Origin of the sequence: Actinoplanes sp. NPDC048967, from assembly GCF_040649415.1 — a bacterium.
Lineage (GTDB): Bacteria > Actinomycetota > Actinomycetes > Mycobacteriales > Micromonosporaceae > Actinoplanes.
Genome location: NZ_JBEZFL010000013.1, coordinates 1 through 216,978 on the forward strand (window position 1 = coordinate 1; position 216,978 = coordinate 216,978).

Below are 216,978 nucleotides of genomic sequence, written 5' to 3' on the forward strand. Positions count from 1 at the left end.
TAGTTTGTTTATTTTGGTGGGGGGGTTGGGGGGGGGGGGCGGGGGGGGGGCCCCCCCCCCCCCTGTCTATAGGTATTGACCCGGCGCGCCCCCCCCCCCCGCCCCCAAGCCTGTTGTGGTTCGGCATTTGCCATGCCTGCGGGTTGAGTGACCAGCTAAGTGCGCAGTTGTGCGGATACTGCGTCCGTCCGGGCGGCCGGACGGTGGGCGGCCGGACGGTGGGCGGCCGGACGGTGGGCGGCCGGGCGGTGGGCGGCCGGGCGGTGGGCGGCCGGGCGGTTGACCTCTCCGAAGCAATCGGCACGGCTCTGGTCTGCACGACCACGCTCAGCGCGACCCGGGCAGCCCCATCCGGGTCAGCGCGGCACGGGTCAGCGCGGTTCCAGTCAGCGCGGCCGCCATCAGCATGCCCGTCAGCGCATCCTCGTCAGCGCAACGCGGATTGGATTGGCTCGGGACAGCATGGCTCGGGCCAGCGCGACCCGAGTCGGCGTAACGCAAGCCGGTGCGGTTCGAGTCAGCCCGGCCCAAGTCAGCGCGACGCCGCCAACGCCGCCTCCGTCAACCCGACCTCGGTCGGCGCGGTCCGAGTCAGCGCAACGCGATTCGGTGCGGCCCAAGTCAGCCCGACCCGAGTCACCGCGACCGTCAGCCCGGCCCCGTCCGTGCGGCTCCTTTCAGCCCGACCTCAGGCAGCGCGACTCATGAGCCCGGCCCATCACCCGACCCCGGTCACGGACGCTCAAAGCCAGCGGGACCCGTCACCCCAACCCCGTCACCGCGGCCCCGTCCGCCCGACCCCTTCGGCCCGACTCCAGTCAGCCCGACCCCCATCAGCCCGACCCCCATCAGCCCGACGCCCATCAGCCCGACGCCCATCAGCCCGACGCCGGCAGCACGACCCGTCAGCGCGACCCAAGTCAGCGCGACCCCATCAACGCGGCCCAATCAGCGCGACTGTCAGTGCGGCGCGGGTGGCTCGAGGGCGCCGGTGGCTGGGCGGTTGTTCGGGATTGTCGTAGGCGGTTTGGGAGGCTGAGACATCCGGGAGGTGTTCGATCGCCCATTTCCGGAGGGCTCGGAGGGGTTCCAGCAGGCGGCCTAGCTCCGAAAGCGGCCTGCCTGGTTGGTTACCAAAAGGTGCCTACTTCCCGATGGAGATCTGCTCTCCTACGGTGACCGTCGGGCCCGAACACGGGTCAAGGAGCTTGAGAAGGAAGGCACTTCATGTCCCGCATCGTCGTCATCGGTGGCACCGGCTACGCCGGGTCGGCCATCGTCGCTGAGGCCGCCGCCCGCGGTCATGAGGTCACCGCGTTCAGTCGTTCACTTCCCACCAACGCAGTCGCAGGCGTGAACTACGTCCAGGGCGATGCCACGGAGGAAGCGGCCCTGTCATCGGTCATCTCCGGCGCCGACGTCGTGGTGGCCGCACTCGCGCCTCGTGGTCCGCTCGCCGACTCGTTCCGCGACGTGTACCGCACGGTTGCCCGCCTCGCCGACACCGCGGGGGCCCGCCTCTTCGTTGTCGGCGGCTTCTCGTCCCTGCGTCCGGCACCCGGCGCCCCCCGTTTCAAAGAGGACCTCAGCCACTCCCCGGCCGAATTCCACGCCGAGATCCTTGCCGGCGCCGCCCTGATCACCGACGACCTCCCGGCCACCCCGGAAACCCTGAACTGGGTCTTCGTGAGCCCCGCGGCCAGCTTCGGCTCATACGCCCCGGGTGAGCGCCTGGGCCGGTACCGCCTGGGCAATGACATCGCCGTCCAGCCCGAAGACGGCGGCTCCATCTCCGGCGCCGACTACGCCATCGGCCTCGTGGACCTCATCGAAAAGCAGTCCCACAACCGAGCCCACGTGAACCTGGCCTACTGACAGCGCTAGCGAGCCCCATCACTCGCCCACCAAAAGAAATACGGCCTCGCGGAGGAAATCCCGCGAGGCCGTATTTTCCAAGGACGGATCAGGAAACTCCAGGCGCCCCGTGGCAGCGCTTGTACTTCTTGCCCGACCCGCAGTAGCAAGGAGCATTCCGAGAAGGCCCGTTGCTGGCCTCGGCCTGCCCGGAGCTCCGCGGCCGGTTGGCCGACCCGTGAGCCGGGCCAGCCGGAACGATGGGAGAACCCAGACCCAGAGCGGGAGCCTGCTGCTCCTGCTGGATCTGCGGCGCACCAGCACCGGCCTCGCCGTCGATCGTCGGCGCCGTGTACTGCAGGGCCTGCGGACGACGGTTGCCGCCCAGGCCCTTGGCCCGGACCTCGACCCGCGAGTCGCCCTCGCCGTCGGATGAGGTGCCCGGCAGGGCCACGGCCTGGCTCGGGTCGACCGTGACGGTGGGGGCCTCCTCGACCTGGACCTCGAGGTTGAAGAGGAAGCCGACAGCCTCCTCCTTGATGCCCTCCATCATCTGGTTGAACATGTCGAAGCCCTCGCGCTGGTACTCGACCACCGGGTCGCGCTGGGCGTACGCCCGCAGGCTGATGCCTTCCTGCAGGTAGTCCATCTCGTACAGGTGCTCGCGCCACTTGCGGTCGATCACCGCGAGCAGGACCTGGCGCTCGAGCTCGCGGACCGCGTCCTCGCCGAGCTCTTCCTCGCGGGCCGCGTACGCCGCCTGGGCGTCCTTCTTCAGCTCCTCGATCAGGTATTCCTGGTCGAGGGTGCTGCGCTCGCCACCGCTGTTCTCCACCAGGTCGTCGATGGTGACGCTGACCGGGTAGAGGCGCTTGAGGCTGACCCAGAGCTGGTCGAGGTCCCAGTCCTCGGCGTAGCCGTCTGAGGTCGCCGCGCGGACGTAGTCCTCGATCACGTCGTTGATCATGTGCTGGGCCTGGTCGTGCATGTCCTCGCCGTCGAGCACGCGCTTGCGCTCGGCGTAGATGACCATGCGCTGCTTGTTCAGCACCTCGTCGTACTTGAGGACGTTCTTGCGGATCTCCGCGTTCTGGCCCTCGATCTGGGTCTGGGCGCTGCGGATCTGCCGGGTGACCATCTTCGACTCGATGGGCACGTCCTCGGGGATGTTGAAGCGGTCCATGACCGCCTCGACCGCACCGGCGCGGAACCGCTTCATCAGGTCGTCCTGCAGCGACAGGTAGAACCGGGACTCGCCCGGGTCGCCCTGGCGGCCGGAGCGGCCGCGGAGCTGGTTGTCGATGCGGCGGGAGTCGTGCCGTTCGGTGCCCAGGACGTACAGGCCGCCGGCCGCGGTGACCTCGGCGGCCTCTTCCTCGCAGGCCTGCTTCCAGGTGGGCAGAACCTCTTCGAGGGCCTTGGCGTACTCCTCCGCGTCCTCGACCGGGTCGAGGCCGCGCTGGCGCAGCTCGCTGGCGGCGAGGAACTCGGGGTTGCCGCCGAGCAGGATGTCGGTGCCACGACCGGCCATGTTGGTGGCCACCGTGACGCCGCCCTTGCGGCCGGCCTGCGCGATGATCGTGGCTTCCTGCGCGTGGAACTTGGCGTTCAGCACGCTGTGCGGGATGCCGCGCTTGCGCAGCAGCGTCGAGAGGATCTCGGAATTCTCCACCGAGACCGTGCCGACCAGGACGGGCTGGCCGGTGGCGTGCCGCTCGGCGATGTCCTCGATGACCGCGTTGAACTTGGCCTTCTCGGTCTTGTAGATGACGTCCGGGTGGTCGATGCGGATCATCGGGCGGTGCGTCGGGATGGACACGACGCCGACCTTGTAGACCTGGTTGAACTCGCCGGCCTCGGTCTGCGCCGTACCGGTCATGCCACCGAGCTTGTTGTAGAGCCGGAAGTAGTTCTGCAGGGTGATGGTCGCCAGGGTCTGGTTCTCCTGCTTGACCTCGACGCCTTCCTTGGCCTCGATGGCCTGGTGCATGCCCTCGTTGTAGCGGCGGCCGTGCAGGATGCGACCGGTGAACTCGTCGACGATCAGGACCTCGCCGTTCTCGTCGACGATGTAGTCCTTGTCCTTGCGGTACAGCTCCTTGGCCTTGATCGCGTTGTTGAGGTAGCCGACCAGCGGGGTGTTCACCGACTCGTACAGGTTGTCGATGCCGAGGCGGTCCTCGACCCGGGCGACGCCGCGCTCGGTGACCGCGACGGTGCGCTTGGCCTCGTCGACCTCGTAGTCGCCCTCGCCGTCCTTGCCCTTCTGCAGGCGGGCCACCAGGGCGGCGAACTCGCCGTACCAGCGGGCGGAGTGCTCGCCGGGGCCGGAGATGATCAGCGGGGTGCGGGCCTCGTCGATGAGGATCGAGTCGACCTCGTCGACGATGGCGAAGTTGTGGCCGCGCTGGACCAGCTCGGCCGCCGACCACGCCATGTTGTCGCGCAGGTAGTCGAAGCCGAACTCGTTGTTGGTGCCGTACGTGATGTCGCACTCGTAGGCGGCCCGGTGCTCGGCGGCCGGCCGGTTGGGCAGGATCACGCCCACGGTCAGGCCCAGGAACACGTGCACGCGGCCGACCCACTCGGCGTCACGCTGGGCGAGGTAGTCGTTCACCGTGATGATGTGCACGCCCTCACCGCTCAGCGCGTTGAGGTAGGCCGGGAAGACGCCGGTCAGGGTCTTGCCCTCACCGGTCTTCATCTCCGGGATGTTGCCGAAGTGCAGCGCGGCGCCGCCCATGAGCTGGACGTCGTACGCACGCTGCCCCAGCACCCGCCGGGCTCCCTCGCGGGCCACCGCGAACGCCTCCACCAGCAGCGAGTCCAGCGACTCGCCGTCGGCGACCCGCTCCTTGAACTGCTCGGTGCACTCACGCAACTCGTCGTCGGTGAGGTCGGTGTAGTCGTCCTCGATCGAGTTGACCGCGTTCGCGATCGCCTTGAGCCGTCGCACCATGCGGCCTTCGCCGGCGCGCAGGAATTTTTCCAAAATCGACACGGGTCAACGCTCCCCTAGACGGTCTGCCGAACCATCGTAGGCGTCTTGTCTGGGTGACCGTGACCCGAGCCTCCGGTTAACCTCGCAAAGACGGCGAAACAGGGCGACAAGTTCGCTGACAGCGCATCCGGACCGGCCGCTGCAACCTTTTGCCGGGCCAGGGCGTGTCGGGGCACGATGTCGGCGTGGAAACGGTCGCGATCCGTACCGGTGACTTGCTCCTGCGCCCGTGGCACGCCCGGGACGCGGAGGCGGTCTGCCGGGCGTGTCAGGATCCGGAACTGCACCGCCGGCTCACCGGCCTGCCGTGGCCGTACCGGATCTCGGACGCCGCCGCCTTCGTCGGCGAGCGCGCCCCCCGCCTGCTCGCCGAAGGCACGGCCCTGCACCTCGGCGTGTTCACCGGCGACGAGTTGGCCGGCTGCGTGGCGCTCAACGCGATCGACCGCGGCGCCGGCACGGCCGCACTCGGCTACTGGACGGCGCCCTGGGCGCGCGGCCGCCGGGTCGCCGAGCGGGCCGCCCGGGCTCTGCTGCAGTGGGCCTTCGGCGCGGCGCTCGGCCTGACCCGGATCGACTGGCGGGCCACGGTCGGCAACCACCCCTCCCGCGTGACGGCGCTACGGCTCGGCTTCACGATGATCGGCGAGCAGCCCGGCGCCGGGCCCGGGAGCCCGGACAAATGGCTGGGGGCCCTGCTTCCCGGCGACCTCACTGCCGCGGGCGCCGATGTCCCCGATCCGGTACGCCGCACAGCCCGCACGTTCGCCGGGGCCCATCCGACGCTGCCCGCCGGGGTGGTCACCCTGCGCCCGCCGGGCCGCCGCGACATCCCGGGCATCGTCGAGTGCCGCTCCGACCCGGAGACCGCGCGCTGGTTCGGCGTGCCGCAGCCCTACACGGCGGAGGACGCCCGTACGCACGTGGACCACAACGTGCCGCGCCGGTGGGCCAGAGGTGTCGAGGCGGTCTTCGCCATCGCCGACGCCTCGGACGCGTACGCCGGCTCGGTGGATCTGCGGATCCGGCCCGGCGACCCGGCGGTGGGCGAGGTCGGTTTCGCGGTCGGGCCGCGCTCGCGCGGGCGCGGCTACGCGGGCGCCGCGGTGCGGGAGATCTGCCGCTGGGGCTTCGCCGACCTGGGCCTGAGCCGGATCGAGTGGCGCGCCGAGGTGGGCAACGATGCATCGCGGCGGGTGGCCGAGAAGGCAGGCTTCACGGTCGAAGGTCTGTTGCGGCAGGCCCTGCGGACCGGCCGTGGACGGCGGGACTGCTGGGTGGGCTCGCTGGTGGAAGGTGACTTGCCATGATCGTTGCGACGCTGTCGGGGCCCGGCGTACGGCTGCGCGGCCTCGCGCCGCGCGACGTCGACGACCTCGTGGCCGGTTACGCCGATCCGGTGCTCCAGCGCTTCATGCCGCCGCTGCCGGTGCCGTTCACCCACGCCCAGGCGCGCGAGTACGTCCGCGACGTGGCGCCGGGCATGTTCGCCGACGGCGGCGGGCTCTGGGCGATCGCCGACCCGCTGACCGACCGGCTGCTCGGCGGGATCGGCCTGGACAAGGTGGTGCCGCACCGCGGTCAGTGCGAGGTGGGCTACTGGGTCGGCCCGTGGGCCCGCGGCCGCGGCGTCGCGGTGGCGGCGGTGCGCACGCTGACCGAGCACGCGTTCCACACCGGCATGGCCCGCATCGAGCTGCTCACCCACCGGGAGAACGCCCCCAGCCAGCGGGTCGCGCTGGCGGCCGGCTTCCGGCCGGAGGGCGTACGCCGGGGGGTGCTGCCCAACCGCGACGGCGGCCGCGACGATCTGCTGGCCTACGCCCGGCTGGCCGGCGACGAGCCGGGACCGACCGAGCGGCTGCTGCCCGACCTGCCGGGCGGCGAGCTGACCGACGGCGTCGTGACGGTACGCCCCCTGACCAGCGACGACGCCGACTTCTACGCCGAGCTGCACCACCTGCCGGAGGTCGTGGCCACCGCCGTGCCGCCGATCGCGCCCACGGCTGAGGACGTGGTCCGGCGGTGCGCGTGGGCGGCCGCGCACTGGCTCGCCGGCGAACGGGCGGACATGGTCATCACCGACGCCGCCACCGGCCGGAACGCGGGCGAGATCGGGTTGTACTACCAGGAGCCGCGCACCGGGCAGGCGATGATCGGCTACAGCATGCTGCGGGGCTGGCGGGAGCGCGGCTTCGCGACCCGGGCGACGCAGCTGGTGTCGTTGTGGGCGTTCGCCGAGACGGGTGTCGCCCGGCTGATCGCGGGTGCCCTGCCGGCCAATCTGGCCTCGCAGCGGGTGCTGGAGAAGGCGGGCTTCAAGCGGGAGGCGTACCTGCGCTCGCGGTTGCCGGGCGGCGACGGCCGGCGCAGCGACGACGTGCAGTACGCCCTGCTGGCGGAGGATCTGCTGGCGGACGTGGTGCGCCTCGACGGCTGACGCGCGGGATCACCGCACGCCAGCCGGAGGGCTTCTCCTCAGCTCAGGCCGTTGCTTCCAGGCTGAGAATGCCGTAGTCGTACCCTCGGCGCCGGTACACGACGCTGGGCCGGCCGCTCTCCTTGTCATGGAACAGATAGAAGTCGTGGCCGACGAGCTCCATCTGGAAGAGAGCGTCGTCGACGGTCATCGGATCGGCGGGGTGTTCCTTCTCCCGCACGATGCGCCAGGGTTGGTTGTCCTCGTGCTCCATGAGGTCGGTCGCGACCGGCGACTCCTCGGGCTGCGGCGTCAGGCTCGGCAGATCGGTCGGGAGCTTGGCGGTGGCTTCGGCGACGGATACCGGCGCGTGCCGTCCCCGGTGCACGCGGCGACGGTCCGCGGCGCGGCGCAGGCGCCCGTCGAGCTTGTTGAAGGAGCAGTCCAGCGCGGCATAGAAGTCCTTGGCACACGCTTCGGCGCGGATCACCGGCCCCCTGGTCACCACGGTGATCTCGACGCGCTGGCAGTTGTCCGACTGCCGGGGATTGCGTTCGTGGAAGAGCTCCACGTCGACCCTGATCAGCTTCTGGTCGTAGCGTTCGACCTTCGACAGCTTGTCTGCGACATGTTCCCGGTAGTGATCGGGAACCTCTACGTTGCGGCCCTTGACGACAATGTCCACTCGTGACCTCCCCCAACGTTACGATCTTGCGGGCGCCCTGCGACGGGGTGCCGGGGGCGCCGTACTGCGACGCGGTGTGCCGGCTTCGGTATGGCCCGGGATCACGGAGCGAACCCACGCAAATCACCGAAACGGCTTACGAGGACGCTCCTTTCCGGTGCGGCGGGCCGGGCCCCTGAAGAGCGGGCTGCCGGCTTGGCTCCGGTGGCGGGTAAGTCGTGGCCGCTTACCCTCGTCACCAAGACGCTAACCTGCCGACGCCCGCCCGTCACCCCTCGTTCGGGGAACGGACCCGGTGACTTTCGGCCCTGGCCGGGCCCCGGTGGGCGCCCGGACCCGGTACGGCGACCGGCCGCCGCGCAGCCTGGTGGCCGCCACGACCGCGGCCCCGGTGACCTGCATGTCCGCCTCCCGCAGACGACCCGCCACCGCGGCCAGCGTGGCCCCGGTCGTGACGATGTCGTCGACCACTATCAGCGTGCCTCTCATCGTCGGCCCGCGTCGCGGAATCCGGATCCGGGCCCCCTTGATTCGCAGCGAATTCTCAGCCGCCGCAGCGCGACCGGCTACGTCCAGTGACGCTGAGTCCGCCCGTGGGAGCGCCCGCAGCGGCTGGACGACGTCAGCGTCCCAGCCGGCCGCGCGCAGCCGCCGCACGGTGTGTGCGGCCAGTCGCGCCATGTGGTCGCCATGGCGTTCGCGCGCGGCGGCCGCCGTCGACGGGACGGGGATCAGGCGTACCGGGGCTTGCGGGCCCGCGCCGCCGCGCCGGGCGGCCGCGGCGACCGCCACGGCGAGCAGCGATCCCAGCGGCCGGGCGAGCCGGTGCCGGCCTTTCTCCTTGTACGCCAGCAGCACACCCCGCACCGGGCCCGCGTACGCCCCGACAGCCGTGCAGAACGGCATCCCCGGTGGTGGTGGCACCGGAACGGTCGGAAACGGCGTGAGGGCCTCCAGGGACGCCACACAGCCGGCGCACACTCCGAAGCGCAGCGGCACGCGCTCGGCTGCGCACCCGGCACAGGCGCTGGGCAGCACCAGGTCGGCCAGGTCCGCGCCCAGCCGGGACCATCGTGCCGTCGGCATGCCGCTCCGCTCAGCGCAGGAAGGAGGGCCCGGTGGGCTTGACCCCGGACGGCGGGTTCGGCACCGCCACGGCGAGGTCGGCCACCGAGATCCGGACCGGGTCGGACAGCACGTCGAAGGCGTCGCCGTTGGCCACGTACGCGATCGTGTCCGAGCTGTCCGTGCCGCTGACCGGGCTCACCGGGTACGCCGTCAGGTAGCTCACGCTCTCCGTGCCGATGTCGGCGAGCCGCTCGGAGACGAAGGAGCCGTCGCTGGTCATCTCGAAGATGGCCACCCGGGCCTTGTCGGCCCGTTCGCCGGCCACCGTGAGCCAGGTCTCGCTGCTCCAGTCGACCGCGCTGACCTGCTTCAACGGCGCCGTGAGAATCTGCTCCGCGGGCAGCATCCGGACACTGGCGCCGCCGGTGGCCAACGCCGCGACGAAGAGCCGGCCCCGGGAGACCAGCGCCACGCGGCGGCCGTCGGGCGCGACCGCCACCGCCGTGATGCCGTCACCGGCCCCGTCGACCTTGGTCAACTGGGGATCGTCCGAGGTGAAGCTGTACAGCCTGCCGCCGACCGTGACCAGGCCGATGGCGGGCGCGCTCGGCTCGGCCGAGGTGATCGCCCAGACCGGCTGGCCGGTCGTGCCCTTGGGCAGGCTGATCTTGGTGAGGGAGACCCGCTCGTCGGCGGCCCCGGCGCCCACCCGCAGCTCCTCGCGACCGGCCGAGCTGACCACCAGCGCGGCGAAGCGGCGCTTGCCGGAGCCGGCCAGCGCGGCGGCCCGGACGAAACGGTTGTCCTCCGGGCGCAACAGGGGTATCGGATCCGAGGCGTTCGGCGAGCCGGACATCCGGCGCACCTGGCCGTTGTAGACCAGGAACCGTTCGGGCGAGGCCGCCAGCGCGTAGGCCGTGTTGCTGGTGAAGTAGTCGGTGCCGGTGTACTCGATGCTGGCCTGGTTGCCGACCTTCAGCTCGAGGCTGCGCCACTGGCCGGACCGCAGCGACCACATGAGCTGGCGCCGGAGCCGGTCCAGCTTGGTCTGGTCGTCGGGCGGGCGCACCGCCTGACCGCTGAGGTTGATCTGCAGTTTCTCGTCGCTGGGAGCGGGCACGTTGCCGTCCAGGGCGGTGCCCTCGGGCAGCGTCTCCACGGCGTTGCCGAGCCAGGGTGACGGCCCGGCGATCAGCCACTTGATGATCTCGTTGGGCTGCTGTTCCGAGGGCAGGTCCCGGGGCAGATACCGCTCGTCGGGGACCAGGCCGGTGTACTCGTGGTTCCAGAAGTACAGCTTGCGCCGCTCGTAGAACCGGTCCAGGGCGTCGTCGGAGATCAGCAGCACCGGGGGTGCCTTGGTGACGAACAGCCCGGCCTGGCCGGACGTGCTCGACACGGTGAGGGTGTATTCCTGCGCGGAGCCGTCCGCGGCCGGGTCGAGAATGCCGTTGTGGTTGAGCACACCGACCGTCTGGGCCCGCAGCCGCACGTCGACGCTGCCCGGGTTGACCAGCGGGGTGTCGACGAGGTGGACGACCCGGACCTCGGCCGCCGGATCGAACGACGAGGCGGCTGACGGGGAGAGGAACTGCTTGACCCGTTCCATCGCGGTGTTCGGGTCGCCGGCCGCCGCCTCCAGGTAGTAGCGCACGAAGGTGGCGGGATCCGAGCCGGCGAGACGGTCGTGCCGGGTGGGGGCGATGTCCTCACCGGTCGAGACGCCGGTCGACGGTCCCGGCCCGACCCGCTGGACCTCGGTGCTGTCCGGGATGCCGCAGCCCCCGGCCAGCAGCGCGGCCACCAGCGGGACAGCGAGGAGCGCGCGCAGCCGCCGGGTCACCGGACCACCTCGGCGGCCTCGTCGGTGATCCCGTCGGCGGCGCCGCCGGTGGGCGCCGCCGCGATGGCGAGCGGCACCGCGTCCACCGCGCGGTCCCGCGGGATCAGCGGCAGCGGCGCGGCGACCAGGCGATCACCGGAGCGCACCGGCACGGTGAGCCGGAACTGCGCGCCGCCGCCGGGCTCGCCCCAGGCCTCCAGCCAGCCGCCGTGCAGCCGCGCGTCCTCGACCGAGATGGACAGGCCCAGCCCGGTGCCGCCGGTCTGCCGGGCCCGGGACGGGTCGGCCCGCCAGAACCTGTTGAACACCAGGCGCTCCTCCCCCGGTTTGAGACCGACGCCGTGATCGCGCACGGTGACCGCCACGGCCGCCTCGTCGGTGGCCAGAGTGACCTCCACCGGCCGGCCCTCGCCGTGCTCGACGGCGTTGCCGACCAGGTTGCGCAGCACCCGCTCGATGCGGCGCGGGTCGACCTCGGCGATGACCGGGGTGTCGGGCAGCCGCAGCTCGATGCTGACGCCGACCCGCTCGGCCAGCCCGGCGAGGCGCTCCGCGACCCGCTCGACGATCGGCACCAGGTCGGTGTGCTCGGCGTCGAGGGCGGCGAAGCCCGCGTCGAACCGGCTGATCTCCAGCAGATCGGTGAGCAGACTCTCGAACCGGTCCAGCTCGGCCTGCAGCAGCTCGGCGCTGCGGGCCACGGCCGGGTCGAACTCCTCGCGCTCGGAGAAGATCAGGTCGGCGGCCATCCGCACGGTGGTGAGCGGGGTGCGCAGCTCGTGCGACACGTCCGAGGTGAAACGCCGCTGCAACCGGGACATCTCCTCCAGCCGGACGATCTGACGCTGGAGGTTGGCCGCCATCTGGTTGAAGGAGGCGGCCAGCAGGGCCAGGTCGTCCTCGCCGTCGACCTTCATGCGCTGGTCGAGCAGGCCGGCCGAGAGCCGCTGGGCGGTGCGGGCGGCGACCCGTACCGGCGTGACCACCATGCGAGTGACCAGCCAGGCGACGATTCCCAGCAGGATGACCAGGGCCAGCCCGGTGACCAGCACCGTGGTGCGGATCTGGTTGGCTGCCCGGTCCTCGGTGGTCAACGGCACGAGGTAGTAGAGCTCGACGTGACCGAAGCTGGTGGGCACCGGGGAGCCGTACACCAGGTATTTGGTCTGCGTCCCGGCCACCTCGAGGGTGCGGATCTGCTGGGCCACCTGCTCGGACTCGGCCACCAGGCGCACCATGTCGCGGGTGATCAGCGGCTCGGTCTCGACCGTGATCGAGGAGTCCGGCTTGATCTCGGGGATGGTGTCGGCCCGCAACGAGACGATCGCGCCGCCGCTCTCCGTGGAGTCGCCGTCGGCCAGCCGGTCGACGGTGGCGCTGATGGTCGCCGGCAGCTCCTGGTCGCGCACCTGACGGTGGACGGAGAGCTGCTGGTAGGCGTACTCCACCTTGCCCTGCATCTGCGCCTGGACCTCGTCCTCGGCCCGGTCGAGCAGGATCTGGGTGCTGCGGTCGGCGATGAACCAGCCGAAGCCGCCGACCAGCAGGCTGGAGGTCACCAGGGTCAGGGTCACCACGCGCAGGTGCAGCGAGCGGCGCCAGGCGCGGCGGGCGGGTGCGGACAGCCGGAGGCCGTGGCGCACGCCGATGCGCCATTGCCGCCGCACCACCCTGAGGGTGCGGCGGATGGGCATCGGTAGCCAGGCGGGAGCATGCATCTCGGGGGCAAGGTTAGCCCCTCCGAGGGTCTAACCCGTGCCCGCCTTGTAGCCGACACCACGCACCGTGAGGATGATCTCCGGGCGTTCCGGGTCCGGCTCGATCTTGGCGCGCAGCCGCTGGACGTGCACGTTGACCAGCCGGGTGTCGGCCGCGTGCCGGTAACCCCAGACCTGCTCCAGCAGCACCTCGCGGGTGAAGACCTGACGCGGCTTGCGGGCGAGGGCGACCAGCAGGTCGAACTCGAGCGGCGTCAGCTTCACCTCCTCGCCGTCGCGGGAGACGGTGTGCGCGGGCACGTCGATGGTGATCTGGTTGCCGGGCGGTCCGATGGTGAGCATCTCGGGCGCGGCGTCCTCGCCCCGGCGCAACCGGGCGCGCATCCGCGCGACCAGCTCCTTGGGCTTGAACGGCTTGACCACGTAGTCGTCGGCGCCGGACTCGAGGCCGAGCACCACGTCGACCGTGTCGCTCTTGGCGGTCAGCATCACGATCGGGATGCCGGACTCCGTGCGGATCGCCCGGGCCACGTCGATGCCGCTCATGCCCGGCAGCATCAGGTCGAGCAGGACGATGTCGGGCCGGCTCTCCCGGAACGCCGCCAGTGCGCGCTCACCGTCGGCGACGAAGGAGGGCAGGAAACCTTCGCTGCGCAGGACGATGCCGAGCATCTCGGCCAGCGCTGGGTCGTCATCGACGACGAGTACCCGGGCTCTCATGCGATCCAATATTGCACTGTCCCCTTCAGGCCCGTGTGACCGCCCGGCGATCATGCGCCGGCGGTGCTGCTGATCATGGCCCGCCGGCGCCCGAAAATCCAGGCTATGAGAAGAGCGCGCGGCCCCAGAAGTCCGCCGGGCCGGTCACGCCCGGCGGGCAGGCGAACAGCGCCTGGGAGACCGGTTTGAGGTACTCGTTCATCTCGTCCGTCCGCGACAGGTTGCGCTGGATCGGCACGAACTGCTTGCGGGGGTCACGCTGGTACGCGATGAAGAACAGTCCCGCGTCGAGCCGGCCCAGCCCGTCCGAGCCGTCCACGAAGTTGTAGCCGCGGCGCAGCAGCCGGGCCCCGCCGTTCGACTTCGGGTGGGCCAGCCGGACGTGCGAGTTCACGGCCAGCACCGGCTCACCGTCGGCCCCGCGCGCGTCGAGATCGGGCTCCTCGAACTCGCCGGTCCGGCCCAGCGGCGCGCCGGAGCCCTTGCGCCGGCCGACGATCATCTCCTGCTCGGCCAGCGAGGAGCGGTCCCAGGTCTCGACGATCATCCGGATCTTGCGGCTCACCAGGTACGACCCGCCGGTCATCCAGTCGGGACCGTCGCCCGGCTGCACCCACAGGTGGTCGCGCAGCAGCTCGGTCTCCTCGAGCTTGAGGTTGGCGGTGCCGTCCTTGAAACCGAACAGGTTGCGCGGGGTCGCCTGCGTCGTGGACGTCGACGACGTACGCCCGAAGCCCAGCTGCGACCAGCGCACGCTGACCACGCCCATGCCGATCCGGGCCAGATTGCGGATCGCATGCACGGCCACCTGCGGGTCGTTGGCGCACGCCTGCACACACAGGTCGCCGCCGGAGATGCTGTCGTCCAGCCGGTCGCCCGGGAAGTGCGGCAGGTCGGCCAGCGCCTCGGGGCGCTTGGCGGCGATGCCGAAGCGGTCCTTGCCGGTGGCGTCGCGGAACAGCGTGGGGCCGAAGCCGACCGTGATGGTCAGGGCCGAGGGCGGCAGTCCGAGCGCCTCGCCGGTGTCGTCCGGCGGCGCCTCGGGGATGCCGCCGACCGCGCCGATCTCGCCGGCGTCGCGCCCGGCGGTCATCCGGGCCGCCGCGGCGGTCCATTCCTTGAGCATGCGGACCAGACGGTCGCGGTCCTTGGTGATGACGTCGAACGCGACGAAGTGCAGGCGGTCCTGGGCGGGGGTGACGATGCCGGCCTGGTGCTCGCCGGTGAACGCGACCGCACCCTCGACGGGGTGCGGCCCTTCGGCCGACGCGCCCTTGACCAGGGCGCCACCGACGGCGGCGGCCCCGGCCACTCCGGCCACGCCGACGCCGGCGAGCGCGATGGCCCGCCGGCGCGAAACGATGCTGTCCGACATCGAGGGGTCTCCCTACTTCTTCGAGACGACCGCGGCAACCTTGCTGATCGGCTCGGCGAGCGCGTTGATCGCGTCGGAGAGACCCTTCAGGTCGGCCTCGCTGAGGGTGTTGTGCAGCTTCCAGCCGTCGCCGGCGCGGTACTTGGCCAGCGCGGTGTCCACGTTGGCGAACTCGGTGTCGAGCGTCTTGACCAGCGCGGGGTCACGCTCGGAGAGGACCGGGCGCAGCGACGCGATGGCGGCCTTGGAACCCTCGACGTTGGCGTTGAAGTCCCACAGGTCGGTGTGCGAGTAGCGGTTCTCCTCGCCGGTGATCTTGCCGGTGGCGACCTCGTCCAGCAGGCCCTTGGCGCCGTTGGCCAGCTGCAGCGGGGAGAGCTTCTCGGCGTTGGCCTTGGCCACGATCTCCTTGACGTCGACCAGCAGCTGGTCGGCGATCGGGCCGTCCTTGGAGACATCCGGCTTGGCCGCCCACAGGTCCTTCTCGAGGCGGTGGAAGCCGGTGAACTCCATGCCCTCCTCGATGACCTCCTCACGGCCGTCGATCTTCGGGTCGAGGTCACCGAAGATCTCCGCGACCGGCTCGATGCGCTCCCAGTAGGTACGGGTCACCGGGAACAGCGCCTTGGCCTTGTCGACCTCGCCGGCCTTGACCGCGGCCACGAACTCCTCGGTCTTGGGCAGCAGCGCGGCGGTCTGGCTCTTGACGTAGCGGGAGTAGCTGGCGGTGGCGTCGGCGAGCTTGGCGTCGTCGGTCAGCGGGGCCGAGGAGCCGGCGACGGTCAGCGCGGCCCGGATGCCCTTGCCGCTCATGCCCGGCTTGCAGGCGGTCTCGTACGAGCCGGCGGGCAGCTCCACGTGCAACTCACGGGTGAGGCCGGGAGCGATGTTCTCCACCTCGCCCATGACCCGGTCGCCCGGCGCGTACACGTAGAACTCGGTGACCTTGTTGCCGCCGTTGGTGATGGTGAAGACGCTGGTGCCGGCGTCGGCCTGGTTCCGGGCGACCTCGCAGGCCGTGTCCGATGCTTTGACGGTGATCGGCCCGCCCGTGGCACCGGCAGCGGTGTCGTCGGCCTTGTCGCCGCCGCACGCAGCCAGGGCGCCGCCGAGGACGCCGACCGCGGCGAGCGCGAGGATTCGGGTGGTACGCATGGACGGGGCTCCTACTGCTGCGGCGCGGGCGCCGGGGTGGGTTCGGGGGTGACGACCGGCGCCTTCTTGCGCGCCGGCCGGAGGAAGAGCACGAGCACCGGGATGCCGTACGCGGCCCAGGCGATCGTCTCGAGCACCGACGCGGTCGGGGTGATGTTGAACATGCCGGTCAGCAGGGCGGTGTACCAGGCCGAGGGGTCGAGCACGCCGCTGATGTCGTAGGCCAGGTTGTTGAGGCCGGGCAGGGCGTTGGCCTCCTGGAAGTCGTGCACGCCGTATTTCAGGATGCCGGCGGCGACCAGGATGAGCAGGGCACCCGTCCAGGTGAAGAAGACCGAGAGGTTGATCCGCACCGCGGTCGCGTACATCAGGTAGCCGATGATCACCGCGGACGCGATGCCGACCAGCAGGGCGTAGAGCGGGCGGCTGTTGTCGGCGGCGCCCTGCACGGCGGAGTAGAAGATCAGCGAGGTCTCGAGGCCCTCGCGGACCACGGCCAGGAACGCCATCACGGCCACCGCGATCGAGCCGACCTCCAGCGCGTCATGGAGCTTGCCGCGCAGCTCACCGGCGATCGACCGGGCGGCCCGGCGCATCCAGAAGATCATCCAGGTCACGAAGACCACGGCCAGGATCGAGGTGATGGCCTCGAACAGCTCGCGGTGCTCGTACTTCTGCAGCAGGGTGGTCGAGGTGTAGCTGAGCAGCCAGCCGAAGAAGACGGACAGCGCCACGGCGAGGCCGACGCCGGACCAGACCTGGACGAGCCGGTCCTTGCGGTCGGACTTCACCAGGAACGCGATGAGGATGCTGACCACCAGGGTGGCTTCCAACCCCTCACGCAGGCCGATGAGGTAGGTGGCGAGCATGGCACTCCGTCGCTAAGGCATCCCTAAGTAAGGCTCGGCATACCTTAGTCACGGGCGAACCACATCCGTCAAGCTGAGCCACTATCAGGCCGGTCACACGTCAGGGCGGCTCTCCCGCCGGGAGAACCGCCCTGCTCGGGGATCAGCGGTCGAAGCGGCCCGCGCGGACGCCACCCAGGAAGTCGGCCCAGTCCCGGGCCCCGAACTCCAGGACCGGCCCGGCGACGTCCTTGGAGTCCCGGACGAACACCGCGGCGGCGGCCGAGGCGATCTCCACACAATGCCCGGCGGCGGCGCTACGGGTGCTCTTTCGCCAGGTCAAGCCTTGGTTCTGCAATGTCATGCCCTTCCGCGGATGAATACTCGCCTCGGGTAACGCCCATCGGCTACCGCAGGCCATCCCCCGTTCGAGCGATCAGATCCCGAGTCTCGTCCACCGTCAGCGCCCGCCGCCGGAGATCGGCGAAAGCCTCCCGGTAGACCCGCACGTGCGAGTGTTTGGTGCGCAACTGGCCGCCGACCAGGTCCTCGCTGTGCACGACCGGCGCCCGCCCGGAGTCGCCGAACTCGAAGATGACGAACGCCTCACCCAGCGCGGCGTGCGCGCCCGCGGCGAACGGGAGCACGTGCAGCTCGACGCCGGGCCGCTGGCTGGCGTCGTAGAGCCGCTGCACCTGGCGGCGCAGCACGTCACGACCGCCGACCTCGCGGTGCAGGGCCGACTCGTCGAGGACCACGCAGAGCCGTGGCGGCGGGTCGCGGGTCAGCACGCTCTGCCGGGCCATGCGCAGGGCGGTCCGCTGCTGCACCGTCTCCGGGTCGTCCAGGCCGGCGCCCACCTCGATGACCGCGTGCGCGTACTCGTCGGTCTGCAGCAGGCCGGGCACCACCTGCGCCTCCCACTCGCAGATGACGACGGCCTCGGCCTCGAACGCCACGTACTCGTCGTAGGGCTCGGCCACCGATGAGCGGTAGGGCGCCCACCAGACCCGGGCCCGTCCGCGCCGGGCCAGGTCACGCAGGTGGGACTGCTCGCCCGGCGTACCCGCGTAGAGCCGGATCAGCCGGTCGAGGTCCGCCTCGCTGATCCCGGTCCGGGCCGTCTCGATCCGGCTCAGCTTGGACTCGGACCAGCCGAGCCGGGCCGCGACCTCGGCACCCCGGCGCTCACCGCGCAGCCGGCGCAGCTCGGCACCGAGCTCCCGGCGTGCGGCCATCGATGTCGGCCTCGCCACGGGACCACCGTACCGGTGACTGACTGCAACTTGCACGACACTATATGCACTTGCAGTGGAGCCCGGACCGTGTCGTAATGGGAGGGGAAGGCAGACTTTGGTGCGGGTCGCCGGGCGGGAGGCAGCGCACCAGGCAGGGAAGCGGACCGGTGGCGGCAACCGCCGGTTCGCTTTTCCACGAACCGGCGGCCCCGGCCCTCAGTCACGCGGCCCTTTCTTCACGCAGCCGTCAGTAGCGGTAGTGGTCCGGCTTGTACGGGCCCTCGACCGCGACCCCCAGGTACGACGCCTGTTCCTTGGTCAGCTCGGTGAGCTTGACCCCGAGGGCGCCCAGGTGCAGCCGGGCGACCTTCTCGTCCAGGTGCTTGGGCAGCACGTACACGCCGACCGGGTATTCGTCGGTCTTGGTGAACAGCTCGATCTGGGCGATCGTCTGGTTCGAGAAGCTGTTGCTCATCACGAACGACGGGTGCCCGGTCGCGTTGCCCAGGTTCAGCAGGCGGCCCTCGGAGAGCACGAGCACCGAGTGCCCGTCGGCGAACTTCCACTCGTCGACCTGCGGCTTGACATTGATCCGCCGCACGTCGGCGCGCCGGGCCAGGCCGGCCATGTCGATCTCGTTGTCGAAGTGCCCGATGTTACCGACGATGGCCTGGTGCTTCATCCGGGCCATGTGCTCCGCCGTGATGACGTTGAAGCAGCCGGTCGCGGTGACGAAGATGTCGGCCGTCCCGACCACGTCGTCCATGGTGGCGACCTGGTAGCCGTCCATCGCGGCCTGCAGCGCGCAGATCGGGTCGACCTCGGTGACGATCACCCGGGCCCCTTGGCCGCGCAGCGACTCGGCGCAGCCCTTGCCGACGTCGCCGTAGCCGAAGACCACCGCCACCTTGCCACCGATCAGCACGTCGGTGGCCCGGTTGATGCCGTCGATCAGCGAGTGCCGGCAGCCGTACTTGTTGTCGAACTTGCTCTTGGTGACCGAGTCGTTGACGTTGATCGCCGGGAACAGCAGCGTGCCCTGCTGCTGCATCTCGTACAGGCGGTGCACGCCGGTGGTGGTCTCCTCGGTGACGCCCTTGATGCCGGCGGCGATCCGGGTCCAGCGCCGGTCGTCCTCGCGCAGCGACCGGGCGAGCACGGCGAGGATCACCGCGTACTCCTCCGAGTCGGCGGTGTCCGGGGCCGGGACCGACCCGAGCTTCTCGAACTCGGCGCCCTTGTGCACCAGCAGGGTCGCGTCACCACCGTCGTCGAGGATCATGTTGGGACCTTCGCCGTCGGGCCAGCGCAGCACCTGCTCGGTGCACCACCAGTACTCCTCCAGCGTCTCGCCCTTCCAGGCGTAGACGGGCACCCCGGCCGGGGCCTCGGGAGTGCCGTCCGGGCCGACGACGATCGCGGCGGCGGCGTGGTCCTGGGTGGAGAAGATGTTGCAGGAGGCCCAGCGGACCTCGGCACCCAGCGCGGTCAGCGTCTCGATGAGGACCGCGGTCTGGATCGTCATGTGCAGCGAACCGGTCACCCGTGCACCCCGCAGCGGCCGGCTCGGGCCGTACTCCTCGCGCAGCGACATCAGGCCGGGCATCTCGTGCTCGGCCAGCTCGATCTCCTTACGCCCGAAGGCGGCAAGGGAGAGGTCCGCGACCTTGTAGTCGCCCTCGGCGACGGTGCGCTGCGCACCGGCGGCGGCGGGGAGTGTGCTGGTCATCCATGCTCCTCCAGAGACGGGGGTCGAGGCAGCCGTCAACGTTACGCCGGTGACCACGGGCCGGGACCCTTTCCGGTACGCCCACAAAGCCGACAACCGCAGCACCGGCCCGACCGGCACCCGGCCCGGCCGGCGTGGCGTCGCGCCCCGTCACCCGGCCGCCGGGAGGATCGTCCGGCCGGACCCCGGCGGCCGGGTTCCGGACAGCGAACGGGGCGACGGATCCGAAGATCCGCCGCCCCGTTCATCCCCCCGGTTTGGTACCGCGCGCGTCCGTGGGACCCCCCGATCACCAATGACGCTGCGTGTTTATAGATTCACACTCCGCACACGCCATGTCAAGCAAATCGGCAAATTTCGGGTCGAATCCTTAAGTCGTGGCGTCCGCGACAGGTGACGGCGCGTCATCGAGGCGGTCCTGGAGCAGCTGCCCGGGCCAGGCCGGAGCGTTGTCCCGGGCGACCTCGAACAGACTGACCCGCTGGAATCCCTGATGCTCGTAGTAGCGGATCAGCGCCTGGTCGTCGCCGGCATAGCAGTCCACCCGCAGCAGGACTGCCTGGCGGGCCCGGCCCAGCTGCCGGGCGTGGTCCAGCAGCCGCCCGCCGACGTTGTGTCCCGCGTGGTCGCGATCAGTCACCAGGAGATTCACGTACAGCTCGGGCTCCGGAGCCGGCGGGACGTAGGCGGGCGTGTTGCCCACCGTCAGGGCACCCACCGGCTGCCCGCCGAGGTACGCCAGGAACAGGTTGCCGGCCCGGGCCGCGTCGCTGGTCGAGGCGTGGAGCTGGGGCCGGGCGGACAGCGGTTCAGTGCCCCACTGGCCGGGCCGGCCCCGCGCCACCAGCCAGCGGGCCGCTTTGTCGAGCAACCCGAGCACGATCGGCACGTCCTCGACGGTGCCCGGGCGGATGTCGATGTTCTCAGCACTACCCATGCGAGAAATCCTCGCAGAGCCGCCGACCGGTCAGGAGGCGACGGCCGCCACGAAGACCTCGCCGACGCCGGCCACCGTGGCCGGGCCCGTCTCGGCCGGGACGTAGGCCGCCGTACCCGGCGTCACCTCGACCGGCGTGCCGTCGACCGCCTCGGCCACGAACACGTCGCCGCGGACGCCCAGGACGATGCGCGGCCCCTCCCCCGGCAGCCGCAACGGCGGGCCGGCCGGCGTGAGCTCGAGCCGGTAGAGCGCGAACTCGCGCACCGGCACCGGCCACGTCTGCACGCCCGGCGCGACCTGCGTCGCCGGCAAAATCGGCTCGGCCAGGACCTCGAAGCGCAGCACGCGCAGCAGCTCGTCGACGTCCACCCGCTTCGGGGTCAGCCCACCCCGCAGGACGTTGTCGCTGGCCGCCATGATCTCGACGCCCGTGCCGCTCAGGTAGGCGTGCAGGTTGCCGGCCGGCATGTAGATCGCCTCGCCCGGCGCCAGGCGGACCTGGTTGAGCAGCAGGGCGACCAGTACACCCGGGTCGTCCGGGTAGCGGCCGGCCAGGTCGCGGGCGAGGGCGTAGCTCTGGGCGTACTCGCCGTCGGCGCCGGCCGCCGTGAGCACGTCCCCGATCAGGGCTGCGCGGTCGTCCACCGGCCAGGTCAGCAACTCCTGGACGGCGTCGCGCAGCCCGGCCGGACCAGCCCGCAGGGCCGCGATCACGGGGGCCAGGCGCGGGATGCGCAGACCCTCCAGGACCGCCGCCGACACGTCCGGGGCCCGGAAACCGCAGAGCGCGTCGAACGGCGTGAGCGCGACCAGCATCTCCGGCTTGTGGTGCGCGTCCGTGTAGTTGCGCGGCGCCTGCGGGTCGGCCTCCTGGGCTGCATACGCCTGCTTCGCGTACTCGGCGTCGGGGTGGGCCTGCAGTGACAGCGGCGCCTCGGCGGCCAGCACCTTCATCAGGTACGGCAGCCGGGCCCCGAACTCGTCGGCGACCTCGGCACCCAGCTGGCCCTTCGGGTCGTCACCGATCAGCGCGGCCAGGCTCACCGGACCGTCCGGCCCGGTCACCGTGGACGGGTCACCTGGATGGGCGCCCAGCCACAGCTCCGCCTCGGGAGCGTCGGTGGGCACCGGCCGGCCCTGGAGCTCGGCCAGCGCGCTCCGCGAGCCCCAGGCGTACGGCCGGATGACACCCCGCAGGGGGAGAACAGCAGCCACAGCCGCCCCGTTTCGTGAAGAGTTACGCCGTCGCGGGCAGGGTGCCGGCCTCGGCCGCCGAGGTCGCCCCGGCCTGCGGGTGGTAGATGTCGGGCTCCAGGTAGATGACGCGGGCGATGGGCAGCGCCTCGCGGATCCGCGACTCGGTCTCGTTGATGTGCCGGGCCACGTCCGCGGCGAGCTCCGACGGCTGCACCGCGATCTTCGCGGCCACCAGCAGCTCCTCGGGGCCCAGGTGCAGCGTCTTCATGTGGATGATCCGCTCGACGCCGGGACCGGCCATGATCGCCTGCTGGATCTTGGCGATGTCCTCCGGGTTGGCGCCCTCGCCGAGCAGCAGGCTCTTGGTCTCCAGGGCCAGGACGGCGGCGATGGTCACCAGCAGCAGGCCGATCGCCGCGGTGCCGAGCCCGTCCCAGACGCCGTTGCCGGTGATCAGGGTCAGCACCACGCCGAACAGCGCGAACACCAGGCCGATCAGCGCGCCCGCGTCCTCCAGCAGCACCACCGGCAGCTCCGGCGCCTTGGCCCGGCGCACGAAGTTGACCCAGGAGGTCTTGCCGCGGGTGTGGTTGGACTCCTTGATGGCCGTCCGGAACGAGTAGCTCTCCAGGCCGATGGCCACGACCAGGACGGTCACCGGCACCCACTGCCACTCGTGGATGCCCTCCTTCTCCTGGATCTTGTGGTACGCCTCGTACAGCGCGAACAGGCCGCCGACGCTGAACAGCACGATGGAGACGATGAACGCGTAGATGTAGCGCTCCCGGCCGTACCCGAAGGGGTGTTCCGGGGTGGCCTTGCGCTGCGCGCGCTTGCCGCCGAGCAGCAGCAGCGCCTGGTTGCCGGAGTCGGCGACCGAGTGGATGGACTCCGCCAGCATCGACGACGAGCTGGTCAGCAGCCAGGCTACGAACTTGGTGGCCGCGATGCCCAGGTTCGCCGCGAGGGCGGCGATGATCGCCTTGGTGCCACCGCCCGCGCTCACTGGAGTCCCTCCGGCATCGGGTTGCTCAGTTCCTTCATCTCGTTGATGGCCGGCACGGCCATCGGGTCCAGGCCGTGGGCCAGCGCCAGGTAGATCGAGGCGAAGTCGGGGACCGCAACCAGCGACGCGAGCCGTTCCAGGGCCGAGCCGCCCTCGGCGGTGACCACGTCGCAGCGCACGCCGCGGCGCTCCGCGAGGGTCTGCACCGCGTCGGCGCGGCGCTCCTCGACGGCCACCGGCTCGTCGGCCTCCTCCTCGGGGTTGAGACCGCCGTCGCGCAGCACCACCAGCCGCAGCCGGGTGCTGAGCTCCGCCGGCTCGTCCGGGTCGGCGAAGATGTCGCGCGACGACTCGGCCAGGCCGCCGAACGGCCCGTCGAGCAGGCCGACCCGGCCGCGGCCGGCCTCACCCAGCGCACCGGCCATCACCGGATAGCGGGCGTTGGCGGCCAGGGTGTCGGCGAAGCGGCGGGCGGCGACCGTGGCCAGCGGGGACGAGCCCCACACGATCGGGATCGAGCCGGCCAGGCCCAGCGCCAGCGACTTCGCCGGGTTGACGAAGGACTCGGCACCGGCCCGGCAGCGCTCGGCGTCGGCGTCCAGCCGGGCGGCGGTCTCGGCCAGGTCGGCCTCGTTGACCTTGACCAGGCCCAGGCTGCGGGCGGCCAGCAGCACCGGCACGGCCAGGCCCCAGAGGCTGGCCCGGGCCGGGGCGCGCCGCGGCACCGGGATGAACGGGGCCCGGGCGCGCTCGGCCATGGCCTGGAGCTCGGAGTCGGGGTTGCCGATGGCCACCAGGCGCGCGCCGCGGCGGGCGGCGGCGTCCGCGGCGGCCAGCGCCTCGGGACTGCGACCACTGGCGGAGACGGCGATGACCACGTCGGCCGCACCGACCCAGCCGGGGACCCCGGCGCTGCGGTGCCCGATGACCGGGACCGGGCAGCGCGGGCCCGCGACGGTGGCCAGGATGTCACCGGTCAGGCCGGCGGTGCCGATGCCGGCGACGACCACGGCGCGGGGCCGGCCCTCGTCGGCGAGCACGCTCAGGTTGGCCTCGGCGGCCAGCGCGGCCGACTCCCGGACCTGGGCGCCGGCGGAGGCGGTGGCCCGCAGCATGCCGCCCGGGTCGTTCTCGAGCATCGCCTTCTCGTCCTCGAGCAGCGCCTCGTCGGCCTCCCGGCGCCCGGTCAGGCCGGCCGCTCCCTCGAACGGGCCCGCCATCAGGAAGCCTTCCCGTCGGTGATCGCCTCGTCCAGGAGGAGAACCGGGATGTCGTCACGCACCGGGAAGACACGTCCGCACTCGGTGCAGGTCAGCGTCTGCGCGCCGGCGTCGTACTCCAGCGGCGCGTGGTGTGTGTCCGGGCAGGCCAGAATCTCCAGCAACTGCGGGTCGAGGGCCACCGAACGGCTCCTTAAAACGTGCGCGGGCTTTGCGGATCCAGGTGATCCTAACCGCGAACGATGGCGAGCACCTGGTCGCGCAGGGCCGCCATCCGGTCCGGCTTCGGCGCTTCCACGTTCAGCCGCAGCAGCGGCTCGGTGTTGGAGGCACGCAGGTTGAACCAGGCGCCGTCGCTGAGCCGCAGCGTCATGCCGTCGAGCTCGTCCAGCGTGGCGTCGGCGAACGCGGCGCGGACCTCGGCGATCTTGGCGGGCGCGTCGGCCACCGTGGAGTTGATCTCACCGGAGGCGGCGTAACGCTCGAACTCGGCCGCGAACTGCGACAGCGGCTGCGGCTGGCCCCCGAGCGCGGCGAGCACGTGCATCGCGGCGAGCATGCCGGTGTCGGCGAACCAGAAGTCACGGAAGTAGTAGTGGGCCGAGTGCTCGCCGCCGAAGACCGCGTTCGTACGGGCCATCTCCGCCTTGATGAAGGAGTGGCCGACCCGGCTGCGGACCGGGACACCGCCGTTCTCGGTGATGATCTCGGGCACCGCGACCGAGGTGATCACGTTGTGGATGACCGTGCTGCCCGGGAACTTGGCCAGCTCCCGCTTGGCCACCAGCGCGGTGATGGCCGACGGGGACACCGGGTCGCCGTTCTCGTCCACCACGAAGCAGCGGTCGGCGTCGCCGTCGAAGGCCAGGCCCAGGTCGGCGCCGTGCTCTCGGACGGCGGCCTGCAGGTCCACCAGGTTGGCCGGATCCAGCGGGTTGGCCTCGTGGTTCGGGAACGAGCCGTCCAGCTCGAAGTAGAGCGGCACGATCTCCAACGGCAGCGCGGACAGCTCCTGGTCGCCGAGCACGGCCGGCACGGTGTAGCCGCCCATGCCGTTGCCGGCGTCGACGACGACCTTCAGCGGCCGGATGCCGGACAGGTCGACGAGCCCGCGCAGATGGCGGGCGTAGTCGGCGAGCAGATTGCGGTGCTCGATCGCCGGCGGCACCTCGCCCACCGCGTCGAGGTCGTTGAGCAGCTCCTCGGCCCGCTGCCGGACGATGACCAGGCCGCTGTCCTGGCCCACCGGACGGGCACCGGCCCGGCACAACTTGATGCCGTTGTACTTGGCCGGGTTGTGACTGGCGGTGAACATGGCGCCGGGCAGGCCGAGCACGCCTGAGGCGTAGTAGAGCTGGTCGGTCGAGCCGAGACCGATGTGTACGACGGTGGCGCCGGCCGAGTTGGCCCCGGCGGAGAACGCGGCGGCCAGCGCGGGACCGGTCTCGCGCATGTCGTGGGCCAGCACGATCCGTTCCGCGTCGTCCCCCGACTCGCGGAGCATCTCCACGAACGCCGTGCCCAGGGCCCGGGCCACGGTCTCGTTGAGCTGGTCGGGCACGACGCCACGGACGTCGTACGCCTTGACGAGCTGGGACAGATCAGACAACGGTCACTCCTCGGCACGATGTTCGACCCGCCGACATTAGCGGAGCGAGGGTGACCGCCGGGTCGCAACAGCGTGGCGTCACCGTCTCGGGACTGTTACATCCGGCCGCCGTAATCCGTCCCGGCAGGCCCGGTCGGCGGCCCGGGTCGTCTCCGGCAGCCGGAAGCGTGGCGTGAGCCCGAGGGTGAGCGCGCAGGCGGTGTCGAGATCCATCCGGTGCCCGACCGAGACGAAGACCGGTTTCACCGCGTCCCGGGTCCGCAGCACGGCGCCCACGCTCTCGCCGTCGTCGATCAGCGAGGACCGCTCGCCGCGGCGCTCGCCGGGCCCTTCCCACCTGCCGACCAGCGAGGTCTTGCCGACGCCGAACGAGGGCAGGTCGGTGAGCACGCCCAGGTGGCAGGCCAGTCCGAAGCGCCGGGGATGGGCCAGCCCGTGGCCGTCGCAGATCAGCACATCGGGTCGCACGGTGAGCCGGTCCAGGGCCGTCAGCAGCGCGGGAACCTCCCGGAAGGCGAACAGCCCCGGCACGTACGGGAACGCGGCCCGGCCCTTCACCACGGCCGTGTCCACGACGCGGTGGTCCGCAGCGTCCAGCACGACGATCGCCGCCGCGAGCCGATCGCCGTCCTCGTGGTACGCCACGTCGAGGCCCGCGACTGTCGCCGGCCGTTGCGGGCCGGGCCCGCCCAGCAGCCGTGGCCGGAGGGCGTCCTGCACCACCAGCGCCTCGGCTTCGGTACGCGGCCAGTCGGTCATGGCCGCAGACGCTATAGCAGTGCGGAACCGGCCGGGCGGCAGTTTCCGACCGCCCGGCCGTGTCCCGTCACGACGGCAGCGCCGCCAGTTCCTCGGGTGTGAGGATGCGGCTGCGGATCAGGAAACGCACGCCCTCGGGCGCCTCCAGACTGAAGCCGCTGCCCCGGCCCGGCACCACGTCCACGGTGAGGTGGGTGTGCCGCCAGGCCTCGAACTGCGAGGTGCTCATCCAGAAGGACACCGGTTCGGCCACGCCATCGATGTGCAGCTCCTCGAGCAGCACATCGCTCGCACCGGTACGGAACTCGCCCTCCGGGTAACACATCGGGGCGCTGCCGTCGCAGCAGCCGCCGGACTGATGGAACATCAGCGGGCCGTGCTGTCCCCGCAGCGACCGGATCAGGTCGGCCGCCGCGGGTGTCACGTCTACTCGGGCTCCCATGGCCTAGAAGAATCCCATGGCCTTGGGCGAGTAGCTGACCAGCAGGTTCTTGGTCTGCTGGTAGTGGTCCAGCATCATCTTGTGGTTCTCGCGGCCGATGCCGGACTGCTTGTAGCCGCCGAACGCCGCGTGCGCCGGGTACAGGTGGTAGCAGTTGGTCCACACCCGGCCGGCCTTGATCGCCCGGCCCGCCCGGTACGCGGTGTTCATGTCCCGCGTCCACAGGCCGGCGCCGAGGCCGTAGAGGGTGTCGTTGGCGGTCTTGATCGCGTCGGCGTAGTCGGAGAACGAGGTCACCGACACCACCGGGCCGAAGATCTCCTCCTGGAAGATCCGCATCGAGTTGGCGCCCTCGAAGACGGTCGGCTGCACGTAGTAGCCGCCGGCCAGGTCCCCGCCGAGGTCGGCCCGGGCCCCGCCGGTGAGCACCTTGGCGCCCTCCTGCCGGCCGATGTCGAAGTACGACAGGATCTTCTCCAGCTGGTCGTTGGAGGCCTGCGCGCCGACCTGGGTGTCGGTGTCCAGCGGGTTGCCCTGCTTCATGTTCTCCACGCGCTTGACGCCCGCGGCGAGGAAGTCGGAGTAGTGGCCCTGCTGGATCAGCGCGCGCGACGGGCAGGTGCAGACCTCACCCTGGTTCAGGGCGAACATCGAGAAGCCCTCGAGCGCCTTGTCCATGAAGTCGTCGTCCTGCGCGCTGACGTCGTCGAAGAAGATGTTCGGGCTCTTGCCGCCGAGCTCCAGGGTCACCGGGATGATGTTCTCCGACGCGTACTGCATGATCAGCCGGCCGGTGGTGGTCTCACCGGTGAACGCCACCTTGGCCACCCGGTTCGAGGAGGCCAGCGGCTTGCCGGCCTCGACGCCGAAGCCGTTGACGATGTTCACCACGCCCGGCGGCAGCAGGTCGGCGACCAGCGACATCCAGTAGTGGATGGACGCCGGGGTCTGCTCGGCCGGCTTGAGCACGACGGCGTTGCCGGCGGCCAGCGCGGGCGCCAGCTTCCAGACCGCCATCAGGATCGGGAAGTTCCACGGGATGATCTGGGCGACCACGCCGAGCGGCTCGTGGAAGTGGTAGGCCACGGTGTCGTCGTCGATCTCGCCGAGGGTGCCCTCCTGGGCCCGCAGCGCGCCGGCGAAGTAGCGGAAGTGGTCGATGGCCAGCGGGATGTCGGCGGCCATGGTCTCGCGGACCGGCTTGCCGTTCTCCCAGGTCTCGGCGACGGCGAGCTGCTCGAGGTTCGCCTCCATCCGGTCGGCGATCTTGTTGAGGATGTTCGCCCGCTCGGAGACGGACGTGCGGCCCCAGGCGTCGGCCGCGCCGTGCGCCGCGTCGAGGGCCCGCTCGACGTCGTCGGCGGTGCCCCGGGCGATCTCACAGAAGTTCTGGCCGTTCACCGGCGAGGGGTTCTCGAAGTACTGGCCCTTGACAGGAGGTACGTACTCGCCACCGATCCAGTGGTCGTAACGGGATTCGTAGCTGACGACCGCACCGTCGGATCCGGGCGGGGAATAGATGGTCATGCGCGTGTCCCTCCGTACCAGTTCGGGTACGGGTGACGTTAGTTACGGCGACGTTGCAAGACCGTTGCGAGCCCGTATTCCGCCGTGAGCGACGCGATCCGCCGGGTGGCCAGCGAGAGGGCCGGCGAGTGGGGTGGCAGGACGGCGGCGTAGGCCTCCCACATCGACAGGTCCTCGGCACCCCAGGGGCTGGTCACCCAGGACTGGATCAGGGCGGGGTCGGCGCGGCGCAGCACCGCGTCGCGCAGGCGGGAGTCGATCAGGCGGCGCAGCCGGGCCACGCCGGGGGCGTCCGAGGACGGCAGCAGCGGTCCGGCGTAGGCGGCCAGAGCCTCGGCGACCAGGCCGCGTTCCAGCAGGCGGGTCACGGTCAGGAAGTCGGCGTCGACCTCGGCGCGCAGCCGGTAGGGCCGGGAGTCCAACAGCTCGGGACCCAGGACGCGGCGCAGCCGGGAGAGTTCCGCGCGCACGGTCACCGGGTTGAGGTCGTCGGCGTAGAGATCCACGGCGAGCTGGTCCCCGGTGCGGCCCTCGGGATGAAGCAGCAGCAGGACCAGCAGCTCCGAATGCCGGCGCCCCAGCCGGTGCGGCCGGCCACCGATCGAGAGGACGGCGTCCTCGCGGCCCAGGGCCGACACCGTCGCGCCGCGCGCGGGCTGACCGGCACCCAGGTACGCCTCGGCGGCCAGCGCGGTGGCCCGGACCAGGGCCAGGCTGTGCGGGTTGGCCAGGTGATCGCCGCCGGTCACGTCGATCGCGCCCAGCAGCCGGCCGGTCGCCGGGTCGTGGATCGGCGCGGCGGCGCAGGTCCAGCGCTGCACGCCGCGGCTGAAGTGCTCGGTGGCGAAGATCTGCAACGGGTGGTCGACGGCGAGTGCGGTGCCCGGCGCGTTGGTGCCGGCGTGCGCCTCGTCCCAGCGGGCGCCGGGGACGAAGTTCATCGACTCGGCGCCGCGCAGCACCGACGCGGTGCCCTCGACCCAGAGCAGCCGCCCGTACGCGTCGCAGACCGCCATCAGGTGGTCGCCGTCGTCGGCCAGCCCGCCGAGCAGGTCCCGGAAGATCGGCAGCACCCGGGCCAGCGGGTGCGCGGCCCGGTACGCCTCCAGATCGCCGTCGCTGAGCTCGATGGGCGCGGTGCTGTCCGGGCTGACCAGCGCACCGGCCGAGCGCCGCCAGGACGCGGCCACCACGTCACGCACCTGGGTCACCGGTTGTTCACCGGTCACGAACCGCTCGTGGGCCCGGCCCACCTGGGTGATCCGTTCCGCGGGGTCGGTGCCGAGGGCGAGCGCGAGCCACGGGTTGGACATGCGCACCTCCAGTCCCGTCCATCGTGACCCGCATCACGCCCTACGACAACCACCTGTTCAGCGGGCCCATGATCAGCCTTCGACCCGGGGAGCGGACCGGCCCAGCAGCAAGGTGTCGAGGGCGGCGGGCAGCCCGGTGCCGAGTGACCACTCGCCGGACTCGTCGATCAGGAACACCCGCCCCGCGGGGTCGATGGCCAGCAGGCCCTCGTAGCCGGCGGTGCCGAGCGGGAAGAGCGGCGCACCGACCCGCCGCGCCACCCGGCCCAGCGTGTCGGCGGTGTCGGCCACCCACCCCGGATCGATGTGGAACGGCGCCGTCCGCACCGAGCGGCCGGGCACCTGGACAGTGGAATCCGCCCCGAGATACTGCTCGAGCGCCTCGACCGCGGCCGGGGAGACCGTGTGCTCGTGCTCGACCCCGCGGACGGCCAGCACCTGCTCGATCCGCTCGGCGACGCGCGCCTTGGCCGGGGCCGGGCGGCGGTGCAACCGGCGGCGCGCGAGCCGGCGTTGCCAGGCGGAGTCACCGGCCTGGCGACCGGGCCGGTCCGACGGCCACAGCGGCCGGTAACCGAGGACCTCGGCGCAGGTGGCGCACGGTCCGCCGTTGGCATGGCCCTGACGCGGATCGGAGGGCTCCCGCACCCGCCACAGCCGTACGTGCGGGGCGACATCGCCGGGATCGCTGACGAGCTGCCCGAACGCCACCAGCTCGGGATGCCACTCGGCGCCGCGGACCCGGGCCCGGGCCGGGACGGCGCTGAGCCGGGCCTGCACGAGCGGATGCAGCTCCGGCGGCTCAGCGGTGCGGACGCTGCTCGCATGCACGGTCGCGGACGACTCCAGCGCCACCTCCGCGACCGCTCCCGGCGCCTCGACCGCCGCGCCGCCGAAGCCGGGCCGTGGTGGCACACCCCGTTCGTGGTCGAGCTGCTCGCGGTACTGATCGTCCAGGTAGGCCGGGTTGGCGAAGCTCACCACCCGGCCGGTGACCTTGTCGACGAACGTGGCGTAGCTCGCGCGGACGCCGGGCGCCTGCACGGACCAGCCGAGCTCGTCCTCGTGCAGCACCACCTGCCCGGGCTCGCAGCCGGCGCGCTCCGCCCAGCGCAGCGCGATGCGTTCGAGCACGTGCGGCGGCAGGTCATGGGCGTCCGCCGGAGTGTCACGGCGCTGCAACGTCACACCGCTGGGCAGCACCAGCTGCATAGTCATCGATCCTCCCGGGCCGAGCGCCGACCATACCGGCGGGCGGCGACATAGGCTGGCCGGGTGGACAGCACAGCGTTCTATGTCGCGGGCGAACCAGCGCACGGTGACGACGAAGTCACGGTGACGCACCCGTACGACGGACGGCCGGTCGGGCGTACCACCTGGGCCACCGCGGCCCAGGTCGAAGCCGCGGTGGCGGCAGCGGCCGAGGTCGCCGACCGGGCCGCGGCCCTGCCCGCGCACGTGCGCGCGACCGCCCTCGACCACGTCTCGCGCCGGCTCGCCGAACGCCGCGAGGAGATCGCCACGCTGATCACCGCCGAGAACGGCAAGCCGCTGAAATGGGCCCGGCTGGAGGCCGACCGGGCCGTGTCGGTCTTCCGGTGGGCGGCCGAGGAGGCCCGCCGGTTCGCCGGCGACCTGCAGCGCCTCGACACCGATGCCGGCGGGACCGGCCGGCTCGCCCTGGTCAAGCGCGTGCCGCGGGGGCCGGTGCTGGGCATCTCGCCGTTCAACTTCCCGCTCAACCTGGTCGCCCACAAGATCGCCCCGGCGATCGCGGTGGGCGCGCCGATCGTGCTCAAGCCCGCGCCGGCCACCCCGCTGACCGCGCTGCTGCTCGGCGAGCTGCTGGCCGAGACCGACCTGCCGGCCGGCATGTTCTCGGTGCTGCCGGTCCCGAACGACCGCGCCGCCGCGCTGGTCGCCGACCCGCGCCTGCCGATCGTGTCGTTCACCGGCTCGGGCCCGGTCGGCGCGCAGATCCGCCGGTCCGCGCCGGACAAGCACGTGACGCTCGAGCTGGGCGGCAACGCGGCGGTCCTGCTCTGCGGCGACTACGGCAGCGACGCCGACCTGAGCTGGGCGGCGCAGCGGGTGGCGACGTTCGGCACCTACCAGGCGGGCCAGAGCTGCATCGCGGTCCAGCGGGTCTACGTGCACGCGAGCCTCACCGGCTTCGTGCCGCGGCTGCTCGACGCGGTGCACGCGCTGCGCACCGGCGACCCGCAGGACCCGGAGGTCGAGGTCGGCCCGATGATCAGCGAGGACGCGGCGAAACGCGTCGAGGAGTGGGTCGACGAGGCGGTGGCCGCCGGCGCGACCGTGGCGGTGGGCGGCAAGCGCGACGGTGCGACGTACCCGCCGACGGTGCTGACCGGCGTCCCGGCCGATGCCAAGGTGGTCACCGAGGAGATCTTCGGGCCGGTCCTGGTGGTGGCCGAGGTGAGCGACGACGCCGCGGGCTTCGCGGCGATCAACGACTCGGCGTACGGGCTCCAGGCGGGCATCTTCACCCACAGCATCCAGACGGCGTTCGCCGCGCACCGTGACCTGAAGGTCGGTGGCGTGATCGTGGGCGACGTCCCGTCGTACCGGGCCGATCAGATGCCCTACGGCGGGGTGAAGGGCAGTGGTGTGGGCCGGGAGGGCGTGGCCAGCGCGATGGACGACTACACCGAGCCGCGCGTCATGGTGCTGACCGGCATCGACCTCTAGACGGCCACCGAGGGGTCGGTGCGCAGCCGGCTGTAGAGCAGTCCGTCGCGCCACTGGCCCGCCCGGAACACCGCTGACCGGACCGTGCCCTCGAGTTGGAAGCCGGCTTTGACCAGCGACTTCTGCTCGGCCACGTTCTCCGGCTGGGTGCCCGCCTGGATGCGCTGGGCCGGGGTGTGCAGGAAGAGGTAGTCGCAGAGCATGGCCTGGGCCCGCCAGCCGAGGCCGCGGCCGCGCCACTGCGGGAGCAGCACGATGCCGATCTCCCAGTAGCTCGCCGAGCCGCCGTACCGGCCCTCGGACCAGGTGACGAAGCCCGCTGCCTGGCCCTCGGTGGCGACGATGAGCCGGCCGTTGTCGGTGCCGAGATAGCCGTCCTGGGCGAAGCGGCGGTCCTGGGCCCGCGGATCACGGAAGCCGAACCAGTCGTTGCCGATCAGGCCGGGCTCGACGGCGAAACGCCGCAACATCGGCAGGTCCGCTTCGGTCACCGGGCGCAGGTCGAGGTCTGTCATCCACACAGGATCGTCTATCCGGGCAATGCCCGACGACTTTCGGGCAACCGGCCATCCGTGGTCGCGTGGTGCCCGTACTGGGGTGCGACATACCTATCGGAGGAGATCACTGCCATGCCCCGTACCCGAACCCGCGTCCGTGCCCTGACCATGGCCGCCGCTGCCACCGTGCTGGTGGGCGTCGGCGCGATCAGCTACAACGCGTCCGCCGCCGAGCTCACCCCGGGCGCCCGGCCGCGGCCGAGCGCTTCGCCGTCGGTGATCGACCCGCCCGCGGGCGCGGTCCGGCTCGGCAGCTACCGGGTCGTCAGGGGCACCCAGACCTACACCTGCACCGGCGGTGTCTTCACCGGAGGCTCCGTGCCCGAGGCCAAGCTGGCCGGCCCCGGTGGCCTGCTGCACCACTTCAAGGGCCCGAGCTGGCAGTCCGAGCGCGACGGTTCCCTGGTGACGGCGACGAAGACGGCGGAGCGGGCGCGCGCCGGCACGATCGCCGAGCTGCTGCTCACGATCGACACCCACAGTGGCCCGGCCAACGGCCTGCTGGCCAAAGCCACCCACATCCAGCGGCTCTACACCTCCGGCGGCGTGGCTCCGGCCGGCGCCTGCACCGACGGCACGACCAAGGCGGTCCCCTACGGCGCCCTGTACGTGTTCTGGAGCAAGTGATCCGCTGATCCGACCGATCCGGCCGGGGGCGTTGCCCCTTCGTCACCGGCCGGACGGGATCTTCTCCCCGATGAGTGCCAGCCCTGCGGGGGATCGAACTTCGCGGCGGCGTACGGGACCATATTTCCTCCGTCCTCGTTGGTGACTGGCGGACGGAGTTTGTCGGCGATGCGTACCCCCAAGGTGTTGCTGCTCGGCCTCGCGCTGAGCGTCCTGGCCGGCTGCGGCACAGCCGTGGCCGCCGAGAGCGACCCGCGCTGGGTCAGCGCCCCGGCCACCTCGGCCGCCCCGGCGCCGTCGCGGACCACCGCCGCGGCCCCGGCACCGACCAGGCCGGCCCGGCACGAGCCCGCCCCGGCGAAGCCCGCCGCCGTCCCCGTGAAGGGCCGGACCCCTGCGCGCAAGAAGCCGGCGAAACGCGTCCCGGCCCACGCCGACGGACCGGCCGGCAGCCTGATGCGCACCGGCGGCGCCGCGGTGGCGCTGACCTTCGACGACGGACCCGACCCGGTGCAGACGCCGCGGATGCTGGACCTGCTCAAGCAGAAACGGGTCAAGGCCACCTTCTGCGTCGTCGGGCAGAACGTCGCGGCGTACCCCGGGCTGGTCCGGCGGATCGCCGCCGAGGGCCACACCCTGTGCAACCACACCTGGCGGCACAGCCTGACCCTCGGTAAGAAGAAGCCCGCGGTGATCCGGGCGGACCTGCAGCGCACGAACGACGCCATCCGGCGGGCCGTGCCCGGAGCCCGGATCAGCTACCTGCGGGCGCCGGGCGGGAACTTCACGCCGGCCTTCGTGGCCGCCGCCGCCGAGCTGGGCATGACATCGATCTACTGGCAGGTCGACCCGCGCGACTGGGAGCACCCGGGCGGCGAGTCGGACGCGGCGCACCGGGCCAAGGTCGTGCACGCGGTGAAGAAGCACGTCGGCAAGGGCGCGATCGTGCTGTCCCACGATTACGGGCAGCCGGCCACTGTCTCGGCGTACCGGGAACTGATCCCGTGGTTGCAGAAGCGCTACCGGCTGGTGGCGCTGCCCAGCCAGGGACTCAGTGCGAGGGCGGGATGACCCGCAGGTGGCCGCGGCGGCCGGTCTGGTGCCCCGGCAGATTGTCGTGCTCCTCCGGGCGGGGCGGCGGCGCCGGACGAGCCGCCTCACGGACGGCATCGGCCAGTGCGACGAGGTCGTCGGTGGTGGGCGGCGGCGGGGCGAAGTCACCGTCGTGGCGCACCAGCTCCCACCCGCGCGGCGCGGTCAAGCTGCGGGCGTGCGGCTCACACAGGTCGTACGTGTGCGGCTCGGCGAACGCCGCCAGCGGGCCGACCACCGCGGTCGAGTCGCTGTAGACGTAGGTCAGAGTGGCGACCGCCTGTCGGGGACAGCCGTTCCGGGAGCAGCGCCGTGGTGACCTCACGGCGGCACGTTATCTCCCCGCGGCGGCCGGTAGCCGCGACACGCCGACCCACCATGCATCACGATTTCGACATGGCGCACCGACACGCCGTCCCAATGGGACGAATTCCCGGCAACGAAACGCGGTGGACACAGCCTGACCACGGGAGACGGCCCGTGCGGGCTAGGCTGACGGCGTGACTACCAGCCCCGACCGCCGCCGGTCCGGCGCCGATCCCGGCCGGTCGGCCCGCACCGCCGGGCCCGGCCGGCCCACCCGCCGCGATCGTCACGGGCGCGGCCTGCGCGGCCGGCTCGTGCCGGCGACCGTGCCGCTCGCCCGCACCAAGGCCGAGATCTTCGACGACCTCGTCCTGGACACGGTCGAGGGCCTCGAACGGCGTTACGCCAAGGAGCTCGCCGGCGTCGAGTTCGCCGTCGAGGACGTGCCCCCGGAGCTGAACGTCTACGACTCCGACGTGCTCGAGGACGGCGAGGTCCCCCTGGCCCGCCTGCTGCCGGGCCGGCCCGGACGCCAGGAGCTGCCGCCGCGGATCGTGCTCTACCGGCGGCCGCTGGAATTCCGGGCGATGGACCGCGAGGACCTCGCCGACCTCGTGCATGACGTGATCATCGAGCAGGTCGCCAACCTGCTGGGTGTGGATCCCGACGAACTTTCCTGAAGACGGCCCCCCGGCGTCCGCAGGAAGGTCGCGTCAGGCCACGCGCCGCTTGAGCTTGCGACGTTCGCGCTCGCTGAGCCCGCCCCAGATACCGAAACGCTCATCGTGACCGAGCGCGTACTCCAAGCATTCCGCCTTGACGTCGCACCGGCCGCAGATCCGCTTCGCCTCGCGCGTCGAACCGCCCTTCTCCGGGAAGAAAGCCTCTGGATCGGTCTGCGAGCACAGGGCCCGCTCCTGCCACTCGGGCGCGTCCCCGAGCAGGTCCACCCCTTCAACCTGCGCTTCCATCGGCGTGCCTCCTTTTCCGCGCCGGCAGCGATGCCTGCGCTGACCCCCCACGCACGCGGCGTGTTTCTTGCGGGAAATACGCGGTTCGCGACGCGCCTTTCCCACAACCCCACCGAAATTACACGCGTGTAAGACGTGCGTCGTCAAGCCGAACCTGATAAATAGGCCCGTTTCCCCGAGGCGCCATGGCGGCCTCGCGGTCCCGTTCCAGCCCTATCTGTCCGGGCCACCGGAAGGTAACGCGAGGTCGGCGCGTCGAGTCCAAATTACCCCATTTTGTGACCTGTTGACTAGGGGTGTCCGAGAGGGTGATCTAGCGGCGGCCGTAGACCGTGGTGCGCTCGGCCGCCGGCCGGCCGGCGGCCGCTGCCAGCTCTTTCAACTGCGCGACCGTACGGGCCGAGCCGTGCTCCGACCCGGCCATCCGGGAGATCGTCTCCTCCATCAGGGTGCCGCCGAGGTCGTTGCAGCCGCCGTTGAGCATCGCGATCGTGCCCTCGTCACCGAGCTTCACCCACGAGCACTGGATGTTGCCGATCCGGCCGTGCAGCAGGATCCGGGCCATCGCGTGGACCACCCTGTTCTCCCGCCAGGTCGGGCCGGGGCGGGCGATGCCGGCCAGGTAGATCGGGGCGTTGGTGTGGATGAACGGCAGGCCCACGAACTCGGTGAAACCGCCGGTCACGTCCTGGATACCGGCCAGCACCCGGAAGTGGCCCAGCCACTGGCGGGGATGGTCGACGTGGCCGTACATCATCGTCGAGCTGGACCGGATGCCCACCTGGTGCGCGGTGGTCACCACGTCGATCCAGGCCGAGGCGGGCAGCTTGCCCTTGGTCAGCACCCAGCGCACGTCGTCGTCGAGGATCTCGGCGGCGGTGCCCGGGATCGTGTCGAGCCCGGCCTCGTGCAGCTCGGTCAGCCACTCCCGCACCGACACGCCGGCCTTGGCCGCGCCGGTGACGATCTCCATCGGGGAGAACGCGTGCACGTGCATCCCGGGCACCCGGCGCTTCACGGCCCGCACCAGGTCGGCGTACGCGGTGATCGGCATCTTGGGGTCGATGCCGCCCTGCATGCAGACCTCGGTGGCACCGTCCCGCCACGCCTCCTCGGCCCGATCGGCGACCTGCTCCACGGACAGCCGGTAGGCGTCGGCGTCCTGCTCGCGTTGCGCGAACGCGCAGAACCGGCAGCCGACGTAACACACGTTGGAGAAGTTGATGTTGCGGTTGACCACGTACGTGACGTCCTCGCCGTTGACCTCTTTGCGCAGGTCGTCGGCGAGGCGGGCCAGCTCGTCCAGGGCGGAACCGTCCGCGTTGAACAGCGCCATGGCCTGGACCTCGTGCGCCGGATCCAGCAGGGCGGCCGGATCCTCGGCGGCCAGCTTGAGGCCGGCCAGCACGTCGGACTCGATGCGCGGCACGACCTTGCCGGCACCGGCGGCGACGGCCTCGGCGGAGATGTGCGCGGCCACCTCGTCCCAGTCGCCGTACACACTGTCGAAGTCGCCGCGGCGGTCACCGGTGCGGCCCTCGGTGTCGATCGTGGCGAAGAGGTCGGTGCGGCCGCTCGCGTACGCGTCGTCCGGCTCCTGCCAGGGCAACCCGGCCGGCCTGGCCTCCTCGCGGGCCAGCCCGGTCGCCGGGTCGGCCAGCGCGGCCACATGCGCGGCCAGGCGCGGGTCGAGCCAGCTCTCGCCGCGGCGGACGTACTCGGGGTAGATGGTGAGCCGCTCACGCAGCTCGAAGCCGGCCGCCCGGGACTGCTCGCGCAACGCCTCGATCTGCGGCCACGGGCGCTCGGGATTGACGTGGTCGGGCGTCACCGGGGAGACGCCACCCCAGTCGTCGATGCCCGCCCGCAGCAGCAGGGCGTATTCGCCGGCGATGAGATTGGGCGGGGCCTGGAGGCGGGCGCGGGGACCCATGATGATCCGGGCGACCGCCACCGTCGCGGCGAGCTCCCGCAACTCCGCGTCGGGCATGCCCCGCATCGCCGTGTCCGGCTTGGCGCGGAAATTCTGGATGATGACTTCCTGGATGTGGCCGTACTCGCGGGCACTGCGGCGCATCGCGAAGACGGCGTCGATCCGCTCGGCCGGCGTCTCGCCGATGCCGATCAGGATGCCGGTGGTGAACGGGACCCCGACCCGGCCGGCGTCATCGAGCACCCGCAGCCGGACGGCGGGCTCCTTGTCGGGCGAGCCGAAGTGCGGGCCGCCGGGCTCGGACCAGAGCCGGGTGGCGGTCGTCTCCAGCATCATGCCCATGCTCGGCGCGACCGGCTTGAGCCGCTGCAGGTCGGCCCAGCTCAGGACGCCCGGATTGAGATGGGGCAGCAGCCCGGTCTCCTCGAGCACGGCGATCGCGCAGGCCCGCACGTAGTCCAGGGTCGAGTCGTAGCCGCGCTCGTCGAGCCACTGCCGGGCCGCCGGCCACCGCTCCTCGGGCCGGTCGCCCAGGGTGAAGAGGGCCTCCTTGCAACCCTGCGCGGCGCCCTCCCGGGCGATCGCGAGCACCTCGTCGCGCTCCAGGAACGCCGCCGGCAGCCGGTGCGGCACCGTCGCGAAGGTGCAGTAATGGCAGCGGTCGCGGCACAGCCGGGTCAGCGGGATGAAAACCTTCTTCGAGTACGTGACCACGCCAGGGCGGCCCGCCTCCCGCAACCCGGCGTCACGCACCCCGCCGGCCACCGCGAGCAACTCGTCGAACAGCGGCCCGTCGGCGGCAAGCAGAGCCGTCGCCTCACCGGCATCGATCGCCTTACCATCGGTCGCCCGCTTGAGCGCACGACGGATGCTGGCCTCAGTCACGTCTGCCACCTGTGCAGCCTAGGCCGGATCGAGAGCAACTGCGGCCGGGGCGACCTGCCGGCGGCAGTGGTCTGGAACACGCCTGGCGGCCGATGCCTCTGCTCCCCCGGTCCGGTCTGCCTTCGCTCACGCCGGCTCGGCGGCGGCCGGGAGGGTGTCGTCCCGGTGCTGCGCGTGGACCGCGGCCCGCAGCAGGGCGGCGTCGACGGCTACCTGGCGTTGCGCTGCCCGGAGGGCCGACTCGCGGACCAGTTGGGCCTCGCGGTCGCGTTTCCGGAGGGCGCCTTGCCGCTGGGCTGCTTCCTCGGCGTCCAGTCGTCGGGCTGCTTGGGCCGCGGTCAGGCGGGCGGCGGACTCGGCGGCGGCGAGACGTCGGGCTGCCAGCGCTGCTGTCCGGCGGGCGGCGGCTTCGGCTTCGTTCCGGCGCTGGGCTGCGAGGGCCACGGCCTCGCGGGCGGCGGCTTCCGCGCGATCCAGGCGCTGCGCTGCGGGGATCACGGCCTCGCGGGCGGTGGCCTCGGCGCGATCCAGGCGCTGGCTGGCGAGAAGGGCGGCTCCGCGGGCGTTGGCTTCCGCGCGGTCACGACGTTGTTCCGCGAGGAGCGCGGCCTCGCGGGCGGCGGCTTCCAGGTGGCCGCGGCGCTGCGCCGCGAGAGACGCGGCCTCACGGGCGGTGGCCGCCGCGCGATCGCCGTCTTGCGCCGCCGCCTCCCGAGCGCGGGCCGTTCCGCTGTCGCGGCTCTGCGCTGCGAGTACCGCAGCCTCACGAGCGGCAGCCTCCGCGTCGGCGCGAGGCTGGGATGCGGGCTCGTTGTTTCGCTGGCTGGGCACGGACGGCTGGGGGTGAGTGACCTGCCCGGCCGGGCGGCGCGATCCCGCGTCGGCGGTTTCGTGCGCTTTCACGCTCAGTCTCCATGGGAACAGCGACGGCGCCCCGGGTGGGGCGCCGTCGGCGGGTCGGGTTCGGTCACTGGCGGGGCGGGGGCTCCTCGCCCACGACGCGGGTGCGGTCGGCGTCGTCCGGGTTGTGGTGCGGGAGCGCCTGCGTCGGATCCGCATAGCCACCCGGCTGCTGCTGGGACTGGCCATAGGCCGGCGGCTGGCCGTAGGCGCCCGGTGCCTGCGGGTGGCCCGGCGCCGGGGCGAACGGTCCGGGCGGCGTGCCCGGCGCAGGCTGAGCCGACGCCGGCGGGGCCGAAGCGGGCGGCGCTGACGCGGGCGGCGCCGAGGTCGGTGCTCCCCACCCCGGCCCGGCCGGCGGCTGACCCCACTGGCCTGGCTGCTGCGGGGCGGGCTGCTGCGGGCCGGGCTGGGCGTAACCGGGCTGACCCGGCGGCGGCGCGAAACCGGGCTGACCCGGCTGCTGCGGGTAACCAGGCTGCCCGTACGGCTGCTGCTGCCACTGCTGCGGCTGGCCGTACATCCCGGGCTGGGCCTTCGGCTTCGGCGTGTAGAACAGGTTCCGCCAGATCAGGAACACCGCGTACGCCGCCGCCGCGAACACTGCCAGCCAGGCTGCGCGGACCAGGAACTCTTCGAACGCCACCCGGACGCTCCAGCCGGCGATCTTCACCAGTGCGATCAGGAAGCCGAAGATGATCGCGAAGAACGCCGCCACCGCGTACTCCACCAGGGCGGCGATCGTGATCAGCCTGGCGTGCTTGTGCACCGGCTGGACCAGGGTCGCCAGCAGCACCGCGGCCAGCGGCAGGGCGATCAGCTCGATGTTGACGAAGCTGTAGAAGCTGTTCTGCACCCGGGTGAGGAAGTCCTGGCCCACCCCGGACGGAATCAGCCGGATCACCGCGACGAACAGCCAGATGGCGGGCGCCGCCACCAGGGCGTACGCGGTGAGGTCACGCAGCGGCCGGATCACCTGGGCAACCGGGCGCCCCGGGGGCTGTGCGGGCTGCGGCGGCGGTGTGCTGGTCACAGCTGAACTCCTGACACGGGAAGAGGGACACGGGGACGAGACGGACGGGGATGGAGACAAGCCGGCTCAGCCTAGACCCGATACGCACATCACACCCGCGCCCCGTGGGCCGCAGATCCGGCCGGGGTGCGCAAGGATGGTCGGATGCGGATCGTGGTCCTGACCGGGGGGATCGGCGGCGCCCGGTTCCTGGTGGGTGTGCGCGCCCACGCGCGGAAGATCGGTGCCGACGTCACGGCGGTCGTGAACGTCGGTGACGACGTGCGCATGCACGGCCTGCAGATCTGTCCCGACCTGGACAGCGTGATGTACACGCTGGGCGGCGCAGCCGACCCCGAACGCGGCTGGGGCCGCGTCGGGGAGACCTGGGTGGTCAAGGAGGAGCTGGCCAGATACGCCGCCGAGCCGACCTGGTTCGGCCTGGGCGACAAGGACACGGCCACCCATCTCGTACGCACGACGATGCTGAACGCGGGCTATCCCCTGTCGGCGGTGACCGCGGCCCTGTGCGAGCGCTGGCAGCCGGGCATCACCATGCTCCCGGCCACCGACGACCGGCTGGAGACCCACGTGGTCGTGGAGGTCGAGGGCGAGCGCAAAGCCATCCACTTCCAGGAGTGGTGGGTGCGCTACCGCGGCGACGTGCCGACGCACCGTTTCGTCTTCGTGGGGGCGGAGGCGGCGAAACCGGCGGCCGGGGTGCTGGAGGCGATCGGCAACGCGGACGTCGTACTGGTGGCGCCCAGCAACCCGGTGGTCAGCATCGCGCCCGTTCTCGCCGTACCGCTGCTCAAGGAGGCCGTGCTGGACGGCCCGGCGCCGGTCGTCGGGGTTTCGCCGATCATCGGCGGCGCGCCGGTGCGCGGGATGGCCGACCGCTGCCTGGCGACGCTCGGCGTCGAGGTCAGCGCGGCCGGGGTCGGCGGCCTGTATGCCGGCCGCACCGACAACGGCCTGCTCGACGGCTGGCTGGTCGACACGACCGACGAGGGCACCACGATCCCGGGCGTGACGACCCGGGCGGTGCCGCTGTGGATGACCGACGAGGACAGGACGGCGACGATGGTCGCCGCGGCCCTGGAGCTGGCGGGGGTCGCCTGATGGACGGTCTCGAAGTGCTGCCGGTGCGCGGCATCGGCGACGTGACGGCCGGCGACGACCTGGCCGCGCTGATCACCACCAACGCGCCCTGGCTGCGCGACGGTGACGTCCTGGTGGTGACCAGCAAGATCGTGTCGAAGGCGGAGGGCCGGCTGGTCGAGGTCCCGGCCGACGGCCCGGAGCGCGAGGAGGCCCGGGAGCGGGCCCTGATGGCCGAGACCCGCCGGGTGGTGGCCCGCCGCGGGCCGACGGCGATCGTGCAGACCCACCACGGCTTCGTGATGGCGGCGGCCGGCATCGACGCGTCCAACGTCGACAAGACCCACCTGGTGCTGCTGCCGGCGGACCCGGACGCCTCGGCCCGCGCTCTGCGCGACGCCCTGCTCGAACGCGGCCTGCGGGTCGGCGTGATCGTGTCGGACACGATGGGCCGGGCCTGGCGCAACGGCCTGACGGACGTCGCGCTGGGTGCGGCCGGCATCGAGGCGTTCCGCGACCACCGGGGCGAGATCGACCCGTACGGCAACGAGTTGCAGCTCACGCAGATGGCCGTGATCGACGAGCTGGCCGGGGCGGGCGAGCTGGTCAAGGGCAAGTGCGACCAGGTGCCGGTCGCGGTGGTGCGCGGTTACCCCGGAGCGGGGGCGGACGAGGGTGCCGGCGCGGTCGCTCTGCTGCGCGACGCGGCCAGCGACATGTTCTCCCTGGGTACGGCGGAAGCCCAGGCAGCCGGCCTGCGCGCCGCGGCGACCCTCCCGGACCGCCCGGCTGCCGAGGTCCCCCGGGCAGCTGACGAGGCGGCGATCAGCCGCGCGCTGAGCACTGTGGCGGAATCGCTCGCCGAGGGCACGGCCGTGGAGACGACGTCGGCGGGAGTGCTGCGCTGTTCTCCCCCGGACGTGACGGCGGCCGGCCTGATGCGCTTCGGCGCCGACGTCCATCGGCTGCGGGCGGCGCTGTCCGCGGAAGCCCTGTCGTCGACCGTCACCTACGACGCCACCACCGCCGTCCTCACAGTCTCCCGAGCGTGACCAGCCTGCCCCTCGCCCCGACCACCCGGCCGGCGCGCCTCGCCGGCGCGGCAGGCCGATCGCCGGCCACGCGAAAGCCGATCGCCCGCCGGACGCAGGCCGATCGCCGACCGCACGACAGCCGATCGCCGATCGCCGATCGCCGGCCGCATGAAAGCCGATCGCCGGCCGATTGCCCGACCTTGAGAAGGATGATGCCTTGACCCTGTTCGACAATGCCGTCGAGACGCTCGGCCGCTGGGACGCCACCTCCGAGGCGGCCGACCTCGCGCGCAAGCGCACCCTGGAGCTGCTGGCCGCCGGCCCGGTCGCGATGACCCGCGCGTACCGGCCGGGCCATGTCACCGCCAGCGTGCTCATCGTCGACGAGCAGCGCCGCGTGCTGCTCTGCCTGCACGGGCGCCTCGGCATGTGGATGCAGGTCGGCGGCCACTGCGAGGCCACCGACGGCACGCTGGCGGAGGCCGCGCTGCGGGAGGCGACCGAGGAGTCCGGCCTCGCCGGCCTGCGGCTGGACCCGGACCCGATCGACGTCGACATCCACCCGGTGACGTGCGCGCCGGCCACCGGCGAGCCGGCCGGGCCGACCCATCACCACGACGTGCGCTTCGTCGCCGTCTGCCCGCCCGGCGCGGTCGAACAGATCAGCGACGAGTCGGCCGATCTGGCCTGGTTCACCGCCGACAACCTGCCCACGCCCCTGGCCGACGGCGTGGTCCAGCAGCTCGCGCCGGCGTTCGGCCGGCTCACGCCGAGCAGCTAGCCGACCGCGGGCGGCCACGCCGATACGGCCGCCCGGGGCGGCACCGCGGACGGGCTAGATGTAGTGCAGTTCGCCCTTGTTGCGCAGGTCGTCGACCAGGGACTTCACTTCCTGGGCGCGGTCGCGCGGGCAGACCAGGACCGCGTCGGGAGTGTCCACGATGATCAGGTCGCGGACGCCCAGCGCGGCCACCAGCCGGCCCGAGTTCGGGACCACGACCAGGTTCTCGGTCTCGCGCAGCAGCACCGACTGCTGACCCGACACGTCCTGGCCGACGACCACGTTGCCCGCGTTGTCCGCCGCCAGCACCTCGCCGAGGGTGTGGAAGTCGCCGACGTCGTTCCAGCCGAAGTCGCCCGGGACCGTGCCGACCCGGCCGACCGCGGCCGCGCCTTCCATCACCGCGTAGTCCACCGAGATGCGGGGCAGGGTCGGCCAGGCCTCGCCCAGGACCTCCTCGCGGGACGGCGAGTCCCAGGCCTGGGCGATCCGGGCGATGCCGGCGTGCAGCTGCGGCTGCTGACGGGCCAGCTCGGCCAGGAAGACGTCGACCCGCCAGACGAACATGCCCGCGTTCCACAGGTAGTTGCCGGACTTCACGTAGCTCTCGGCCACGTCGTACGAGGGCTTCTCCTTGAACTCCTCGACCGCCAGCACCGAACCCTCGCCGACCGGGCCGCCGCACTGCACATAGCCGTAGCCGGTCTCCGGGCGTGTCGGGGTGATGCCGAGGGTCATCAGCAGTCCCTGCCGGGCCCCGGCCATCGCCTGCTCGATCACCTCGATGAAGCGGGGGCCGTCCGCGATGAGGTGGTCGGCGGCGAACGAGCCCATCAGGGCCTCCGGCTCGCGGCGGGCGATCACGGCTGCCGCGAGGGCGATGGCGGCACAGGAGTCACGGGGGGACGGCTCGACGATGATGTTCTCGACCGGGACCGCGACGAGCTGGCGGGACACCTCGGCCGCGTGCGCGACGCCGGTCACCACCAGCACCTTGTCCGGGGCGGCCAGCGGGGCCAGCCGCTCGACGGTCGCCTGGAGCAGCGAGGCGTCCGTACCGGTCAGCGGGTGCAGGAACTTGGGGTGACCGGCCCGCGAGAGCGGCCATAGACGAGTACCACTGCCACCTGCGGGAATGACGGCGTACAGGGCGCCCTGGTTCTCACTCATGCGCACGGAGTGTAACGAGCGCAGGTTACCGTTGGGCGCCAAGTGTCACGCCGCCACCCTGTTCCAGGTCGCGACGTGCACCTCGGCGCTGGTCGACCAGTTGAATTCCTTGGCCCGGTCGAAGCCCGCCTTGGCCAGGGTGAGCCGGCGGGGCTCGTCGTGCAGCAGGTCGGCGAGGTCCTCGGCGATCCGGTCCGGGTCCTCGGTCGTGTACGCCACCGCGTCGCCGCCGACCTCCGGCAGGGACAGCCGCGGCGTGGTGAGCACCGGCGTGGCGCAGGCCATCGCCTCGAGGATGGGCAGACCGAAACCCTCGCCGAAGGACGGGTAGCAGGCCACCAGCGCGCCGCCGAGGAAGCCCGGCAGGTCCGCGTACCGCAGATAGCCGGGGCGCAGCAGGCGCAGGTGCGACGGCACCTCGGCCACCGCCCGGTCGATGTCGTCGTCGTGGCCCTGGCCACCGGCGATGACCAGCGCCGGCGGGTGCGGCCAGTCGGCGACCGCGCGGGCCCAGCCGCGGATCAGGTTGGGCACGTTCTTGCGGGGCTCCTTGGCCCCGAGGAAGGCGACGTAGCCGGCGTCGGTGAGGCCGAGGCGGGCGCGGACCCGGGCCTTCTCCTCCTCGGTCGGCGCGTGGAACGCGGTGTGGTCGACGCCGTGGTACGCCACGTCGATGTGCGTGGGGTCGGCGTCGAGCAGCCGGATCAGCTCGTCACGGGTCGCCTTGCTGGGCACGATGACCCGGGCGGCCCGGCGCAGCGAGGTCTTGATGGCGCTGCGGAAGAACGTCCGCTTGGTGTTGTCGTAATGCTCCGGTTCGGTGAAGAACGTCGCGTCGTGCACAGTCACCGTGACCGGGCAACCGGCCCGCAGTGGACACGTGTAGAAGGGTGAGTGCAGCACCTTGGCCCCGACCTGCTGGGCCAGCAGCGGCAGACCGGTCTGCTCCCAGGCCAGCCGGGCCGGGCGGTGCGCGACGGCGGACGGGCCGGCGATGACCTCGGCGCCGGTGAGCATCCGGGAGTAACGCTCCGCATCCGAACGCTGGGCCACGACGGCCAGGTCCACCCGCTCCGGGCCGATGGTGGCAAGAGCACCCAGGAGGCCGTCGACGTATCTGCCGACACCACCCCGGTCGGCGGGGACGCTCGTGGCGTCGACGAGGACTCGGGGCGGACGACCGGCGGTCACGTGGCAACTCCTCGGGGGCTGTGGGCCAGACCACTGGCAAGGGTACGCCGCTCGATGGGTCTCGTGTCGACCGCGACACCGCCGGACTTCCGACGTTCGCGTGTCCGTCGCACGGCCGCGCCGAGCCGAGATCAAATGGTCACCCACCGTCAACGGACTATCGTCAGCACCGATGATTGACACGATTCCGGCGGCCCTCGCGGCGGCCGTGCGCCGCGACCCCACCACTCCCCTGCTGACCTGGTACGACGACGCGAGCGGGGACCGCACCGAGCTGTCCGGCGCGACGATGGACAACTGGGTCGCCAAGACGGCCAACCTGCTGGTGGACGGCGTCGGCCTGGGCTCGGGCGACTCGGTGGCCGTCCTGCTGCCGCCGCATTGGCAGACGGCCGCGGTGCTGCTCGGCGGGTGGGCGGCCGGGCTCGCCGCCGACCTGGGCCCGGACCCGCAGCCGGTGGAGGTGCTCTTCACCACACCCGGGCACGTGGAGATCGCGGCGGCCTGGTCCACCGGCGACCGGTACGCGACCGGCCTGCTCCCGCTGGCCGCCCCGCTGCGCCAGGTCCCGCCCGGCTTCATCGACTACACCGTCGAGGTCCGCGGCTTCGGCGACCGGTTCGTCGCGTCGGCCCCGGTCGGCGCGAACGACCGCGCGCTGGCCGGCCCGATCGAGGAGAGCCATCTCTCGGTCTGCCGCACCGCCACCGAGCGCGCCGCCGAGCTGGGCATCAAGCCCGGCGACCGGGTGCTGGTCGACGCCCGCGCCTATCCCGACCCGGCCGACTGGCTGCTGGCGCCGCTCATCGCCGGGGCCAGCATCGTGCTGTGCGGCAACCTGGACCCCGCGAAGGTCGAGGCCCGGGCGCAGTCAGAGAAGGTCACGCTCCTGCTGACGTGAGGCCGCCAGCCGCTCGAAGGCGGTCAGCGACTCCGGGTTGACCAGGGCGCCCGTGGCGGCGGCCCGGTCGGCCGGGGTGCCGGTGAGGATGCGTTTCACCGGGACCTCCAGCTTCTTCGCCGACAGCGTGCGCGGCACCGCGCGTACCTGATGGATCTCGTCGGGGACGTGCCGGGGCGACAGTGCCGCCCGCAGCTCGCCGCGGATCCGGCCGCGCAGCTCGTCGCCGAGCTCCAGGCCCTCGGTCAGCACCACGAACAGCAGCAGTTCGTCCTGGCCGTCGGCGTCGAGGTGCACGACGACCGAGTCGACGATGCCGGGCACGTTCTCCACCACTGTGTAGAACTCGGCGGTGCCCAGCCGCACCCCGCCGCGGTTCAGCGTGGCGTCGGACCGGCCGGTGATCACGCAGGTGCCGTCCTCGGCGATGGTGATCCAGTCGCCGTGGCGCCACACGCCCGGGTAGACGTCGAAGTACGCCTCGAAGTAGCGCCGCCCGTCCGGGTCGTTCCAGAAGCCCACCGGCATGCTCGGCATCGGCGCGGTCACCACCAGCTCACCGAGCTGCCCGAGCACCGGCTTGCCGTCGGCGTCGTACGCCTCCACCCGCGCACCGAGCGCCCGGCAGGAGATGACGCCCTCGATCACCGGCAGCAGCGGGGTGCCACCGACGAAGCCGGTGCACACGTCGGTGCCGCCGGACAGCGACTGGAGCTGGGGGCGGTCGCCCAGCGCCTCGTACACCCAGTGGAATCCCTCGGCCGGCAGCGGTGCACCGGTCGAACCCACTCCCCGGATCGCCGTCGGCGGCGGGACGACGCCGGCCTTGCGGCACGCCATCAGGAACGGTGCGGACGTACCGAAGTAGGTGATGCCCTGCTCGGCGGCGAGCCGCCACAGCGCGCCCAGGTCGGGGTGGCCCGGGTTGCCGTCGAACAGCACGATCGCCGCGCCCACCGCCGGGCCGGAGACGAGGAAGTTCCACATCATCCAGCCGGTGGTGGTGAACCAGAAGAACCGGTCGCCGGGGCCGAGGTCGTGGTGCAGGGCCAGCATCTTGAGGTGCTCGAGCAGGATGCCGCCGTGGCCGTGCACGATCGGCTTGGGCAGGCCGGTGGTGCCGGAGGAGTAGAGGACGTAGAGCGGGTGGTCGAACGGGACCGCGGCGAAGGTCAGCGGGTCGTCGCCGTCCAGCCCGGCCCAGTCCCCGCCGCCGTGCAGATAGCCGATGCCGATGAAGTGCTCGACGCTGGGCAGTGCGGCGCGGATCTCGGCGACCTCGGCGCGGCGGTCCACCGGCTTGTCGCCGTAGCGGTAGCCGTCGACGGCGACCAGCACCTTCGGCTCGATCTGGGTCCACCGGTCGATGACGCTGCGCGAGCCGAACTCCGGCGCGCACGAGGAGAAGACCGCGCCGAGGCTGGCGGTCGCCAGCATCAGGACGTACGTCTCCGGGATGTTCGGCGCGTAGGCCGCGACCCGGTCGCCCGGGCCGACGCCGAGCCGGCGCAGCCCGGCCGCGACCCGCCGGACCTGGTCGCGCAGCTGCTGGGCGGTGAGGGTGACGGGCTCCCGGGTCTGGGAGTACGCGAGGACGACCGGATCGTCGTCGGCCAGCCCGGGCATCCGCAGCACGTGCTCGGCGTAGTTGAGCGTGGCGCCGGGGAACCAGCGCGCGCCCGGCATGCTCGCGTCGGGCAGCGTGGCGGTCGGCCCGGTGTGCGCGATGACGTCGAAGTAGTCCCAGACCGCCCGCCAGAAGCCGGCGAGATCGGTGACCGACCACTGCCACAGCTCGGCATAGTCGGCCGCCTCGACCCCGCGCTCGGCGCGCAGCCAGGTCAGGAACCGGCCCATCCGGGATGTCTCGAGGACGTCCGCCGGCGGGGTCCACAGCACTGTGCCCGTCGTCATGCGCCCACCTTAACCATCATTCAGCCGGTGTCGTGCGGGCGTCCTGGATCGCCTTGCGGCGGGCCAGGCGGTGCTCGCGGCGGATGATCGCCTCCCGGAAGCGGCGCTCGTCCTCCGGCGACTCCGGCAGCACCGGGGGCACGGCCCGGGGATGACCCGAGACATCCACGGCCACGAAGACCAGGTACGCGGTGGCCACGGTGAGCGGCTCCCCGCCGGCGGTGTCCCAGCGCTCCCCGGTCAGCTTCACCCCGACCTCCATCGAGGTGCTCCCGGTCCAGTTCACCTGCGCGTACGCGTGGACGAGATCACCGACCCGCACCGGCTCGACGAAGATGATCTCGTCGATGGCGGCGGTGACGGCCGTACCGCCGCTGTGCCGAGCGGCCGCCGCACCGGCCACGTCGTCGACGAACTTCATCAGCACGCCACCGTGCACCGTCCCGTACAGGTTGACGTCGGTAGCGTTCATGATCCGGCTGAGGGTGACCCGCGAGTGCGAGGTCGGCCGGCCCGCGGGTTGCTCGCTCATGGCCGACACGTTACTTCCGCACCGTTGCCGCTGACCGGTACGGTCCGGACGTGCGCCATCTGAGATCCATCCTGTATGCCCTCGTCCTCGCCCCCGCGGTCTGGATCCTCTGCGGTGTCGGCTTCGACCAGGACCTGACCGGCCGGGCCCGCGACAACGGCGGCATCGAATCGCTGTCGGGCGTGCTGCTGCTCGTGCTGGCCGGGACGGCGTACGCGATCCTGCTCTTCTCCCCGATCTCCCCGCTCGGACCGCTCCTGGCCGGCCTGGCCTTCCTCGGCGTGGGCGCCTGGGCCCGGATCGCCCCGGCGTCGTATGCCGGGGTGTGGCCGGAGAATGTGGCCTCGGACGGCTTCAACCTGAGCACGCCGGGTTACGGCCTGGCGGTGCTGCTGGCGGTGCCGCTGCTGGGGACGGCGTTGAGCGCGCGGCGGTGGCGCGGGTTCGAGCCGCCGGAGATCCTGTTCGTGGGAACGATCGGGCGGGCGCGCGGGGCGGCGGCGGTGGCGGGGACGCCGATTGCTTCGGAGCGGACGGCGGTGATCCCGCAGCAGCGGGCGGGGGCGGAGTTCGTGCCGGGCTTCGGGGGGCCGTCGGCTGACGCTACGCAGGTGATCGGCAATGGGCAGACGACTGTGGCCCAGCCGACCGTGACGTTGCCGGGCGGGTCCGGGTCTCCGGCGGCCGGGCCTCCGGCGGCCGGGCCTCTGGCAGCCGGGCCTCTGGCGGCCGCCTCCCCGGCGGCGGATGGGGATGAGAAGACGACGGTTATGCGGCTCGGTCCGCAGCCTGTTCGGGAGGAGCCGACCCAGATCGTTGCGCCGGCCGGCGAAGAGCACACCGAAGCCGTGGCGCGAGCTGGTGACGAGCCGACGGAGACCGTGACGTCGGGCCGTGAGGAAGCTACTGCCGACGTCGCGGCCGGGGAGGACGCTACTGCGGACGTCACGACCGGGGAGGACGCTACTGCGGACGTCGCGGCCGGAGAGGACGCTACTGCGGACGTCACGACCGGAGAGGACGCTACTGCGGACGTCGCGGCCAGTGAGGATGCCACTGCGACCATTTCCGGGCCCGAGGCTCCGACCAGTGCCATTTCGGCGCAGGAGCCGACCACTCGCGATCTCACCGTCGGCGAGGCGGCGGAGGACAAGACGACCCTGCTGACGTTGCCGGCCGGCGACGACGGGGACGAGAAGACGCAGCTGCTGACCCTGCCCAAGGCGAACGGCCCGGCGCCGGACACGACCGACCGCGGCGAACGGACGCAGGTGATCCGGACCGGCACGGTGGAACCGCCGGGCGACCGCACCCAGCTGCTGAGCTTCCCGGCCGCCGCGGAGCCCGTCACGGTGGCGACGCCGGTTGCCTCGGCCGGCCAGCGGACCCGCGACAACACGTCGATCGTGGCGGCTGAGCGTCCCGATCCGGGCGAGGACCCGACAACGCGGCTGACGGCGGTGGCCGAGCAGCCCGGCGAGGCGACCACCCGGGCCGACGCGGACCGCCCGGTCACGACGGTGACCAGCTTGGAACGCCCGGCCGACGAGGCCGCGGACGACACCCGGCCCCTGACGCTGCCGGCCCAGCGCCCACCGGCCGAAGGCGCGTGAACCGGCCCCTTACTTACACTTCCGCCAGGAAATGTAAGTAAGGGCCGCCCGGGAACGCAGTTTCAGTCCTTGAGGAGCTGCCGCGCCATGACGATGCGCTGGACCTGGTTCGTGCCCTCGTAGATCTGGGTGATCTTGGCGTCGCGCATCATGCGTTCCACCGGGTAGTCGCGCGTGTAGCCGTACCCGCCGAGGAGCTGGACCGCGTCCGTGGTGATCTCCATCGCCGCGTCCGAGGCGAAGCATTTAGCCGCCGCGCCGAAGTAGGTCAGGTCCGCGTCGCCGCGTTCGCTCTTGCCCGCTGCCACGTACGTCAGCTGGCGCGCCGCCTCCAGCTTCATGCCCATGTCGGCCAGCATGAACTGGATGCCCTGGAAGTCGGCCACCGCCTTGCCGAACTGCTTGCGCTCCTTCACGTACCCCTTGGCGAAGTCCAGCGCCCCCTGGGCGATGCCCACCGCCTGGGCCGCGATCGTCACGCGGGTGTGGTCCAGGGTCTTCATCGCCGTCGCGAAGCCGGTGCCCTCGTCGCCGATCATCCGGTCCAGCGGGATCCGCACGTTGTCGAAGTAGACCTCGCGGGTCGGGCTGCCCTTGATGCCGAGTTTCTTCTCCGGGGCGCCGAAGCTGACGCCCTCGTCGGACTTCTCCACCACGAACGCCGAGATGCCGCGGGACCGCGCGCTCGCGTCGGTGACCGCGAAGACCGTGTAGTACTCCGAGACGCCGGCGTTGGTGATCCAGCGCTTCACGCCGTTGAGGACCCAGTAGTCGCCGTCGCGGACCGCGCGGGTCGACATGGAGGCCGCGTCGCTGCCCGCTTCCGGCTCCGACAGGCAGTACGAGAACATGGCCTCGCCCGCCGCCACCGGGGTCAGGTAGCGCTCCTTCAGCGCCGCCGAGCCGGCCAGGATCAGCGGCATCGTGCCGAGCTTGTTGACCGCCGGGATCAGTGACGAGCTGGCGCAGGCCCGGGCGACCTCCTCGATCACGATCGCGGTGGCCAGGGCGTCCGCGCCGGCGCCGCCGTATTCGACCGGGATGTGCGGGGCGTGGAAGTCCGACGATCGCAGCGCTTCGTACGAGGCCTTCGGGAACTCGCCGCTCTCGTCCGCCTCGGCCGCGTTGGGCGCCACCCGGGCGTCGCAGACCTCGCGGACGGCCGCGCGGATGGTCTCGTGGTCCTCCGGCAGCTGGTATACGTCGAAATCAGGCATGGTTGTGGCCCTCTCCTCTGCGGCTCCGGCCTATGTTACCGACGCGTAGGGTATGCGCACTATCCTTCCGGACGGCGCGCTGATCGTGGTAGCGGTGCCATGAGAAGGTGAATGCCACGTTTCGGCGCGGGTCCCCCTCCCGTGCCCCATGTGAGTGGAGTTTCCCCCCGTGACCATCCCGTACCCGACCCACCCGGCCGTGCCCGCGTTCGCCGAGGTCGAGCCGTCCTCCGGCGCAGCCCGCCCCCGGCTGGCCTTCCTCGGCACCGGGTACCTCGGCGCGACGTACGCCATCTGTTTCGCCGAGCTCGGCTACGAGGTCCTCGGTTTCGACGTCGACGAGGCCAAGATCGCCAAGCTCGCCGCCGGGCAGGTGCCGTTCCACGAGGCCGGCCTCGACGAGCTGCTGCGCACCAACCTGGCCTCGGGCCGGCTCAGCTTCACCACCTCGTACGAGGAGGTCGCCGCCTTCGCCGACGTGCACTTCATCTGCGTCGGCACCCCGCAGCGCGGTGACGGCATGGGCGCCGACCTGTCGTACGTCGAGACGTCGGTGACCAATCTGGCCCGGCACCTGACCCGCCGGGTGCTGATCGTCGGCAAGTCCACGGTCCCGGTCGGCACCGCCGAGTGGATCGAGCAGCTCGTCGCCAAGCACACCGACCCGGAGCTGGGCATCGAGGTGGCCTGGTCACCGGAGTTCCTGCAGGAGGGGTTCGCGGTCGAGGACGTGCTGCGCCCCAACCGCATCGTCGTCGGCGTCAAGTCCGACTGGGCCAACGGCATGCTGTACGCCGCCCACAAGGGCGTCTTCGACCTGGCCGCCACCGAGGACCGCGAGGTACCCCTGGTGGTCACCGACTTCGCCACCGCCGAGCTGGTCAAGGTGGCCGCGAACGCGTTCCTGGCCACCAAGATCAGCTTCATCAACGCGATGGCCGAGGTCTGCGAGGTCGCCGGCGGAGACGTCACCCAGCTCGCCCGGGCCATCGGCTACGACCCCCGCATCGGCAACCGCTTCCTGCAGGCCGGCGTCGGCTTCGGCGGCGGCTGCCTGCCCAAGGACATCCGCGCGTTCCAGGCCCGCGCCCAGGAGCTCGGGGCCGGCGAGGCCCTACGCTTCCTGCACGAGGTCGACCTGATCAACCTGCGCCGCCGCAGCAAGGTGCTCCAGCTCGCCGCCGAGCTGCTCGACCGCCGTTCCGGGCCGGCCGGCCCCGACCTGTCCGGCACCCGGATCGCCGTGCTCGGTGCCGCCTTCAAGCCCAACTCCGACGACGTACGCGACGCGCCGTCGCTGGCCGTGGCGGCCGCGCTGGCCAAGGCGGGCGCCGACGTGCGCGTCTACGACCCGCAGGGCATGGAGAACGCGCGCCTGGCCCAGCCGGCCCTCACCTACGAGAGCTCGATGGCCGACGCGGTGGCCGGGGCCGAGCTGGTCTGCGTTCTCACGGAGTGGGCCGAGTTCCGCAACGCCGACCCGCACGTGCTCGGCGAGCTGGTCGCCGGCAAGCGGGTCATCGACGGCCGGAACTGCCTGGACGCGGTGCTCTGGGCCCGCGCGGGCTGGGCGTACCGGGGCATGGGACGGCCCGCACCGGGCCTCTGAGCCGACCCGCGGCGGAAAACCCCGGCAAAAACCGAGGTTGAGCGGGACCGAAATCGGCCGACGGCCGCGAACCTGTCGGGTTCGCGGCCGTTTCCATTGATCTCGACCTGCCTGAGACTGTTCTAATGAGGTGTCGGTTGCTTCGGTGGACGGGTCGAGGAGGTGCCGGTGGCGCAGGCTAAGGAGCCGGACGGCTACGACGAGGAGCTCGCCCGCATCGAGGCCTCGATCGCGGATCTCAAGATCCGTGACATGGCCGCCGCCAAGGAACGCACGCAGATCGCCAGCAAGATCCAGGCGGCGCAGTTCCAGCGCGACATCCTCGCCCACGCCAACCAGCAGAAGAAGCGCGCCGCGAAGCCCGCTCGCAAGGTGCGCCGCCGCCCGGTGACCGACGGGCCACCGTCCTGGGCCGAGCCCGGCACTCCGTACACGGGGCCGCCCGGCGCGGCCACGGACGGCGTGACCACGCTGGTCGACGACCCGCCGCCGACCGAGACACCGGCGCCGCCCCCGCCGCCACGCCGCCGCCGGGTCGCCCCGCTGCCGCCCGAGCCGGAGCCGCCGCACGGCCACGCGCCCGAGACTTCCTCGCAGTCGGTGCAGAACATCCTGCTCGCGCTCAGCGCGCTGGTGCTCGGCATCGCCGCCATCGTCTTCGCGGGTGCGGCCACCAACGCGGTCGGCCGCGCCATCATCCTGGCCGTCTTCACCGTCATCGCGCTGGGCGTCGCCCCGGGTGTCTCGCGCCGCGGCCTCACGTCCACCGCCGAGACCCTGGCGGCGGTCGGCCTGGTGCTGCTGCCGATGACCCTGTTCGCGCTGCACGGCAGCAGTGCGCTCGGCGGCACCGCGGTGCCGGCCCCGGTCTTCCTCGGGGTGACCCTGCTCATCACCGCGGTCGCCTCCTTCGTCTACGCGGGGATGACCCGTCTGGCAGCACCGCGCTACGCGACCGTCGTGGCGGTGCAGCCGGTGCCGCCGCTGCTGGCCTATCCGGTGATCGAGAGCCCGGCCGGCTGGGCGATGGCGCTCAGCGCGGTCGCGCTGGTCGACCTGCTGCTGCTCACCACGGTGATCCGCGAGGGCCGGCTGCTGCCGCGCTGGCCGATCGGCCGCCCGGTCGCCGCCGACCGGGAGAGCCTGGCCGAGGCCGACGCGCGCGACATCGGCGCGGCTGACTTCGCCGGTCGCGACGCCGACCCGGCCGATCCGGCTTCTTACGAGGCGGGCGCCCCGGTGCGCCCGGAGTCGCTGCCGGAAGAGCCCGACCTGATCATCGACGGGCTGAGCGGCCGGCGCCGCTGGAAGTGGCTGCCGACCCGGATCTTCCCCGGTCCGCGCCCGGCCGGTGCCGCGCCCGCCGGCTCTGTCCCGCTCGCGCCGCCCGCCACCCCGCCCTCGGCGGGCTGGCTGCGCGGCCTGACCTTCGGCCTGCTCTGCGTCGCGGCGGCGGGGGCTCTGCTGTACGCGGGGGCCGCCCTGCTCAGCGCGGACGCCGTGCCCGACGCGGTCCGGTCCGGGCTGATCCTGATCCTGGCCGCCGTGACGGTGTCGGCCGCCGCCCAGCTCGTCGGTCAGCTCCTGGCCCGCAACATCGCCGGCGGCGTGCTCGCCCTCGCGGTGATCGCGGCCTGCGCCCGGATCGCCGCCGTGGCCTCCCCGGCCTGGACCCTGGCGATCGCCGCGGCCGCCGTGGCGATCACCGGCGCCGTGGTCCGGATGGTGCCCGACGAGGTCCGCCGCGGCCCGCAGTACGCCTCGGCCGCCGCTCTCACGCTCATCGGCCTGTTCGTCGCCGTGGACGCGTTGCGCGCGGCGATCGCGCCGGTGCAGGCCGCCCGCCCGGTGTGGAACGCGGACACCGCCGCCTACGCGGACCGGTTGGCCGACGCCGCGGGCCAGTCCGGCTGGCTGCTCGCGTTCAGCGCCCTGCTGCTGACCATCGCCGCCGCCCTCGCCCTGCCGACGGAATACCGGCACGAAGGGGCCGTGGCCGGCGTCGCGCTGACCGCCCTGGCCGTGCCCGCCTCCCTGAGTCTGCCCTGGTCGGAGGCCCCCTGGCCGCTGGTGCTGGCCGCCATCGGGCTCGGCGGGGCCGGTCTGCTGGCGCCGACCCGCCGGGTCGCCATCGCGCACATCGCGGCGGCCGGGGTCGTGGGCCTGTTCGGTGCGGCCGCCGCGCTGAGCGCGTCGTGGCTCACGGCCGCGGTGCTGACCGCGCTGGCCGGCGCGGGCGTGATGGTCGCGGTCGCGGCCCGGCAGATTCCGGTACGCCTGTACGCCTGGCTCGTCGGTGACTGGGCCTCCGGGGCGGCCGCCCTGGCCATCCCGGGTGCCGTGGTCACTGCCGTGCTCGCCACCCGCGACCCCGGTGGCGGTCCGCCGCCCACCGAGAGCGTCACCGTGCCCGCGCTGGCCCTGGGTTTCCTCGCCGTGGCCGGCACGCTGACCTACGCCGCCGTCTTCCAGGTCGCCCGCCGTGAGATCAGCCTGCCGCTGACCGTCGGCGCCGGCGCGGGCGCGGTCGCCATGGCCCTGGCCGCCCTGCTGTCGCCCGGGGCCACCGCCCCCGACATCTGGGTCGGCGCGCTGCTGCTGGCCGCCGCGCTCCTGCTGTTCTTCGCCAAGTCGCTGGACAACGGCCGCCGCGCCGACCGGATGATCGACGGACCGGACATCGCCGCCGCCGCGGCGACCGTGGCCATCTGCGGCGCGCTCGCCCGGGTCGCCGCGCTGGCGTTCCCGCAGGCCCCGCTCGTCGTCGCCGCCTTCGTGGTGCTCATCGTGGCGTTCGGCGTCCGCGCCCTGCCCGAGGACTGGCGTCGCGGCCCGGTTCGCGGCGTCGCGGTCGCCGGCCTGGCCGTGGTGGCGATCGCCGGCTGGCAGGCCCTGGCCAGCGGCCTGCGCATCATCGCGGCGCCCGGCCCGATCTGGAATTCCGACATCACCGCCTACTCGACCACCCCGCCCCAGGGTGCCTGGCAGGCTCCGGTCGCGCTGCTGATCGCCGCGGTGGCCGCGTCCGCCGCGCTCCCCCGCCCGGCCAAGTACGACGTGAGCTCGGTCTGTGTCGCCCTGGCCACGATCGGCGCGCCCGCCGCCTTCGGGCTGCCGTGGTGGTCGCCGCTGCTGATCGGCGGGGCGGTCACTCTGGCGTACGGGATCGCCGCCGTCGCCGCCACGGACCCGCGCGCCGCGATCGACCGGGCCGGCGTCGCCGCCGTGGTCGCGCTGCACGCGGCCGGGGCCGGCCTGGTGCGGCCGTGGTCCACCGCGATCGCCCTGGGCCTGATCGTGCTGACCGGCATCCTGGTCGCCTGGATGTCGCGGGCCGACGTGACGCCACGCGCGCACCGCGAGTGGGCCGAGACGGCCGACGGTGACCAGGTGCTCAACCTCGCCCTCGACGACACCGGCATGCCCCGGCACCGCGCCCAGATCGGCGGGGCCGGCACCGCGGCCGCGCTGCTCGCCGCGCCCGGTGTGCTCGCCGCGGTCGCCGCGGAGAACGGCAACACGGCCCAAGTGGTGCTGACCGCCGCGCTGGCCGGCTCCAGCCTCGCGCTCGCCTTGCTGGCGATGGCCGGCCGCTGGATCCCGCAGTATCTGCCCTGGGCCACGGTCGGCCTGGTCGGAGGGGCCACGATCACCGCGCTCGCCTCGGTCCCCAGCGACTACCCCACGGCCCTGTACGCAGCCGCGGCAGCGCTGCTCGGCGTCGTCGCTGAGCTGCTGCGCGGGGCGATCCCGGCGCCGGGCCTCACCGTCGCCCCGAACCGCCACTGGGGCGAGGGCGGCTACGTGCGCCCCCGCTGGACCACGATCCGGCCGAGCGGCTTGAAGGGCCGCTGGCTCGTCGACCCGGCGACCGGCGCGGTGATCGTCGCGGCGCTGCCGACGATCCTGGCGCTGTTCTCCATCGCCCCGGCGCTGCGCGCGTCCCTGATCGACCCGTTGCAGCAGCTCGGCGCCATCTGGGACGGACCGGTCGCGGCCCTGGCCAACCCGGTGTCCGGCAACGTCGACGGCACCAGCGTGCTCGCCGCCGTGCTGCTGACGATCGCGGCGGCCCTCGCCGCGCTGGGCTTCGGCGGCAAGCCGGCTGAGGCCGTACCGGTGATCCTGCCCGGCCTGGCCATCACCCTGCTGATCGCCCCGATCGCGCTGGATGTCCGCTGGCCCGCGTCGACGACGGCCGCGCTGATCGTCTTCACCATCTCCATGCTGGGACTGGCTCTGACGCCGCCGCCGCTCGCCACCCGGGCCGGGCTGCTGCGCTCGACCCGCAACATCGTCTTCGTCATCGGCCTGCTGGCCGGCGGGGCCGGCCTGGCGGGCAGCCTCGCCCAGCGCCAGATGACGTTGTTCACCCTGGGCATGGCGATCATCGTCGGCCTGATCGGCGCGATCGGCGGCCGCAGCCAGTCCGCCCGCATCCTGGGCTGGCTGTTCGCCGCGGTGATGGGCCAGATGTTCGTGCTGACGGTCGCCCTGGTGGCCGGGCTGACCCCGCCGTGGGCGGCGTTCGGTGTGCTGGCGGTGGGCGCGGTGCTGCTGGTCCTGGAAGCCCTGCTGCCCCGCCTGGGCCTCCCCGAATACCGCCGCGAGGCAACCACAGTCGAGTGGAGCGGCTACGCGTCAGCACTGCTCGCGGGCGCGCTGGCCTTCAACTCCCCGGCGCACCTGGCGGCCCTGCTGGCGGCGTGGGGTGCGGTGCTCGGCCTGACGGCGACCCGCCCGGGCCGCACCCCGAACCAGCGCCGCAACCTGTTCTGGCTGGCGGTCGGCTTCGAGATCGTCGGCATCTGGCTGTTCATCGCGATCGCGGACGTGGCCCTGCCGGAGGCATACACGCTGCCGTTCGCCGCGCTGGCGCTGCTGGTGGGCGTGCTGGAGGCCCGCCAGCGTCCGGACCTGAGCAGCTGGGCGGCGTACGGGCCGGCTCTGCTGGCGGCCTTCGTCCCGACGATCGGCATCGTGATCGCCACGGACGCCGGCGACCTGCGCGAGCTGCTGCTCCTGCTGGGCGCGGTGACGACGCTGATCGTGGGCTCCCGCCTGCAACAGCAGGCGCCGGTGGTGGTGGGCGCGGCGGCCACGGCGATCGCGGCGATCCACTTCGCCACGACGCTGGTGGGCCCGTGGTTGGTCCTGGTCCCGGTGGGCGTGATCCTGCTCTTCCTGGGCGCGACAAACGAAAACCGCCGCCGCACCCAGGAACGCCTCCGCGGCGCCCTGGTCCGCATGCGCTGACGCAGCGATAAGATGGCCGGTATGAGCGTCGAGGCATATGGCAGGCTTCCTGCCGTCGTCACGCTCGATGACCTGGCCGCTATGAACAACGCAGACCAGCACGGCCATCGGTTCGAACTCAGTCCCGAGGGAGCCTTGTCGGTCATGCCACCGCCCGACTCTGAGCATGCCGCCATCGCAAGCCGCATATTCGCCTGGCTCATCCTTGCGGGGTGGCCGGCGGAGCAGCTGCTTCAAGCTGCCGGCATAAAGCTCCCAGGGCCGGACGGGGTCGGCGGTCGATTTCCTGATGTGACCGTCTGGGCATCGCCGCAGCCGCGCAGCGTCTGGTTGTCCGTCACGGATCTGCTGCTCGTGGTGGAGATCGTGTCCCCCGGGTCCGCCGCGATGGATCAGGTAGTAAAGATCCACGAGTATGCGCAGGCAGGTATCCCGCGGTATTGGGTCATCGACCGTGATGCCGCGCAGACAGCCACGCTGCACGTGCTCGGCCCCGACAAGAACTACGAGGTGGCCGCCAAGATGCCGCTAGCCTGGCTGCTCCAGACGGCACCGGCCGACCACTCCATCGGCGGCTGAACGACCTCAGCCGAGCAGGCGGGCGCGGAGTGCTTCGTCCTTTTCCGCGACGACCTGCTCCAGGTTGGTCTGGAACGCCTGCATGCGCTTGAGCAGCACCGGATCCGACGCCGCCAGGATGCGGACCGCCAGCAGACCCGCGTTCCGGGCACCGCCGATCGACACCGTCGCCACCGGCACGCCCGCCGGCATCTGCACGATCGACAGCAGCGAGTCCATCCCGTCCAGATACTTCAGCGGCACCGGTACGCCGATGACCGGCAGCGGGGTCATCGACGCCACCATGCCCGGCAGGTGAGCCGCCCCACCCGCACCCGTAATGATGACCTTGAGGCCGCGATCAGCCGCCGACGTCGCGTAGTCGACCATCTTCCGCACCGTACGGTGCGCCGACACGACGCCGACCTCGAACGGCACCTCGAACTCGGCGAGGGCCAGCGCCGCCGCCTCCATGGTCGACCAGTCCGAGTCGCTGCCCATGATCACGCCGACGACGGGTGTCATTCCTTGCCTTCCTGGAGCCAGCGGGCGGCGCGCACGGCCCGGGCGCGTACCGCGGTCATGTCGTCGCCCAGCACGGTGACGTGGCCGATCTTGCGGCCGGGGCGGACCTGCTTGCCGTACAGGTGCACGCGGGCACCCGGGTCGGCGGCGAACAGATGGTGCAGGCGCTCGTCGATGGACATGCCACCCGGCTCGCCGCCGAGCACGTTGGCCATCACGACGGCCGGCGCGGCCAGGGAGGTCTCGCCCATCGGATAGTCGAGCACGGCCCGCAGGTGCTGCTCGAACTGCGACGTCCGCGCGCCTTCGATGGTCCAGTGACCGGAGTTGTGCGGGCGCATGGCGAGCTCGTTGACGACGATGCCGGTCTCGGTCTCGAACAGCTCGACGGCCAGCAGACCGACCACTCCGAGGGCGTTGGCCAGGTCGATGGCCAGCTGCTGGGCCTCGACGGCCAGCTCCTCCGAGAGGCCCGGCGCGGGCGCGAGCACCTCGACGCAGATGCCGTCCCGCTGCACCGTCTCGACGACCGGGTACGCCGCGACCTGCCCGAACGGCGACCGGGCGACCAGCGCGGCCAGCTCCCGGCGCAGCGGCACCCGCTCCTCGACGATCAGCTCGGTGCCCGTGGCGACCAGCTCGGCGGCGGCCGCGGCGTCGTCCAGCATCCAGACACCACGACCGTCGTAGCCACCGCGCACGGCCTTGGCCACGACCGGCCAGCCCTCACCGGAGGACCCCGGCCCGGCGGCGGAAGCGGCAAAAGCGGTGATGTCCTCGACGGAGGTGACCGGGCGCCAGCGCGGCACCGGGGCGCCCAGTGCCGACAGCCGTTCCCGCATCTGCCGCTTGTCCTGCGCGTACCGGATCGCGTCAGCGCCCGGGTAGATCTTGACGCCCTCGGCCGCGAGCGCGGCGATGTGCTCGTTGGGCACGTGCTCGTGGTCGAAGGTGACCGCGTCACATCCCTTGGCGAACTCCCGCAGCGCGGCCAGATCGGTATGCGTGCCGATCCGCACATCAGCGGCGACGAGGGCGGCACTGTCGTCGGGCGACTCGGAGAGCACGCGCAGCGACTGGCCGAGGGTGATCGCGGCCTGGTGGGTCATCCGGGCCAGCTGGCCACCGCCCACCATGCCGACTACGGGCAGACCGGTTCGGGTATCCATCTCGCCGCCAGCCTAACGATCCCCGGCCCACCCCCGCCAAGCGCCCCGAGCTCAGGCGGACAGGCGGGCCACGAGGTCCTCGACCGTGGTCACCGGGCGGTCACAGACAAACCCACGGCAGACGTACGCCGTCGGCTTGCCGTCGATCAGTGGCCGGTCGGCCAGCAGCGGCACTCCCGGACGGTCCGGCTCGCCGGCCACCACCACGGTCCCCGGCGGGGCATGCCGGTGGGCCGCCGCCACCAGCGGATCCCCCGCCGGGTCGGTGGTCGCGATCGCGATCTCGTACGGGCCGGCCAGCACCGCCTCCGCCACCGCCGCCGAATAACCGGCGAACCGCGGATGCCCGCCGATCAGCGGCCCCACCGTGGCCAGCGCCGCGTCGGCCGCCTCCCGGTACCGGGTCTCGCCGCTCAGCGCCGCGTACGCCACCAGGGCGGCACACAGCGCAGCCAGCCCCGACGGTGTCGCATTGTCGGTCGGGTCCGCCGGCCGCGTCACCAGCCGTTCCGCGTCGTCGGCCGTGTCGTAGAAGCCGCCCTGTCCGCTCGGGAAGTGCTCGAGAGCCACGTCGAGCAGCGCCCCGGCCCGGCTGAGCCACTCCCCGTCGCCGGTCAGCTGGTGGATCGCGCAGAACGCTTCGGCCACGCAGCCGTAGTCCTCCAGGACACCGGCCGGTTCGCCGACCACGCCGTCGCGGGAGACGCGGCGCAGCCGGCCGGCCACGACGTGCCGCTCCGCCAGCACCGTCGCGAGTTCGACCGCCGGCGTGCCGTCCTTGCCGGTGAGCTGCGCATACTCGGCCAGGGCGGTCACCGCCAGGCCGTTCCAGGAGGCCACGACCTTGTCGTCGCGGGCCGGCTGCGGGCGCCGGTTGCGGGCCGTGAGCAGGCGAGCGCGTACGTCGTGCCACCGCTCGACAAGCTCAGGCACCGCGGCCTCGATGTCACGGGCCAGCACCAGCACGCTGCTGCCGTGCTCGAAGGTCCCCTTCGTCGTCACCCGGAACAGGTCCGCGGCCCAGGCACCGTCCTCGTCGCCCAGCGCCTCGATCAGCTGCACCGGCGTCCATGCGTACGTCAGTCCTTCGGTCCCGTCCGTGTCCGCGTCCAGGGCCGACGCCAGCCCGCCGGCCGGGGTGCCCAGGTCGCGCAGCAGGAACGCGGCCGTCTCGTCGGCCACCCGCCGGGCGAACGGGTCACCGGTGAGCCGCCACAGCTGGGTGTAGACGCGCAGCAGCAGCGCGTTGTCGTACAGCATCTTCTCGAAGTGCGGCACGGTCCACGTGTTGTCCACCGCGTAGCGGGCGAAGCCGCCGGCGAGCTGGTCATAGAGGCCGCCCCGGGCCATCTGCTCCGCGGTGTGCCGGACGATCTCCAGGTCGCCGGCCGAGCCGGTGCGCTGGTGATGGCGGAGCAGGAACTGCAGGTTCATGTGCGGCGGGAACTTGGGCGCGCCGCCGAACCCGCCGTACGAGCGGTCGTGGTCCTTGGCCAGCAGGTCCGCCGCCGTGTCGAGCAGGTCCGCCGAGATCGGCGCGGTTTCGCCGCCGGTCAGCTGGGCGCCGCCGATCGCCTCGACCACCGCGGACCCCTGGGTGACCACCGCGTCGCGCTGGTCGCGCCAGGCGGTGGTGACCGAGTCGAGCAGGCGGGTGAAGTTGCCCTTGGGGAAGTACGTGCCGCAGAAGAACGGCTCGCCGGCCGGGGTGGCGAAGACCGTCATGGGCCAGCCGCCCTGCCCGGTCATGGCCTGGGTGGCGGTCATGTAGACGGCGTCGACGTCGGGCCGTTCCTCGCGGTCCACCTTGATCGCCACGAAACCGTCGTTGACCAGGCGGGCGACCTGCTCGTCCTCGAAGGACTCGTGGGCCATCACGTGACACCAGTGGCAGGCGGCGTAGCCCACCGAGATCAGCACCGGCACGTCCCGCCGGCGGGCCTCGGCGAACGCCTCGTCGGACCAGGGCCACCAGTCGACGGGGTTGTCCTGGTGCTGGAGCAGGTAGGGCGAGGTCGCGCCGGCAAGACGGTTGGCCATGCAGCCAACCTAGCCCGAGCGGGCCGCCGTAAACCTCAGGAGGCGCCGTCCGCGCGCAGGGGAATGACCTTGGGTGGCGCCGCCTGGGCCAGCTGGTTGAGCGCCGCGACGATCTTGTCGGCGGGCAGCGGGCGGCTGAAGTGGTAGCCCTGCGCCGAGGTGCAACCCAGCGCCAGCAGGGCGGCGCGCTGGTCGGCCGTCTCGACGCCCTCGGCGACGACCCGCGCGCCCAGCCGGGCGCCCAGCTCCACCGCGCCCCGGACCACGGCGGCGGCCGCGGGCGAGTCGGTCATGTCGGTGACGAAAGACCGGTCGACCTTCAGCTCGTCCACCGCGACCCGGGTGACGAACGACAGCGACGAGAAGCCGGTGCCGAAGTCGTCGACCGAGATCTGCACGCCCATCTCGCGCAGGGCGGCGATGACCTCGTCCACGACCTCCTGGTCGCTGACCGCCACCGACTCGGTGATCTCCAGGACCAGCCGGCCCGCGCCCAGCCGGTGCCGGCGCAGCGCGTCGGCGACCTGGGCCGGCAGGGTGGCGTCGAGCAGGCTGCGCGCCGACACGTTGACGGAGACGGGCAGCTCGAGGCCGTGGCCGGCCCAGTCCGCGGCGGCGGCCAGGGCGTGGTCGAGGACGTAGCGGGTGAACGGGGCGAGCAGCTCGCCGTGCTCGATGGTGTCGATGAAGTCGTTCGGGTTGAGCATGCCGCGCCGGGGGTGCTTCCAGCGGATCAGCGCCTCGACGCCGGTCGGCGCGCCGGTCTGCAGGTCGACCTCGGGTTGCAGGACGAGCATGAGCTGGTCATCGGCGGTGAGCGCGTCGTAGAGCTCGGCCGGCAGGGCCAGGTGGTCGGTGCTGCTGGCGTCGTGCGCGCTGTCGTACGCCGCCACCCCGACGTGCAGCTCCTTGGCCTGGTCGAGGGCGATGCCGGCCCGCCGGATCAGCTCGGCCAGGTCGGTCGAGCCGGCGCTGGACACGGCCACGCCGACCGCGATCTCGGTGACCAGCCGGACGCCGCCGATCTCCATCGGCAGGCCGAGCTGGTCGACCAGCTCGCGGGCCCGGCGCACGGCCCGGGGCAGCGGGTTCGGCGTCTCGTGCAGCGGCGTGGCCGAGTCGGTGAGGGTGGCGATGGTCGGCAGCAGCACGGCGAACTCGTCGTCGCCGAGGCGGGCCACCAGCTCCTGCTCGCGGGCCAGGTCGGTGAGGCGTTCGGCCACCGTGCACAGCATGGCGTCGCCGGCCCGGTGCCCGAGGGTGCCGTTGACCTCGCGGAAGTCGTTGAGGTCGAGCAGCAGCAGCGCGACCTGCCGGTCCCGGTCGAACGAGTGCAGCAACGCGTCGCCGTCGGAGAGCAGCGCGGATCTGTTCGCCAGGCCGGTCAACGGGTCGTGCACACCGTCGTGGGCCACCTTCTCTTCCAGCTGAGCCAGCCTCTCGTGCGCCGCCGCGTCGTGCAACGCGCCGGCCAGGGCATCCCCGTACGCGGAGACGGCGAGTTCGTCGCGGGCGACGGGCAGGGTCGGCTCGGACAACCACACGGTCAGCTCGCCGACCTCGGCGCCGCCGACCGTCATGGTGCGCGTGATCACCGGACCGGGCAGGGCGCCCGGAGTGGGGTCGTGCGAGGCGCCGTCGGCCGCGTACCGCCGGGGGCTGCCGGTGCGTTGCAGGACCTCGATCTCGACCCGGAGGGCGCCGAACACGTCCAGCGCCCCGCGCAGGCCGGCCGCCGCGACGGCCAGCTCGGAGGAACCGCCCAGGGTGCGGGTGGCGCGGGCGAACGCCTCCCAGATCCGGCGTTCCTCCTCGGCGCGCAGGTGGTAACGGTAGGTGCGTTGCAGCAGCCACAGCGACGGCGGCAGCCCGAACAGCCAGATCGGCCCGTTGACCAGCGCGAAGAGGGAGAGCAGGCCGACCAGCACGTTGCCGACGAACATCGGCAGCTTGGCGTGCAGGGCGCGGACGGCGATCTGGGCCGGCGGGGCGTCCCGGTGCAGGGAGAGGGTCAGCACCGCGAGACCCATCGTGACGACCAGATAGGCGAACGCGCCCGCGATGAGGCCGACCTGCGTGCGGGCGCTGCCCAGCGGTGCGGCGGGGCCGGTGATGGCGTACGCGATGGTGGTCGCCGCGGCGGCGCCGAGACTCAACGAGGCGGCCAGGTGCACCAGGTCGGCGACGACACGCTGATCGTTGAGCCAGGTGATGACGACCCAGGCCCCGACGGCACCGAGCAGAGTGGCGGCGGGCAGCCAGCCGGGCGGAGCCAGTGCGAAGCCGACGATGAACGCCGTCTCGCCCCAGGAGATGCTCACCGTGCCGCGGCCGACCCGGAAACGCAGCCGGGCGAGTTGCGCGGCCGCCACGAGCAGGACGGCGGCGCCGATCGCGCCGGCCGGTGAAAGCGACACGATCTCCGGCCCGCGCAGCGGAACGATCATGCCCGCGCCGGCGACGAGCAAGGCGGTGACGACGACGATCCAGGTAAGGACCCGACCGGCTTTGGGTCGCGACAGCGGACCGCTCTTGAGGGGGGTCCGATCGCGCCGGGTGCCGGTCGTGAGGACGGGCTGGGAAGTCATGCCACCCCCCTGCTGACCAGCGGCACTGGCGGATGCACGTGCATCTGCAGTGGAGGAAGCGAGGGCTGGAAGATGGTCATCGTCAGCCCCCTTTCCGCACAGGGTCGAGGGACGTCAAAGCCCCCCGGCGGAAGGCTAAGCCAATCCGGCAGAACGCAACAGGGGTTGACGGATGAGCACTGTCGATGTTCCGGCCGAGACAGAACACACCGGAGACCGGCCCGCGGACCTTGACAAAGTGGAATTCAGTCCGATGTAACTAAGCGTTCCCGTCGCGCCGCTCGCCGGCCGCCGGGCCGTCGGTCCGGTCCACGCCATTGACCTCGGCATCCATCGCCGAGGTGGGCGCGTCGGAGGGGTGCGCCGCAGCGCCGGGGCCACGCGGCGTGGCCCCGGGTCGCTGCAGGTCCGCATCGAGTCGAGCGATCTCGGCGGCCCGCTCGGTGGCCGCCGGATCCGGGAAACTGTCGGGAAGCCGACGCAAACGCTTGTTCATGTTGCGGATCAGCAGGACTGTGCTTATGACCATCAGCACGATGATGAACAGACCCATCGGACCGGCCAGGCCACCCGATCGGGTATCACCGAAGTTGTTGACCGCCACCACGAAGTCCATACCTTCACGGTACGCCTCAGCGGACCTCGACCCGCTCGCGGATGCCGGCGAAGAGGTCGGACTCCGGCAGCGGGCTGTCGACCAGCGAGCGGACCAGCTCGAAGTCCTCGGTCGGCCACACCTTCTGCTGGAGCTCCATCGGCACGTGGAACCAGAAGCCGTCCGGGTCGACCTGGGTGGCGTGGGCCCGCAGCGCGTCGTCGCGGACCTCGAAGTACTCGCCGCACTCGATCCGGGTGGTGATCTTGTCGCCGCGGTCCGGCCGCTCCTCGCTGCGCTCGAGCCACTCCTTGTACGGCGACTCGAGACCGGCCGCGAGCATGCCCTCGTGCAGGGCGAGCATCCGGGCGCGGGTCCAGCCGGAGTTGTAGTAGAGCTTCAGCGGCTGCCACGGCTCGCCGAGCTCCGGGTGCTGCTCCGGGTCGCCGGCCGCGTCGAAGGCCACCACCGAGATCTTGTGGCACATGATGTGGTCCGGATGCGGGTAGCCGCCGTTCTCGTCATAGGTGGTCATGACGTGCGGCTTGAACTCGCGGATCAGCTTGATCAGCGGGATCGCGCCCTCGGCCGGGTCGACCAGCCCGAAACAGCCCTCGGGCAGCGGCGGCAGCGGGTCACCCTCGGGCAGCCCGGAGTCGACGAAGCCGAGCCAGGCCTGGTCGACGCCGAGGATGGACCGGGCCTTCTCCATCTCGGCCCGCCGGATGTTCGCGATGTCGGCGATGACCTCCGGCCGGTCCATCTTCGGATTGAGCACGCTGCCGCGCTCGCCACCCGTACACGTCGCGACCAGCACCTCGACGCCCTCGGCGACGTAGCGGGCCATCGTGGCCGCGCCCTTGCTGGACTCGTCATCGGGGTGCGCGTGCACCGCCATGAGACGCAACTGCTCAGCCACTGATTTCTCCCTCGACCGGGCCTTGTCGTCAGGACCCCGGTGCCGGCTGCGAAGATGGACACGGCCATTCTGGCCGATGGCACCGACATATTTCGCAGGAGAGGTCCCCCTGGTGAGCGAGACGCGCGCCACAGCTCCGGTATTCCCGCCGGGCCGCTACGGGCGGCGCCGGGACGGACGCCGCCGGTTGCTGCTGCCCGCCCTGCTCGCGCTCCTGATCGGGATCGCCGCCGTGTTCCTGGTCGTCCGGCTCTACGGGCAGTACGGCGACCCCGACTACGACGCGCAGATCGTCGGCTGGTCGGACGTCACCGACAAGCAGATGACGGTCCGCTTCAAGGTCCGGGTGCCGGCCGGGGGCTCCGCCACGTGCGGCCTGCGCGCCCGCGACTACGGTGGCGCGGAAGTCGGCCGCCGCACGGTGACCGTCTCGGCCGCGGGATCGGCCACGACGATCGACGCCAGCGAGGTCGTGCCGACGACAGCCAAGGCCGCCGTCGGCGACGTCGTCCGGTGCGCGGCCGCGGGCTGACGCACCGGGTGCCGTGCGCACCGCTGGTAAGCTTGGTGATTCGCTCCGTACGCCTGTTCGTTCCACCCGTACGTTCAAGGAGAAGAGTCTGTGACCAGTTCAGAGGCGTCGAAGACCTGGCTCTCCCAGGACGCTTACGACCGGCTGCAGGCCGAGCTCGACGAGTTGATCGCAGCCCGGCCGGCCGTCGCCGCCGAGATCAACGCCCGCCGCGAGGAGGGCGACCTCCGCGAGAACGGCGGCTACCACGCCGCACGTGAGGAGCAGGGCAAGCAGGAGGGCCGGATCCTCTACTTGAAGGAGTTCCTGCGCAAGGCGGAGGTCGGCGACGCGCCCAGCGCCGACAAGGTGGCACCGGGCACGGTCGTCACGATCTACTTCGACGACGACAAGAGCGACACCGAGACGTTCCTGCTCGGCTCGCGGGAGATCGCCGCGACCACCGACTACACGGTGTACAGCCCCGAGTCGGCGCTCGGCAAGGCGATCCTCGGCGCGGGCACGGGCGACACCGTGACCTACACCGCCCCCAGCGGCGCGGACATCAAGGTCACCGTGGTCGAGTTCGCCCCCTTCGGCGGCTGACCCACAGACGCGAGATTCCGCCGGACCCGCTCGCCGGGTCCGGCGATCTCGTGTCAGGGGGTTCCGGACAGCAGGGTCAGTGGATAGCCCTGGCTGCGCAATGCGCCGATCAGGGCGGCCGAGTGGTCCGGGCCGCGGGTCTCGACCGAGAGCTGCACCTCGACCTCGCCGAAGCTCAGCCGCGGGTTCTGCCGCGAGTGGGCCACGTCCACGATGTTGGCCCGCTGCTCGGCGATCTCCGCCAGCAGCCGGGCCAGCTCACCGGGCTGGTCGCCGGTGCGTACGGCCAGGCGCAGGAAGCGGCCCGCCGAGACCAGGCCGTGCTCGATGACCCGTAGCAGCAGCATCGGGTCGATGTTGCCGCCGGACAGGATGGCCACGATCGGCGGCTTCAGGTCGACCTTGCCGGTCAGCAGGGCCGCCACCGAGGCGCCGCCGGCCGGCTCCACCACCATCTTGTGGCGTTCCAGCAATACCAGCAGGGCCGCCGACAGGTCCTCGTCGGTCACCGTCACCACGTCGTCGACCAGCTTGCTGACGTGGGCGAAGTTCAGCACGCCGGGGCGCATCACCGCGATGCCGTCGGCGATGGTCGCCGAGCGGTCCAGGGTCAGCGGCTCCCCCGCGGCCAGTGAGGGCGGGTAGGCCGCCGCACCGATCGCCTGCACGCCGATGATCCGGATGTCCGGGCGCAGCGCCTTGGCGGCCACCGCGACGCCCGAGATCAGGCCGCCGCCGCCCACCGCGGTGACGATGGTGCCGACGTCCGGGCATTGCTCGAGGATCTCCAGGCCGACCGTGCCCTGGCCGGCGATGATGTCGCGGTGGTCGAACGGGTGGATCAGGATCGCCCCGGTCGCGTCGGCGAACTCGCGGGCCGCCGCCAGCGCGTCGTCGACTGTCGTGCCGGCGTACTCGATCGAGGCGCCGTACCCCTTGGTGGCCGAGACCTTGGGCAGCGGCGCGCCCTCCGGCATGAAGACCGTGGACCGGGCGCCCAGCAGGCTGGCCGCCAGGGCGACGCCCTGGGCGTGGTTGCCCGCGCTCGCGGCGACCACGCCGCGGGCGCGCTCGGCGTCGGAGAGCCGGGAGATCCGGGTGTACGCCCCCCGCACCTTGTACGACCCCGCACGCTGCTGGTTCTCGCATTTGAGCCACGTCGGCACGCCCAGCGTGCGGGTGAGCGGCATCGAGTGCTCCAGCGGGGTGGTCTTGACGACCCCGGTGAGCAGGGCTCGGGCGGCCTCGATGTCGGCGAGCTCCAGCAGATCGGTCATGAGTCGAATCGTGCCACCCGGCTCATACGAAGGCGTGACGAGGCCACGGGTTGGCCACCTCGAGTTGGCCGGCGATGGCCAGCAGCAGCAGCTCCGAGTCGGGCGGGCCGACGAGTTGCACGGCGATCGGCAGGCCGTCCGGGCGCAGGCCGACCGGCACCACGATCGCGGGCAGCCCGGCGATGTTCCACGGCGCGGCGTACGGCGCGTACGCCATGTTGATCTGCATGTTGCGCCGCCAGCTGCCCGCGGCGTGCCCGTCGGCGGGCGGCGGCGCCGCCGCCAGAGCGGGCGTGAGCAGCACGTCGATGCCGCTCTCGGCGAAGAACTGGATGCTCTTCTCCCGCCAGGCGTCCCGCTGGCGCTGCCCGACCCAGCCGCGCCGCCACATGAGCTTGCCGAGCGCGATGTGCCGGCGGGTGCGCGGCTGCAGGGTCCGGACGTCCAGCCCGGCCGCGTCGGCCTCCCGGTACGCGCAGGCGAACCAGGTGGCCAGCCCGGCCAGGCCGACCGCGGTCGAGTACGGCGGGTCGGCCGTGACCGTGTCGTGGCCCACGCCGACGAGCAGCTTGGACGCCTTCGCCACTGCCTCGCGGTTGGGCTCGTCCGGGCGTACCCCGGCGACCGGGGAGCGCAGCGAGACGCCGACCCGCAGCTTGTCCGGCTGGACGAGCTTGGCCGGGGCGCGGCCCGCCATGACGCTGAAGCCCAGCGTGGCGTCGGCGACCGTGGTCGCCAGGACGCCGTTCTCGGTCAGCCCGAACCAGCCGTCGATGCCCAGGTCGCAGGGGATCACGTCGCGGCCGGGCTTGAGCCCGACCAGGCCGCAGCAGGCGGCCGGGATGCGCACCGAGCCGAGACCGTCGTTGCCGTGGGCGATGGGCACCAGGCCGGCGGCGACGGCCGCGGCCGAGCCGCCCGAAGAACCCCCGGGGGTACGCTCCAGCGCCCACGGGTTGCGGGTCGGCTCCTCGGCGCCGTCGGTCGTGCCCCACAGTCCCAACTCGGGCATCCGGGTCACCCCGACCACCACCGCGCCGGCTCCGCGCAGCCGCCGGACCACCTCGTGATCGTCCTCGGCCACGGCGGACCGCGCCGCCGCCGAGCCGTGCCAGGTCGGCAGGCCGGCGACGGGCGTGTTCTCCTTCACCGCGACCGGCACGCCCGCCAGCGGCAGATTGGCCAGATCCTCCTGGTCGTCGACCTTCTCGGCCTCGGCGATCGCCTCACCGGCCCGCACCACGCGGAATGCCGCGATGGCCGGATCGGAGATCGCGATCTGCTCCAGGTGATCGGCCACGACCTGAGTGGCTGTCGTGTCGCCGCGCCGCACCGCACGCGAGATCTGCTTCGCCGTGGCACCCACCCACGTGGTCGCCAGGTTCTCCATGGCCCGTCTCCGTCTGTCTAAGCCCTAGCCGAGCGCCTGCTCCAGATCCGCGAGCAGATCGTCAACGGTTTCGATGCCGACAGACAGTCGCACGAGATCGGCGGGGACTTCAAGCGGTGAGCCCGCGGCGGACAGGTGTGTCATCTGTCCCGGGTGCTCGATCAGCGACTCGACGCCGCCCAGCGACTCGGCCAGGACGAACAGCTTGGTCCGGTTGCAGATGTTGATCGCCTGCTCAGGGCCGCCGGCCGCGCGGAACGACACCATGCCGCCGAAGCGGGACATCTGCTTGGCGGCGGTCTCGTGTCCGGGATGCGACTCCAGCCCCGGGTAGAGCACCTGACCGACGGCCTCGTGGTCCTGGAGGTAGGCGACGATCCGCTCGGCGTTGTCACAGTGCCGGTCCATGCGTACGCCGAGGGTCTTGATGCCGCGCAGCGTCAGCCAGGCGTCGAACGGCCCGTTGACCGCGCCCATCGCGTTCTGGTGGAAAGCGAGCTGATCGCCGAGCTCGTCACCGGCGGTGACCAGAGCGCCACCCACGACGTCGGAGTGCCCGCCGAGATACTTGGTCGTCGAGTGGATGACCACGTCGGCCCCGAGCGCCAGCGGCTGCTGAAGGTAAGGAGAGGCGAACGTGTTGTCGACGGCGAGCATCGCGTCGTACTCGTGGGCCAGCGCGCCGAGGGCGGTGACGTCGGCGATGTTGAGCAGCGGATTGGTCGGCGTCTCGGCCCAGATCAGCCGGGTGTGCCCGGGGCGGAACGCCGCACGGACCGCGTCCAGGTCGTTGAGCGGCACGGCGGTCCAGTCCAGCCCCCAGTTCTCCGCGACCTTGGCGAAGAGCCGGTAGGTGCCGCCGTACGCGTCGTCCGGGATCACCACGTGGTCGCCGGGCCGGCAGACCGTCCGCAGCAGGGTGTCCTCGGCGGCGAGCCCGCTGGCGAAGGCGAGGCCACGCCGGCCACCCTCGATCGCGGCGAGGCACTCCTGGAGGGCGTCGCGGGTCGGGTTGCCCGAGCGGCTGTACTCGTAACCCAGCCGCGGGGCGCCGACGGCATCCTGCGCGTAGGTGCTCGTCTGATAGATAGGCGGCACCACCGCCCCGGTGCGCGGATCCGGGTCCTGCCCGGCGTGGATGGCCAGAGTGTCGAAGCCGTACGTGTTACCCGTCATGAACGGCAAGGCTAGTCTGCGCTGATGCCCGACTGCCTGTTCTGTTCGATCGTGGCGGGTACGGTTCCCGCGTTCCGGGTGGTGGACACCGAGGACGGGGTCGGTTTCCTCGACATCCGGCCGGTCTTCAAAGGCCACGTCCTGGTGGTGCCCCGCCCGCACGTCTCCCAGCTGACGGAGCTGCCGGCCTCGTTGTCACCGGGCTACTTCGCTCTCGTGCAGCGGGTGGCGGCGGCGGTGCCGTCAGCGCTGGGCGCCCAGGGCACGTTCGTAGCGATCAACAACGTGGTGTCACAGTCCGTGCCTCATTTGCACACACACGTCGTACCCCGGACAAAGGGCGACGGGCTCCGCGGCTTCTTCTGGCCGCGGACGAAGTACGCCTCCGACCAGGAGGCCCAGTCGTACGCGGACCGGGTAAGGATCGCGCTGGAGTAGGCGTTGTACCGGGCGGATGAGAGGAGTGACCGTGTTCCTGCGGTACAAGAAGCTCGACCTACCTGTTGATACGTCCGGCCGCGGTGCCGAGATGCCGGTGGCTGAGAAGCACACCGTGCTCGGAACCCCGCTGAAGGGCCCCTGGCCGGCCGGCTTCGAGACGGCCGTGTTCGGCATGGGCTGCTTCTGGGGAGCCGAGCGGATCTTCTGGCGGCTGCCCGGGGTGTACTCGACCTCGGTGGGTTATGCGGGTGGGACTACCCCGCACCCTACGTACGAGGAGACGTGCTCGGGGCGTACCGGGCATGCTGAGGTTGTGCAGGTGGTCTACGACCCGGCGAAGATCAGCTATGAGCAGTTGCTGAAGGCGTTCTGGGAGAACCACGACCCTACGCAGGGGATGCGCCAGGGGAACGATGTGGGGACTCAGTACCGGTCGGCTATCTACACGACTACGCCTTCGCAGGCGGCGGTGGCTATGGCTTCGGTGGAGGCGTTCCAGCCGGTGGTGAGTGCGGCTCGAAGGGGGCAGATCACTACTGAGATCGCGCCGCTGGGGACGTACTACTACGCCGAGGATTACCACCAGCAGTATCTGTCGGACGCGAAGAACCCGGGCGGCTACTGCAACCACGGCCCGAACGGGATGACCTGCCCGATCGGGGTGGCCAAAACCGCCTAGGCGGCATCATCGAGGTGTCCTCGTTCTTTGAGGGCACCTCGGTTCATCTGTCTGCCCGTCGGCCGCCGACTTACCCGGCGTGGAGCGGGCGACACCGCAGTCGCGCATTCCGCCGTTGATTCATTTTCCGCCCAGCCGTTGATTCCAAACCACTGCATGAACGCTGATCGGTTCACCAGGGCCACCTTCGCCATCAATTTTCAGAAGGGCGCGACGGTGTTGATCGGTGACCAGACAGATGGCATGGACCTTGTTCGCACGAAGGTCGGCCAATTGCACGGCCTGGAGCGGAGACGCCGCGTCCTGATCGGCACAATCCACATACGACGCGACGTTGTCATTGGACAGCACCATGCGCACGGCGTGACCAGCCCGCAGCGTCGTCGCATCGGCGAATACATCCACACCAGCTCGCCATGGCGGGTCGGACGGATATCCGCTCCGGTTCCAATGATTCGTACGGTCAAGGTCAAACGACGTGTTGACCAGCGATGATGGAGCGCAGGAGAGATGCGGGCGGAACCCCGGATCACTTGGTAGCTTTCCCACTCCCTGGCAATCCGGTCGAACAGCGGGCTCGGCGAAGTTGACCGTCGGTCGCGGCACGTGCATCCCTATGAGCGTTCCGAAAGCCACAGTGGTGATCACTGCAGCACCGGCGAGAGCTGCGGCTTTCCGAGCGGATGCATGGTACTTGAAAACAAGCCATAAGAACCCGACAGCCAGTACGCCAAGAGTGATACCGACGCTGATGGCGCCGCCCGTCCAGACGCTACTGGCGTCCGCACCCACCCCGAACCAGGTGAGAATGTCCACGATGATCGCCGGCATACCGCACCCCTCAGCCGTGGCCGGAAAGGAACTCTCAGCCTACGGTCAACTCTTCTCGGGCTCGGCCACCGTCGGGTTGTCGACAATTGCCTTCTGTTCATGGAGACGACGGCACCATGGCGTGCCAGGAGAATGGACGATTTAGTGCAGGCCGGACAGCGTGCCATCAAGGCCAAGCGCAACCCGATGTGATGGCCTGGGGTGCCGGGCGGTCGGCAGCGCGCCGCCCGGCCGGCTAGGTCGACGTCACGCCCTTCCGAGCGGATAGTCGTCATGCCTATCGAATTAGGGCACCTGAGAGGAGCGATCCATGGGCACGGTCCAAGCGCAAGCCATCATGTCTCTCGACGGGTACGTCGCGAAGCCGGACAACACCATCGGCCGGCTGTTCGACTGGCTGCAGAACGGCGACGTCGCGATCCCGACCCCCGCCGGCGACTTCACCGTCCACCTCACCCCCGCCAGTGCCGGGCATTGGCAGCGGTGGGTGTCCTCGCTCGGCGCGCTGGTCTGTGGCCGGACGCTGTTCGACGTGACCGACGGTTGGCAGGGCCGCCACACCCTGGACGTCCCCATCGTCGTGGTCACCCACCAGGTCCCCACCGACTGGGTCGCGGCCCACCCCGACGCCCCCTTCCACTTCGTCACCGACGGGGTCGAGGCGGCGATCGCCCGCGCCAAGGAGCTCGCCGGGGATCGTGTTGTCACCGTCACCGGGGGCATCATCGCTCGGCAGTGCCTGGAGCTGGGGCTGTTGGACGAGGTGGCCGTCGACCTGGTGCCGGTTGTGATGGGCGCGGGCAACCGGCCGTTCTTCGGCACGCTCACCTCCCAGGACGTCCTGCTCGGCAATCCGACCGTCTGTGTTCAGGGAGATCGGGTGACTCATCTCGTGTTCCCGGTGGAGCGCTGAACGAAAGACAAGGCGGCTTGTCGAATTGAGGCGGTCGCGTTCGTAGCGGAAGTGAGAGGCAACCACCCGACCACTTCAAGGAGAACCTCGTGACCGCGACCTACACCTTCGACGTCTTCTCCAGCCTCGACGGCTTCGGCGCCGCCGGCGGGGACTGGACCGGCTACTGGGGCAAGCAGGGCCCCGAGCTCCTCGACCGCCGTCTCGCGCTCTACGACACCGACCAGCGCATGGTCTTCGGGGCCGACACCTACCGGATCTTCACGAGCCTGCTGGCCGGCGACACCGAGAAGACCGTGCACGACCCCTGGGTCACCCGCATGCGGCACACTCCGGCGACCGTCGTGTCGAACACGCTGGAGGACAAGCTCGACTGGCCCGATGCGACCGTCGAGCGCGGCGAGGCCGTGGATGTTGTCGGCCGCCTCAAGGAGCAGTCCGACGTCCCGCTCCGCTCGCACGGCAGCCTTTCGCTGAACCGGGCACTGATGGCCGCCGGTCTCGTCGACCGCGTACACGTGACGCTTTTCCCGGTCGTCACCGGCCGGACCGGGATCGGCCCGATCTTCGCCGGCGCCGAGGATTTCGACCTCGAGCTGCTGGAGACCCGTACGCTCGACGGCCGCGTCCAGGAACTCATCTACCGCCCTACGCTGCACTGATGCTGTCCTCCCTACGGGTGTAAAAGATCGACAGCCTCCTACCCCTCCTCACACACTGAACAAGAAGACAATTCAGGAGGTAGACCTCGGGAGGTTCACCATGCCCAGGTTTCACAACGAGGAGGAGCGGGTCGCCTGGACGCTGGCCGAGTCGCTGGCCGACAAGGCGCGGGCGATGATGCGGCAGGCCGAGACCGCGCTCGAGACGTGGCGGATCGGCAAGGAGCTCAATCGCGTTCGCTGCGCGCGGCGCGGGATCAGTGCTTCCGATGCCGAGATCCGCTGGTCCGAGACTGCGAATGCCAAGAACGCGCTGACCGACAACAGTTTCCACGTCTCGCTCGCGACGATGTACTTCGGTGCCGCCGCGGCCTACTACTCCCGGGCCCAATACCTCCGCAGCCACGGGGAGGCCCATGTATGACAAAAGCGCCACCCCGACCGGGGCGGCGGTCGGAGCGGCGCTCTCGCAGGCCTGACGGACCCGGCGCTCGCACGGGGGACGAGCGCCGGATCCACCAGGGGCCTGAACCGAGTGTGCGGCGGATTTCTGGGAAACCGCTGTGCCGCACCGCCAAATGAGCTGGGAGTCAGCCCGGGGCCCGGAAGCCTGCGAGAACTCAGCTGTCGGCCGGCGGCGGCTTCGGGGGCTCTGCCGGAGCACTGGCCCCCGGGCCTGCCGCGGCGGCATCGTTCTGGTTCGCTCCGGGACCGGCCAGGGCGAGCCCGAGCACCGCACCCGCGCCGATCAATCCGAGGCCGGCCAGGGAAATCTTGCGTCGTTCCGGCTCGTTCACGGCACCTCCAGGTTCAAGACCGGCTTCCCATGCTGCCCTGGCCGGCTGAGAGATAGCTGAGCCGATAGCTGAGCGACCGTTCCAGCGGGCATATTTGTGAGCATGGAGACGGCCACGGAGAACGAACGCAAGTACGACGTCCCCGCCGGTTTCGAGTTGCCGCCTCTCATCGGTGCCGGCGGGGTGCGGGAGCTCGGCGCGGCCGAGGTGCACGAGCTCGATGCCACCTACTTCGACACGGACGATCTGCGGCTGGCCCGCAACAAGCGGACCCTGCGCCGGCGGACCGGGGGTGGGGACGCGGGGTGGCATCTCAAGACGCCGGCCGACGGGTCGAGCCGGACCGAGCATCGGCTGCCGCTGACCGATGGTGACGACGTGCCCGCCGAGCTGGTCGCGGAGGTGCGCACGATCGTCCGGACCCGGCCGCTGCGCCCGGTGGCGCGGCTGCGTACGCATCGGGTCGAGACGCCGCTGCGCGACGAGCAGGGCCGGACCCTCGCGCTGGTCGCCCAGGACCGGGTCGGCGCCGAGACCGGCGGCACCGAGCAGAACTGGCAGGAGCTCGAGGTCGAGCTGGTCGACGGCGGGCCGGAGGTGCTCGACGCCGTCGAGGGCCTGTTGCGCGCGGCCGGCGCCACCCCGGCTGCCGGGCCGTCGAAGCTGGCCCGGGCGCTCGGCGACCGGCTCGCCGAGCCGCGGCGCCGGCGCCGCAAGGTCAACCCCGTGCTCCGGTACGCGAGGGAGCAGCGCGAGGCCGTCGAGGAGCAGGACCAAGGGGTACGCGCCGGCGACCCGGAGGCCGTGCACAAGATGCGGGTGGCGACCCGGCGTCTGCGCAGCACCCTGAAGACGTTCAAGGCCTCGTTCGATCCGCAGCGCTCCGCCGCCCTCAGGGACGAGCTCAAGTGGCTGGCCGACTGCCTCGGTGACGTGCGGGACGGCCAGGTCCTCGAGGGCAAGCTGCTCGCCGACACGTCGGGCTTCCCGGAGGTGGCCGACGGCATCCGCGCCCACCTCGACGCCCAGGTCGAGCGGGGTCGCGCGGTGCTGACCGAGGCGCTGGACAGCGACCGCTACCTCGCCATGCTCGACGCCATGGACGCGCTCGTCGACGACCCGGAGCCGGACGACGCCGGTGCGCTGCGCCGGGCCCGCAAGGCGCTGGTCAAGGCCGACCGGTTGCTGGACGAGGCGCTGGCCGGCGGCGTCGACGCCGAGCTGCACGAGGCCCGCAAGGCCTACAAGCAGGCCCGGTACGCGGTCGAGATCTTCGCCCCCAGCGCCGGCAAGCCGGGCAAGCGCCTGGTGAAGGCCCTGACCGGGCTCCAGGACGTGCTCGGCGCGCATCAGGATTCGGTGGTCGCGCGGGAGGTGCTGCGCGAGGTGGCGCGCGCCGCGCCGGACGGCTTCGGGTACGGCGTGCTGTGGGCGCGACAGGAGCAGGTCGGCGTGCGGACCCGCGCCGGGCTGCCGCCGGTCGTCGCAGCGTCGCGGAAGAAGCGGTTGCGCAGCTGGCTCGGCTGAGCGTTAACCCGCCGTCCACCTTCCGGATACGGTCCGCCAGTTGTCAGGTCGGTCCGAATGGGTAAGAAGCCTTGTCATGCAGGCGGAGCAGGACCACGAGCAGGAGCAGGGCGACAACGGCGGTCACGAGGATCGCCAGTTCGACGACGAGCTCACCACCGACCCGTACACGGGGCCGATCACCGAGCTGGGCGGGTACCGGGTCGCCGACGACGATGACGACGACCCGGTGCTGCTCAACGCCGACGGCACCCCCGTGGACACCTGGCGCGAGGACTACCCGTACGACACCCGGATGCCGCGGGCCGAGTACGACCATGACAAGCGGCTGCTGCAGATCGAGCTGCTGAAGCTGCAGAACTGGTGCAAGCGCACCGGCGAGCGCATGGTGATCCTCTTCGAGGGCCGTGACGCCGCCGGCAAGGGCGGCACGATCAAGCGCTTCATGGAGCACCTGAACCCGCGCGGCGCCTCCGTGGTGGCGCTGGAGAAGCCGAACGAGCGCGAGAGCAACCAGTGGTACTTCCAGCGCTACATCAAGCACCTGCCCGCGGCCGGGGAGATCGTGCTCTTCGACCGGTCCTGGTACAACCGGGCCGGCGTCGAACGGGTCATGGGCTTCTGCACCCGCGCCGAATATCTGGAGTTCATGCGGCAGGCCCCGGACCTGGAACGGATGCTGGTCCGCTCGCAGATCAACCTGATCAAGTTCTGGTTCTCGGTCTCGCAGGGCGAGCAGCGCACCCGCTTCGCGATCCGGCAGGTCGACCCGGTACGCCAGTGGAAGCTCTCGAAGATGGATCTCGAGTCGCTCGACAAGTGGGGCGAGTACACCGAGGCCAAGGAGGCGATGTTCTTCTACACGGACACCGCCGACGCCCCGTGGACCGTGGTCAAGAGCAACGACAAGAAGCGCGCCCGGCTGGAGGCGATCCGGTTCGTGCTCAACCGCTTCGACTACGACAACAAGGACACCGGCATCGTCGGCACCCCGGACCCGCAGATCGTCGGGCCCGCCTCCCAGTTCGTCGAGGGCACCGAGGTGTCGCCGCAGGTATTCCCGCGACTCTAGTGACCTTAAAAGCGTTGTCGGCGGGGCCATGAGGTGGTTAACGTGGCCGTACACGTGAGAGGAGGTGGTCCGAAGTTGTATAGCAACGGGACTCGTGAGGTGGCTGTCCGCTAGCCGCTGTCCTTGACAGCTTCGTTTGAACGTCGAGACCGTGTGGCAGCGGTGCGGCGAATACCAGGCAGCCACCCGGCCCCCGGGGATCCGGCCTTGTCCGACCGGACCGTGCTACGGCGCGGAAGTCCCCGGGGGTCGCTTCATGTCCGAAGGTGATCATGCGCCAGCTGACCGTGCTCGGCACCGCGAGCCAGGTGCCCACCCGGCACCGCAACCACAACGGCTATCTGTTGCGCTGGGACGACGAGGTCATGCTGTTCGACCCCGGTGAAGGCACCCAGCGTCAGATGCTGATGGCCGGGCTTGCCGTGACCCCGCTGCGGCGCATCTGCATCACCCACTTCCACGGCGACCACGCGCTCGGCCTGCCCGGGATCATCCAGCGGGTCTCGCTCGACAAGGTCCCGCACCCGGTCCAGGTGCACTATCCGGCCGGTGGCCAGGAGTTCTTCGAGCGGCTCCGGCACGCCACCAGCTTCTACGACGTCGCTGACCTTCAGCCCGTACCGGTGGCCGACGGTTTCCGGGTCGAGACCTCGGCCGGCGCGCTCACCGCGCTGCCGTTGCGCCACTCGATCGAGACCTACGGCTACCGCCTGGCCGAGCCCGACAGCCACCGGATGGTGCCGTCGCTGCTGGCCGCACACGGCATCGCCGGGCCGGCGGTCGGCGAGCTGCAGCGCACCGGCCGTCTCGGCCGGGTGACGCTGGAGCAGGTCAGCGCGCCCCGGCCCGGGCAGCGCTTCGCCTTCGTGATGGACACCGGCCTGTGCGACAACGTCTTCCACCTCGCCGAGGGCGCCGACCTGCTGGTCATCGAGTCGACCTTCCTGGCCGAAGATGCCGCGATGGCCGCCCAGGTCGGCCACCTGACCGCGGGCCAGGCCGGGTCGGTGGCCCGGCAGTCGGGGGTACGCACGCTGGTGCTCACCCACTTCTCCCAGCGGTACGCGGACAGCACCCGGTTCCTCGACGAGGCCCGCGCGGAGTTCGACGGCGACATCGTGCTCGCCGAGGATCTGCTGCGGGTGCCGGTGCCGTCCCGGCTAGGTTCGTCCGATGAGCGTGCATCTGCGTCCCGCCGCTGACGACGACCTGCGGGCGATCGGCGCCCTGCACTTCCACTCGCGCGCCTCCGCCTATGCGGACATCCTCTCCCCCGACGCGCTGGCCCACGGCTCGCCGGAGGTGCTGGGCGAGTGGTGGGCGGAACGGTGGAAGTGGGAGCAGGACACCCACCGCCTGACCGTCGCAGTCGACGGCCCGATCCTCGCGGGCTTCACGTACGTGGGACCGAGCGAAGTGGACGGCGTCGCGGAGCTGTACGCGATCCACGCCGACCCGGCGTACGTGGGCACCGGGGTCGGCCGGGCGCTGATGGCCGACGCCCTGCCGGCGCTGGCCGCGCTGGGTGACCGGGCCGTGCTCTGGGTCCTCGCGGCGAACGAGCGGGCCCGGCGCTTCTACGAGCGCGGCGGCTGGGTCCCGGACGGCACGACCCGCACCGAGGCGATCGGCGGGGAGCCGGTCCCCCAGGTCCGCTACGGACGGGCGTTGGAGGGCGGGCGGGAGCGCGTGACCGAGTGAATGCGGGGGAACCTGTGGTCACGCACTCCCGCCAACCGCGCCCGCCCGAACCGCGTTGACGCCTGGCCGGAGGCGCCGACCGGCGGAGGCGTGCCGGTCGAGGCGGTTCATGGGCGGGTCCGGGTGCGGGACGCCGGCGTGCTGGCGGGGCACGGGGGCATCACCGCGGTTCGACGTCGTCCGGGCCGATGCAGGTCGGTTCTTGCCGGGGGACGGTCAAGCTCCCGGGTGACGTCGAGGGTCTGCGGGGGGTCGTTCAGTCGAAATAGCCTCTGTTCAGTTCGTCGATCTTCGGCGTCTCGCGCCGGACCATGTTGCCGTCCAGCCCGGTGCGGATGCCGGGCATCGCGCGCACGCTGTTGAGGTCGTGCCGCAGGGTCCAGGCTTCCCGCCACGGCCGGCGGGACGCGAGGTCGGCGCGTTCGCCGAGCCGGCGCGGCGCGCAGGGCCAGCGCCAGCCGCACCAGACGCAGTTGCCGTCGTGGCCGGCCTCGGCGTGCCGCCGCAGCATCTGCTGGGCGTCCTGCCAGAGCAGGCGGTCCACGATGTCGGCCGGTACAGCCTCGTCGACGATGACCATCCCCACCCCTCCGTCCGGCTCGTTCAGCTCCTTCGTCACTCATACAACCCCCGGCAACGGGCATCCGGTCGGACTATCTGTGCGACCTTCGCGACTATCAGTGACTGGCACTGTTCGCCGTGGGCGGACGCCGTACCGGCATCGATGGCCGCCGGGCCGGTGTTCTGGACTGCATGGATACCGAACACACGGGTGTCGAAACGGGCGCGCTCGATGCCTACAGCCGTGTCGTGACCGGCGTCGCCGCCCAGTTGCTGCCGTCCGTCGCGGCGCTGTCCGTCCGTACCCCGCGCGGGGCCGGCGCGGGCTCGGCGGTCACCTTCACCGACGACGGATTCCTGCTCACCAATGCCCACGTGGTGGCCGGCGCGACCGGCGGCACCGCCGCCTTCGCCGAGGGCACCGAGACCAAGTTCGACGTGGTCGGCGCCGACGCGCTGTCCGACCTGGCCGTCGTCCGCGTGCACAACCCGGGCGCGCCGGCGGCCCCGCTGGGCGACGCCGACCGGCTGCGGATCGGGCAGCTGGTCGTGGCGGTCGGCAATCCGATGGGCCTGGCCGGCTCGGTCACCGCCGGCGTGGTCTCCGGGCTGGGCCGCTCGCTGCCGGCCCGCGACGGCCGCCGCGTCCGCATCATCGACAACGTCATCCAGACCGACGCGGCGCTCAACCCGGGCAACTCCGGCGGCGCCCTGGCCGACTCCACCGGCACGGTGGTCGGCGTCAACACGGCGGTCGCGGGCTACGGCCTGGGCCTGGCCGTACCGATCAACAAGACCACCCGCCAGATCATCGGCGAGCTGGTGACCACGGGCCGGGTCCGCCGCGCCTGGCTGGGCGTCGCGGGCGTACCGGTGCCGCTGCCCCCGCCGATCGCGGAGCGCCTGGGCCAGAAGCTGGGCCTGCGCGTGGTCGAGGTGGTCCCGGGCAGCCCGGCCGGCACGGCGGGCATCTACCTCGGCGACATCCTGATCACGGCGGGCGGCGAAGCGGTGCAGACGGTCCAGGCCCTGCAACGGCTGATGCTGGGCCCGGCGATCGGCCGGAACCTCCCGATCACTGTCCTGCGGAAGAACGCCTTCGTGGACGTGGTCACCGTCCCCGCTGAGCTCTCCTGATTCGAAGGGTGCTGCCGCGCTCCGGCCTCAGGGGCGCGGCAGCATGCCGACCAGCGACGTGATGATCGCCAGCCGCAGGGCTGTGCGCATGTCGACGTGGTGGACCGCCAGCGCCGGCTCGGACTCGTAGACGGCGAGCAGGCTCGGCGGCGGCGAGGTGTAGGCGGACAGCGCGCCGCCCACGATCAGGAGGTTCAGGCAGAACATCTCGGCCCGGTCGCCGAGCTCGGGCAGGTGCCGCCGGACCAGGCCGCCCATCACCGCGAGGTTGCCCAGCGAGGCCCGCTTGTGCCGGCGGATCACCTCGACCGAGACGTTGTGCTCGAGCACCCCGCCCTGCGCGCCGAAGAGATCACAGAGCACGGTCTGAGCCGCGAGCGACCGGCTGAGCACGTCGGCCGCCTGCTCCGCCCGTTCCACCGCGGACCGGTCCGGGTCGATCCCGCGGGCCAGCTCCGGCTCCAGCTCGGCCAGCCAGGTCGCCGTCCGGTCGTCCATCAGGTCGAGCAGCACCGCCTCGCGGCTCTCGAAATAGCGCAGCACCGCCGTCTTGGCCAGGCCGACCCGCCGGCTCAGCTCGTTGAGGGTCACCTGGGCCACCGGCATCTCGTCGAGCATCGCCGAGGTCGTCTCCAGGATCGCCCGGCGCCGGACCGCACGCTGCTCGTCGCTGCGCGCCCGCTGGAACGTCATGCCGCCAACCCTATCTTAGGTACCGGCGGTCTCTTGACACTGTACCGGCGGTACATTACCGTTCCAGGCATAAGTAACCGGCGGTACATTGGGGAGCAGAGATGAAGTGGACCGAGCAGCAGATGCCGCGCCAGGACGGCCGGGTGGCCGTGATCACCGGGGCCAACACCGGGCTGGGCTTCGAGACCGCCCGGCGGCTCGCCGAGCGCGGGGCGTCGGTGGTGCTGGCCGTGCGGGACACGGAAAAGGGCAAGCTGGCCGCCGCCCGGATCAACGGTGACGTCTCCGTACAGGAATTGGATCTGACCTCGCTGGAATCGGTGCGCGCCGCGGCCGCCGGCCTGCGCGCCACCCACCCGCGGATCGACCTGCTGATCAACAACGCCGGCGTGATGTACACCCCGCGGCAGACCACCCGCGACGGCTTCGAGCTCCAGTTCGGCACCAACCACCTGGGCCACTTCGCGCTCACCGGCCTGGTGCTCGACCTGCTGCTGCCGGTGCCCGGCTCCCGGGTGGTCACGGTCAGCAGCACCGGCCACCGCATCCGCGCCGCCATCCACTTCGACGACCTGCAGTGGGAGCGTTCCTACGCCCGGATCGGCGCCTACGGCCAGTCCAAGCTGGCCAACCTGATGTTCACCTACGAGTTGCAGCGCCGGCTCGCCGCGCACGGCACCACCGTCGCGGTGGCCGCGCACCCCGGCATCTCCAACACCGAACTGGTCCGCAACGTCCCGGCGGCCCTGCGCCGACCGGTCACCTGGCTCGCCCCGCTGCTCAGCCAGCCCGCGACGGCGGGCGCACTGCCCACCCTGCGGGCCGCCACCGACCCGTCCGTCCTCGGCGGGCAGTACTACGGTCCCGACGGCCTGGCCGGAGCCCGGGGCTACCCGGAGCTGGTCACCTCCAGCGCCGAGTCCTACGACCCGGCCCTGCAGCAACGCCTCTGGGCCGTCTCGGAAGACCTCACCGGCGTGCGATTCCCGGTGGGCCGGACAGCCGCCGCGGCGTGACCACGCGAAGATGCCGTCCGGCCCGCACCGGGCCGGACGGCATCGGAGAACCTCAGGAAAGGTGCGCCAGCAGATCCTGGCGCGTCAGCACCCCGGCGGGCTTGCCGTCGACCAGCACCATCGCCGCGTCCGCGTGCTCGAGCAGGGTCACCGCCTCGCTCACCGGCTGGCCGCCCCCGATCATCGGCAGCGGGTCGGCCATGTGCCGCTCGATGGTGTCGTGCAGGTGCGCCTGCCCGGTGAACAGCGCGTCCAGCAGCGCCTTCTCCGCGATCGACCCGGCCACCTCGCCCGTCACCACCGGCGGCTCGGCCTTGAGGACCGGGAGCTGGCTGACGCCGTACTCGCGCATGTAGTCGATCGCGTCGCGGACGGTCTCGGTCGGGTGCACGTGGATCAGCGGGGGCATCTCGCCGCTCTTCGAGCCGAGGGCCGCCGCCACCGTGGCCTCGTCGCCGCCCGTGGTCAGGAAGCCGTAGCGGGCCATCCAGGTGTCATTGAAAATCTTGGAGAGGTAGCCACGGCCGCCGTCCGGGAGCAGGACCACGATCACGTCCTCCGGGGCCGCCCGGCGGGCCACCTCCAGGGCCGCGACCACGGCCATGCCGCAGCTGCCGCCGACCAGCAGGCCCTCCTCGCGGGCCAGGCGCCGGGTCATCTCGAACGAGTCCGAGTCGGAGACCTCGATGATCTCGTCGCAGATGCCCCGGTCGTAGGTCTCCGGCCAGAAGTCCTCCCCGACGCCCTCGACCAGGTAGGGCCGGCCGCTGCCACCGGAGTAGACCGAGCCCTCCGGGTCGGCGCCGATGATGCGCACCGGGCCCTGCTCCTTGAGGTACTTGCCGACGCCGGTGATGGTGCCACCGGTGCCGACACCCGCCACGAAGTGGGTGATCCGGCCGTCGGTCTGCTTCCACAGCTCCGGGCCGGTCTCCTCGTAGTGCGAGCGCGGGTTGGCCGGGTTGCTGTACTGGTCCGGCTTCCACGCGCCGGGGATCTCCCGGGCCAGGCGGTCCGAGACGTTGTAGTAGGAGCGCGGATCCTCCGGGGCCACGGCGGTCGGGCAGACCACCACCTCGGCCCCGTACGCCCGCAGCACGTTCTGCTTGTCCTCGCTGACCTTGTCGGGGCAGACGAAGACACACCGGTAGCCGCGGAGCTGGGCCACCAAGGCCAGCCCCACGCCCGTGTTTCCGCTGGTCGGCTCGACGATGGTGCCGCCCTCGCGGAGCAGGCCGGCCTTCTCGGCGTCCTCCACCATGCGCAGGGCGATGCGGTCCTTCACGGAGCCGCCGGGGTTGAAGTATTCGACCTTGGCAAGGACGGTCGCCGCTATGCCGTCGGTGACGCTGCGCAGCCGTACCAGGGGGGTGTCCCCGATGATGTCGACGACATTGTCGTAGTACCGCACGTCGCTGTGCCCTTCTCCGGTGCTGACCTGGATCTGGCCAGCCTACGGCTCAGCTCACCACGGAACCCGGCAGGACCGCGGCACGCTCCTTCTCCCACTGCAGGAAGCGCTCGGTCTCGCTGAGCACCGAGCCGGCCAGCCAGGTGATCATCACGGCGTCGTCGGCCAGGCCGAAGACCAGCAGGGCCGCCTCCGGCACCGCGTCGATCGGTGAGACCACGTACAGCGTCGCGGCGGTCATCAGGGCCACCCGCAGGCCACCGTCGTACTCGCCCTTGGCGGTCGCCTTGATCATCCGAGGCAGCGCGGCCAGCCGCTGGCCGATCGACGGGCCGCCACGGGCCCCTGCCATCAGCGCCTTCGCGAGCGCCGTGAACGCGGCGGTCCGGCGCAGAGTTCTGGCCATGTCGTCCCCTTTCGCTGTCCTCAGCATGACGGCAACGCGCTATATGTGCCCGCTCGGCGCGGGGTTCAGACAGTTGTCGCACAGGCGAGTTAGCCTCGAAGTCCCCACCATCGCCGGCAGCCGGGTCTCCACCCTCGGCTGACGGGCAGGTTCCCACCGAGCGAGAGCGAGGGAGAGCGTGCGACAGGTGCGCAGTTTGACAGCGGAGGAATGGCAGCGGCTCCGGCTCGCAGGCCAGATCGCGGGCGGTGTGACCGGCGCAGCGGCCGGCCTGACCGTCCTCTCGGCGGGTGTGCTGCTGCGCCAGGCCGCCGACGCCCGCCGGATCATCCCGATGGCCGAGGCACCGCCGCCTCGTGGTGACGGGGTGTACGGCCCCAAGTTTCCCGGCAAGCCGCTGAGCATGGTCATCCTCGGAGACTCCTCCGCGGCCGGGTACGGCGTGCACCGTCCCCGGGAGACCCCCGGCGCCCTGCTCGCCACCGGCGTCTCGCGGCGCCTGCGCCGGCCCGTACGCCTGCACCGCCTCGCCGTGGTCGGCTCGATGTCCTCCGGCCTGCAGTATCAGGTGGACGCCGCGCTGGAGTACGAGCCCGAGGTGGCCGTCATCCTGGTCGGCGCCAACGACGTCACGCACGCCTCGGCCCGTACCGCCGCCGTGCGTCACCTCGCCGACGCCGTGCGGCGGCTGCGCTCGGTCGGCTGCAAAGTGGTCGTCGGCACCTGCCCGGACATCGGCGCGATCCAGCCGATCAAGCCGCCGCTGCGCTGGCTCGCCCGCAAGTGGAGCCGGCAGCTCGCCGCGGCCCAGACCGTCGCCGTGGTCGAGGCCGGCGGCCGGACGGTGTCCATCGGCGACCTGCTGGGCCCGGCGTTCGAGGCCGACCCGGTCCGGATGTTCAGTTCGGACCGCTTCCACCCGTCCGCCGAGGGCTACGCCCGCGCGGCGGCGGTCATGATGCCCACGCTGATGGCGATGCTCGGCGAGGACGACCGGGCCCCGGCCACCGGCACCGACGGCGTGCGCAGCCTGCCCGAGGCGGCCCAGGAGGCGGCCCGCGCGGCCGGCACCGAGGTCGGCCCGGCCAAGGTCGACGGTCGCGAGCGCGGCCCGGCCGGCCGCTGGGCCCAGCTGCGCCGGCACCCGTGGTTCGGCGAGCCGCGGCTGTGGTTCGGGCACCGCGCGGCGGCGTCGTTCGAGGCGGGTCCCGTTCCCGGCGTGTCCGGCCGGTCGGCCGCCGGAGCCGTAGGCTGGACCCCAGCGGATCATCAAACAGCCGTCGACTGACGGAGTTGCACTGCGGCAGGGAGGCGACATGACGGGCCTGGCGGGACGGATCAGCAAAGCGACGGCGACCACGTTGTTCGCCGGGGCTGTCGGCAGCTTCGCCCTGCTCGCGGGCGAGGCCATCGCGGCCCGCACCCGGCGGTACGCGAAGCCCACCATGGGTCTGGCCCTGCGCACCTCGATGGGCCCGTCCGCGGCCCCCACGCTGCGACTGGTCCTGCTCGGCGACTCGGCAGCCATCGGGGTCGGCGTGGAGTGGCTCTCCGAGACGGTCGGCGGCCAGCTGGCCCGGCTGCTCGCCGAGGGCACCCCGGAGACCGGCCAGCGGCACGTGCTGCTGTCCAGCGTCGGCGTGGCCGGTTCCCGCTCGACCGACCTGGCGACCCAGGTGGCCCGGGCCCTGCTCGGTGACCGTCCGGACGTGGCCGTGGTGCTGATCGGGGCCCAGGACGCGACCGGCCTGCGCAGCGCCGAGGAGTCGGCCGCGCACCTCGGTGACGCCGTCCGGCGGCTGCGCGAGGCCGGCGTGCAGGTCGTCGTCGGCACCTGCCCCGATCTGGGCGCCGTCCGCTCGATCGCCCCGCCGTTGCGGCAGCTCACCGGATGGGTGGGCCGCCGGGTCGCGCGGGCCCAGGCGGCCGCGGTGACCGGGGCCGGCGGTGTGGTGGTCGACCTGGCCGAGGAGACGGGTGCGGTGTTCCGGGCCGACGCGGGGACGCTCTGCTACGACGGCTTCCACCCCTCGGCGGACGGCTACCGGGTATGGGCGCACGCGCTCTACCCGGCGGTGCTCGACGCCGCCCAGGCCGCCGGCCGCCGGTCAATCCAGGAGTAAAACCGACATTCTGGTGTGACGAAGTGATGCTTCCGCGTCAAGTTACCGGCGCGTTAACGTTGGCTGCATGCCGGAAGCTGTCATTGTCGCCACCGCCCGCTCCCCCATCGGCCGCGCCGTCAAGGGCTCGCTGAAGGACCTGCGCCCCGACGACCTCGCCGCGACCATCATCGACGCCGCGCTGAGCAAGGTGCCCCAGCTCGACCGCACCCTCATCGAGGATCTCTACCTGGGCTGCGGCCTGCCCGGTGGCGAGCAGGGCTTCAACATGGCCCGCGTGGTCGCCACCCTGCTGGGCCTGGACGGCCTGCCGGGCGCCACGGTGACCCGCTACTGCTCCTCCTCGCTGCAGACCACCCGGATGGCCTTCCACGCCATCAAGGCCGGCGAGGGTGACATCTTCCTGTCGGCCGGTGTCGAGACGGTGTCCCGCTTCGGCCGGGGCAACTCCGACGGCCTGCCGCCGGAGGCCCAGGCGCTGGTCGGCGGCGGCTGGGAGAACCCGAAGTTCGCCGAGGCCCGGGTCCGCACGACCGAGGCGGCGAAGAACGGCGGCGTGTGGCACGACCCGCGCGAGGACGGCAACCTGCCCGACATCTACCTGGGCATGGGCTACACCGCGGAAAACCTGGCCCAGGCGTACGACGTCAGCCGCCAGGACATGGACGAGTTCGGGGTCCGCAGTCAGAACCTGGCCGAGAAGGCGATCGCGAACGGCTTCTGGCAGCGGGAGATCACCCCGGTCACCACCCCCGACGGCAAGGTGGTCTCGGCCGACGACGGTCCCCGCCCCGGCGTCACCATGGAGGCCGTCTCCGGCCTCAAGCCGGTGTTCCGCCCCGACGGCCGGATCACCGCCGGCAACTGCTGCCCGCTCAACGACGGCGCGGCCGCCGTGGTGGTCATGAGCGACACGAAGGCCCGCGAGCTGGGCATCACCCCGCTGGCCCGGATCGTGTCGACCGGCGTCACGGCCCTGTCGCCGGAGATCATGGGTCTGGGCCCGGTCGAGGCGTCCCGGCAGGCGCTCAAGCGGGCCGGGATGACCATCGACGACGTCGACCTGGTGGAGATCAACGAGGCCTTCGCGGCGCAGGTCATCCCGTCGTACCGCGAGCTCGGCATCCCGCTGGAGAAGCTGAACGTCAACGGCGGCGCGATCGCGGTGGGCCACCCGTTCGGCATGACGGGCGCCCGGATCACCGGCACCCTGCTGAACTCCCTGGACTGGCACGACAAGAGCATCGGCCTGGAGACGATGTGCGTCGGCGGCGGCCAGGGCATGGCGATGGTGCTCGAACGCCTCAGCTGAGGTCGTTCCCTGATTTTCCGCCGGGTCCGGCTGCCGTAGGGGGCGGTCGGGCTCGGCGGTTCGCTTTTTGCATGAGCGGCCACCCTCACCCGGCCGGCTGCGTGCTCGCAAGCCCACCGACGGCCGAGCCCGGGATTCGCGGCCGACCGCGGGGATCAGAGCAGATCGCGGGCTTCGGTGACGTCCTTGGTCGCGACCGCGAGAAGGTCGTCGGCCGGGTCGGCGGCGAGCAGGTCGTCGGCCATGACGCGGAGCTGGTCGGGCAGGACCGTGTCGGCCAGGCGAGGGACCGGGCGGTGCCGGCGCTGCTCGGCGTCGGCGCAGGCGTCGGCCAGGCGTTGGACGAGCGTGCGGACGGCCTCGGCCCGGGTGCTCCCGCCGCCGGCCGCCGGGGCGTTCCAGCGGGCGGCCTCCCAGTGGCCGACCTGCGTGATGAGCCTTTGCACCGCGGTCTCGAAGTCTGCTGCACCCACCCGGCGACCCTATCGGCAGACAGGGCAGCGCCCGGTCCGCGGGGAGGCGGACCGGGCGCTGCCGGGTGTGACGTTGTGGTGCGGGCGGCTAGTCGTCGCCTTGCAGGAAGCTCAGCAGGCGCAGAACCTCCAGGTACAGCCAGATGAGGCTGACCAGGATGCCGAACGCCGCCGTCCACGAGTAGCGCTGCGGCAGACCCATCCGCACGCCTTCCTCGACCTCGTTGAAACTGAGGATGAAGCTCAGCGAGGCGACGACGATGCAGATGATGCTGAAGCCGATACCCAGGGCGCCGTTGCTGCGCAGCCCGGTGGTGACGTCGAACAGCGAGAGCACGAAGTTGATCAGCATGACGGCGAACAGGCCGGCCATCACGGCGATCATGCCGCGGACGAACTTCGGCGTGGCCCGGATGACCCGGGCCCGGTAGAGGAACGCCATCAGGAAGAACACGCCGAAGGTGGCGATCACCGCCTGCAGGACGATGCCCTGGAAGCCCGCGATCTCCTGGTAGAACTTGCTGACCAGGCCGACGAACGCGCCCTCGATCACCGCGTACGCCACGACCAGGGCCGGGTTGGCCATCCGGGAGAACGAGATGATCAGGCCCAGCACCAGGCCGACCACCGCGGCTCCGATCCAGGCGGCGCCGAGCAGCGAGTCCGGGATCAGGTTCCACGCCGCGACGGCGGAGACACCGGTGATGCCGAGCAGCGTCACGGTCTTGACGACGACGTCGTCGATCGTCATGGGTCGCACAGCCGGCGGCGAAGCCGGATATCCCGGTGCGCTGGGGTACGGCTGACCGTAACCCGGCTGACCGGCGGCCGGGCCGTACGGTCCGGCCGGGTTGTACCCGGCGGTCCGCTCCCGCTCGGCCGCTTGGCCGAGGCGCGAGAGCACCGGGTTGGAAGTCTTCACTGTGTCCAGCCTCCCTTGAGGTTGAGGCACGTAGGGGCGTGCTGTTCAAGGGTAAGCGCAATACCAGCTGGATGGCGCCCGGCAAAGCTGTGAGCAGGCTGAAAACCGTGCCCGGGGCGGGTCTCGAACCCGCACGCCTTTTGGGCAGCCGCTTTTAAGGCGGCCGTGTCTGCCGTTCCACCACCCGGGCCGATGCGTTGCTGCTCACCGTAGCCGGTCGGGCCCGCCCGGCAGAACGCCGGGACGGGCACAAACCACGCTCAGCGGGACCCGGCGCCCACCGGCTCGGCGCTGCGGTCGTCGCTCAGCGGGGGCGTCACGTGGGTGAACTCCTCGCGCGGGGCGTGCAGCTGGCCGAGCGAGATGACCTCCCGCTTGAGCACGAAGGCCAGCGTCCAGTCGGCCAGCACCCGTACCTTGCGGTTGAACGAGGGGATTCGGCTCATGTGGTACGTGCGGTGCATCATCCAGGCCGGGAAGCCCTTGAGCTTGACGCCGTAGATCTTGGCGACGCCCTTGTACAGGCCCAGGCTGGCGACGCTGCCCGCGTACTTGTGCTGGTAGTCCTTGGGCTGGGCGCCGATGATCACCGCGCGGATGTTGTCGGCCAGCCGGGAGGCCTGCCGGACCGCGTGCTGGGCGCTCGGCGAGCACCAGGCGCCCGGGTTGGTCAGGTCGGGGACCTGCGCGCAGTCGCCGGCCGACCAGGCGCCGTCGAGCACCTTGTCGCCGTCGACCACCTGGAGCATCGTGTTGCAGGTGAGGTGCCCGCGCGGGCCGCGGGGCAGGTCGGTGTGGTCCAGCATGGGCGACGGCTTGACGCCCGCGGTCCAGACGATGGTCTCGGCCCGGAAGGTCTCACCGTCGGAGAGCCGCACCTCGCCGTCGACGCACGAATCCATCCGGGTCTCGAGCCGGATGTCGATGCCGCGCTGCTGCAGCTGGCGGGCCGCGTACGCGCCCATCTCCGGGCCGACCTCGGGCAGGATCCGGTTCGACGCCTCGACCAGCACGAAGCGGACCTCGTCCTGCTCCAGCTCGGGGTAGTACTTCAGGCCGTCGCGGACGACGTCCTCCATCTCGGCGAGCGCCTCCACGCCGGCGTAACCGCCACCGACGAAGACGAAGTTGAGCGACGCCTTGCGCATCCCGGCATCCGGGGTGGTGGCCGCGATGTCCAGCCGGTCCAGGATGTGGTTGCGCAGGTAGATGGCCTCACCGATGGTCTTGAAGCCGATGCCGCGCTCACGCAGGCCGGGGATAGGCAGGGTGCGCGAGACGGAGCCCGGGGCCACGATGATGTGGTCGTACGCGATCTCCTTGACCGGCCCGTCGATCGGCCGCACGGTGACCGTCTTACGAGCGTGCTCGACCTTGGTGACCTCGCCCGAGACGATGTGGCAGCGCTTGAGCTCGCGGCGCAGCGGCACGACCGAGTGGCGCGGTGAGATGTTGCCGGCGGCGGCCTCCGGCAGGAACGGCTGGTACGTCATGTGCGGCTGCGGATCGATGACGATCACCTCAGCCTGCACCGAGTTGAGCTTCCTCGACAGGCGCAGAGCGGCGTACAGCCCCACGTGACCTGCCCCTACGACAACGATCCGCTGCGGTTTCACCCCTCCATCATCCGCATCGGGGTGCCGCCGTGCGCGGTTCTGTGACCAAGCACAACCCCGTTAGTCAAGTGCCGTAACGCACACGTTTCGGTTTCATTTCGCTGCGAACTTACCGTGCGAAGGCCGTCACGGACGGCGCAACAGCCGGCCCAGCAGCAGGGTCACGGCCACCGCCGCGGCCAGTCCGACCAGCGTCGCGATCACGAACGCGCCCCCGGCCAGCTCCGCGGTCAGGCCCAGCGTGATCACGGTGAGCACGGCCGAGATCAGCACGACCAGCAGGGCCCGGGCCAGCCAGCCGGCGACCACGTCCACGTTGACGATCCCGTCGTACGGCAGCACCGCCGCCAGCGCGGCCAGCGTGTGCCCGAGATAGGTCAGGGCGGCGATGCTCAGCACCCGCCACAGCGCGACCCGGGCGTCGTACCAGGTGGTGTCGAGGATCCAGCCGCCCACCACGACCAGCACCGCGAAGGTCACGCCGCGACCGCGCGGGGCGAACGCCGGATAGACGCCGACCAGGGCGAGCAGGACGACGTAGCGGCTCGCGGTCAGCGCGGCCGGCCACGCCACCATCAGCGCGAGCACGAAGACCAGGGCGATCCCGCCGCGGACCAGCAGCGGCAGCGCCGTCGCCCGGGCCACCACGGTCCGGGTGCGTTCGATCCGCCGGGTGATGCCGTCGAGCATGTCAGCGCCCCCGCGGTGCGGAGGCGAGCCTGGACACGTCCCGCAGCACCAGGTCCAGGCTGCCGGCCCCGGCCCAGGTGACCACCGGCACGCCGTGCTCGCGCAACCGGCCCAGGACGTTCTCGCGCTCCATCCGCCACAGCTTGGTGGCGATCGGCGTCCACGGGCTGCGATTGGGCGGCGTGACTCCGACGGGCAGCGTGTCGACCGCGACGGTGAAGCGGCCGGACTGGCTCAGCCCGGCCAGCATGTCGGCCGAGCGCGGGTCGACCAGCGGGGTGAGCACCATGACGAGCGCGTCCGAGGAGACGTGGTGGGCGCCGAACACGTGCTCGTGCGGGCCCTGGTCACCGGTGTCGGCCCGGACGTCGAGCAGCCACTCGAGGACGGTCAGGTACTGCCGGCGTCCGGTGGCAGCTCGCAGCCGCCGGGCCGAGGAGCCGTACTCCATGAGCGAGACACGGTCGCCGCGCTGGAGGTAGTGCTCGGCGATGGCGGCGGCCGCGCGGACCGTCGTGTCGAGCACGGACGCCCGGCCCTTGACGCCGCCGGACGCGCCGGCCTCGCCGAGGACGTCGAGCAGGAGCAGCACCTCGGCGTCCCGGTCGGACAGGGTCGAGGCCACGTGCAGGTCGCGGGTGCGCAGCGAGACGCGCCAGTCGATGCGGCGCAGGCGGTCACCGGGGGCGAACGGCCGTACCCCGGCCAGCTCGCCGCCCTCGCCGGGCCGCCGCGACCGGTGGTTGCCGACCAGGCCGGCCGCCGCCGGCATCGCCTCGGTGGCCGCGAACGGCTCGGTCTCCGGATACACCCGCACCCGCCGGGCCGGCGTCACGACCGGGCGGCAGGCCAGCAGGCCACCGCAGGCGGCGACCCGGGCCGCGGCCGGGCCCACCTCGTGCCGGCCCCAGCGGGTCGCCTCGCCGGGCAGCTCGACGGCGGTCCAGCCGTCGGTCGCGACGGTGATCGCGAACGGCCGGTCGGCGTCGCGCAGCTCCAGCCACGGAGAGGTCCGGGTCCGCACGACCACCAGGTCGTACGGGATGACGTCGGGGTTGGCCACGGTGAGCCCGGCGCCGACGCTGCCGCCCTCGACGATGTGCTCCTCGTTCGCGTCCACCGTGAGCTCAGGCGCGGAGCGCGGCATCCGGCGCAGCCCGATCGCCGCGCCGACGGCGAACGGCGCCGCCAGCAGCACCAGATCGACCCGGCCCAGCGCCACCCCGAGGACCAGCAGCAGCCCGGTCAGCAGGACGGTACGGCCCAGCGCCCGGGTGGGCACCCAGGCGGGCGCCGCCCACCCCTCGTCGGCCGCCGGCCCCTGAGGGGGTACGGCGGCCCGCAACGACGGCGGATCCAAGGCTGTCACTGGCCGGTGTACCCGCCCGCGTACGTCGGCAGGGCACCACTGGCCGGCGCCGGCACCGCCTGCAGCACCTCCTGGACCACGAACGCCGGGTCGACCCGGCGCAGCCACATCTCCGGCCGCAGCGTGATCCGGTGGGCCAGCGCGGGAACCGCCACGTCCTTGACGTCCTCGGGCACCACGTAGTCCCGGCCGGCCATGACCGCCCGGGCCCGGGCCAGCAGGAGCAGCGCCAGCGAGCCCCGCGGCGACGAGCCGACCAGCGCCGAGGCGTGCTCGCGGGTCGCCGAGGTGAGCGCCACGATGTAACGGCCGATCGAGTCCTCGACCACGACCTGCTCCAGCGCGGCCTGCATGGCCATCAGCCGGTGCGCGTCGACCACCGGCGCCAGCTGCGACTCCTCCTGGCGGCGGGACATCCGGCGGCGCAGCACCTCCCACTCCTCGTCCTCGCTGGGGTAGCCGAACGAGACGCGCAGCATGAACCGGTCGAGCTGGGCCTCGGGCAGCGGGTACGTGCCCTCGTACTCGATCGGGTTGGCCGTGGCCAGCACGTGGAAGGGCGGGTCCAGCCGGTAGGTGACGCCCTCGACGGAGACCTGCTTCTCCTGCATGGCCTCCAGCAGGGCGGCCTGGGTCTTCGGCGGCGTCCGGTTGATCTCGTCGGCGAGCAGCATGTTGGTGAAGACCGGGCCGGCCCGGAACGCGAAGTCGCCCTTGCGCTGGTCGTAGAGGAAGGATCCGGTGACGTCCGCGGGCAGCAGGTCGGGGGTGAACTGCAGGCGGCGGAAGTCCAGCCCGAGCGACTGGGCGAAGCAGCGGGCGGTCAGCGTCTTGCCGAGCCCGGGCAGGTCCTCCAGCAGCACGTGGCCGCCGGCCAGGATGCCGGCCAGCACCAGCTCCAGGGACTCGCGCTTGCCGACCACCACGCTGCCGACCGAGTCCAGGACAGCGCCGGCCAGCCTGCCGACCTCGTACGGCGGCAGGGCCTCCACGCTCGCGTCCGTCACCGAACCACCCTTCTCAGATCTTCTCTAGTGCCTCGACGTACGTGGACAGCTCACGGGGCTTCGGCGAGCGCCGGCCCGGCTCGTCCAGAAACTCCCACAGCGGCTCGCCGAGCAGCTCCCGGGCCCGCCGCGGATCCGACGCGCGGGTGAACCCGTGCTTGAGCCGCAGGCGTTCGTCGGCGAGCTCGGCGAACACGGGCAGGACGTTACGCGAGAACCTCTCGAAGTCGTGCTGCGACCACTCCAGCCGTTGCTCCCAGCGCCGTACCGCCGCCCGCAGGGTATCGGTGCCGGCCCATCGGTAGTCACCCTCGTCCTCGCCGCGGCGGGTCGCCGGCCTGGGCAGCGGCGGCGGGGCCACTTCGGACACGGCCAGCATCAGCAGCCGCAGCGCGACGAACGCGGCCACGATCAGCAGGATGGAGACATTGATGCCGCGCGACCGCAGCGCCGCCACGGTGACCACGGTGGCGACCGCGACGAGCAGGAGATTGCGGACGACCCAGCCGACCCGGGACCGCGGTTTCTCGGCCTCCTCCGGCGGGTCGGGCAGCATGACCTCGGCCGGCCGGCTGCCGAACAGGTCCTCGAGCCCGCCGTCCTGCTCGCGGCTCATGAGCTGACCCCGGCGCCGAGGTCGACCCGCAGCCGCTCCAGGGCGGAGCGGGCCTGCTGGCGCATCTGGTCGTCGACGGTGTGGGTGGCGTAGCGGGCCTGGCGGTAGACCGCGGCGAACGGGGTCAGCACGCCGGCGTCGAGGCGCTGCTCGGCCAGCAGCCGGGCGACCAGGTCGGTGGGGCTGTCCCCGGCGTGCCGGGGCGTGCCGGCCGCGGCGGCGGCCTGCTCCAGGCGCACCCAGCAGGCGATCACGGCTCGGCGGGGGTCCCGGTCGGTGTCGGACAGCTCCTGCAGGCCGGCGTCCAGGGCCGCGACCAGGTCCTCGGCGGTGCGCGCCTCCGGCCGGCGCGGCTCCCGGCGGCCCTTGCGGTTGCCGCGGCGGCTCAACGTCTGGCGCAGCAGCGCCCAGACGACCAGGCCGATCACGATGACGCCGACGATGCCGAGGATCACCAGGGCGACGGTGCCGGTCCAGTCGGGCAGGTCACCGCCGGCCTTCGACGGCTCCTGCGAGGGCTCGACGCGGGCTTCCAGCGAGGGCGGCAGCAGCGGTGCGGCCTCGATGCTGGGCGGGGCGTCGGGCTCGAACCTGTCCAGCTGGGGAGCCGAACGGGTGGCCGCCAGCGAGGCGAGAAAGAGCAGCGCGAGGACGGCGGCCAGCGGCCACCAGCGACGCAGTGCGGCGAGATCCAACACTCCCGGCCTTAGGTCGTCCGTGCACGGCGGAAAATCGGCAGAGTCCGCATCATGCCAGGCCCGCCAGGTCTTTGGCACGGCCGAGGACGTCGTCGAGCATGGCGGGGGTGAGCCGGCCGGTGAACGTGTTCTGCTGGGAGACGTGGTAACAGCCCAGCAATTCGGGCACGCCGGGCTGGCTGACCTGGGCGCCGTGGCCGAAGGCGGGACGCGGGACCGGCGGCCGAACGCCATAGACGGCGGTCATCGCGGGCCACCACGCCGCCCAGGCGAAGGCGCCGAGCGCGATGACGACGCGCAGCGTGGGCCGGATCAGATCGAGCTCGCGGTGCAGCCACGGTGCGCAGGTGTCCCGTTCGACCGGCAGCGGCTTGTTGTCCGGCGGGGCGCAGCGGACGGCGGCAAAGATCCGGGTGTGCCGTACCGCCAGGCCGTCGTCGGCCGCGACGCTGGTCGGCTGGTTGGCCAGCCCGGCCCGGTGCAGGGCGGCGAAGAGGACATCGCCGGAACGGTCACCGGTGAAGATGCGGCCGGTGCGGTTGCCACCGTGGGCGGCCGGGGCGAGACCGAGGATGGCGATGCTCGCGTCAGCGGGCCCGAACCCCGGGATCGGGCGGGCCCAGTAGGTCTGGTCGCGGAACGAGGCCCGTTTGACCCGGGCGGCCTCCTCGCGCCAGGCGACCAGGCGCGGGCAGGCGAAGCAATCGGCGACGCCGGCGTCGAGGACCGGCAGGTCGGGCGCGGCGGCCGCGTGCTGGGCGACGTCTTCAGGGGTACGGCTGGGCACGGCTCCAGCACAGCACTGCGCGGGACGGCGGGAGCAGCCGGGGTGGGGCTCCCGCCGTACCGGGGGTGGGTCAGGCCTTCGGGCGCAGGCAGAGCAGGTAGCCCTTGCCGGCGGTGCTGCCGTAGACGAAGTACTCCTCGTTCTCCTTGAAGAACTTCTCGCAGGACTTGCTGCTGGTGTTGCTCTCGCCGTCGACCCGGCCGACCACGGTGAACGCGGCGTCGGCCGAGCTGCAGTCGACGACCTTGGCGTCGGCCTCGGTCTCCTCGTCGACCTTCACGTCCTCGGAGGAGGCGACGCAGTCACCGACGGCGGCGTCCTTGGCCTTGTCGCCGAAGAAGGCTTCGCGAGCCACGGCGATGATGACGAACACCACGATGGCACCGACGATGCGCAGCGCGATCCGGCCGAACGCGCTCTTCTTCTTGGGCTCGGGCGGGAAAGCGGCCGGGCCACCGAAGCCCTGCTGCGCCGGGTCCCCGTAGGGCTGGCCGGGCCCGGGCTGGCCCGGCACGGGCTGGCCACCGGCCGGCGGAGCACCGTAAGGTTCCGGGGCCGGCGGGGCGCCGTAGGGCTGACCCTGGGCCGGCGGCGCGCCGTAGGGCTGACCCTGCGCAGGGGCGTTGCCGAAGCCCTGGTTGGCGGGCGGCGGGAAGCCGTCACCGGCGGAAGGCGGCGGCGCGACCGGGTTGCTCACGATGATTCCTCTCGGGTCCGGCCGAGGGGGTCGGCCGATCGGAGCACAAGGTAGCGACCCGGGCAGCGCCGCCGCGACCCCGTTACCAGGCCTTTACCTCGCCGAAGGTGAGACGCTCGGCGAAGTGGCCGAAGGGCTGGGCGAGGGCCTGACCGAAGGGCTGACCCCGGAGCCGTCCTCCATCGGCGGCACCGGACCCGGCCCGTTCGCCCCAGGAGCACCAGACGCCTCGCCTGCCGCCGCGCTGGCCGTGGCGGTCGGCGCCCGGAACGGATCCCGCTCGGCGCAGTACGGGTACGTGAGCGTCTGGACCTCGGTGTAGTTGCCCGACTCGTCGTAGCAGTACGCGTTGCCCAGGCGCAGCGGCGCGCCGTTCTGGTCGAAGATGCGCGCGTTCTGCACCAGCCGGCCCTGTTCGTCGTACACGAAGAGGTCCTCGATGTTGCCGTACGGGTTCGAGTTGTCATAGTTGACGTCCGCGTAGGGCGCGCCGCGACTGCTGCTGTCGGCGCTGAGGAAGCCGCCGAGCGCGACGAGCACCAGCACCACCGAGCCCGCGTAGAGCGCCAGCTGGGGCCAGTGGGACAGCCGTACCGAGCGGCGGCCGAGCCAGATCGAGCCGAGGATCCCGGCCGCGAGCAGCAGCAGGGCGACGGCCTCGCTGCCACCGATGCGCGGCAGCAGACCGATCGGCTGGCCACTGTCGTCGAGCATCCAGGCGAGCACCATGGCGGCCAGATAGCCGCGCAGCACCCACCACGCCGGGCGCAGCTGCACCAGGAAGTCGCTGGCCCGCTCGGCGCCGAACAGCGGGCCGAGCCGCACGTCGGCGACGCGCAGCCGGGCCACGGCCACGTCGCGCATCTCCTTGAACTGGTCGGTGCGCCCGGGCGGATCGGGGAAGCCACCGACGAAGCCGGCGCTCATCCGCAGATCCGCGGCGTACGCCTCGGGGCTGCCCAGGCGGTCGGTCAGCGAACCCTCGCCGTCGGCCGCCACCTCGGCGAGGTGCTCGGGCAGATCCTCGAGCAGTTCGTCACGCAGCGACTCGGGCAGGTCACCGAGGGCCGCGCGGACGGCGAACACGTACAGATTGATCTCGTCCTGAGCTGTGGTGATCACGCCGTCTCCCGCTCGCGAAGCAGATCGTCCATCGTGGATGCGAAACCGTGCCAGACCTTGCCGGAGCGCTGCAACTCGGCCCGGCCGGCGGGGTTGAGCGCGTAGTACTTGCGGTGCGGACCCTCGTCGCTGGGCACGACGTAGGTGGTGAGCAGGCCGGCGTTGAAGAGCCGGCGCAGGGTGCCGTAGACGGAGGCGTCGCCGACCTCGGCCAGCCCGGCCGTCCGGAGCCGGCGCAGGATGTCGTAGCCGTAGCCGTCCTCGTCGCGCAGGGCGGCGAGACAGGCCAGGTCCAGCACGCCCTTGAGGAGCTGGGTGGTATCCACGCGGTGCACACTACTTCGCGATGCGAAGTAGTGTCAAAGGCACGGTACCGGTGTTGAGGGATCGATCGCCGTTACCGGCCTGCCGGACCACTTTCGCACCGCCGGTCAAGGCGGCCGGGCGGCTCAGTCGCGGGGGGTGGCGGACCGCAGGGTGGAGAAGAACTTCTTGAGGGTGGGCTCGTCGGCCTTGCGCGCGGGGTGGGCGGCGGGCACCGCGTCCTCCTCGGCCGCCGGATCCACCTGCGAGAAGGCGATGCCGTCGAGGATGTCGTGCTCGCTGGCGATCACCGAGCTCTTGCCGGCGCGTTCCATGATGATGCGCAGGATCAGGGCCCCGGCGCCGATCACGTCCGCGCGCCCCGGATGCATCACCGGCAGGTCGCGCCGGTCGGCCACCGTCGAGCCGAGCAGATCCTGGGTCACCTTCGCCACGTCGTCGTACGGGATCCGCGCGTGGTGGATCCGCTCCGCGTCGTACCGGGAAAGGTGCAGAGCCAGAGCGGCCACCGTGGTGACCGAACCGGCCAGCCCGACCAGCGTCGCCGCGCCGTGGCCGGACACCGTCCGCAGGGCGGTGTCGACGGCCTTGGTGATGTCCTGCTCCGCCGCGGCGATCTCCGCCGCCGTGGGCGGGTCGCTGCGCAGGTGCCGCTCGGTCATCCGGACACAGCCGATGTCCATCGAGATCGCGTGCCGGACCTCGGCGCCGCCCACCACGAACTCGGTGGAACCGCCGCCGATGTCGACCACCAGATACGGCTGGTCGGCCGTCAGGCCGGTGACCGCCCCGGCGAACGACAGCCGGGCCTCCTCGTCGCCGCTGATCACCTCGGGATCCACGCCCAGGGTGGCCCGGACCATCGCGGTGAAGTCGGCGGCGTTCGCCGCGTCCCGCGACGCCGAGGTCGCGCACATCCGGACCCGGCCCACCCCCAGCTCGGCGATCTCGGTCGCGTACCCGAGCAGGGCCTTGCGGGTGCGCTCGATCGCCTCCGGCGCGAGCCGGCCGGTGCGGTCGACGCCCTCCCCGAGCCGGACGATCTCCATCCGCCGGGCCACGTCGGTGAGGCGGCCGCCGGCGATGTCCGCGATGAGCAGACGGATGGAGTTGGTCCCGCAGTCGATCGCCGCGACTCTCACGCTGTTCTCCTAGAGATGGAGGAGCATCCTCGTGTTACCGAGGGTATTCGGCTTCACCCGTTCCAGGTCGAGGAACTCGGCGACACCTTCGTCGTACGAGCGCAGGAGCTGCTCATAGACGCTGTGCGGGACGGGCGCGCCGTCGATCTCGGTGAAGCCGAACGAGCCGAAGAACCGGGTCTCGAAGGTCAGGCAGAACACCCGCGCCACGCCCAGCTGCCGGGCCACATCGAGCAGCTCCGCGACCAGCCGGTGGCCGATCTTGAGACCGCGGTACGCCGGATCCACCGCGACCGTGCGGATCTCGGCCAGGTCCTCCCACATCACGTGCAGCGCGCCGCAGCCCACGACCTGGTCGGTGGCCGCGTCCACGGCCACCCAGAACTCCGGCACGGACTCGTAGAGCGTGACGGTGGCCTTGCTCAGCAGCCGGCGGTCCGACGTGTACGTGTCCACGAGGTTCCGGATGGCCCGGACGTCGGACGTGCGCGCGCGGCGGATCTCGACCTGCATGCGGCCGAGTTTATTCAGCCGGCGGCGGCACGCACGGACTGCCTGTCCACCACGGCTCGACCGCCGCGCGGACCTCGTCACCGAACGGGTTCACCCCCGGCCCCGCCGCCAGGGCGTGCCCGAGGTGCACGTGCAGACACTTGACCCGGCAGGGCATGCCGCCGGCGGAGACGTTCCTGATCTCCTCGACGTGCTCGACGGCCTCGCGACGCTGCAGATAGTCCTCGTGCGCCTTCTCGTACTGCGCCGCGAGCGCCGGGTCGGCTGCGAGCCGGTCCTGCATCTCCCGCATGACACCGGCGGACTCCAGCCGGCTGCACGCCGCTGTGGCCCGCGGGCAGGTCAGGTAGAACAGCGTCGGGAACGGGGTGCCGTCATCGAGGCGCGGGGAGGTCTCCACCACGTCCGGGTTGCCGCAGGGGCACCGGTGCGCGATCGCCCGGGTGCCGCGGGGGCGGCGGCCGAGCTGCTGGGTGACTGCCTGCAGATCCGTCTCGGAGGGTGTCGTCATCTACTTCCGGGTTTCTGAGTTGGCAGCGGCCACGCTGCCCCAGAGGGTGTCGTACCAGCGGTTCCGCGTCTGCGCCGCGGTGCTCTTACCGGCGTCGCGGGCGGCGCCGGCCGGGTCGTTCAGCACCAGCAGCGGCACTTCACCGGGGCGCACGTAGAAGAGGCGGTCGCGGGCCTGGCTGCGGACGTACTCGGGGTCCTTCCACTTCTCCACCTCCTCGGTCAGTCCCTTGATCTTGGCCTGCTGCAAGGCCTGGTCCGCCTGCATCTGGGCGATCTGGGACTCCTGCGCGAGGTACACGCGGACCGGATAGGTGTAGGCCAGCGCGAGCGCCACCAGCACGACGATCAGCACGGTGGCCCGGCCGGTGAAGGCCTTGGGGCGGGTGGCGACGGTGCGCTTGGTCGCCCCGGTCGCGGCCGCGCGGCGCGCGGCGGCCGGCCGGCTGCCGGACCGGATGCCGCTGGTGGTGCGGGTGGCCGGCGTCCGGCGGGGCTCGATCCGGGTGGCGGCGGTGTCGCGGCTACGGGCCGGACGAGCGGCCGTACGGCTGCCCGGGCGTCCCGCATGACCGGTGGGACGACGGGCCGGGCCCTGACCACTCGGTGTGCGGCGCTGCGTCATCCCTGCCCCTCCCCCGGAGCTCGCCCAAGACCATGGAGTTGCGGCACCTGCCACTGGACACTATGCCCAGGCGACGCGGAGCCACAACTCCATGATCTGTCGACGCAGCGTTACGCGGTGCGGTAACGCGGGAACGCGCCCGCACCGGCGTACCGGGCGGCGCTGCCGAGCTCTTCCTCGATGCGCAGCAGCTGGTTGTACTTGGCGACGCGGTCCGAACGGGCCGGCGCGCCGGTCTTGATCTGGCCGCTACCCACAGCCACGGCCAGGTCCGAGATCGTGGTGTCCTCGGTCTCGCCGGAGCGGTGGCTCATCATCGTCTTGAAGCCGGCCCGGTGCGCCATGTCCACGGCGTCCAGGGTCTCGGTCAGCGAGCCGATCTGGTTGACCTTGACGAGGACCGCGTTGGCGGCGCCCTCGGCGATGCCCCGGCCGATGCGGGTCGGGTTGGTCACGAACAGGTCGTCGCCGACGATCTGCACCTTGCCGCCGATCTGGGCGGTGAGCGCGGTCCAGCCGGCCCAGTCCTCCTCGTCCAGCGGGTCCTCGATGGAGACGATCGGGTACGTCTCGGCGAGCTTGGCGTAGTAGTTGATCATCTCGTCGGTCGACTTCGGCGAGCCCTCGAAGACGTACGCGCCGTCCTTGTGGAACTCGGTCGCCGCGACGTCCATGGCCAGCACGATGTCGGTGCCCAGGGTGAAGCCGGCGGCCTGCACGGCCTCGGCGATCAGGTCCAGCGCGGCCGCGTTGGTCGGCAGGCTCGGCGCGAAGCCGCCCTCGTCGCCCAGCCCGGTCGACAGGCCCTTCTTCTTCAGCACCGACTTGAGCGCGTGGTAGACCTCCGCCCCGGTGCGCAGCGCCTCACGGAACGACGGCGCGCCGATCGGGGCGATCATGAATTCCTGCACGTCGACGTTCGAGTCGGCGTGCGCGCCACCGTTGAGGATGTTCATCATCGGCACGGGCAGCACGTGCGCGTTCGGGCCGCCGACGTAGCGGAACAGCGGCAGCTCGGCGGAGAGCGCGGCCGCCTTGGCGACGGCGAGCGACACGCCGAGAATGGCGTTGGCGCCCAGCTCGGACTTGTCGGCGGTGCCGTCGATGTCGAGCATCTTCTCGTCGATCAGGCGCTGCTCGCTGGCCTCGTAGCCGAGCAGCTCGTCGGCGATCTTGTCCTCGACGTTGCTGACCGCCTTCTCGACGCCCTTGCCGAGGTAGCGGCCCTTGTCACCGTCCCGCAGCTCGATCGCCTCGAAGGCGCCCGTGGAGGCGCCGGACGGCACCGCGGCGCGTCCGACCGTGCCGTCGTCCAGACCCACCTCGACCTCGACGGTGGGGTTGCCCCGGGAATCGAGAATCTCCCGGGCGACGATCGCTTCAATGGTGGCCATGTGTCGTGTCGCTCCTTGCGCTCGTATGGATGGATTCCAGACCGCGACCCTGCGGCCCACCACGCGCTAGAGCGTATCGACCCGGGGTGTCGCCCGTGGCGGCGGCCGGTGAACTCGCGGCGCCACATGCCTCAGGCGGGGCCGGAAAATGCCGATCTCGGGTATCGCCATGACTACTACCGTGCTCCTTCCCGATGCCGGCTCGTACGTCGAGATGACCGCCTCCGACGAGCAGGCCGCCCGTGTCCGTGTCGTGCACGCGGAGGGCAAAGGTCTGACCCTGTCGGCCCCGCTGGTCGCCGTCCCCGTCGTGGGCGCGGACGTCACCCTGCGCTGGTCGGCGGCCCCCCGCGGCCGGTACGCGCTGACCTGCGCGGTGCTGGCGGTGGCCGAGAACCGGCTGCAGGTGGAGGCCCGAGGCGAACCGCTGGTCGAACAGCAGCGCCACTTCGTCCGCGGCGGTGGCGGCGAGCAGGTGATCATGCACCGGGCGGGATTCCCGGACGCGAACGGCTGGATCCGCGACATCAGCGAACACAGCATGCGGGCCCACTTCGAGGACACCAACGTCCGCGACGGCGAAGACCTGCAGCTGCGCATCGAACTGGGCAGCGAGATCATCGACGTGGGCGCGACGGCGTCGAAGGTCGAACGGCTGGCCCAGCAGGTGCCGCCGGGGCCGATGTCGGTGGAGCTGGTGGCCATCTTCGACGTGACGGAGGCGCAGGCCCGGGTGATCCGCCGGTACGTGATGCGCCAGCAGCTGCTGAGCCGCACCCGGGCCTGAGAACTGGTTTGCGCGCGGTTGCACGCATCGGCAAAGGTGGGTCACGTGCCTGTACTCAGCCGACGCCTCGCCACGGCCGTACTCATGCTGTGCGTCGCGACGGCGGGCTGCTCGGACCTGGACGAGTCGAGCCAGGGCCTGACCCGCAACGACCTGGTGGCAGACCTGGCGGCGCAGATGACGTCGGCGGCGGACCTGACGTACGAGGCGAACTACCAGCTGCCGGGCGGCGAGAAGGCAACGGTCGCGCAGACCCGGAAACCGGCCCGGACGGCGTACGTGTACCCCGGCGGCAAGGTGACGGTGACGGCGGACGCGACCACGGAATGCCGTACGGAAAAAACAACGACATGCACCCTGATGGCGCCGTCAACCGCGGCCAGCCCGGCCCCGGCCACGGTCTTCGAGGGCGCGGGCGAGAGCGGCCTGGTCCCCCCGGCGACGGTGCTGGCCCTGCTGAACGCGGCGGTACTGGACAACGACGTGGAAGTCGACCAGCACGACACGACCATCGCAGGACGGCACGCAACCTGCGTCCAGCTCCGGGGCGTCGACGACGCGGCGGCCCGCGACTTCACCACCTGCATTACGAATGAGGGGGTGCTGGGCAGCTTCGACGGCATCCTCAACTCGACCCGGGTGGAAGTGGCGATGACCCACTACTCGGAGGAGGTCGAGGAGGCGATGTTCGACCTGCCCAAGTCGGCCAAGCTGGTGGACCGCCGGGGCCGGTAGTCCGGGGGTCCGCTGAGCCGGCGGCTCACGCTCGGCTGGATCGGCCTCGGGCGGGAGGCGGCCGCTTGATTGTGGCGGCGTCGGGCTGGTCATCGGCGGCGCTCACAAACGACGCCTGCTCGTCACACCGCCTGTGACCCGGCCCGGCGCGGCTTGACCCGGCCCGGCGCGGCTTGGCGCGGCCCATTGCGGGAAGCGCGGCCCAGCGCAGACCTGGCACGAGGCTGTTGCGCGCTGTGTTGGCATGGCCAGAGTGGGAGCAGCTTGATGGGCTGGCGCCGTCGGAGATCTTGGTAGCTGATGGCCCCTATCACGGCCGAAAATTACCAAGGTCCATTGCAACCGCAGCCCGCTCGGCGCGGCGCGAGCGCGGCGCGGCCAGGTGCGGCCAGGCCCGAGTGCGACGCAACTCAATGCGAGTGCGCGTGCGACACAGACAGGCGCGAAGGCGACACAGCCAGGCGCGGCAAGCGCGAGCACGGCGCTGCCCGGCGCAGACCGGCGCGGCCAGGCCCTTGCCTGGCGCAGCCAAGCGCGAGCGCGGCGCAGCCCGGCCCGCGCGCGACACAGCCCGGCGCGGCTAAGCGCGAGCGCGGCGCAGCCCGGCGCGGCTAAGCGCGAGCCCGGCGCAGCCCGGCCCGCGCGCGACACAGCCCGGCGCGGCCAAGCGCGGCGCAGCCCGGCCCTGCGCGGCGCAGCCAAGCTCGAGCGCAACACCGCCCAGTGCAGCCAAGCGCGAGCCCGGCGCAGCCCGGCCCGCGCGCGACACAGCCCGGTGCGGCTGGGACCGGTGTCGCGTAGCGCAAGGACTCCCCGATCGCACAGGCCGGCACGGCCCGGCGCACCGCGACGGCGCCCGACGTAGTCGTCCTGGCCCAGCCCGGCCGAAACCAGGGCCGAGACAGCACCACCCGGCATGCCGCAGTCGCCCTCAAGGCCACCGCCCAACCCGCCGCTCAGCCAAACACCACCACGCCCACCCAACGCACCCAACGCACCCAACGCACCCACGGCCCACGGCCGATGATGGCCGCGCCAAGATGTGGAAGCGCCTCAAACTCCCAGCAAAGTGCGCAAGTGCCGAGGTGGCGGTGATCCGTGCGCCAGCATTGCGTCGTGCCAGGCTTTGGGTGTGGCGCCGAACGGGCGGGCCGCTGCGATCGCCGACATTTCTGTGTAGCCCACGAAGTATGTCGAGAGCTGGGTTGAGGTCAGTAGCGCCCGCTTCCACTTGCCGGCGGCTTCGCCTTCCTCCTGGAAGCCTCGGCCGGTCATCATTGCCATTGCTTCGTGCTCGGTCAGGTCTTCGCAGTGCACCAGCTGGTCCAGGATCGCGTTGAGGCTCATGCGGAGCTGCATCTTGAGCTGCTGCAGGCGTACCGGCAGGCCACCGAAGCCCAGTCCGGCCATCAGCTCCTCCGCGTAGACCGCCCAGCCCTCCACGAACGGGCCCGAGAAGCCCAGGGCCCGGACCCGGGTGTCGGCGCGGAACCGGCGGGAGTGCGCCAGCTGCAGGAAATGGCCCGGCATCGCCTCGTGGACCGTCAGGTTGCGCAGCATGTGGTCGTTGTATTCGCGGTAGAACGACTCCACGCGGTCCTTGGGCCAGTCCGATGGGGCCGGGGCGATGCAGTAGAACGTCGGCACGTCCGCGGTTTCCAGCGGGCCGGGTGGGTCGCAGTAGGCCACCGCCACGCCGCGGGCGAACTCGGGCATCTCCTCGATCACGCACGGGTCGTCGATCTGGGTCATCAGGGCGTGCTCGCGGACGAACTCCGTTGCCTCGCCCATTGTCACCTTGGCCAGGTCGACGATGGTGCTGTCGTCGGGGTGCTGCGCGGCCAGGGTGTCCAGGGCGCGGCGGACGGTTTCGTCGGTGGGCGGGCCGCCGGCCAGCTCGGCTGCGGCCGCGCGGAGCTGCTCGCCCACCTCGGCCAGGTTGCGTTCGGCGCGGGACAGGACCTCCGCGGCCGGGAGCTCGGTGTCGAGGGTGTGCCACAGCCGGGCCTCCCACAGCGGGCGGCCCAGACGCGGGTCGCGGCCCGGCTCACCGCTCTCGAGCCGGGCCTTGAGCCAGCCGTCGAACTCGGCCAGGGCGGCCAGGGCGGTGGCCGCGGCCGGCTCGATCGCGGAGCGCAGGCCCGGCGCCTCGGCGAGCAGGCCGGGCACCTGGTCGCGGATGAGGGTGGCCGCGCCGGCGAACTGGCCGACCGCGATCTCGGTGTGCAGGCGAGGCACATCGCGCAGGACCGCGCGGGCGGTGGCGAGGGCGTCGGGTACGGCCGCCAGCCGGCCCCCGAGGCTGGTGAGGCGTTCCTCCGCGGGGGCGAACGGGCGGGCCAGCAGGGTGTGCAGCATCGGGCCGGGGTTGTGGACCAGCGGATTCCACTCGTGCTCGCGGACGTCGCTGAGCTCGAACATGCCGCGCTCGACGATGGCGGACAGGATCGCGTGGTCGACCTTTTCCTGGTCGTCGAAGTCGTCCGGATCCGTGCCGGACAGGGCGTCGGCGGCGTCCCGCAGCATGGTCACCCGGTCGGCCACCGCACCGGGCGACAGATCGGGCAGGCGATCGTCGAAGCGGTGGTCACCCGCATACGACGCCAGCGCGGGGTCGGTCTCCAGGATGGCGTCGACGATGCTCTCCGCGAGCGGCACGAACTCCGGCATGGAGCGAAATCTACTCGTCGGGTGCGACATTCTCCCGCCGGCGAGACCGAAGCGGCCAGCAGGATCAGAGCGGCAGGCGGAAGGTCAGCCCTCGGCTTTGCGGATCTCGGCGGCCAGCTCCAGGGCCGCCTGCCGCAACGCGGCCTCCGCGTCGAGCCCCTGCGACCGCGCATCCGCGACCAGCCGCAGCAACGTCGGACCCAGGCCCGGACCGGACGGCAGCGGCACGCCCACCCCGGCCCGCTCAGCGCGCTGGAGGATTTTCGCCGCCAATGACAGGGCCGGCTGGCTCAGCGCTATTCCTTCCAGCACCGAGTCGCGGGCCTTTTCCGCCTTCTTGATGCGTTCCCAGTTGTCGATGATGTCCTCGACGCCGCCGACCTGCTCGCCCGCGAAGACGTGCGGGTTGCGGCGGATCATCTTTTCCACCAGGCCGCCGGCCACGTCGTCGACGCTCCAGCGTTCGTCCTCCGGGAGGTTCTCGGCCAGCCGTGAGTGCAGGACCACCTGGAGCAGTACGTCGCCGAGTTCCTCGCGCAGGGCTTCCAGGTCGGACGCCGCGATCGCGTCGTACGCCTCGTAGCTTTCCTCCAGCAGGTACGGCGCCAGGCTCTCGTGGGTCTGCTGCAGTTTCCACGGGTCCCCGCCCGGCGAGGCGAGCCGGTCCATCACCGCCACCGCGTCCAGCAGCCGGGCGCCCGGCGGGTCCCAGGAGCCGTAGCAGAGCTCGAGCTCGGCCAGGGCGGGCTCGCGGGCCAGGCGCAGGCCGAGGCGCCGGGCGAAGTCCTCGTCACCGGCCGCCCCGGCCAGCCAGATCACCGTCGGGTGGGTCGGCAGCGCCGCGATCAGGGTCTCCGGGTCGGGCTCGATCACCGTGACCGTCACTCCGGAGGAGCGCAGCGCGTCCACCTGATCGCTCTCGCCCGGGGTGAAGACCGGGTGGGCGCGGAGCAGGTCCCAGGCCTCGGCCGTGAGCAGACCGGCCGGCAGCCGCGGGGACGTGACCAGCAGGACGATGCGTCCGGCTGGGTCCATCAGGAGACGTCGGTGACGAACGGGGCCTCGGAGGCGCCGGCGCCGGCGAGCGACAGCTCGACCAGGGCCACGTCGGCGTTGCCGGCCTGCGCCGACAGCAGGACGAGCTGCTGGTTGCCGTAGCGGGGGTTCAGCTTGACGTCGTCCTCGGCCACGATCTTGGCGAGCTCGTTGCGCAGGCCGATGCTCTGCTGGAGGGCCTGCTTGTTCTCCGCCGAGAGCTGGGTCTTGAACTGCTCGAACGGCGTCGCGCCGGCCTGGCTGCCGGACAGCAGCTTGTCGTAGACCGGGCGCAGGTCGGCGTCGGTCAGCGGGGCCGGGGCCACCTTGGGCAGCAGCGCCGCCCGCAGCTGGAACGTACGCGTGTAGAGCTTTGTGTACTCCCAGTTGGCGGAGTAGTTCGAGCCCTGTGCGACCTGCTCGATCGTGGGCTCGGCGGCGGCCTGCACGCCGTGCGCGCTCGCCGCCTGCTCCAGCAGCTGGATGGTGAGCAGGGCGTTCAGCACGTCCTTCTGCTTGAACGGGACCTGCACCGGCGGGACGGGCTGGGCCGAGGCGCCGGCCTTGCCCTGCTGCTGCTGGACCTGCTCGCGGGCCTTGGTCAGCTCGTCGCGGGCCTCGTCGTAGACACCTTCGACCCTGGCCTCGGTGATCGTCCGGCCGTCACCCAGGTACGCGGCCACGTCGGGCTCCGCGCGGCAGGCGGACAGGCCGCTCACCGCGAGGGCGGCGACGACGGCGGTGGATGCGAGTCGGCGGGCACGCTGCATGGTTAGCACTCTCTCACGGCTGATGTGACGTACACCGCCCACCCCCTGATATCGGATCATGCCGGCACCGGGGCCGGAACCTCGCCGAGCACGTCCTTGAGCAGCTGGGCGCACCACTGCAGCAGGGCCTGGTCGCGCAGCGGTTCGCCACCCACCCGCCGGGTCGTCGGCCGGGGCACGCTGACCTGGTCGTTGGTGGTCTTGTAGACGGCGTCCGGGTGGTAGCGCTTGAGCCGCATCTGCTTGGAGTCGGGCAGCGGCAGCGGCGAGAAGCGCAGGTGCTTGCCCTGCACCGAGACGTCGGTGAGGCCGTACGCCCGGGCGAGGAGCCGGAACCGGGCCACCGCGATCAGGTTCTTGACCTGCTCGGGCGGCTCGCCGTAGCGGTCGGTCATCTCGGCCACGACCTCGTCCAGGCGGGCGTTGTCGCGGGCCTCGGCGAGCTTGCGGTACATCTCCAGGCGCAGCCGCTCCACCGCGATGTAGTCGGTCGGCAGGTGCGCGTCGATCGGCAGGTCCACCTTGACCTCGGGCTCCTCCTCGGGCCGTTCGCCCTTGAAGGCGCTGACCGCCTCGCCGACCATCCGCACGTACAGGTCGAAGCCGACGCCCTCGATGTGGCCGGACTGCTCGCCGCCGAGCAGGTTGCCGGCGCCGCGGATCTCGAGGTCCTTCATGGCCACGTACATGCCCGCGCCGAGCTCGGTGTGCTGCGCGATGGTGGCGAGCCGCTCGTGGGCGGTCTCGGTGAGCGGCTTCTCCCGCGGGTAGAGGAAGTACGCGTACGCGCGCTCACGGCCGCGGCCGACCCGGCCGCGGATCTGGTGCAGCTGGGACAGGCCGAGCAGGTCGGCCCGCTCGACGATGAGGGTGTTGGCGTTCGGGATGTCGATGCCGGACTCGACGATGGTCGTGCAGACCAGCACGTCGAAGTCCTTCTCCCAGAAGCCGACCATCACCTTCTCCAGGGCTTCTTCGCTCATCTGGCCGTGCGCGACGGCGACCCGCGCCTCGGGCACCAGCTCGCGCAGCCGGCGGGCCGCCTTGTCGATCGACTCGACCCGGTTGTGCAGGTAGAAGACCTGGCCGTCGCGCAGCAGCTCGCGGTGGATCGCCGCGGCCACCTGCTTGTCGTCGTGCGCGCCGACGAAGGTCAGCACCGGGTGCCGTTCCTCGGGCGGGGTGGCGATGGTGGACATCTCGCGGATGCCGGTGATCGCCATCTCCAGGGTGCGCGGGATGGGCGTGGCCGACATGGTGAGCACGTCGACCGAGGCGCGCAGGGTCTTGAGCTGTTCCTTGTGCTCGACGCCGAAGCGCTGCTCCTCGTCGACGATGACCATGCCGAGGTTCTTGAAGCGGGTCGCCGCGGCCAGCAGCCGGTGGGTGCCGATGACGATGTCGGCGGTGCCGTTGGCCGCCTCCTCCAGCGTCTGGGTGGCTTCCTTGGGCGTCTGGAAGCGGGAGAGCTGCTTGATCGTCACCGGGAACTGGCTCATCCGCTCGGCGAAGGTGTTGTAGTGCTGCTGGGCGAGCAGCGTGGTGGGCACCAGGATGGCCACCTGCTTGCCGTCCTGGACCGCCTTGAACGCCGCCCGGACCGCGATCTCGGTCTTGCCGTAGCCGACGTCGCCGCAGATCAGCCGGTCCATCGGGACGGCCAGCTCCATGTCGTGCTTGACCTCGACGATCGCCGCCATCTGGTCGGGGGTCTCCGTGTAGGGGAACGCGTCCTCCAGCTCACGCTGCCACGGGGTGTCCGGGCCGAACGCGTGGCCCTTGGACGCCTGCCGGGCGGCGTACAGCTGGATCAGCTGGGCCGCGATCTCGCGGACGGCCTTGCGGGCCCGCGCCTTGCTCTTCTGCCACTCCGAGCCGCCCATCTTGTGCAGCGCCGGCGACTCGCCGCCGACGTAGCGGGAGAGCTGGTCGAGCTGGTCGGTGGGGACGAAGAGCCGGTCGCCGGGCTGGCCGCGCTTGCTGGCCGCGTACTCGATGACCATGTACTCGCGCTCGGCGCCGTTGACCGTGCGCTGCACCAGCTCGACGTACTTGCCGATTCCGTGCTGCTCGTGCACGACGTGGTCGCCCGGCTTGAGCTCGAGCGGGTCGATGGTGTTGCGCCGCCGGCTGGGCATCTTGCGCATGTCCTTGGTGGACGCGCCGCGGCCGCCGGTGATGTCGTTGCCGGTGATGATCGCGAGCCGGGAGCTCTCGTCGACGAAGCCGTGGTTGAGCCCGCCGCAGGTGACCAGGAGCTGGCCCGGCTCGATCGCGGTTCCGATGGCGTCGACCGGGGTGACTCCGAGGCCGGCGTCGCGCAGCAGTTCGGTGGCGCGCTGGGCGGTGCCGTGGCCCTCGAAGACCAGCGCGATGGCCCACTGCTCGCCGGCCCACTGCCGCAGGTCCGCGGCGAGCTTGGCGGTGTCGCCGTGGTAGAGCGGCACGGGCTGGGCGTGCAGGCTGATGGCGTCGCCGAGGTCGGGCGCGACCTCGACGGCGGGCGTCTCCAGCCACGGGGTGTCCGAGGCGGCGGGCTCCTGGGTCGGGTCCAGGCCGAACGGCGAGACGGTCCACCACGGCTGGTGCAGGACCGCGGCGTGGGCGCGTACGTCGGCGAGGGTCTTGAACGCGGCGGCGCCGACGTCGATCGGGGCCTGGCCGCCGACGGCGGCCGCGGCCCAGCTGGCCTCCAGGAACTCGTCGGAGGTACGGGTCAGGTCGTGCGCCCGGGTGCGGATCCGCTCGGGGTCGCAGAGCAGCACGTGCGTGCCCCGCGGCATGCAGTCGATCAGCAGCTCCATGGAGTCGGTGCCGTCCATGAGCGCGGGGGCCAGCGACTCCATGCCCTCGACCGGGATGCCGTCGGCCAGCTTCTCCAGGATCTCGCCGATCTCGGGGTGCTGCTCGGCCAGCTCGGCGGCGCGGGCACGGACCTGCGGGGTGAGCAACAGCTCGCGGCAGGGCGGGGCCCAGAGTCGCGGGACCTCGGAGATCGTGCGCTGGTCGGCGACGGCGAAGGTGCGGATCTCCTCCACCTCGTCGCCCCAGAACTCGACCCGGGACGGGTGCTCGTCGGTGGGCGGGAAGACGTCGAGGATGCCGCCCCGCACGGCGAACTCGCCGCGCTTGGTGACCAGGTCGACCCGCGCGTACGCCATGTCGGTGAGCCGCCGCGCGACGGTCTCCAGCTCGGCGGTGCCGCCGGTGGCCAGCTCCACCGGCTCGAGGTCGCCCAGGCCCTTGAGCTGGGGCTGGAGCAGGCTGCGGACGGGCGCGACGACGACCTGGACCGGCTCGACGCCGGTGGCGTCCGGATGGGCCAGGCGGCGCAGCACGGCCAGCCGGCGCCCGACGGTGTCGGAACGGGGCGAGAGGCGCTCGTGCGGCAGGGTCTCCCAGGACGGGAAGACGGCGACCCGGTCGGGCGAGATCAGGCAGCCCAGCGCGTCGGCCAGGTCGTCGGCCTCGCGGCTGGTCGCGGTCACGGCCAGCACCGGGCGGCCGGCGCCACCGTGCTCGGCCGGGCCCGCGACGGCGGCCACGACGAAGGGTCGCAGCGCGGCGGGCGCGGTCAGGTCCAGCGCGTCGGAGTCGGCGCCGCCCTTGCGGGCCAGGTCACGGGCCCGGGCCAGCCCGCGGTCCCGCAGGGCGGCCGGGATCAGGCCACTCAGCTGCATGGGAGGAACTTCCGCGAAGATCCATCAGGTCGCATGGAAAAAGACTCCCGTGAGGCACATCGAAAAACCCCGACGCCAGTTGGACGGGGGGTATGCCCCAAAGCTTAGTCCGCCGCCCGACACTATCGGGACCGTGGACCGCTATCGGACAGCATGTCCGACATAACGGCAAAGAGGTGGCCAAGACTGCCCGCGGGTCGTTGGGGGAATTGTCTGGGGAGGCAATGTGCGGGTTCTGCTGCTCGTGTCGGCGTTCAACGGTCTGAGCCAGCGGGCCTGGTGCGCGCTGCGGGAGGCGGGCCACGACGTCGGGGTGCTGCTCGCCACGGGTGCGCAGGACATCATCGACGGCGTCGCCGCGGCCGAGCCCGAGCTGATCCTGTGCCCGTACCTCAAGGACCGGGTCCCCGCCCAGGTCTGGCGCAAGTACCGCACGGTGATCATCCACCCCGGGCCGGTCGGCGACCGGGGTCCGTCGTCGCTGGACTGGGCGATCACCGAGGGCGTGACCACCTGGGGGGTCACCGCGCTGCAGGCCGTGCAGGAGATGGACGCCGGGCCGATCTGGGCCACCCGGACGTTCCCGATGCCCGTCGGCGCCCCGCGCAAGTCCTCGCTCTACCAGGGACCGGTGGCCGATGCGGCGATGGAGTGCGTCTTCGAGGTCCTGGCCAAGGCGGCCGATCCGGGGTTCCGCCCGGTGCCGGCCGCGGAGATGACCATCGAGGTGCCGGGCACCCGGGCCCGCCCGGTGATGAAGCAGGCCGACCGGGCGTTCGAGTGGTCACTGTCCAGCGAGCAGATCCTCCGGCGGATCCGCGCGGCCGACGGCGCTCCGGGCGTACGGACCACGGTGGGCGGGCTGGAGGTGTTCGCGTACGACGCGCATCCCGGGCTGGCCCGCGGCGCCCGTCCCGGCACCGTGCTGAGCCGCCGCCAGGGTGCTGTGCTGGTGGCCACCGGCGACGGCAGCCTGTGGCTGGGTCAGCTGCGTGACGCGAGCCGCCCGGGACAGGTGAAGCTGCCCGCCACCACGCTGCTCGGTAAGCGGCTGCACGACGTACCCGACTCGCCGCTGCCCCCGGGCACGGAACCGGAGGGACCGTCGTACCGGCAGGTGCGCTACCGGCGGACCGGGCCGGTCGGCTGGCTGGCCTTCGACTTCTACAACGGCGCGATGTCGACCGGGCACTGCCGGCGGCTGCTGGCCGCGCTGCGGCACGCCGCGGCCCAGGACACCCGGGTGCTGGTGCTGCGCAGCGGCACCGACGCCTTCAGCAACGGCATCCACCTCACGGCGATCGACGCCGCCGCCGATCCGGCCGCCGCGGCCTGGGCGAACATCAAGGCCATCAACGCGGTGTGCCGCGAGATCATCTCGTGCACCCGGCAGGTCGTGATCTCCGCGTACGCGGGCAGCGCCGGCGCCGGTGGCGTGATGCTGGGCCTGGGCGCGGACATCGTGGCGGCCCGCCGCGGCATCGTGCTCAACCCCTACTACGACATCGGCCTGTACGGCTCCGAGCTGCACACGTACACGCTCCCCCGGCGCGTCGGGGCGGACACCGCGCAGCGCCTCATCGACGCCAAGCTGCCGGTCAGCGCCGAGCAGGCGGCGTCGCTGGGCCTGGTCGACGAGGTCGGCCCGCGCCACCCCGAGGCGTACACCGAGTGGCTCACCGCGCTCGCCGGCCGGCACGCCGAGGCCCGTGACGCCCGCCGCCGGCAGTCCGCGAAGGCCAAGCGGCTCGCCGCCGAACGCGTGCCGCTGGACGTCTACGAGGCGCGCGAGCTCGCGGAGATGAGCAGCGACATGTTCGGCGACCGGTCCGGTTTCGCCGCCGCCCGTAAGGCTTTCGTCGGCAAGCTGCGCCCGGCCTCGACACCGGCCCACCTGCTGCTGGGTCCGCGCACGGAACAGGCCGCGGCCCGTCCCCGCCAGCTCAACCGGCCGCGGGCCGGTAGCGGGAGTGCGGCCGACACCCAGGTGCGGGTGCGGTCAGCCGTGCCGCTGTCCGCCTGACGCTGCCTGCTCGGCTCCGGCGAGCGCCTCCGGCGTTCTCGCCGACACCGCCATGCCCGGGTCCGATTGTGAGAGGACGCCGATGAGCGACCCCGTTCCGCCACCGCACCCCGTTCCCGCACCGCGAGCGGCCGTGGATCCCGCCCTCGCGCGGGCCTTGAACAACCCGACCGTGCTGCTCCCCGGCCGGTACGAGTACAGCAGCTACAGCGTGCTCGCCGGCCCCGCGGAGGTGCCCGCCCCCGGCCCGGCCCGGGTCAGGATGCGCCCGCTGGCCCGGCGCCGGCCGCTGACCACCGTGCTGATCACGCTGTTCGCCTTCACCTTCGAGACCACGTTCTTCGCGTGGCTGTTGTCCTCGATGGAGATCCCGGACGCGGGGATGCAGCCGTGGCTCTACGCCGCCACCGTCGTGATGATCGTGGCGACCGGCCTGATCGAACTCTTCCGGCTGGTCAACGTCTTCACGCTGTGCCTGGCCACGCTCTGGGCCCGCGATCCGGTGCCGATGGTGCCGGACCGGGCGCTGCGGGTCGCCTTCCTCACCACCATCGTGCCGGGCAAGGAACCGGTCGAGATGGTCGAGCGGACTCTGCGCGCGGCGCGGGCGATCCGCCACCCCGGCCGCTACGACGTGTGGCTGCTCGACGAGGGCGACGACGACGAGGTCAAGGCCATGTGCGCGCGGACCGGTGTGCACCACTTCAGCCGTCGTGGCCGCGCCGAGTTCAACACCCCGGCCGGGGCGTTCAAGGCGAAGACCAAGCACGGCAACTACAACTCGTGGGTCAGCGACCACGGCGACGACTACGACGTCTTCGTCTCGGTCGACCCGGACCACGTGCCGATGCCCAACTTCTGCGAGCGGCTGCTCGGCTACTTCCGCGATCCCGACGTGGCGTTCGTGGTCGGCCCGCAGATCTACGGCAACTACGACAACGTGGTGACCCGCTGGGCCGAGTCCCAGCAGTACCTGTTCCATTCGCTGCTGCAGCGGGCCGGCAACCGGCTCGGCGTCTCGATGCTGGTCGGCACGAACAACGCGGTGCGCATCTCGGCGCTGCGCAGCATCGGCGGCCTGCAGGACTCCATCACCGAGGACATGGCCACCAGCCTGGTGCTGCACAGCAGCCGCAACCCGCACTCCGGCAAGCGCTGGCGCTCGGTCTACACCCCGGACGTGCTCGCGGTCGGCGAGGGACCGTCGTCGTGGACCGACTACTTCACCCAGCAGCACCGGTGGTCGCGGGGCACGGACGAGGTCGTCGTCACGTCGTTCGTCAAGGTGATGTGGCGGCTCGGCTTCCGGCGGGCGCTGCACTACGGGCTGCTGATGTCGTACTACCCGCTGACCGCGCTGGCCTGGCTGCTCGGGGCCCTCAACGCCGTCTGCTATCTGGTGCTGGGGGCCAAGGGCGTCCAGGTGCCGCAGGAGGTGTGGCTGATGCTCTATGTGGACGCCGCCCTGTTCCAGCTGGGCCTGTACGTGTGGAACCGCCGGCACAACACCAGCCCGCACGAGGAGGCCGGCTCCTCCGGGCTCAAGGGCATGCTGATGTCCACATTGTCCACGCCGGTCTACGTCTCGTCGTACCTGAGCTCGCTGTTGCGCCGGCAGACCGGTTTCGTGGTGACGCCCAAGGGCGACTCGGCCAGCCCGGACCGGTTGCTGACGTTCGGGCCGGGCCTGCGCTGGGCCGCGTTCTACCTGGTGCTGCTCATCTGCGCGCCGATCGGCGGGCACGTCGACGGCGCGATGTGGCTGTGGCCCGGCCTCAATCTCGTGATCTGCCTGATGCCGCCGGCCATCTGGGCCGGCCAGGAGTACCAGCGCCGCCGGGCCGCCCCGACCGCGCCCGGTGGAACCCCAGAGAAGAAGTCCGCCACCGAACCCGTGGAGACCTACGTATGAAGCCCCGTCCCCGCCCGTCGCTGCTGCGCCGCCTGCTGAGCGGACTGATCGGCCTCGTCGTCCTGGGCCTGGTCGTCTTCGTCAACCGGCCCGTGGTGGCGTTCGGCTCGAACGCGTTGCACGACTTCACCATCAACCGCCAGTCCTACAAGGAGAAGTACGGCCACTGGGCACAACTGCCGGTGCCGCCCGGCTTCCGGGTCAACGCCATCCACGCGGCGCTGCTCAGCACCGGCAAGGTGCTGATCGTCGCGGGCAGCGGCAACAACCGGGACAACTTCGAGGCCGGCACGTTCCGCTCGGTGCTCTACGACCCCGCGCGGGACGCGTTCAGTGAGGTGCCCACGCCGACCGACGTGTTCTGCGCCGGGCACACGTTCCTGCCCAACGGCAATCTGCTGATCGCCGGCGGGACGAAGTCGTACGAGGTGCTGGCGAAGAACATCACGCACGCCGCCGGCGTCATGAAGATCAAGAACGAGTCGCCGGCCGGCGGTCCCCGGACCTTCCCCAAGGGCACCCGGCTGACCGGCGCGGACGGCAAGGTCTACCTGACCCGTACGGACGTGACCGTGCCGGCCGCGACCGCGATGAAGCACGGCGACAAGGTGATGACCCACGCCGGTGAGGTCGAGGTGTGGGTCGACGCCGCGGCCGAGGGCGACGCCGCGGTGGTGGACCACCCGGCCCAGTACGCGGTGGCCGGGCTCGAGGGCCTGGACCGGCGCAACATCTACGGCGTCTCCGACAAGATCACCCGGGAGAAGCAGGAGTACGGCGGCGACAAGACCTCCTACGAGTTCGACCCGCGGACCGAGCGGTACGTGCGCACCGGCGACATGGTCAAGAGCCGCTGGTACCCGACGCTGGCCGAGCTGCCCAACGGTGACGTGCTCGCGGTGTCCGGACTGGACGAGTTCGGCCGGATGCTGCCCGGCGACAACGAGCGGTACGTCCGGGACCAGCAGCGCTGGGTCGACGCCCCGCGGCTCAAGCGGGTCTTCCCCACCTATCCCGCGCTGCACCTGATGGGCGACGGCCGGCTGTTCTTCTCCGGCTCCAACTCCGGCTACGGCTCGGACACCGTCGGCCGTACGCCCGGGCTGTGGGACCTGACGAAGAACAAGTTCCAGGTGGTGCCCGGGCTGCGGGACCCGCGGATGACCGAGACGAGTTCGTCGGTGCTGCTGCCGCCGGCGCAGGACCAGCGAGTGATGATCTTCGGTGGTGGTGAGGTGGGCGAGTCGGCCGTGTCCACGCGGCGGACGGCCATCGCGGACCTGGACGAGGCGGCGCCCGCGTACCGGCCCGGTCCGGATCTGCCGCAGCCGGCGCGCTATCTGAGCACTGTGCTGCTGCCCGACGACACTGTGCTGACCACCGGCGGCTCCTCCGGCTACCGCGGCGGCGAGTACCGCGGCAAGACCCGCAGCGACCTGTTCAACGTGCAGATCTACCGGCCGGCGGCCAACCGGTTCGAGACCGCCGCGGAGTCGACCATCGGCCGCAACTACCACTCCGAGGCGCTGCTGCTGCCCGACGGCCGGGTCATCACCATGGGCAGCGACCCGCTCTACGACCCGGCCGGCAAGAACCCGGGTAGCTTCGAGCAGCGCATCGAGGTGTACTCACCGCCGTACCTGTTCAAGGGCCGCCGGCCGGTCGTCGGCGCCGGACCGTCCTCGGTGCAGCGCGGCACGACCGTCGACTTCGCCACCCCGGACGCCGGTCGCGTGCGCGCGGCCCGGCTGCTGCGGCCCAGCGCGGTCACCCACGTCACCGACGTCGACCAGCGTTCGGTCGCGCTCGACGTGACCCCGTCGGCCAACGGTGTGGCCCTGTCCATCCCGAAGGCCAGGGGGCTCGTGCCGTCGGGCTGGTACATGTTGTTCCTGGTGGACGACAAGGGCGTGCCGTCGACCGGTCGCTGGGTGCGGGTGCGCTGAGGGATGCCGAAACATGCCACCCCGACGCGGGGCCGCTGGGCGCTGCCCGTGGCCGGACTGGCCCTCGTGCTCGTCATAGCCGCCATCGTGGTGCTCGCGCGGCGCGGTGCGGACTCCCCCGTGGTGCTCGGTCCGGCGGCCGTCCGATCCGGTGACGCCGCCGGGTCCGCCGGGCCGCTCAGCGACCACCAGCTGTACGTCGATCCCAACGGTGCGGCGGTGAACCAGCTCGCGGCGTGGCAGGGCACCGGGCGTACCACGGAGATCGCCGCCATCCGGCGGATCGCCGACCAGCCCACCGCCACCTGGTTCGCCGACGGGTCGCCCGGTTACGCCGAGCGGGCCCGGCGGCTGGTCACGGCCGCGACCGCGGCCGGGCGGCTGCCGGTGCTCACTCTCTACAACATCCCGGAGCGGGACTGCTCCGGGCAGTCGGCCGGCGGCGCGGCCGACGCCGCGGACTACCAGGCCTGGGTACGCACCCTGGCCGATTCCCTGCGCGGTCATCAGGCGCTGGTCGTGCTCGAACCCGACGCCGTCCCGCAGGCGGTGCAGGGCTGCCTGGACGAGGACGCCACGGCCGAGCGCTACGACCTGCTCGCCGACGCCGTGGAAGCGTTGCGGGCAGTGCCGGGTGTGCTGGTCTACCTGGACGCGGGCAACCCGACGTGGATCACGCAGCCGGCCCGGCTGACCGCTGCGCTGCGCCGGGCCGGCATCGCGCGGGCGTCCGGCTTCTCGCTCAACGTGGCCAACTTCGAGACCACGGCGGACAACCTGGCCTACGGTACCCGGCTGTCCGCGCTGCTCAGCGGCGCGCATTTCGTCGTGGACACCAGCCGCAACGGCAACGGGCCGGCCCAGAAGGGCGGCGGCGACCGGCACTGGTGCAATCCGCCCGGACGGGCACTCGGCGAGGCGCCGACCACCCGGACCGGCGTGCCGCTGGCCGACGCGTACCTGTGGGTCAAGCGTCCGGGTGAGTCCGACGGCGCCTGCGGCAACGGCGCGCCGGCGGCCGGCGAGTGGTGGCCGGAGTACGCGCTCGACCTGGCCGGCTCCCCCTCCTGACGAGCCGCGGGCACCGGCTCCGATGGGAACCGGTGCCCGCGGGCCGTTCGGGCCGGGTCAGCCCTCGATGCCGTTGACCGGCGGCACCTCGAGGGTGCGCTCGGCCGGCGTGCCGCCCAGGATGATCTTGCGCAGGGCGCTGTTGTTGGTGGTGCTCAGCTCGCTGAGCTTGTTCGAGGGGTTGGCCTTGACCTCGATGTAGTACGTGCCGTTGGGCAGGTCGGTGACCTCGAACGACTGGCCCGGCAGCGACTGGGTGTAGGTGTCACCGTTGCCGATGTCGAGCACCTCACGCACCGCCACGGCGGTGTTCTGACCGCAGGAGCTGGACAGGTCGGTGTTGCTCGGGCGCCACTTGGCGTTCGGGATCGTGTAGTCGACCGCGTCCGTGTTCACCAGGCAGAACGCCTCCTTGCCGCTGCGCACAGCCTGCTTCTGGTCCGAGGTCAGCAGGTTGTACTGGGCGAAGTCGGTGAAGTGCCAGTGCCGGTGGCCGTCGCGCGGGTCCCACTCCATGGTGCCGGCGGCGACCGAGCCGACCTCCTTGCCCTTGGCGTCGAAGAAGTACTGGTACGCGTCCATCAGGTCGGTGCCGGTCTGCCGGAAGCCGTCGACCAGCAGCGGCGAGGTGCCGCCGTTCCAGACGGTGGCGCCGAAGCTCACGTACGCCTTGCCGTCGCCCTGCTCCAGCGCGATGCCCCAGGCCGGCAGCGAGCGCAGGTCGGGACGCGGGCCCTTCGGAATGGCCGCCGCCTTGACCGCCTTCGGCTTCTTCGCCGGCGGGCGGAACTCCGGCTTGTAGGCCGAGATCTGCGAGTTCGGGTCGCCCTGGGCAGCGTGCTCGTCGTGCTCGGCGAGGGCCGCGGCCTGCGCGGTGTCCGCGCCGGCCCGGGCGGCCTTGGCCTTGGCCTTGACGGCCGCGGCGGCACCCTTGCCCTCGTCGACGGTCTCCACCTTGACGTTCGCGGTGAGCGAGGAGCCGCCCGCCGCGATCTTGAAGTAGTCCTGGTACGTCTTGTTCAGCGTGACGGTCGCCGTGTAGTCACCGTCCGGCAGGTCGAAGTCGCCGGTCGACGGCAGGCTGTCGGTGACCGCGTTCCAGCCGGCCTGGATGCCCCAGACCGAGCCGAGGGTGAACGGGTTGTAGGAACAGCCCTGCGGGTACGGGTTGTCGGCCGGGGCGTCCCGCCGGGTCCGCGTCGAGGAGTAGTCGTTCGGGCAGAAGTCGGTCTTGTAGTTGGCCACCTCGGTGCCCGCGGCGTTCTTGATGCTGACCGTGGTGAAGTCCTTGAGGCCGTTCCAGCCGGTGACCATCCCGGCCGGCAGAGTCACCTCGGTCTTCTTGCCGTTCTTGAGGACGACCTGCTTGGCCACGATCGGGTCCGCGTACGACTTGCGGCTGGCCCGGATCTCGAACGGGTCCTTGCCCGCGATCACGTTGACGCCCAGATCGAAGAACAGGTAGGTCTCGTCCTCCCAGACGTAACGCTCGGCGACCACGTTGGTCGTCGCCTGCGTCAGCGCCAGCGGCGGCAGATCGGCGGCCGCGTTGGCCACGCCCATCCCGCCGGCGGCGATGCCGACAGCGGTGGCGACGGCGCCGGCCACCAGAATGCGGGTCCTTCTTGTCATGCTTTTCCTCCCCGGAGGCGGGTATCACGCACAGGTAAACTTCAATGGCGTGAAGCGGACGTAAGGGCTTGAGAGACTCACCTCGAAGCACGCAGGTGGAGACACAGAAGAAGGCGCCGGCCCCCGAGGGAGCCGGCGCCTTGGATCGGCGTCCGACGATCAGTCGAGCCCGTTGACCGAGGGCACCTTGAGAGTGCGCGCGGTCGGCGTGCCGCCCAGCACGATCTTGCGCAGGGCGGTGTTGTTCTTCGTGCTCAGCTCGGCCAGCTTGTTCGAGGGGTTGGCCTTGACCTCGATGTAGTACGTGCCGTTGGGCAGGCCGGTGAGGTCGAAGGACTGGCCGGGCCGGTCCTGGGTGTACGTGTCACCGTTGCCGATGTCGAGCACCTCACGCACCGCCACGGCCGTGTTCTGACCGCACGAGCTGGACAGGTCGGTGTTGTCCGGCCGCCACTTGGCGCTCGGGATCGTGTAGTCGACCGCGTCCGTGTTGGCCAGGCAGAACGCCTCCTTGCCACTGCGCACGGCGACCTTCTTGTCCGCCTTGAGCAGGCTGTACCGCGCGAAGTCGGTGAAGTGCCAGTGCCGGTGCCCCTCGCGGGGGTCCCACTCCATCGTGCCGGCCGCGACCGAGCCGACCTCCTTACCCTTGGCGTCGAAGAAGTACTGGTACGCGTCCATCCGCTCGGTGCCGGTCTGCCGGAAGCCGTCGACCAGCAACGGCGACGTGCCCGCGTTCCAGACGGTGGCACCGAAGTTCACGTACCACTTCTTGTCCTCCTCCTGGGACAGCGAGATACCCGAGGCGGGCAGCGAACGCAGGTCGGGACGCGGGCCCTTGGCGATGGCCGAGGCCTTGACCGCCCGCGGGCGCTTGGCCGGCGGCCGGAACCCCGGCTTGTACGCGGAGATCTGCAGATCCTCGTCGCCCTGGCCGGCGTGCTCGCCGTGCTCGGCGAGAGCGGCCGCCTCGGCGGGGTCGTCGCCCGCCTGGGCCGCCTTGACCCTGGCCTTGGCCGCGGCCGCCGCGTCCTCGCCCCGGTCGATCGTCTTGACCGTGACGGTGAGCTTCAGCGTCGCGCTCTTCGCCGCGATCTTGAAGTAGTCCCGGTACTTCTTGTTGACGCTGACCGTCGCGGTGTACACGCCGTCCGGCAGGTCGAACTCGCCGGTGCGCGGCAGGCTCGCGACGGGCGCGTTCCAGCCGGCCTGGATGCCCCAGACCGCGCCCAGGTTGAACGGGCCCTCGGAGCAGCCCCGTGGATAGGGGTTCTGCGCGGGCGCGTCCCGCCGGGTCCGGGCGGATTCGTAGGCGTTCGGGCAGAAATCTGTCTGGTAGCCGGCGACCTGCTTGCCCGCCGCGTTCTTCAGGGTGATCGTGGTGAAGTCCTTGAGGCCGCCCCACCCGGTGACCATCCCGGCCGGCAGCTTCACGGCCTTCTTCTTGCCGTTCCGGACCACGATCTGCTCAGCGGTGATCGGCTTGGCGTAGGACGAGCGCTTCGCCCGGATCTCCAGCGGGTCCTTGCCGGCGATGACGTTCACGCCCAGATCGAAGTCGAGGTAGCCCTGCTCGCCGTCGTACACGTACCGCTCGGCCAGCACGTTCGCCGTGGCCATGGTGAAGGCCAGCGGCGGCGGGGCCGCGGCGGCGTCCGCCACACCCATGCCGGCCGCGGCCAGGCCGAGAGCGGTGGCGACAGCACCGGCCACCACGATTCGGGTCCTTCTTGGCATTTCTTGTCCTCCCCGGAGCTCTGTGGTGCACAGGTAATCCGGAAAGGCGTGAAGCGGCCGTAAGCGCCTATGAGACTTACCTCAAATCACGCCGGCCGGGCGGGGCACCGATACGATCAGCCAAGTCGGGACAGCGCTGTCCTTCCGTCCGCGATGCCGATCCCGTCCGCGGCGGAAAACCCCTGCAAGTTCCGCACCCGAGGAGCGCTCCGATGACAGACCAGCTCGGCCGACTCGACCCCGATGGCCCGTCCGACCGCCCCGCCGCCACCCTTGACTTGTCTGAAGGCAGTCATGATGCGGCATTGCGTGCCGACATCCGGCGGATCGGCACGCTGCTCGGCCAGACGCTCGCCCGGCAGGAGGGCAAGCCGCTGCTCGACCTGGTCGAGGAGGTCCGCGCCCTGGTCCGGGCGGACGCCCCGGCCGCCGCCGAGCGCCTCTCCGCCCTGGACGTCACGACCGGCACCAAGCTGGCCCGGGCGTTCTCCACCTACTTCCACCTGGCCAACATCACCGAACAGGTGCACCGCGCCCGCGACCTGCAGCGCCGCCGCGCCCGCGACGGCGGCTGGCTGGACCAGGCGGCCAAGCGCATCGCCGAGCAGGGCGTGCCCGCCGACGAGATCGCCGCGGCCGCCCGCCGGCTGGCCGTCCGGCCGGTCTTCACCGCGCACCCGACCGAGGCCGCCCGCCGCTCGATCCTGTCGAAGCTGCGCCAGCTCGCCGACTCGCTGGACGGCGAGGCCAGTGCCGCGATCCTGTACGGCGCGACCGACACCACCGCCTCCACCCGCCGCTTCGCCGAGCTGATCGACCTGCTCTGGCAGACCGACGAGCTGCGCCTGGACCGGCCCGACCCGACCGACGAGGCCCGCAACGCGGTCTACTACCTCAAGGACCTCTACGCCGACGCGGCCCCGCAGGTGCTCGACGACCTCGCCGAGACGCTGCGCCAGCTCGGGGTGGAGACCTCGCCGACGTCGCGCCCGCTGACCTTCGGCACGTGGATCGGCGGCGACCGCGACGGCAACCCGTTCGTCACCCCGGCCGTCACCCGCGACGTGCTGATCATCCAGCACGAGCACGGCATCCAGGCCACCGAGGCGGCGATGGACGCGCTGATCGACGAGCTGTCGGTGTCCCGGCGGCTGCGCGGCGTGTCCCTGGACCTGTCGGCCAGCCTGGCCAAGGACCTCGACGCGCTGCCCGAGGTGGCGCCGCGGTTCCGCCGCACCAACGCCGAGGAGCCGTATCGGCTGAAGGTCCGCTGCATCAAGGCCAAGCTGGCCAACACCCGTGAACGGCTGCGGCGCGGCACCGCCCACGTGCCCGGCCGCGACTACCTGGGCACCGGCGAGCTGGTCGGCGACCTGGAGCTGATGCGGGCCTCGCTGGCCCGCAACTCCGGGCAGCTCACCGCGGTCGGCACGGTCGCGTCGGCGATCCGTACGGTGTCCGCCTTCGGCCTGCAGCTGGCCACGCTCGATGTCCGCGAGCACGCCGAGAAGCACCACGAGGTGCTGGCGCAGATGTACACGCAGGTCGGCGAGGTCGACGAGTACCTGTCGCTGGACCGGCCCGAGCGCACCAAGCTGCTGGCCACCGAGCTCACCGGGCGGCGGCCGCTGTCCAGCAACGACACCCCGCTGACCGACTCGGCCCGCAAGACGTTCGACGTGTTCAACACGATCCGCGAGGCGCAGGACCGGTTCGGCGCGGACGTCATCGAGTCGTACATCATCTCGATGACCCTGGGCGTGGACGACGTGCTGGCCGCGGCGGTGCTGGCCCGCGAGGCCGGCCTGATCGACATCCACACCGGGCGGGCCCGGATCGGCATCGTGCCGCTGCTGGAGACCCCGGCCGAGCTGGACGCCGGTGGCGAGCTGCTGGACGAGATGCTGTCCCTGCCGGCGTACCGGGAGATCGTGCGGGCCCGCGGTGACCTGCAGGAGGTCATGCTCGGCTACTCCGACAGCAACAAGGAGGCCGGGATCACCACGAGCCAGTGGTCGATCCACAAGGCGCAGCGGGCACTGCGCGACGTCGCCGCCCGGCACGGCGTACGGCTGCGGCTGTTCCACGGCCGCGGCGGCACGGTCGGCCGCGGCGGTGGCCCCACGCACGAGGCGATCCTGGCCCAGCCGTACGGCACGCTGGACGGCGCGATCAAGGTGACCGAGCAGGGCGAGGTCATCTCCGACAAGTACACGCTGCCGGCCCTGGCCCGGGAAAACCTGGAGCTGACCGTGGCCGCCGTGCTCCAGGCGACGCTGCTGCACACGTCGCCGTCGGTCGACCTGTCCTCGCTGACCCGCTGGGACGGGGCGATGGACACGGCGTCGGGCGCGGCCTTCCAGGCGTACCGGGCGCTGGTCGAGAATCCGGACCTGCCCGCGTACTTCTGGGCGGCGACCCCGACCGAGCTGCTCGGCGCGCTCAACATCGGCTCCCGGCCGGCGAAGCGGCCGAACGCCGACGCCGGGCTCGGCGGCCTGCGGGCCATCCCGTGGGTCTTCGGCTGGACCCAGACCCGCCAGATCGTGCCGGGCTGGTTCGGCGTGGGCACCGGCCTGCTCGCGGTCCGCGAGGCCGGTCAGGCCGATGTGCTCCAGGAGATGTACGCCAACTGGCAGTTCTTCCGCACGTTCGTCTCCAACGTGGAGATGATGCTGGCCAAGACCGACCTGACCATCGCCCGGCGGTACGTCGAGACGCTGGTCCCGGCCGAGCTCAAGCCGATCTTCGGCACCATCGAGCAGGAGTACGCCAAGACGGTCGAGCAGATCCTGGCCATCACCGGCCGCGACGAGCTGCTGTCCAGCCAGCCCGAGCTGTCGCGCACGCTGGGCGTCCGGGACACGTACCTGGAGCCGCTGCACCACCTGCAGGTCGCGCTGCTGCGCCAGTACCGCGAGCTGAACGCCGACGAGCGCCAGGCGTCGACCGCGCCGGGCGCCCGGCGCCCGGCGTCGGACTCGACGGCGCTGGAGCGGGCGCTGCTGACCACGGTCAACGGCATCGCGGCCGGCATGCGCAACACGGGCTGACCGCTCGCGGAGGTTTCGACGGCCGGGCCCGCGCAGTGCGGGCCCGGCCGCTTCGTGTTCAGACCGCCGCGGGGTACAGCACCCGTGGGTCGCCGGCCAGGGCGGCCTTGACCTCGGCGGTCGCCTCGTCGGCGATGACCTCCAGCGCGCCGGCCTCGATGCCGTCCAGCGCGGCCCGGGCGATGTCGGCGGGGTCGGCCTTGTCGATGTCGAAACCGGCCATCATGTCGGTGTCGGCGGCACCCAGCAACAGCCCGGTGACCAGGGTGCCCTGCTCGGCCAGCTCGAGCCGGACGCCGTTGGTGAGACTCCACTCGGCCGCCTTGGCCGCGCTGTACGCGTTCGCGCCGTTGTAGGAGACCCAGGACAGCCGGGACAGCACGTTGAGGACGGCGCCGCCGCCGAGCACCGGCGCGAAGGCTCGGATGACGTTGAGCGTGCCCCAGAAGTGCGTGTCCAGCTCCAGCCGGATCTTGTCCAGGTCGCCGGTGACGAGGTTGGTGTGGGTCGTGATGCCGGCATTGTTGATCAGCAGGTTGACGTCCCCGGCCCGCGCGGCCGCGGCGGCCACCGAAGCCGGATCGGTGATGTCCAGGGCCAGCACCTCGACGCCGGGGATGTCGACGAGCTCGGGATTACGCGCGGTGGCATAAACCTTGGCGGCGCCGCGGGCGAGCAGCTCGAGGACGAACTGCCGGCCGATACCGCGGTTGGCGCCGGTGACCAGCGCGACAGAACCAGAAATCTTCATGACGGCTACGCTAAAACCTGACGTTGACGTCAGAGGCAAGTGTGGTGACGGGCCTCACGAACACCGGCGGGAGAGATCATGCGGATCGGCGAGCTGGCCGGCACGGCGGGCGTGAGCGTACGGGCGCTGCGCTACTACGAGGAGCAAGGGCTGCTGGCCTCCCAACGGACGCCGAGGGGGCAACGGACGTACCCGCCGGCGGCGGTGGACCGGGTGCAGCTCATTCAGCAGCTGTACGCCGCGGGCCTGTCCAGCCACACGATCCTGGAGCTGCTGCCCTGCGTGGACCGGGGCGTGAGCACCCCGGAGTCACAGGCCCGGCTGGCGGCGGAGCGCGACCGCATCGACCGGCAGATCACCGGCCTGCTGGCCACCCGCGACCGCCTCGACGCAGTGATCGCCGCCGCCGCCGACCCGACCCACCCGAGCTGCGCGCGTATGACATCATAGTTGTCATGTTGGCGCGTGGAGCTGCTCTTTACGAGGTCCTGCGGCACGTACGGCCACTGGTCCTGAACTCGGCCCGGGTGGTCGAGGCGGCCCTGCGACCGGAAGGCCTGAGCGTGGGCACCCGGGCAGTGCTGGAAGTCCTCGCCGAGCACGGCCCGGCGACTGTGCCGGCGATCGGCGACCGGCTCGACCTGGCTCGCCAAGGCGTTCAGCGCCACGTCAACGACCTGCTGAAACGGGGCTACGTGGAGTCGCGGCCGAATCCGGCCCACCGGCGGTCGGTGCTGATCGTGCTGACCGGCAGCGGGACCGCGGTGATCGGCCGGATCCGCGACGACGAACTGCGACAGCTGGCCACGCTGGCCCCGGACTGCACCGAGCAGGAGATCGCCACGGCGGCGAAGGTCCTGGCCGCCCTGAGCCGCGACGTACGGAGGCGGGCCGCGTGACCACCGACGCCGAGATCTACGCCCGGACGACCAGCAACCGTCTGCTGATCGCCGACTTCCTGGAGAGCCTGGACGACACCCAGTGGCAGGTGCAGACCCTGTGCGCCGGCTGGACTGTGGGTCACCTGGCCGCCCACCTCGTCCAGCCGATGCTGGTGGGCTTCGGCCGGTTCTTCGTGGTGTCCCTGCGCTACCGCGGCGACACGGACCGGACCGTGGACCACTTCACCCGGCGCCTGGCCCGGAAACCGCGGGGCGAGCTGATCGGCCTGCTGCGTGAACACGCTGCCGACCGGGTGAACCCGCCCCGGGTGGGGCCGCTCGGCCCGTTCGCCGACACGTGCGTGCACCTGCGGGACATCGCCCGGCCGTTGGGGCTGGCTGCGGACGTACCGGTGGAGGACTGGCGCATCCTGCTGGACTATCTGGTCTCGCCGGGGGTCGCGCCGGCACTGGTGCCACCGGGGCGGCTCGACGGGCTGGAGCTCGTCGCCACCGACACGGAGTGGCGTGGTGGGAGCGGCGAACTGGTCACGGGGACGGCGGAAGCGCTGGGCATGGCGGCCTGCGGGCGAGCGGCAGCCATCGACGACCTGCGAGGCCCGGGCCGCGACATCCTCCTCGGCCGGCTTCCCTAAGCTCTCGCGAATGATCCGTCTCCGGTCCACCGCCCTGCTGCTCGCCGGCGTCCTGTCGCTCGCCGCCTGCTCCCAACCGGCGGCACCCGCCCCGGCGGATCCGAAGGCGGCCGTCACCGCCTCCCTCGCCGGCCTGACGGCCGGCAACTACGCCTACATGGTCGCCACGTCCGACAGGCAGGTCACCGGCACGACCGACTTTTCCAGCGCCAGCGCGGCCTGGTACACCACCTTCACCGACCCCGAACCCGAGGTGTACTACGAGCGGGTGATCGGAAAGGACAGGTACACCCGGAAGACCCCGGAAGAAGACCGATGGCAACACTGGGACCTGTCCCGGATGCCCGAGGCCGGGGAGCGGCACGGGCTGGCCATCACGAGACCCGATCGGACCGGAGCGACGGAACTTCTCGGCATGACGGACACGGCCACAGTGGAGGGTTTGACGATCCGGGGCACGCTCGCCGTCACCACGATCACCGGCAGCAGCATCGTCCTGCAGCCGCTGCAGTTTCGCCTCAAGGGCAGGACGACGTTCACCGCCACTCTGGACGGCCAGGGCCGCCTCAGCCGGCTGGTGGTCGACGTGCCCGCCACCACTGAGCCACTCGGGCCGGCGGGCACCTGGACTCTGGACATCACCGGCTACGGCACCACGTCGGCGCCCGAGCGGCCCACCCCGACCAAGGAAGCCCCGGAAGACCTCTACGAGAAGACCACCGGAGCCTGAACGCTCAGTCCCGCCCGGCCGGGCTACGGCGCCGGACCAGGGGTAGGTAGACCTCGTCGACGATCTCGGTGAGGACCTCGTCCGGGGCTGACGGCACTCCGCGGGTCACGAACTCGTTGCGCAGCAACACGATTGCCACCGTCGCCACCCGAGGGTGCAGCGACTCCGGGGCCGCCTCGCCGCGGGCCACCGCCCGGCCCAGAACCGTCAGCCACATCGCGGTCATCGCGTCGGTCGACTGCTCCGGCAGTTGCGCCACCAGCTTCTGGGCGCTGCCCGCCGCCGCCAGCAAGTCACGCAGGACCGCGCCGAGGGGCGAGCTCCAGTGCCGGTTCGCCCGGCGCAGCAGTTCCAGGGCGTCGCCGCGGAGGGTGCCCGTGTCCGGCGGCTGGATCGCGGTGGCCAGGTGGCGGTAGGCGGCGATACCCAGGGCCAGACGGTCCGGCCAGCGGCGGTAGATCGCGTTCTTGTTGGTGCCCGCCCGCTTGGCGACCCGGTCCATGGTCAGTCCGGTGAAGCTGCTCTCCGTGAGTTCGTCGGCTGCGGCACGCAGGATCGCCTCCTCCAGCGCCGCCCCTCGGCGGCGGGTCGGGGTCATCGGATCCCCTCCACTCCGGTACTCGTCGTTCCCTTTCAGCATCGGCTTGACCTCCTCACAGAGTCAAAATAGGGTACGGCGCGTACCTAACGGGAGGAGCGACGTGCGGGCGAGGGGCATAACGTACGACACCGGGTTCGTCCGCCATGGCGTGAACGCGCGGCGGCGCTTCGAGCCGGAGCCGGTCGAGCGGGAGCTGGCGATCATCCGCGACGACCTGCACTGCACCGCCGTGCGGGTGACCGGCGGCGACCCGGAGCGGATCGAGTTCGCCGCTTCGGTCGCGGCCGGGCTCGGGCTGGAGGTCTGGTTCTCGCCGTACCCGCTGGAGCTGGGCGCCGACGAGATGCTGGCACTGTTCGCCGACTGCGCCGAGCGGGCGGAACGGCTGCGGGTGCGCGGCCATGAGGTCGTGTTCGTCACCGGCGCGGAGCTGAGCATCATGTCCCCGGATTTCCTGCCCGGCGACAGCCTCGAGGAGCGGCTCGCGCTGCTGGGCGAGCCGGATCGCATCCGGGCGGTGCTCGCCGGGGTCGGCGACCGGGTCAACGACTTCCTCGGCCAGGCGGTGGCCGTCGTCCGGGAACGTTTCGGCGGCCGGGTCACCTATGCCTCCGTGCCCATCGACCGGGTGGACTGGACGCCGTTCGACATCGTCGCCATGGACGTGTACCGGTCGGCCGCCATCGCCGGGAACTTCGCCGAGCTGGTCGCGCAGGGCATGCGCAGCCCCGGCCTGCAGGGCAGGCCCGTCGCGATCACCGAGTTCGGCTCGGCCACCTACCGCGGCGCCGGCGACCGCGGGGCGCAGGGCCTGGAGATCGTCGAGTACGGCGACAGCGGCCCGTTGCGACTGACCGGCGACCACACCCGCGACGAGGAGGGCCAGGCCACCTACCTCCGCGAGCTGCTGGCGGTGTTCGACGCGGCCGGCGTCGACGCCACCTTCGTCTTCATCTTCGCCCTCTACGACCACCCGCACCGCCCCGGCGGCGACCCTCGCGACGACCTCGACCTGGCCAGCTACGGCATCGTCAAGGTGTACGAGGACCGGCACGGCGACACCTACCCGGACCTGCCGTGGGAGCCGAAGGCCGCGTTCACCGCGCTCGCCGACATCTACGGCAGAGCCTGACGACTTGCGGGGCCCTGCCAGCATCGCGAGGTGCGCAGCCTCGCCGTGTCAGCCGTGATCGTCGCCTGCGTCCTGCTCTTTCATCGAGCCGTACCCAACACCGCCGGAAATCTCGGCAGTCTCGTGGAGACGTTCCTGCCCTGGCTGGGCCTGACCATCCCGGTGCTGTTCGCTCTGGCGTGGTGGCGCCGTTCCCGGATCGCCGCCCTGGCCGCGCTGCTGCCGCTGGCCGCCTGGCTCGGCCTCTTCGGCGGCCATCTGCTGCCCGACGGCGACTCCCCCTACGACCTCACCGCCGTGCAGCACAATGTCAGCGACGAGAACGCCGACCCGGCCGGCACGGTCCGTGAGCTGGTGAAGGTGCGGCCCGACCTGATCGCCCTGGAGGAGGTCACGCCGGCTGCCCTGCCCGCCTACCTCGCGGCGATGCCGGCGGAGTACGCGCACCACACCGTGCAGGGCACGGTCGGGCTGTGGTCGCGGTATCCGCTCACCGAGGCGGCGCTGGTCGACATCCGGCCCAGCGGGGTCGGCACCGACTGGAACCGGGGACTGCGAGCGGTCGCCGAGCTGCCCGGCGGGGACGTCGCCGTCTATGTCGTCCATCTGCCCTCGGTGCGGATCGGGGTGGGCGGGCTCAGCTCGTCGCGGCGGAACGAGAGCGCCGCCCGGCTCGGCCGGATGATCGCCGCCGAGCCGATCGGCCGGGTGTTGCTCCTCGGCGACCTGAACTACACCGTGGACGACCGTGCGCTGGCGCCGCTCAGCGCGGAGCTGCGCACGGCCCGGTCGACGTTCGCCTTCAGCTGGCCGGCCCGGGCCCCGGTGGCGCGGATCGACCAGATCATGGGACGGTCGGTGACCGTCACCGAGCTCTGGTCCCTTCCGGCGACCGGCAGTGACCACCTGCCCGTCGCGGCCCGGGTCCGGCTCTGATGGGATACCCCGATGAGCAGCATCATCAGATTCTTCGTCGCCGCCGATGACGAGGCCGCCGAGGCCCAGGCCGACGGCGGTCCGGACGCCGGCCACGAGTCGGTCACCTACGGCAACTTCGACGCCGACCTGGCCCTGCTGGAGTGGGACAGCCTGCTGACCGGCCGCAGCTTCGACGACGCGCTCGCGGCGTCCGCCTCGTCGGTCATCGCCGACGAGGACGACGGCGCCATGATCGTGGCCGCGTCCGTGGAGCTCCAGCAGGCCCTGAGCCGCGCGAGCGCGACGGAGCTGGACCGGGTCGGCCGGCAGTGGGCCGCCGACCGGGCCGCCGAGGGCGAGCCCATCGACCCGGAGCTGGCAACCGAGATCCTCGGCGCGGTCGGCCGACTGGCCCGCACCGAGGAGCAGCGGCTGTACTGCTGGATCAGCTGAAGCCGGCGAGGGCCGGTGTCCACCCGGCCCTCGCCGCCCGGATCAGCTCGTCTCGCCGGCCATGCTGAAGCTGCGCAGCCGGTCCACCGCCGCCAGGGTGCAGCCCAGGACGAAGATCGCCGCCAGCACCACGGACACCGTGAGGGAGACCTTGGACTCCAGGATGGCGGTCGGGGCGATCTTGTCGGCGATCGTGATCACGTACTGCTCGATGGACAGCACCCGGGTGCCGCTGACGAACCGGCCCAGCAGGCCCTCCCAGACCAGGATGTAGACCAGGCCGAGCAGCACCGGCCGACGGGTCAGCAGGCTCAGCAGCAGGAACAACGCCGAGTACGCGCACGCACCGACCACCGCGGCCGCCGCCAGGCCCAGGCCCAGCCGCGCCGAGTCGGCCAGCACGCCCGCCACGAACAGCGGCACCGCCGACGTCACCGCGCTGACCCCGATGGCGACGCCCAACTTGGCCAGGATGATGTCGCGGCGGGGCAGCGGCTTGGTCAGGATGTGCACGATCGTGCCGTCGTCCACTTCGGAGCCGAGCACGCCGGTGCCCACGATCAGGCTGATCACCGGCAGCACCACGGCCAGGCCCAGGCCGACCAGCACCGGGGCGCCCCAGTCGGCCGGGTTGACGTCGTACGAGCGGCACAGCACGGCCAGGCCGATCAGCAGCAGCGGCAGGGGCAGCAGCAGGAGCACCCGGCGCCGGCCGAACAGTCCGCGGGCAGTGATCCACGCAACGGTCGACACGTCAGGCCTCCAGCAGGTAGGAGAAGACACTCTCCAGGGATTCGTCGGAGGGCAGCAGCTTGCGCAGCCGGATGCCCTCACCGATGGCGATGCGCGGCAGCGCGCGGGTGAAGCTGCCGTAGTCGGACGCGCGTACGGTCAGCCCGGCGTTGTCGATCTCCACGCCGCTGACCGACTTCTCACCGATCAGGGCCACGGCCAGCCGGCGGTCGTCGGACGACTGCACGGCGAAGACGTGCGGGCGGTTGGTCATCAGCCGGCGGATCCGGCGGTAGTCGCCCGAGGCGGCGAGCCGGCCGGCCACGATCACCTGGACCGTGCCCGAGACCTGCTCCACCTCCTCCAGGATGTGCGAGCTGAACAGGATCGTGTGGCCCCGGTCGCCCAGCTCGTGCAGCAGGCCCATCATGTGCATCCGCTGCCGCGGGTCCATGCCGTTGAACGGCTCGTCCAGCAGCAGCACCTGCGGGTCGTGCACCAGGGCCGCGGCGACCCGGGTGCGCTGGCGCATGCCCTTGGAGTACGTCTCGATCCGGCGGTCGGCGGCGTCGGTCATCTCGACCAGGTGCAGCGCCCGCTCGGCCGCGGCCTTCGGGTCGGGCAGCTTCTGCATCCGGGCGCTGGCCTGGACGAACTCGCGGGCGGTGAGGAAGCCGTGCACCGCCTCACGCTCGGCGACCAGGCCGAGCCGGCGGTAGATCTCCGGGTTGCGCCAGGTCGGCGCGCCGTCGACGGTCACCGTGCCGCGCGAGGGCGACAGGAAGCCCGCCATCATGTGCAGCACGGTGGTCTTGCCGGCGCCGTTCGGGCCGAGCAGGCCGGTGACGCCCGGTTCCAGCGTCATGCTGATGTCGTTGACCGCCACCACGTTGCCGTACCAGCGGGACACGTTCTCGAGGTGGACCGTGGTCACAGCGAGGCCACCTTCCGGTAGCGGGCCAGTAGCAGCAGCAGGCAGACGGCGACCAGGCACACTGCCTCGATGGCATACACCGCGCCGAATTCGCCGATGTTCAGGCCCGTGTTGGCGTCGGGGATCAGCCACTGCCCGACGCCGGTGACCAGGGTCATCGGGCTGGCCAGGCCGGCCAGGTCCTGCGCGGTGGACGACGGCAGGATGGACAGCACGCCGACCACCGGGGTGGTCATCAGGAAGACGGCGACGATGCCGCCGGCGGCGAACGCCCGTTTGCCGGTCAGCGACGCGATCAGCAGCCCGATCCCGGTGAAGACGAGCGCCCAGAGCAGGCTGTAGCCCCACGCCGGAAGCAGGTCACCGAGCTCGTGCCAGACCCCGGACATGCCGGTCTTGGTGGTGAACGCGCCGCCCAGGAAGATGATGAACTGCGGGCCGGCCAGCAGGATCCACACCGCCGTCACCATCGCGGCCGCCTTGGCACCGATGTAGTCGGCGGCGCGCAGGGGCCGGCTGAAGTAGAGCGGCAGTACCCCGGCGCGCAGGTCCCGGGAGACCAGCTCCGGCGCCACGATCGCGACGAAGAAGATGATCAGCCAGCTCATCGTGTTGGCGAACTGGATGTAGGTCAGCGGCAGGGTGCCGAGCTGGGCGCGTACCGCCGCGAGGATCACCGCGACCAGGGCGACGATCCCGAAGACCAGCCACGGGAAGATCTTGGCCTTGGCCGACCGGCCGAAGCCGTAGGCCGCGCGCAGGCCGTGCACGTAGATGGCGGCGAACACGGCGCCGCGGCCCAGCCGCGGTCCGGTGTAGCGCTGGTATCCGATGTCGTGGATGACGCTCGACTCAGGCATCCGCGGTCTCCCTCGTGGCGAAGAGCTCGGCCACCCGGTGGCGTCGCTGGTCCAGGCGGTGCAGCGGCAGATCGAGATCGGCCACCACGCGCAGGACGTGGTCGTAGGTGGCCTCGTGGGTCAGCGGCACCAGCACCAGCCGGCCGTCGCGGGTGACCGGCAGCTCCAGCGCCTCCAGCGCCGCGGCCAGTTCGTCCGTACCCTCGCTGACCTCGACCGCGAGCACCTCGCTGGCCTCGGTCATGGCCGAGATGCGGTCGGCGCGCAGCAGCCGGCCGCCCTCGATCGCGACCAGCGAGTCGCAGATCCGCTCGACCTCGCCGAGCAGGTGCGAGCAGACCACCACCGAGATGCCGAACTCGTTGCCGATGCGCTGGATCAGCGCCAGCATGGCGTCGCGGCCGGCCGGGTCCAGACCGTTGGTCGGCTCGTCAAGCAGCAGCAGGTCGGGGTCGTGCACCAGGGCCTGGGCCAGCTTGACCCGCTGCTTCATACCGGTCGAGTAGCCGCCGATCTGCCGGTAGCGCTCTTCGTAGAGCCCGACGTGGCGCAGCGCCTCAGAGGCCCGTTCGCGGGCGGCGGTGCGCGGCAGTCCGCTGATCCGGCCCAGGTGGGTGACGAACTCGGCGGCGGACACGTCCGGGGGCAGCGCGTCGTGCTCCGGCATGTAGCCGACCTTGGCGCGGACCCGGTCGGGGTCGACGGTGGGATCGATGTCGAAGACCCGCACCTGCCCGCCGGTCGGCGCGATCAAGCCCAGCATGATCTTGATGAAGGTCGACTTGCCGGCGCCGTTGGCGCCGACCAGTCCGATGATCCCGGGCTCGACAGCGACGGTGAGGTCATGCAGGGCGGTCACCTGCGTGCCGTACGTCTTGGTCAACCCTTGGGTAACGATGAGGCTCACAGCCGACAGCCTAGAAACCCGTGTCACCGAAGCGGATCAGGTAAACCCCCGAGTCCCCCCTGAGTACGGGACACACGGCGAGTGGATCACATGCAAAGATGCCGCTGGATTTCATCGGACAGCGAGGCAACACGGGGGTACGGCGCATGGCACCACGCCTGACGAAGCGCGCACGGCACGGCAGACATCGGGTCACTCAGGCGCTCGCCGGCATCGCTGTCGCCGCCGCGCTGCTCACCGCCCCGCAGCCCGCCGCAGCTGCGACCGAGGAGCCCGTACCGTCGGCCTCGGCGTCGGCTCCCGCCGAGCCGTCACCGCCGGTCACGCCGAGCCCGTCGGCCGATGAGACCACCCCCGCGGCGACGCCTGATCCGTCGGTGCCGTCCGGCCCGGGCAAAGCGCCGCAGCCGACGGCGCAGCCCACGCCGAAGCCGAAGCCGAAGGCGAGCAAGGCTGACGGGGCCGCCGCCGAGCCCTGCGGTGGTGTGATCACCCTCGGCACGGCAGTGGACTGCGAGGAGATCAAGGACAAGCAGAAGCACGTCTACACGCTGACCACCACGGCGGACGGCGAGCGGCTGATCCTCGTGCTGCGCGCGCAGGTCGAGGGGGGCGAGAGCCTGAGCGGCACACTCACCAGCGCCGACGGCGAGACCAGCTGCTACCTGGGGACGTACCCCAGCGACTGTGTCCTCGGAGCCGCGGGCACTTACACCATCACAGTGAGCCTCTACTCCGGATCTGGCCGCAACGCCTACGCGCTCGGCGTCGACTCGCGGTCGCACCCGTCGGCGTGCGCCACGCTGAAGAACGAGTCCCTGGCCTTTCCGGTCACCACCACGCCAGGCACGCTGGCGGCCGGCTCGGCCGGCCGGTGCTACCGCGTCGACCAGGCCGAGGGCACGCTCGTCCGGATCTCGGTGGGTGGCGTCGGCGGTTCCGACGTGCGCGGCCAGCTGGAGAACGCGGCCGGCGAGAGCATCTGTTACCTGCAGGGCGCCAGCGAATGCACGCTGACCGGCGCCGGGCCGTACAGCTTCTTCGTGACCGAGCAGTACGGCGCGGCGACGGCTTACCGGGTCGCCGTGACCCGGTTGTCCGACCCGGCCGGGTGCGACGACGTGCCGGTGGCGACGTTCGGTGACCCGGGCGACCGCTCCGGTTCGACGACGATCGGCGGCGACAACGTCACCTGCCAGACCTTCACCGCGGCCGCCGGGCTGCATTTGCTCACCTTCGACAACGCCCAGTACCTGAACTGGCGGGTGGCTGACCGCACCGGTGCCGTGCTCTGCGGCAAGTGGGGTGAGCAGCGCGAGCTGTGCCCGCTGCCCGCCGCGGGCACGTACACGCTGTACGGCGAGAGCAGCGACTCGTGGGTCGACCCGCACACCGTCACCGTCGCCGTCTTCCCGCTCGCCTCGACGACGGGTTGCAGCCCGTCCGTCGGCACCGCCTGGGACACCCCGGCCGTACGGGTGCGGGTGACCTCGCGCCTGCAGGTCGAGTGCAACCCGCTCGACGCGCAGCCGGGCGACCGGATCGACCTGCGCTCCGGCGGCTGGATCACCGACACCACCGGCGAGCGGATCTGCGACGCGGTTCGCGAGGACGACGAGAAGGGCTGCGTCCTGCCCGGGAACGGACCGTACCGGATCATCTCGGAGCCGTCCTGGGACGAGGACCCCGAGGACCGGTGGGCCGAGATCGAGGCACGCCGGCTCAACGACCCGCAGGGATGCGCGACGGTCCCGGTCGGCCGGTACGGCGCCGCCCCGGCCGGTACGCCCACCGCGGCCGAGTGCCGCAAGCTGACCGTGCCGGCCGCGGGCGAGTACCGCGTCGAGGTCGTCGACGACGAGAACTACCACGGCTACGGCACGATCTTCGACCCGGCCGGCAAGCGCGTGTGCGGGGTCGGCAGCTGCACCTTCCCGGCGCCGGGGTCGTACACGCTGGTGACCGAGGGCAGCACCTATGCCACGGTGCTGCTGCCGGCGGCCAGTGCCGCGAGCGGCTGCGTGACGGCGTCCGACCAGCCCACCGCCGCCCCGGCCAAGGGTGAGTTCAAGGCCGCCGGTCAGTACGACTGTCTGCTGCTGCCCACCCCCACCGGCGCCGGTCTGGCCCTGCTCAAGCCGCAGGACGCCACCGGCACGGGCCGTCCGGAGATGACGGTGTACGACGCCACCGGCAACTACGAGTGCGACATCTACCAGCTCCGGGACTACTCCTGCGGGCTGGAGGGCACCGCGCCGTTCCACGTGGTGCTGCACCTCGACGAGGACACCGACTCCGTCACCGGTCCGTACGCGCTGAACTTCGCCCGTACCAGCGGCGGGCCGGCCTGCCCGACGCTGGCGAGCGGCGCCACACCGTCGCTGACACTGGGCGGCGACAAGTACGTCGGCTGCTTCACCCTGCCGGCCGGTCAGCACTCGGCGAGCGAGGTGTTGTCGTTCCGGCGTACCGCGGGGACCGGCAAGGCCCGGCTGTCCGTCTTCGACCCGACCGGCTCGCGGCGTTGCTACACGCAGGCCTCCGACGCCGACTTCACCGTCTGCCAGTTGACGGCGGGCGCCGCCACGGTTCTGGTCGAGGGCAGCACGGCGACCGGCACGTTCACGTTCTCGCGCAGGGACGTCACCGCGGCCGCGACGGGTTGCACCCAGATCACGTCCACAGTGATCGGATCGCCGTCACTGACCGGCACGCTGGCCTCCCGCGGGGACCTGCGCTGCTACCAGGTGTCGGCGAACGCGGCCGACCGGGTGCTCATCGACAGCCGCGACGCCGACAACGTGTCGCGCACGATCGTGCTGGACCCGGACGGCAGGACCACCAGTTGCGCCGGTTACGTCAGCGCCTGTGCGGTCACCGGTGCCAGCAAGTACCAGGTGCTGGTGTGGAGCCTGGGCACCGGCAGCACGGCGTACCAGCTCGACGTCTGGAAGGTGTGGGCCAACGGCCGGCCGCCCGCGGAGTGTGCCGAGGTGCCGTCGGCCGCGTACGGCTTCGGCCCGTACACCGGCACGCTGAGCAGCACGAAGCCCGCGCTTTGTGTGGTCGCCCCGGCCAGCTACTACGACGACCTGACCATCGACGTCAACAACCCGGCCGACCCCGACGACGGCTTCTTCTGGGACGCCGGCATGTACGTCGTCACGGGCAGCAGCGGCATGCAGAGCTGCGCGATCGGCGAGGGCGGGTTCCACTGCTGGCACGGCCGGCAGCCGGTCGAGCCGACCGTGTACCTGCTGACCAACGGCAACCGGGCGAGCGAGCATCCGTACCGGCTCGAGGCGACCTGCCACAGTCCGCTCTGCGGCGGGGAGAAGTTCACCGCGACGGCGGCCGCGCCGGCGTCGGTGGCCGGCGGCGCCAAGCGCACCATCACCGTCACCGGCACGTCTCTGCACCTGCGGGACACGGTCCTGGTCACCCCGTCGGGCAGCCCGGCGTTGACCGCGACCGTCAAGTCGGTGTCGGCGGACCGCCGGACGCTGACCGCCGAGGTCGATCTGACCGCCGCACCGACCGGCCCGGTCGCGCTGAGCATCGACTCGTTCGGCGCCGACGCCGAGCCGGTGGTGCTGGCCAACGCCTTCACTGTCACGCTCGCGCCGCTGCGGGCCACCAGGGCGCCGGCGATCACCGGCACCGTGGCGGTCGGCTCGACGGTCAAGGTCTCGGCCGGCAGCTGGACGCCCGCGGCGACGTCGTACACCTATCAGTGGCGGGCCAACGGGTCGGCGATCCGGGGTGCGAGCGGTTCGTCGTACCCGGTCGGCGCCGCGGTGCTCGGCAAGCGGCTCACGGTGACCGTCACCGCGCTCCGGTCGGGCCACCAGGCCGGTTCGACGACCTCCGCGGCGTCGGTCGCGGTCGCCAAGGGCAAGGCCCCGGCGGCCACCAGGAAGCCGGCGATCACCGGTACGGCCAAGGTCGGCCGCACGGTCAAGGTGTCCGCCGGCACCTGGTCGCCGAAGGCCGACTCGTACCGCTACGAGTGGCGGCTGGGCGGCAAGCTCATCCGCGGCGCCACCAAGTCGTCGCTGAAGCTGACGTCCTCGATGCGCAACAAGAAGCTCACCGTCACGGTGATCGCCCGCCGGACCGGCTACACCGACGGCAAGGCCACCAGCAAGGCGGTCACCGTCAAACGCTGACTCACGGCAGGCTGGGCGCGACGTCGACCTGGAAGATGGGCATCTTGCCCAGCTTGCGGTAGGCCATCAGGGCCTCCGGGGTCGCGTCCACCGACGAGTCGCGACCGTCCTGGTTGTGCGGGGTGTCGAAGTGCACCAGGGCCCGGATCTTCGGGAAGTTGCGGATCTGCCGGCCCACCTCGCGGTAGAACTCGGCCTTGTGCCCGGGGTTCTTCTTCGAGGACCAGACGCCCCACTCGGCCACCATCAGCGGCTTGTCCGGGTGCTTGCTCGCGGCCCAGTTGTAGAAGCCGGGCCAGTTCGGGCGGGCCGAGCTCTGCCGGTTGAGCAGTTCGGCGAAGTCACCGTGGCCGTAGCCCGGGTCGCTGTAGGCGTACGTGTCGAAGCCGATCCAGTCGACCACGTCGTTGCCGGGGTACATGTCGTCGAACCACTTCTTGCTGGTGTGCGGCACGTACGCCATGTGCACCAGCACGGTCACGAGGTTGTCGACGCCGTGCCCGCGCAGCCGCTTGACCACGTACCGGTACATGTCCGAGTAGTCCTCGGCGGTGTAGCCGGAGCCTTTCTTCTCCTTGACGTTGTCCTCGGCCTCGTGGTGCACCGTGAAGAAGAACTGCTCCGGGTAGTCCTTGTTGATGTGCCGGGCCAGCCGGTCGAGGAACGCGTCGGTGGCCTTGTCGCCCTTGGCGATGGCGGCCCACGAGGCACCGGCCGGCTTCCAGTTCAGGAAGAGGATGCGTTCGCGGCCGGGCTCGCGCGCGATCGCCCGCTCCGCCTCCGTCGGGAAGAGCTGCCGGTTGCCCTTGTGGTAGGCGTGGTAGACGGCCTGGTGCCGGTCGGTCTTGCGTTCGAACTCGGCCAGCGCGCGCCGGCCGCGGGCGTCGGTGAACGCGCCGGGGGCCACGCCCCAGAGCACGCCGCAGGACGGGACGAGTTTGCGCCCGGTGCGGCAGCGCTGCCCGTTGCGGTCACGCATCGCCGGCTGGGGTGCGGCCAGCCCGGTCCGGCCCGGGCCCGGCCGGCCGGCCGAGGCACTCGGGGCAGCCGAGCCGGACGGTACGGGCACTCCCGAGGCGCTGGGTCCGGCCGTCGGGGCGCCGGGGATCGCCGGCACGCCGGGTTCCGCCGGTGGCCGGGCGCCGGGCAGCGGGGGCAGGGGCTCGCCGGGCCGGGTGACCACGGGTCCGGTGCCGGGCAGTCCGAGCTGATCGACGCCGCCGGTCCAGGCCCACGACAGGGTGGCCACCACGGAGAGGGCAAAGATCGCCGTCATGGCGATGAGGTGCAGAAGCCTGGTCCGGCGCGGTCGACGTCTCACGATCGCCCACTATGCGACCTAAAGTCCGTTTTGTCGACTACCACGGCCGGTTCGCCGCGTGGCGACGGTCTAGATCAGACAGAGTGCCGACCCCGCTCGACCGCAAGGAGTGCGGCTGCGAAACTGTCCCTCAAGCCGCTGCAAGGGGAGTCTTAGGTGAACGACGGTTCTGTGCTGCCCGAGGACGTGCTGCGTGACGCGCCGTCGTACACGCCGCGCGCACACGAACTCGCCGACCTGGAGTTGCTGCTCTCCGGGGCGTACGCGCCGCTGACCGGCTTCCTCGGGCGGGCCGACCTGACCGCCCTGCGCCGCCGCGGCCGGCTCGCCGACGGGACCCCGTGGCCGGTCGGGGTCACCTGCGAGATCCCCGCCGAGATGGGCGCGGCCCTGGACCTCGACGATCCGCTGCGCCGCACCGTGGTGCTGACCGACCCCGAGGGCGCGCCGGTCGCCGCCGTGGAGGTCAGCGACGCCTGGCCGACCTCCGAGCAGATGTACGCGATCGGCGGCACAGTGCGCCGGATGGGCGACGGCGGGCACGGGCCGTTCCAGCGGCTACGGCGTACCCCGGAGGAAGTGAAGGCCCTGCTCCCACCGGGCCGGGTCCTCGGAGTCATCGCCGACCGGCCGCTGCACCGCCCGCAGCTGGCCCAGATCGCGCACGCCGCCCGCACTCTGGCGGCACACCTGCTGATCATCATCCCGGTCACCGGCCCCGGCCCGGACGGGTTGCCGCCGGAGGCGCTGGTCCGCGCGATCTTCGCGGCCCGCGACCGGATGCCGCCGGCCACGATCGTCGCGGTGCCGCTGATGCCGCGCAACGACGAGATGCGCGACGCGCTGCTGCGGGCCCGGGTGGCCACGGCGTACGGCGTCACCCACGTCCTGTCCACCGGCGACATGCTCTCGGGCGGCGGCCTGCGGGTGCTGGTCCCCCGCGAGCTCGCCTACGACAACCGCGACGGTCAGTGGCGCTGGCGCGACGACATCCCGCCCCGCAACCGCCGGCTGGCCATGACCCCGGCCGAGGTGGAGGACCTGCTCGACCGCGGCTTCCCGCTGCCCGAGTGGCACACCCCGCCGGCCGTGGCCAAGGAGCTGTCCCGGGTCCGTCCACCGCGCCGGCACCGCGGCCTGGTCGTCTTCTTCACCGGCTTCTCCGGCTCCGGCAAGTCGACGATCGCCCGGGGCCTGGCCGACTCGCTGCGGGAGAGCGGCGAGCGCACGATCACCTTCCTCGACGGCGACGTGGTGCGCCGCGAGCTCTCGGCCGGGCTCGGTTTCAGCCGGGCCGACCGCGACCGCAACGTGCGGCGGATCGGCTGGGTGGCGGCCGAGGTGGCCCGGCACCGCGGCATGTCGATCGCCTGCCCGATCGCCCCGTACGCCGACGCCCGGGCCGCCGTGCGCGCGATGGCCACCGAGGCCGGGGCCGGGTTCGTGCTGGTGCACGTGGCGACCCCGCTGGAGGTCTGCGAGCGCCGCGACCGCAAGGGCCTGTACGCTCGCGCCCGGGCCGGCCAGCTGCGCGGGATGACCGGCATCGACGACCCGTACGAGGTACCGGCGGACGCCGAGCTGACCCTGGACACCACGGACATGACCGTGGTCGAGGCCATCGACGTGGTGCTGGCGTACCTGGTGGAGAGCGGCTGGGTGGAACCGAACATGAAGTAACCGGTGGCGGCGGAGTAGTTACGCATCGGCGCACGGGCCGTTTACCCCCTACGGGGGCGAAACGCCCGATTGCCGTCAACTCACTCCACACCCCGAAAGGGCCGCCGAACCGATGGAAGATCCGCGCCCGGTGTCCGCCGACCTCTCGCATTACCTGGGCGTCTTCCGCCGGCACTGGTGGGTCGTGCTCGCCGCCGCGGGGGCCGGGCTCGGGCTCGGCGCCCTGGTCACCCAGGTCGTGCCCAAGGTCTACGAATCATCGACCTCGGTGCTGGTGCAGGCCGTCTCCGGGGACACCAACGCCTCCGGCGGCCGGACCAAGGGCCCGATCAACCTGGACACCGAGGCCCAGCTGGTCGGCTCGGGCGCGGTCGCGGTCAAGGCCGCGGCCCTGCTGCGCTCGCCGATCTCGCCGATCGAGCTGGCCCACGACGTCTCCGTCGAGGTGCCGGCCAACACCACCGTGCTGGTGATCCGCTTCCAGGCGGACACCCCGCAGGGCGCGCAGGCCGGGTCGCACGCGTTCGCCGAGGCGTACCTGCGCAACCGCGAGGAGACCGCCCGGGCCGGGCTGGACCAGCAGATCAAGACGCTCAACCTCAAGGCCAAGCAGCTCACCACCAACCTGAGCAGCATCAACAACCGGCTGGCCAAGGCCGCGGACGGCAGCTTCGAGCGCAGCAACCTGGAGAGCCTGCGGAACAACTCACAGAACCAGCTCAACAACATCACCGGCCGGCTCAACGAGCTGACCACCGCCACCGTGGGCGCCGGCAGCATCATCAGCGACGCCCGGGCGCCGGAGACCCCGATCAGCCCGAACGCGATGCTCAACATCGCCACCGGCGGGATGGCCGGGCTGCTGGCCGGGCTGGCGCTGGCCTTCATCCGGGAACGCTTCGACCGGCGCCTGCGCAGCGCGGCCGACGTGCGCGACCGGGGGCGGATCCCGGTGCTGGCGGCGCTGGACGAGCGGACCACCCCGCACTTCGACGACGTGCTGCAGCCGTACGGGCCGGGCGGGCGGGTCTTCAACCGGCTGCGCAACGAGATCCTGGCCAGCCTGAACAGCGGGGACCAGATCATCGTGGTGACCGGGGCCAGCCGGGGGTCGGCGACCACGCTGGTGGCGGCGAACCTGGCGGCCGCGCTGGCGCGTACCGGAAGTGATGTCGTGCTGATCGGCGCGCACCTGCCGGACAGCGTCGTGGACGCGGCCCCGCTGGCCCGGATGCTCGGCGTCGCGCCGATGCCGGGCCTGTCCGACCTGCTGGCCGGCCGGATCGGCCTGCACAAGGCGATGCAGCGGACCCCGCGCATCCCGTCCCTGCGGGTCATCACGACCGGTGGCGCGGCGACCGCGGCCGGCCTCATGCAGTCCCAGCGGCTGCGCGACACGCTGGAGGCGCTGCGCCGGCAGACCGGTTACGTGGTCATCGAGGCGCCGTCGACCAGCAGCAGCGCCGATGCGCAGAGCCTGGCCAGTCTGGCCGACGCCGCCATCCTCGCGGTCGAGCTGCGCCGGGCCAAGCGCCCGGCCCTGCTGGACGCGGCCGAGCAGCTCAGCCGGGTCGGCACGCCGCTGCTGGGTGCCGTGGTGCTGCCCCGGTTGAACGCCATGCGGGCCGACGAGCAGAACCTGCCGGTGGTCACCCTGCCGGCCGAGCGCCGGCCCGAACCGCGGCCCACGCAGCGGCCGGAGCAGCAGCAGAGCGAGGAACGGTCCGAGCCACGCCCGGACGAGACCGCGGTGCTGGACACCGAGCGCACCCAGCAGATGCGGCGGATCCCGGCCGGTCCCACGCCGGGCGGCCCGGTCCGCCCGCGCCCGAGCGAGCTGGACGAGGTCACCGCGATCATCGACCTGGGCTCGGCGGGCACCCAGACCAAGACGGCCGAGAAGACCGGCGAGCAGCCGGACGACAAGTGACGCTGGTCGTCCCGGGCGGCCCTGGCACCACCAGCACCCGGGCCGCCGGGCCCGCGCACAGCGCCCCGGTGCAGCGGACGACCGCCCTGCCGGCCTGGCCGCTGGCCGGCGTGCTGGCGTTCTATCCGCTGTGGTGGGCGCTCGGCCTGGGCGTGCTGATCTTCCCGCTGACGGCGGTGCCGATGCTGGTGCTGCTGCTGCGCCGGCGGGCCGCCGGCCGGCCCGTGCTGCTGCCGCCCGGCTTCGCCTGGTGGCTGCTGTTCCTGGCCGCCGTCGTGGTGAGCATCGCGGCGCTGGGCGCCGACCCGAGCGGGACGGTGGCCGAGCCGGCGAGCGGCCGGCTGATCGCGGTCGTCTACCGGCTTTCCCTGTACGCGTCCCTGACCGTCCTGCTGGTGTACGCGGGCAACCTCACCGAGCTCGAGCTCTCCCGCCGGCGCCTGGTCAAACTGCTCGGCTGGCTCTTCGTCGTCACCGTGCTCGGCGGGCTGCTCGGCATGGTCGCCGGGCGGTTCGAGTTCACCTCGCCGGTCGAGCTGCTGCTGCCCCAGGGCCTGCGCAGCAAGGGTTTCGTGCAGTCGATGGTGCACCCGTACGCCGCGCAGATCATGGACCTGCTCGGCGGCGAGAAGCCCCGCCCGGCCGCGCCGTGGGGTTACACCAACACCTGGGGCAACAACTTCTGCCTGCTGATGGTCTGGTTGGTCGTCGCGGCCGGGGCCACCCGGCGCGGCGGCGTCAAGCTGCTGGCGGCGCTCTGCCTGGGCGTCTCGATCGTCCCGGCGGTCGTCTCGCTCAACCGCGGCCTGTGGATCGGCATCGGCGTGGTCGTGCTCTACGTCGCCGTCCGGTACGTGCTCATGGGCCGGCTGTGGGTCATCGCGGCGGTCCTGGTCGCCGTGGCCGGCCTGGTCCTCGCCCTGGTCGCCACCCCGCTCGGTGACACGGTCAACGCCCGCATCGACAACGGCAAGTCCAACGGGGTCCGCTCATTCCTCATCGAGCGCGCGGTCGACGGTTTCGCCGAGTCCCCGGTGATCGGCTTCGGCTCGACCCGCAACACGATCGGCGGCCGTAACTCGATCACCGTCGGCGAGAGTTCCGAGTGCGAGCGCTGCGGCAACTTCACCGTCGGCGGCAACGGCCAGTTCTGGCAGCTGATGTACGCCCACGGCGCCGCCGGCACCGTCGCCTACCTGGCCTTCTTCGGCTACGGGCTGTGGCGTTTCCGGCGCGACCGGACCCCGATCGGGATCGCCGGCAGCGCCGCCATCGTCAGCTCCTTCTCGGCGATGCTCTGGTACAACTCGCTGGCCACCCCCCTGGTCTTCATGTTCCTGGCGTACGCGCTGCTCTGGCGCAACGAACAAGAGGCGAACAGATCCGGAGGGCCAGCCCATGAGTCCCGTTAAGACCGCACCCGCCGCCCTGACCGCGGGCGACTCGGCACTGCGCACGCAGTACCTCGCCGAGGTGCTGGAGCTGCTCTACCCGGCACCGTGCGACACCACCGGCGGCCGCGGCGAGCCGATCACCGAATACCTGGTCGTGCCGGACGCGCGCCGGCCCCGGCTGCTGGTGCCGAACGCCTCCCGCCGGGTCGCCGCCGCGGCGGTACGCCGTTACGCCGAACCGCAGTCCCGCAGCGCCCGCCTCAAGCGGGACGCGGTGGTGGCGGCCCTGCGCACCGGCGCCTCCGGGGTGCTGCTGCGCGACCGGATCAAGGTCACCGGCCCGGCCGCGGAGAGCATCGACGGACACCTGCGCCAGGCGCTGGGCCGTGCGCTGTCGGTCAGCATCCACATCGGACCAGCCCGGGCCAACCGCAAGCCGGTGCTGCAGCTCATCAGCCCCGAGGGCGAGACGTTCGGCTTCGGCAAGCTGGGCACCGGCCCGCTGACCCAGCGGCTGGTCAAGGCCGAGACCTCGGCGCTGACCGCGCTCGGCACCGTCGGGCTGACCAAGCTGTCCGTGCCGACCGTGCTGCACGCCGGGCAGTGGCGCGGCCTGCAGGTGCTGATCCAGTCGGCGCTGCCGGTCTGGCTGCCCCGGGCGCCGCTGACCCAGCGCCGGTTGATCGCCGCGATGCTCGACATCGCCGGGTGCTGCGGCTATCACAGCGGCACGCTGGTCGGCAGCGCGTACTGGGCCGAGCTGCGCGGGCGGCTGGCCGCGCTCGGCGACCGGCCCGAGGGGGTCGCACTGACCTCGGCCGCGGAACTGCTCGCCACCCACGCCGGGCAGCACACCCTGCGGTACGGCGCCTGGCACGGCGACTGGGCCCCGTGGAACATGGCCAACCTCGCGGACGCGCTGCTGGTCTGGGACTGGGAACGCTTCGCCACCGGAGTGCCGGTCGGCTTCGACGCCGTGCACCACGAGTTGCAGAAGCGGATCCAGTCCACCGGCGACGCCGCTGCCGCGGTCGAGGCGACCGTCCGCCAGGCCGGGGAGCTGCTCGCGCCGTTCGGGGTGGCCGACGACGCCCGGGAGCTGACCGCCCTGCTCTACCTGATCGACCTGGCCGCGCGGTACCTGGCCGACCGCCAGGCCGAGGCGGGCGCCCGGCTGGGCGTGCTCGGCACCTGGCTGCTGCCGGTCCTGATCCGCCGGGTCGAAGAGCTGTGACCCGCCACCACACCATCGGAAGGCCGCAGTAACCATGGACGTCTCCAAAGTTCCGACACCCGTCAAGCGGGTCGTGCACCTGGGCACGCGCTCGTACGGCCGGCTCACCGCCCCGGCCCGGATGACCCCGTCGTTCCTGATCTGCGGCGGTCAGCGCTGCGGCACGACCTCGCTCTACCGCGCGCTCGCCGCGCACCCGGTGGTGCTCAAAGCCGTGCTGCACAAGGGCGTGCACTACTTCGACGTGTCCTACGACCGGGGCATGGGCTGGTACAAGGGCCACTTCCCGATGCAGCGCAGCGCCGAGAAGATCCGCACCCGCTACGGCGTGGACGCGCAGACCTTCGAGTCGAGCCCGTACTACATGTACCACCCGCAGGCGGCCGCCCGGATCGCCGCGGACCTGCCCGGGGCGAAGCTCGTGGTGCTGGTCCGGGACCCGGTCGAGCGGGCCTACTCGCAGCACCACCACGAGGTGGCCCGGGGCTTCGAACAGGAACGCGACTTCGGCAACGCGCTCGCCCTCGAAGCCGCCCGGCTGCACCGCCAGGAGCACAAGCTGGCGACCGACCCGACCTACTACTCCTTCGGCCACCAGCACCACGCCTACCGGGCCCGCGGCGAGTACGCCCGCTACCTGAGCGTGATGGCCCAGCACGTCGGCCGGGAACGCATCCACGTGGTGGAGAGCGAGCGGTTCTTCGCCGAGCCCGAGCAGACCTACGACGAGGTGTGCCGGTTCCTGGGTCTGCCGACCGACCTCGGGCACCCGCCGTTCGAACGGCACAACGCCCGTCCCCGCAAGTCCGACATGGACCCGGTCCTACGCCAGGACTTGACCGAGCACTTCGCGCCGCACGACGACGCCCTGATCACGTGGCTGGGCCGGGTGCCCATCTGGCGCCAGGCATGACCGTCACCGACGTCGCGGCGCCGGACCGCCGCGGCACCCGGGGCGTCGCCCGCGGCGGGCTGGCCAACATGGCCGGCTCGGCGCTGGCCGGCGGCACCGGCGTCGTGGTCACCTGGATCGTCGCCCGCAGCCTCGGCGCCGAGCAGGCCGGCGCGTTCTTCGCCGCCACGGCGGCCTTCGTGCTGGCCGGCGGGCTGGCCAAGCTGGGTACGCAGACGGGCCTGGTCTACTGGCCGGCCCGGCTGCGCGCCACCGGCCGCGACCACCTGCTCGGCGCCTGCCTGCGGATCGCGTTGACCCCGGTCGTCGTGCTCGCGCTGGTGCTGGCGGTCGCGATGTGGTTCGGCGCCCCGGCCATCGCCCACCTCACCGCCGAGGACTCACCGCACGTCATGGCCGGGCACACCACGGCCCTGCGGGTGCTGGCCCTCTTCCTGCCGTTGCAGGCGCTCACCGACGCGCTGCTCACCGCCACCCGCGGCTACAAGGCCATGCGGCCGACCGTCACCCTGGACCGCGTCCTGCGCAGCACGCTGCAGTTGCTGTGCGTCGGCGCGGCCGGGGTGGCGACGCTGTGGGGCACGGCGACGTTGCCCGCGTTCGCGTTCGCCTGGGCGGTGCCGTACCTGCCGGTGGTGGTCCTGGCGGCGGTCGCGTTGCGGCGCACGTACCTGGCCGGCCGGCCCGACGGTCCGCGCACCCGCCGCCGCGACCGCCGGCAGCTGCGTCGCGACTTCTGGCGGTTCACCGGGCCGCGGGCCCTGGCCAGCGTCGCGCAGCTGGCCCTGCAGCGCGTCGACGTGCTGCTGGTGGCCGCCCTCGGCGGGCTGGCCGCGGCCGCGATCTACGCGGTCGCCGGCCGGTTCGTGGTGCTCATCCAGTTCGCCAACCAGGGCATCTCCCAGTCGGTGCAACCGCGGCTGGCCGAGGCCCTCGCGGTCGGCGACCGGGACACCGCCAACCACCTCTACCAGACGGCCACCGGCTGGCTGGTCCTCGTCACCTGGCCGATCACCTTCCTGGTGATCCTGTTCGCGCCCGTCTACCTCGGACTGTTCGGCAGAGGCTACCGCAGCGGCGCCGACGTGGTGGTCGTGCTGGGCTGCGCGATGCTCGTCGCGACCGGCTGCGGCATGGTCGACATGGTACTGGCGATGGCCGGGCGCACCTCCTGGAACCTGATCAACGTCCTGATCGCGCTGGGCGTCACCATCGGCCTGGACGTGCTGCTGATCCCCCGGTACGGCGCTCTCGGCGCCGCGATCGGGCTGGCCTGCGCGATGGTCGCCAACAACGTGCTGCCGCTGATCCAGGTGGGCCGGGCCGCCCGGCTGCACCCGTTCGGCCCCGGGACGCTGGCCGCCGCCGGGCTCTCCGTCGCCTGCTTCGGGATCCTGCCCCGGCTGGTGACCGTCGTGGCGGGCGCCGGCCCGGCCGGTATGTCGCTGGCTGTCGCGCTGGCCCTGACCGCCTTCGCCGCCGGGGCGTGGCTGCTGCGCGGACGTCTCGGTCTCAACGCCTTCAAGCCCCGCAAGCTCACCCAGAGGAGGACCGGTTGACCACCGAATACACCAAGGTGTTCCAGGACGCCGAAGCCGTCGACAAGTACGAGCACGTCACGTACGCGCCGGACAGCTACGCGTCGCGGATCAACGAGCGGCAGCAGGCGTACCTGCGCAAGCTCGTCACCCGGCAGTTCGACACCGCGCCGGTGCAGCACGACTTCGCCTGTGGTACCGGGCGCGCCATCCGTACGCTGCACGGCCTGGTCCGGGAGGCGCACGGCTACGACACGTCCGCCGAGATGATGGCCAAGGCCGCCGAGGTGGGCTCGCAGGCGCACTGGCACCAGGTGCCGATGGACGGCCCGGTGCCGGAGCCGGTGCGGGCCGGATTCCCGGCGATCGTGACGATGTTCCGGCTGCTGCTCAACGTGCAGGCCGACGTGCGGGACCGGGCCATCGCGTTCGCCGCCAAGGCTTTGCCGGACGCGGCCTCCGGGCTGCTGGTGGTGGAGAACCACGGCAACGCCGGATCGCTGCGGCACCTGCGGGCCCGGCGGCACTCGGGTGAGCGCTGGTTCGCCGAGCTGTCCCACGAGGAGGTCGGCGAACTGCTCGACCGGCACGGCTTCGAGGTGATCGAGCGGAAGGGCTTCTCGATGCTGACCGAGTCGCTGGACCACAAGGTGCTGGCCCGGGCCGCCGACGCCGCGGCCCGCAAACTGCCGGGCACCGACAGCTTCGCGGTCAACGTCCTCTACACCGCCCGGCGGAAGAAGTAGCCACTGTCATGCGCCGTGTTCTCGCCCTGCTGGGCCTGCTCGTCCTCGTGCTCGCCGGCTGCACTTCGCACCGGCGGGCCGAGCCCGAGCCCACGCCGTCCCCCGACCTGACCAGTGCGCCGGTGGCCGTGGCGGTGAACCCGGGTCCGTTCGAGTCCGGCCCGTTCGAGGCGCCGGAGACCGGTGCGTACCTGGGCGCCTGGATCAAGCCCGACGCCCTGACCCATGCCGGCCGGGTCGAGGCGGTCGACGGGCTCGAGAAGGACCTCGGGCGCCCGCTCGACATCGTCAACACGTACCGGCGCTTCGACCAGATGGTCGGCACCGCGTCCGACGAGGAGTTCCTGGACACCGACGCCACGCTGATGGTCAGCTGGGCCACCGGGGACAACCGCTCGATCCTGGCCGGCGAGCACGACCGGCTGATCCGCCGGCAGGCCAAGGCGATCCGCAAGGTCAAGGAACCGGTGCTGCTGCGGATCCGGTGGGAGATGGACCGGCCGAACCTGCGGGCCACGATGTGGTCGGGGGAGGACTACATCGCCGCGTACAAGCACATCCGGCAGATCTTCGCCGAGCAGCGGGTCAAGAACGTGTCGTGGGTCTGGTGCCCGACCGCGGAGGGCTTCATCCGCGGCGATGCGCCGGCCTTCTACCCGGGCGACGACCAGGTGGACTGGACCTGCGTGGACGTCTACGCCGGAAATCTGTTCCAGCCGATCGGGCAGCTCATGGGCCCGTTCCTGCAGTGGGCGGCGCAACGACCCAAGCCGATCATCATCGGTGAGTTCGGGGTGGCCAAGGCGTGGGGCTCGGCCGGCCGGGCGGCCTGGCTGGCCGACGCCGAGCGCACCTTCAAGGCCAACAAGCAGATCAAGGCCGTCGTCTACTTCGAGTCCAACCCCGAGGGCAACGGGCCGAAGCAGCAGTTCCAACTGGCCGGGGACAAACCCGCGTTCCAGCAGTTCGCCCGGCTGACCCGGGATCCGTACTTCAATCCCGAATAGGCCGCCCGCGGCCGCCGGGCGCCCACCCGTCCGGCGGCCGCGGGTGTGTCCGGGTCATCGGCGTGCGGCCGCGCCGGCCAGCAGCCGCATCGCGTACGGGGCGTCGTGCTTGAGGTAGCGCCCGGCCAGCCGCCCCGGGTCGGTCCCCAGGCGGTGGGCCCACTCCAGGCCGGTCTTCTGCATCCAGCGCGGCGCCCGCTCGACGTCGCCGGCCACGAAGTTGACCGCCGCACCGCAGCCGATGAACCAGGCCCGCGGCAGCTCGGCCCGCAACCGATTGATCACGCCCTCCTGCTTCGGGAAGCCCAGCCCGACGAAGACCAGGTCGGGTTCCGCCCCGGCCACCTTGCGGCACAGGTCGGCGAAGGACTCCTCGTCGCGCTCGAAGCCGTACGGTGGGCACAGCGTCCCGGCGATCCGCAGCCCCGGGCACTCACCCGCCAGCCGGTCGGCGGCCCGGGTGGCACCGTCCTTGGTCCCGTCGGCCGCCGGCGTGCCGCCGACGACGAAGATCGATCGGCGGTCGTGGGCCAGGCCGCGCGACAGCGACCAGATCAGGCTGCTGCCTGCGACGCGTTCCGGCAGCGGGGTGCCGCTGAGCTTGCTGGCCCAGACCAGTGGCATGCCGTCGGCCACCACCAGGTCGGCGTCGTCGAGATAACCACGGACCTCGCTGTCCATCTGGGCCTGGCGCAGGATGTCGACGTTCGGGGTCAGGATCCGGCCGCCCCGGCCCGCATCGATGGCCTCCCGGACGACGGCCACCACCTCCTCCTCGGTGATCCGGTCGAATCCCGTGCCGTCCAGATGCACCCGGTCGAATGCCTCGATTGTCATGCGACGCCTCCTTCACCCTTGTTCGCTCGTTATAGGAGCGAAACGAGCGAAGGTGGGCCAAAGTGGCACGGGTTCTTTATTTGGGTGGATTAGGACGAAGCGGAACAACGCTCGTCGAGCGCCTCCTCGGCGAGCTGCCCTCCGTGTGCTCGCTCGGCGAGATCGTCCACCTCTGGCAACGCGACATCCGCGACGACGAGCGCTGCGGCTGCGGCGCCCGCTTCTCGGCCTGCACGTTCTGGAAGCGTGTGGGCGAACGCGCCTTCGGTCACTGGGGCAATGTGGACGTCGAGCGGGTGCACGCGCTGCGCGACGTCGTCGAGCGCACCCGGCACATCCCCCGCCTGGCCGGCGCCCAGTTGCCGCCGGCCCAGCGCGCCGACGTCCGCGAGTACGCGAGCTTCTACGCCCGCGTCTACTCGGCGGCCGCGGCGGTCTCCGGCGCCCAGGTGGTCGTCGACTCCTCCAAACACAGCGCCCTGGCGCACGTGCTGCGCTGGGCCGACGACGTCGATCTGCGGGTCGTGCACGTGGTGCGGGACGCGCGCGGGGTCGCGTACTCGTGGACCAAGACCGTCGCCCGGCCGGAGACGGACGGCAGCGAGGAGATGACGCGCTACTCCCCCGGCCGTTCGGCTCTGCTCTGGAACGCGCACAACGCGGCCTTCGGACTGCTCTCGCGCCGCGGCGTGCCGGTCCGCCGGATCCGCTACGAACAGTTCCTCACCGACCCGCGGGCCGCGCTGCGCGAACTCGCCGAGTACGCCGGCGTCCCGGTCTCCGACGCCGATCTCGGCTTCCTCGGCGACGGCTACGCCGATCTGCGGGTCGGCCACAGCGCGGCCGGCAACCCGATGCGCTTCAGCGTCGGCCGGCTGCCGCTGCGCCGCGACGACGCCTGGGTACGCGCGCTGCCCAGCGGCCAACGCCGGCTGGTCGGCGCGGTGTGCGCCCCGATGCTGCGCGCGTACGGCTACCCGCTCAACCCCGCAGAAGTGCCCCAGGAGGCGTGATGAACTGGCCGTCCGTCGGTGTCGTGATCCCCACCCGCAACCGTCCCGAACTGCTCCGCAAGGCCATCGCCGGGGTACGCGCCCAGCGTTACCCGGGTGAGCTGAAGATCGTGGTGGTCTACGACCAGACCGAGCCCGACTACCTGCTCGCCGCCACCGACGGCGTCCAGGTGCTGGTGCTGACGAACTGGCGCACCTCCGGGCTGGCCGGCGCCCGCAACACCGGCATCCTGGCGCTGGACAGCGAGTACGTGGCCTTCTGCGACGACGACGACCAGTGGGCGCCGGACAAGCTGCGCCGCCAGGTGGCCGCCCTGGTGGCCGAGCCGGACTCGGAGATGGCGACCTGCGCGATCGAGGTCGAGTACGAGGGCCGGACCACGCCGCGGCTGGCCGGGCGCAGCCGGGTGACGGTCGACGAGCTGGCCCGTTCCCGGATGGCGATGCTGCACTCGTCGTCGTTCCTGATCCGCCGGGACGCACTGGCCGAGTCGGCGATCGGACTGGTCGCCGAGGACGCGCCGGGCAGCCAGAACGAGGACTGGGACATGCTGCTGCGGGCGGCCCGCCGCGCGCCGATCGTGCACCTGGACGAGCCGCTGGTCCGGGTCCTGTGGGGCCGCACCTCGCACTACGCCTACGAGTACGCCACCAAGATCTCGTCGCTGCGCTGGATGATGCAACGCCACCCGGAGATCAGCGGCTGCGGCCCGGGCGCGGCCCGCGTCTACGGTCAGCTCGCGTGCTGGTCGGCCGCGACCGGCAACCGGAGTCAGGCGTGGCAGTTCAGCAAGGAGGCGGTCCGCGCCAACTGGAAGGAGCCCCGGACGGCGATCGCCCTCGCGGCCATGACCGGCGCGGTGAAGGTGGAGAACGTGCTGTCGGCGCTGCACAAGCGGGGCCGAGGTATCTGACACACCACCTTTTGCGCACACCCGCTCAGCGGGTAGTGTTCGCACGTGTTCGAATTCGTGCGGTTATCCCGTCGTAGCGACGGTGAGTGCTGATGCTCGCGCAGCAGCGTCAGGCGGCGATCCTGGACCGGGTCCGGGCCGCCGGCGGCGTCCGCGTCAGCGAGCTGGCCAACGAGTACGGCGTCTCCGACATGACGATCCGCCGCGACCTGGAGACCCTGGCCGACCGCGGCCTGCTGGCGAAGGTACACGGCGGCGCGACCACGGTGAGCCCCGGTTCGGCCCACGAGCCCGGCTTCGCGGCCAAGTCGGTGCGCCAGCGCGCTGAGAAGGCCGCGATGGCCATGCGCGCCGCCGCCCTGGTGTCTCCCGGTGACGCCATCGCCCTGTCCGCCGGCACCACGACCGCGGGCCTGGCCCAGCGGCTCGTCGACGTGCCGGCGCTCACCGTGGTGACCAACTCCATCCCGGTCGCCGACGTCTTCTACCGCGCCGGGCGCCCGGACCAGACCGTGGTCCTGACCGGCGGCACCCGCACGCCCTCGGACGCCCTGGTGGGGCCGGTGGCGGTCGCCGCGATCGGCACCCTGCACCTGGACATGCTGTTCCTCGGCGTGCACGGGATGAGCGAGCGGGCCGGCTACACGACGCCGAACCTCATGGAGGCCGACGTCAACCGGGCGCTGGTGGAGGCGGCCGAGCGGCTCGTGGTGCTGGCCGACCACACCAAGTGGGGCACCGTGGGCATCTCCTCGATCGTGCCGCTGGACCGCGCCGACGTGGTGATCACGGATGACCAACTGGACGAGGCCGCACGTGCGGTCCTGGTGGAACAGGTGAACGAGCTGATGGTGGTAAGCGCCCAATGATCTCCCAGAGGACTGCGATCCGGCTCTCCGACGGCCGCGAGCTCATCTACTTCGACGAGACCCCGGACGCGGACCGCGCCAAGTGGCCGGACACCCGGCACCTGCCGCCCCCGCCGCCGACCTCCCAGCTGCGGTACGACCCGCTGGTCGACGAATGGGTGGCGGTCGCGGCGCACCGGCAGACCCGTACCTTCCTGCCGCCGAGCGACAAGTGCCCGCTGTGCCCGTCGACGCCGGAGTTCGCCAGTGAGATCCCCGCGCCGGACTACGACGTGGTGGTGTTCGAAAACCAGTTCCCGTCGTTCAGCGACCGGGTCAAGCCGGACGAGATCACCGCGCTGACCGACATGGTCCCGGTCCGGCCGGGCATCGGGCGCACCGAGGTGGTCTGCTTCACCAGCGACCACAACAGCTCCTTCGGCACGCTGCCGCCGGCCCGGGTCCGCACGGTGCTCGACGCGCTGGCCGACCGGACGACCGAGATGTCGGCCCTGCCGGGCATCGCCCAGGTGTTCCCGTTCGAGAACCGCGGCATCGAGATCGGCGTGACGCTGAGCCACCCGCACGGGCAGATCTACGCGTACCCGACGGTGCCGCCGCGCACCGAGGCCATGCTGCGGGCGGCGCGCAAGCACGCCGAGCACACCGGCGGGCGCAACCTGTACGCCGACGTGCTGGCCGCGGAGCAGAAGGCCCAGGTCCGCGTGGTGGCGTCCAACGAGCACTGGACGGCGTACGTCCCGGCGGCGGCCCGCTGGCCGTACGAGGTGCAGCTGGCCCCGCACCGCCAGGTGGCGGACATCCCGGCCCTGAGCGACGCGGAACGGGACGCCTTCGCACCGCTGTACCTGGACGTGCTGCGCCGCTTCGACGCGCTCTTCGGCAAGCCGATGCCCTACATCTCGGCCTGGCACCAGGCGGTGGTCGGCGAGGGCCGCGAGCTGGGTTACCTGCACCTCCAGCTGTTCAGCATCCGCCGGGCGGCGGACAAGCTGAAGTACCTGGCCGGCTCGGAGTCGGCGATGGGCGCCTTCGTCAACGACATCGTCCCGGAGGCCGCCGCCCAGCGCCTCCGCGAAGCCCTTTAGTCGGCCACGACGTTTCTCGGGGCGCTCGGCGGCCAGCCCTGGCCGGGGCCGACCTGCCGGGCCACCTGGCGGCCGATGTCGCGCAGCTCGGCCACCTGCTCGGGGCGCAGCGCGTCGAAGACGTAGCGCCGAACCGTCTCGACGTGTCCGGGCGCGGCCGCCACGACCAGCTCCCAGCCGGTGTCGGTGAGCACCGCCTCGACGAACCGGCCGTTCTCGGCGCTGGGCTCGCGGAAGACCCAGCCCCGCTGCTCCAGGCGCTTGACCACGTTGGACAGCCGGGACAGTGAGCCGTTCACGAACTGGGCCAGCTCGCTCATCCGCAGGCGCCGGCCGGGTGACATGGACAGCCCCGCCATCACGAGGTACTCGAAGAACGAGATGCCGCTGTCGCGCTGCAGCTGGGTGTCGAACGCGCCCGGCAGCTTGAACATGAGCCAGGACAGGGCCAGCCAGGCGTCGCTCTCGTCGGGCGACAGCCACTGGGGTTCGTTCCGGCCTTCCACGGGATGCAGCCTACCGGCCCTGATCAGCCAACTTGACGTACGTCACTTCACGGTTGACTTCACGCTTGAAGCGAGTCATCGTTGACTTCAAGCGTGAAGTCATACTCAACAAAGGGGACGAACCATGACGTTGTTCCGGCTGGACGCCAGCATCCGGGTCGAGGGCTCGGCGAGCCGCGAGATCGCCGACCTCGTCGAGCAGGAGTGGCTGGCCGCACACCCGGGCGACCAGGTCGAGCGTCGGCACATCGGCGTCGACGTGCTGCCGGCCGACGCCTGGGGGCACGCGGTGGGCGCCGGCTTCGTCCCGCCCGAGCAGCACACCGCCGAGCAGGCGAACGCGGTGAAGCTGGCCACCACCCTCACCGATGAACTGGTCAACGCGGACGCGGTGCTGCTGGCCGTGCCGCTCTACAACTGGGGCGTGTCCCAGCACTTCAAGACCTGGTTCGACCTGATCATGACGGACCCCCGCGTACGCGCCCCCGAGGGCCTGATCCCGGGCAAGCCGGTCGTCCTGGCCACCGTCCGCGGCGGCGCCTACGGCCCGGGCACCCCCAAACACGGCTGGGACTACTCAACCCCGTACCTCCACCGCATGCTCACCGAGCAGTGGGGCGCGACCCTCACAGTCGTAGAACGCGAACTGACCCTGGCCGGCGTCAACCCGGCCCTCGACCCCCTCCGAGACCTGGCATCTCAACTCCACCAGCAAGCCCTGAGCGCCGCCGTCGAAGCAGGCCGCGCCTTCGGCGTCCCCCCAACCGCCTAACCGCACTCTCACAAGCGCAACCGCGCAACCAGCCGTGCCCCGCCAATGAAGTAACCGCACCCAAAGTCGCACTTCGCCCGTCGGTGTCGAGGGCGCCAAAACAGGCTAGGCGCCCTTTGCCGTGGCCTGTTTTGGTGTCCTCGACACCGACCGCCCTGGGGCGAAGTGCCAGCCGAGCGGAGCGAGGCCATTTAGTAGAGGGGCGGGGGGCCCGGGACGAGGCCCCCCGCAGGGAAGGGACGGCAGGCGCAGATCGCCCACTGATCGCGCGCTGCTTCCAGAACCGGTCGGCGCCCGGGACAAGGCGGCCGGACCGGCGGGCGACCAGAAGCGCGACGCGACCGTCATCCGTTCTATCCAGGGAAACGAGCGGCCAACCCGAAGAGTTACGCCCGCTACCCCGCGAAACCCGACCTAAACATCCGTTTTGCGAGCTTCGCGCCGCGTAAAAAGGCCGCCGGCAGATGCGCGGCGGCCTTCGTGCTTACGGCGTACGGGATCAGGCGAGCTTGCGAGCCAGATTCTCGTCCAGGGCGTTCATGAACTCGTCCGTGGTCAGCCAGGGGGCGTCCCGCGAGATGAGCAGCGCGAGGTCCTTGGTCATCTGACCGCCCTCGACCGTCTCCACGCAGACCTTCTCCAGCGTCTCGGCGAACTCGGTGACCGCCGGGGTGCCGTCCAGCACACCGCGGTGCTTGAGGCCGCCGGTCCAGGCGAAGATCGAGGCGATCGGGTTGGTCGAGGTCTTCTCGCCCTTCTGCCACTGCCGGTAGTGCCGGGTGACCGTGCCGTGCGCGGCCTCCGCCTCGACGGTCTTGCCGTCCGGGGTCATCAGCACGGAGGTCATCAGGCCGAGCGAGCCGAAGCCCTGCGCCACGGTGTCGGACTGCACGTCACCGTCGTAGTTCTTGCAGGCCCAGACGTAGCCGCCCTCCCACTTCATGGCGGCGGCCACCATGTCGTCGATGAGGCGGTGCTCGTAGGTGAGGCCGGCCGCCTTGAACTGGTCGGCGAACTCGGTCTCGAAGATCTCGGCGAACAGATCCTTGAACCGGCCGTCGTACGCCTTGAGGATCGTGTTCTTCGTCGACAGGTAGACCGGGTAGTTGCGGGCCAGGCCGTACCGGAACGAGGCGCGGGCGAAGTCGCGGATCGAGTCGTCGTAGTTGTACATCGCCATCGCGACGCCGCCGCCGGGGTAATCGGCGACGTGGAACTCCATCGGCGCCGAGCCGTCCTCGGGCGTGAACGTGACGGTCAGCTTGCCCGGGCCCGGGGTCACGAAGTCGGTGGCCTTGTACTGGTCGCCGTGGGCGTGCCGGCCGATGATGATCGGCTTGGTCCAGCCCGGCACCAGCCTGGGTACGTTCGACATGATGATCGGCTCGCGGAAGACGACGCCGCCGAGGATGTTGCGGATCGTGCCGTTGGGCGACCGCCACATCTTCTTGAGGCCGAACTCCTCGACGCGGGCCTCGTCCGGGGTGATCGTCGCGCACTTGACGCCGACGCCGTGCCGCTTGATCGCGTTGGCCGCGTCGATGGTCACCTGGTCGTCGGTCTCGTCGCGGTACTGGATCGACAGGTCGTAGTACTCGAGGTTGACGTCGAGGTACGGCAGCACCAGCTGCTCGCGGATCTGCTTCCAGATGATCCGGGTCATCTCGTCGCCGTCGAGCTCCACAACCGGGTTGTTGACCTTGATCTTCGCCATCGACCGGCGCTCCTCTCCGGGACACGTGCTTCTAGCAGTACGAGCGTACTGCAGGTCGGTGGAAGATCGCCTCCCGGCCTCGCCCTAACCCTCTCGCACGAGCCGGCCCGCGCCGCCAGAATGGCGGGATGTCTGCCATCCGGAAGATCGGCCCGCTCACCGTCATCGCGCTGCCGGACGCCGAAGGACCGCATTTCGACCGGCGCGAGGACGCGCTGCCGGACGCCACGGCCGAGCAGTGGGCCGCGGCCGACGAGCGCGATCCGGACGCGCGGACCGCGGACGGCCGCTGGTGGTTGCGCTTCCGGAGCTTCGCGATCCGGTACGGCGACAGCGGCCCGGTCACCCTCGTCGACGCCGGGATCGGACCGGCCCACTCGCTCGCCGCCGACTGGGCTCCCGTACCCGGGCACCTGCCGGACGAGCTGGCCGGGGCCGGGATCGAGGCCGCGGACGTCGAGGCGGTCGTGCTGACCCACCTGCACACCGATCACATCGGCTGGGCCGTCCCGGCGGACTCGCCGTTCACCAACGCCCGGGTGATCGTGCAGCGCGCGGAAGTCGACGCCTTCGCCGCCGCCCGCCAGCAGGACGCGCTGCTGCGGCCGCTACGGGACCAGGGACGACTCCAGGTCGTGGAGGGTGACACCGAGCTGAGCGCGGGCGTACGGATCATCTCCACGCCCGGGCACACCCCGGGCCACCAGTCGGTGCTCGTTGACGGCGGCGGCGAATCGGTGCTGATCACCGGGGATCTGCTGGTGCACGCGGTGCAGCTGGTTGATCCAGGGCTGGCCTACGGGCACGACATGGACGTGCGGCTCGCCCGCAAGAGCCGGGACGCGGCGCTCACCGCGGCCACCGCCCGGGGCTCGTGGCTGGCGGTGTCGCACCTGGGTCAGCCGTACTGCCGTACCGGGACATGAAGAAGGCCGGGACCGAGGCCCCGGCCTTCCCCGCAGCAGGATCAGAGCGAAGCGACGTCCGCCTGCTTGGCCCGGACCGCCTCGGCGGCCTCCTTGAGGCCGGCCAGCTCGGTGTCGGTCAGCTTCTCCTCGACGACCTTCTTGATGCCTTCGGCGCCGACCTCGGCCTCGACACCCAGGTAGACGCCCGAGATGCCGTACTCGCCGTCGACCCAGGCGCAGACCGGCAGCACGACGCCGGAGTCCTCGGCCACGGCCTTGGCCATGCGGGCCGCGGCGGCCGACGGCGCGTAGTAGGCCGAACCGGTCTTGAGCAGCGCCACGACCTCGGCGCCACCGTTGCGGGTGCGGACGACCAGTTCCTCGATCTTGTCGGCCGGCAGCAGGTCGGACAGCGGCTTGCCGTCGACCGTGCAGCGCGACGGCACCGGCACCATGGTGTCGCCGTGCGAGCCGAGGGTGAGCGCCTTGACGCTCTTGACCGGCACCGCGAGGGTCTCGGCGATCGAGTTGGTGAAGCGGGCCGTGTCCAGCACGCCGGCCTGGCCGAAGACGCGGTTCTTGGGGAACTGGGTGGCGATCTGGGCCAGCGCGGTCATCTCGTCGACCGGGTTGGAGACCACGATGACCACGGCGTTGGGGGCGTACTTGGCGATATTCTCCGCGACGGTACGCACGATCTTGGCGTTGACCTCGAGCAGGTCCATCCGGCTCATGCCCGGCTTGCGCGGCAGACCGGCGGTGACCACGACGACGTCGGAGCCCTCGATGGCCTCGTAGCCCTCACCGTTGGGGCCGGTGGTGACGCCGACGACCTTGGTCTCGAAGCCCTCGATCGGCCGGGACTGGTTGAGGTCGAGCGCGAGACCCGCGGGCTTGCCCTCGATGATGTCGGTGAGCACCACGGTGTCGAAGATGTCGTACTCGGCCAGACGCTGTGCGGTCGTGGACCCGTAGAAACCGGCGCCTACGACGGTGACCTTCTTGCCCATGCTTCTCACTCCCAGTCGGCGGGACGCTTTTTCCGGACCGTATCAGTCGGTTAACGGCGCATTACCGGGCAGGGCCGCCCAGGGCGAGGTAAACCACTGTTCAGGCGCTGACCTTGGCGCCGTACGCGGTCGCGAACTGCACGGCCTGGGCCATGTCGATCTTGGTGGCGTCCAGCCGGAGGCCGTGCAGCGCGACCCCGTCCAGGTCGGCGCCGCGCAGGTCGGTGCCCTTCAGGACGGCGTCCTTGAGCCGGGCGTGCGACAGGTCGGCGCCGCGCAGGTCGGCCCGGGTCAGGTCGGCGCCGGTGAGGTCGGCCTCCCGCAGCCGCAGCCCGCCGAGCTTGGCGGCGGTGAGGTTCTGCCCGCGCAGCGAGACGAAACCCCAGTCACCGCCGTCGATGGTCAGCGGCCGCAGTCCACAATCGAGGAACTGCGAGCCGGTGAGCTTGCAACCGGTCACGGTGGCGTCGAAGAACGAGCACCGCCGCAGCACTGACTGGGTGATCGCACAGGCGTTGAGCTCCGCGGCGTTGAAGCGCACATTGCCGAACTCGCAATGGGTGAACGTGCATCCGGTCAGCTTCGCCTCGGACCAGTCGACGTCGTGGAACGCGCAGTCCTCGTAGTGTGCGCGTTCCACCTCGGCGAGGGCCCAGTCCTGGCCCGCGAACGTGTCGTTCCGGACGACGTCCATCAGTGGTAGAAGTGCCGCGTACCGGTCAGGTAGACGGTCATCCCGGCCTTCTCGGCCGCCTCGATGACCAGGTTGTCGCGGATGGAGCCACCCGGCTGCACGACCGCCTTGACACCGGCGGCGATCAGCACCTCGAGGCCGTCCGGGAACGGGAAGAACGCGTCGGACGCGGCCACGCTGCCCTTGGCCCGGTCCGCGCCGGCCCGGTTCACCGCGAGGTGCGCCGAGTCGACCCGGTTGACCTGGCCCATGCCCACCCCGACGGTCGCGCCGTCGTGGGCGAGCAGGATCGCGTTGCTCTTCACCGAGCGGATCGCCCGCCAGGCGAAGGCCAGGTCCGCGAGCTCCTCGTCGGTGGCGGCCGCGCCGGTGGCCAGCGTCCAGTGCGCCGGGTCGTCGCCCTCGGCGTCGATGCGGTCGGACATCTGCACCAGCATGCCGCCGCCGATCTGCTTGATCTCCGCGGGCGGCGGGTTCCAGGCCGGCGCCACGAGCACGCGCAGGTTCTTCTTCTCACGGAAGACCGCGAGCGCCTCCTCGGTGAACGACGGCGCGACGATGACCTCGGTGAAGATGCCGTCGAGCTGCTGGGCCAGCTCCACGGTCACCTGCCGGTTGACCGCGATGACCCCGCCGAACGCGGACACCGGGTCGCAGGCGTGCGCCTTGCGGTGCGCCTCGGCGACGTCGGCGCCGACCGCGATGCCGCACGGGTTGGCGTGCTTGATGATGGCCACGCACGGCTCGGTGAAGTCGTTGGCCGAGCGCCAGGCCGCGTCCGCGTCGACGTAGTTGTTGTAGGACATCTCCTTGCCGTGCAGCTGCTCGGCCCGGGCCAGCCCGGCCGGCGCGTTCGGGTCTAGGTAGAGCGCGGCCTGCTGGTGCGGGTTCTCGCCGTAGCGCAGGGCGCTCTCGCGCTTGAGCGCGAGCCCGGCGAACTCCGGCCACTCCGAGGGCGCCAGCGTCGTCGCGCACCAGTTCGCCACCGCCACGTCGTACTCGGCGATGTCGGCGAAAGCGCGAGCGGCGAGCAGCTTGCGCTGCGTCAGCGTGAAACCGCCGTCGCGCAGGGCGTCCAGAATCAACGGGTACGCCGCCACGGACGTCACCACCGCCACGGACGGGTGGTTCTTGGCCGCCGCACGGACCATCGCCGGCCCGCCGATGTCGATCTGCTCGACGCACTCGTCCACGGTCGCGCCGGACGCCACGGTCTCGGTAAACGGGTACAGATTGCTGACCAGCAGGTCGAACGGCTCGATGGCCAACTCGGACAGCTGCGCGGCGTGGGTCTCCAGCCGCAGGTCGGCGAGCAGTCCGGCGTGCACCTTGGGGTGCAGCGTCTTGACCCGGCCGTCCAGCGTCTCCGGGAAACCGGTCAGCTCCTCGACCCGGGTCACCGGGACCCCGGCGGCCTCGACGGTCGACGCGGTGGAGCCGGTGGAGACGACCTGCACCCCGGCGGCGTGCAGGGCCTGCGCGAGCTCGACCAGGCCGGTCTTGTCGTACACGCTCAGCAGCGCGCGCTTGATCGGCCGGCGGCCGTCCTCGACGGTCATGGGATGGAGACCTTCCTGTCCGTGATGGTCCAGCCTTCGCGCACCAGCCGGCCGACGTACTCGACCAGCTGGCGGCGCTCGGCTTCCTTGATCCGCTCGGTCAGCGTCTCCTCCGTGTCGTCGTCGAGCACGGGCACGCTGACCTGGGCGATGATCGGGCCGGTGTCGACACCGGCGTCGACGAAGAACAACGTCGCCCCGGCGATCTTCACGCCGTAGGCGAGGGCGTCGCGCGGGCCGTGGATGCCCGGGAACGACGGCAGCAGCGCGTTGTGGGTGTTGACGTAGCGGTCCCCGAAGGCGGCCAGGAAGTCCCGGCCGACCAGCTTGAGGAAGCCGGCCGAGATGACCAGGTCCGGCTTGTGCTCGGCCACGTGGGCGGTCAGGGCGGCATCCCAGTCGTCGCGGGTCGGGTAGGCCTTGACGGAGTCGACGAACGTCGGCACACCGGCGGCGGCCGCACGGTCGAGCCCGGCGATGCCGTCCCGGTCGGCGCCGACGGCCACGACCTTCGCGCCGTACGCGGGATCCGCGGCGGCGTCGAGGAGAGCCTGCAGGTTGCTGCCGGAGCCGGAGACGAGGACGACCAGGCGGGCGGGCGCGGGGTCTGTCACCCGAGCACCCTATCGTCGTGGCCCCTGACGACGGCAAACGGGTCGTTTCGAGGACAGCGGAAACCGCTGATCATCGGTTAGGCTGCGGGCCGCTCACGTGATGGTCCACGTGCGCCCGGTTTGCACATCACCGCATTGCGCGGATTTATCTGGAGGATTCGCCCGTGACGCCACCGCCTTACTACGGTCAGCAGCCGCCCGCAGCGCCGGGCAACGACAAGGTGACGCTCTGGGGCGTCCTCGGCATCGTCTTCGCCTTCTGCTGCTGGCCCCTCGGCATCGTCTTCGGCGTGCTGAGCCTGCTCGAGGCCCGCAAGGTCGGCAAGAAGCCCACGCTCGCCTACGTGACCTTCGGCGTCATCGTGCTGGCGCTCGTCATCAACATCATCCTGGCCGCCACCGGCGCGCTGGGCGACCTCATGTCGTCGAACTCCTGACGATCTGAGCGGCACCACCGCGAGGGCGTCCCGGCTTCGGCCGGGGCGCCCTTCGCGCATCCGGCGCGCTTTGCCGGAGCCGGGCCGAGCCGGGGCGCCCTCCGCCTATCCGGCGGCTTTTGCCGGAGCCGGCGCCAGGCAGGAACGGGCCGCAGCCCGCCGCGCATCCCGGCGGGCTGCCGCCGGAAGCCGGTTCAGCTGCGGGCCGGGGCGCGGCAGGCGCATCCCGGCGAAAGCCGGATCAGCTGCGGGCCGGGGCGCGGAACGCGCGGCCCGCGGCCGCGCCGATGCAGGCCGACACCGTGACCACCATCGTCGCGATCAGGGCGACGTGCCACGGGACCGGACCGATCTCGGAGAGCCGGCCGTCGCCCAGCGACCCGCCCGACATCCACGACAGCAGGCCCAGCACCAGACCCGCCACCGGCCCGGACAGCGCCGCCGCGCCGAGGACCAGCGACCAGCTCGGCTCGACCGGCGCCGGGTCGCCCGGGGTACGCCCGTGCACCAGGTGCCCGTCGACCACGTGATGCAGGTTCACCAGCCGCCGGGTCAGCAGCCAGCCGGCCGCCATCGCCGCCAGCACGGGCACCGCCAGCAGCGCCGCGCCGCTCGCGCCCATCGGGCCGTTCGGCAGGCCGGCCAGCAGCGGCACGGTCGGCAGCGGGCCCAGGGTCACTTCAGTCACCCGTACGGCGGAGTCGGCGCCCAACAGGAAACCGGGCCCCAGCAGGTACGCCGCCGACCAGATCACGCCGTTGGCCCCGTACGCCAGGCTGACCAGCGTGATCCCGGCCTGCCCGGCCACCCCGGTCCGGTACGCCGAGATCATGTCGGCCGCCTGTCCCCCGCCGACCGCCACGGACAGGCCCGCGAAGGCCGCCCCGGCCGCCAGCACCAGCAGCGCCGCCACGACGCCCGTGCGCAGGCCGTGGCGCAGCGCCGGTGGGATGCGGCGGGCCGTCACGACCAGCGCGTCGGTGCTGCGCAGTGTGCCGATCAGGGAGAACACCAGTCCGGCGAGGAAGAAGTGGAACGCCGCCCGGCCCGCGGACACCTCGGTGCCCTTGCCGTCGACGAGCACCGCCGCCAGGGCGCCCAGCAGCGCGTACCAGATGCCGATCATGCCGGCGACCAGCAGGGCGACCCGGGGTGAGCCGCTGCGGCGGGCGCCGATGGCGCGGATGACGTGCAGGCCGGCGCGGTTGAGGCGCCAGCCGGCCAGCAGGGTGAGCAGCAGCGGCGCCAGGCCGAGCGGGCCGATCGAGGTGCCGATCGGGACGCCGTGGCCGAGCAGCCAGCCGGCCAGCCCGGCGTGCGCGGCACCGCCCAGGCCACCCTGACCTTCCAGCGTGCGGGCCATGCCGATGACCGCGGCCACCGGCACGTACGACACCAGGGCGGCCCAGCACGTCGCGAAGGCAGCTGCCACCGGCAGCGGGGCGCGCCCCGGGCCGGGCGGCGGGCGGCGCTGGCCGGGGAGCTTGACCGTCTGGTGGTTGCCCCGATCGATCCGCACGGTGGCGCGGTCGCCCGGATCGACCCGGACGGTGGGGCGCTCGGGTGCCGACGGGCGCACCGTGACCGTCTCGCGGGCGGCAAGGTGAACGGCCTCGGCGGCCTCGAACTGGTCCTCCGAGCCGGCGGGTCGACCGTCGCGACGGTCGGGGGTGGTCGGCATCGCGGCCTACTTTTCCACGCCGGACGGCCTGCGGCGACGCAGAAACGGCGACGCGCCGCACATCGACCGCCGGAAAGCCCCACAGCCGAACGCCTGTGCGGACCCCGGGACTGGCAAACCGCCCGAAACAACCGCTCCCCGGGCCGCAATCCCCGCCATAAGGTACGCATCGCGTCCCGTACGCGGGAGGTGGTCCGCCGCCGAGGACGGTTGCCGAGGCCGGGCGCGGCGGAAAGTCGCCGGACACAGCGACGCGCCGCGGTCCGGACGTGAACCGTCCGGGCCGCGGCGCGCCTGTGGCCGTACCAATGTCAGCTCATGACCTCGCGCATGAGCCGCGCGGTCTCGCTCGGGGTCTTGCCGACCTTGACGCCGGCGGCCTCGAGGGCCTCCTTCTTGGCGTCGGCGGTGCCGGCCGAGCCGGAGATGATCGCGCCGGCGTGGCCCATGGTCTTGCCGACCGGAGCGGTGAAGCCGGCGATGTAGCCGACGACCGGCTTGGTCACGTTCGCCTTGATGAACTCGGCCGCGCGCTCCTCGGCGTCGCCGCCGATCTCACCGATCATCACGATCGCGTCGGTCTCCGGGTCCTCCTGGAAGGCCTTGAGCGCGTCGATGTGGGTGGTGCCGATGATCGGGTCGCCGCCGATGCCGACCGCGGTGGAGAAGCCGATGTCGCGCAGCTCGTACATGAGCTGGTAGGTCAGCGTGCCGCTCTTGCTGACCAGGCCGATGCGGCCACCGGGGGTGATGTCGGCCGGGATGATGCCGGCGTTGGAGGCGCCCGGCGAGGCGATGCCGGGGCAGTTCGGGCCGATGATCCGGGTCTTCTGACCCTGGGCGATGTTGTGCGCCCAGAACGCGGCCGAGTCCTGCACCGGCACGCCCTCGGTGATGACGACGGCCAGCGGGATCTCGGCGTCGATCGCCTCGAGCACCGCACCCTTGGTGAACGCCGGCGGCACGAAGATGACCGACACGTCGGCGCCGGTCTCCTTCATCGCCTCGCCGACGGACGCGAAGACCGGCAGCGAGGTGCCGTCGAAGTCCACGGTCGTGCCGGCCTTGCGCGGGTTGACCCCGCCGACCACGTTGGTGCCCGCGGCGAGCATCCGGCGGGTGTGCTTGGAGCCCTCCGCGCCGGTCATGCCCTGGACGATGACCTTGGAGTCCTTGGTGAGCCAGATAGCCATGTCGTCACTTCCCCGCAGCTGCGAGCTCGGCGGCGCGCTCGGCCGCACCGTCCATCGTGTCCACCCGCTGCACCAGCGGGTTGTTCGCCTGGTCCAGGATCGCCCGGCCGGCCTCGGCGTTGTTGCCGTCGAGGCGGACCACGAGCGGCTTGGTGACGGCCTCGCCGCGCTCACCGAGCAGGGCGAGGGCCTGGATGATGCCGTTGGCGACCTCGTCGCAGGCGGTGATGCCGCCGAAGACGTTGACGAAGACCGACTTGACCGCCGGGTCGCCCAGCACGATCTCCAGGCCGTTGGCCATGACCTGGGCGCTGGCGCCGCCGCCGATGTCGAGGAAGTTGGCCGGCTTGACGCCGCCGTGCCCCTCGCCCGCGTACGCGACCACGTCGAGCGTCGACATGACCAGGCCGGCACCGTTGCCGATGATCCCGACCTCGCCGTCGAGCTTGACGTAGTTGAGGTTCTTGGCCTTGGCCGCCTGCTCCAGCGGGTCGACCGCGGACTGGTCGATCAGCGCCTCGTGGTCGGGGTGCCGGAAGCCGGCGTTCTCGTCCAGGGTGATCTTCGCGTCCAGCAGCAGCACCCGGCCGTCGCCGACCTTGGCCAGCGGGTTGACCTCGACCAGCGTCGCGTCCTCGGCCACGAAGGCCTGCCAGAGCTTCACCGCGATGTCGACGATCGGCTCGGCGACCTCGGCCGGGAACTTGGCGGCGGTGACGATCTCGCGCGCCTTGGCCTCGGTGACACCCTCGTTGGCGTCGATCGCGATCTTGGCGACCCGCTCCGGGTCCTCCTCGGCGACCGTCTCGATCTCCATGCCGCCGGCCACGGAGGCGATGCAGAGGAAGGTGCGGTTGGCCCGGTCGAGCAGGTAGGAGAAGTAGTACTCCTCCTTGATGTCCGCGGTCTCCGCGAGCATCACCTTGTGCACGGTGTGGCCCTTGATGTCCATCCCGAGGATGTCCGTCGCGCGAGCCTCGGCCTCGTCCGCGCCGTCGGCGAGCTTGACGCCGCCGGCCTTGCCGCGGCCGCCGACCTTCACCTGCGCCTTGACCACGACCTTGCCGCCGAGTCGCTCGGCGATCGCGCGGGCCTCCTGCGGGGTCTCGGCGACGCCGCCGCCCAGCACGGGCAGCCCGTGCCGTTCGAACAGGTCGCGCCCCTGATACTCGAACAGGTCCACGTGTCTCCTTTCGCTCGCGACGCTTGCCCCGGCAAGCCGCGTACCCGCGTCCCGACCTGATGTCCGCGGCGCGTCGTTGCGTCGCCGCCAGCGTGAGAGAAATGTCGGCCCAGAGGCCTCATTTCGCAGCCTAGCCACCTCACCACCGGGTGCGCCGCCGCGGGTGCACGGTGTGCAAGACCACACAGCCGCCGGGCTAGGTCAGGGGGACGCGGCCGGCCGCGAAGTAGGCGACGGCCTGCAGGATCTCCTGCTCGCTCTTGTCGGCGTAGTTGAGCGTCGCGGTGAAGCCCGTGCCGAACGCGGCCTGGGTGACCATGGAGTCGAAGGCGGTGAACGCGCCCAGCTTCTGCTCGGCCCGGGGGTCGCGGGGAGCCACGCAGAGCATCTTCTCCAGGCTCCAGCGCCGCCGGGAGATCATGCCGATCGCCTCCCAGGGCAGCCAGATGGCCTGGCCCCGGCTCGGCCGGGTCTTGATCCACAGGCCGGCGGGCCCGACCGCGAGCACCGGGCCGCCGCCGGCGAGCAGCCAGATCTGCAGGCCGAACAGGCCGGCGAAGACGACGCTGATCACCAGGAAGAGCGCCAGCAGGGCCGGGCCGTTGTCGGAGCCGATCGCCCCCAGGCCGAGCACGCAGCCGAGGATGGCCATCAGGGCCAGGAGGAAGCCGCCGAAGACCAGCACGCGCTTGCGGACGCTGGGCCGGACGATGAAGGGCTGGTCCTCGGGGATGCGCGGGACCACGGGGTAGGGCTGCACGGTGCGAGAGGCTACGCGGACCGCGCGAAAAAGTCGTCCCAGGTCGCGTAACCCCGGTTCGGGGGCGTCGTTGAGTGTGATGTCGGAGCGCTGAGCGATGACGAGAGCGGCCGATGCCCTGTCGGTCGAGGGGTGGCGGCGGGGCATCGTGCATAGAGAGGCCGGACGTGTGAGGGGTGCGTCCGGCCTCTCCCTTACTTCTTATTGACTCTTTGCGATTGTCTGGTCACGCCACTGGCGTGGCCACATTGGCGCGTACCCATTCGATGATGGATGCGGTCGTCGCGCCCGGCGTGAAGATATGGGCTACGCCCAGCTTCTCCAGCTCGGATATGTCGTCGGCCGGAATGATGCCGCCGCCGAATACCACGATGTCGGCCGCATCACGTTCCGCGAGCAGTTCCAGCACCCGCCGGAACAGCGTCATGTGCGCCCCGGAGAGCACAGACAGCCCGATCGCGTCCGCGTCCTCCTGGATGGCGGTCTCGACGATCTGCTCGGGCGTCTGGTGCAGGCCCGTGTAGACGACCTCCATACCGGCGTCCCGCAGCGCGCGTGCCACTACCTTCGCGCCCCTGTCGTGGCCGTCCAGCCCTGGTTTGGCGACGACGACCCTGATCCGTGCTTGCATCTACGACCCCTTCGGCGCTCACCGGCTGCACTGCCGGCCGAGAAGGAAACTGCCACCTGAACGAACGGTAACCCGGCACGGTTGAACCGAGGAAGCCGCCGCTCCGTACTACCCGCCGGCACCAAGACCATCAGGACACCGCGCGCAAGCACCAATTAACGTATTCCACGTCACATGACTTTGCGTTAGAAGCGCAGTTACGGAGAGCCAACACTCTTTCACCTCAGAATTGCCACCAACTCGGACATTCGCGTCCTAATGCCGACAGCTAACTGTCAGGGAATTGGCGCTGCGACTTGTGACCGGCGTTGCGTTTCGTTACCGTGGCCCACGGCTGTCAACCGGTTAACGCCGGACCGACCGCTCGGCAAACCACCGTTCAGCATCTGTTCCCCGCCCGGTGGCTGCCGCTCTTTGCCACCGACGGAGGGTTGTTCGTGCGTCAGCGCTTGTCGTCTGAGCCCGACCGCTATCGCGGCCGTCGCCGCGTTCCTACCCCTCCGCGCAGCCGCTACGCAGTCGTCGTCACGTCGGCGTTCGTCGGCGCCGGGGTGGTCGCCCTGGGAGCCGCCTCGCAGCTCCCGGACGCCAAGACCATCAACCCCACGGTCCTGCAGAATCTGGAAGCGGCCTCGTCCGCCGACAACACCCTGGCCGAGCGCGCTGCCGAGGGTGAACGCGCCTCCCGTGGCGAGGATCGCGAGAGCAGCGCCAAGATCACCGAGGAGCAGGCCGAGGCCGAGGCCTGGCTGCTCCCCCTGAACGACTACCAGTTCACCTCCGCGTACGGCGTCCGTTTCGGCAAGCTGCACGCCGGCATCGACCTGGCGGCGCCCGAGGGCACCCCGTACATGGCCGTGCACGCCGGTGAGGTGACCTCCGCGGGCTACCAGGGCGGCTACGGGTACGCGATCACCATCAAGCACTCCGACGGCACCGAGATGATCTACGCCCACTCCCGGCGACTGCTGGTGAAGAGCGGCGACAAGGTCAAGGCCGGTCAGGTCATCGGTGAGGTCGGCAACACCGGCTACTCGTACGGCACCCACCTGCACCTCGAGGTGCACGTCAAGGGCGCACCGACCGACCCGATCGTCTTCCTGCGCGAGCACGGCGTCGACATCAAGCTCCGCATCGAGTCGGTGTACGGCGACCTCGCCGCTTCCTGATCCCGCTCCACCCACCGCCGGACCGCTGCTGGTCCGGCGGTTTTCCATGTCCGCAACCGTCCGGCAACCGGGCCGGTTGCACCGGGCCCGCTGCCCTCAAGATCCGCAGGACGGTGCCGACAGGCAGGTGTCGGACACCGAGACCTGGAGGATCACCCCGCGTGCAGCATCGAGCGAACCGGAACGTCCGCGGCCGCCACCGCAGAACGACGCCGCTGCACAGCCACCGCGCTCCGAGCACCCCGGTCACCGAGAAGGGCCGTTACGCCGTGGCTGCCGCTCTGGTGGCCGGCGTGGGGGTCGCAGGTTTGACGACGGCGACCGACGGCGCGTCCTCCTCCCCAGCCACGGCGAAGACCCGCCAGGCCGCCGCGCAGGCGACCCTGGCGCCCAGCGCGTCCGCCCCGGCCCCGACGCCCACGCTCTCGCCGTCCCCCACGGCCACGCCCACCCCGGTCGCCTCATCCCTGTCGGCCACCGCAGCCGGCATCCAGGTCGTGGACGAGGGCGTGCCGTTCGTGCCGCAGGCCCGCAAGGAGAAGCCGCTGCCGCTCTGGGTCAACCCGCTGCCGGAAGGCGCGACCACCTCCTGCTTCGGCCCGCGCTGGGGCCGCCTGCACGCCGGCGTCGACCTGGCCGCCCCGGACGGCACCCCGATCCGGGCCGCGGGCGCGGGCGTCGTCGTGGCCGCCGGACCCGCCGAGGGCTACGGCAACGCCGTGCTGATCGACCACGGCAACGGCTACCTCACCCACTACGGGCACATGTCCGTGATCACCACGACCGTCGGGCAGCAGGTCGCGGCCGGCGACCAGATCGGCAACGAGGGCTCGACCGGGCACTCGACCGGCCCGCACCTGCACTTCGAGGTGCACCAGGGCAGTTACAAGAACCCGATCGAGCCGACCGCCTGGATGCATGAGCACGGCGTCGACATCACCGGCTGCGCCGCCCCGGCGACCCAGCCCTGAATTCCCCGCCGCGCCGCCGGCCCCGGCGCGGGACGCTAGATCTTTTCGATCGGGGCGTGCCGCAGGACCAGCCACATGACCTGGTCGCCGAAGTCGATCTGGGCCCGGGCGCCGGGACCGTGGCCGTCCACGGTCACCACCCGGCCCAGGCCGTACCGCTGGTGGTTGACCCGGTCGCCGGCCGCCACCTTGGGCGCCTGCTTCATCTCGCTCGCGGTGGTCAGCCTGCTCGCGTCCACGCCGAGACGCTGGGCGAGCTGCTGCGCCTTCGGGGTGCCGCCGGAGAAGCCGCCGCCACGCCCCCGGTCACCGCCACCACGGCCGCCGACACCGCCGCCGGTGCCCGACCACGACGTGTACGACCCCGCCGTGCGCTCCCAGCGCACCAGCTCGCCCGGCAGCTCGTCGGTGAAACGTGAGGGCGGGTTGTACTGCGGCTGGCCCCACGCCGACCGGGTCACTGCGCGGGACAGGTAGAGCCGCTGGCGGGCGCGGGTGATGCCGACGTACGCCAGTCGCCGCTCCTCCTCCAGCTCGGTGTTGTCCCCCAGGGCCCGCATGTGCGGGAAGACACCGTCCTCGAGACCGGTGAGGAACACCACCGGGAACTCGAGGCCCTTGGCGGTGTGCAGCGTCATCAGGGTGACCACGCCCTGGTGCTCAGGATCGTCACTGGGGATCTGGTCGGCGTCGGCGACCAGCGCCACCTGCTCGAGGAAACCGGCCAGCGTCGCGGCGGGCGCGTCCTCGTCCTCCGCCGCCTGGGCCTCCACCCGCTCGGTGTACTCCCGGGCGACGCTGACGAGCTCCTGGAGGTTCTCCACCCGGCCCTGGTCCTGCGGGTCGAGGCTCTCCTCCAGCTCGGTCAGCAGGCCGGAACGCTGCAACGCGGCCTCCAGCACCTCCTCCGGCGGCGCGGTCCGGGACATCTCCCGCAGGTCGTCGAGGAGCTGGACGAAGTCGGCGATGCTGTTGGCCGCGCGGGTCGAGATGCCGGGGGCGTCCTTGGCACCGCGCAGGGCCTGGCCGAACGAGATCCGGTCGCGGGTGGACAGTGCCTCCACACACGCCTCGGCCCGGTCGCCGATGCCACGGCGGGGGGTGTTGAGCACGCGGCGGATGCTGACCGTGTCGTCGTCGTTGACCACCGCGCGCAGGTAGGCCAGCGCGTCGCGGACCTCCTTGCGCTCGTAGAAGCGCACCCCGCCGACGACCTTGTACGGCAGGCCGACGCGGATGAACACCTCCTCGAAGACGCGGGACTGTGCGTTGGTGCGGTAGAAGACCGCCACGTCACCCGGGCGGACCTCGTGGTTGTCGGTGAGCCGGTCGATCTCGCGGGCCACCCAGTCGGCCTCGGCGTGCTCGGTGTCGGCGACGTACCCGACGATCTGCTCGCCGGCGCCCTGGTCACTCCAGAGCCGCTTGGGCTTACGGGAGGTGTTGCGGTCGATGACCGCGTTGGCCGCGGACAGGATCGTCTGGGTGGAGCGGTAGTTCTGCTCCAGCAGGATCGTGCGCGCGTTCGGGTAGTCGCGCTCGAACTCCAGGATGTTGCGGATGGTGGCGCCGCGGAACGCGTAGATCGACTGGTCGGCGTCGCCCACCACACACAGCTCGCCCGGCTCGATCTCGCCCTCGGCCGGCCCGACCAACTCCTTGACCAGCATGTACTGGGCGTGGTTGGTGTCCTGGTACTCGTCGACCATCACGTGCCGGAAGCGGCGGCGGTAGGCCTCCGCGACGTGCGGGTGCGACTGCAACAGATGCACGGTCGCCATGATGATGTCGTCGAAGTCGAGGGCGTGCGCCTCCTTGAGGCGGCGCTGATACAGCACGTACGCCTCGGCGACGGCCCGCTCGTTGGGGCCCTTCGCCCGGTCCTTGAACTCCTCCGGCTCGACCAGCTCGTTCTTCAGGTTGGAGACCTGGGCGGCCAGGCCGCGGGCCGTGTAGCGCTTCGGGTCCAGGTCGAGCTCGCGGGCGACGAGCTGCATCAGCCGCCGCGAGTCATCAGCGTCGTAGATGGAGAAGGTGCTCTTCAGCCCGGCGTGCTCGTGCTCGGCCCGCAGGATGCGCACGCAGGCGGAGTGGAAGGTCGACACCCACATCAGCCGGGCCCGGGGACCGACGAGGGCGGCGACCCGCTCCTTCATCTCCCCGGCGGCCTTGTTGGTGAAGGTGATCGCGATGATCTGACCGGGATGCACGTCCCGCGCGGCCAGCAGGTAGGCGATCCGGTGGGTCAGCACCCGGGTCTTGCCCGAACCGGCACCGGCGACGATCAGCAGGGGCGAGCCGGCGTGGGTCACCGCGTCGCGCTGCGGCCCGTTGAGCCCCTCGAGCAGCGTCTCCGGATCCGTCCGCCGGACCGGCTGCCGCCTGGGCGGGGCCTCCTGACCAGGGGTTTTCCCCTCCTGGACAGGCGGCATCGTAAACAGGGGCTGGGAATTTTCCGGAAGGGCTCGCATCGCCGGACAAGTCTATGCCGCACCCCCGACAATCTTTCGAGGCAGTCCACGCCTCCGCGCCGCAACCAACCTGTCATCCCCAGGCCGTAGCGCTGACCAGCGTCGATACAGCAGGCTGTCAGGCGTTGGTTGCTCCGTTACCCGACCGGGAGACCGAATACTATGGACCACCCCCGCCGCCGCGGCTGGGCCGTGCTGCGTCATCTCGCCGCACCGGCCCTCGCTCTGGCCGTCGTCGCCACCCTGCCGACGACGAAGCCCGACGCAGCACCGGCCACCACGCCCGTCGCCCAGTACCTGCCGGGCATGGCCCCGGCCAGCGTGTCCTACGGACCGTCCGGCAAGACGGTCAAAGGCCAGTTCCTCAGCTACAACGACTTCCACGGCGCCATCGACCCGCCCGCCGGCAGCGGCGCGGTCGTCAACGGCACTCCGGCCGGTGGCGTCGAATACCTCGCGACCTACCTGCGCAAGCTGCGCGCCGACGCCGCCGCCGAGGGCCGCAAGACCCTCACTGTCGGCGCCGGCGACCTGATCGGCGCGACGCCCCTGGTCAGCGCCGCCTTCCACGACGAGCCGACGATCGAGCTGATGAACGAGGTCGGCCTGCAGGTCAGCTCGGTGGGCAACCACGAGTTCGACGAGGGCGTCGACGAGCTGATCCGGATGCAGCGCGGTGGCTGTCACCCCAAGGACGGCTGCCAGGACGGCGACGGCTTCGGCGGCGCCGACTTCACCTACCTCGCGGCGAACACCATCAACAAGAAGACCGGCCTGCCGATCCTGCCGCCGATCGACATCAAGTTCATCAACGGCGTGCCGGTCGGCTTCGTCGGGCTCACCCTGGAGGGCACCGCCGGCATCGTGAACCCGGCCGGCATCCAGAACGTGCGCTTCGCCAACGAGGTCGAGACCGCCAACAAGTGGGGTCACCTGCTCAAGCTGTTCGGCGTCAAGGCACAGGTGCTGCTCGTGCACCAGGGCGGCCAGCAGAACGTCTCCGAGCAGGTCCCGGTCCCCGGCGTCTCGGACTGCAACGCCTTCTCCGGACCCATCGTGCCGATCGTCGCGGGTCTCAACCCCGAGTTCCGCCTGGTGGTCTCCGGCCACACCCACCGCTTCTACACCTGCACGCTGCCGAACTCCGCCGGCACCTCGGTGGTGACCAGCGCCGGCACCAACGGCCAGCTGATCACCGACATCGACTACGCGATCGACCGGCGCACCGGCCGGTTCGCCGACATCACCGCCAAGAACGTGGTGGTGGAGAACGGCGTCTCCGACGGCAAGGGCGGCTGGCTCAAGGACGCCGCCGGCGTCTTCCTGAAGAACCCGGCCACGGTCGACCCCGGCGCCAAGAAGGTCGCGGACAAGTACCGCACCGCGGTCGCTCCGATCGCCAACCGGGTCGTCGGCACCATCACCGGCGACATCACCCGTACGGCGGGCGCCAACGGCGAGTCGGCGCTCGGTGACGTGATCGCGGACGCCCAGCTGGCCTGGACGAGGACCAGCGCCAACGCGCAGATCGCGCTGATGAACCCGGGCGGTATCCGGGCCGACTTCGACGCCGAGGCGTCGGCCGGCGGGGAGGCCACCGGCCAGGTGACCTATGGCGAGGCGTCCACCGTCCAGCCGTTCAACAACCTGGTGGTCACCCAGACCCTCACCGGCGCGCAGCTCAAGAACGTGCTGGAGCAGCAGTTCGTCGGCTTCGGCGGGCAGACCACCCAGCGCATCCTGCAGGTGTCGGCGGGCTTCACCTACTCATGGGACAGCACCGCCCCGGCGGGCTCGAAGGTCAGCGCACTGGCCCTCAACGGCACCCCGATCGACCCGGCCGCCAACTACCAGGTCACCACGAACGACTTCCTGGCCAACGGCGGCGACGGCTTCACCAACCTGACGCTGGGCACGGGCCGCACCACGGCACCGGGCTTCGACGTCGACGCCCTGATCGGCTATCTCGGCGCGGGCACCCCGATCGCGCCGGGCCCGGCCGACCGGATCACCAAGATCGGCTGATCGGGCCGCGTCCCACGGTTCGGGCCGTTTCCTTGCGGAGCGGCCCGAGCCGGGTACATACTCGCTTCGTGATCCAGCAGGCGCGATTTTTTTACTACGGACCCGGAGCTCCGGCGACCGTAGGACGCGTCTGAACGACAGACCTACATCAAGCCCCGGGCTCCCGAGCCCGGGGCTTGATGCTGCCCGGGCCGGGCCGACCGGGACGTCAGCACCCGAGGAGCACGACATGAGCGCAGACCTGATGGACCAGCAGACCGGCGCCGGCGCCGAACCCGCCGCGGAGGAGATCAAGGCGATCCGCGAGCGGATCGACGAGATCGACCAGGCGCTGATCGACCTGTGGCTGGAACGTTCCCGCCTGTCCCAGCACGTCGGCCGCACCCGGATGGCATCGGGCGGCACGCGGCTGGTCCTGTCCCGCGAGCGGGAGATCGTCGAGCGCTTCCGCGAGGCGCTCGGCCCGGACGGCACCCAGGTGGCGTTGCTGCTGCTGCGGGCCGGCCGCGGACCGCTCTGACGCAGCGGGCGTGCCCCCACAACGAAACGCGCCGCCGTAGCCCTCGGCAGAGGACCACGGCGGCGCGGATCAGCTGAGCCGGGTCAGAGCGTCCCGGCCTCGTGGGTCGCCACGATCTCGCGCTCCTCGGCGAAGTGGCAGGCACTCGGGTGATCCGTGCCCGGCCGCTGCACCAGCTCCGGAACCTGCTCGGCACAGATGTCCTGCGCCTTCCAGCACCGGGTGCGGAACCGGCATCCCGACGGCGGATTCGCCGGGCTCGGCACGTCGCCGGTGAGCCGGATGATCGCCTTCTTGCTACGGCTGTTCGGGTCCGGCACCGGCACTGCCGACAGCAGAGCCTGCGTGTACGGGTGCGTCGGCCGCTCGTAGATCTCGTCCTCGGTGCCGATCTCGACGATCTTGCCGAGGTACATCACCGCGACGCGGTCGGACAGGTGCCGCACCACCGACAGGTCGTGGGCGATGAAGATGTACGCCAGGCCCAGCTCCTTCTGGAGGCTGTCCAGCAGGTTCATCACCTGGGCCTGGATCGACACGTCCAGCGCGCTGACCGGCTCGTCGCAGACGATGATCTCCGGCCGCAGGGCGAGCGCCCGGGCGATGCCGATGCGCTGGCGCTGACCACCGGAGAACTGGTGCGGGTAGCGGTTGATGTGCTCGGGGTTGAGCCCGACCACCTCCAGCAGCTCCTGCACCTTCTTGCGACGACTGCCCTTGGGCGCGACGTCGGTGTGGATCTCGAACGGCTCCCCGATCAGGTCGCCGACCGTCATCCGGGGGTTGAGCGAGGTGTACGGGTCCTGCATGACGAGCTGGATCTGCCGCCGCAGCTTGCGCATCTCGCCGCCGCGCATGGTGAACATGTCGCGACCGCGGTACTCGACCGAGCCTCCGGTGGGCCGTTCCAGGTTCATCAGCATCCGGGCCAGCGTCGACTTGCCGCAGCCCGACTCGCCCACGATGCCCAGCGTCTCGCCCTGCTTGAGGCTGAACGAGACGCCGTCCACGGCCTTGACCTGGCCGATGGTCTTGCGGAAGACCACACCCCGGGTGACCGGGTAGTGCTTGACGACGTTCTTGGCCTCGAGAATGGTCTCACTCACCGCGCAGAACCTCCTCGGCGAAGTGGCAGGCGCTGCCTCGCGCCGGTCCCACCACACGCAGCGGGGGCACCTTCTCGACGCAGACAGGCTGTGCCTTGGGGCAGCGGGGGTGGAACGGACAACCCGGCGGGATCCGCATGAGGTTCGGCGGCAGCCCCTTGATGGTGCGGAGCTCCTGGCCCTTCTCGTCGATCCGGGGGATCGAGTTGAGCAGACCCACGGTGTACGGGTGCGCCGGCCGCGCGTACAGGTCGTGCACGTTGGCTTCCTCGACGATGCGGCCGGCGTACATGACCGCGATGCGGTCGGCCACGTCAGCCACGACGCCCAGGTCGTGGGTGATCAGGATGAGCCCCATCTGCCGCTCACGCTGCAGGTCGGCCAGCAGGTCCATGATCTGGGCCTGCACGGTCACGTCCAGCGCGGTGGTCGGCTCGTCGGCGATGAGCACCTCGGGGTCGAGGGCCAGCGACATCGCGATCATGACGCGCTGCCGCATGCCACCGGAGAACTGGTGCGGGAACTCGGTGACCCGCTGCTTGGCGTTGGGGATCTTGACCTGGTCGAGCAACTCGATCGCCCGCTTCTTGGCATCGGCGCGGCTCATCCCCTTGCGGATGCGGAACTGCTCGCCGATCTGGAAGCCCACGGTGAAGACCGGGTTGAGAGCCGACAGCGCGTCCTGGAACACCATGGCGATGCCATGACCGCGGATCTTGCGCCGGCCTTCCTCGGACATGCTCAGCATGTCCTTGCCGTGGAAGCGGATCTGACCGCCGGAGACGTGCCCCGGAGGCTGGTCCAGGATGCCCATGATGGTCTGGGCGGTCACGCTCTTGCCGGAACCCGACTCGCCCAGCACGGCCAGCGTCTCGCCGGCGTCGACGTGGAACGAGACGCCGTTGATGGCCTTGGCGACGCCCTCGCGGGTGCGGAACTCGACGTGCAGATCCTCGACCTCGAGGAGCCGGCCGCTGGGACGGCCGGTCATCGAGAACTCGGGATCGGTGATGACAACTTCGGACACGGTGGCTCCTACCGCATTTTCGGGTCGAGGGCCTCGCGCACGGCCTCGCCCAGCATCACGAAGCTGAGCACGGCGGTCACGAGGAAGGCGGCGGGGAACAGCAGCAGATACAGCGAGACGCGGATGTAGTTCTGGGACTCGTTGATCATGACGCCCCAGGACACCACCGGCGACTGCAGACCCACGCCGAGGAACGACAGCGTCGCCTCCGCACCGATGAAGGAACCCACCAGGATCGTGGAGTAGACCAGGAGCGGGGCCAGGCAGTTCGGGATCAGGTGCTTGAACACGATCCGCAGGTTGCTGGCGCCCAGGGCCCGGGCCGCCACGATGTAGTCGGCCTCCTTGGTGGCCAGCACCGACGATCGCATGATCCGCATCGACACCGGCCAGCTCAGCAGGACCAGCGACAGGACCACCAGCATGATGATCTCGAACTCGCCGCGGTTGGCCCCCGGCGGGTTGAACGTGAACAGGATGACGATCGCGCCGAGCACGAACGGCAGACCGAAGAAGATGTCGGCCACCCGGGACAGGATCGCGTCGAACCAGCCACCGCGGAAGCCGGCGACCACGCCGACCAGGCCACCGATCAGCACGGTACCGAGGGTCGACAGCACCGCCACCATGATCGACGCGCGGGCACCGTGGATGACCCGGGCGTACACGTCACGGCCCTGCACGTCGTAGCCGAACCAGGCGTCGGCGGACGGGCCGACGCGGCTGCGCGACAGGGTGCCGTAGCTCGGGTCGGCCGAGGTGAACAGCGACGGGAACGCCGCCATCACCAGGAACAGCACGATGAAGAACGCGGAGATCCAGAACAGCGGCTTACGGCGCAGATCACGCCAGGCGTCGCCGAGAAGACCGCGGGGCTTGTCGGCCCGCTGGTTCTCCGGCAGTCCCGCATTCGTCGGGGCGGTGGCCCCGGGCGCGGTGGGTTGCTCGGCTCGTGGCGTGGTGACCATCGAGCTCATGTTCGGATCACTCATAGCGGATCCTCGGGTCCAGGAGGGCGTACAGCATGTCGACCAGCAGGTTCATCACCAGGTAGACGAGCACCAGGATGACGACGATGGAGACCACCGTAGCGCCTTCCTTGGTCACGATCGCCCGGTAGACTTCCCGCCCGATTCCGTTGATACCGAAGATGCCCTCGGTGACGATTGCGCCACCCATCAGGGCACCGAGGTCGGTGCCGAGATACGTGACGACCGGGATCAACGAGTTGCGCAGCAGGTGCACCCCGACCACCCGCCGCATCGGCAGGCCCTTCGCGATGGCGGTCCGCACGTAGTCGGCGCTCCGGTTCTCCGCGATGCTCGTGCGGGCCAGCCGGGCGACGTACGCCATCGACACGCTGCCCAGCACGAAGCCGGGGATGAGCAGCTCGGTGAACGACGGCGGGTTGGAGACCGTCGGCTTGATGACGCCCCACTGGACGCCGAACAGGTACTGCAGCACGAAGCCGGTGACGAACGTCGGCAGCGCGATGAGGAACAGCGTCGAGACCAGGACCAGATTGTCCAGGAAGCCGTTGCGCCGCAGACCGGTCAGCACACCCGCGGTGAGACCGATGAGCGCTTCCACCGCCAGGGCGACGAACGCCAGCTTGATGGTGTTCGGGTACGCCGCCGCGATGAGGTCGTTGATCGACCGGCCACCGAACGTCGAGCCGAAGTCACCCTGGAGCAGGTTCTTCATGTACGTGAAGTACTGCACGTACAGGGGCTTGTCGAGGTTGAACTTCTCCGTCATGACCTGGATGTAGTTCGCAGGACACGGACGGTCGCCACACTTGCCCGCAAAGGGATCGCCAGGGACGGACCAGACGAGCCAGTAGATGAGAAAGGTGGTTCCGATGAAAACGGGGACTAGCTGAAGTAGCCGTCTGACGATGTAACGGCCCATAGGTCCTCCCAGAGACGGGCGCTTGTGGCGCCCCGTGCGGATGTGGGCGCTCGTGTTGCCCAGTGTGTACCAGCAGGCGTCGAGACGCCTCTCACAGACCGACTCAGGTCCGGCTCCCTGAGTGCGGAGCCGGACCTGAGACTGTAAGAGCTACGCCTATGCCATCTCGACCGAGGAGAGGTCGATCTCGCCGACGTTGGTGGTGTTGACGTTCTTCACCTTGTCGGAGGTGCCCGACTGCTGGTTCGAGAAGTAGATCGGCATGGTCGGCACGTCCTGGTCGATCAGCTTCACCGCCTCCGCGAACTTGGCGTGCGCCGCTTCGACGTCGGCCGCCGCGGTGCCCTCCTTGTAGAGCGCGTCCACCTTCGGGTTGCTGTAGCTACCGTCGTTCGACGAGCCGCCGGTCACGTACAGCGGACCGATCCAGTTCTCGACGTCCGGGTAGTCCTGCTGCCAACCGGCGCGGTACGGGCCCTTCATCTGCTTGGCGTTGATGCCCTGGCGGAAGACGGCGAAGGTCGGGATGCCCTCGGCGCGGACATTGATGCCGAGCACGTTCTTCACGCTCTGCGCGACGGCCTCCATCCACTCCTTGTGGCTGGCGTCCGCGTTGTAGTAGAGCACCATCTCACCGGTGAAGCCGCCGGCCTTGGCCAGGTCGGCCTTGGCACCCTCGGGGTCGAACTTGCACGCGGTGCAGTTGCCGGCCTGGTTGCCCGGGGTCAGCGGGTTGGCCCAGCTGTCCGCGGGGGTCCGGGAGTTGAAGAAGATCTTCTCGGTGATCTCCTGGCGGTTGATCGCCTTGGAGACCGCCCGGCGCAGGTCGACGTTCTGGAAGCGCTTGTCGTACAGCGGGAAGGCGATGATGCCCGTGACCGGGGTGGGCACGTTGAGCGCGCGGTCACCGAGGTCGGACTTCCACTTGTCGCCGGCGAGCGCCGAGACCGGGATCTGCTGCTGGAAGTCGAGGTTGCCCGACTGGAGGTCGGCGTACGCGGCCGTGTCCTCCTGGTACATCTTGACCGTGACGTCCTTGATCTTGACCTTGTCGTCGAGCGTGTAGTCGTCGAACCGGGTCAGCTTGATCTCGACGTTGTCGGTCCAGGAGACGAACTTCACCGGGCCGTTGCCGATCGGCTTCTTGCCGAACTCCTCGGGCTTCTGGGTGAAGAAGACGTCCGGCAGCGGCATGAAGGCGCTGTAGCCGAGCTTCGTCGGGAAGATCGAGAAGGGCGTGGCCAGCGTGACGGTGAAGTTGTAGTCGTCGACAACCTTCAGGCCGGACATGGTCTTGGCCTTGGGCTCCGGCGCCTTCTTCGGGCCGTCGTCATCGGGGTCGGCCGTGTTGACGTCCGTGAAGCCCGCGATGTCGCTGAAGAAGCTGGAGTTCTGCGCACCGTTGGGCGAGTACGCCGCCCAGTTCCAGGCGTCGACGAAGTTCTTCGCCTTGACCTCGGTGCCGTCGTGGAACTTGGTGCCCTGCTTGAGGGTGATGTTGTAGACCTTGGAGTCGGTCGTCTTGATCGACTGGGCCACGGCGTTGACCGGGGCGCTGCCGTCGTTGGGGTAGCTGACCAGACCGGTCCACATGAAGTCGATGATCTTGCCGCCACCGGTTTCGGTGGTGCTGGCCGGGATCAGGCCGACCTCTGGCTGGGTGCCGTCGATCGTGATGGCACCGTTCGCTGTATCGCCGCCGGCATTGTCGGTGTCGCTGTCGTCGCCACCGCTGCAGCCGGCCGCCACGAGCGCAACGGCCGCGGTCATAGCGACCAGCCTCGCCCGCTTCGAGACTCTCATGGTTGGGGGCCTCCTCTTGTGCATATCTGGTGATCACATCTGGATCACCCGCCTGCTCGCAGCCCCCGATCGGCGGTCGCCGATCTGGTGCGGCAGGAAGTCGGAACTTCTGACACCTCGATACATCGCCTGTCAACCACGACGGCCGAACGACGACAGCCCCGGAACCCGCGCACAATGCACCGCCGTCGACAGCGTTCTGCTTGAGCTCCCGGCGGCTCACCACAGGCGCGTGAGGCCGAAGCAACTCTGACACCTGCCGGCCCAGCACCGAAAGACGTGTTATCAATCCGATACGGGCCCAGGATATGTGCAAATGCGCAGCGCAGAGGCGATTACCGCACAAATGATCCAGCACAAACCGGGCGGTTCGCCACCCTTCACCGCGGGCAGCACGGCGCGGCCGGACCAGGTCAGCCGACGAGCTCGACACTCAGCACATCGATGCGCTGCGCGGAGTCGATCGACACGTTCCTGACCCGCTCGGAGTGCCCGAACAGGTTCTGCCCGAAACGCAGCGGGATGACAGGCATGTCCTGAGCCAGGAGGTCTTCCGCCTCCTGCCATTTCTTGACCGCCTCGGCCTGCTTCGGCGCCTTGGAGCCCTCCCCCAGCAGGCTGTCGAAGGCCGGGTTGCTGTAGCCGTAGAGATTCGACGAGCCGTTGGTCGCGTACAGCGGGGAGAGGTAGCTCTCCAGCAGCGGGTAGTCCATCGTCCAGCTCAGCCGGATCAGGCCGACGGGCTGCCGCTTCTCGACCCGGCCCAGCAGCGCGGCGAGATCGTCCTCCCCGGCTCCGGTGCACTTGATGCCCAGCGACGCGGTGATCTGCCGGCACAGGACGTCGACCCAGCTCCGCGGGCCGCTGTCCCGACTGTAGGAGACCGTGATGGCGGCGGGACCGCCGGCCGCCCTATACATCTCCTTGGCCCGCGTGGGGTCGTACCGGCAGTACTCCGCGCACGAGTCGGCCCGGTAGCCCGGCACCACCGGCGACACGAACGCGGTCGCGGCCGTCTCGGTCCCGTGGAAGACCTCGTCGACCATCGCCTGGCGGTTGATCGCCAGGGAGAGCGCCCGGCGCACCTCCGGCTCGGCGAAGTCCGGCTGGAAGATCGGGAAGCCGAGGAACGTGAAGGTGGAGTTCGGGCTCTTCTGCAGGCGTCCGCCGAGGTCCTCGGTGGCCTGGTCGACCAGCTCGAGCGGAATGCGGGTCTGCACGTCGAGTACGCCGTCGACCAGATCGGCGTACTCGTCAGCGGCGTCGTCATAGATCTGCCACAGCAGGCCGTCGACTTTGGGAGCGGGTCCGGGGAAACCGGGCGCCTTCTCCATCAGGATCCGGCTGCCGCGCTCCCATCCGCCCTTCATCTTGAAAGGTCCGTTGCCGACGACCGCGTTCTCGAAGGCGCCGGCGATGACTCCCGGCGCGGAGAAAGCGGCCTTGGGCAACGGATAGAAGGCCACGTCATTCAGCAGGGTGGCGAAGCCCGCGAACGGCGCCGACAGGGTCACGGTGAAAGAGGTGTCACTGACCTTCTTCAGGCCCCGCAAGGTCTTCGTCTGCGGTTCCGCGGCCTGCTGCGGGCCCGAGTCCCCGTCCGGGTCGCGCACCTGCAGATCCGCGTACCCGTCGATGCGGTCGTAGTAGGAGGTCGCGCTCTGGTGGTTAGGGCCGTACGCGCCGTAGTTCCAGGCGTCGAGATAGCTGTCCGCGGTGACCGGCTCGCCGTTGCTGAACGTGAGTCCCGGCTTCAGCTTGACGGTCCAGGTCCGGGCCGTCGGGTCGGCCTTGACCGACTGCGCGGCGGCCGGGACCGGGTTGCTGCGCGCGTCGAAGGTGACCAGCGGCTGGAACAGCGCGGACAGCACCTGCTTGCCGCTCACGTCCACGGTGTTGCTCGGGATCAGATGCCCCGGCTCGGAGATACCGATGACCACCGTCCGGCCGGGCACGTCCTCGTCCGGGCCATGGTCCGTGCAGCCGTACGCCGACAGGACGAGGGCGACTGCCGCAGCCGCCACCAGCCGTGGGGCCTTGCGGACCATGGTGCGGAACTCCTTCAGACGAGCCGGCGGTCAGCCGCCCAGCGTGACAACTCGTACCGGTTCGACATCTGCAGCTTGCGCAGAACGTTCGACACGTGAGTTTCCACAGTCTTGATGGAGATGTACAGCTCCTTGGCGATCTCTTTGTAGGCGTACCCGCGCGCCAGCAACCGCAGCACCTCGCGCTCGCGGTTGGTCAGCTGATCGAGCTCGGGATCGGCCACCGGGACGTCCGGGCGGGACGCGAACGCATCCAGCACGAAGCCGGCCAGCCGCGGGCTGAACACCGCGTCGCCGTCGGCCACCCGCCGGATCGCCGCGGCCAGTTCGTCGGGCGAGATGGTCTTGGTCACGTACCCGCGAGCGCCGGCCCGGATCAGGCCGATCACGTCCTCGGCCGCGTCGGAGACCGACAGGGCCAGAAACTTCACCTGCGGATGGGTACGCCGCATGGCGTCCAGCACCGCCCGGCCCCCACCGTCGGGCATGTGCACGTCGAGCAGCACCACGTCCGGGGTCGTCGCGGCGATCCGGGCCACGGCCTCGGCCACCGTGCTCGCCTCGCCCACCACCTCGACGTGGGCACCGAGCTCGGCGCGGACGCCGGCGCGGAACATGGCGTGGTCGTCCACGAGGAAAACGGTCAGCCGCCGGTTCTCCTCGGCTACAGGCTCGGTCATCGTGCTGTCTCCTTTCCGGCGGTGACGCTCTCCCGGGAAACCGGCAGCGTCAGGCGTACCTCGGTGCCGTCCCCGGGGGCGCTGCGGATCTCGGCCTTACCGCCGTGCCGCCGCATCCGCCCGATGATCGAACCGCGTACCCCGTGCCTCGTATCCTCCACCGCCGTCAACTCGAAGCCGGCGCCGCGGTCGCGGACGAACACGCTCAGCTCCTCGGCCTCCACCTCCGCGTAGAGCGAGACAGTCTGCACGCCGGCGTGCCGGGCCGCGTTGACCAGGGCCTCCCGCGCGGCGGCGACCAGCGCGGCAACCGACTCGTCACACTGGGTGTCACCGACCACCACGGTCTCGACCGAGATCGCGTACGTGTCCTCCACCTCGGCGGCCGCCTGCTCGAGCGCCGCGGCGAACCGCTCGGTGGGCGAGGCGCTCGGCTTGTACAACCAGTTGCGCAGGCTGCGCTCCTGGCCCCGGGCCAGCCGCTGCACCTCCTTGATGTCCGCGGAGTTGCGCTGGATCAGCGCCAGGGTGTGCAGCACCTGATCGTGGATCATGGCTGCGACCTCGGCGCGCTCCTGCTCCCGGATGCGGCCCTCGCGCTCGGAGCGGAGCTGGCTGAACGTGCGCCAGAGCAGCGGGGCGACCACCACGCCGACCCCCAGCAGGCCGACCAGCGCGAAGATCACCCCGTTGAAGACGGCGCTGAGGTTGCCGGCCGGGGCGTACACGGCGAGGATGCCGATCACGCCGGTCGCGACCAGGACCCCGCCGCCGATGAAGCGGAAGATGAACGAGCGGCGGTCGCTCTCGGCGACCACGGCGGCGAGCCAGGGTGCCTGCGGGGTCGCGTCGGCCCACTGGCCGCGGCGGGTCGGGTCGGACTGGTGCCAGATCACGCCCGCGCCGACCGCGGTGACCGCGATGAGCCAGCCCGCCGTACCGGCCACGCCGTTGTCCCCGAAGAGCAGGCCCTGCAGCAGGATGACACCCAGGCCGATCGCGCCGAACGGGAGCAGCAGCGCGAGGTCGCGGCGGGTGCGGCCGGCGCCGGTGGGCAGCTGCTGCGGCAGCACCGCCCAGAAGACCGCATAGAGCAGCAGGCCGAGGCCGTTGAAGCTGAGCAGGACGACCAGCGCGATGCGGACCGCGGTCACCGGGATGCCCAGATGGCGCGCCAGACCGGACGCGACACCGGCGATGACCCGGTGGTCGCGCGGCCGGTAGAGCCGGCGCGGTGTCGGGGGTACTGCGGTGGCGGTGATCGCTCCTCCTCCAGGTCAAAGCGCGGCGTGCGCTGCGGCCTGTTCGATCGTCACACGGCCGGGGGGTCGCGGGCCACGGGGAAACTCCCCCATCACCGGGACCCCCGGATCTCAGGGTGGTGTCAGGGTCGCCGCCTGAGGCGGTTCGGGTCGCCGGACCGCCAGTATCGAAGCCATGACCGACGAAGCTGCCCAGTCCCGCGAAGCTGCCGGGTCGTCGCAGGACGCTCCGGCACCTTCGGCTGTCCCGCCTCCGGCGCCGGCTCCCGCTGCGGCCGCGTCCGACCTGCCACCGGCCTACGAGCCTCCGGCACCGGGCGCCCCGCCGGCGGCCGACCCTCCCCCGCCTTCGGCCGACTCCGTCCCGCCTTTCGGCGCGGTTCCGCCTCCGGGCGCTGCTCCGCCTCCCGGAGCTACGCCTCCGCCCGGTGCGACGCCTCCGCCCGGTGCGACGCCGCCGCCGTGGTTCGGTGCGCCCGACAGCGGGCCCACATTCGCCCGGGAGAAGCTGATCCGGCCCACCCGCGGCCGTTACGTCGCCGGCGTCTCCGGCGCGATCGCCAACGCCACCAACACCGACCCGGTGCTCTGGCGGGTGCTGCTGGCCGTGCTGGGCTTCTTCGGCGGGGTCGGCGTACTGATCTACCTGGTCGGCTGGCTGCTGATCCCGGCCGAGGGCGACACCGCCTCCCCGATCGAGTCGCTGCTGGGCCGGGGCCGTTCGGCGACCGCTCCGCTGTCGATCGTGCTTCTGGGCGGGGCGGCCGCGCTGACCTTCGCTTTCATCGTCCGCGACGGTTTCCGCGCCACGCTGCTGGCGGCGGCGGTGCTGGTTTGCGGTGGGCTGCTGCTCAGGCGCAACAGCCGGGCGAACGCCACCGCCCCGGCGCCGGGGACCGCGTCGACGCCCGGAGCCACCCCGGCGCCGGGACCCGCGCCGGCCGGTGCCTGGTCCGCTGCCACGGCGGCTGATCCCGCCCCGTTTCCCCCGGCCACGCCGCCCGTACCCACGCCTCCGCCGGCTCCGGCCGCTCCGGACGAGCCCCGCACGACCCCGTTCCCGGCCGCGGCCGCACCGGCCCGCGAACAGGTGAGCGCGCCGCTGCCGCCCACCCCGCCCAACTACACCCCGCCCAACTACACCCAGGGGGCTTACGTGCCACCGAGCACCGCCTACGCGCCGCCCCGGCCGCCCGAGTTCGGGCCGCCGCCCGGTGGCTACCGTCCGCCGTTCGCCCCGCACGGGCCGTGGGCCCAGGGCAGCCACCACCGAGTGACCCCGCCGGCCCCGCCGCGACCCCCGCGCCCGCCGAAGCAGCGCCGTGAGCGTTCCAAGCTCGGCCGGATCACGTTCTTCATGATCGTGGTGGTCATGGGTGTGCTGGCCCTGATCGACCTCTCCGGCGTCGACGTCTCCGTCTCGGCCTACTTCGCCGCCGCGCTGACCACGATCGGGCTGGGCCTGGTCGTCGGCGCCTGGTTCGGCCGGGCCCGCGGTCTCATCGCCCTCGCCCTGCTGGCCTGCCTCGGCCTGGCCGTCTCCAGCGGCGCCGAGACCTGGGGCGGTGAGCTCGGCAACAGCTCCTACCGGCCCAAGACCATCACCGCGGTCGCGGACCGCTACGACTTCACCATCGGTACGGCGACCCTGGACCTGCGCGCCGTCGACTTCACCGGCAAGGACCAGGCCACCACCGTCGCGATGAAGGTCGGCCAGATGAAGATCCTGCTGCCGGACAACGTCGACACCACCACCACGGTGCGGATGGACGGCGGCCGGGCCCGGATCTTCGGCCGCGAGTGGGACGGCAAGGAACTCGGCTCGCAGGAGGTCACCGACCTGGGATCGGACGGCGCCGGCGGCGGCACGCTGCACCTGACCATCGAACTGAACACCGGTGACCTGGAGGTGGCCCGATGAGGCCGCACCGTACCGACGGCATCTCACTGAGTTTCGGGCTGCTCTTCCTGCTCGTCGCGGCCTGGTGGGCGATCGCGCAGGTCGTGACCGTCCGGCTGCCCGCCGCGGGCTGGCTGGTGGCCGGCGCCCTGATCATGTTCGGCGCGATCGGGCTGCTCGGCGCGATCCGCTCCGGCCGGCGCACCGAGGTGCCCGCTCCGGTGCAGGCCGAGGCCCAGGTGGAGACGCCGGGCGACCTGCCGCCGGATCTGCACGCGGACATCGTCCGGGAACTGCTGGACAACCCGGCGGACCGGGTCGACCTGCACCCGGCGTACCTGAAGCACCCGGTCCCGGACCCGGCGACGGGCACCCGCCCGGCCTCGGCACCGCCGGCGGCCCCCACATCCGCGGCACCTTCATCCGCGCCGCCCGCGGCGCCCACCTTTGCACCGCCCGTGGCCTCCGCTTCGGCACCGCCCGCCGCGTCTGCTTCCGCGCCACCGGCGCCGGCGCCGGCGCTGGGGAGCGTGGATCCGGCCGGGGATGAGCCGACGGCTCCGCTCCCGCCCGCCGGGGCCGAGGACGAGCCGACGACCGAGGTCACCCGCGTTGATCTGGGCCAGGACACGGGCCACGATGGGCGGCCCGGCGACGGCCCGGACGAGGATCAGGACGGCGCGCCCCGGCGCGGCTGACGCGGCGCGCCGGTCGCGGGTCACACCAACGGGTGGGGCCCGCGACCGGCGCAATATGCTCTCCGAGCAGAGGAAATTCCGACAGCGCGAGGAGCCCGCACCGCCATGACGCCGTTTCCCGCCGTGTCCACCGCACCCGTGACCGGCGTCGGGCCGCGTGCCGCGCGCGCCCTCACCGCCGAGTTCGCCCGCCACAACGCCGCCACGACCGCCCTGGTCATCGGGGCCGATCACGCCTCGACCGTGGTCGCCGCCGCCGTCGAGGCGTTGCTGCCCGGCGACACCCTGACCCTGGTCGCCGGCGAACGCAGCACCGCTGAGCTGCTGCGGGACCACATCACCGGGCTGGGCAGCTGGATCGCCGACCGGGTCCGGATCGTCGACTCCCTGGCCGAGGCCGACCCGGCCGACGTGATCATCCTGGGCGAGCCGCTCACCGGCACCGCCGAGGAGGCCCGGGCGGTCCTGGAGAGCCTGTCCAAGTACCTCACCGAGGGCGCTGTGATCTCCGTGGCGACCCCGGCGGTCCCCGGACGCACCGGAGGCGCCGCCGCCGAGCTTTTCCGGCAGAGCGCCCTCTTCGGGGTCGGCACCGACCTGGTGACCCGCAACCAGCCGCCGCTGCGCGTGCACAAGCTGCGCTTCAGCCAGGCCGACACCAAGGTGGCCGCGACGCTGGCGCCGGCGTACCGGCCGTCGAGCGTGCCGGTCACCCGGTCCATGCACATCGACTCCAACGGGGTCGCGGCCGCCGGCATCGCGCTGGGCCTGGCCGGGCTGGCCCGTACGCTGCGGCCGAAGTCGAAGTTGTGGCTGCTCCCGGCGCTGGCGGCGGCTCCGGTCGCGGCGTTCTTCCGGGACCCTGAGCGTGATGTGCCCACCGAGGCGAACGCCGTCGTGGCCGCCAGTGACGGCCGGGTGCTCTCCGTGGAGCGGCTCACCGACGAGCGTCTGGGCACGGGCGAGTTCCTGCGCATCGCCGTGTTCCTGTCGGTGCTGGACGTGCACGTCAACCGGGTGCCGGTGGCCGGCCGGGTGACGGACTACTTCGTGATCGACGGCGGCTACGCCAACGCCATGACCGCGGCCGCCGAGCACAACGTGGCGGCGTACACGGTGCTGGACACCGACCACGGCACGGTCGTGGTCGCCCAGCGCACCGGCCTGATCGCCCGGCGGATCGTGCAGCGCACGCCGGTCGGCACCCTGGTGGCCAAGGGTGAGCGGATGGGCCTGATCCGCTTCGGTTCCCGCACGGACGTCTACCTGCCGGCGGACCGCGCCGAGGCGGTCGTCGCCGTGGGTGACAAGGTCATCGGCGCCAGCTCGGTCATCGCCCGCTGGAAGTAGTGATCCGACGCAAAAGGGCCGGCCCGTGCGGGCCGGCCCTTTTGACGTCCGGAAAGATCAAAACCGCTTGGCGCGCATCCACATCAGCGGGCCGCTGAGCACGTACGCCCCCACGAGCAGCACGAACGTCAGTCGCGGGTCCACCAGCGCGCCCACGATCGGCAGCAGCCACAGCCACGGCGGCAGCTTCACGAGCCGGGCCAGCTTCGCGTACGGGAAGCTGGACACCATCGCGAACGCCAGCAGCGCCACGCCGCCCACCACCGCGATGCCCGGCAGCGGCAGCTCGATCAGCACGGTCAGCGCCAGCACGGCCGCCACCAGGGTGGTCGGCACGCCGGAGAAGAACTTGCCGTCCTTGGGCGAGACGTTGAAGCGGGCCAGCCGGATCGCGGCGCAGCCGGCCACCAGCATGCAGGCGACGGCCGCGAAGGCGGTCGGCACGGTGTGCGACAGCGCGGCGTAGACCACGACCGGCGCGGCCAGGCCGAACGAGCACATGTCGGCCAGCGAGTCCATCTGCGCGCCGAACGGGCTGGAGACGCCCAGCCGGCGGGCCAGGGCGCCGTCGAGCCCGTCGAAGCCGACGCAGGCCACCAGGCAGGCCGCCGCGATCCGGGGGTCGCCCTGCATGGCCAGGAAGATCGCCAGCAGGCCCAGGCCGAGGCTGGCCAGGGTGCACGCGTTGACGAGCGCGAAGCTGATCCGGCGGCGCAGGGTGTGCGCGCCGGGCAGCAGGGAGGCGGAGTCGGCCTCGACCACGACCGGCTGGGCCATGACCGCGGGGCCGTGGCTGCCGGAGGTGGCGACCGTGCGACCGCGGCCGTACGGGGACGGGACGAGCTCAGTGCCGGTGTAGATCACCTCGGCCCGGGTGGCGGTGGCGGCTCGACCGGCGTCGCCGGACCTGCGCCCCACGCGCACCAACAGGGCCTGCCGGGCGAGGGTTCCGCCACGGCGCAGCCGGCCTGCCCAACGACGTCCGGCGGGACGGGGACTATCCGTCGTACGACGCCGGCGCCAAGGGGTTCTCGGCACGTGCTCCTCCATCTTGGGGTCGGGTGCCCGCCGGCTTGAGCCGTCACGGGGTGCTGCCCTTCGCCCGTACGTCTACGGACAGTCATTTGGGCGGGTTACACAATCGCATAGCCGAGCGGTCTTGGCGATAGACCTCGCAGACCTCATCGACCGCCTTGTGCAACGACGTCCTCTGGAGTTTTCATCCTCCGACGGGCGAGGGAGGCACGTTCACTGCCTGGCCCTGTGACGAGTCTAACCGAGGCTCACCAGAGCGATCACCGATGAGCCGTTTCGGCGGCCAGCCGGGCGACCATCTCCCGGGTGACCTCCGTCAGAGGTAGATCACCGAGCGTGTCCGGATCGAACCAGCCCGCCGCGGCCGTGGAGCCGCCCGCTGCCTCGACGACCTCCGGTTCGGTCGGCTCGTCGACCTGCACCCGGAACAGGACCCGGACGACGTGCCAATCGACCGGCACCCCTTCCGGGCCCAGCGCGGCCGGGTCGTAGCGGTGCGAGGTGCCCAGCAGGCCGGTCACCCGTCCGTGCTGTCCGGTTTCCTCCAGGATCTCCCGGGCCAGCGCGGCCTCCGGCAGCTCGCCGTGGTCCGTGCCGCCGCCGGGCAGGTGCCACAGTCCCGCGCCCGGGTAGCCCTCGGCGATCCGGGTCAGCAGGATCCGCCCCGCCGGGTCGGTGACCAGCCCGTACGCGCCGAAACGCTGACCCTTGCCGGGCGTCCGGGCGACCGCTTCGTCCGGATCATCCGGTACGTCGGAAGGGGTCCCCGCCCGCCCGAGCACCACCGCGGTGAACGGCATCAGCGACAGGCCGGCCGGATCGACCCAGTCGACCACTTCGGTGGTGCCCTCGGCCTCGTTGCGCAGGCTGCCGCCGACCGGTTCGACGTCGTAGATGATCCGGTCGGTGTGTTCCCACGTATCTGTCATCGGCAGCCGGAACACGTCGGCGGTCACGGAACGGAGGCCCGTCACGCGTACGGTCAGGCCCGTCTCCTCGGCGAACTCCCGGACGACCGTGTCGTCGGGGTGTTCACCCTGCTCGACGCCACCCCCGGGCAGGGTCCACAGCCCGGGGAACGCCGACAGGTGCGAGTTACGGGCGAGCAGCACCCGGCCGGCGGCGTCGCGGCACAGGCCGTACGCGCCGATTCGTCTGACCTTCACACCCTTCAGGCTAGCCGCGCCGCCCGCAGTGCCTCGGCCGTCACCTCGGTCAGCTGGTCCGCCGGCAGCTGGGCGACCTCCTTGAGGGCCATCCAGCACGCCTCGGAGGTGGATCCGCCGACGTCCTTGACGACGACCTCGGTGGGCGCGTCGACGAAGACCCGGTAGAAGGCGCGGACGCCGTGCCAGTCGATCGGGTAGCCCTCGGGGCCCAGCGAGGCCGCGTCCCGGTGGCTCGCCACCCCGAGCAGCTCGATCAGGCGGCCTTCCTGGCCGGTCTCCTCGACCAGTTCACGGATCAGCGCGGTGCCCGGCTGTTCGCCGTAGTCGGTGCCGCCGCCGGGCAGGTGCCAGCACCCGGCGCCCGGATAGCCGGGGGCGATCCGGGTGAGCAGCAGCCGGTCGTGCGGGTCGGTGGCGATCGCGTACGCCGCGAAGCGCTGCGCGCGGTGCAGCCCGTCCGGGCCGGCGACGGCGTAGAAGGACGGGAAGTCCGGCACCTCCTCGGGCCGCAGGTCGGCCGACGCGGCGGACAGGCCCAGGGCTGCCGCCGTGAAGGGCCGCAGGCGCAGCTTCTCGGCCTCGGCCAGGGTGTGCCAGCGGGCGAGGTCGGTGGGCTGACCGACGCGGTCGTAGAGGTTGCCGCCGCGGACGGTCACCTCGTAGATCAGGCGGTCGGTGTGGATAGTGACGCCGCGGTGCGGCAGCGACCGCATGTCGGCGAGCACGTCGCGCAGGCCGCTCACGGCGACGGACAGGCCCGTCTCCGCGGCGGTTTCCCGCACGACAGTGTGGTTGGGGTCCTCGCCGTGGTCGACGGCACCGCCGGGCAGGGACCAGACGCCGGGGGTGCCCGAGCGGGTCGAGGCGCGGACGAGTAGGACGCGGCCTTGGGGATCGGTCGCGACGGCGTATGCCGCGATCCTGCGGAGCGGCTCCAGTGCGGGGGTCACGGGCGGCATCTTGCCCGGTTTATGTTACCTCCGAGCAACAACTGTCGGATTCCTGACAGGACGATAGCCCACAGTAATCGCTGATCAGGGCGGTTCTCCGCACGGAGCGCAGGCGGGCAGTAACAGTCAGCAATGCCCCCGAATCACCCATCCCGGGGACTTGAATCAGGGTCCGTATCGGGGCAGTCACCGAGGCGGCGAGGCACCTCCGGGGCTCACTCTTGGAGCATGACTACACCGACTGTCGCCCCTTACAAGCAGCTCCGCCGCCCGCTCGACGACCGCATCGTGGCGGGCGTCTGCAGCGGCCTCGGCCGATACCTGGCCGTCGACCCGGTGCTGATCCGGGTCGGCTTCGTCGTGCTCGCCGCCCTCACCTGGGGAACGGCGCTGCTGGCGTACCCGATCGCCTGGTTCCTGATGCCCGAGGAGCCCGCACCGGCCCAGCCGGTGTGGCGCGACCCGGCCGACCCCACCTGGGGTCAGCCGCCGACCGCGCCGTGACTCACTCCCACTCGATGGTGCCCGGGGGCTTGCTGGTGACGTCCAGGACGACCCGGTTGACCTCCGGCACCTCGTTGGTGATGCGGGTGGAGATCTTCGCGATCACGTCGTAGGGCAGGCGGGACCAGTCCGCCGTCATGGCGTCCTCGCTGGAGACCGGGCGCAGCACCACCGGGTGCCCGTAGGTGCGCCCGTCGCCCTGCACGCCCACGCTGCGCACGTCGGCCAGCAGCACCACCGGGAACTGCCACACGTCGCGGTCCAGACCGGCCGCGGTCAGCTCCTCGCGGGCGATCAGGTCGGCCGCGCGCAGCACGTCGAGCCGGTGCCGGTCGACCGCGCCGATGATCCGGATGGCCAGACCGGGACCCGGGAACGGGTGCCGCTGCACCATCTCCTCGGGCAGGCCCAGCTCGGCGCCGAGCGCGCGCACCTCGTCCTTGAACAGCGTGCGCAGCGGCTCGATCAGCGCGAACTGGAGATCGTCGGGCAGGCCACCGACGTTGTGGTGGGACTTGATGTTCGCGGTGCCGGTGCCGCCGCCGGACTCCACCACGTCCGGGTAGAGCGTGCCCTGGACCAGGAACTCGATGTGCCGTTCGGCGTCGAGCTCGCGGGCGGCCGCCTCGAAGGTCCGGATGAACTCCCGGCCGATGATCTTCCGCTTCTGCTCCGGGTCGGTGACCCCGGCCAGGTGCCCGAGGAACTGGTCGGCCGCCTCCACCACCTTGAGCCGGATGCCCGTCGCCGCGACGTAGTCCTTCTCGACCTGCTCGGCCTCGCCGGCCCGCAGCAGGCCGTGGTCGACGAAGATGCAGGTGAGCTGGTCGCCGATCGCCTTGTGCACGAGCGCCGCGGCCACCGCCGAGTCGACACCGCCGGACAGCCCGCAGATGACCTGCTTGTCGCCGACCTGCGCGCGGATCGCGGCGACCTGGTCCTCGATGATGTTGGATGACGTCCAGGTCGGCTCCAGGCCGGCGATGTCGTACAGGAAACGCTGGAGCATCTCCTGGCCCTGCTCGGTGTGCGCCACCTCGGGGTGGAACTGCACACCGGCCCGCTTGGAGACCAGGTTCTCGAAGGCCGCCACCGGGGCGCCGGCCGAGGAGGCGGTGACCGCGAAGCCCGCCGGGGCCTCGGTCACCGAGTCGCCGTGCGACATCCAGACCGGCAGGCCGGCGGGGAGCTCGCGGAGCAGGGTGCCGGCCGCGGAGTCCGGGGTGAGCAGGGTACGGCCGTACTCGCGCGAGCCGGTGTGCGCGACCGTGCCGCCCAGCGCCTGGGCCATGGCCTGGAAGCCGTAGCAGATGCCGAAGACCGGGACGTCGTTGTCGAACAGGGTGGCGTCCAGCACCGGGGCGCCCGGCTCGTACACCGAGGACGGTCCGCCGGACAGGATGATCGCCGCCGGGTTCTTGGCCAGCATCTCGGCGACCGGCATCGAGTGCGGCACAATCTCCGAGTAGACCCGCGCCTCCCGGACCCGCCGGGCGATCAGCTGGGCGTACTGGGCACCGAAGTCGACGACGAGAACCGGGCGGGGTGTGCTCATGGACGGCGAGTTTACCGGCGTCAGCGGTACCACTTCCGGGCCGGGGCGTACCGCACGTTGCCGGCCTTGTCGTAGGCGCGTACCCGCACGGTCAGGACCGCGCCGTGCTTCCAGGTCTGCACCGCGAACTTGTGCGTGCTGCCCGCGTACCGCTGGGTGACCTTGCCGTTGACCAGCAGTTCCAGCCGGCTCACGCCGTTGCTGTCGGAGGCTGAGGCGGTCACGTACCTGGTTTTGCGTACGTGCCGGGTGCCGCCGGCCGGGCCGCCGGTGATCCGCACCGACGGACCCCAGTTGTCGACCGTGACCCGGCGGGTGGCACTGGTCACGTTGCCACCGCGGTCGTACGCCCGCAGCCCGAGCGTGACGGCCTTGCGCCGCACCCCGGTCTTCCACGAGAAGCTGTACGGCGCCACCCGGTCGGTGCCCACCACGACACCGTCGGCCAGCAGCTGCACCTTGGCGATGCCGATGTCGTCGGTCGCCTGCGCCGCCACGGTGACCGTCCCGTGCACCAGCGCGTTGCCGCCGGGCGTCCGGAAGGACGTGGCCGGCGGCACCGAGTCGTCGGTGACCGGCAGTGAGGCCAGGGCGGCGGCCGCGTCGACCCGGCCGGAGGACGTCGGGATCCAGGTGCCGGCGATGCCGTGGGCCGAGCTGGTCAGCGCCGTCCGGATGACCGCTGCGCTCGGGGTGGGCGAGGTCGAGGCGAGCAGGGCGGCGACACCGGAGACGAACGGGGTGGCCGACGACGTACCGCAGAAGTTGCCGACGACGCCGTTGCGCGCCTGCGCCGGGTTGCAGCCCGGCGCCGCGATGTCGACCCAGCTCCGGCCGTAGTTGGACCACGAGTAGCGGCTGTCGGTGGAGGTGGAGGCGCCCACGGCCAGCGCAGCCGGGATGGCGGCCGGGTAGTGCGGGGCCGAGCTGCCGTCGTTGCCCGCCGCCGCGATCACCAGCGCGCCCTTGCCGGTCGCGTAGGCCACCGCGTCCCGCAGCAGCCGGCTGTCGGCGTCCCCGCCGAGCGACAGGTTGATGATGTCGGCACCCTGGTCGGCCGCCCAGCGCACCCCCTGCGCGATGTCGCTGTACGAGCCGGAGCCCTGGGCGTTGAGCACCTTCACCGGCAGGATCTGGCAGGTCCAGCAGATCCCGGCGATCCCGGTGCGGTTGTCACCGCGGGCCGCGATCACGCCCGCGGTCATGGTGCCGTGCCCCTGGTCGTCGGTGGCGTTGCTGTCGTTGTTGACGAAGTCGCGACCGGGCAGCACCCGGCCGGCGAGGTCCGGCAGCACCTTCACGCCGGTGTCCACGACCGCGACGACGATTGCGGCGGAACCCCGGGTGGTCTCCCAGGCGATGTCGACGTGCGTCTTCTGGACGCCCCACTGGTTGCCGAACGCGGGATCGTCCGGGCGCACCGCGGCGATCCGAGCGACCTGGTCGCGTTCCACGTAGGCGACGGCCGGGTCGGCGCGCAACGCGTCGGCGGCCTCGCCCACCTGGTCGGCCGGGACGTCGACGGTGACCGCGCCGGCCAGCGGCTCACTGGCCACCACCTCGACGCTGCGCTCCAGGGTGCCGACCACGTCGGCGTCGGTGCGCAGCCCGACGATCAGCGAGACCGGCGCCTCGTCGTCCACCGGCGCCGCCACGGCCGGGCTACCGCCGGCCAGGGCGATGCCACCTACCAGGAGACCGACGGTCAAGGCGCGCAGATTCATGCCCCCACGGTCGGCGCCGAGGCGGCGAACCGTCGGACCGGTCCGGGTGCTTTCCGGGAGCAGAGAAGCCCTCGCCGAGAGCGCCCGGCGAGGGCTTCCGATCAGGGACGGTCAGCGCGTGTACGTGCGGGCCGTGTCGAGCCTGAGGTTGCCGGCGTTGTCGGTCGCCCGGATCTGGACCTTCATCGGGTTCGGCTGCTTCGACGCGGTGAACGAGAACGCGTACGGCGAGGAGGTGTCCTGCGACTTCACCTTGCCGTTGATCAGCAGCTCGACCCGGCGTACCCCGTTGGCGTCGGAGGCGGTGGCCTTGATCCGTACCGTGCCCTTGACCTTCGCCTTGTTCTTCGGCGCGCTGGTGATCTTGACCGCCGGCAGCCCGTTGTCCACCACGATCGAGCGGTCGTACCGGGTCTCGTTGCCGGCCTTGTCGTAGACCCGCAGCTGCAGCTTCACCGTGCCGTTGCGCCCGGCGCTGTTGTACTTCAGCGTGTACGGCGCGGTGAAGCTCTGGGCCTTGTAGACGCCGTCCGCGTACAGGTTGACCTTGCTGATCCGCGACCCACCGTCCGCGACGCCGTGCGGGGTGACCGTGATCGTGGCCCGGTTGAGCGAGCCGGCCCGCGGGGCCATGCCCGTGATCGCCGGCGGCGTGACGTCGGTGGCGATGGTCAGGGCCTTGGCCGCGTCGAGCATGCCGAACTTGTTCCAGCTGCCGATCGGCCGGGCCGAGGAGAGCAGCGAGAGCTGCAGCGACCAGCCCGTGTACGCCGGGTGCACCGTCTTGATCAGGCCGGCCGCACCGGCGACCATCGGCGCCGCGAAGGACGTGCCCTCCTGGTCGGTGTGGTAGACGCCGTAGCGGTCCATACCGGCGATGACGCCCGGGGCGGCCATGTCGACCCAGGAGTCGCCCGACTTGTTGTAGCTGGAGAAACCGGCGCGGGCGTCGGAACCCTTGGCGGTGGCGCCGACGGCCACCACGTCGGTCAGGGCGGCCGGGTACATCTTGGTGTTGCGGCTGGAGGTGTTGCCGGCGTTGCCCGCCGCGGCGACGACCAGCACGCCCTTGCGGTTCGCGTACGCGACCGCGTCGGAGAGGGCCTTGCTGTACTCGGGGCCGCCGAGCGACATGTTGATGATCTTCGCGCCCTGGTCGGCGGCGTACACGATGCCCTTGGCGATGACGCTGTCGTAGCCGTTGCCGTTGCGGTCCAGCACCTTGACCGGCAGGATCACGCAGCTCCAGCAGCCGCCGGCCATGCCCGCGCCGTTGTCGCCCCGGGCCGCGACGATCGAGGCGACCGTGGTGCCGTGGCCGGCGTCGTCGGTGGTGTTGCTGTTGTTGCTGACGTAGTTCCAGCCGCCGGTGACCGCGCCGGTCAGGTCGCCGACCTTCGCCACGCCGGTGTCCAGCACGGCGATCTTGACGGCGTCCCCGGTGGTGGTCTCCCACGCCGCGGGCAGCCGCACCTGGTCGATCTCACCCTGGTGGCCCTCGGTGTACATCGGGTCGTCCGGGGTCACGTCGGAGACCTTGCGCACGTGGTCGACCTCGACGTACGCCACGGCCGGGTCGCTGCGCAGGGCCGCGATGACCTTCGCGCTGCGCGCCGCGGACACCTCGAGGGTGTGCGCGCGCAGGCTGGCCATCGCCTGCTGGGCCGGGCCGGCGGTGTCCAGGGTCCGCACGCCCATGGTCGAGACGGTGCGCAGCGGAGCCGCGGTGTCCGCGCCCAGCTTGGTGCCGACGATCAACCGCACCGGCAGCTCGGCGGGGGTCTCGGCGGCGAGGGCCCAGGTGGTGACCCCGGCCATCGTCGCGACCACCACGGCCGACAGCGCCCCGACGGTTATCCGCCGTGTGACGTGCTTCATCTAGGACGTGCCTCCCCGTGTCCGACCGCCGCCTCGGCAATCGCGGCGGTCAGCGTACGGCCGATCTTGCCGATGTCCATGCCCCGTTCCACCACGCGAGATCACCGGGGCATTGAGCACGTGGTGACCGTCCCCTACTGTTCCAGCATGCGGAATAAGAGGCTTCTCTGGGCCGCGGCCGGCGTGGTCGTGGTGCTGCTGCTGGCCGGCGTGGGCATCGTCGTGGCCCTGCGCGGCGGCACGGACGAGCCCGATCCGGTGGCCGCGCCCAGTTCGGCGCCGGCACTGGTGCCACCCGCCTCCGCCAGCCCCGCACCACCGCCCGGCGCCGACCTGCAAGGCCCCCTCGACCTGCTGATCCTCGGCGTCGACACCCGCACGACGATCCCGGACTGGCAGCCGCACGCCGACGCCATCATGCTGCTGCACGTCAACGCCGACCTGCGCGGGGGCTACCTCTACTCGCTGCCCCGGGACCTGCGGGTCGACGTGCCGGCGTTCGCCAAGAACGGCTACGGCGGCGGGCGGCACAAACTCACCGAGGCGATGAGCGACGGCGCCAAGGTCAAGGGCACCGACAAGGCGAACGTGGCGCAAGGCTACGAACTGCTCGCCCGGACCATCTCGAAATACACCGGCATCAAGAAGTTCGACGCCGGCGCGGTGCTGACCTTCGCGGGTCTCAGCAAGCTCACCGACGCGCTCGGCGGCGTCACCCTCAAGATCGACCAGAAGGTCGTCTCCCAGCACCGCCGCCCCGACGGCAGCCTGCGCACGCTGCGCTCCGGCGGTGGCGGCTACGTCGGCCCGCAGGCCACCTACCTGCCCGGCACCCGCAAACTGGTCGGCTGGCAGGCCATCGACTACGCCCGCCAGCGCTACACCGCCGGCGGCGACTACACCCGGCAGCGCCACCAGCGGCAGCTCGTCAAGGCGCTGCTCACCAAGGCCGAGGACGCCGGCCTGGCGACCGACCAGGCCAAACTGCAGGCGGTGCTGGACGCGCTGGGCGACACGCTGGTCTTCTCCGGACAGCGGACCCCGATCGAGTACGCGTACGCACTGCGCGACCTCACGCCCGGCAGCCTGACCCTGGTGGGCCTGCCCGGCGACGGCGTCTACAGCGGCGGCGGCTACATCGGCGAGCAGCTCACCGCCACCGGACGCGGCTTCCTGCGCGCGGTGGCGGCCGGGGACCCGGCGCCCTACCTGGCCAAGCACCCCGAACTGGTCAACAAGTAGCTACGGCTGCGGCGGCTTCTGCTTGCCGAAGAGCCACGCCTCGAAGAACGTCCCGAGGTCCTTGCCGCCGGCGGCCCGCTCGGCCGCCGCGATGAACTCCTCGGTGGTGGCGTTGCCGTCGCGGTGCTCGGCCGGCCACGACTTGAGCAGGGCGAAGAAGGCCGGGTCGCCGATCGTGCGGCGCAGCGCGTGCACGGTCATCGCGCCACGCTGGTAGACGGCGTCGCTGAAAAGACGGTCGGGGCCGGGGTCGCCGGTCGGCACCGACCAGTCGAATCCTGAGTAGGCCCGGTCGAACGACTGCTGGGCGGTCCGCTCGCCTTCGTGCTCCTGCCAGAGCCATTCCGCGTACGTGGCGAAGCCCTCGTTGAGCCAGATGTCCTGCCAGCGGGCGAGGGCGACGCTGTCCCCGTACCACTGGTGGGCCAGCTCGTGGACGACCACGGTGGTGTTGGGCCGGCCCACGAAGAACGTGTTGCCGTAGACCGGGCGGGACTGGGTCTCCAGCGCGTACCCGACCCGGTCGTCGTCGAGGACCACCCCGCCGTTGGCGTCGAACGGGTACGGCCCGAACTGGGTGGCGAGAAAGTCCGTGACGGCGCCGGTGCGGGCCAGCGAACGAGCGGCGTTGCTGCTGGCCGGCAGCGAGTCGGGCAGCGCGATGACCATCGGCTTGCCGTCGTGGGTGGTGCTCTGCACCCGGTACTGCCCGATCACCACGAACGCGAGGTAGCTGGCCAGCGGCTTGCTCTCCGTCCAGCGCCAGGTGGTCCTGCCGGCGCTGGTGGCCCGTTCGCCGGGCACTCCGTTGCTGAGCACCTCGACGCCGTCGGGCACGGTCATGGCCAGCGCGAAGGTGGCCTTGTCGGAGGGATGGTCGTTGACCGGGAACCAGGTGCTGGCGGACTCGGGCTGCCCCAGGGCGAAAGCGCCGTCCTTGGTCCGCAGCCACCCGCCGACGCCGAGTGCCTCGTTCTTCAGCGGCTGCGGCTTGCCGCTGTAGTCGACGACGACGGTGAAGGCCTTGCCCTTGACGATCCCGGCGGCCGGAGTCACGACGAGCTCGTTGCCGTCGGCCTTGCTGGTGGCGGGCTGTCCGTCCACAGTCACCTCGGCGGCCGTCAGCCCGGCCAGATCCAGGTGGAACAACGACAGGTCCTGGGTGGCGGTGGCGGTGATGGTCGCCGTGCCGCCGAGCTGCCCGGAGGCGGGCGCATAGTTGAGCTTCAGGTCGTACCCGGCGACGTCGTAGCCGCCGTTGCCGTACTTGGGGAAGTAGGCGTCGCCGGCCCCCTCGGCGCCGGGCGCGAAACTCGGCGGCACGGACGGCGACTCCGCCGCCCGCGAAGTCTTCTCGTCGGCAGTGCACCCGGCGACGGCCAACGCCGTCACCACGGCCATAGCGGTTGCTGTCCTGCGGGTACGCCCTCGCTGCATCACAGCAACGACGTTACGTGCCACCGGCGAAAGCGCGGCGAAGCCGCGCTCCCCCGGCGGCGCCTGTCTCAGCGGTCCAGGACCAGGCCGACCTTCTGGAATTCCTTGACGTCGTGGTAGCCGCACTTGGCCATCGCCCGGCGCAGGCCACCGAAGAGGTTGAGCTGGCCGTCGGGCCGGTCGGCCGGGCCGTACAGCAGCTCCTCGAGAGTGCCGTCGGGCTCGCCGGCGATGCAGAAACCGCCACGCGGCAGGCTCGGGTGGCTCGCCGCCGAGTGCCACCACGCGCCGCCGGCCGGGGCCCCCTCGGCCAGCGACAGCGGCTCGCCGAGCATGACCGCGTCCGCGCCGCAGCCGATCGCCTTGGCGATGTCACCGGAGGTCTGGATGCCGCCGTCGGCGATGAGATGCACGTAGCGGCCGCCGGTCTCGTCCAGGTAGTCGCGGCGGGCGGCGGCGGCGTCGGCGATCGCGCTGGCCATCGGGACGCGGATGCCGAGCACCGTGTCCGTCGTGGACCACTCATCCGCGCCGATGCCGACGATGACGCCGGCCGCGCCGGTGCGCATCAGGTGCAGCGCCGTCTTGTAGTCCGTGCAGCCGCCGACGATCACCGGCAGGTCGAGGTCGGCGATGAACTCCTTGAGGTTCAGCGGCTCGTCGGTGGTGGAGACGTGCTCGGCGGAGACCAGGGTGCCCTGGATGACGAGCAGGTCGACCCCCGCGTCGAGGATCACCGGGGCCAGCGCCAGGGTGTGCTGCGGCGACACCCGGACGGCCACGGTCACGCCGCCCTCGCGCATCGTGCGTACGCGCTCGGCGATCAGCTCGGGCCGGATCGGCTCGGAGTAGACCTCCTGCAGGCGCTTGGTCGCGTCCGCCTCCTCGTCGAGCCCGGCGAGCTCCTCAAGGATCTTGGTCGGGTCCTCGTAGCGGGTCCACAGGCCCTCGGCGTTGAGCACGCCCAGGCCGCCGAGGCGGCCCAGGGCGACCGCCGACTGCGGGCTCATCGTGGCGTCCGACGGATGCGCGACGCAGGGGATCTTGAACGGGTACGCGTCGACCTTCCAGTCCGTGGACACGTCGTCCACGTCCCGGGTCCGCCGGCTCGGGACGATGGCGATGTCGTCCAGGTGATACCCGCGCTGGGCGGTCTTGCCGAGACCGATCTCCACCACGTCACGCATGTCAGATCCTCTTCTTCATCAACGGGAGTGGTAGTTGGGAGCCTCGACGGTCATCTGGATGTCGTGCGGGTGGCTCTCCTTGAGACCCGCAGCGGTAATCCTGATGAGCTGGCCCTTGTCCTGCAAGTCCGGGATGGTCTCGGCGCCGACGTAACCCATCGCCGCGCGCAGGCCACCGATCAGCTGGTGGGCGACCCGGGAGAGCGGGCCACGGTACGGCACCTGGCCCTCGACGCCTTCCGGCACCAGCTTGTCCTCGTTGACGTCCTGCTGGAAGTAGCGGTCCTTGGAGTAGGACTTGGCCTGGCCGCGGGACTGCATGGCGCCCAGCGAACCCATCCCCCGGTAGGTCTTGAACTGCTTGCCGTTGATGAAGATCAGGTCGCCGGGGCTCTCCTCGGAACCGGCCAGCAGACCACCGAGCATGACGGTGTCGGCGCCGGCCACGATGGCCTTGGCGATGTCACCGGAATACTGGATGCCGCCGTCGGCGATGACCGGGACGCCCGCCGGACGGCAGGCCCGCGAGGCCTCCATCACGGCGGTGATCTGCGGCACGCCGACCCCGGCGACGATCCGGGTGGTGCAGATGGCGCCGGGACCCACGCCCACCTTGACCGCGTCGGCGCCGGCCTCGACCAGGGCCTTGGCGCCCGCGTACGTCGCGATGTTGCCGCCCACGATGTCGGTGGTGGTGTCCTTCTTGAGCCGGGCGACCATCTCGAGGACCGCACGCTGGTGACCGTGCGCGGTGTCCACGATGACGACGTCGACACCGGCGTCGATCAGGGCGCGCGCCCGCTTGTAGGCGTCGTCACCGACCCCGACCGCGGCGGCGACCCGGAGGCGGCCCTGCGGGTCCTTGGCGGCGTTCGGATACTGCTCGCTCTTGGTGAAGTCCTTGACGGTGATGAGGCCACGAAGCCGGCCGAAGTCGTCGACCAGCGGCAGCTTCTCCACCTTGTGCCGCTGGAGAAGGGCGAGCGCCTCGTCCTTGCTGACCCCGACCGGCGCGGAGATGAGCGGCATCTTGGTCATGACCTCGCGCACCTTGACGCCGTGGTCGGTGACGAACCGCATGTCCCGGTTGGTGACGATGCCGACCAGCACACCCTCGGCGTCGACGACGGGCAGGCCGGAGATCCGGTAACGCCCGCAGAGCGCGTCGACCTCCCGCAGGGTGTCGTCGGGGCTGCAGGTGACCGGATTGGTGATCATGCCGGACTCGGACCGCTTGACCAGGTCGACCTGCGAAGCCTGATCCTCGAGAGAGAGGTTGCGGTGCAGCACACCGATGCCGCCCTGCCGCGCCATGGCGATGGCCATCCGCGCCTCGGTGACGGTGTCCATGGCGCTGGAGAGCAGCGGAATGGAGAGCTCGACGTTGCGCGTCATCCGGGTGATCGTGTTGACCCGGCTCGGCACGACATCGGATTCGCCTGGCTGCAGCAGCACGTCGTCGAAGGTGAGACCCAGGGGCACCGTGCGGGCGGACTCGTTATCCACTGATCATCCCTAGCAAGAGGCGGAGTGTTTCATCCTACCCATCCAGGTGAGGGGCTCTGAAGGGCGGACAGCGCGTGCGGGCCAGCACACACCGCCTCTACATGGGTACGGTAGACACCGTGCAAGAAGAGCCGATCGACCCGTTCAACGGCGACCCCGCCGATCCGGCCGCCGGACTCGACGACCTCACCGAGGACGCCGAGAACGACCCGCTGACCGAGGCCGAGCGGCAAGACGTCCTCGAGGACCTCTCCGACCTGGAGATCTACCAGGCCCTGCTGAGCCCGACCGGGATCCGGGGCCTGGTGATCGAGTGCGAGGACTGCCACGAGCCGCACTACTTCGACTGGGACCTGCTGCGGGGCAACCTCCGGCACCTGCTGAGCAGCGGGCGGCCCAGGGTGCACGAGCCGGCCTACGACCCGGACCCGGACCACTACGTGACGTGGGAGTACGCCCGGGGCTACGCGGACGGCGTGCACGACACGTTGACCGAAGGCACAGACGAACCTACCTGATGGCCTCGCTCCGCTCGGCTGGCACTTCGCCCCAAAGGCGGTCGGCGCCGAGCGCACCAAAACAGGCCACGGCAAAAAGCACTCGGCTGAATGGCCTCACTCCGCTCAGCTGGCACTTCGCCCCCAAAGCGGTCGGCGCCGAGCGCACCAAAACAGACCACGGCAAAAAGCGCCTAGCCTGTTTTGGCACCCTCGACCCCGACGGGCGAAGTGCGACTTTGGTTGCGGTTACCACCTGGGTGGGCGGCCCACCGGGCTCTGGCCGGGCCTCGGAATCGCGCGGCGGGCGCGGGTAGCCGGCCGAGTGGATTCAGCTAGCTGAGGCAGCGGTATGACGGTCCAGCTCCGATCAGCCCGACCTCCTGCGGCGGCCCAGCTTTGATCGGCCCGACCGGCCCCGTCGCCGGTCCAGCGCGACCGACCCGACCAGCCCAACCATCGGTCCAGCTTCAGCCGACCCGGCCACCGGTCCAGCCTGACTGACCCAGCCAGCCCAGCCACCGGTCCGGCGCGACCGACCCAGCCAGCCCAGCCACCGGTCCGGCTTCGGCCGGCCCGGCCCGGCCGCGACCAGGCGGCCGGGCGGGCCGGGCGGTTCGTTGCGGTTGGTCAGGCGACCAGGCCGGCTCGGAAGCCGGCCGCGACCGCGTGGGCCCGGTCGCGGGCGCCGAGCTTGCGGAACAGTCGCCGCGCGTGGGTCTTGACCGTGTCTTCGGAGACGAACAGTTCCCGGCCGATCTCCGCGTTGCTCTTTCCGTCGGCCATGCCCCGCAGTACCTGCAGTTCGCGCTCGGTGAGCGTGAGTCGCCGGCCCGTCGGGGCGTCGGTGCGGCCCGTGTCGTTGCCGGGCCAGACCATCGGGCGGCCCGTGGCCGGGTCGATGTCCGATCCGTCGCCGCGCTGGGCCGGGACCATCGGGGAGTTCGGCAGCATCGCCGGGATGCCGGCCGCGTTCGGTGTGCCGGCCATGGCCAGCCCGTCGCGGTGCAGACCGCGGGCCGTGGCCGAGTTGTTGTTGCGGCCCGCCCCGCCGACCGCGGCCGGTTGGGCGTTCGCGCCGTTGATCGGCATGCCCTGCGGGCGTACCGGTAGCAGGAGGAGCAGCAACGCCTTGGCGACCACACTGACCAGGTCGTGTTCGACGCCGCGGATGACGCCGCGGGCGCCGGCGGCTACGGCTGCCGCTGCGACCCGGGGGTCTTCGGCGCCGAAGAGGACGACCTGCGCCTGTGGGGCACGGGCGAGGACGCGCCGGGTGAAACCGACGCTGTCGGGACGGGTCACGGCGGTGTCGGCCAGTACGACCTCGGCCGGCCTTTCAGCCAGTCGGATCATGGCCTCGGTCTCGCTGACCGCCGTCCGCACGACCCCGGTCATGCCGAGCCGGGCCGCTGTGGAGGCGACGGTCTGGGCCGCTAGTGGGGTTCGGACGCACACGAGGACGGTACGCACAGTGATCCTCCTTCTCTCTCAGAGGAGATCACGCAACGGCCGCAGCATTACGCGCTTTAGATGGAAAAAATAGGAAACATCGGGACGGCTTGCCGCACCGATGGGATACGCCCGACGAAGACATCGACAAGTCGTGTGTGACGAAGCCTGCACCGGGGTACACCGGCGGCAGGCCTGAGCCAGGCCCCTCATGACAGCACTCCGCGGTGCCGCGCGGGAGGAGGGTGTTGATGTCGAACGTTCGCAGACTGCCCGGGCCCATCGCCGATCTTTGGGACTGGCAACGACTCGGCCTGTGCAGGGGGCGCGACAGCGCCCAGTTCTTCCACCCGGACGGTGAGCGTGGCTCTTCCCGCAATCGTCGTGAGGCCAAGGCCAAGACGATGTGCGGAGCCTGCCCGGTCCGGGCGGAGTGCGCTGCTCACGCGCTGGCTGTCCGTGAGCCGTACGGCGTCTGGGGAGGTTTCAGCGAAGCGGAGCGGCTGCGGCTGCTCGCGGTCGGCTGGGAGGACCTTGCCGATCGGACTCACGGACGGGTCGACCTGGTTCGGCTCGAAGCCCGCCTGGGCCGGCCCCACAAGTCGACGGTGCCGGCACAACGGCAGGCACCGGCGGCCTGACGCCGGACCGAGCGCGGCATCACCACACAAGTGACGACGCGGTTCCCTGCGGGGGGCCGCGTCGGCGTGTTCTGCGGCGTGTGAGCCGCGTCGGTGGACATACAAGCCACCGTATGAGCGAACTTGACGGTGTCGTCGGACCGAAAGTGCGGCTTTCGCGTGACTCGATTCAGCCGACCGTGACCTGCACGGAGTGCCACCCGGTGGCCCCGTCCGGCGCAGGCGGGGCGGGCGTGCTGGTCTGAGTCTGACCATCCTTGTCGGTTGCCCGGACCCGCAGAGTGTGCTTGCCCGCGGTGGCAGGCCACGAGTACGACCACTGCACCCACGTGTCGACCGAGACGACCGGAGCGAGCGTGGCCATGGCCCACGGACCGTCGTCGACCTGAACCTCGACCTTGGTGATCCCGCGGTGCTGGGCCCACGCCACCCCGGCCACCGTGACCGGTCCGGCGTCACGCTTGGCACCGTCACGTGGCGTGTCGATGCGTGACTCGGTCTTGATCGGGCCGAGCGCCGACCAGCCCCGCGGCACCCAGTACGCGTCGAAGTCCGAGAACCGGGTCAACTCGATCTCGGTGATCCATTTGCAGGCGGAGACGTAGCCGTACAGTCCCGGGACGACCATGCGCACCGGGAACCCGTGCCGCACGGGCAGCGGCTCCCCGTTCATGCCGACCGCGAGCAGGGCGTCGCGGCCGTCCCGCAGCACGGCCGTCGGGGTGCCACAGGTCCAGCCGTCGCTCGAACGCTGCACCACCTGGTCGGCCTCGGGCAGCGGCTGGGCCTCGTCGAGCAGGTCCTTCATCGGGGTCCCGAGCCACAGCGCGTTGCCGATGAGGTCGCCGCCGACCTCGTTGGAGACGCAGGCGAGCGTCACGTAGCGCTGCACCATCGGCCGCTTCAGCAGCTGCTCCCAGGTGATGGTGATCGGGTTGCGCACCATTCCGTGGATGCGCAGCTCCCAGGTCGCGGGGTCGATCTGCGGCGGATACAGCGCGGTGTCGATCCGGTAGAAGTCGTCGTTCGAGGTCACGTAGGGGGTCACGCCGTCGACCTGGGCACCGGCCGGGACCGGTCCGGCGGCCGACGCGGTGGGCAGCACGACCGCGTTGCGGGCGGAGGTCACCGCGCGGCGGGACGTCAGCAGCCTGCCGCCCACGCCACCGACCGCGGCGATGCCGGCGGCGGTGCCGAGCCCGATGAGGAAGCGACGGCGGCCGTCCTCGCGGTAGGCGCTCGGCGACACCGGCGGGCGCCCGGGCCGATCAGCGCCAGCCGAGGCGGTGCCCGAGGCGGTGGCAACGGCCCCCGAAACACCGCCATCGACGCCCCCGGAACCGGACGCCCCAGAACCGGAGAAGGCCGGCGCGGGAGGAGCGGACGCGGTGGCGGACGCCGCAGAAGCGGAAGGCCGGGTGTTAGACGTCGCAGAAGCCGACGGCCGGGTCGCAGACGCCGCGGAATCCGACGGCCGGGTGCCGGAAGGCGCGGAAGCGGAAGACCGGGTGCCAGAAGGCGCGGAAGCGGAAGCCGACCCGGAACCGGGAGCACCCACCGCGTCGGGCTCCACCTCGACCGCCGCCCGCAGCAGATAGCGAAGAGCAAAATACGCCGCCACCGCCCCGACCAGAGTCGGCAGCCCAGCCGAAACCCCAGCATCGTTGCGGGTCAGCGCAGCGACCACCCCGATCACCGCGAACAACGCGATGCCCACCACCGCGACCACCCACCGGCGCAGAGCCAGCACGCCCAGCAGAGCGGCGTAAACCCCCAGCAGGATCGCCGTGCCGGTGATCAGCGCGGTCTTGTCGTGGGTGCCGAAGATCGCGATCCCCGCGTCCTTGACCGGCGCGGGCACGTTGTTGACCACCACGCCGCCCACCGCGAACAGCGGTGACGACAGCGGACCGGTGAAGACGGCGACGAGCTCGGCGACGCCGAGGGCCACACCGGCCGCCGCGACCCCGGCCAGCGCGGCCCGCAAGGAGAGTTTCACGTCTCCATCCTCCACCCGGCGGCCCCGCGTACCCGGGCCTCAGGTCTTACGTTTCGATGACGGCCGCCGGCCGCAGCGGCGGCAGCGCGGCCACCAGATCATCGAGCAGAGACACGGCGCACCGCTCGGCGCGCGGCTCTGGCAGCTTGGGCACGCCTTCGGCCGGCAGTTCCCAGATCACCCGGCCCGGATCGAGGCGCTCCAGGGCCGCGTACCACTGCTGCAGCGGCTCCCGCAGCTGGACGTGCGCCGCGAAATTGCGCCGCCGCCGGGTCTCGTCCGTGTCCCGCCGGCGTTGCAACGTCTCGACCTCCGGCAGCCCGACCAGCACCGCGTCGGCGAAGCCGAGCCGGCCGGCCCGGAACGCCTCCCGGGTCACTGTCAGCTCCCGGTCGAACTGCGCGCGCGGGGCCAGGCCGAGGGCCGCCATCCCCCACGCGTAGTGCAGCTTGACCGGGTCGGTGTCACAGAACGCCACCCCGTCGGCGCGTTCCAGGTCGACGGCCTCGGCCCAGCGCCGCATGCTGACCCGGGCCCAGTGCCGGGCCAGGGCCACCGCGTCGGTGGGCTCCCGGCCGGTCGCGGCGTACTCGGCGACGTACCGGCCGACGTACCGCCGGCACCACGACGTCTTGCCCGCCGCGGTCGGCCCCTCCACCACCACGATCATCCGCGCCTCTTTCCCCGAATCCCGCATCACACACGACAAAGGGCGCGCCGCTGAAACGCGACGCGCCCTTTTGCTCTGACGAATCAGAAATCGGGTCAGAAGCCCGGGCCGTGCTGGTGTCCGTGCCCGCCGTGGCTGTGGCCGTGGCCACCACCGGCGGCGGCCGGCTCCGGCTCGGCCGGCTTCTCGACCACGAGGCTCTCCGTGGTGAGCAGCAGCGCCGCGATCGACACGGCGTTGGAGACCGCGTTGCGGGTCACCTTGACCGGGTCGATGATGCCGGCCGCGACCAGGTCGACGTACTCGTCGGTGGCCGCGTTGAGGCCGTGGCCCCAGCCGAGCTCGGCGGACTTGCCCACCACGACGTAGCCGTCGTGGCCGGCGTTCTGCGCGATCCAGCGCAGCGGCTCCTTCAGCGACTTGCGGACGATCTGCACGCCGATCGCCTCCTCGCCGGTGAGGCCGAGGTTGTCGTCGAGCACCGAGGCGACCTGCGCCAGGGCGGCGCCGCCGCCGGGGACGGTGCCCTCCTCGACCGCAGCCTTGGTCGCCGCGATGGCGTCCTCGATGCGGTGCTTGCGCTCCTTCATCTCGACCTCGGTCGCGGCGCCGACCTTGATGACGGCGATGCCGCCGGAGAGCTTGGCCAGCCGCTCCGAGAGCTTCTCGCGGTCCCAGTCGGAGTCCGAGGCCTCGATCTCCTTGCGGATCTGCGCGACCCGGTCGTCGATCTCGGCCTTGCGGCCGCCACCGTCGACGATGGTCGTGTTCTCCTTGTCGACCACGACGCGCCGGGCGGTGCCCAGCATGTCGAGGGTGACCTGGTCGAGCTTGTAGCCGAGCTCGGGGGCGATGAGCTCGCCACCGGTCGCGATGGCCAGGTCCTGCAGCATCGCCTTGCGGCGGTCCCCGAAGCCGGGGGCCTTCACGGCGGCGACCTTGAAGGTCTTGCGCAGGGCGTTCACCACGAGGGTGCTCAGCGCCTGGCCGTCGACGTCCTCGGCCACGATGAGCAGCGGCTTGCCGCCCTGCAGGACCTTCTCCAGCAGCGGCAGCATCTCCTCGACGCTGGAGATCTTCTGGGTGGTGATGAGCAGGTACGCGTCCTCGAGGACGGCCTCCTGCGACTCGGCGTCGGTCACGAAGTTCGGGGAGATGAAGCCCTTGTCGAACTGCAGACCCTCGGTGACGTCGAGCTCGGTGCTCAGCGCGGAGCCCTCCTCGACGGTGATGACACCGTCGCGGCCGACCCGGTCCATCGCCTCGGCGATGAGCTCGCCGATGGTGGCGTCCTGGGCCGAGATGGTGGCGACGTTGGCGATCGCCTTGTGGTCGCCGACCTCGACCGCCTTCTCCAGCAGGGCCTTGGAGACGGCCTCGGCGGCCAGGTCCATGCCGCGCTTGAGCGCGATCGGGTTGGCGCCCGCGGTCACGTTGCGCAGGCCTTCCTTGACCAGCGCCTGGGCGAGCACGGTGGCGGTGGTGGTCCCGTCGCCGGCGACGTCGTTGGTCTTGGTCGCCACCTCCTTGACCAGCTGCGCGCCGAGGTTCTCGTACGGGTCGCTGAGCTCGATCTCCTTGGCGATGGTGACACCGTCGTTGGTGATCGTGGGAGCGCCGAACTTCTTGTCGAGGACGACGTTGCGGCCGCGCGGCCCGAGGGTGACCTTGACCGTGTCGGCGAGCGTGTTGACGCCGTGCTCCAGCAGGTGCCGGGCGTCGTCAGAGAAACTGAGGATCTTCGCCATTTATGGTCCCTTCAACGCACCGGCGCCCTGGACCGGAGAGCCGGGCCAGGGCGGTCAGCACTGTCGGTTAGGTCTTACTTCTCGATGACCGCGAGGACGTCGCGGGCGGAGAGCACCAGGTACTCCTCGCCGGCGTACTTGACCTCGGTGCCGCCGTACTTCGAGTACAGAACGGTGTCGCCGACCTGCACGTCGATCGGAACGCGGTTGCCCTTGTCGTCGATCCGGCCGGGGCCGACGGCGAGGACGGTGCCCTCCTGCGGCTTCTCCTTGGCGGTGTCGGGGATCACGATGCCCGACGCCGTCGTGGTCTCGGCCTCGTTCGCCTGGACCACGATGCGGTCCTCGAGCGGCTTGATCGCAACCTTTGTCGCGGTAGTCACGGGCATACCCTCCTGGGTACAGGTGTTGTCGCCGGCCAGTGGACAGGCCGGGCTGATGCCTCATGCCACCGGGCGGGGCCGTCGTCGCGGGTGCCGGTCCGCCTGGTGCAGGCGCGCATCCCGGATGGGGCGCGCGCTGGCACCCTCAGGTTGAGAGTGCTAATCGGAGATTATGCCGGAACTAGCACTCCGTCAACCAGAGTGCCAGCACGTCACCTCCTAGCAGAATGACTCGCCGTGGACCTCGAACTGCTCGCTGCCCTGCGTACCGCCGAAGGGTCTGCCGCTCTGGCGGCCGCCGCCGACGTCGCCGGCGGCGAGCCGCTGGCCGCGGCCACCGCCCTGCGCGCCCGCGGGGTCTCCCCCGCGCTGGCCTCCGCCGCCCTCACCCAGACCGACCTGCGCCGGCGCGGCTGGGCGAAGTTCGGGGCGGCCGCCGCCACGATGCTTTTCACCCGCCCGGGGCTGGAGCAGGCGACCCGGGCGGTGGTCGCCGACCGGCGGGCCGCCCGGCTCGCGGCGGCCGGGGTGCGCAGCCTGGCCGATCTGGGGTGCGGCCTGGGGTCGGACGCGCTGGCCGCGGCCCGCCGGGGCATCCGGGTGCACGCGGTCGACGCGGATCCGCTCACCGCCGCCCTGGCCGCCGCCAACGCCGAGTCCGCCGGGCTCGCCGACCTGGTCACCGTGGAGTGCGCGGACGCGACGACCGTGCCGGTGGAGCAGTTCGACGCGGTCTTCGCCGATCCGGCGCGGCGCCGGGCCGGTCGCGGCCGGGTGATGGACCCGCGGTCCTGGTCACCGTCTTGGGACTTCATCGCCACGCTGCCGGAACGGGTGCCGCGTACGGTCCTGAAGCTGGCGCCGGGCATCGACCACGCGTTGCTGCCGGCTGGCGCCGAGGGCGAGTGGGTGAGCGTCGACGGCGACCTGGTGGAGGCCGCTTTCTGGTGCGGGCCCCTCGCGGAGTGCGCCCGGCGGGCGGTGCTGTTGCCCGGCGGAGCCGAGCTGACCGGCTCGGGCGTCGAGGCCGCGCCGGTCGGGCCGGTCGGCGCCTTCCTGTACGACCCGGACCCGGCCGTGGTCCGTTCGCACCTGGTCGCCGAGTTCGCCGCGGCGCTCGGGGGCCGGATCGCCGACCCGGAGATCGCGTACGTGTACACCGACGCGCCCGCCGACACGGTGTTCGGCCGGCGGCTGGAGATCACCGACGTGCTGCCGTTCTCGCTGAAGCGGCTGCGGACCCTGCTGCGCGACCGGGGCATCGGCCGGCTGGAGATCCGCAAGCGCGGTTCGGCGCTGGAGCCGGAGCAGTTGCGCAAGGATCTGCGGCTCAGCGGCAGTGCGGGGGCGTCGCTGGTGCTGACCCGGGTGGCGGGGGCGCCGACCGCGCTGCTCTGCCGCTAGCCTGCTTGATCGTGGCGAAGAAGGCTGCCGGGACCCCGGCCACCGTGCTGCTCACCGCGCAGAAGGTGGCGCACGAGCTGCACCCGTACGACGTCTCGCCGGACGCCCCTCACTACGGCGCCCTGGTCGCCGCGGCCCTCGGTGTCGATCCGGCCGTGCTCTTCAAGACTTTGATCGCCGAGGTCGACGGCACGCTGACCGTGGCCGTCGTACCCGTGACCGGCGATCTTGATCTCAAGGCGCTGGCCGCCGCGGCCGGCGGCAAGCGGGCCGTCCTGGCCGACCGGGCGGCCGCCGAGCGCAGCAGCGGCTATGTCCGCGGCGGTATCAGCCCGCTGGGCCAGCGCAAACGCCTGGCCACGGTGATCGACGACTCGGCGCTCGGGCTGGAGCTGATGTACGTCTCCGCCGGGCGCCGCGGCCTGCAGGTGTCTCTGGCGCCGGCCGACCTGATCAGGCTCACCGCCGCCACCACCGCGCAGATCCGGACCTAGCGCCTCCCGTTACGACACCGTTACGACTCGTCAGGGACCTTTCTCCTGAGATCCGGCAAATCGGACCCTACAAGTGACCTAGCGTCACCATCAGGAATCCGAAGCACGACCCGGATTGATCCGAAGGGACTCGAGGAATGCGTAAGGGAATGTTCGCCCTTGCCGCGGCTGGCCTGCTGGCCACCGGCAGCATGGCTGCGTGTGGTGACGACAGCGGCAGCGACTCCGGCAGCACCGGCGGCTCGTCCGTCGGCAAGGTGGGCGTCATCCTGCCGGACACTGCCAGCTCCCAGCGGTGGGGCACCGACGACCCCAAGTTCCTGAAGGCGGCGTTCGACGCGGCCGGGGTGGCGGTGGACATCCAGAACGCCCAGGGCGACAAGAGCCAGTTCCAGACGATCGCCGACGGCATGATCTCCAGCGGCGTCAAGGTGCTGATGATCGTCAACCTGGACTCCGGCACCGGCAAGGCCGTGCTGGACAAGGCCAAGGCCGCCGGCATCGCGACCATCGACTACGACCGGCTGACGCTCAACGGCGGCGCGAACTACTACGTGTCGTTCGACAACGTGGCGGTCGGCAAGCTCCAGGGCGAGGGCCTGGTCAAATGTCTCACCGACATGAAGGCCACCAAGCCGCTCGTGGCCGAGCTCAACGGCTCCCCGACCGACAACAACGCCACCCTGTTCAAGGAGGGCTACGACTCGGTCCTCAAGCCCAAGTACGACTCGGGTGACTTCGTGAAGGGCCCGGACCAGTCCGTACCCGACTGGGACAACGCGCAGGCCGGCACCATCTTCGAGCAGATGCTGACCGAGAAGAAGGACATCAAGGGCGTGCTGGCGGCCAACGACGGCCTCGGCAACGCGGTCATCTCGGTGCTGAAGAAGAACAAGCTGAACGGCAAGGTGCCGGTCACCGGTCAGGACGCGACGGTGCAGGGCCTGCAGAACATCCTCGCGGGCGACCAGTGCATGACGGTCTACAAGGCCATCAAGCAGGAGGCCGACGCGGCCGCCGACCTCGCCATCTCACTGGCCAAGGGGCAGAAGAAGGACGTCGCCCAGACGATCACCGACCCGGAGTCGAAGGCGGCCGTGCCGTCGGTGCTGCTGCCCCCGAAGTCGATCTTCAAGGACAGCGTGAAGGACGTCGTCGCGGACGGCTTCGTCACCAAGGAACAGCTGTGCACCGGCGACTTCGCCAAGCTCTGCACGGACAACGGCGTCAGCTGACCCCACCTCGGGCCCGACGGCGCCGTCCATGCCCCGACCGGGCGTGGGCGGCGCCGCATCGACTGAAGGAGAAACACCCGTGGCCGCGACACCTCTTCTGGAGCTGCGCGGGATCGACAAGAGCTTCGGTCCCGTCCAGGTCCTGCACGATGTCGGACTGAGTGTCTATCCGGGGGAGGTGACCGCGCTCGTCGGCGACAACGGTGCCGGAAAGTCCACGCTGGTCAAATGCGTCAGCGGGATCTACACCATCGACGCCGGCACCGTCACCTTCGACGGCAACCA

General features: G+C 71.5%; 187 protein-coding genes, 1 tRNA gene and 3 pseudogenes. 76 read left to right on the forward strand and 115 right to left on the reverse strand.

Translation table 11 applies throughout. From position 1 onward, the window contains the following. Window positions 1-1,227: 1,227 nt before the first annotated feature. The gene (locus tag AB0C12_RS39305) at window positions 1,228-1,875 is read left to right on the forward strand and encodes an NAD(P)H-binding protein (protein ID WP_360555780.1); all 648 of its coding nucleotides are present in this window, start codon (window positions 1,228-1,230) and stop codon (window positions 1,873-1,875) included. Window positions 1,876-1,963: 88 nt separating this feature from the next. Here the strand turns inward: AB0C12_RS39305 and secA are convergent, their stop codons facing one another. Further along, complete coding sequence (gene secA, locus AB0C12_RS39310; RefSeq protein WP_360555782.1) at window positions 1,964-4,855, reverse strand: preprotein translocase subunit SecA; 2,892 nt, start codon at window positions 4,853-4,855, stop codon at window positions 1,964-1,966. A gap of 185 nt (window positions 4,856-5,040) precedes the next feature. Here secA and AB0C12_RS39315 point away from each other — a divergent pair, with 185 nt between their 5' ends. Both AB0C12_RS39315 and AB0C12_RS39320 read left to right on the forward strand, forming a co-directional pair. Further along, the gene (locus AB0C12_RS39315; protein WP_360555784.1) at window positions 5,041-6,165 is read left to right on the forward strand and encodes a GNAT family N-acetyltransferase; all 1,125 of its coding nucleotides are present in this window, start codon (window positions 5,041-5,043) and stop codon (window positions 6,163-6,165) included. Then, window positions 6,162-7,295, forward strand: coding sequence for a GNAT family N-acetyltransferase (locus tag AB0C12_RS39320; protein ID WP_360555786.1), 1,134 nt, complete (start codon window positions 6,162-6,164; stop codon window positions 7,293-7,295). The genes AB0C12_RS39315 and AB0C12_RS39320 overlap by 4 nt, the downstream gene beginning before the upstream one ends. A gap of 43 nt (window positions 7,296-7,338) precedes the next feature. On the opposite strand, the gene raiA is transcribed toward AB0C12_RS39320, so the two are convergent. The 22 genes from raiA to AB0C12_RS39430 form a co-directional block, all read right to left on the reverse strand. Continuing rightward, window positions 7,339-7,959, reverse strand: a complete 621-nt coding sequence (gene raiA, locus AB0C12_RS39325; protein WP_360555787.1) for a ribosome-associated translation inhibitor RaiA — start codon at window positions 7,957-7,959, stop codon at window positions 7,339-7,341. Window positions 7,960-8,205: 246 nt separating this feature from the next. After that, on the reverse strand, window positions 8,206-9,045 hold the full coding sequence (locus AB0C12_RS39330; protein ID WP_360555789.1) for a ComF family protein: 840 nt from the start codon (window positions 9,043-9,045) through the stop codon (window positions 8,206-8,208). A 10-nt stretch (window positions 9,046-9,055) separates the two neighbouring features. After that, a complete protein-coding gene (locus AB0C12_RS39335) occupies window positions 9,056-10,870 on the reverse strand; it encodes an LpqB family beta-propeller domain-containing protein (protein ID WP_360555791.1) in 1,815 nt (604 codons plus the stop codon). After that, complete coding sequence (gene mtrB / locus AB0C12_RS39340; protein ID WP_360555792.1) at window positions 10,867-12,564, reverse strand: MtrAB system histidine kinase MtrB; 1,698 nt, start codon at window positions 12,562-12,564, stop codon at window positions 10,867-10,869. The genes AB0C12_RS39335 and mtrB overlap by 4 nt, the downstream gene beginning before the upstream one ends. Before the next feature lie 54 nt (window positions 12,565-12,618). After that, window positions 12,619-13,308: an MtrAB system response regulator MtrA gene (mtrA, locus tag AB0C12_RS39345; protein WP_023358973.1), complete on the reverse strand. Its 690-nt coding sequence runs from the start codon at window positions 13,306-13,308 to the stop codon at window positions 12,619-12,621. Between the two features lie 103 nt (window positions 13,309-13,411). Beyond that, window positions 13,412-14,683: an iron uptake transporter deferrochelatase/peroxidase subunit gene (efeB, locus tag AB0C12_RS39350; RefSeq protein WP_360555793.1), complete on the reverse strand. Its 1,272-nt coding sequence runs from the start codon at window positions 14,681-14,683 to the stop codon at window positions 13,412-13,414. A gap of 12 nt (window positions 14,684-14,695) precedes the next feature. Then, complete coding sequence (gene efeO, locus AB0C12_RS39355) at window positions 14,696-15,838, reverse strand: iron uptake system protein EfeO (protein WP_360555795.1); 1,143 nt, start codon at window positions 15,836-15,838, stop codon at window positions 14,696-14,698. A gap of 11 nt (window positions 15,839-15,849) precedes the next feature. After that, a complete protein-coding gene (efeU, locus tag AB0C12_RS39360) occupies window positions 15,850-16,707 on the reverse strand; it encodes an iron uptake transporter permease EfeU (protein ID WP_360555797.1) in 858 nt (285 codons plus the stop codon). A 142-nt stretch (window positions 16,708-16,849) separates the two neighbouring features. Continuing rightward, window positions 16,850-17,050 (reverse strand): DUF397 domain-containing protein, encoded by a 201-nt coding sequence (locus AB0C12_RS39365; protein WP_360555799.1) that lies wholly within the window; start codon window positions 17,048-17,050, stop codon window positions 16,850-16,852. Between the two features lie 43 nt (window positions 17,051-17,093). Beyond that, window positions 17,094-17,942, reverse strand: coding sequence for a helix-turn-helix transcriptional regulator (locus AB0C12_RS39370; RefSeq protein ID WP_360555801.1), 849 nt, complete (start codon window positions 17,940-17,942; stop codon window positions 17,094-17,096). A gap of 229 nt (window positions 17,943-18,171) precedes the next feature. Further along, a complete protein-coding gene (gene ahcY / locus AB0C12_RS39375; RefSeq protein WP_360555803.1) occupies window positions 18,172-19,653 on the reverse strand; it encodes an adenosylhomocysteinase in 1,482 nt (493 codons plus the stop codon). A gap of 370 nt (window positions 19,654-20,023) precedes the next feature. Beyond that, a complete protein-coding gene (locus AB0C12_RS39380; RefSeq protein ID WP_360555804.1) occupies window positions 20,024-20,590 on the reverse strand; it encodes a GNAT family N-acetyltransferase in 567 nt (188 codons plus the stop codon). 30 nt (window positions 20,591-20,620) lie between these two features. Further along, on the reverse strand, window positions 20,621-21,808 hold the full coding sequence (manA, locus tag AB0C12_RS39385; protein ID WP_360555805.1) for a mannose-6-phosphate isomerase, class I: 1,188 nt from the start codon (window positions 21,806-21,808) through the stop codon (window positions 20,621-20,623). A gap of 22 nt (window positions 21,809-21,830) precedes the next feature. Next, the gene (locus AB0C12_RS39390) at window positions 21,831-22,796 is read right to left on the reverse strand and encodes a cation diffusion facilitator family transporter (RefSeq protein WP_360555807.1); all 966 of its coding nucleotides are present in this window, start codon (window positions 22,794-22,796) and stop codon (window positions 21,831-21,833) included. Further along, window positions 22,793-24,016 (reverse strand): SIS domain-containing protein, encoded by a 1,224-nt coding sequence (locus tag AB0C12_RS39395; protein WP_360555809.1) that lies wholly within the window; start codon window positions 24,014-24,016, stop codon window positions 22,793-22,795. Before AB0C12_RS39395 ends, AB0C12_RS39390 begins: the two co-directional genes overlap by 4 nt. Next, a complete protein-coding gene (locus tag AB0C12_RS39400) occupies window positions 24,016-24,198 on the reverse strand; it encodes a Trm112 family protein (protein WP_360555811.1) in 183 nt (60 codons plus the stop codon). Before AB0C12_RS39400 ends, AB0C12_RS39395 begins: the two co-directional genes overlap by 1 nt. Window positions 24,199-24,245: 47 nt before the next feature. Then, window positions 24,246-25,625 (reverse strand): phosphomannomutase/phosphoglucomutase, encoded by a 1,380-nt coding sequence (locus AB0C12_RS39405; RefSeq protein WP_360555813.1) that lies wholly within the window; start codon window positions 25,623-25,625, stop codon window positions 24,246-24,248. A 78-nt stretch (window positions 25,626-25,703) separates the two neighbouring features. Then, window positions 25,704-26,384 (reverse strand): deoxyribonuclease V, encoded by a 681-nt coding sequence (gene nfi, locus AB0C12_RS39410; RefSeq protein ID WP_360555815.1) that lies wholly within the window; start codon window positions 26,382-26,384, stop codon window positions 25,704-25,706. A 67-nt stretch (window positions 26,385-26,451) separates the two neighbouring features. After that, window positions 26,452-26,826: a DUF779 domain-containing protein gene (locus AB0C12_RS39415; protein WP_360555816.1), complete on the reverse strand. Its 375-nt coding sequence runs from the start codon at window positions 26,824-26,826 to the stop codon at window positions 26,452-26,454. Window positions 26,827-26,829: 3 nt separating this feature from the next. Beyond that, window positions 26,830-28,353: an aldehyde dehydrogenase gene (gene adh / locus AB0C12_RS39420; protein ID WP_360555818.1), complete on the reverse strand. Its 1,524-nt coding sequence runs from the start codon at window positions 28,351-28,353 to the stop codon at window positions 26,830-26,832. Window positions 28,354-28,391: 38 nt separating this feature from the next. Continuing rightward, window positions 28,392-29,666, reverse strand: a complete 1,275-nt coding sequence (locus tag AB0C12_RS39425; protein WP_360555820.1) for a GAF domain-containing protein — start codon at window positions 29,664-29,666, stop codon at window positions 28,392-28,394. Window positions 29,667-29,738: 72 nt separating this feature from the next. After that, window positions 29,739-30,884, reverse strand: coding sequence for an SUKH-3 domain-containing protein (locus AB0C12_RS39430; RefSeq protein ID WP_360555822.1), 1,146 nt, complete (start codon window positions 30,882-30,884; stop codon window positions 29,739-29,741). A 57-nt stretch (window positions 30,885-30,941) separates the two neighbouring features. Between AB0C12_RS39430 and AB0C12_RS39435 the strand changes: the two genes are divergently transcribed. Beyond that, complete coding sequence (locus AB0C12_RS39435) at window positions 30,942-32,378, forward strand: aldehyde dehydrogenase family protein (protein WP_360555824.1); 1,437 nt, start codon at window positions 30,942-30,944, stop codon at window positions 32,376-32,378. Here the strand turns inward: AB0C12_RS39435 and AB0C12_RS39440 are convergent. Further along, on the reverse strand, window positions 32,375-32,893 hold the full coding sequence (locus AB0C12_RS39440; RefSeq protein WP_360555826.1) for a GNAT family protein: 519 nt from the start codon (window positions 32,891-32,893) through the stop codon (window positions 32,375-32,377). The genes AB0C12_RS39435 and AB0C12_RS39440 overlap by 4 nt on opposite strands. A 114-nt stretch (window positions 32,894-33,007) precedes the next feature. On the opposite strand from AB0C12_RS39440, the gene AB0C12_RS39445 reads away from it, so the two are divergent. Continuing rightward, on the forward strand, window positions 33,008-33,562 hold the full coding sequence (locus AB0C12_RS39445) for a DUF3455 domain-containing protein (protein ID WP_360555828.1): 555 nt from the start codon (window positions 33,008-33,010) through the stop codon (window positions 33,560-33,562). Window positions 33,563-33,730: 168 nt separating this feature from the next. Further along, window positions 33,731-34,633 (forward strand): polysaccharide deacetylase family protein, encoded by a 903-nt coding sequence (locus tag AB0C12_RS39450; RefSeq protein ID WP_360555830.1) that lies wholly within the window; start codon window positions 33,731-33,733, stop codon window positions 34,631-34,633. Here the strand turns inward: AB0C12_RS39450 and AB0C12_RS39455 are convergent. Next, entirely contained in the window at window positions 34,614-34,979 is a 366-nt protein-coding gene (locus AB0C12_RS39455) for a DUF3499 domain-containing protein (protein ID WP_023358955.1), read from the reverse strand. The genes AB0C12_RS39450 and AB0C12_RS39455 overlap by 20 nt on opposite strands. A gap of 295 nt (window positions 34,980-35,274) precedes the next feature. Here AB0C12_RS39455 and AB0C12_RS39460 point away from each other — a divergent pair, with 295 nt between their 5' ends. After that, the gene (locus tag AB0C12_RS39460) at window positions 35,275-35,640 is read left to right on the forward strand and encodes a metallopeptidase family protein (protein ID WP_203773585.1); all 366 of its coding nucleotides are present in this window, start codon (window positions 35,275-35,277) and stop codon (window positions 35,638-35,640) included. 33 nt (window positions 35,641-35,673) lie between these two features. Here AB0C12_RS39460 and AB0C12_RS39465 read toward each other — a convergent pair whose 3' ends face one another. The 4 genes from AB0C12_RS39465 to AB0C12_RS39480 form a co-directional block, all read right to left on the reverse strand. Then, entirely contained in the window at window positions 35,674-35,931 is a 258-nt protein-coding gene (locus AB0C12_RS39465; RefSeq protein WP_015619224.1) for a WhiB family transcriptional regulator, read from the reverse strand. Between the two features lie 313 nt (window positions 35,932-36,244). Continuing rightward, window positions 36,245-38,758 (reverse strand): bifunctional FO biosynthesis protein CofGH, encoded by a 2,514-nt coding sequence (locus tag AB0C12_RS39470; RefSeq protein WP_360555832.1) that lies wholly within the window; start codon window positions 38,756-38,758, stop codon window positions 36,245-36,247. 117 nt (window positions 38,759-38,875) lie between these two features. Next, on the reverse strand, window positions 38,876-39,652 hold the full coding sequence (locus AB0C12_RS39475; protein WP_360555833.1) for a hypothetical protein: 777 nt from the start codon (window positions 39,650-39,652) through the stop codon (window positions 38,876-38,878). Window positions 39,653-39,716: 64 nt separating this feature from the next. Continuing rightward, the gene (locus AB0C12_RS39480) at window positions 39,717-40,682 is read right to left on the reverse strand and encodes a hypothetical protein (RefSeq protein WP_360555835.1); all 966 of its coding nucleotides are present in this window, start codon (window positions 40,680-40,682) and stop codon (window positions 39,717-39,719) included. Between the two features lie 144 nt (window positions 40,683-40,826). Here AB0C12_RS39480 and cofD point away from each other — a divergent pair, with 144 nt between their 5' ends. The 3 genes from cofD to AB0C12_RS39495 all read left to right on the forward strand — a co-directional run bounded on the left by cofD (window position 40,827) and on the right by AB0C12_RS39495 (window position 43,577). After that, window positions 40,827-41,783, forward strand: a complete 957-nt coding sequence (gene cofD / locus AB0C12_RS39485; protein ID WP_360555837.1) for a 2-phospho-L-lactate transferase — start codon at window positions 40,827-40,829, stop codon at window positions 41,781-41,783. Next, window positions 41,783-42,814, forward strand: coding sequence for a coenzyme F420-0:L-glutamate ligase (locus AB0C12_RS39490; protein WP_360555839.1), 1,032 nt, complete (start codon window positions 41,783-41,785; stop codon window positions 42,812-42,814). The genes cofD and AB0C12_RS39490 overlap by 1 nt, the downstream gene beginning before the upstream one ends. Window positions 42,815-43,013: 199 nt before the next feature. After that, a complete protein-coding gene (locus AB0C12_RS39495) occupies window positions 43,014-43,577 on the forward strand; it encodes an NUDIX hydrolase (protein WP_360555840.1) in 564 nt (187 codons plus the stop codon). Between the two features lie 54 nt (window positions 43,578-43,631). On the opposite strand, the gene AB0C12_RS39500 is transcribed toward AB0C12_RS39495, so the two are convergent. Together AB0C12_RS39500 and AB0C12_RS39505 are read right to left on the reverse strand one after the other, a co-directional pair. After that, entirely contained in the window at window positions 43,632-44,747 is a 1,116-nt protein-coding gene (locus tag AB0C12_RS39500) for a sugar phosphate nucleotidyltransferase (RefSeq protein ID WP_360555841.1), read from the reverse strand. Between the two features lie 45 nt (window positions 44,748-44,792). Next, entirely contained in the window at window positions 44,793-45,938 is a 1,146-nt protein-coding gene (locus AB0C12_RS39505; protein ID WP_360555843.1) for a glycosyltransferase family 1 protein, read from the reverse strand. 172 nt (window positions 45,939-46,110) lie between these two features. On the opposite strand from AB0C12_RS39505, the gene AB0C12_RS39510 reads away from it, so the two are divergent. Beyond that, window positions 46,111-46,839 (forward strand): TIGR03089 family protein, encoded by a 729-nt coding sequence (locus AB0C12_RS39510; RefSeq protein ID WP_360555845.1) that lies wholly within the window; start codon window positions 46,111-46,113, stop codon window positions 46,837-46,839. Here AB0C12_RS39510 and AB0C12_RS39515 read toward each other — a convergent pair. Together AB0C12_RS39515 and AB0C12_RS39520 are read right to left on the reverse strand one after the other, a co-directional pair. Next, window positions 46,810-48,753 (reverse strand): acetoacetate--CoA ligase, encoded by a 1,944-nt coding sequence (locus AB0C12_RS39515; protein ID WP_360555847.1) that lies wholly within the window; start codon window positions 48,751-48,753, stop codon window positions 46,810-46,812. The genes AB0C12_RS39510 and AB0C12_RS39515 overlap by 30 nt on opposite strands. A 16-nt stretch (window positions 48,754-48,769) precedes the next feature. Beyond that, window positions 48,770-49,285 carry an acyl-CoA thioesterase gene (locus AB0C12_RS39520; protein ID WP_360555849.1) on the reverse strand — a complete coding sequence of 172 codons (516 nt, stop codon included), beginning with the start codon at window positions 49,283-49,285 and terminating at the stop codon, window positions 48,770-48,772. Window positions 49,286-49,335: 50 nt separating this feature from the next. On the opposite strand from AB0C12_RS39520, the gene AB0C12_RS39525 reads away from it, so the two are divergent. Then, entirely contained in the window at window positions 49,336-50,898 is a 1,563-nt protein-coding gene (locus AB0C12_RS39525) for a hypothetical protein (RefSeq protein WP_360555851.1), read from the forward strand. A gap of 62 nt (window positions 50,899-50,960) precedes the next feature. Here the strand turns inward: AB0C12_RS39525 and AB0C12_RS39530 are convergent, their stop codons facing one another. Beyond that, window positions 50,961-52,115, reverse strand: a complete 1,155-nt coding sequence (locus AB0C12_RS39530) for an acyl-CoA dehydrogenase family protein (RefSeq protein ID WP_360555852.1) — start codon at window positions 52,113-52,115, stop codon at window positions 50,961-50,963. A gap of 169 nt (window positions 52,116-52,284) precedes the next feature. Between AB0C12_RS39530 and AB0C12_RS39535 the strand changes: the two genes are divergently transcribed. The 3 genes from AB0C12_RS39535 to AB0C12_RS39545 all read left to right on the forward strand — a co-directional run bounded on the left by AB0C12_RS39535 (window position 52,285) and on the right by AB0C12_RS39545 (window position 59,559). Continuing rightward, the gene (locus AB0C12_RS39535) at window positions 52,285-53,724 is read left to right on the forward strand and encodes a UDP-glucose/GDP-mannose dehydrogenase family protein (RefSeq protein WP_360555854.1); all 1,440 of its coding nucleotides are present in this window, start codon (window positions 52,285-52,287) and stop codon (window positions 53,722-53,724) included. A 168-nt stretch (window positions 53,725-53,892) separates the two neighbouring features. Next, window positions 53,893-58,980 carry a hypothetical protein gene (locus tag AB0C12_RS39540; RefSeq protein WP_360555856.1) on the forward strand — a complete coding sequence of 1,696 codons (5,088 nt, stop codon included), beginning with the start codon at window positions 53,893-53,895 and terminating at the stop codon, window positions 58,978-58,980. A 21-nt stretch (window positions 58,981-59,001) separates the two neighbouring features. After that, the gene (locus tag AB0C12_RS39545) at window positions 59,002-59,559 is read left to right on the forward strand and encodes a Uma2 family endonuclease (protein WP_360555857.1); all 558 of its coding nucleotides are present in this window, start codon (window positions 59,002-59,004) and stop codon (window positions 59,557-59,559) included. Window positions 59,560-59,565: 6 nt separating this feature from the next. Here AB0C12_RS39545 and purE read toward each other — a convergent pair whose 3' ends face one another. The 6 genes from purE to mca all read right to left on the reverse strand — a co-directional run bounded on the left by purE (window position 59,566) and on the right by mca (window position 67,374). Continuing rightward, window positions 59,566-60,063, reverse strand: coding sequence for a 5-(carboxyamino)imidazole ribonucleotide mutase (gene purE, locus AB0C12_RS39550; protein WP_360555859.1), 498 nt, complete (start codon window positions 60,061-60,063; stop codon window positions 59,566-59,568). Continuing rightward, window positions 60,060-61,232 (reverse strand): 5-(carboxyamino)imidazole ribonucleotide synthase, encoded by a 1,173-nt coding sequence (locus AB0C12_RS39555; protein WP_360555860.1) that lies wholly within the window; start codon window positions 61,230-61,232, stop codon window positions 60,060-60,062. The genes purE and AB0C12_RS39555 overlap by 4 nt, the downstream gene beginning before the upstream one ends. Window positions 61,233-61,283: 51 nt before the next feature. After that, window positions 61,284-63,272, reverse strand: coding sequence for a thioredoxin domain-containing protein (locus tag AB0C12_RS39560; RefSeq protein ID WP_360555861.1), 1,989 nt, complete (start codon window positions 63,270-63,272; stop codon window positions 61,284-61,286). Window positions 63,273-63,307: 35 nt separating this feature from the next. Beyond that, window positions 63,308-65,860: a bifunctional diguanylate cyclase/phosphodiesterase gene (locus AB0C12_RS39565; protein WP_360555862.1), complete on the reverse strand. Its 2,553-nt coding sequence runs from the start codon at window positions 65,858-65,860 to the stop codon at window positions 63,308-63,310. Between the two features lie 259 nt (window positions 65,861-66,119). Beyond that, window positions 66,120-66,476: a hypothetical protein gene (locus AB0C12_RS39570; RefSeq protein ID WP_360555864.1), complete on the reverse strand. Its 357-nt coding sequence runs from the start codon at window positions 66,474-66,476 to the stop codon at window positions 66,120-66,122. 16 nt (window positions 66,477-66,492) lie between these two features. Continuing rightward, a complete protein-coding gene (gene mca / locus AB0C12_RS39575) occupies window positions 66,493-67,374 on the reverse strand; it encodes a mycothiol conjugate amidase Mca (RefSeq protein ID WP_360555865.1) in 882 nt (293 codons plus the stop codon). Between the two features lie 112 nt (window positions 67,375-67,486). On the opposite strand from mca, the gene AB0C12_RS39580 reads away from it, so the two are divergent. After that, a complete protein-coding gene (locus AB0C12_RS39580) occupies window positions 67,487-67,906 on the forward strand; it encodes a DUF4307 domain-containing protein (protein ID WP_360555867.1) in 420 nt (139 codons plus the stop codon). A 90-nt stretch (window positions 67,907-67,996) separates the two neighbouring features. Further along, window positions 67,997-68,491 (forward strand): transcription elongation factor GreA, encoded by a 495-nt coding sequence (greA, locus tag AB0C12_RS39585; RefSeq protein ID WP_360555868.1) that lies wholly within the window; start codon window positions 67,997-67,999, stop codon window positions 68,489-68,491. A gap of 53 nt (window positions 68,492-68,544) precedes the next feature. On the opposite strand, the gene ilvA is transcribed toward greA, so the two are convergent. Genes ilvA through AB0C12_RS39600 form a run of 3 tightly spaced genes read right to left on the reverse strand, consistent with a single transcriptional unit; the run spans window position 68,545 to window position 72,334 of the window. Beyond that, a complete protein-coding gene (gene ilvA / locus AB0C12_RS39590) occupies window positions 68,545-69,768 on the reverse strand; it encodes a threonine ammonia-lyase (RefSeq protein ID WP_360555870.1) in 1,224 nt (407 codons plus the stop codon). 22 nt (window positions 69,769-69,790) lie between these two features. After that, window positions 69,791-71,158, reverse strand: a complete 1,368-nt coding sequence (locus AB0C12_RS39595; RefSeq protein ID WP_360555872.1) for an amidase family protein — start codon at window positions 71,156-71,158, stop codon at window positions 69,791-69,793. A 24-nt stretch (window positions 71,159-71,182) separates the two neighbouring features. Continuing rightward, window positions 71,183-72,334, reverse strand: coding sequence for a cystathionine gamma-synthase (locus tag AB0C12_RS39600; protein WP_360555874.1), 1,152 nt, complete (start codon window positions 72,332-72,334; stop codon window positions 71,183-71,185). A gap of 24 nt (window positions 72,335-72,358) precedes the next feature. On the opposite strand from AB0C12_RS39600, the gene AB0C12_RS39605 reads away from it, so the two are divergent. Further along, window positions 72,359-72,772 (forward strand): HIT family protein, encoded by a 414-nt coding sequence (locus AB0C12_RS39605; protein WP_360555876.1) that lies wholly within the window; start codon window positions 72,359-72,361, stop codon window positions 72,770-72,772. A 91-nt stretch (window positions 72,773-72,863) separates the two neighbouring features. Next, window positions 72,864-73,454 (forward strand): peptide-methionine (S)-S-oxide reductase MsrA, encoded by a 591-nt coding sequence (msrA, locus tag AB0C12_RS39610; protein WP_360556059.1) that lies wholly within the window; start codon window positions 72,864-72,866, stop codon window positions 73,452-73,454. A 120-nt stretch (window positions 73,455-73,574) separates the two neighbouring features. On the opposite strand, the gene AB0C12_RS39615 is transcribed toward msrA, so the two are convergent. Next, window positions 73,575-74,285, reverse strand: coding sequence for a hypothetical protein (locus AB0C12_RS39615; protein WP_360555878.1), 711 nt, complete (start codon window positions 74,283-74,285; stop codon window positions 73,575-73,577). A 310-nt stretch (window positions 74,286-74,595) separates the two neighbouring features. Between AB0C12_RS39615 and AB0C12_RS39620 the strand changes: the two genes are divergently transcribed. The 3 genes from AB0C12_RS39620 to AB0C12_RS39630 all read left to right on the forward strand — a co-directional run bounded on the left by AB0C12_RS39620 (window position 74,596) and on the right by AB0C12_RS39630 (window position 76,284). Continuing rightward, window positions 74,596-75,198: a dihydrofolate reductase family protein gene (locus AB0C12_RS39620; RefSeq protein ID WP_360555880.1), complete on the forward strand. Its 603-nt coding sequence runs from the start codon at window positions 74,596-74,598 to the stop codon at window positions 75,196-75,198. Between the two features lie 89 nt (window positions 75,199-75,287). After that, window positions 75,288-75,860 carry a dihydrofolate reductase family protein gene (locus tag AB0C12_RS39625; RefSeq protein WP_360555882.1) on the forward strand — a complete coding sequence of 191 codons (573 nt, stop codon included), beginning with the start codon at window positions 75,288-75,290 and terminating at the stop codon, window positions 75,858-75,860. A 100-nt stretch (window positions 75,861-75,960) separates the two neighbouring features. After that, on the forward strand, window positions 75,961-76,284 hold the full coding sequence (locus tag AB0C12_RS39630) for a hypothetical protein (RefSeq protein ID WP_360555883.1): 324 nt from the start codon (window positions 75,961-75,963) through the stop codon (window positions 76,282-76,284). A gap of 196 nt (window positions 76,285-76,480) precedes the next feature. On the opposite strand, the gene AB0C12_RS39635 is transcribed toward AB0C12_RS39630, so the two are convergent. After that, a complete protein-coding gene (locus AB0C12_RS39635) occupies window positions 76,481-76,657 on the reverse strand; it encodes a hypothetical protein (RefSeq protein ID WP_360555885.1) in 177 nt (58 codons plus the stop codon). A gap of 102 nt (window positions 76,658-76,759) precedes the next feature. Between AB0C12_RS39635 and AB0C12_RS39640 the strand changes: the two genes are divergently transcribed. From AB0C12_RS39640 to AB0C12_RS39655, 4 genes are all read left to right on the forward strand, one after another. After that, a complete protein-coding gene (locus AB0C12_RS39640) occupies window positions 76,760-78,184 on the forward strand; it encodes a CYTH and CHAD domain-containing protein (RefSeq protein ID WP_360555887.1) in 1,425 nt (474 codons plus the stop codon). Between the two features lie 76 nt (window positions 78,185-78,260). Further along, window positions 78,261-79,256, forward strand: coding sequence for a polyphosphate kinase 2 (ppk2, locus tag AB0C12_RS39645; RefSeq protein ID WP_360555888.1), 996 nt, complete (start codon window positions 78,261-78,263; stop codon window positions 79,254-79,256). A gap of 272 nt (window positions 79,257-79,528) precedes the next feature. Continuing rightward, window positions 79,529-80,458, forward strand: coding sequence for a ribonuclease Z (locus AB0C12_RS39650; RefSeq protein WP_360555890.1), 930 nt, complete (start codon window positions 79,529-79,531; stop codon window positions 80,456-80,458). Next, window positions 80,430-80,957: a GNAT family protein gene (locus AB0C12_RS39655; RefSeq protein ID WP_360555891.1), complete on the forward strand. Its 528-nt coding sequence runs from the start codon at window positions 80,430-80,432 to the stop codon at window positions 80,955-80,957. Before AB0C12_RS39650 ends, AB0C12_RS39655 begins: the two co-directional genes overlap by 29 nt. A gap of 256 nt (window positions 80,958-81,213) precedes the next feature. On the opposite strand, the gene AB0C12_RS39660 is transcribed toward AB0C12_RS39655, so the two are convergent. Beyond that, window positions 81,214-81,576 (reverse strand): hypothetical protein, encoded by a 363-nt coding sequence (locus tag AB0C12_RS39660; protein ID WP_360555893.1) that lies wholly within the window; start codon window positions 81,574-81,576, stop codon window positions 81,214-81,216. A gap of 134 nt (window positions 81,577-81,710) precedes the next feature. Here AB0C12_RS39660 and AB0C12_RS39665 point away from each other — a divergent pair, with 134 nt between their 5' ends. Continuing rightward, window positions 81,711-82,655 carry a trypsin-like peptidase domain-containing protein gene (locus AB0C12_RS39665; RefSeq protein WP_360555895.1) on the forward strand — a complete coding sequence of 315 codons (945 nt, stop codon included), beginning with the start codon at window positions 81,711-81,713 and terminating at the stop codon, window positions 82,653-82,655. A 27-nt stretch (window positions 82,656-82,682) separates the two neighbouring features. On the opposite strand, the gene AB0C12_RS39670 is transcribed toward AB0C12_RS39665, so the two are convergent. Further along, a complete protein-coding gene (locus tag AB0C12_RS39670) occupies window positions 82,683-83,348 on the reverse strand; it encodes a TetR family transcriptional regulator (protein ID WP_360555897.1) in 666 nt (221 codons plus the stop codon). 101 nt (window positions 83,349-83,449) lie between these two features. Here AB0C12_RS39670 and AB0C12_RS39675 point away from each other — a divergent pair, with 101 nt between their 5' ends. Continuing rightward, window positions 83,450-84,364, forward strand: a complete 915-nt coding sequence (locus AB0C12_RS39675) for an SDR family NAD(P)-dependent oxidoreductase (protein ID WP_360555899.1) — start codon at window positions 83,450-83,452, stop codon at window positions 84,362-84,364. Between the two features lie 52 nt (window positions 84,365-84,416). Here the strand turns inward: AB0C12_RS39675 and AB0C12_RS39680 are convergent, their stop codons facing one another. Continuing rightward, window positions 84,417-85,775 carry a cystathionine beta-synthase gene (locus AB0C12_RS39680; RefSeq protein WP_360555901.1) on the reverse strand — a complete coding sequence of 453 codons (1,359 nt, stop codon included), beginning with the start codon at window positions 85,773-85,775 and terminating at the stop codon, window positions 84,417-84,419. Between the two features lie 49 nt (window positions 85,776-85,824). Continuing rightward, window positions 85,825-86,181: a YkvA family protein gene (locus tag AB0C12_RS39685; RefSeq protein WP_360555902.1), complete on the reverse strand. Its 357-nt coding sequence runs from the start codon at window positions 86,179-86,181 to the stop codon at window positions 85,825-85,827. A 238-nt stretch (window positions 86,182-86,419) separates the two neighbouring features. On the opposite strand from AB0C12_RS39685, the gene AB0C12_RS39690 reads away from it, so the two are divergent. From AB0C12_RS39690 to AB0C12_RS39700, 3 genes are all read left to right on the forward strand, one after another. Then, window positions 86,420-87,469: an SGNH/GDSL hydrolase family protein gene (locus AB0C12_RS39690; RefSeq protein ID WP_360556061.1), complete on the forward strand. Its 1,050-nt coding sequence runs from the start codon at window positions 86,420-86,422 to the stop codon at window positions 87,467-87,469. 28 nt (window positions 87,470-87,497) lie between these two features. Continuing rightward, on the forward strand, window positions 87,498-88,304 hold the full coding sequence (locus AB0C12_RS39695) for an SGNH/GDSL hydrolase family protein (RefSeq protein ID WP_360555903.1): 807 nt from the start codon (window positions 87,498-87,500) through the stop codon (window positions 88,302-88,304). 67 nt (window positions 88,305-88,371) lie between these two features. Continuing rightward, a complete protein-coding gene (locus AB0C12_RS39700) occupies window positions 88,372-89,616 on the forward strand; it encodes an acetyl-CoA C-acetyltransferase (protein WP_360555905.1) in 1,245 nt (414 codons plus the stop codon). 155 nt (window positions 89,617-89,771) lie between these two features. Here the strand turns inward: AB0C12_RS39700 and AB0C12_RS39705 are convergent, their stop codons facing one another. From AB0C12_RS39705 to eno, 18 genes and pseudogenes are all read right to left on the reverse strand, one after another. Then, window positions 89,772-90,089, reverse strand: a complete 318-nt coding sequence (locus tag AB0C12_RS39705) for a hypothetical protein (protein WP_360555906.1) — start codon at window positions 90,087-90,089, stop codon at window positions 89,772-89,774. An 88-nt stretch (window positions 90,090-90,177) separates the two neighbouring features. Continuing rightward, window positions 90,178-91,011, reverse strand: coding sequence for a Bax inhibitor-1/YccA family protein (locus tag AB0C12_RS39710; protein ID WP_360555908.1), 834 nt, complete (start codon window positions 91,009-91,011; stop codon window positions 90,178-90,180). Window positions 91,012-91,119: 108 nt separating this feature from the next. Continuing rightward, window positions 91,120-91,201: transfer RNA gene (locus AB0C12_RS39715), tRNA-Leu, on the reverse strand. A gap of 70 nt (window positions 91,202-91,271) precedes the next feature. Beyond that, entirely contained in the window at window positions 91,272-92,627 is a 1,356-nt protein-coding gene (locus tag AB0C12_RS39720; RefSeq protein WP_360555909.1) for an NAD(P)/FAD-dependent oxidoreductase, read from the reverse strand. Window positions 92,628-92,753: 126 nt separating this feature from the next. Then, the gene (locus AB0C12_RS39725; RefSeq protein ID WP_360555910.1) at window positions 92,754-93,317 is read right to left on the reverse strand and encodes a hypothetical protein; all 564 of its coding nucleotides are present in this window, start codon (window positions 93,315-93,317) and stop codon (window positions 92,754-92,756) included. A gap of 1 nt (window position 93,318) precedes the next feature. Beyond that, entirely contained in the window at window positions 93,319-94,662 is a 1,344-nt protein-coding gene (locus AB0C12_RS39730; protein ID WP_360556063.1) for a DUF58 domain-containing protein, read from the reverse strand. Window positions 94,663-94,682: 20 nt separating this feature from the next. After that, on the reverse strand, window positions 94,683-95,693 hold the full coding sequence (locus tag AB0C12_RS39735) for a MoxR family ATPase (RefSeq protein ID WP_360555911.1): 1,011 nt from the start codon (window positions 95,691-95,693) through the stop codon (window positions 94,683-94,685). Window positions 95,694-95,706: 13 nt separating this feature from the next. After that, on the reverse strand, window positions 95,707-96,309 hold the full coding sequence (locus tag AB0C12_RS39740) for a hypothetical protein (protein ID WP_360555912.1): 603 nt from the start codon (window positions 96,307-96,309) through the stop codon (window positions 95,707-95,709). Then, a complete protein-coding gene (locus AB0C12_RS39745) occupies window positions 96,306-97,004 on the reverse strand; it encodes a DUF4129 domain-containing protein (protein ID WP_360555913.1) in 699 nt (232 codons plus the stop codon). Before AB0C12_RS39745 ends, AB0C12_RS39740 begins: the two co-directional genes overlap by 4 nt. A gap of 52 nt (window positions 97,005-97,056) precedes the next feature. Next, window positions 97,057-97,794 (reverse strand): uracil-DNA glycosylase, encoded by a 738-nt coding sequence (locus AB0C12_RS39750; protein WP_360555915.1) that lies wholly within the window; start codon window positions 97,792-97,794, stop codon window positions 97,057-97,059. 70 nt (window positions 97,795-97,864) lie between these two features. Further along, entirely contained in the window at window positions 97,865-98,491 is a 627-nt protein-coding gene (locus tag AB0C12_RS39755; protein ID WP_360555917.1) for a hypothetical protein, read from the reverse strand. Between the two features lie 93 nt (window positions 98,492-98,584). Further along, a complete protein-coding gene (locus tag AB0C12_RS39760) occupies window positions 98,585-99,613 on the reverse strand; it encodes a hypothetical protein (protein ID WP_360555918.1) in 1,029 nt (342 codons plus the stop codon). Beyond that, complete coding sequence (locus AB0C12_RS39765) at window positions 99,610-99,939, reverse strand: PadR family transcriptional regulator (RefSeq protein WP_360555919.1); 330 nt, start codon at window positions 99,937-99,939, stop codon at window positions 99,610-99,612. Before AB0C12_RS39765 ends, AB0C12_RS39760 begins: the two co-directional genes overlap by 4 nt. Window positions 99,940-100,182: 243 nt before the next feature. Beyond that, window positions 100,183-101,079: pseudogene (locus tag AB0C12_RS39770) on the reverse strand (Ppx/GppA phosphatase family protein); the annotation flags it as partial. A gap of 9 nt (window positions 101,080-101,088) precedes the next feature. Continuing rightward, a complete protein-coding gene (locus AB0C12_RS39775; protein ID WP_360555920.1) occupies window positions 101,089-101,592 on the reverse strand; it encodes an amino-acid N-acetyltransferase in 504 nt (167 codons plus the stop codon). Between the two features lie 10 nt (window positions 101,593-101,602). Beyond that, a pseudogene (locus AB0C12_RS39780) lies at window positions 101,603-102,129 on the reverse strand (DUF501 domain-containing protein). Beyond that, window positions 102,116-102,727: pseudogene (locus AB0C12_RS39785) on the reverse strand (septum formation initiator family protein); the annotation flags it as partial. The pseudogenes AB0C12_RS39785 and AB0C12_RS39780, both read right to left, overlap by 14 nt. 110 nt (window positions 102,728-102,837) lie before the next feature. Then, the gene (eno, locus tag AB0C12_RS39790; RefSeq protein ID WP_360555922.1) at window positions 102,838-104,121 is read right to left on the reverse strand and encodes a phosphopyruvate hydratase; all 1,284 of its coding nucleotides are present in this window, start codon (window positions 104,119-104,121) and stop codon (window positions 102,838-102,840) included. Window positions 104,122-104,290: 169 nt separating this feature from the next. Between eno and AB0C12_RS39795 the strand changes: the two genes are divergently transcribed. Both AB0C12_RS39795 and AB0C12_RS39800 read left to right on the forward strand, forming a co-directional pair. Then, window positions 104,291-104,908, forward strand: coding sequence for a hypothetical protein (locus AB0C12_RS39795; RefSeq protein ID WP_360555923.1), 618 nt, complete (start codon window positions 104,291-104,293; stop codon window positions 104,906-104,908). A 45-nt stretch (window positions 104,909-104,953) separates the two neighbouring features. Continuing rightward, window positions 104,954-105,643: a hypothetical protein gene (locus AB0C12_RS39800; protein ID WP_360555925.1), complete on the forward strand. Its 690-nt coding sequence runs from the start codon at window positions 104,954-104,956 to the stop codon at window positions 105,641-105,643. A gap of 1,053 nt (window positions 105,644-106,696) precedes the next feature. Here AB0C12_RS39800 and AB0C12_RS39805 read toward each other — a convergent pair. From AB0C12_RS39805 to mfd, 4 genes are all read right to left on the reverse strand, one after another. Beyond that, on the reverse strand, window positions 106,697-108,313 hold the full coding sequence (locus AB0C12_RS39805) for a DUF885 domain-containing protein (protein WP_360555927.1): 1,617 nt from the start codon (window positions 108,311-108,313) through the stop codon (window positions 106,697-106,699). A gap of 84 nt (window positions 108,314-108,397) precedes the next feature. After that, on the reverse strand, window positions 108,398-109,348 hold the full coding sequence (locus AB0C12_RS39810; protein ID WP_360555928.1) for a MazG family protein: 951 nt from the start codon (window positions 109,346-109,348) through the stop codon (window positions 108,398-108,400). Then, complete coding sequence (locus AB0C12_RS39815) at window positions 109,348-110,118, reverse strand: hypothetical protein (RefSeq protein ID WP_360555930.1); 771 nt, start codon at window positions 110,116-110,118, stop codon at window positions 109,348-109,350. The genes AB0C12_RS39810 and AB0C12_RS39815 overlap by 1 nt, the downstream gene beginning before the upstream one ends. 56 nt (window positions 110,119-110,174) lie before the next feature. Beyond that, complete coding sequence (gene mfd / locus AB0C12_RS39820) at window positions 110,175-113,798, reverse strand: transcription-repair coupling factor (RefSeq protein WP_360555932.1); 3,624 nt, start codon at window positions 113,796-113,798, stop codon at window positions 110,175-110,177. Window positions 113,799-114,024: 226 nt separating this feature from the next. Between mfd and AB0C12_RS39825 the strand changes: the two genes are divergently transcribed. The 4 genes from AB0C12_RS39825 (at window position 114,025) to AB0C12_RS39840 (ending at window position 120,750) form a co-directional block, all read left to right on the forward strand. Beyond that, window positions 114,025-115,821 (forward strand): enoyl-CoA hydratase-related protein, encoded by a 1,797-nt coding sequence (locus AB0C12_RS39825; RefSeq protein WP_360555934.1) that lies wholly within the window; start codon window positions 114,025-114,027, stop codon window positions 115,819-115,821. Between the two features lie 82 nt (window positions 115,822-115,903). Then, window positions 115,904-117,733 carry a glycosyltransferase family 2 protein gene (locus AB0C12_RS39830; RefSeq protein WP_360555935.1) on the forward strand — a complete coding sequence of 610 codons (1,830 nt, stop codon included), beginning with the start codon at window positions 115,904-115,906 and terminating at the stop codon, window positions 117,731-117,733. After that, window positions 117,730-119,679 carry a galactose oxidase-like domain-containing protein gene (locus tag AB0C12_RS39835; RefSeq protein WP_360555936.1) on the forward strand — a complete coding sequence of 650 codons (1,950 nt, stop codon included), beginning with the start codon at window positions 117,730-117,732 and terminating at the stop codon, window positions 119,677-119,679. The genes AB0C12_RS39830 and AB0C12_RS39835 overlap by 4 nt, the downstream gene beginning before the upstream one ends. Before the next feature lie 3 nt (window positions 119,680-119,682). After that, on the forward strand, window positions 119,683-120,750 hold the full coding sequence (locus tag AB0C12_RS39840) for a glycoside hydrolase family 6 protein (RefSeq protein ID WP_360555938.1): 1,068 nt from the start codon (window positions 119,683-119,685) through the stop codon (window positions 120,748-120,750). 57 nt (window positions 120,751-120,807) lie between these two features. On the opposite strand, the gene AB0C12_RS39845 is transcribed toward AB0C12_RS39840, so the two are convergent. Next, window positions 120,808-122,382, reverse strand: a complete 1,575-nt coding sequence (locus AB0C12_RS39845; RefSeq protein WP_360555940.1) for a lysyl oxidase family protein — start codon at window positions 122,380-122,382, stop codon at window positions 120,808-120,810. Between the two features lie 159 nt (window positions 122,383-122,541). Further along, entirely contained in the window at window positions 122,542-124,119 is a 1,578-nt protein-coding gene (locus tag AB0C12_RS39850) for a lysyl oxidase family protein (RefSeq protein WP_360555941.1), read from the reverse strand. Window positions 124,120-124,331: 212 nt separating this feature from the next. On the opposite strand from AB0C12_RS39850, the gene ppc reads away from it, so the two are divergent. After that, the gene (ppc, locus tag AB0C12_RS39855) at window positions 124,332-127,172 is read left to right on the forward strand and encodes a phosphoenolpyruvate carboxylase (RefSeq protein ID WP_360555943.1); all 2,841 of its coding nucleotides are present in this window, start codon (window positions 124,332-124,334) and stop codon (window positions 127,170-127,172) included. A gap of 58 nt (window positions 127,173-127,230) precedes the next feature. On the opposite strand, the gene AB0C12_RS39860 is transcribed toward ppc, so the two are convergent. Further along, window positions 127,231-127,923 (reverse strand): SDR family oxidoreductase, encoded by a 693-nt coding sequence (locus AB0C12_RS39860; protein ID WP_360555945.1) that lies wholly within the window; start codon window positions 127,921-127,923, stop codon window positions 127,231-127,233. A 78-nt stretch (window positions 127,924-128,001) separates the two neighbouring features. On the opposite strand from AB0C12_RS39860, the gene AB0C12_RS39865 reads away from it, so the two are divergent. From AB0C12_RS39865 to AB0C12_RS39880, 4 genes are read left to right on the forward strand one after another with little or no spacing between them, the layout of a single operon-like run. Next, window positions 128,002-128,373: a MerR family transcriptional regulator gene (locus tag AB0C12_RS39865; RefSeq protein ID WP_360555946.1), complete on the forward strand. Its 372-nt coding sequence runs from the start codon at window positions 128,002-128,004 to the stop codon at window positions 128,371-128,373. 5 nt (window positions 128,374-128,378) lie between these two features. Further along, entirely contained in the window at window positions 128,379-128,822 is a 444-nt protein-coding gene (locus AB0C12_RS39870; protein ID WP_360555948.1) for a MarR family transcriptional regulator, read from the forward strand. After that, a complete protein-coding gene (locus AB0C12_RS39875) occupies window positions 128,819-129,460 on the forward strand; it encodes a maleylpyruvate isomerase family mycothiol-dependent enzyme (RefSeq protein WP_360555949.1) in 642 nt (213 codons plus the stop codon). The genes AB0C12_RS39870 and AB0C12_RS39875 overlap by 4 nt, the downstream gene beginning before the upstream one ends. 10 nt (window positions 129,461-129,470) lie before the next feature. Beyond that, complete coding sequence (locus AB0C12_RS39880) at window positions 129,471-130,190, forward strand: hypothetical protein (protein WP_360555951.1); 720 nt, start codon at window positions 129,471-129,473, stop codon at window positions 130,188-130,190. A gap of 4 nt (window positions 130,191-130,194) precedes the next feature. Here AB0C12_RS39880 and AB0C12_RS39885 read toward each other — a convergent pair whose 3' ends face one another. After that, the gene (locus AB0C12_RS39885) at window positions 130,195-130,788 is read right to left on the reverse strand and encodes a TetR/AcrR family transcriptional regulator (protein WP_360555953.1); all 594 of its coding nucleotides are present in this window, start codon (window positions 130,786-130,788) and stop codon (window positions 130,195-130,197) included. 151 nt (window positions 130,789-130,939) lie between these two features. On the opposite strand from AB0C12_RS39885, the gene AB0C12_RS39890 reads away from it, so the two are divergent. The 3 genes from AB0C12_RS39890 to AB0C12_RS39900 are packed head-to-tail and all read left to right on the forward strand — an operon-like array spanning window position 130,940 to window position 133,294. Beyond that, on the forward strand, window positions 130,940-131,923 hold the full coding sequence (locus tag AB0C12_RS39890) for a hypothetical protein (protein WP_360555954.1): 984 nt from the start codon (window positions 130,940-130,942) through the stop codon (window positions 131,921-131,923). A gap of 30 nt (window positions 131,924-131,953) precedes the next feature. Further along, window positions 131,954-132,859 (forward strand): endonuclease/exonuclease/phosphatase family protein, encoded by a 906-nt coding sequence (locus AB0C12_RS39895; protein ID WP_360555955.1) that lies wholly within the window; start codon window positions 131,954-131,956, stop codon window positions 132,857-132,859. Between the two features lie 12 nt (window positions 132,860-132,871). After that, on the forward strand, window positions 132,872-133,294 hold the full coding sequence (locus tag AB0C12_RS39900) for a hypothetical protein (protein ID WP_360555957.1): 423 nt from the start codon (window positions 132,872-132,874) through the stop codon (window positions 133,292-133,294). Window positions 133,295-133,336: 42 nt separating this feature from the next. Here AB0C12_RS39900 and AB0C12_RS39905 read toward each other — a convergent pair whose 3' ends face one another. Genes AB0C12_RS39905 through AB0C12_RS39920 form a run of 4 tightly spaced genes read right to left on the reverse strand, consistent with a single transcriptional unit; the run spans window position 133,337 to window position 136,727 of the window. Next, window positions 133,337-134,047 carry an ABC transporter permease gene (locus tag AB0C12_RS39905; RefSeq protein ID WP_360555958.1) on the reverse strand — a complete coding sequence of 237 codons (711 nt, stop codon included), beginning with the start codon at window positions 134,045-134,047 and terminating at the stop codon, window positions 133,337-133,339. A 1-nt stretch (window position 134,048) separates the two neighbouring features. After that, window positions 134,049-134,960 carry an ABC transporter ATP-binding protein gene (locus AB0C12_RS39910; RefSeq protein WP_360555959.1) on the reverse strand — a complete coding sequence of 304 codons (912 nt, stop codon included), beginning with the start codon at window positions 134,958-134,960 and terminating at the stop codon, window positions 134,049-134,051. Continuing rightward, window positions 134,957-135,820, reverse strand: coding sequence for an ABC transporter permease (locus tag AB0C12_RS39915; RefSeq protein ID WP_360555961.1), 864 nt, complete (start codon window positions 135,818-135,820; stop codon window positions 134,957-134,959). Before AB0C12_RS39915 ends, AB0C12_RS39910 begins: the two co-directional genes overlap by 4 nt. Beyond that, window positions 135,813-136,727 carry an ABC transporter ATP-binding protein gene (locus tag AB0C12_RS39920; protein ID WP_360555963.1) on the reverse strand — a complete coding sequence of 305 codons (915 nt, stop codon included), beginning with the start codon at window positions 136,725-136,727 and terminating at the stop codon, window positions 135,813-135,815. Before AB0C12_RS39920 ends, AB0C12_RS39915 begins: the two co-directional genes overlap by 8 nt. 146 nt (window positions 136,728-136,873) lie before the next feature. Between AB0C12_RS39920 and AB0C12_RS39925 the strand changes: the two genes are divergently transcribed. Continuing rightward, window positions 136,874-140,896 carry a hypothetical protein gene (locus AB0C12_RS39925; protein WP_360555965.1) on the forward strand — a complete coding sequence of 1,341 codons (4,023 nt, stop codon included), beginning with the start codon at window positions 136,874-136,876 and terminating at the stop codon, window positions 140,894-140,896. A 1-nt stretch (window position 140,897) separates the two neighbouring features. Here the strand turns inward: AB0C12_RS39925 and AB0C12_RS39930 are convergent, their stop codons facing one another. Then, a complete protein-coding gene (locus tag AB0C12_RS39930; RefSeq protein WP_360555967.1) occupies window positions 140,898-142,217 on the reverse strand; it encodes a glycosyl hydrolase in 1,320 nt (439 codons plus the stop codon). Window positions 142,218-142,373: 156 nt separating this feature from the next. Between AB0C12_RS39930 and cysC the strand changes: the two genes are divergently transcribed. The 8 genes from cysC to AB0C12_RS39970 all read left to right on the forward strand — a co-directional run bounded on the left by cysC (window position 142,374) and on the right by AB0C12_RS39970 (window position 152,659). Then, window positions 142,374-143,897: an adenylyl-sulfate kinase gene (cysC, locus tag AB0C12_RS39935; RefSeq protein ID WP_360555968.1), complete on the forward strand. Its 1,524-nt coding sequence runs from the start codon at window positions 142,374-142,376 to the stop codon at window positions 143,895-143,897. A gap of 130 nt (window positions 143,898-144,027) precedes the next feature. Next, window positions 144,028-145,827 carry a Wzz/FepE/Etk N-terminal domain-containing protein gene (locus AB0C12_RS39940; RefSeq protein ID WP_360555970.1) on the forward strand — a complete coding sequence of 600 codons (1,800 nt, stop codon included), beginning with the start codon at window positions 144,028-144,030 and terminating at the stop codon, window positions 145,825-145,827. Then, window positions 145,824-147,239, forward strand: a complete 1,416-nt coding sequence (locus AB0C12_RS39945) for a hypothetical protein (RefSeq protein WP_360555971.1) — start codon at window positions 145,824-145,826, stop codon at window positions 147,237-147,239. Before AB0C12_RS39940 ends, AB0C12_RS39945 begins: the two co-directional genes overlap by 4 nt. Continuing rightward, window positions 147,226-148,455, forward strand: coding sequence for a hypothetical protein (locus AB0C12_RS39950; RefSeq protein ID WP_360555972.1), 1,230 nt, complete (start codon window positions 147,226-147,228; stop codon window positions 148,453-148,455). The genes AB0C12_RS39945 and AB0C12_RS39950 overlap by 14 nt, the downstream gene beginning before the upstream one ends. A gap of 34 nt (window positions 148,456-148,489) precedes the next feature. Continuing rightward, window positions 148,490-149,368 (forward strand): sulfotransferase, encoded by an 879-nt coding sequence (locus AB0C12_RS39955; protein WP_360555974.1) that lies wholly within the window; start codon window positions 148,490-148,492, stop codon window positions 149,366-149,368. Continuing rightward, entirely contained in the window at window positions 149,365-150,927 is a 1,563-nt protein-coding gene (locus AB0C12_RS39960) for a polysaccharide biosynthesis C-terminal domain-containing protein (protein ID WP_360555976.1), read from the forward strand. The genes AB0C12_RS39955 and AB0C12_RS39960 overlap by 4 nt, the downstream gene beginning before the upstream one ends. Further along, window positions 150,924-151,652, forward strand: a complete 729-nt coding sequence (locus AB0C12_RS39965; RefSeq protein WP_360555977.1) for a methyltransferase domain-containing protein — start codon at window positions 150,924-150,926, stop codon at window positions 151,650-151,652. The genes AB0C12_RS39960 and AB0C12_RS39965 overlap by 4 nt, the downstream gene beginning before the upstream one ends. Before the next feature lie 8 nt (window positions 151,653-151,660). Then, window positions 151,661-152,659, forward strand: coding sequence for a glycosyl hydrolase (locus tag AB0C12_RS39970; RefSeq protein ID WP_360555979.1), 999 nt, complete (start codon window positions 151,661-151,663; stop codon window positions 152,657-152,659). Between the two features lie 54 nt (window positions 152,660-152,713). On the opposite strand, the gene AB0C12_RS39975 is transcribed toward AB0C12_RS39970, so the two are convergent. Next, window positions 152,714-153,496, reverse strand: a complete 783-nt coding sequence (locus AB0C12_RS39975) for a WecB/TagA/CpsF family glycosyltransferase (RefSeq protein WP_360555980.1) — start codon at window positions 153,494-153,496, stop codon at window positions 152,714-152,716. Between the two features lie 62 nt (window positions 153,497-153,558). On the opposite strand from AB0C12_RS39975, the gene AB0C12_RS39980 reads away from it, so the two are divergent. From AB0C12_RS39980 to galT, 4 genes are all read left to right on the forward strand, one after another. Further along, window positions 153,559-154,509 carry a sulfotransferase gene (locus tag AB0C12_RS39980; RefSeq protein WP_360555981.1) on the forward strand — a complete coding sequence of 317 codons (951 nt, stop codon included), beginning with the start codon at window positions 153,559-153,561 and terminating at the stop codon, window positions 154,507-154,509. Next, the gene (locus AB0C12_RS39985; protein WP_360555983.1) at window positions 154,509-155,423 is read left to right on the forward strand and encodes a glycosyltransferase family A protein; all 915 of its coding nucleotides are present in this window, start codon (window positions 154,509-154,511) and stop codon (window positions 155,421-155,423) included. Before AB0C12_RS39980 ends, AB0C12_RS39985 begins: the two co-directional genes overlap by 1 nt. Window positions 155,424-155,515: 92 nt before the next feature. Continuing rightward, on the forward strand, window positions 155,516-156,292 hold the full coding sequence (locus AB0C12_RS39990) for a DeoR/GlpR family DNA-binding transcription regulator (protein ID WP_360555984.1): 777 nt from the start codon (window positions 155,516-155,518) through the stop codon (window positions 156,290-156,292). Next, window positions 156,289-157,380, forward strand: a complete 1,092-nt coding sequence (gene galT / locus AB0C12_RS39995; RefSeq protein WP_360555986.1) for a galactose-1-phosphate uridylyltransferase — start codon at window positions 156,289-156,291, stop codon at window positions 157,378-157,380. Before AB0C12_RS39990 ends, galT begins: the two co-directional genes overlap by 4 nt. Here galT and AB0C12_RS40000 read toward each other — a convergent pair. Continuing rightward, window positions 157,377-157,886 carry a MarR family transcriptional regulator gene (locus AB0C12_RS40000; protein WP_360555987.1) on the reverse strand — a complete coding sequence of 170 codons (510 nt, stop codon included), beginning with the start codon at window positions 157,884-157,886 and terminating at the stop codon, window positions 157,377-157,379. The genes galT and AB0C12_RS40000 overlap by 4 nt on opposite strands. A 124-nt stretch (window positions 157,887-158,010) precedes the next feature. Between AB0C12_RS40000 and AB0C12_RS40005 the strand changes: the two genes are divergently transcribed. Further along, window positions 158,011-158,658 (forward strand): NAD(P)H-dependent oxidoreductase, encoded by a 648-nt coding sequence (locus AB0C12_RS40005; protein ID WP_360555989.1) that lies wholly within the window; start codon window positions 158,011-158,013, stop codon window positions 158,656-158,658. A gap of 499 nt (window positions 158,659-159,157) precedes the next feature. Here the strand turns inward: AB0C12_RS40005 and AB0C12_RS40010 are convergent, their stop codons facing one another. Beyond that, window positions 159,158-160,372 (reverse strand): NADP-dependent isocitrate dehydrogenase, encoded by a 1,215-nt coding sequence (locus AB0C12_RS40010; RefSeq protein WP_360555991.1) that lies wholly within the window; start codon window positions 160,370-160,372, stop codon window positions 159,158-159,160. 128 nt (window positions 160,373-160,500) lie between these two features. On the opposite strand from AB0C12_RS40010, the gene AB0C12_RS40015 reads away from it, so the two are divergent. Beyond that, complete coding sequence (locus tag AB0C12_RS40015) at window positions 160,501-161,298, forward strand: MBL fold metallo-hydrolase (RefSeq protein WP_360555992.1); 798 nt, start codon at window positions 160,501-160,503, stop codon at window positions 161,296-161,298. Between the two features lie 41 nt (window positions 161,299-161,339). On the opposite strand, the gene mdh is transcribed toward AB0C12_RS40015, so the two are convergent. The 4 genes from mdh to purN form a co-directional block, all read right to left on the reverse strand. Next, window positions 161,340-162,290 (reverse strand): malate dehydrogenase, encoded by a 951-nt coding sequence (mdh, locus tag AB0C12_RS40020; protein ID WP_360555994.1) that lies wholly within the window; start codon window positions 162,288-162,290, stop codon window positions 161,340-161,342. A gap of 100 nt (window positions 162,291-162,390) precedes the next feature. Continuing rightward, on the reverse strand, window positions 162,391-162,984 hold the full coding sequence (locus AB0C12_RS40025; RefSeq protein ID WP_360555996.1) for a pentapeptide repeat-containing protein: 594 nt from the start codon (window positions 162,982-162,984) through the stop codon (window positions 162,391-162,393). Further along, entirely contained in the window at window positions 162,984-164,543 is a 1,560-nt protein-coding gene (gene purH / locus AB0C12_RS40030) for a bifunctional phosphoribosylaminoimidazolecarboxamide formyltransferase/IMP cyclohydrolase (RefSeq protein ID WP_360555998.1), read from the reverse strand. The genes AB0C12_RS40025 and purH overlap by 1 nt, the downstream gene beginning before the upstream one ends. Beyond that, complete coding sequence (gene purN, locus AB0C12_RS40035) at window positions 164,540-165,157, reverse strand: phosphoribosylglycinamide formyltransferase (RefSeq protein ID WP_360555999.1); 618 nt, start codon at window positions 165,155-165,157, stop codon at window positions 164,540-164,542. The genes purH and purN overlap by 4 nt, the downstream gene beginning before the upstream one ends. A gap of 164 nt (window positions 165,158-165,321) precedes the next feature. Here purN and AB0C12_RS40040 point away from each other — a divergent pair, with 164 nt between their 5' ends. Then, window positions 165,322-165,594 (forward strand): DUF4190 domain-containing protein, encoded by a 273-nt coding sequence (locus tag AB0C12_RS40040; RefSeq protein WP_360556001.1) that lies wholly within the window; start codon window positions 165,322-165,324, stop codon window positions 165,592-165,594. 241 nt (window positions 165,595-165,835) lie between these two features. On the opposite strand, the gene AB0C12_RS40045 is transcribed toward AB0C12_RS40040, so the two are convergent. The 5 genes from AB0C12_RS40045 to AB0C12_RS40065 all read right to left on the reverse strand — a co-directional run bounded on the left by AB0C12_RS40045 (window position 165,836) and on the right by AB0C12_RS40065 (window position 171,042). Beyond that, window positions 165,836-167,275: a DUF6350 family protein gene (locus tag AB0C12_RS40045; RefSeq protein ID WP_360556003.1), complete on the reverse strand. Its 1,440-nt coding sequence runs from the start codon at window positions 167,273-167,275 to the stop codon at window positions 165,836-165,838. A gap of 311 nt (window positions 167,276-167,586) precedes the next feature. Further along, window positions 167,587-168,468, reverse strand: a complete 882-nt coding sequence (gene sucD / locus AB0C12_RS40050) for a succinate--CoA ligase subunit alpha (RefSeq protein WP_360556004.1) — start codon at window positions 168,466-168,468, stop codon at window positions 167,587-167,589. A gap of 4 nt (window positions 168,469-168,472) precedes the next feature. Further along, complete coding sequence (sucC, locus tag AB0C12_RS40055) at window positions 168,473-169,651, reverse strand: ADP-forming succinate--CoA ligase subunit beta (RefSeq protein ID WP_360556006.1); 1,179 nt, start codon at window positions 169,649-169,651, stop codon at window positions 168,473-168,475. A gap of 196 nt (window positions 169,652-169,847) precedes the next feature. After that, window positions 169,848-170,411 carry a hypothetical protein gene (locus AB0C12_RS40060; RefSeq protein ID WP_360556007.1) on the reverse strand — a complete coding sequence of 188 codons (564 nt, stop codon included), beginning with the start codon at window positions 170,409-170,411 and terminating at the stop codon, window positions 169,848-169,850. Between the two features lie 226 nt (window positions 170,412-170,637). After that, entirely contained in the window at window positions 170,638-171,042 is a 405-nt protein-coding gene (locus AB0C12_RS40065) for a cobalamin B12-binding domain-containing protein (RefSeq protein ID WP_360556009.1), read from the reverse strand. Between the two features lie 437 nt (window positions 171,043-171,479). Here AB0C12_RS40065 and AB0C12_RS40070 point away from each other — a divergent pair, with 437 nt between their 5' ends. After that, window positions 171,480-172,211, forward strand: a complete 732-nt coding sequence (locus AB0C12_RS40070; RefSeq protein WP_360556010.1) for a M23 family metallopeptidase — start codon at window positions 171,480-171,482, stop codon at window positions 172,209-172,211. Window positions 172,212-172,372: 161 nt separating this feature from the next. Further along, the gene (locus AB0C12_RS40075; protein WP_360556011.1) at window positions 172,373-173,182 is read left to right on the forward strand and encodes a peptidoglycan DD-metalloendopeptidase family protein; all 810 of its coding nucleotides are present in this window, start codon (window positions 172,373-172,375) and stop codon (window positions 173,180-173,182) included. Between the two features lie 35 nt (window positions 173,183-173,217). Here AB0C12_RS40075 and pcrA read toward each other — a convergent pair whose 3' ends face one another. Then, window positions 173,218-175,614 (reverse strand): DNA helicase PcrA, encoded by a 2,397-nt coding sequence (pcrA, locus tag AB0C12_RS40080; protein WP_360556013.1) that lies wholly within the window; start codon window positions 175,612-175,614, stop codon window positions 173,218-173,220. 201 nt (window positions 175,615-175,815) lie between these two features. On the opposite strand from pcrA, the gene AB0C12_RS40085 reads away from it, so the two are divergent. Further along, window positions 175,816-177,678: a bifunctional metallophosphatase/5'-nucleotidase gene (locus tag AB0C12_RS40085; protein ID WP_360556014.1), complete on the forward strand. Its 1,863-nt coding sequence runs from the start codon at window positions 175,816-175,818 to the stop codon at window positions 177,676-177,678. A 229-nt stretch (window positions 177,679-177,907) separates the two neighbouring features. After that, the gene (locus AB0C12_RS40090; RefSeq protein WP_203773738.1) at window positions 177,908-178,198 is read left to right on the forward strand and encodes a chorismate mutase; all 291 of its coding nucleotides are present in this window, start codon (window positions 177,908-177,910) and stop codon (window positions 178,196-178,198) included. Between the two features lie 83 nt (window positions 178,199-178,281). On the opposite strand, the gene AB0C12_RS40095 is transcribed toward AB0C12_RS40090, so the two are convergent. From AB0C12_RS40095 to AB0C12_RS40130, 8 genes are all read right to left on the reverse strand, one after another. After that, entirely contained in the window at window positions 178,282-179,304 is a 1,023-nt protein-coding gene (locus AB0C12_RS40095) for a dipeptide ABC transporter ATP-binding protein (RefSeq protein ID WP_360556016.1), read from the reverse strand. Further along, on the reverse strand, window positions 179,297-180,295 hold the full coding sequence (locus AB0C12_RS40100; RefSeq protein WP_360556065.1) for an ABC transporter ATP-binding protein: 999 nt from the start codon (window positions 180,293-180,295) through the stop codon (window positions 179,297-179,299). Before AB0C12_RS40100 ends, AB0C12_RS40095 begins: the two co-directional genes overlap by 8 nt. A 44-nt stretch (window positions 180,296-180,339) precedes the next feature. Continuing rightward, window positions 180,340-181,323 carry an ABC transporter permease gene (locus AB0C12_RS40105; protein ID WP_360556017.1) on the reverse strand — a complete coding sequence of 328 codons (984 nt, stop codon included), beginning with the start codon at window positions 181,321-181,323 and terminating at the stop codon, window positions 180,340-180,342. Continuing rightward, the gene (locus AB0C12_RS40110; RefSeq protein ID WP_360556018.1) at window positions 181,316-182,242 is read right to left on the reverse strand and encodes an ABC transporter permease; all 927 of its coding nucleotides are present in this window, start codon (window positions 182,240-182,242) and stop codon (window positions 181,316-181,318) included. Before AB0C12_RS40110 ends, AB0C12_RS40105 begins: the two co-directional genes overlap by 8 nt. Before the next feature lie 156 nt (window positions 182,243-182,398). Beyond that, entirely contained in the window at window positions 182,399-184,012 is a 1,614-nt protein-coding gene (locus AB0C12_RS40115; RefSeq protein ID WP_360556020.1) for an ABC transporter substrate-binding protein, read from the reverse strand. 446 nt (window positions 184,013-184,458) lie between these two features. After that, window positions 184,459-186,093 carry an ABC transporter substrate-binding protein gene (locus tag AB0C12_RS40120; RefSeq protein ID WP_360556021.1) on the reverse strand — a complete coding sequence of 545 codons (1,635 nt, stop codon included), beginning with the start codon at window positions 186,091-186,093 and terminating at the stop codon, window positions 184,459-184,461. A 14-nt stretch (window positions 186,094-186,107) separates the two neighbouring features. Continuing rightward, window positions 186,108-186,773, reverse strand: a complete 666-nt coding sequence (locus AB0C12_RS40125; protein WP_212986720.1) for a response regulator transcription factor — start codon at window positions 186,771-186,773, stop codon at window positions 186,108-186,110. After that, entirely contained in the window at window positions 186,770-188,035 is a 1,266-nt protein-coding gene (locus tag AB0C12_RS40130) for a PspC domain-containing protein (protein ID WP_360556067.1), read from the reverse strand. Before AB0C12_RS40130 ends, AB0C12_RS40125 begins: the two co-directional genes overlap by 4 nt. A gap of 175 nt (window positions 188,036-188,210) precedes the next feature. Between AB0C12_RS40130 and AB0C12_RS40135 the strand changes: the two genes are divergently transcribed. The 3 genes from AB0C12_RS40135 (at window position 188,211) to AB0C12_RS40145 (ending at window position 191,983) form a co-directional block, all read left to right on the forward strand. Further along, window positions 188,211-189,956 (forward strand): PspC domain-containing protein, encoded by a 1,746-nt coding sequence (locus tag AB0C12_RS40135; protein WP_360556022.1) that lies wholly within the window; start codon window positions 188,211-188,213, stop codon window positions 189,954-189,956. Beyond that, window positions 189,953-190,633, forward strand: coding sequence for a hypothetical protein (locus AB0C12_RS40140; RefSeq protein ID WP_360556024.1), 681 nt, complete (start codon window positions 189,953-189,955; stop codon window positions 190,631-190,633). The genes AB0C12_RS40135 and AB0C12_RS40140 overlap by 4 nt, the downstream gene beginning before the upstream one ends. Before the next feature lie 105 nt (window positions 190,634-190,738). Continuing rightward, a complete protein-coding gene (locus AB0C12_RS40145; protein ID WP_360556026.1) occupies window positions 190,739-191,983 on the forward strand; it encodes a phosphatidylserine decarboxylase in 1,245 nt (414 codons plus the stop codon). A 57-nt stretch (window positions 191,984-192,040) separates the two neighbouring features. On the opposite strand, the gene AB0C12_RS40150 is transcribed toward AB0C12_RS40145, so the two are convergent. From AB0C12_RS40150 to AB0C12_RS40160, 3 genes are all read right to left on the reverse strand, one after another. Then, window positions 192,041-192,946, reverse strand: a complete 906-nt coding sequence (locus AB0C12_RS40150; RefSeq protein ID WP_360556069.1) for a CDP-alcohol phosphatidyltransferase family protein — start codon at window positions 192,944-192,946, stop codon at window positions 192,041-192,043. A 332-nt stretch (window positions 192,947-193,278) separates the two neighbouring features. After that, on the reverse strand, window positions 193,279-194,184 hold the full coding sequence (locus AB0C12_RS40155; RefSeq protein WP_360556028.1) for an NUDIX domain-containing protein: 906 nt from the start codon (window positions 194,182-194,184) through the stop codon (window positions 193,279-193,281). Window positions 194,185-194,189: 5 nt separating this feature from the next. After that, window positions 194,190-195,137: an NUDIX domain-containing protein gene (locus AB0C12_RS40160; protein ID WP_360556029.1), complete on the reverse strand. Its 948-nt coding sequence runs from the start codon at window positions 195,135-195,137 to the stop codon at window positions 194,190-194,192. A gap of 228 nt (window positions 195,138-195,365) precedes the next feature. Here AB0C12_RS40160 and AB0C12_RS40165 point away from each other — a divergent pair, with 228 nt between their 5' ends. Beyond that, window positions 195,366-195,641: a PspC domain-containing protein gene (locus tag AB0C12_RS40165; protein WP_360556031.1), complete on the forward strand. Its 276-nt coding sequence runs from the start codon at window positions 195,366-195,368 to the stop codon at window positions 195,639-195,641. Window position 195,642: 1 nt separating this feature from the next. On the opposite strand, the gene guaA is transcribed toward AB0C12_RS40165, so the two are convergent. From guaA to AB0C12_RS40180, 3 genes are all read right to left on the reverse strand, one after another. Beyond that, window positions 195,643-197,196: a glutamine-hydrolyzing GMP synthase gene (guaA, locus tag AB0C12_RS40170; RefSeq protein ID WP_360556033.1), complete on the reverse strand. Its 1,554-nt coding sequence runs from the start codon at window positions 197,194-197,196 to the stop codon at window positions 195,643-195,645. A 20-nt stretch (window positions 197,197-197,216) separates the two neighbouring features. Beyond that, window positions 197,217-198,920: a S8 family serine peptidase gene (locus AB0C12_RS40175; protein ID WP_360556035.1), complete on the reverse strand. Its 1,704-nt coding sequence runs from the start codon at window positions 198,918-198,920 to the stop codon at window positions 197,217-197,219. Window positions 198,921-199,031: 111 nt separating this feature from the next. Next, window positions 199,032-200,798, reverse strand: a complete 1,767-nt coding sequence (locus AB0C12_RS40180) for a S8 family serine peptidase (protein ID WP_360556037.1) — start codon at window positions 200,796-200,798, stop codon at window positions 199,032-199,034. Window positions 200,799-200,945: 147 nt separating this feature from the next. On the opposite strand from AB0C12_RS40180, the gene AB0C12_RS40185 reads away from it, so the two are divergent. Next, the gene (locus AB0C12_RS40185) at window positions 200,946-202,040 is read left to right on the forward strand and encodes an LCP family protein (RefSeq protein WP_360556038.1); all 1,095 of its coding nucleotides are present in this window, start codon (window positions 200,946-200,948) and stop codon (window positions 202,038-202,040) included. Here AB0C12_RS40185 and AB0C12_RS40190 read toward each other — a convergent pair whose 3' ends face one another. The 3 genes from AB0C12_RS40190 to guaB all read right to left on the reverse strand — a co-directional run bounded on the left by AB0C12_RS40190 (window position 202,041) and on the right by guaB (window position 206,170). Continuing rightward, entirely contained in the window at window positions 202,041-203,441 is a 1,401-nt protein-coding gene (locus tag AB0C12_RS40190) for a M1 family metallopeptidase (RefSeq protein ID WP_360556040.1), read from the reverse strand. Between the two features lie 104 nt (window positions 203,442-203,545). Beyond that, a complete protein-coding gene (locus AB0C12_RS40195; protein ID WP_360556041.1) occupies window positions 203,546-204,664 on the reverse strand; it encodes a GuaB3 family IMP dehydrogenase-related protein in 1,119 nt (372 codons plus the stop codon). Window positions 204,665-204,682: 18 nt separating this feature from the next. Then, on the reverse strand, window positions 204,683-206,170 hold the full coding sequence (gene guaB, locus AB0C12_RS40200; RefSeq protein WP_360556042.1) for an IMP dehydrogenase: 1,488 nt from the start codon (window positions 206,168-206,170) through the stop codon (window positions 204,683-204,685). A 119-nt stretch (window positions 206,171-206,289) separates the two neighbouring features. On the opposite strand from guaB, the gene AB0C12_RS40205 reads away from it, so the two are divergent. Beyond that, window positions 206,290-206,688: a DUF5319 domain-containing protein gene (locus AB0C12_RS40205; protein ID WP_360556043.1), complete on the forward strand. Its 399-nt coding sequence runs from the start codon at window positions 206,290-206,292 to the stop codon at window positions 206,686-206,688. A gap of 609 nt (window positions 206,689-207,297) precedes the next feature. Here AB0C12_RS40205 and AB0C12_RS40210 read toward each other — a convergent pair. Beyond that, window positions 207,298-208,140, reverse strand: coding sequence for a response regulator transcription factor (locus tag AB0C12_RS40210; protein ID WP_360556044.1), 843 nt, complete (start codon window positions 208,138-208,140; stop codon window positions 207,298-207,300). Window positions 208,141-208,370: 230 nt separating this feature from the next. On the opposite strand from AB0C12_RS40210, the gene AB0C12_RS40215 reads away from it, so the two are divergent. Then, window positions 208,371-208,760 carry a WhiB family transcriptional regulator gene (locus AB0C12_RS40215; RefSeq protein WP_203773793.1) on the forward strand — a complete coding sequence of 130 codons (390 nt, stop codon included), beginning with the start codon at window positions 208,371-208,373 and terminating at the stop codon, window positions 208,758-208,760. Window positions 208,761-208,929: 169 nt separating this feature from the next. Here AB0C12_RS40215 and AB0C12_RS40220 read toward each other — a convergent pair whose 3' ends face one another. The 4 genes from AB0C12_RS40220 to groES all read right to left on the reverse strand — a co-directional run bounded on the left by AB0C12_RS40220 (window position 208,930) and on the right by groES (window position 213,566). Next, window positions 208,930-210,759, reverse strand: a complete 1,830-nt coding sequence (locus AB0C12_RS40220) for a molybdopterin-dependent oxidoreductase (RefSeq protein ID WP_360556046.1) — start codon at window positions 210,757-210,759, stop codon at window positions 208,930-208,932. Window positions 210,760-210,805: 46 nt separating this feature from the next. Beyond that, window positions 210,806-211,429, reverse strand: a complete 624-nt coding sequence (locus AB0C12_RS40225) for a hypothetical protein (RefSeq protein WP_360556048.1) — start codon at window positions 211,427-211,429, stop codon at window positions 210,806-210,808. Between the two features lie 95 nt (window positions 211,430-211,524). Then, the gene (groL, locus tag AB0C12_RS40230) at window positions 211,525-213,177 is read right to left on the reverse strand and encodes a chaperonin GroEL (protein ID WP_360556050.1); all 1,653 of its coding nucleotides are present in this window, start codon (window positions 213,175-213,177) and stop codon (window positions 211,525-211,527) included. A gap of 74 nt (window positions 213,178-213,251) precedes the next feature. Then, window positions 213,252-213,566, reverse strand: a complete 315-nt coding sequence (gene groES, locus AB0C12_RS40235; protein ID WP_084297906.1) for a co-chaperone GroES — start codon at window positions 213,564-213,566, stop codon at window positions 213,252-213,254. A 231-nt stretch (window positions 213,567-213,797) separates the two neighbouring features. On the opposite strand from groES, the gene AB0C12_RS40240 reads away from it, so the two are divergent. From AB0C12_RS40240 to AB0C12_RS40255, 4 genes are all read left to right on the forward strand, one after another. Next, complete coding sequence (locus AB0C12_RS40240; RefSeq protein ID WP_360556052.1) at window positions 213,798-214,964, forward strand: class I SAM-dependent methyltransferase; 1,167 nt, start codon at window positions 213,798-213,800, stop codon at window positions 214,962-214,964. An 11-nt stretch (window positions 214,965-214,975) separates the two neighbouring features. Further along, window positions 214,976-215,458 carry a Cys-tRNA(Pro) deacylase gene (gene ybaK / locus AB0C12_RS40245; RefSeq protein WP_360556054.1) on the forward strand — a complete coding sequence of 161 codons (483 nt, stop codon included), beginning with the start codon at window positions 214,976-214,978 and terminating at the stop codon, window positions 215,456-215,458. Between the two features lie 137 nt (window positions 215,459-215,595). After that, complete coding sequence (locus tag AB0C12_RS40250; protein WP_360556056.1) at window positions 215,596-216,693, forward strand: substrate-binding domain-containing protein; 1,098 nt, start codon at window positions 215,596-215,598, stop codon at window positions 216,691-216,693. A gap of 79 nt (window positions 216,694-216,772) precedes the next feature. Then, a partial coding sequence (locus AB0C12_RS40255; protein WP_360556057.1) for an ATP-binding cassette domain-containing protein occupies window positions 216,773-216,978 on the forward strand: 206 nt, incomplete at its 3' end.

Bases quoted from the DNA above. Each gene is read 5' to 3' on its own strand.
- AB0C12_RS39305 (WP_360555780.1), top strand. From the start codon at position 1,228: ATGTCCCGCATCGTCGTCATCGGTGGCACCGGCTACGCCGGGTCGGCC.
- AB0C12_RS39320 (WP_360555786.1), top strand. From the start codon at position 6,162: ATGATCGTTGCGACGCTGTCGGGGCCCGGCGTACGGCTGCGCGGCCTC.
- AB0C12_RS39330 (WP_360555789.1), bottom strand. From the start codon at position 9,045: ATGCCGACGGCACGATGGTCCCGGCTGGGCGCGGACCTGGCCGACCTG.
- mtrB (WP_360555792.1), bottom strand. From the start codon at position 12,564: ATGCCCATCCGCCGCACCCTCAGGGTGGTGCGGCGGCAATGGCGCATC.
- mtrA (WP_023358973.1), bottom strand. From the start codon at position 13,308: ATGAGAGCCCGGGTACTCGTCGTCGATGACGACCCAGCGCTGGCCGAG.
- efeB (WP_360555793.1), bottom strand. From the start codon at position 14,683: ATGTCGGACAGCATCGTTTCGCGCCGGCGGGCCATCGCGCTCGCCGGC.
- efeO (WP_360555795.1), bottom strand. From the start codon at position 15,838: ATGCGTACCACCCGAATCCTCGCGCTCGCCGCGGTCGGCGTCCTCGGC.
- efeU (WP_360555797.1), bottom strand. From the start codon at position 16,707: ATGCTCGCCACCTACCTCATCGGCCTGCGTGAGGGGTTGGAAGCCACC.
- AB0C12_RS39365 (WP_360555799.1), bottom strand. From the start codon at position 17,050: ATGACATTGCAGAACCAAGGCTTGACCTGGCGAAAGAGCACCCGTAGC.
- ahcY (WP_360555803.1), bottom strand. From the start codon at position 19,653: ATGACCAGCACACTCCCCGCCGCCGCCGGTGCGCAGCGCACCGTCGCC.
- AB0C12_RS39380 (WP_360555804.1), bottom strand. From the start codon at position 20,590: ATGGGTAGTGCTGAGAACATCGACATCCGCCCGGGCACCGTCGAGGAC.
- AB0C12_RS39395 (WP_360555809.1), bottom strand. From the start codon at position 24,016: ATGGCGGGCCCGTTCGAGGGAGCGGCCGGCCTGACCGGGCGCCGGGAG.
- nfi (WP_360555815.1), bottom strand. From the start codon at position 26,384: ATGACCGACTGGCCGCGTACCGAAGCCGAGGCGCTGGTGGTGCAGGAC.
- AB0C12_RS39415 (WP_360555816.1), bottom strand. From the start codon at position 26,826: ATGGGAGCCCGAGTAGACGTGACACCCGCGGCGGCCGACCTGATCCGG.
- adh (WP_360555818.1), bottom strand. From the start codon at position 28,353: ATGACCATCTATTCCCCGCCCGGATCCGACGGTGCGGTCGTCAGCTAC.
- AB0C12_RS39425 (WP_360555820.1), bottom strand. From the start codon at position 29,666: ATGTCCAACCCGTGGCTCGCGCTCGCCCTCGGCACCGACCCCGCGGAA.
- AB0C12_RS39430 (WP_360555822.1), bottom strand. From the start codon at position 30,884: ATGACTATGCAGCTGGTGCTGCCCAGCGGTGTGACGTTGCAGCGCCGT.
- AB0C12_RS39440 (WP_360555826.1), bottom strand. From the start codon at position 32,893: ATGACAGACCTCGACCTGCGCCCGGTGACCGAAGCGGACCTGCCGATG.
- AB0C12_RS39445 (WP_360555828.1), top strand. From the start codon at position 33,008: ATGCCCCGTACCCGAACCCGCGTCCGTGCCCTGACCATGGCCGCCGCT.
- AB0C12_RS39450 (WP_360555830.1), top strand. From the start codon at position 33,731: ATGCGTACCCCCAAGGTGTTGCTGCTCGGCCTCGCGCTGAGCGTCCTG.
- AB0C12_RS39465 (WP_015619224.1), bottom strand. From the start codon at position 35,931: ATGGAAGCGCAGGTTGAAGGGGTGGACCTGCTCGGGGACGCGCCCGAG.
- cofD (WP_360555837.1), top strand. From the start codon at position 40,827: ATGCGGATCGTGGTCCTGACCGGGGGGATCGGCGGCGCCCGGTTCCTG.
- AB0C12_RS39490 (WP_360555839.1), top strand. From the start codon at position 41,783: ATGGACGGTCTCGAAGTGCTGCCGGTGCGCGGCATCGGCGACGTGACG.
- AB0C12_RS39500 (WP_360555841.1), bottom strand. From the start codon at position 44,747: ATGAGTGAGAACCAGGGCGCCCTGTACGCCGTCATTCCCGCAGGTGGC.
- AB0C12_RS39510 (WP_360555845.1), top strand. From the start codon at position 46,111: ATGATTGACACGATTCCGGCGGCCCTCGCGGCGGCCGTGCGCCGCGAC.
- AB0C12_RS39515 (WP_360555847.1), bottom strand. From the start codon at position 48,753: ATGACGACGGGCACAGTGCTGTGGACCCCGCCGGCGGACGTCCTCGAG.
- AB0C12_RS39520 (WP_360555849.1), bottom strand. From the start codon at position 49,285: ATGAGCGAGCAACCCGCGGGCCGGCCGACCTCGCACTCGCGGGTCACC.
- AB0C12_RS39530 (WP_360555852.1), bottom strand. From the start codon at position 52,115: ATGCCTGATTTCGACGTATACCAGCTGCCGGAGGACCACGAGACCATC.
- AB0C12_RS39545 (WP_360555857.1), top strand. From the start codon at position 59,002: ATGAGCGTCGAGGCATATGGCAGGCTTCCTGCCGTCGTCACGCTCGAT.
- purE (WP_360555859.1), bottom strand. From the start codon at position 60,063: ATGACACCCGTCGTCGGCGTGATCATGGGCAGCGACTCGGACTGGTCG.
- AB0C12_RS39555 (WP_360555860.1), bottom strand. From the start codon at position 61,232: ATGGATACCCGAACCGGTCTGCCCGTAGTCGGCATGGTGGGCGGTGGC.
- AB0C12_RS39560 (WP_360555861.1), bottom strand. From the start codon at position 63,272: ATGGCCAACCGTCTTGCCGGCGCGACCTCGCCCTACCTGCTCCAGCAC.
- AB0C12_RS39565 (WP_360555862.1), bottom strand. From the start codon at position 65,860: ATGACTTCCCAGCCCGTCCTCACGACCGGCACCCGGCGCGATCGGACC.
- AB0C12_RS39570 (WP_360555864.1), bottom strand. From the start codon at position 66,476: ATGGACTTCGTGGTGGCGGTCAACAACTTCGGTGATACCCGATCGGGT.
- ilvA (WP_360555870.1), bottom strand. From the start codon at position 69,768: ATGACCGATCTGCTGGAGCTCGCCGACATCGAGGCCGCCCGAGCCCTG.
- AB0C12_RS39595 (WP_360555872.1), bottom strand. From the start codon at position 71,158: ATGGAGAACCTGGCGACCACGTGGGTGGGTGCCACGGCGAAGCAGATC.
- AB0C12_RS39600 (WP_360555874.1), bottom strand. From the start codon at position 72,334: ATGACGGGTAACACGTACGGCTTCGACACTCTGGCCATCCACGCCGGG.
- AB0C12_RS39605 (WP_360555876.1), top strand. From the start codon at position 72,359: ATGCCCGACTGCCTGTTCTGTTCGATCGTGGCGGGTACGGTTCCCGCG.
- msrA (WP_360556059.1), top strand. From the start codon at position 72,864: ATGCCGGTGGCTGAGAAGCACACCGTGCTCGGAACCCCGCTGAAGGGC.
- AB0C12_RS39615 (WP_360555878.1), bottom strand. From the start codon at position 74,285: ATGCCGGCGATCATCGTGGACATTCTCACCTGGTTCGGGGTGGGTGCG.
- AB0C12_RS39620 (WP_360555880.1), top strand. From the start codon at position 74,596: ATGGGCACGGTCCAAGCGCAAGCCATCATGTCTCTCGACGGGTACGTC.
- AB0C12_RS39630 (WP_360555883.1), top strand. From the start codon at position 75,961: ATGCCCAGGTTTCACAACGAGGAGGAGCGGGTCGCCTGGACGCTGGCC.
- AB0C12_RS39640 (WP_360555887.1), top strand. From the start codon at position 76,760: ATGGAGACGGCCACGGAGAACGAACGCAAGTACGACGTCCCCGCCGGT.
- ppk2 (WP_360555888.1), top strand. From the start codon at position 78,261: ATGCAGGCGGAGCAGGACCACGAGCAGGAGCAGGGCGACAACGGCGGT.
- AB0C12_RS39650 (WP_360555890.1), top strand. From the start codon at position 79,529: ATGCGCCAGCTGACCGTGCTCGGCACCGCGAGCCAGGTGCCCACCCGG.
- AB0C12_RS39655 (WP_360555891.1), top strand. From the start codon at position 80,430: ATGAGCGTGCATCTGCGTCCCGCCGCTGACGACGACCTGCGGGCGATC.
- AB0C12_RS39665 (WP_360555895.1), top strand. From the start codon at position 81,711: ATGGATACCGAACACACGGGTGTCGAAACGGGCGCGCTCGATGCCTAC.
- AB0C12_RS39670 (WP_360555897.1), bottom strand. From the start codon at position 83,348: ATGACGTTCCAGCGGGCGCGCAGCGACGAGCAGCGTGCGGTCCGGCGC.
- AB0C12_RS39675 (WP_360555899.1), top strand. From the start codon at position 83,450: ATGAAGTGGACCGAGCAGCAGATGCCGCGCCAGGACGGCCGGGTGGCC.
- AB0C12_RS39685 (WP_360555902.1), bottom strand. From the start codon at position 86,181: ATGGCCAGAACTCTGCGCCGGACCGCCGCGTTCACGGCGCTCGCGAAG.
- AB0C12_RS39695 (WP_360555903.1), top strand. From the start codon at position 87,498: ATGACGGGCCTGGCGGGACGGATCAGCAAAGCGACGGCGACCACGTTG.
- AB0C12_RS39700 (WP_360555905.1), top strand. From the start codon at position 88,372: ATGCCGGAAGCTGTCATTGTCGCCACCGCCCGCTCCCCCATCGGCCGC.
- AB0C12_RS39725 (WP_360555910.1), bottom strand. From the start codon at position 93,317: ATGCTCGACGGCATCACCCGGCGGATCGAACGCACCCGGACCGTGGTG.
- AB0C12_RS39740 (WP_360555912.1), bottom strand. From the start codon at position 96,309: ATGAGCCGCGAGCAGGACGGCGGGCTCGAGGACCTGTTCGGCAGCCGG.
- AB0C12_RS39775 (WP_360555920.1), bottom strand. From the start codon at position 101,592: ATGCAGGTCGAGATCCGCCGCGCGCGCACGTCCGACGTCCGGGCCATC.
- eno (WP_360555922.1), bottom strand. From the start codon at position 104,121: ATGGCCACCATTGAAGCGATCGTCGCCCGGGAGATTCTCGATTCCCGG.
- AB0C12_RS39795 (WP_360555923.1), top strand. From the start codon at position 104,291: ATGACTACTACCGTGCTCCTTCCCGATGCCGGCTCGTACGTCGAGATG.
- AB0C12_RS39805 (WP_360555927.1), bottom strand. From the start codon at position 108,313: ATGCCGGAGTTCGTGCCGCTCGCGGAGAGCATCGTCGACGCCATCCTG.
- AB0C12_RS39810 (WP_360555928.1), bottom strand. From the start codon at position 109,348: ATGGACCCAGCCGGACGCATCGTCCTGCTGGTCACGTCCCCGCGGCTG.
- AB0C12_RS39815 (WP_360555930.1), bottom strand. From the start codon at position 110,118: ATGCAGCGTGCCCGCCGACTCGCATCCACCGCCGTCGTCGCCGCCCTC.
- mfd (WP_360555932.1), bottom strand. From the start codon at position 113,798: ATGCAGCTGAGTGGCCTGATCCCGGCCGCCCTGCGGGACCGCGGGCTG.
- AB0C12_RS39830 (WP_360555935.1), top strand. From the start codon at position 115,904: ATGAGCGACCCCGTTCCGCCACCGCACCCCGTTCCCGCACCGCGAGCG.
- AB0C12_RS39835 (WP_360555936.1), top strand. From the start codon at position 117,730: ATGAAGCCCCGTCCCCGCCCGTCGCTGCTGCGCCGCCTGCTGAGCGGA.
- AB0C12_RS39840 (WP_360555938.1), top strand. From the start codon at position 119,683: ATGCCGAAACATGCCACCCCGACGCGGGGCCGCTGGGCGCTGCCCGTG.
- AB0C12_RS39845 (WP_360555940.1), bottom strand. From the start codon at position 122,382: ATGACAAGAAGGACCCGCATTCTGGTGGCCGGCGCCGTCGCCACCGCT.
- AB0C12_RS39850 (WP_360555941.1), bottom strand. From the start codon at position 124,119: ATGCCAAGAAGGACCCGAATCGTGGTGGCCGGTGCTGTCGCCACCGCT.
- ppc (WP_360555943.1), top strand. From the start codon at position 124,332: ATGACAGACCAGCTCGGCCGACTCGACCCCGATGGCCCGTCCGACCGC.
- AB0C12_RS39860 (WP_360555945.1), bottom strand. From the start codon at position 127,923: ATGAAGATTTCTGGTTCTGTCGCGCTGGTCACCGGCGCCAACCGCGGT.
- AB0C12_RS39865 (WP_360555946.1), top strand. From the start codon at position 128,002: ATGCGGATCGGCGAGCTGGCCGGCACGGCGGGCGTGAGCGTACGGGCG.
- AB0C12_RS39870 (WP_360555948.1), top strand. From the start codon at position 128,379: ATGTTGGCGCGTGGAGCTGCTCTTTACGAGGTCCTGCGGCACGTACGG.
- AB0C12_RS39880 (WP_360555951.1), top strand. From the start codon at position 129,471: ATGATCCGTCTCCGGTCCACCGCCCTGCTGCTCGCCGGCGTCCTGTCG.
- AB0C12_RS39885 (WP_360555953.1), bottom strand. From the start codon at position 130,788: ATGACCCCGACCCGCCGCCGAGGGGCGGCGCTGGAGGAGGCGATCCTG.
- AB0C12_RS39900 (WP_360555957.1), top strand. From the start codon at position 132,872: ATGAGCAGCATCATCAGATTCTTCGTCGCCGCCGATGACGAGGCCGCC.
- AB0C12_RS39915 (WP_360555961.1), bottom strand. From the start codon at position 135,820: ATGCCTGAGTCGAGCGTCATCCACGACATCGGATACCAGCGCTACACC.
- AB0C12_RS39925 (WP_360555965.1), top strand. From the start codon at position 136,874: ATGGCACCACGCCTGACGAAGCGCGCACGGCACGGCAGACATCGGGTC.
- AB0C12_RS39950 (WP_360555972.1), top strand. From the start codon at position 147,226: ATGAGTCCCGTTAAGACCGCACCCGCCGCCCTGACCGCGGGCGACTCG.
- AB0C12_RS39955 (WP_360555974.1), top strand. From the start codon at position 148,490: ATGGACGTCTCCAAAGTTCCGACACCCGTCAAGCGGGTCGTGCACCTG.
- AB0C12_RS39960 (WP_360555976.1), top strand. From the start codon at position 149,365: ATGACCGTCACCGACGTCGCGGCGCCGGACCGCCGCGGCACCCGGGGC.
- AB0C12_RS39970 (WP_360555979.1), top strand. From the start codon at position 151,661: ATGCGCCGTGTTCTCGCCCTGCTGGGCCTGCTCGTCCTCGTGCTCGCC.
- AB0C12_RS39975 (WP_360555980.1), bottom strand. From the start codon at position 153,496: ATGACAATCGAGGCATTCGACCGGGTGCATCTGGACGGCACGGGATTC.
- AB0C12_RS39985 (WP_360555983.1), top strand. From the start codon at position 154,509: ATGAACTGGCCGTCCGTCGGTGTCGTGATCCCCACCCGCAACCGTCCC.
- AB0C12_RS39990 (WP_360555984.1), top strand. From the start codon at position 155,516: ATGCTCGCGCAGCAGCGTCAGGCGGCGATCCTGGACCGGGTCCGGGCC.
- galT (WP_360555986.1), top strand. From the start codon at position 156,289: ATGATCTCCCAGAGGACTGCGATCCGGCTCTCCGACGGCCGCGAGCTC.
- AB0C12_RS40005 (WP_360555989.1), top strand. From the start codon at position 158,011: ATGACGTTGTTCCGGCTGGACGCCAGCATCCGGGTCGAGGGCTCGGCG.
- AB0C12_RS40010 (WP_360555991.1), bottom strand. From the start codon at position 160,372: ATGGCGAAGATCAAGGTCAACAACCCGGTTGTGGAGCTCGACGGCGAC.
- AB0C12_RS40015 (WP_360555992.1), top strand. From the start codon at position 160,501: ATGTCTGCCATCCGGAAGATCGGCCCGCTCACCGTCATCGCGCTGCCG.
- mdh (WP_360555994.1), bottom strand. From the start codon at position 162,290: ATGGGCAAGAAGGTCACCGTCGTAGGCGCCGGTTTCTACGGGTCCACG.
- AB0C12_RS40025 (WP_360555996.1), bottom strand. From the start codon at position 162,984: ATGGACGTCGTCCGGAACGACACGTTCGCGGGCCAGGACTGGGCCCTC.
- purH (WP_360555998.1), bottom strand. From the start codon at position 164,543: ATGACCGTCGAGGACGGCCGCCGGCCGATCAAGCGCGCGCTGCTGAGC.
- AB0C12_RS40045 (WP_360556003.1), bottom strand. From the start codon at position 167,275: ATGCCGACCACCCCCGACCGTCGCGACGGTCGACCCGCCGGCTCGGAG.
- sucD (WP_360556004.1), bottom strand. From the start codon at position 168,468: ATGGCTATCTGGCTCACCAAGGACTCCAAGGTCATCGTCCAGGGCATG.
- AB0C12_RS40065 (WP_360556009.1), bottom strand. From the start codon at position 171,042: ATGCAAGCACGGATCAGGGTCGTCGTCGCCAAACCAGGGCTGGACGGC.
- pcrA (WP_360556013.1), bottom strand. From the start codon at position 175,614: ATGCCGCCTGTCCAGGAGGGGAAAACCCCTGGTCAGGAGGCCCCGCCC.
- AB0C12_RS40085 (WP_360556014.1), top strand. From the start codon at position 175,816: ATGGACCACCCCCGCCGCCGCGGCTGGGCCGTGCTGCGTCATCTCGCC.
- AB0C12_RS40090 (WP_203773738.1), top strand. From the start codon at position 177,908: ATGAGCGCAGACCTGATGGACCAGCAGACCGGCGCCGGCGCCGAACCC.
- AB0C12_RS40100 (WP_360556065.1), bottom strand. From the start codon at position 180,295: ATGACCGGCCGTCCCAGCGGCCGGCTCCTCGAGGTCGAGGATCTGCAC.
- AB0C12_RS40105 (WP_360556017.1), bottom strand. From the start codon at position 181,323: ATGAGTGATCCGAACATGAGCTCGATGGTCACCACGCCACGAGCCGAG.
- AB0C12_RS40110 (WP_360556018.1), bottom strand. From the start codon at position 182,242: ATGGGCCGTTACATCGTCAGACGGCTACTTCAGCTAGTCCCCGTTTTC.
- AB0C12_RS40115 (WP_360556020.1), bottom strand. From the start codon at position 184,012: ATGACCGCGGCCGTTGCGCTCGTGGCGGCCGGCTGCAGCGGTGGCGAC.
- AB0C12_RS40120 (WP_360556021.1), bottom strand. From the start codon at position 186,093: ATGGTCCGCAAGGCCCCACGGCTGGTGGCGGCTGCGGCAGTCGCCCTC.
- AB0C12_RS40125 (WP_212986720.1), bottom strand. From the start codon at position 186,773: ATGACCGAGCCTGTAGCCGAGGAGAACCGGCGGCTGACCGTTTTCCTC.
- AB0C12_RS40135 (WP_360556022.1), top strand. From the start codon at position 188,211: ATGACCGACGAAGCTGCCCAGTCCCGCGAAGCTGCCGGGTCGTCGCAG.
- AB0C12_RS40140 (WP_360556024.1), top strand. From the start codon at position 189,953: ATGAGGCCGCACCGTACCGACGGCATCTCACTGAGTTTCGGGCTGCTC.
- AB0C12_RS40145 (WP_360556026.1), top strand. From the start codon at position 190,739: ATGACGCCGTTTCCCGCCGTGTCCACCGCACCCGTGACCGGCGTCGGG.
- AB0C12_RS40165 (WP_360556031.1), top strand. From the start codon at position 195,366: ATGACTACACCGACTGTCGCCCCTTACAAGCAGCTCCGCCGCCCGCTC.
- guaA (WP_360556033.1), bottom strand. From the start codon at position 197,196: ATGAGCACACCCCGCCCGGTTCTCGTCGTCGACTTCGGTGCCCAGTAC.
- AB0C12_RS40175 (WP_360556035.1), bottom strand. From the start codon at position 198,920: ATGAATCTGCGCGCCTTGACCGTCGGTCTCCTGGTAGGTGGCATCGCC.
- AB0C12_RS40180 (WP_360556037.1), bottom strand. From the start codon at position 200,798: ATGAAGCACGTCACACGGCGGATAACCGTCGGGGCGCTGTCGGCCGTG.
- AB0C12_RS40185 (WP_360556038.1), top strand. From the start codon at position 200,946: ATGCGGAATAAGAGGCTTCTCTGGGCCGCGGCCGGCGTGGTCGTGGTG.
- AB0C12_RS40190 (WP_360556040.1), bottom strand. From the start codon at position 203,441: ATGGCCGTGGTGACGGCGTTGGCCGTCGCCGGGTGCACTGCCGACGAG.
- AB0C12_RS40195 (WP_360556041.1), bottom strand. From the start codon at position 204,664: ATGCGTGACGTGGTGGAGATCGGTCTCGGCAAGACCGCCCAGCGCGGG.
- AB0C12_RS40215 (WP_203773793.1), top strand. From the start codon at position 208,371: ATGTCGAACGTTCGCAGACTGCCCGGGCCCATCGCCGATCTTTGGGAC.
- AB0C12_RS40225 (WP_360556048.1), bottom strand. From the start codon at position 211,429: ATGATCGTGGTGGTGGAGGGGCCGACCGCGGCGGGCAAGACGTCGTGG.
- groL (WP_360556050.1), bottom strand. From the start codon at position 213,177: ATGGCGAAGATCCTCAGTTTCTCTGACGACGCCCGGCACCTGCTGGAG.
- groES (WP_084297906.1), bottom strand. From the start codon at position 213,566: ATGCCCGTGACTACCGCGACAAAGGTTGCGATCAAGCCGCTCGAGGAC.
- AB0C12_RS40250 (WP_360556056.1), top strand. From the start codon at position 215,596: ATGCGTAAGGGAATGTTCGCCCTTGCCGCGGCTGGCCTGCTGGCCACC.